General features: G+C 66.7%; 214 protein-coding genes and 6 pseudogenes (1 of these 220 running past the window's edge). 81 read left to right on the top strand and 139 right to left on the bottom strand.

From position 1 onward, the window contains the following. From ACT89H_RS22400 to ACT89H_RS22385, 4 genes are all read right to left on the bottom strand, one after another. Window positions 1-187, bottom strand: partial view of a hypothetical protein gene (locus ACT89H_RS22400; RefSeq protein ID WP_445110598.1) — the 5' portion only. Its footprint begins 575 nt before the window's first position; only the first 187 of its 762 coding nucleotides appear in the window; it begins with the start codon at window positions 185-187; the stop codon falls past the left edge of the window. A 267-nt stretch (window positions 188-454) separates the two neighbouring features. After that, window positions 455-841: a hypothetical protein gene (locus tag ACT89H_RS22395; RefSeq protein ID WP_445110597.1), complete on the bottom strand. Its 387-nt coding sequence runs from the start codon at window positions 839-841 to the stop codon at window positions 455-457. A gap of 292 nt (window positions 842-1133) precedes the next feature. Further along, on the bottom strand, window positions 1134-1415 hold the full coding sequence (locus ACT89H_RS22390) for a hypothetical protein (protein WP_445110596.1): 282 nt from the start codon (window positions 1413-1415) through the stop codon (window positions 1134-1136). Between the two features lie 178 nt (window positions 1416-1593). Beyond that, the gene (locus ACT89H_RS22385) at window positions 1594-2358 is read right to left on the bottom strand and encodes a trans-aconitate 2-methyltransferase (protein WP_445110595.1); all 765 of its coding nucleotides are present in this window, start codon (window positions 2356-2358) and stop codon (window positions 1594-1596) included. A gap of 665 nt (window positions 2359-3023) precedes the next feature. Here ACT89H_RS22385 and ACT89H_RS22380 point away from each other — a divergent pair. Then, complete coding sequence (locus ACT89H_RS22380; RefSeq protein ID WP_445110594.1) at window positions 3024-3215, top strand: hypothetical protein; 192 nt, start codon at window positions 3024-3026, stop codon at window positions 3213-3215. Window positions 3216-3491: 276 nt separating this feature from the next. Here the strand turns inward: ACT89H_RS22380 and ACT89H_RS22375 are convergent, their stop codons facing one another. Continuing rightward, the gene (locus tag ACT89H_RS22375; RefSeq protein ID WP_445110593.1) at window positions 3492-4799 is read right to left on the bottom strand and encodes a glycosyltransferase 87 family protein; all 1308 of its coding nucleotides are present in this window, start codon (window positions 4797-4799) and stop codon (window positions 3492-3494) included. Between the two features lie 129 nt (window positions 4800-4928). Here ACT89H_RS22375 and ACT89H_RS22370 point away from each other — a divergent pair, with 129 nt between their 5' ends. Next, entirely contained in the window at window positions 4929-5561 is a 633-nt protein-coding gene (locus tag ACT89H_RS22370; RefSeq protein WP_445110592.1) for a UdgX family uracil-DNA binding protein, read from the top strand. Between the two features lie 27 nt (window positions 5562-5588). On the opposite strand, the gene ACT89H_RS22365 is transcribed toward ACT89H_RS22370, so the two are convergent. Next, window positions 5589-6962 (bottom strand): FAD-dependent oxidoreductase, encoded by a 1374-nt coding sequence (locus ACT89H_RS22365; protein WP_445110591.1) that lies wholly within the window; start codon window positions 6960-6962, stop codon window positions 5589-5591. A 154-nt stretch (window positions 6963-7116) separates the two neighbouring features. On the opposite strand from ACT89H_RS22365, the gene ACT89H_RS22360 reads away from it, so the two are divergent. The 3 genes from ACT89H_RS22360 to erm all read left to right on the top strand — a co-directional run bounded on the left by ACT89H_RS22360 (window position 7117) and on the right by erm (window position 11989). Next, window positions 7117-8679, top strand: a complete 1563-nt coding sequence (locus tag ACT89H_RS22360) for an amino acid permease (RefSeq protein ID WP_445110590.1) — start codon at window positions 7117-7119, stop codon at window positions 8677-8679. 142 nt (window positions 8680-8821) lie between these two features. Continuing rightward, entirely contained in the window at window positions 8822-10885 is a 2064-nt protein-coding gene (locus ACT89H_RS22355) for a tetratricopeptide repeat protein (protein WP_445110589.1), read from the top strand. 285 nt (window positions 10886-11170) lie between these two features. After that, window positions 11171-11989, top strand: a complete 819-nt coding sequence (gene erm / locus ACT89H_RS22350) for a 23S ribosomal RNA methyltransferase Erm (RefSeq protein WP_445110588.1) — start codon at window positions 11171-11173, stop codon at window positions 11987-11989. A 116-nt stretch (window positions 11990-12105) separates the two neighbouring features. Here the strand turns inward: erm and thpD are convergent, their stop codons facing one another. From thpD to ACT89H_RS22315, 7 genes are all read right to left on the bottom strand, one after another. Then, the gene (thpD, locus tag ACT89H_RS22345) at window positions 12106-13011 is read right to left on the bottom strand and encodes an ectoine hydroxylase (RefSeq protein WP_445110587.1); all 906 of its coding nucleotides are present in this window, start codon (window positions 13009-13011) and stop codon (window positions 12106-12108) included. An 8-nt stretch (window positions 13012-13019) separates the two neighbouring features. Beyond that, window positions 13020-13418, bottom strand: a complete 399-nt coding sequence (locus ACT89H_RS22340; protein WP_445110586.1) for an ectoine synthase — start codon at window positions 13416-13418, stop codon at window positions 13020-13022. After that, window positions 13415-14692: a diaminobutyrate--2-oxoglutarate transaminase gene (ectB, locus tag ACT89H_RS22335; protein WP_445110585.1), complete on the bottom strand. Its 1278-nt coding sequence runs from the start codon at window positions 14690-14692 to the stop codon at window positions 13415-13417. Before ectB ends, ACT89H_RS22340 begins: the two co-directional genes overlap by 4 nt. Next, a complete protein-coding gene (gene ectA, locus ACT89H_RS22330) occupies window positions 14689-15291 on the bottom strand; it encodes a diaminobutyrate acetyltransferase (RefSeq protein ID WP_445110584.1) in 603 nt (200 codons plus the stop codon). Before ectA ends, ectB begins: the two co-directional genes overlap by 4 nt. Window positions 15292-15375: 84 nt before the next feature. Continuing rightward, the gene (locus ACT89H_RS22325; RefSeq protein ID WP_445110583.1) at window positions 15376-16416 is read right to left on the bottom strand and encodes an ATP-binding protein; all 1041 of its coding nucleotides are present in this window, start codon (window positions 16414-16416) and stop codon (window positions 15376-15378) included. A gap of 55 nt (window positions 16417-16471) precedes the next feature. After that, on the bottom strand, window positions 16472-17182 hold the full coding sequence (locus ACT89H_RS22320; protein ID WP_445110582.1) for a response regulator transcription factor: 711 nt from the start codon (window positions 17180-17182) through the stop codon (window positions 16472-16474). Window positions 17183-17632: 450 nt separating this feature from the next. Beyond that, on the bottom strand, window positions 17633-17980 hold the full coding sequence (locus tag ACT89H_RS22315; protein WP_445110581.1) for a hypothetical protein: 348 nt from the start codon (window positions 17978-17980) through the stop codon (window positions 17633-17635). 209 nt (window positions 17981-18189) lie between these two features. Here ACT89H_RS22315 and ACT89H_RS22310 point away from each other — a divergent pair, with 209 nt between their 5' ends. After that, window positions 18190-18483, top strand: a complete 294-nt coding sequence (locus tag ACT89H_RS22310; protein WP_445110580.1) for a hypothetical protein — start codon at window positions 18190-18192, stop codon at window positions 18481-18483. A 6-nt stretch (window positions 18484-18489) separates the two neighbouring features. Here the strand turns inward: ACT89H_RS22310 and ACT89H_RS22305 are convergent, their stop codons facing one another. Next, complete coding sequence (locus ACT89H_RS22305) at window positions 18490-19275, bottom strand: RNA polymerase sigma factor SigF (protein ID WP_445110579.1); 786 nt, start codon at window positions 19273-19275, stop codon at window positions 18490-18492. Next, window positions 19265-19696, bottom strand: coding sequence for an ATP-binding protein (locus ACT89H_RS22300; RefSeq protein WP_445110578.1), 432 nt, complete (start codon window positions 19694-19696; stop codon window positions 19265-19267). Before ACT89H_RS22300 ends, ACT89H_RS22305 begins: the two co-directional genes overlap by 11 nt. 522 nt (window positions 19697-20218) lie before the next feature. Here ACT89H_RS22300 and ACT89H_RS22295 point away from each other — a divergent pair. Continuing rightward, the gene (locus ACT89H_RS22295; RefSeq protein ID WP_445110657.1) at window positions 20219-20419 is read left to right on the top strand and encodes an MYXO-CTERM sorting domain-containing protein; all 201 of its coding nucleotides are present in this window, start codon (window positions 20219-20221) and stop codon (window positions 20417-20419) included. On the opposite strand, the gene ACT89H_RS22290 is transcribed toward ACT89H_RS22295, so the two are convergent. The 3 genes from ACT89H_RS22290 to ACT89H_RS22280 all read right to left on the bottom strand — a co-directional run bounded on the left by ACT89H_RS22290 (window position 20386) and on the right by ACT89H_RS22280 (window position 22005). Beyond that, a complete protein-coding gene (locus ACT89H_RS22290; protein WP_445110577.1) occupies window positions 20386-20799 on the bottom strand; it encodes an STAS domain-containing protein in 414 nt (137 codons plus the stop codon). The two genes, ACT89H_RS22295 and ACT89H_RS22290, sit on opposite strands and share 34 nt — an antisense overlap. 281 nt (window positions 20800-21080) lie before the next feature. Further along, a complete protein-coding gene (locus ACT89H_RS22285) occupies window positions 21081-21593 on the bottom strand; it encodes a DUF6328 family protein (protein ID WP_445110576.1) in 513 nt (170 codons plus the stop codon). Then, a complete protein-coding gene (locus tag ACT89H_RS22280) occupies window positions 21580-22005 on the bottom strand; it encodes a ChaB family protein (protein ID WP_445110575.1) in 426 nt (141 codons plus the stop codon). Before ACT89H_RS22280 ends, ACT89H_RS22285 begins: the two co-directional genes overlap by 14 nt. Window positions 22006-22145: 140 nt before the next feature. Here ACT89H_RS22280 and ACT89H_RS22275 point away from each other — a divergent pair, with 140 nt between their 5' ends. Genes ACT89H_RS22275 through ACT89H_RS22265 form a run of 3 tightly spaced genes read left to right on the top strand, consistent with a single transcriptional unit; the run spans window position 22146 to window position 23704 of the window. Further along, a complete protein-coding gene (locus ACT89H_RS22275) occupies window positions 22146-22709 on the top strand; it encodes a nucleotidyltransferase (protein ID WP_445110574.1) in 564 nt (187 codons plus the stop codon). Next, window positions 22710-22979: a BON domain-containing protein gene (locus ACT89H_RS22270; RefSeq protein WP_445110573.1), complete on the top strand. Its 270-nt coding sequence runs from the start codon at window positions 22710-22712 to the stop codon at window positions 22977-22979. A gap of 5 nt (window positions 22980-22984) precedes the next feature. After that, window positions 22985-23704 carry a metallophosphoesterase family protein gene (locus ACT89H_RS22265; protein ID WP_445110572.1) on the top strand — a complete coding sequence of 240 codons (720 nt, stop codon included), beginning with the start codon at window positions 22985-22987 and terminating at the stop codon, window positions 23702-23704. A 12-nt stretch (window positions 23705-23716) separates the two neighbouring features. Here ACT89H_RS22265 and ACT89H_RS22260 read toward each other — a convergent pair whose 3' ends face one another. Next, complete coding sequence (locus ACT89H_RS22260; protein WP_445110571.1) at window positions 23717-24136, bottom strand: CBS domain-containing protein; 420 nt, start codon at window positions 24134-24136, stop codon at window positions 23717-23719. Window positions 24137-24324: 188 nt separating this feature from the next. Here ACT89H_RS22260 and ACT89H_RS22255 point away from each other — a divergent pair, with 188 nt between their 5' ends. From ACT89H_RS22255 to ACT89H_RS22245, 3 genes are all read left to right on the top strand, one after another. Then, entirely contained in the window at window positions 24325-24666 is a 342-nt protein-coding gene (locus ACT89H_RS22255; RefSeq protein ID WP_445110570.1) for a hypothetical protein, read from the top strand. Window positions 24667-24723: 57 nt separating this feature from the next. Continuing rightward, window positions 24724-25050, top strand: coding sequence for a hypothetical protein (locus tag ACT89H_RS22250; RefSeq protein ID WP_445110569.1), 327 nt, complete (start codon window positions 24724-24726; stop codon window positions 25048-25050). Between the two features lie 191 nt (window positions 25051-25241). Next, on the top strand, window positions 25242-26747 hold the full coding sequence (locus ACT89H_RS22245; protein ID WP_445110568.1) for an FAD-dependent oxidoreductase: 1506 nt from the start codon (window positions 25242-25244) through the stop codon (window positions 26745-26747). Window positions 26748-26764: 17 nt separating this feature from the next. Here ACT89H_RS22245 and ACT89H_RS22240 read toward each other — a convergent pair whose 3' ends face one another. The 5 genes from ACT89H_RS22240 to ACT89H_RS22220 all read right to left on the bottom strand — a co-directional run bounded on the left by ACT89H_RS22240 (window position 26765) and on the right by ACT89H_RS22220 (window position 30591). Beyond that, on the bottom strand, window positions 26765-27292 hold the full coding sequence (locus tag ACT89H_RS22240; RefSeq protein ID WP_445110567.1) for an AAA family ATPase: 528 nt from the start codon (window positions 27290-27292) through the stop codon (window positions 26765-26767). Window positions 27293-27397: 105 nt separating this feature from the next. Then, the gene (locus ACT89H_RS22235) at window positions 27398-27523 is read right to left on the bottom strand and encodes a hypothetical protein (protein ID WP_445110566.1); all 126 of its coding nucleotides are present in this window, start codon (window positions 27521-27523) and stop codon (window positions 27398-27400) included. A 35-nt stretch (window positions 27524-27558) separates the two neighbouring features. Next, a complete protein-coding gene (locus tag ACT89H_RS22230; RefSeq protein WP_445110565.1) occupies window positions 27559-28596 on the bottom strand; it encodes a PP2C family protein-serine/threonine phosphatase in 1038 nt (345 codons plus the stop codon). Window positions 28597-28960: 364 nt separating this feature from the next. Continuing rightward, window positions 28961-29605, bottom strand: coding sequence for a pentapeptide repeat-containing protein (locus ACT89H_RS22225; RefSeq protein ID WP_445110564.1), 645 nt, complete (start codon window positions 29603-29605; stop codon window positions 28961-28963). Window positions 29606-30099: 494 nt separating this feature from the next. Next, window positions 30100-30591: a GyrI-like domain-containing protein gene (locus tag ACT89H_RS22220; protein WP_445110563.1), complete on the bottom strand. Its 492-nt coding sequence runs from the start codon at window positions 30589-30591 to the stop codon at window positions 30100-30102. A 1072-nt stretch (window positions 30592-31663) separates the two neighbouring features. Between ACT89H_RS22220 and ACT89H_RS22215 the strand changes: the two genes are divergently transcribed. The 3 genes from ACT89H_RS22215 (at window position 31664) to ACT89H_RS22205 (ending at window position 36287) form a co-directional block, all read left to right on the top strand. After that, window positions 31664-33133, top strand: coding sequence for an NAD(P)/FAD-dependent oxidoreductase (locus ACT89H_RS22215; protein ID WP_445110562.1), 1470 nt, complete (start codon window positions 31664-31666; stop codon window positions 33131-33133). A gap of 50 nt (window positions 33134-33183) precedes the next feature. Beyond that, on the top strand, window positions 33184-34980 hold the full coding sequence (locus ACT89H_RS22210) for a 3-deoxy-7-phosphoheptulonate synthase (protein WP_445110561.1): 1797 nt from the start codon (window positions 33184-33186) through the stop codon (window positions 34978-34980). 116 nt (window positions 34981-35096) lie between these two features. Then, entirely contained in the window at window positions 35097-36287 is a 1191-nt protein-coding gene (locus ACT89H_RS22205) for a lipase family protein (RefSeq protein ID WP_445110560.1), read from the top strand. 38 nt (window positions 36288-36325) lie between these two features. On the opposite strand, the gene ACT89H_RS22200 is transcribed toward ACT89H_RS22205, so the two are convergent. The 3 genes from ACT89H_RS22200 to ACT89H_RS22190 form a co-directional block, all read right to left on the bottom strand. Further along, window positions 36326-37069 carry a DUF6882 domain-containing protein gene (locus ACT89H_RS22200; protein ID WP_445110559.1) on the bottom strand — a complete coding sequence of 248 codons (744 nt, stop codon included), beginning with the start codon at window positions 37067-37069 and terminating at the stop codon, window positions 36326-36328. A gap of 132 nt (window positions 37070-37201) precedes the next feature. Then, complete coding sequence (locus ACT89H_RS22195) at window positions 37202-38047, bottom strand: LLM class F420-dependent oxidoreductase (protein WP_445110558.1); 846 nt, start codon at window positions 38045-38047, stop codon at window positions 37202-37204. Between the two features lie 228 nt (window positions 38048-38275). Further along, the gene (locus ACT89H_RS22190) at window positions 38276-38533 is read right to left on the bottom strand and encodes a hypothetical protein (protein WP_445110557.1); all 258 of its coding nucleotides are present in this window, start codon (window positions 38531-38533) and stop codon (window positions 38276-38278) included. A gap of 292 nt (window positions 38534-38825) precedes the next feature. Between ACT89H_RS22190 and ACT89H_RS22185 the strand changes: the two genes are divergently transcribed. Both ACT89H_RS22185 and ACT89H_RS22180 read left to right on the top strand, forming a co-directional pair. After that, complete coding sequence (locus ACT89H_RS22185; protein ID WP_445110556.1) at window positions 38826-39302, top strand: GNAT family N-acetyltransferase; 477 nt, start codon at window positions 38826-38828, stop codon at window positions 39300-39302. A gap of 1 nt (window position 39303) precedes the next feature. After that, complete coding sequence (locus ACT89H_RS22180) at window positions 39304-40125, top strand: hypothetical protein (RefSeq protein WP_445110555.1); 822 nt, start codon at window positions 39304-39306, stop codon at window positions 40123-40125. A gap of 13 nt (window positions 40126-40138) precedes the next feature. Here ACT89H_RS22180 and ACT89H_RS22175 read toward each other — a convergent pair whose 3' ends face one another. The 6 genes from ACT89H_RS22175 to ACT89H_RS22150 all read right to left on the bottom strand — a co-directional run bounded on the left by ACT89H_RS22175 (window position 40139) and on the right by ACT89H_RS22150 (window position 47309). After that, complete coding sequence (locus tag ACT89H_RS22175; RefSeq protein ID WP_445110554.1) at window positions 40139-41110, bottom strand: SCO2521 family protein; 972 nt, start codon at window positions 41108-41110, stop codon at window positions 40139-40141. Between the two features lies 1 nt (window position 41111). After that, window positions 41112-42122, bottom strand: a complete 1011-nt coding sequence (locus ACT89H_RS22170; RefSeq protein WP_445110553.1) for an SCO2522 family protein — start codon at window positions 42120-42122, stop codon at window positions 41112-41114. Further along, a complete protein-coding gene (locus ACT89H_RS22165) occupies window positions 42123-43037 on the bottom strand; it encodes an SCO2523 family variant P-loop protein (protein WP_445110552.1) in 915 nt (304 codons plus the stop codon). A 9-nt stretch (window positions 43038-43046) separates the two neighbouring features. After that, on the bottom strand, window positions 43047-44897 hold the full coding sequence (locus tag ACT89H_RS22160) for an SCO2524 family protein (protein ID WP_445110551.1): 1851 nt from the start codon (window positions 44895-44897) through the stop codon (window positions 43047-43049). A gap of 567 nt (window positions 44898-45464) precedes the next feature. Next, window positions 45465-46517, bottom strand: a complete 1053-nt coding sequence (locus ACT89H_RS22155) for a fused (3R)-hydroxyacyl-ACP dehydratase subunits HadA/HadB (protein ID WP_445110550.1) — start codon at window positions 46515-46517, stop codon at window positions 45465-45467. Window positions 46518-46865: 348 nt separating this feature from the next. Beyond that, the gene (locus ACT89H_RS22150) at window positions 46866-47309 is read right to left on the bottom strand and encodes an SgcJ/EcaC family oxidoreductase (RefSeq protein WP_445110549.1); all 444 of its coding nucleotides are present in this window, start codon (window positions 47307-47309) and stop codon (window positions 46866-46868) included. 503 nt (window positions 47310-47812) lie between these two features. On the opposite strand from ACT89H_RS22150, the gene ACT89H_RS22145 reads away from it, so the two are divergent. After that, window positions 47813-48496, top strand: a complete 684-nt coding sequence (locus ACT89H_RS22145; protein WP_445110548.1) for a PAS and ANTAR domain-containing protein — start codon at window positions 47813-47815, stop codon at window positions 48494-48496. Here the strand turns inward: ACT89H_RS22145 and ACT89H_RS22140 are convergent. The 6 genes from ACT89H_RS22140 to ACT89H_RS22115 all read right to left on the bottom strand — a co-directional run bounded on the left by ACT89H_RS22140 (window position 48493) and on the right by ACT89H_RS22115 (window position 55583). After that, window positions 48493-49896, bottom strand: coding sequence for an aldehyde dehydrogenase family protein (locus ACT89H_RS22140; protein WP_445110547.1), 1404 nt, complete (start codon window positions 49894-49896; stop codon window positions 48493-48495). The genes ACT89H_RS22145 and ACT89H_RS22140 overlap by 4 nt on opposite strands. Beyond that, complete coding sequence (locus ACT89H_RS22135) at window positions 49896-50987, bottom strand: AMP-binding protein (protein ID WP_445110546.1); 1092 nt, start codon at window positions 50985-50987, stop codon at window positions 49896-49898. The genes ACT89H_RS22140 and ACT89H_RS22135 overlap by 1 nt, the downstream gene beginning before the upstream one ends. 380 nt (window positions 50988-51367) lie before the next feature. Beyond that, entirely contained in the window at window positions 51368-52852 is a 1485-nt protein-coding gene (locus tag ACT89H_RS22130; protein WP_445110545.1) for a GMC family oxidoreductase, read from the bottom strand. Between the two features lie 5 nt (window positions 52853-52857). Beyond that, window positions 52858-53400 carry an SRPBCC family protein gene (locus tag ACT89H_RS22125; RefSeq protein WP_445110544.1) on the bottom strand — a complete coding sequence of 181 codons (543 nt, stop codon included), beginning with the start codon at window positions 53398-53400 and terminating at the stop codon, window positions 52858-52860. Between the two features lie 30 nt (window positions 53401-53430). Next, a complete protein-coding gene (locus ACT89H_RS22120; RefSeq protein ID WP_445110543.1) occupies window positions 53431-54516 on the bottom strand; it encodes a phosphotransferase in 1086 nt (361 codons plus the stop codon). Between the two features lie 8 nt (window positions 54517-54524). Beyond that, window positions 54525-55583 (bottom strand): TIGR03857 family LLM class F420-dependent oxidoreductase, encoded by a 1059-nt coding sequence (locus ACT89H_RS22115; protein WP_445110542.1) that lies wholly within the window; start codon window positions 55581-55583, stop codon window positions 54525-54527. A gap of 397 nt (window positions 55584-55980) precedes the next feature. On the opposite strand from ACT89H_RS22115, the pseudogene ACT89H_RS22110 reads away from it, so the two are divergent. The 4 genes and pseudogenes from ACT89H_RS22110 to ACT89H_RS22095 all read left to right on the top strand — a co-directional run. Next, window positions 55981-56143, top strand: a pseudogene (locus ACT89H_RS22110) (alpha/beta hydrolase); the annotation flags it as partial. A 275-nt stretch (window positions 56144-56418) separates the two neighbouring features. Next, window positions 56419-57036, top strand: coding sequence for a TetR/AcrR family transcriptional regulator (locus ACT89H_RS22105; protein ID WP_445110541.1), 618 nt, complete (start codon window positions 56419-56421; stop codon window positions 57034-57036). 137 nt (window positions 57037-57173) lie between these two features. Continuing rightward, window positions 57174-58256 (top strand): phosphotransferase, encoded by a 1083-nt coding sequence (locus tag ACT89H_RS22100; RefSeq protein ID WP_445110540.1) that lies wholly within the window; start codon window positions 57174-57176, stop codon window positions 58254-58256. An 11-nt stretch (window positions 58257-58267) separates the two neighbouring features. After that, window positions 58268-59374: an Rv3169 family protein gene (locus ACT89H_RS22095; protein ID WP_445110539.1), complete on the top strand. Its 1107-nt coding sequence runs from the start codon at window positions 58268-58270 to the stop codon at window positions 59372-59374. 208 nt (window positions 59375-59582) lie between these two features. On the opposite strand, the gene ACT89H_RS22090 is transcribed toward ACT89H_RS22095, so the two are convergent. After that, window positions 59583-61196: a class I adenylate-forming enzyme family protein gene (locus tag ACT89H_RS22090; protein WP_445110538.1), complete on the bottom strand. Its 1614-nt coding sequence runs from the start codon at window positions 61194-61196 to the stop codon at window positions 59583-59585. 177 nt (window positions 61197-61373) lie between these two features. Between ACT89H_RS22090 and ACT89H_RS22085 the strand changes: the two genes are divergently transcribed. After that, entirely contained in the window at window positions 61374-62165 is a 792-nt protein-coding gene (locus tag ACT89H_RS22085) for an enoyl-CoA hydratase/isomerase family protein (RefSeq protein ID WP_445110537.1), read from the top strand. 109 nt (window positions 62166-62274) lie between these two features. Here the strand turns inward: ACT89H_RS22085 and ACT89H_RS22080 are convergent, their stop codons facing one another. From ACT89H_RS22080 to ACT89H_RS22070, 3 genes are all read right to left on the bottom strand, one after another. Beyond that, on the bottom strand, window positions 62275-63150 hold the full coding sequence (locus tag ACT89H_RS22080; protein ID WP_445110536.1) for an SDR family NAD(P)-dependent oxidoreductase: 876 nt from the start codon (window positions 63148-63150) through the stop codon (window positions 62275-62277). 407 nt (window positions 63151-63557) lie between these two features. Beyond that, complete coding sequence (locus tag ACT89H_RS22075) at window positions 63558-64715, bottom strand: acyl-CoA dehydrogenase family protein (protein WP_445110656.1); 1158 nt, start codon at window positions 64713-64715, stop codon at window positions 63558-63560. 367 nt (window positions 64716-65082) lie between these two features. Next, entirely contained in the window at window positions 65083-66021 is a 939-nt protein-coding gene (locus tag ACT89H_RS22070) for a TetR/AcrR family transcriptional regulator (protein ID WP_445110535.1), read from the bottom strand. A 335-nt stretch (window positions 66022-66356) separates the two neighbouring features. On the opposite strand from ACT89H_RS22070, the gene ACT89H_RS22065 reads away from it, so the two are divergent. From ACT89H_RS22065 to ACT89H_RS22055, 3 genes and pseudogenes are all read left to right on the top strand, one after another. Beyond that, window positions 66357-67760, top strand: coding sequence for an aldehyde dehydrogenase family protein (locus ACT89H_RS22065; protein ID WP_445110534.1), 1404 nt, complete (start codon window positions 66357-66359; stop codon window positions 67758-67760). Window positions 67761-68129: 369 nt separating this feature from the next. Continuing rightward, entirely contained in the window at window positions 68130-71402 is a 3273-nt protein-coding gene (locus tag ACT89H_RS22060) for a protein kinase domain-containing protein (RefSeq protein WP_445110533.1), read from the top strand. Between the two features lie 233 nt (window positions 71403-71635). Beyond that, window positions 71636-71929, top strand: a pseudogene (locus ACT89H_RS22055) (GTP-binding protein); the annotation flags it as partial. 75 nt (window positions 71930-72004) lie between these two features. Here ACT89H_RS22055 and ACT89H_RS22050 read toward each other — a convergent pair. The 14 genes from ACT89H_RS22050 to ACT89H_RS21985 all read right to left on the bottom strand — a co-directional run bounded on the left by ACT89H_RS22050 (window position 72005) and on the right by ACT89H_RS21985 (window position 86180). Then, a complete protein-coding gene (locus tag ACT89H_RS22050) occupies window positions 72005-72994 on the bottom strand; it encodes an NADPH:quinone oxidoreductase family protein (protein WP_445110532.1) in 990 nt (329 codons plus the stop codon). A 13-nt stretch (window positions 72995-73007) separates the two neighbouring features. Beyond that, window positions 73008-73979, bottom strand: coding sequence for a DUF7064 domain-containing protein (locus tag ACT89H_RS22045; RefSeq protein WP_445110531.1), 972 nt, complete (start codon window positions 73977-73979; stop codon window positions 73008-73010). A gap of 38 nt (window positions 73980-74017) precedes the next feature. Further along, window positions 74018-75064, bottom strand: coding sequence for a phosphotransferase family protein (locus ACT89H_RS22040; protein ID WP_445110530.1), 1047 nt, complete (start codon window positions 75062-75064; stop codon window positions 74018-74020). A 4-nt stretch (window positions 75065-75068) separates the two neighbouring features. Continuing rightward, window positions 75069-76223 carry an enoyl-CoA hydratase-related protein gene (locus ACT89H_RS22035; RefSeq protein ID WP_445110529.1) on the bottom strand — a complete coding sequence of 385 codons (1155 nt, stop codon included), beginning with the start codon at window positions 76221-76223 and terminating at the stop codon, window positions 75069-75071. Window positions 76224-76560: 337 nt separating this feature from the next. After that, on the bottom strand, window positions 76561-77205 hold the full coding sequence (locus ACT89H_RS22030) for an Rv1363c family protein (protein WP_445110528.1): 645 nt from the start codon (window positions 77203-77205) through the stop codon (window positions 76561-76563). Beyond that, on the bottom strand, window positions 77202-77729 hold the full coding sequence (locus tag ACT89H_RS22025; RefSeq protein ID WP_445110527.1) for an Rv1363c family protein: 528 nt from the start codon (window positions 77727-77729) through the stop codon (window positions 77202-77204). The genes ACT89H_RS22030 and ACT89H_RS22025 overlap by 4 nt, the downstream gene beginning before the upstream one ends. Next, window positions 77705-79144 carry an MCE family protein gene (locus ACT89H_RS22020; RefSeq protein ID WP_445110526.1) on the bottom strand — a complete coding sequence of 480 codons (1440 nt, stop codon included), beginning with the start codon at window positions 79142-79144 and terminating at the stop codon, window positions 77705-77707. The genes ACT89H_RS22025 and ACT89H_RS22020 overlap by 25 nt, the downstream gene beginning before the upstream one ends. Further along, a complete protein-coding gene (locus ACT89H_RS22015) occupies window positions 79144-80235 on the bottom strand; it encodes an MCE family protein (protein ID WP_445110525.1) in 1092 nt (363 codons plus the stop codon). The genes ACT89H_RS22020 and ACT89H_RS22015 overlap by 1 nt, the downstream gene beginning before the upstream one ends. Further along, window positions 80232-81425: an MCE family protein gene (locus tag ACT89H_RS22010; protein WP_445110524.1), complete on the bottom strand. Its 1194-nt coding sequence runs from the start codon at window positions 81423-81425 to the stop codon at window positions 80232-80234. The genes ACT89H_RS22015 and ACT89H_RS22010 overlap by 4 nt, the downstream gene beginning before the upstream one ends. Next, window positions 81422-82423, bottom strand: coding sequence for an MCE family protein (locus ACT89H_RS22005; RefSeq protein WP_445110523.1), 1002 nt, complete (start codon window positions 82421-82423; stop codon window positions 81422-81424). Before ACT89H_RS22005 ends, ACT89H_RS22010 begins: the two co-directional genes overlap by 4 nt. Beyond that, the gene (locus ACT89H_RS22000; RefSeq protein ID WP_445110522.1) at window positions 82420-83442 is read right to left on the bottom strand and encodes an MCE family protein; all 1023 of its coding nucleotides are present in this window, start codon (window positions 83440-83442) and stop codon (window positions 82420-82422) included. Before ACT89H_RS22000 ends, ACT89H_RS22005 begins: the two co-directional genes overlap by 4 nt. Further along, complete coding sequence (locus ACT89H_RS21995) at window positions 83439-84551, bottom strand: MCE family protein (RefSeq protein ID WP_445110521.1); 1113 nt, start codon at window positions 84549-84551, stop codon at window positions 83439-83441. The genes ACT89H_RS22000 and ACT89H_RS21995 overlap by 4 nt, the downstream gene beginning before the upstream one ends. A gap of 50 nt (window positions 84552-84601) precedes the next feature. Further along, a complete protein-coding gene (locus tag ACT89H_RS21990) occupies window positions 84602-85486 on the bottom strand; it encodes an MlaE family ABC transporter permease (RefSeq protein ID WP_445110520.1) in 885 nt (294 codons plus the stop codon). A gap of 13 nt (window positions 85487-85499) precedes the next feature. Beyond that, complete coding sequence (locus tag ACT89H_RS21985) at window positions 85500-86180, bottom strand: MlaE family ABC transporter permease (RefSeq protein ID WP_445110655.1); 681 nt, start codon at window positions 86178-86180, stop codon at window positions 85500-85502. 409 nt (window positions 86181-86589) lie between these two features. Between ACT89H_RS21985 and ACT89H_RS21980 the strand changes: the two genes are divergently transcribed. Together ACT89H_RS21980 and ACT89H_RS21975 are read left to right on the top strand one after the other, a co-directional pair. Next, window positions 86590-87627: an MBL fold metallo-hydrolase gene (locus ACT89H_RS21980; RefSeq protein ID WP_445110519.1), complete on the top strand. Its 1038-nt coding sequence runs from the start codon at window positions 86590-86592 to the stop codon at window positions 87625-87627. Window positions 87628-87704: 77 nt separating this feature from the next. Next, entirely contained in the window at window positions 87705-88427 is a 723-nt protein-coding gene (locus tag ACT89H_RS21975; RefSeq protein ID WP_445110518.1) for a TetR/AcrR family transcriptional regulator, read from the top strand. 13 nt (window positions 88428-88440) lie between these two features. Here ACT89H_RS21975 and ACT89H_RS21970 read toward each other — a convergent pair whose 3' ends face one another. Further along, window positions 88441-88632 carry a ferredoxin gene (locus ACT89H_RS21970; protein WP_445110517.1) on the bottom strand — a complete coding sequence of 64 codons (192 nt, stop codon included), beginning with the start codon at window positions 88630-88632 and terminating at the stop codon, window positions 88441-88443. 148 nt (window positions 88633-88780) lie between these two features. Here ACT89H_RS21970 and ACT89H_RS21965 point away from each other — a divergent pair, with 148 nt between their 5' ends. The 3 genes from ACT89H_RS21965 to ACT89H_RS21955 are packed head-to-tail and all read left to right on the top strand — an operon-like array spanning window position 88781 to window position 91831. Beyond that, a complete protein-coding gene (locus ACT89H_RS21965) occupies window positions 88781-89479 on the top strand; it encodes a TetR/AcrR family transcriptional regulator (protein ID WP_445110654.1) in 699 nt (232 codons plus the stop codon). 49 nt (window positions 89480-89528) lie between these two features. Further along, complete coding sequence (locus tag ACT89H_RS21960; protein ID WP_445110516.1) at window positions 89529-90680, top strand: acetyl-CoA C-acetyltransferase; 1152 nt, start codon at window positions 89529-89531, stop codon at window positions 90678-90680. A gap of 2 nt (window positions 90681-90682) precedes the next feature. Next, window positions 90683-91831, top strand: a complete 1149-nt coding sequence (locus ACT89H_RS21955; protein WP_445110653.1) for an acyl-CoA dehydrogenase family protein — start codon at window positions 90683-90685, stop codon at window positions 91829-91831. 72 nt (window positions 91832-91903) lie between these two features. Here the strand turns inward: ACT89H_RS21955 and ACT89H_RS21950 are convergent, their stop codons facing one another. The 4 genes from ACT89H_RS21950 to ACT89H_RS21935 form a co-directional block, all read right to left on the bottom strand. After that, a complete protein-coding gene (locus ACT89H_RS21950; RefSeq protein ID WP_445110515.1) occupies window positions 91904-93067 on the bottom strand; it encodes a CaiB/BaiF CoA transferase family protein in 1164 nt (387 codons plus the stop codon). A gap of 227 nt (window positions 93068-93294) precedes the next feature. Beyond that, window positions 93295-94557: a cytochrome P450 gene (locus ACT89H_RS21945; protein WP_445110514.1), complete on the bottom strand. Its 1263-nt coding sequence runs from the start codon at window positions 94555-94557 to the stop codon at window positions 93295-93297. Between the two features lie 30 nt (window positions 94558-94587). Continuing rightward, a complete protein-coding gene (locus ACT89H_RS21940; RefSeq protein ID WP_445110513.1) occupies window positions 94588-96135 on the bottom strand; it encodes an acyl-CoA synthetase in 1548 nt (515 codons plus the stop codon). A 38-nt stretch (window positions 96136-96173) separates the two neighbouring features. Next, window positions 96174-96578: an SCP2 sterol-binding domain-containing protein gene (locus ACT89H_RS21935; RefSeq protein WP_445110512.1), complete on the bottom strand. Its 405-nt coding sequence runs from the start codon at window positions 96576-96578 to the stop codon at window positions 96174-96176. Window positions 96579-96867: 289 nt separating this feature from the next. Here ACT89H_RS21935 and ACT89H_RS21930 point away from each other — a divergent pair. Beyond that, window positions 96868-96990: pseudogene (locus ACT89H_RS21930) on the top strand (TetR/AcrR family transcriptional regulator); the annotation flags it as partial. A gap of 96 nt (window positions 96991-97086) precedes the next feature. Here the strand turns inward: ACT89H_RS21930 and ACT89H_RS21925 are convergent. Continuing rightward, window positions 97087-98067, bottom strand: a complete 981-nt coding sequence (locus tag ACT89H_RS21925; RefSeq protein ID WP_445110511.1) for a MaoC family dehydratase — start codon at window positions 98065-98067, stop codon at window positions 97087-97089. Then, complete coding sequence (locus tag ACT89H_RS21920) at window positions 98064-98942, bottom strand: HpcH/HpaI aldolase/citrate lyase family protein (protein WP_445110510.1); 879 nt, start codon at window positions 98940-98942, stop codon at window positions 98064-98066. The genes ACT89H_RS21925 and ACT89H_RS21920 overlap by 4 nt, the downstream gene beginning before the upstream one ends. Window positions 98943-99020: 78 nt before the next feature. Here ACT89H_RS21920 and ACT89H_RS21915 point away from each other — a divergent pair, with 78 nt between their 5' ends. After that, window positions 99021-100178, top strand: a complete 1158-nt coding sequence (locus ACT89H_RS21915; protein ID WP_445110509.1) for an acyl-CoA dehydrogenase family protein — start codon at window positions 99021-99023, stop codon at window positions 100176-100178. A gap of 62 nt (window positions 100179-100240) precedes the next feature. On the opposite strand, the gene ACT89H_RS21910 is transcribed toward ACT89H_RS21915, so the two are convergent. From ACT89H_RS21910 to ACT89H_RS21890, 5 genes are all read right to left on the bottom strand, one after another. Continuing rightward, on the bottom strand, window positions 100241-101641 hold the full coding sequence (locus ACT89H_RS21910) for a wax ester/triacylglycerol synthase family O-acyltransferase (protein WP_445110508.1): 1401 nt from the start codon (window positions 101639-101641) through the stop codon (window positions 100241-100243). A 138-nt stretch (window positions 101642-101779) separates the two neighbouring features. Beyond that, window positions 101780-102664, bottom strand: coding sequence for an SDR family oxidoreductase (locus ACT89H_RS21905; RefSeq protein ID WP_445110507.1), 885 nt, complete (start codon window positions 102662-102664; stop codon window positions 101780-101782). 129 nt (window positions 102665-102793) lie between these two features. Further along, the gene (locus ACT89H_RS21900; protein ID WP_445110506.1) at window positions 102794-104029 is read right to left on the bottom strand and encodes an NAD(P)/FAD-dependent oxidoreductase; all 1236 of its coding nucleotides are present in this window, start codon (window positions 104027-104029) and stop codon (window positions 102794-102796) included. A 144-nt stretch (window positions 104030-104173) separates the two neighbouring features. After that, window positions 104174-106471, bottom strand: coding sequence for a hydantoinase B/oxoprolinase family protein (locus tag ACT89H_RS21895; RefSeq protein ID WP_445110505.1), 2298 nt, complete (start codon window positions 106469-106471; stop codon window positions 104174-104176). After that, complete coding sequence (locus ACT89H_RS21890; RefSeq protein WP_445110504.1) at window positions 106468-108588, bottom strand: hydantoinase/oxoprolinase family protein; 2121 nt, start codon at window positions 108586-108588, stop codon at window positions 106468-106470. Before ACT89H_RS21890 ends, ACT89H_RS21895 begins: the two co-directional genes overlap by 4 nt. 344 nt (window positions 108589-108932) lie before the next feature. Here ACT89H_RS21890 and ACT89H_RS21885 point away from each other — a divergent pair, with 344 nt between their 5' ends. Continuing rightward, complete coding sequence (locus ACT89H_RS21885) at window positions 108933-110078, top strand: phosphotransferase (RefSeq protein ID WP_445110503.1); 1146 nt, start codon at window positions 108933-108935, stop codon at window positions 110076-110078. 159 nt (window positions 110079-110237) lie between these two features. On the opposite strand, the gene ACT89H_RS21880 is transcribed toward ACT89H_RS21885, so the two are convergent. The 18 genes from ACT89H_RS21880 to ACT89H_RS21795 form a co-directional block, all read right to left on the bottom strand. Further along, window positions 110238-111545 carry a phytoene desaturase family protein gene (locus ACT89H_RS21880; RefSeq protein ID WP_445110502.1) on the bottom strand — a complete coding sequence of 436 codons (1308 nt, stop codon included), beginning with the start codon at window positions 111543-111545 and terminating at the stop codon, window positions 110238-110240. 14 nt (window positions 111546-111559) lie between these two features. Next, on the bottom strand, window positions 111560-112423 hold the full coding sequence (locus ACT89H_RS21875; protein ID WP_445110501.1) for an SDR family NAD(P)-dependent oxidoreductase: 864 nt from the start codon (window positions 112421-112423) through the stop codon (window positions 111560-111562). A gap of 32 nt (window positions 112424-112455) precedes the next feature. Then, window positions 112456-113616 (bottom strand): acyl-CoA dehydrogenase family protein, encoded by a 1161-nt coding sequence (locus tag ACT89H_RS21870; protein WP_445110500.1) that lies wholly within the window; start codon window positions 113614-113616, stop codon window positions 112456-112458. Between the two features lie 7 nt (window positions 113617-113623). Next, window positions 113624-114400 carry an enoyl-CoA hydratase/isomerase family protein gene (locus ACT89H_RS21865; protein WP_445110499.1) on the bottom strand — a complete coding sequence of 259 codons (777 nt, stop codon included), beginning with the start codon at window positions 114398-114400 and terminating at the stop codon, window positions 113624-113626. Between the two features lie 101 nt (window positions 114401-114501). Beyond that, window positions 114502-115692: an acetyl-CoA acetyltransferase gene (locus tag ACT89H_RS21860; RefSeq protein WP_445110498.1), complete on the bottom strand. Its 1191-nt coding sequence runs from the start codon at window positions 115690-115692 to the stop codon at window positions 114502-114504. After that, window positions 115689-117053 (bottom strand): OB-fold domain-containing protein, encoded by a 1365-nt coding sequence (locus ACT89H_RS21855; RefSeq protein WP_445110497.1) that lies wholly within the window; start codon window positions 117051-117053, stop codon window positions 115689-115691. Before ACT89H_RS21855 ends, ACT89H_RS21860 begins: the two co-directional genes overlap by 4 nt. Continuing rightward, window positions 117053-118249, bottom strand: a complete 1197-nt coding sequence (locus tag ACT89H_RS21850; RefSeq protein ID WP_445110496.1) for an acetyl-CoA C-acetyltransferase — start codon at window positions 118247-118249, stop codon at window positions 117053-117055. The genes ACT89H_RS21855 and ACT89H_RS21850 overlap by 1 nt, the downstream gene beginning before the upstream one ends. A gap of 60 nt (window positions 118250-118309) precedes the next feature. Next, window positions 118310-119542: an acetyl-CoA hydrolase/transferase family protein gene (locus ACT89H_RS21845; protein ID WP_445110495.1), complete on the bottom strand. Its 1233-nt coding sequence runs from the start codon at window positions 119540-119542 to the stop codon at window positions 118310-118312. A gap of 25 nt (window positions 119543-119567) precedes the next feature. Further along, entirely contained in the window at window positions 119568-119810 is a 243-nt protein-coding gene (locus ACT89H_RS21840; protein ID WP_445110494.1) for a hypothetical protein, read from the bottom strand. A gap of 11 nt (window positions 119811-119821) precedes the next feature. Then, window positions 119822-120310: an aromatic-ring-hydroxylating dioxygenase subunit beta gene (locus tag ACT89H_RS21835; protein ID WP_445110493.1), complete on the bottom strand. Its 489-nt coding sequence runs from the start codon at window positions 120308-120310 to the stop codon at window positions 119822-119824. Continuing rightward, a complete protein-coding gene (locus ACT89H_RS21830) occupies window positions 120307-121527 on the bottom strand; it encodes an aromatic ring-hydroxylating oxygenase subunit alpha (protein WP_445110652.1) in 1221 nt (406 codons plus the stop codon). The genes ACT89H_RS21835 and ACT89H_RS21830 overlap by 4 nt, the downstream gene beginning before the upstream one ends. A 119-nt stretch (window positions 121528-121646) precedes the next feature. Further along, window positions 121647-123350 carry a class I adenylate-forming enzyme family protein gene (locus ACT89H_RS21825; RefSeq protein ID WP_445110492.1) on the bottom strand — a complete coding sequence of 568 codons (1704 nt, stop codon included), beginning with the start codon at window positions 123348-123350 and terminating at the stop codon, window positions 121647-121649. Between the two features lie 6 nt (window positions 123351-123356). Next, window positions 123357-124982 (bottom strand): class I adenylate-forming enzyme family protein, encoded by a 1626-nt coding sequence (locus ACT89H_RS21820; protein WP_445110491.1) that lies wholly within the window; start codon window positions 124980-124982, stop codon window positions 123357-123359. Window positions 124983-124997: 15 nt separating this feature from the next. Then, on the bottom strand, window positions 124998-125774 hold the full coding sequence (locus tag ACT89H_RS21815) for an enoyl-CoA hydratase/isomerase family protein (RefSeq protein ID WP_445110490.1): 777 nt from the start codon (window positions 125772-125774) through the stop codon (window positions 124998-125000). A gap of 1 nt (window position 125775) precedes the next feature. Beyond that, entirely contained in the window at window positions 125776-126567 is a 792-nt protein-coding gene (locus ACT89H_RS21810; RefSeq protein WP_445110489.1) for an enoyl-CoA hydratase/isomerase family protein, read from the bottom strand. After that, entirely contained in the window at window positions 126564-127352 is a 789-nt protein-coding gene (locus ACT89H_RS21805) for an enoyl-CoA hydratase/isomerase family protein (protein WP_445110488.1), read from the bottom strand. Before ACT89H_RS21805 ends, ACT89H_RS21810 begins: the two co-directional genes overlap by 4 nt. Beyond that, complete coding sequence (gene fabG, locus ACT89H_RS21800) at window positions 127349-128089, bottom strand: 3-oxoacyl-ACP reductase FabG (RefSeq protein WP_445110487.1); 741 nt, start codon at window positions 128087-128089, stop codon at window positions 127349-127351. The genes ACT89H_RS21805 and fabG overlap by 4 nt, the downstream gene beginning before the upstream one ends. Next, entirely contained in the window at window positions 128086-128538 is a 453-nt protein-coding gene (locus ACT89H_RS21795) for a MaoC family dehydratase (RefSeq protein WP_445110486.1), read from the bottom strand. Before ACT89H_RS21795 ends, fabG begins: the two co-directional genes overlap by 4 nt. Before the next feature lie 121 nt (window positions 128539-128659). Between ACT89H_RS21795 and ACT89H_RS21790 the strand changes: the two genes are divergently transcribed. From ACT89H_RS21790 to ACT89H_RS21775, 4 genes are all read left to right on the top strand, one after another. Then, window positions 128660-129316 (top strand): TetR/AcrR family transcriptional regulator, encoded by a 657-nt coding sequence (locus ACT89H_RS21790; protein WP_445110485.1) that lies wholly within the window; start codon window positions 128660-128662, stop codon window positions 129314-129316. 25 nt (window positions 129317-129341) lie between these two features. Next, window positions 129342-130139: an SDR family NAD(P)-dependent oxidoreductase gene (locus ACT89H_RS21785; protein WP_445110484.1), complete on the top strand. Its 798-nt coding sequence runs from the start codon at window positions 129342-129344 to the stop codon at window positions 130137-130139. Between the two features lie 69 nt (window positions 130140-130208). Further along, on the top strand, window positions 130209-131360 hold the full coding sequence (locus ACT89H_RS21780) for an acetyl-CoA C-acetyltransferase (protein ID WP_445110483.1): 1152 nt from the start codon (window positions 130209-130211) through the stop codon (window positions 131358-131360). Between the two features lies 1 nt (window position 131361). After that, complete coding sequence (locus tag ACT89H_RS21775; RefSeq protein WP_445110482.1) at window positions 131362-132537, top strand: acyl-CoA dehydrogenase family protein; 1176 nt, start codon at window positions 131362-131364, stop codon at window positions 132535-132537. On the opposite strand, the gene ACT89H_RS21770 is transcribed toward ACT89H_RS21775, so the two are convergent. The 11 genes from ACT89H_RS21770 to ACT89H_RS21720 all read right to left on the bottom strand — a co-directional run bounded on the left by ACT89H_RS21770 (window position 132501) and on the right by ACT89H_RS21720 (window position 142215). After that, entirely contained in the window at window positions 132501-132770 is a 270-nt protein-coding gene (locus ACT89H_RS21770) for a hypothetical protein (protein WP_445110481.1), read from the bottom strand. The two genes, ACT89H_RS21775 and ACT89H_RS21770, sit on opposite strands and share 37 nt — an antisense overlap. A gap of 31 nt (window positions 132771-132801) precedes the next feature. Continuing rightward, window positions 132802-133287 (bottom strand): hypothetical protein, encoded by a 486-nt coding sequence (locus ACT89H_RS21765; RefSeq protein ID WP_445110480.1) that lies wholly within the window; start codon window positions 133285-133287, stop codon window positions 132802-132804. 239 nt (window positions 133288-133526) lie between these two features. Next, window positions 133527-134459: an MlaD family protein gene (locus ACT89H_RS21760; RefSeq protein WP_445110479.1), complete on the bottom strand. Its 933-nt coding sequence runs from the start codon at window positions 134457-134459 to the stop codon at window positions 133527-133529. A gap of 29 nt (window positions 134460-134488) precedes the next feature. After that, window positions 134489-135508: an MlaD family protein gene (locus tag ACT89H_RS21755; protein ID WP_445110478.1), complete on the bottom strand. Its 1020-nt coding sequence runs from the start codon at window positions 135506-135508 to the stop codon at window positions 134489-134491. Next, window positions 135505-136611: an MlaD family protein gene (locus tag ACT89H_RS21750; RefSeq protein WP_445110477.1), complete on the bottom strand. Its 1107-nt coding sequence runs from the start codon at window positions 136609-136611 to the stop codon at window positions 135505-135507. The genes ACT89H_RS21755 and ACT89H_RS21750 overlap by 4 nt, the downstream gene beginning before the upstream one ends. After that, on the bottom strand, window positions 136611-137612 hold the full coding sequence (locus ACT89H_RS21745) for an MlaD family protein (protein ID WP_445110476.1): 1002 nt from the start codon (window positions 137610-137612) through the stop codon (window positions 136611-136613). Before ACT89H_RS21745 ends, ACT89H_RS21750 begins: the two co-directional genes overlap by 1 nt. Further along, window positions 137600-138616 carry an MlaD family protein gene (locus ACT89H_RS21740; RefSeq protein WP_445110475.1) on the bottom strand — a complete coding sequence of 339 codons (1017 nt, stop codon included), beginning with the start codon at window positions 138614-138616 and terminating at the stop codon, window positions 137600-137602. The genes ACT89H_RS21745 and ACT89H_RS21740 overlap by 13 nt, the downstream gene beginning before the upstream one ends. Next, the gene (locus tag ACT89H_RS21735; protein WP_445110474.1) at window positions 138613-139599 is read right to left on the bottom strand and encodes an MlaD family protein; all 987 of its coding nucleotides are present in this window, start codon (window positions 139597-139599) and stop codon (window positions 138613-138615) included. The genes ACT89H_RS21740 and ACT89H_RS21735 overlap by 4 nt, the downstream gene beginning before the upstream one ends. Before the next feature lie 75 nt (window positions 139600-139674). Further along, complete coding sequence (locus ACT89H_RS21730) at window positions 139675-140535, bottom strand: ABC transporter permease (protein ID WP_445110473.1); 861 nt, start codon at window positions 140533-140535, stop codon at window positions 139675-139677. Between the two features lie 3 nt (window positions 140536-140538). Continuing rightward, entirely contained in the window at window positions 140539-141420 is an 882-nt protein-coding gene (locus ACT89H_RS21725; RefSeq protein ID WP_445110472.1) for an MlaE family ABC transporter permease, read from the bottom strand. 600 nt (window positions 141421-142020) lie between these two features. Next, on the bottom strand, window positions 142021-142215 hold the full coding sequence (locus tag ACT89H_RS21720; protein WP_445110471.1) for a hypothetical protein: 195 nt from the start codon (window positions 142213-142215) through the stop codon (window positions 142021-142023). Between the two features lie 114 nt (window positions 142216-142329). On the opposite strand from ACT89H_RS21720, the gene ACT89H_RS21715 reads away from it, so the two are divergent. After that, window positions 142330-142875 carry a TetR/AcrR family transcriptional regulator gene (locus ACT89H_RS21715; protein ID WP_445110470.1) on the top strand — a complete coding sequence of 182 codons (546 nt, stop codon included), beginning with the start codon at window positions 142330-142332 and terminating at the stop codon, window positions 142873-142875. Window positions 142876-143117: 242 nt separating this feature from the next. On the opposite strand, the gene ACT89H_RS21710 is transcribed toward ACT89H_RS21715, so the two are convergent. The 6 genes from ACT89H_RS21710 to ACT89H_RS21685 all read right to left on the bottom strand — a co-directional run bounded on the left by ACT89H_RS21710 (window position 143118) and on the right by ACT89H_RS21685 (window position 149016). Next, window positions 143118-143906, bottom strand: a complete 789-nt coding sequence (locus ACT89H_RS21710) for a coniferyl-alcohol dehydrogenase (RefSeq protein ID WP_445110469.1) — start codon at window positions 143904-143906, stop codon at window positions 143118-143120. 23 nt (window positions 143907-143929) lie between these two features. Then, a complete protein-coding gene (locus tag ACT89H_RS21705; RefSeq protein WP_445110468.1) occupies window positions 143930-145186 on the bottom strand; it encodes a cytochrome P450 in 1257 nt (418 codons plus the stop codon). Continuing rightward, window positions 145183-146724: an acyl-CoA synthetase gene (locus ACT89H_RS21700; protein ID WP_445110467.1), complete on the bottom strand. Its 1542-nt coding sequence runs from the start codon at window positions 146722-146724 to the stop codon at window positions 145183-145185. The genes ACT89H_RS21705 and ACT89H_RS21700 overlap by 4 nt, the downstream gene beginning before the upstream one ends. A gap of 13 nt (window positions 146725-146737) precedes the next feature. Further along, window positions 146738-147139, bottom strand: coding sequence for an SCP2 sterol-binding domain-containing protein (locus ACT89H_RS21695; protein ID WP_445110466.1), 402 nt, complete (start codon window positions 147137-147139; stop codon window positions 146738-146740). 144 nt (window positions 147140-147283) lie between these two features. Continuing rightward, on the bottom strand, window positions 147284-147688 hold the full coding sequence (locus ACT89H_RS21690) for a transposase (RefSeq protein ID WP_445110651.1): 405 nt from the start codon (window positions 147686-147688) through the stop codon (window positions 147284-147286). 200 nt (window positions 147689-147888) lie between these two features. After that, window positions 147889-149016 carry a TetR/AcrR family transcriptional regulator gene (locus ACT89H_RS21685; protein WP_445110465.1) on the bottom strand — a complete coding sequence of 376 codons (1128 nt, stop codon included), beginning with the start codon at window positions 149014-149016 and terminating at the stop codon, window positions 147889-147891. 18 nt (window positions 149017-149034) lie between these two features. Here ACT89H_RS21685 and ACT89H_RS21680 point away from each other — a divergent pair, with 18 nt between their 5' ends. From ACT89H_RS21680 to ACT89H_RS21665, 4 genes are all read left to right on the top strand, one after another. Beyond that, window positions 149035-149235, top strand: a complete 201-nt coding sequence (locus ACT89H_RS21680; RefSeq protein ID WP_445110464.1) for a hypothetical protein — start codon at window positions 149035-149037, stop codon at window positions 149233-149235. Window positions 149236-149592: 357 nt separating this feature from the next. Next, window positions 149593-150465 (top strand): SDR family oxidoreductase, encoded by an 873-nt coding sequence (locus ACT89H_RS21675; protein WP_445110463.1) that lies wholly within the window; start codon window positions 149593-149595, stop codon window positions 150463-150465. After that, window positions 150462-151619: an acyl-CoA dehydrogenase family protein gene (locus ACT89H_RS21670; protein ID WP_445110462.1), complete on the top strand. Its 1158-nt coding sequence runs from the start codon at window positions 150462-150464 to the stop codon at window positions 151617-151619. Before ACT89H_RS21675 ends, ACT89H_RS21670 begins: the two co-directional genes overlap by 4 nt. 129 nt (window positions 151620-151748) lie before the next feature. Continuing rightward, the gene (locus ACT89H_RS21665; RefSeq protein WP_445110461.1) at window positions 151749-152510 is read left to right on the top strand and encodes an enoyl-CoA hydratase/isomerase family protein; all 762 of its coding nucleotides are present in this window, start codon (window positions 151749-151751) and stop codon (window positions 152508-152510) included. Window positions 152511-152741: 231 nt separating this feature from the next. Here ACT89H_RS21665 and ACT89H_RS21660 read toward each other — a convergent pair whose 3' ends face one another. Beyond that, window positions 152742-153683, bottom strand: a complete 942-nt coding sequence (locus tag ACT89H_RS21660; RefSeq protein ID WP_445110460.1) for an NAD-dependent epimerase/dehydratase family protein — start codon at window positions 153681-153683, stop codon at window positions 152742-152744. Window positions 153684-153831: 148 nt separating this feature from the next. Between ACT89H_RS21660 and ACT89H_RS21655 the strand changes: the two genes are divergently transcribed. Together ACT89H_RS21655 and ACT89H_RS21650 are read left to right on the top strand one after the other, a co-directional pair. Continuing rightward, window positions 153832-154518 carry a TetR/AcrR family transcriptional regulator gene (locus ACT89H_RS21655; protein ID WP_445110459.1) on the top strand — a complete coding sequence of 229 codons (687 nt, stop codon included), beginning with the start codon at window positions 153832-153834 and terminating at the stop codon, window positions 154516-154518. 203 nt (window positions 154519-154721) lie between these two features. Next, window positions 154722-156386, top strand: coding sequence for a sulfatase-like hydrolase/transferase (locus tag ACT89H_RS21650; protein ID WP_445110458.1), 1665 nt, complete (start codon window positions 154722-154724; stop codon window positions 156384-156386). A gap of 3 nt (window positions 156387-156389) precedes the next feature. On the opposite strand, the gene car is transcribed toward ACT89H_RS21650, so the two are convergent. Beyond that, on the bottom strand, window positions 156390-159863 hold the full coding sequence (gene car, locus ACT89H_RS21645; RefSeq protein ID WP_445110650.1) for a carboxylic acid reductase: 3474 nt from the start codon (window positions 159861-159863) through the stop codon (window positions 156390-156392). A 642-nt stretch (window positions 159864-160505) separates the two neighbouring features. On the opposite strand from car, the gene ACT89H_RS21640 reads away from it, so the two are divergent. Beyond that, window positions 160506-161540: an LLM class flavin-dependent oxidoreductase gene (locus tag ACT89H_RS21640; RefSeq protein ID WP_445110457.1), complete on the top strand. Its 1035-nt coding sequence runs from the start codon at window positions 160506-160508 to the stop codon at window positions 161538-161540. 19 nt (window positions 161541-161559) lie between these two features. Further along, window positions 161560-162924, top strand: a complete 1365-nt coding sequence (locus tag ACT89H_RS21635) for an NtaA/DmoA family FMN-dependent monooxygenase (protein ID WP_445110456.1) — start codon at window positions 161560-161562, stop codon at window positions 162922-162924. 125 nt (window positions 162925-163049) lie between these two features. Here ACT89H_RS21635 and ACT89H_RS21630 read toward each other — a convergent pair whose 3' ends face one another. Continuing rightward, window positions 163050-163535, bottom strand: coding sequence for a glutathione peroxidase (locus ACT89H_RS21630; protein ID WP_445110455.1), 486 nt, complete (start codon window positions 163533-163535; stop codon window positions 163050-163052). 196 nt (window positions 163536-163731) lie between these two features. Between ACT89H_RS21630 and ACT89H_RS21625 the strand changes: the two genes are divergently transcribed. Then, window positions 163732-164310: a TetR/AcrR family transcriptional regulator gene (locus tag ACT89H_RS21625; protein ID WP_445110454.1), complete on the top strand. Its 579-nt coding sequence runs from the start codon at window positions 163732-163734 to the stop codon at window positions 164308-164310. 75 nt (window positions 164311-164385) lie between these two features. On the opposite strand, the gene ACT89H_RS21620 is transcribed toward ACT89H_RS21625, so the two are convergent. The 7 genes from ACT89H_RS21620 to ACT89H_RS21590 all read right to left on the bottom strand — a co-directional run bounded on the left by ACT89H_RS21620 (window position 164386) and on the right by ACT89H_RS21590 (window position 171020). Next, window positions 164386-165795 carry an AMP-binding protein gene (locus tag ACT89H_RS21620; RefSeq protein ID WP_445110453.1) on the bottom strand — a complete coding sequence of 470 codons (1410 nt, stop codon included), beginning with the start codon at window positions 165793-165795 and terminating at the stop codon, window positions 164386-164388. Beyond that, complete coding sequence (locus tag ACT89H_RS21615; RefSeq protein WP_445110452.1) at window positions 165788-166390, bottom strand: energy-coupling factor transporter transmembrane component T family protein; 603 nt, start codon at window positions 166388-166390, stop codon at window positions 165788-165790. The genes ACT89H_RS21620 and ACT89H_RS21615 overlap by 8 nt, the downstream gene beginning before the upstream one ends. Then, window positions 166387-167067 (bottom strand): energy-coupling factor ABC transporter ATP-binding protein, encoded by a 681-nt coding sequence (locus ACT89H_RS21610; RefSeq protein WP_445110451.1) that lies wholly within the window; start codon window positions 167065-167067, stop codon window positions 166387-166389. Before ACT89H_RS21610 ends, ACT89H_RS21615 begins: the two co-directional genes overlap by 4 nt. A gap of 76 nt (window positions 167068-167143) precedes the next feature. After that, entirely contained in the window at window positions 167144-168271 is a 1128-nt protein-coding gene (locus ACT89H_RS21605) for a thiolase family protein (RefSeq protein WP_445110450.1), read from the bottom strand. Continuing rightward, a complete protein-coding gene (locus ACT89H_RS21600) occupies window positions 168268-169389 on the bottom strand; it encodes a class I adenylate-forming enzyme family protein (protein WP_445110449.1) in 1122 nt (373 codons plus the stop codon). Before ACT89H_RS21600 ends, ACT89H_RS21605 begins: the two co-directional genes overlap by 4 nt. Next, on the bottom strand, window positions 169382-169966 hold the full coding sequence (locus ACT89H_RS21595) for a biotin transporter BioY (RefSeq protein WP_445110448.1): 585 nt from the start codon (window positions 169964-169966) through the stop codon (window positions 169382-169384). Before ACT89H_RS21595 ends, ACT89H_RS21600 begins: the two co-directional genes overlap by 8 nt. Before the next feature lie 226 nt (window positions 169967-170192). Further along, window positions 170193-171020 (bottom strand): aminoglycoside adenylyltransferase domain-containing protein, encoded by an 828-nt coding sequence (locus ACT89H_RS21590; RefSeq protein ID WP_445110447.1) that lies wholly within the window; start codon window positions 171018-171020, stop codon window positions 170193-170195. Window positions 171021-171334: 314 nt separating this feature from the next. Here ACT89H_RS21590 and ACT89H_RS21585 point away from each other — a divergent pair, with 314 nt between their 5' ends. Continuing rightward, window positions 171335-171940 (top strand): TetR/AcrR family transcriptional regulator, encoded by a 606-nt coding sequence (locus ACT89H_RS21585; protein ID WP_445110446.1) that lies wholly within the window; start codon window positions 171335-171337, stop codon window positions 171938-171940. On the opposite strand, the pseudogene ACT89H_RS21580 reads toward ACT89H_RS21585, so the two are convergent. Beyond that, window positions 171895-172119 (bottom strand): annotated as a pseudogene (locus ACT89H_RS21580) (SDR family oxidoreductase); the annotation flags it as partial. The gene ACT89H_RS21585 and the pseudogene ACT89H_RS21580 overlap by 46 nt on opposite strands. A 76-nt stretch (window positions 172120-172195) precedes the next feature. Between ACT89H_RS21580 and ACT89H_RS21575 the strand changes: the two are divergent. Beyond that, window positions 172196-172516, top strand: a complete 321-nt coding sequence (locus ACT89H_RS21575; RefSeq protein ID WP_445110445.1) for a hypothetical protein — start codon at window positions 172196-172198, stop codon at window positions 172514-172516. Between the two features lie 91 nt (window positions 172517-172607). Here the strand turns inward: ACT89H_RS21575 and ACT89H_RS21570 are convergent. Further along, a pseudogene (locus ACT89H_RS21570) lies at window positions 172608-172754 on the bottom strand (transposase); the annotation flags it as partial. 171 nt (window positions 172755-172925) lie between these two features. Between ACT89H_RS21570 and ACT89H_RS21565 the strand changes: the two are divergent. Next, on the top strand, window positions 172926-173357 hold the full coding sequence (locus tag ACT89H_RS21565; protein WP_445110444.1) for an ester cyclase: 432 nt from the start codon (window positions 172926-172928) through the stop codon (window positions 173355-173357). 203 nt (window positions 173358-173560) lie between these two features. On the opposite strand, the gene ACT89H_RS21560 is transcribed toward ACT89H_RS21565, so the two are convergent. Next, window positions 173561-174148, bottom strand: coding sequence for a TetR/AcrR family transcriptional regulator (locus tag ACT89H_RS21560; RefSeq protein WP_445110443.1), 588 nt, complete (start codon window positions 174146-174148; stop codon window positions 173561-173563). 149 nt (window positions 174149-174297) lie between these two features. After that, entirely contained in the window at window positions 174298-176256 is a 1959-nt protein-coding gene (locus ACT89H_RS21555; protein ID WP_445110442.1) for a primary-amine oxidase, read from the bottom strand. A 449-nt stretch (window positions 176257-176705) separates the two neighbouring features. Between ACT89H_RS21555 and ACT89H_RS21550 the strand changes: the two genes are divergently transcribed. After that, window positions 176706-179945 carry a protein kinase domain-containing protein gene (locus tag ACT89H_RS21550; RefSeq protein WP_445110441.1) on the top strand — a complete coding sequence of 1080 codons (3240 nt, stop codon included), beginning with the start codon at window positions 176706-176708 and terminating at the stop codon, window positions 179943-179945. An 8-nt stretch (window positions 179946-179953) separates the two neighbouring features. Here the strand turns inward: ACT89H_RS21550 and ACT89H_RS21545 are convergent, their stop codons facing one another. Beyond that, complete coding sequence (locus tag ACT89H_RS21545; protein ID WP_445110440.1) at window positions 179954-180970, bottom strand: alpha/beta hydrolase; 1017 nt, start codon at window positions 180968-180970, stop codon at window positions 179954-179956. A gap of 29 nt (window positions 180971-180999) precedes the next feature. Further along, window positions 181000-181163, bottom strand: a pseudogene (locus ACT89H_RS21540) (acyl-ACP desaturase); the annotation flags it as partial. A 206-nt stretch (window positions 181164-181369) separates the two neighbouring features. Between ACT89H_RS21540 and ACT89H_RS21535 the strand changes: the two are divergent. After that, entirely contained in the window at window positions 181370-182920 is a 1551-nt protein-coding gene (locus tag ACT89H_RS21535; protein ID WP_445110439.1) for an acyl-CoA carboxylase subunit beta, read from the top strand. 53 nt (window positions 182921-182973) lie between these two features. Here the strand turns inward: ACT89H_RS21535 and ACT89H_RS21530 are convergent, their stop codons facing one another. The 6 genes from ACT89H_RS21530 to ACT89H_RS21505 form a co-directional block, all read right to left on the bottom strand. Then, window positions 182974-183555, bottom strand: a complete 582-nt coding sequence (locus ACT89H_RS21530) for an Rv1733c family protein (protein WP_445110438.1) — start codon at window positions 183553-183555, stop codon at window positions 182974-182976. Then, entirely contained in the window at window positions 183537-184196 is a 660-nt protein-coding gene (locus ACT89H_RS21525) for a TetR/AcrR family transcriptional regulator (RefSeq protein WP_445110437.1), read from the bottom strand. The genes ACT89H_RS21530 and ACT89H_RS21525 overlap by 19 nt, the downstream gene beginning before the upstream one ends. 140 nt (window positions 184197-184336) lie before the next feature. Then, window positions 184337-185287 (bottom strand): Sco1979 family transcriptional regulator, encoded by a 951-nt coding sequence (locus tag ACT89H_RS21520; RefSeq protein ID WP_445110436.1) that lies wholly within the window; start codon window positions 185285-185287, stop codon window positions 184337-184339. Between the two features lie 103 nt (window positions 185288-185390). Next, window positions 185391-186335 carry a Sco1979 family transcriptional regulator gene (locus ACT89H_RS21515; protein ID WP_445110435.1) on the bottom strand — a complete coding sequence of 315 codons (945 nt, stop codon included), beginning with the start codon at window positions 186333-186335 and terminating at the stop codon, window positions 185391-185393. 139 nt (window positions 186336-186474) lie between these two features. Next, window positions 186475-187848, bottom strand: coding sequence for a lipase family protein (locus ACT89H_RS21510; protein WP_445110434.1), 1374 nt, complete (start codon window positions 187846-187848; stop codon window positions 186475-186477). 232 nt (window positions 187849-188080) lie between these two features. Beyond that, on the bottom strand, window positions 188081-189256 hold the full coding sequence (locus tag ACT89H_RS21505; protein WP_445110433.1) for a lipase family protein: 1176 nt from the start codon (window positions 189254-189256) through the stop codon (window positions 188081-188083). Between the two features lie 527 nt (window positions 189257-189783). On the opposite strand from ACT89H_RS21505, the gene ACT89H_RS21500 reads away from it, so the two are divergent. From ACT89H_RS21500 to ACT89H_RS21485, 4 genes are all read left to right on the top strand, one after another. Beyond that, a complete protein-coding gene (locus ACT89H_RS21500) occupies window positions 189784-190353 on the top strand; it encodes a DUF2599 domain-containing protein (RefSeq protein WP_445110432.1) in 570 nt (189 codons plus the stop codon). 34 nt (window positions 190354-190387) lie between these two features. After that, window positions 190388-191047: an NAD(P)H-binding protein gene (locus ACT89H_RS21495; RefSeq protein WP_445110431.1), complete on the top strand. Its 660-nt coding sequence runs from the start codon at window positions 190388-190390 to the stop codon at window positions 191045-191047. 64 nt (window positions 191048-191111) lie between these two features. Next, window positions 191112-191414, top strand: coding sequence for a putative quinol monooxygenase (locus ACT89H_RS21490; RefSeq protein ID WP_043690427.1), 303 nt, complete (start codon window positions 191112-191114; stop codon window positions 191412-191414). A 297-nt stretch (window positions 191415-191711) separates the two neighbouring features. Next, a complete protein-coding gene (locus tag ACT89H_RS21485; RefSeq protein ID WP_445110430.1) occupies window positions 191712-191939 on the top strand; it encodes a hypothetical protein in 228 nt (75 codons plus the stop codon). Window positions 191940-192197: 258 nt separating this feature from the next. Here ACT89H_RS21485 and ACT89H_RS21480 read toward each other — a convergent pair whose 3' ends face one another. Together ACT89H_RS21480 and ACT89H_RS21475 are read right to left on the bottom strand one after the other, a co-directional pair. Continuing rightward, complete coding sequence (locus tag ACT89H_RS21480) at window positions 192198-193085, bottom strand: Sco1979 family transcriptional regulator (protein WP_445110429.1); 888 nt, start codon at window positions 193083-193085, stop codon at window positions 192198-192200. Between the two features lie 92 nt (window positions 193086-193177). Beyond that, entirely contained in the window at window positions 193178-193399 is a 222-nt protein-coding gene (locus tag ACT89H_RS21475; RefSeq protein WP_445110428.1) for a DUF397 domain-containing protein, read from the bottom strand. Between the two features lie 394 nt (window positions 193400-193793). Between ACT89H_RS21475 and ACT89H_RS21470 the strand changes: the two genes are divergently transcribed. From ACT89H_RS21470 to ACT89H_RS21455, 4 genes are all read left to right on the top strand, one after another. Continuing rightward, entirely contained in the window at window positions 193794-194117 is a 324-nt protein-coding gene (locus tag ACT89H_RS21470) for a hypothetical protein (protein ID WP_445110427.1), read from the top strand. Window positions 194118-194339: 222 nt separating this feature from the next. Continuing rightward, a complete protein-coding gene (locus tag ACT89H_RS21465; RefSeq protein WP_445110426.1) occupies window positions 194340-194576 on the top strand; it encodes a hypothetical protein in 237 nt (78 codons plus the stop codon). A 113-nt stretch (window positions 194577-194689) separates the two neighbouring features. Then, window positions 194690-194815 carry a hypothetical protein gene (locus tag ACT89H_RS21460; protein ID WP_445110425.1) on the top strand — a complete coding sequence of 42 codons (126 nt, stop codon included), beginning with the start codon at window positions 194690-194692 and terminating at the stop codon, window positions 194813-194815. A gap of 83 nt (window positions 194816-194898) precedes the next feature. Next, window positions 194899-195333, top strand: coding sequence for a CBS domain-containing protein (locus ACT89H_RS21455; protein ID WP_445110424.1), 435 nt, complete (start codon window positions 194899-194901; stop codon window positions 195331-195333). Here the strand turns inward: ACT89H_RS21455 and ACT89H_RS21450 are convergent. Further along, the gene (locus ACT89H_RS21450) at window positions 195330-195761 is read right to left on the bottom strand and encodes a pyridoxamine 5'-phosphate oxidase family protein (RefSeq protein ID WP_445110423.1); all 432 of its coding nucleotides are present in this window, start codon (window positions 195759-195761) and stop codon (window positions 195330-195332) included. The two genes, ACT89H_RS21455 and ACT89H_RS21450, sit on opposite strands and share 4 nt — an antisense overlap. A 138-nt stretch (window positions 195762-195899) precedes the next feature. On the opposite strand from ACT89H_RS21450, the gene ACT89H_RS21445 reads away from it, so the two are divergent. Genes ACT89H_RS21445 through ACT89H_RS21430 form a run of 4 tightly spaced genes read left to right on the top strand, consistent with a single transcriptional unit; the run spans window position 195900 to window position 201284 of the window. Next, window positions 195900-197165 (top strand): aminotransferase class V-fold PLP-dependent enzyme, encoded by a 1266-nt coding sequence (locus ACT89H_RS21445; RefSeq protein ID WP_445110422.1) that lies wholly within the window; start codon window positions 195900-195902, stop codon window positions 197163-197165. Continuing rightward, window positions 197162-198448: a heavy-metal-associated domain-containing protein gene (locus tag ACT89H_RS21440; protein WP_445110421.1), complete on the top strand. Its 1287-nt coding sequence runs from the start codon at window positions 197162-197164 to the stop codon at window positions 198446-198448. The genes ACT89H_RS21445 and ACT89H_RS21440 overlap by 4 nt, the downstream gene beginning before the upstream one ends. After that, complete coding sequence (locus tag ACT89H_RS21435; RefSeq protein WP_445110420.1) at window positions 198445-199959, top strand: type III PLP-dependent enzyme domain-containing protein; 1515 nt, start codon at window positions 198445-198447, stop codon at window positions 199957-199959. Before ACT89H_RS21440 ends, ACT89H_RS21435 begins: the two co-directional genes overlap by 4 nt. Further along, window positions 199959-201284 carry a pyridoxal-phosphate dependent enzyme gene (locus ACT89H_RS21430; protein ID WP_445110419.1) on the top strand — a complete coding sequence of 442 codons (1326 nt, stop codon included), beginning with the start codon at window positions 199959-199961 and terminating at the stop codon, window positions 201282-201284. Before ACT89H_RS21435 ends, ACT89H_RS21430 begins: the two co-directional genes overlap by 1 nt. Here the strand turns inward: ACT89H_RS21430 and ACT89H_RS21425 are convergent. Next, window positions 201212-202804 carry a condensation domain-containing protein gene (locus ACT89H_RS21425; RefSeq protein ID WP_445110418.1) on the bottom strand — a complete coding sequence of 531 codons (1593 nt, stop codon included), beginning with the start codon at window positions 202802-202804 and terminating at the stop codon, window positions 201212-201214. The two genes, ACT89H_RS21430 and ACT89H_RS21425, sit on opposite strands and share 73 nt — an antisense overlap. 172 nt (window positions 202805-202976) lie before the next feature. Between ACT89H_RS21425 and ACT89H_RS21420 the strand changes: the two genes are divergently transcribed. Next, a complete protein-coding gene (locus tag ACT89H_RS21420) occupies window positions 202977-203606 on the top strand; it encodes a TetR/AcrR family transcriptional regulator (RefSeq protein ID WP_445110417.1) in 630 nt (209 codons plus the stop codon). A gap of 13 nt (window positions 203607-203619) precedes the next feature. On the opposite strand, the gene ACT89H_RS21415 is transcribed toward ACT89H_RS21420, so the two are convergent. Continuing rightward, entirely contained in the window at window positions 203620-206667 is a 3048-nt protein-coding gene (locus ACT89H_RS21415) for a tetratricopeptide repeat protein (RefSeq protein ID WP_445110416.1), read from the bottom strand. A gap of 121 nt (window positions 206668-206788) precedes the next feature. On the opposite strand from ACT89H_RS21415, the gene ACT89H_RS21410 reads away from it, so the two are divergent. From ACT89H_RS21410 to ligD, 5 genes are all read left to right on the top strand, one after another. After that, on the top strand, window positions 206789-207022 hold the full coding sequence (locus tag ACT89H_RS21410; RefSeq protein WP_445110415.1) for an NfeD C-terminal domain-containing protein: 234 nt from the start codon (window positions 206789-206791) through the stop codon (window positions 207020-207022). A 19-nt stretch (window positions 207023-207041) separates the two neighbouring features. After that, the gene (locus ACT89H_RS21405; protein ID WP_445110414.1) at window positions 207042-208142 is read left to right on the top strand and encodes an SPFH domain-containing protein; all 1101 of its coding nucleotides are present in this window, start codon (window positions 207042-207044) and stop codon (window positions 208140-208142) included. A 2-nt stretch (window positions 208143-208144) separates the two neighbouring features. Next, complete coding sequence (locus tag ACT89H_RS21400) at window positions 208145-208576, top strand: cold-shock protein (RefSeq protein ID WP_445110413.1); 432 nt, start codon at window positions 208145-208147, stop codon at window positions 208574-208576. 126 nt (window positions 208577-208702) lie between these two features. Continuing rightward, the gene (locus ACT89H_RS21395; RefSeq protein WP_445110649.1) at window positions 208703-209788 is read left to right on the top strand and encodes an ATP-dependent DNA ligase; all 1086 of its coding nucleotides are present in this window, start codon (window positions 208703-208705) and stop codon (window positions 209786-209788) included. Next, window positions 209785-210786 carry a non-homologous end-joining DNA ligase gene (gene ligD, locus ACT89H_RS21390; protein WP_445110412.1) on the top strand — a complete coding sequence of 334 codons (1002 nt, stop codon included), beginning with the start codon at window positions 209785-209787 and terminating at the stop codon, window positions 210784-210786. Before ACT89H_RS21395 ends, ligD begins: the two co-directional genes overlap by 4 nt. Window positions 210787-210792: 6 nt before the next feature. On the opposite strand, the gene ACT89H_RS21385 is transcribed toward ligD, so the two are convergent. Next, window positions 210793-211551 carry a DUF4190 domain-containing protein gene (locus ACT89H_RS21385; RefSeq protein ID WP_445110411.1) on the bottom strand — a complete coding sequence of 253 codons (759 nt, stop codon included), beginning with the start codon at window positions 211549-211551 and terminating at the stop codon, window positions 210793-210795. A 233-nt stretch (window positions 211552-211784) separates the two neighbouring features. On the opposite strand from ACT89H_RS21385, the gene ACT89H_RS21380 reads away from it, so the two are divergent. Further along, complete coding sequence (locus tag ACT89H_RS21380; protein ID WP_445110410.1) at window positions 211785-212111, top strand: hypothetical protein; 327 nt, start codon at window positions 211785-211787, stop codon at window positions 212109-212111. Here the strand turns inward: ACT89H_RS21380 and ACT89H_RS21375 are convergent. Then, a complete protein-coding gene (locus ACT89H_RS21375; protein WP_445110409.1) occupies window positions 212093-212785 on the bottom strand; it encodes a TetR/AcrR family transcriptional regulator in 693 nt (230 codons plus the stop codon). The two genes, ACT89H_RS21380 and ACT89H_RS21375, sit on opposite strands and share 19 nt — an antisense overlap. A gap of 386 nt (window positions 212786-213171) precedes the next feature. On the opposite strand from ACT89H_RS21375, the gene ACT89H_RS21370 reads away from it, so the two are divergent. From ACT89H_RS21370 to ACT89H_RS21360, 3 genes are all read left to right on the top strand, one after another. Continuing rightward, a complete protein-coding gene (locus ACT89H_RS21370) occupies window positions 213172-214104 on the top strand; it encodes an alpha/beta fold hydrolase (RefSeq protein WP_445110408.1) in 933 nt (310 codons plus the stop codon). A 98-nt stretch (window positions 214105-214202) separates the two neighbouring features. Continuing rightward, window positions 214203-215633, top strand: coding sequence for an SDR family NAD(P)-dependent oxidoreductase (locus tag ACT89H_RS21365; RefSeq protein ID WP_445110407.1), 1431 nt, complete (start codon window positions 214203-214205; stop codon window positions 215631-215633). 46 nt (window positions 215634-215679) lie between these two features. Beyond that, window positions 215680-216069 carry a DUF2784 domain-containing protein gene (locus tag ACT89H_RS21360; RefSeq protein WP_445110406.1) on the top strand — a complete coding sequence of 130 codons (390 nt, stop codon included), beginning with the start codon at window positions 215680-215682 and terminating at the stop codon, window positions 216067-216069. Between the two features lie 15 nt (window positions 216070-216084). Here ACT89H_RS21360 and ACT89H_RS21355 read toward each other — a convergent pair whose 3' ends face one another. Beyond that, window positions 216085-216843, bottom strand: coding sequence for a thioesterase II family protein (locus ACT89H_RS21355; RefSeq protein ID WP_445110405.1), 759 nt, complete (start codon window positions 216841-216843; stop codon window positions 216085-216087). Between the two features lie 200 nt (window positions 216844-217043). Further along, complete coding sequence (locus ACT89H_RS21350; protein ID WP_445110404.1) at window positions 217044-217586, bottom strand: hypothetical protein; 543 nt, start codon at window positions 217584-217586, stop codon at window positions 217044-217046. A 394-nt stretch (window positions 217587-217980) separates the two neighbouring features. Between ACT89H_RS21350 and ACT89H_RS21345 the strand changes: the two genes are divergently transcribed. After that, entirely contained in the window at window positions 217981-219321 is a 1341-nt protein-coding gene (locus ACT89H_RS21345) for a CoA transferase (protein ID WP_445110403.1), read from the top strand. A gap of 79 nt (window positions 219322-219400) precedes the next feature. On the opposite strand, the gene ACT89H_RS21340 is transcribed toward ACT89H_RS21345, so the two are convergent. Then, window positions 219401-219976 carry a TetR/AcrR family transcriptional regulator gene (locus tag ACT89H_RS21340; RefSeq protein WP_445110402.1) on the bottom strand — a complete coding sequence of 192 codons (576 nt, stop codon included), beginning with the start codon at window positions 219974-219976 and terminating at the stop codon, window positions 219401-219403. A 117-nt stretch (window positions 219977-220093) separates the two neighbouring features. On the opposite strand from ACT89H_RS21340, the gene ACT89H_RS21335 reads away from it, so the two are divergent. After that, window positions 220094-221146: a nucleoside hydrolase gene (locus tag ACT89H_RS21335; RefSeq protein WP_445110401.1), complete on the top strand. Its 1053-nt coding sequence runs from the start codon at window positions 220094-220096 to the stop codon at window positions 221144-221146. After that, window positions 221143-221286, top strand: coding sequence for a hypothetical protein (locus ACT89H_RS21330; RefSeq protein ID WP_445110400.1), 144 nt, complete (start codon window positions 221143-221145; stop codon window positions 221284-221286). Before ACT89H_RS21335 ends, ACT89H_RS21330 begins: the two co-directional genes overlap by 4 nt. 104 nt (window positions 221287-221390) lie before the next feature. On the opposite strand, the gene meaB is transcribed toward ACT89H_RS21330, so the two are convergent. From meaB to ACT89H_RS21315, 3 genes are read right to left on the bottom strand one after another with little or no spacing between them, the layout of a single operon-like run. Beyond that, window positions 221391-222488, bottom strand: coding sequence for a methylmalonyl Co-A mutase-associated GTPase MeaB (meaB, locus tag ACT89H_RS21325; protein WP_445110399.1), 1098 nt, complete (start codon window positions 222486-222488; stop codon window positions 221391-221393). After that, window positions 222485-224764, bottom strand: a complete 2280-nt coding sequence (scpA, locus tag ACT89H_RS21320; RefSeq protein ID WP_445110398.1) for a methylmalonyl-CoA mutase — start codon at window positions 224762-224764, stop codon at window positions 222485-222487. Before scpA ends, meaB begins: the two co-directional genes overlap by 4 nt. Then, window positions 224764-226620 carry a methylmalonyl-CoA mutase family protein gene (locus ACT89H_RS21315; RefSeq protein ID WP_445110397.1) on the bottom strand — a complete coding sequence of 619 codons (1857 nt, stop codon included), beginning with the start codon at window positions 226618-226620 and terminating at the stop codon, window positions 224764-224766. The genes scpA and ACT89H_RS21315 overlap by 1 nt, the downstream gene beginning before the upstream one ends. Window positions 226621-226872: 252 nt before the next feature. Between ACT89H_RS21315 and ACT89H_RS21310 the strand changes: the two genes are divergently transcribed. Together ACT89H_RS21310 and ACT89H_RS21305 are read left to right on the top strand one after the other, a co-directional pair. Continuing rightward, window positions 226873-227616 carry a TVP38/TMEM64 family protein gene (locus tag ACT89H_RS21310; RefSeq protein WP_445110648.1) on the top strand — a complete coding sequence of 248 codons (744 nt, stop codon included), beginning with the start codon at window positions 226873-226875 and terminating at the stop codon, window positions 227614-227616. A gap of 464 nt (window positions 227617-228080) precedes the next feature. Further along, the coding region (locus tag ACT89H_RS21305; RefSeq protein WP_445110396.1) for a condensation domain-containing protein at window positions 228081-229514 on the top strand (1434 nt) is incomplete at its 3' end.

Raw genomic sequence — 229514 nt, 5'->3', positions numbered from 1 at the left:
GCCACGGCTGGAACAGCAGCACCAGCGTCACCAGACCGCCGACCGCGGCCCACACATAGCCCCAATGCCCACGCAGCGCGGTCAGAATCGCCTTCGCCGGCACGCCGGCGCCGCTGGGCGCCGGGTTCTGCTGTGCGGACCGGTCGTCTCGCGTTTCGTCCGACTGCCAGGGCGTTGGCTGCACCATAACCTCAGTTTATGGTCGCGTCTCCGCCCGAATTCTCGCCCGACTCACCGCCGGTGGGAAGGATTCAAGCGGCATGCGGCGAGCCGGTACTGCGAAGTCTGATCTGGCGTCGGCGAGGTAACGATCGCGTGACCCTGCGCCACTCCGCCGCGCCGAACCAATCGACACAGCGGCTGTCGGGGCGACCGCACCGATTCGAGGCGGTCGCGCCACAACACGATCGAAGATGTCCAGATCTCCATTGGGCAAAGGCGAGTCGAGCGCATATCAAGGCGCGCGACTGCGGGAATTATAGGCATAAAGGAATCCCCCGGTACGTTTTTCGGTCGAATTGGATTCCGCTGTCCCGAAAAGAGCACCACCGGTGATCGTGCCGTTACGAAACGCCGGGGAACTTGACATTTCCTTGCCTGGCGCGGACCGGCCTATGGGTGAAGCATGAAATCCGTGAGTCAGGGTTAATTTCACTCGAGTCAAAGGATGCACAATGTCCACCAGAATCACGAAAATCGTCGCCGCGACCGCAATGGCCGTCTCCTTGGGCGTCATCGCGGCTCCCGCCGCTTCCGCCCAAACGACACCGTCGGACGCCGCGACGCCGGTTTTCGGCTCGGTAGTGCTCTGCATACCGCTCGGCAGCGCCGTCTGGTGCATCTGAGAGCGCCTGTGGTGCGGCCGAGCCGAGTTCAGGCGGGCCGCATGGGGTACAAACCATTTCGCCGAATCTCGCGCGAACCGACGTAGGGAGGCCGACGACCGCAGTTGCCGCCGCACGCGGATCGACCGTTGCGGCGGCACTGTCACCATCGGCTTCCTTGCGTCGAATCGTCGGCTACGACTCGATCACCAGTATCCGACATCACCGCCAGGGGACTTCGCACGGAAAGTAGCTCTTCACGTCAAAAAGTCTTTCCGGCCCGGTCAATCACCGCGCCGACCACCCGGTTCAACCGATCAATGCGTTCATAATGGTTCCGGCGCTGGTGGCGATGACGCCGCCGAGCATGCCGCCCGCGACCATCTTCGCCGACGCGAGTGGACCGCCGTTCCACTTCTCCCAGGCGAATCTGCCACCCGCATAGGCGATTCCGGTGACTCCGGACAGAATCACGAACCACGTGAAATACCGGAACAACTGGAGGAATTTTTCCGCGTTCGGGGGAGCCTCGGGGACCGGGTCGTCCACCTGAGCCAGGAGATACGCTTCGACTGCCGTATGGATCGTCATTGATCGTCTCCGTCGCGTTTCCGCAGGACAAGTTATACGCAATCGCTATGACTTTCGAAGTATCGCGATCCGTCGGGCTCGCGTCAACCCCTCGCCGGGCCGAGGACACCGCGGAGCCATCGGCGCGAGACCGTGTCAGACCGCCGCGGACGGGTAGTGCGTCCGCGCCAGGGCCTGGCTACCGCTTCCGGGCGACGGCGAAGACGCGCCGGTAGGGCAGCCAGGTGGTGCCGTCGGCGCGCTGGGGGTAGGCGCTGCGCAACAGTGGCGCGAGTTGTGCTGTGAATTCCTGCCACTGCGCGTCATCGAGGGCCGCGCGTACGGGCCGCAACGCCGTGCCGGTTACCCACTCGAGCACCGGATCCGCACCGGTCAAGCGTTGCAGGTACGTCGTTTCCCAGGCGTCGACCGCTCCACCGGCCGCGGCGAGCAGGTCGGCGTATCCGGCGGCGTCGAGCACCGCCCTCGGCTCGAGAATGCCCACTCGGCCGAGACTGTCGCGCCAATCGTCGCGAGCGGCCACCTGGCGGATCGTCCGGTGCGAGGCCGCGTCGAAGTTCCCGGGCACCTGCACAGCCAGGAACGCGCCGGCGGGAAGCTGCCGCATCCACCGCGCCAGCAGATCCGGATGTCCTGGCACCCAGTGGAGGACGGCATTGCAGACCACGACATCGGTCTCCGCGCTCGGCTGCCACTCCTGTACCGTCCCGAGCGTCGCCTCGATGCCGCGATCTCGCGCGGCCGCGACCATCTCCGGCGACGAGTCGAGCGCTTGCACGATCGCGCCCGGCCAGCGCCGCGCGAGGACCGCCGTGAGATGCCCTGGGCCGCAGCCCAGGTCCACCACCACCCGAGGGTCGGCCGCCGTGACCCGGCTCAGCAGGTCGAAGAACGGGCGCGACCGGTGATCGCCGAACTCGAGGTACTGCTGAGGATCCCACATAGGCCACTCCACCACTCGTTGCCAAACCGTACGTACTGTACGCCTGCCCCGTTGCCGTTCTCGGGGAGCTTTCCCGGATTCGTCGCACACCGTCGACCGCGATCCGGTGCAGGCCGAAGTTCGCCGTCCACGACCTCCACCACGACCGCTTCGCCTTCGCGACAGCCGCGCCACGCCCGTGCGTGCCCGACATCGACCAGGCGCACAGGTCGTCGCTGGTCGACACGACGCGCACCACGCGTAAGTCGGTGAGCAGGTGCCGCAGCGGGCTGTCCAGAGTGAGGAACGGAAACACGGCGCCTGCGACCAGGTCGATCGACAGCAGCCCGCGGATCGATCCGCGCGGTATTCGGCGGGTATCGGCGCCACGAAATCGTTGATCACCACCTGTTTTTCCGGCCCGGACAACCGACTCTTCGAATCGACCGGTTGGGAGCGGACGAACCCGTTCTCGGCGCCTGCCGGGCTGTGGACCAAGCATTAGGTCGGCTCGGTACTCGGCAATTCCGGTAGCCGCCACCAGTATTCGGGGCGATTCGACAGCGCCGGTTCAGGGACATCGGCCTGCCCGAGCCGCCATCGGACGCCGACCTGCGAACACACCCGGGCGGAAATGGACTGTCTATCACGGTTTCGTAACGGCATGTCCTGGGTATCACATAGCTATGACGGATCACCGACCAACCCGCATCGCCGGTGTGGAACCGGGAACCGGCGCGCTCGCTTTGACCACGTGCCTTGCCTTTTCGATCGGCATTGCCACGCTCACCCAATCGGCGCTCACCACCCTCGTAGCGTGTGTGAGCATCGTGGCGGGGCTCACACTGGTGCTGAACATCCTGCCGCACAAGGCCTGACCGCAGGGCCCTGCCTCGCACGCCGAATCCCTGGTGGCACAGACCCGGGACTCGACGAAAATCGGGAGGCAGGCGAGTCGGCTGACACCGCCACCGGGCCGACGATAGGCCACGATCCGATGCGCGTGTCCGGCCGTGACGGACCGCCGACAACGATGCTGTGCGGCCTCTGGTACCTCGACACCTTCGTCCGCGTGGACAGGCAGTAGCGAATCAAGCCGTCCGCCCTGGCATGGGCCGACCCGACCGGACGCCGCCGCGCGATCGGGCCGCGCGTCAGCGTGCCGACAGCGCTGAGGGCGGGGCCTCGGACGTGTGGGCCGGTTCATCGGGGGACGGGTTCCCCTTACCCGCGATGTTTCGCCTGCTGGTGACCAGGAAAAGCACGACGAGCAGCACACTGAACCAGACGTAGGTGTTGCCGATGAAATGCTGCCAGGGCGTCCAGGCGGTCTCCCGGTGCTCGCCGTCGGGCAGCCAATTGTGCGGACCGATGACGAACACCGCAGCGGTCGCCACGAATGTCACCCACCACCCGATCGCCCGCCTGCCGGGCAGGCGCGACGCGTAACCGACGACGGCGAACAACGCGGGCGCGATCCACACCCAGTGGTGCGACCAGGAGATCGGCGACACCAGCAGCGTGAAGACCGCGTTGATGGCCAGCGCGAGCGCGGGTAGGTCGGCGGCTCGGCGCATGGCGGTGACCACCAACACGAGCAGCAAGGCGCCGAGGACCAACCAGATGATGGTGAACGCGGGCTCGGACACTTCGAATCGAGCGAGCACCGCCTGAATCGACTGATTGGTATGGAATGCCGAACCGCTCAGCCCGGACACGTTTCCCAGACCGCCGAACCAATACTTGACCGACTCCTTCGGCAGGATCGCGAAGCCGAGCGCGGTCGCGGCCGCACCGGTGACGGCGGCGGTCGCGGCGGCGCGGTAGTTCCGCCGGACCAAGAAGTAGAGCACGAACGCCGCGGGCGTCAGTTTGATCGCGGCGGCGATGCCGATCAGCATGCCCCGGGGCCAGCGCGGCTTGTGCGTGAGGCAGTCGGCGGCGACCAGGGCCATGAGCAACAGGTTGACCTGGCCGAAGTCCAGGGTGGAGTGGATCGGCTCCAGCAGCAGCCCCAGCGGAGTCGCGCACGCGGTGGCCCAGACCGCCGACCGCCGCTGCGACTGCTCCGGCCATACTCGCCGCGCCACCAGATACAGCGTCAGAGCCAGCGCGGCCACCGAGGAGACGAAGAAGCTGAATGCGGCGACATCCCAGGGCAGCATCGCGAAAGGACCGAGCGCGAGGGCCGCGAAGGGCGGGTAGATGAACGGCAGGCCCGCCCCGATGGTGGTCTGCGGCAGTTGTCCGTACATGTCGGCGCCGTGCCGCATGGCATCCACGCCCAGGCGATACACCTGCAGGTCGATGAATCCGCCGGTGATCTTGTGGAACGGCCAGACCGGTGTCAGCAGACAGAACGCGGAGAACGCGAGCGCGAGCACCGGCGCCGGGCGCAGCACACGCGCGAATCGACGGTTCGGGGGCATCGGCGTTCCGGCGGCGGCGGTGACACTACTCATCCGCGGCGACTATACCGACCCCGGTTCGGTCGTTCACCACATGGGACGCAGATTCGCGCCGGTCGCGTGAGTGCCGTGGAAACGGGTAAGCCGCCACCAGCACGAGGCGGCAGAGGAGGTCGGCCGATCATGACGAAAGCGCCCGGCGCCGCGATGTACGTCCCAGAGGACGCGGACCTGACGCGGCTGCGGCAAGCGGCCTGCGGCTGCCGCGGGTGCGATCTCTACCGCCACGCCACGCAGACGGTGTTCGGCGCGGGCCCCCCGGACGCGGAGGTGGTGCTGATCGGCGAGCAACCCGGCGATCAAGAGGACGTGGCAGGCCAACCGTTCGTCGGTCCGGCCGGGCGGCTGCTGGATCGGGCACTGGCGGAAGTCGGCATCGACCGCGACGCGGTCTACCTGACCAACGCGGTGAAACACTTCAAGTTCGTGGAGCGCGGCAAGCGGCGCATCCACAAGCAACCCGGCCGTACCGAGGTGGTCGCCTGCTCGGCATGGCTCGATGCCGAACTCGATCTGCTGCGTCCGCGGTTGGTGGTGTGCCTCGGCGCGATCGCCGCGCAGGCGGTGCTCGGCCCCGCGTTCAAGGTCAGCACCCACCGCGGCGAGGTCGTCGAGGCGGCGGACTTCCGCGCGATCGCCACCGTGCACCCGTCCTCGGTGCTGCGCGCGCCCGACCGTACCGCCGCCTACGACGCGTTCGTCGCCGATCTGCGCATAGTGCGGGAACAACTGGGAACGTCGGCGGCGACGCGCTGACCGCTCGACCGGAGGCGGTTGAGCGGGCTACCCGCGCTCGCGCACGGCGGCGACGGCCTTGCGCGCGGCCACCAGAACCGGGTCCCACACCGGCGAGAACGGCGGGGCGTAACCGAGGTCGAGCATCGTCATCTGCTCGACGGTCATCCGGGCGGTGAGCGCGACCGCCGCGATGTCGACGCGCTTGCCCGCGCCCTCCCGCCCCACGATCTGGGTGCCGAGCAAGCGCCCGGTGAAACGCTCGGCGAGCATTTTCACCGTCATCGGCGCCGCGTCCGGGTAGTAACCGGCGCGGCTGGTGGATTCGATCGTGACGGTGACGTACTGCAACCCCGCTGCCCGGGCGTCCCTCTCGCGCAGGCCGGTCCGGGCGACCTCGAGTCGACAGACCTTGCTGACCGCCGTACCCACCACGCCGGGGAACAGCGCGTATCCCCCGCCGATATTCGTGCCGATGATCTGACCGTGCTTGTTGGCATGGGTGCCGAGCGGGATGTGGCGTTCCCGGCCCGACACCAGGTCCAGCACCTCGACGCAATCGCCACCCGCCCAGATGTTCTCGTGCCCGCGCACTCGCATGGCGAGATCGGTTCGCAGCCCGCCGTACGCCCCCAGCGGCAGGCCGGCGGCGCGAGCCAGTTCCGTCTCCGGGTACACGCCGATACCGAGCGCCACCACGTCTGCCGGGTATTCCGCGGAGTCGGTGACGACCGCGGTGACCCGGCCGTCGTCGGCCGTCCGGAGCTCGGACACCTCGGCGTCGCCGACCACCTTGATGCCCATTCCGCACATCGCGTCACGCACCAGAGCCCCCATGTCGGGATCGAGCGTGGACATCGGTTGCGGGCCGCGGTCGACCACCGTGACGTCGTAGCCGCGCCGGACGAGTGCCTCGGCCATCTCCACGCCGATATAGCCTGCCCCCACGACGACGGCGCGGTTGCCGCGCGCCCGCTCCAGCGTGTCGAGCAGGGCCTGCCCGTCGTCGAGGGTCTGCACGCCGTGCACACCGTTCGCGTCGATGCCGGGCAGCGGCGGCCGGACCGGGCGGGCGCCGGTGGCGATGACCAACTGGTCGTAGGACATCCATCCCGAAGCGCCGGTTTCCCGGTCGCGGTGGCGCACGCGGGCCTGCTCGACATCGATCTCGGTCACCTCGGTGCGCAGCCGCAGGTCGATCTCGCGGGAGCGATGTTCTTCGGGTGTGCGAGCGATCAGGGCCTCCCGATCGGCGACGTCGCCGCCGACCCAATACGGAATGCCGCAGGCCGAGTAGGAGGTGAACCCGCCGCGTTCGAAGACTACGATCTCCAGCGCACTCGCGTCCTTCATCCGGCGCGCCTGCGAGGCCGCCGACATTCCGGTCGCGTCACCGCCGATGACCACCAGTCGCTCGCTCATGGCTTCACGCTACGTTCGGCCTCCTCCGCGCGGGCGCGGGGGCCACCGCCCGCGCGAATGTGCTGGTTGCGCTGCGCTCGACCGATCGGTACTTCACACTGATCTTCTGGCGAACGCGGTATGAGGGCAGCGTTTTCACCCCCGGGAGCACGATATGACCGAGACCCGATCCCCTTCCGACGACGAACGTCGGCTCGCCGAACTGGGCTACCGACAAGAACTCGCCAGATCCTGGTCGGGTTTCTCGAATTTCGCCATCAGCTTCACCATCGTGTCCATCCTGACCGGCGGATTGGCCAGCTACGGTATCGGTCTGGCGAACGGCGGCCCGATCACCATGGCCTGGGGGTGGCCGCTGGTCTCGATCATGGTGCTGTTCGTCGGACTGGCCATGGCGGAATTGGCCTCCGCCTACCCGACCTCGGGCGGGTTGTACTGGTGGGCCGCCGAACTCGGCGGACCGGCGTGGGGCTGGTTCACCGGATGGTTCAACCTGATCGGGCAGATCGCCGTCACCGCGGCGATCGACTACGGCGCCGCCATCTTCACCACCGTCGTGCTGAACGTCGTCGGAATCGATATCGGCACCGACCGCACCGCGATTTTTCTGGTGTTCGCCGCCATCCTGGCCGTGCACGCCGTTTTGAATGTGATCGGCCCGCATCTGTCGGCGGTGATCAACAATGTGTCCGCGTGGTGGCACGTGGGTGGGGTGGCGATCTTCGTGGTCGTCCTGGGCTTCGGGGCGCGACACCACCAGAGCGTCGGATTCGTCTTCACCGAGACGGTCGACAACAGCGCGATCGAATTCGGCGGGATCGCGTTCAGCTTTCTGCTCGGACTGCTGCACGCGCAGTACACATTCACCGGCTACGACGCCTCCGCACATATGTCGGAAGAAACGCACGACGCGTCCCGGATGGCGGCCAAAGGGATCATCAACACGATCGTCGTGTCGGCGATCGCCGGATATCTGCTCATCATGGCGGTGACGTTCGCCATTCCGAATCTGGACGACGCCCTGGATCCGGCGAAGAACAGCGGCTACCCGGTGATCTACATTCTGCAGAACTCGCTCAACGGCTTCTGGTCGGGTGTGCTGCTGATCATCGCGGCGGTGGCGCAATTGTTCTGCGGATACGCCTCGGTTACCTCGGCTTCCCGGATGCTGTTCGCGTTCGCACGCGACGGCGCGGTGCCGGGTTCGAGGTTCTGGTCGCGGCTTTCCGCGCGCAAGGTACCGGTGCACGCGGTGCTGTTCATCTCGTTCTTCGCGTTCGTGCTGCTGATTCCGTCGATGCTGGTGCCCGCGGACAGCGCACCGACCGCCTACGCCGCGGCGACCTCGGTCGCGACCATCGGGCTCTACATCGCCTACGGCATCCCGATCCTGCTGCGGCAGCGGCATGGGAGCCGATTCCGCACCGGTCCATGGCAATTGGGTGGGTGGTATCGCCCGGTCGGCGTGATCGCGCTGAGCTGGATCGCGCTGATCAGCTTTCTGTTCATCCTGCCCACCGACGCCCGCGGCTATCCATGGCACAGCGAATTCACCTGGAGCACCGTGAATTACGCACCGATCGCCTTGGTCGGAGTGGTGGGCGCGATCGGGATCTGGTGGCTGGCGTCGGCCCGGACCTGGTTCACCGGGCCGAAGCGGACGGTGGACGAACCGCCCGCCGACCAGCCGGAGGAAGAAGCGCCGGCCAACGCCTGAGTCGCAACAGCGAATACCCGCTCGGGGCATTACCACCACCAGGGGATTGCGGCGCAGTTCCGATTCGCGGCGAGTACGGTATACCCCGCCACCCGGCGCGGGGGCAGCGGTAGGGATCGGGTGGAAAGGCGGGCGGGCGACAGTGAACGAGCGGTATTCGTCGTGGGCTGCCCGGAATACGCCCGAAGAGCTGCCGCTGGCCGCGCGTTACCAGAGCGCGGATCCGATCCGCTGGCACGGCAGCATGGTCTACCCGATGTACACCGAGCAAGTCGGCCCCGCGCCCACCACCGTCGCCTTGACGATGGTCTCCGCCGCACCACCCGCCGGGCTGCGCGGGCTCGGCATGGGGCTTTCGGTTGTCGACGGCTATCTGGACCTGCACGGACGTTCGCTCGCCGGGGTCGACGCGTGGAGCGACGCGCTGGCCGCGGGGGTCAGCTTCGACGTCACGCCCACCGCGCCGGTGACCCTGGTGACCCTCACCCCGGTCTGGGTGGACGAATTCGGCACGCAGAAGTCGTGGGCGGGCAACTACGGCATCGTCGTCGAGCACCGGCCCAACGGTCGCGTCGTGCTGTGGTGCAGTATCGGCGAGGGACCACCGAACTTCGCGAACCTGGTCGTGGAACTGTCCACCGCTCCCACTCCCGTCGTGCCGCAGCCACAGGCACAGGCCGTGCCCACTACCACTCCGCTCGGTATGAACCCGCCCGCTGCGCATTCGGTCTCGTCGGCGGGGCCGCTCACCGCGCCGACCATGCCGGTTCCGCGTATCGACGCCGCCGTGGCCGCGAACCTACCCGCGGCGCCCGCCGAACGGCTCGCACCGGATCCCTCCGCAGCCGTCGGCGGCGGGCCAGAAACAACGACGCAGAACGCCACCCCGCCCCGCCGCGCGGGCAGTCTCTTCGTGAATCTACAGTCGTCCCGCGCCGCACGATCCACTCCGGAAACTCCGCATGCCGCTTCCGGCCTCCACGGCCAGGACGGCGCGCACCCGGCACCGACCTCGGCCGCCGAAGAATTCGCAACGAGCGCCGCACGCACCGGTCCCCATCCCCTCGCCGGCGCGACCCCGCCCCAGGCAAGCGGCCCGTTCTCCGCGCCCGGACCGCAGCCGCAGACCGATGGTCCCGCGCAGAACTTCCTTCCCCACGCCCGGACCGCGCGCGAGACAACCGCAGCGGACTCGTACGGAACTTTCGGCCCCCCAGTGGCACACACGCATCCGCCCGAGGACCCAGCACGCTCGGGCACCGGTGTCCTGCTCGGCAATCCGCCCCCCGAGCCGAGTGCTCCGATCTCCACCCGACCCGCGGCGCACGGCCCGAGCACCGAGTCCAGCCCGCTCGTCGCGAACCCCTGGACCGTGCACCCGTACCGCGCGCTCGATCCGGTCCGCACGCACGCCCAGCCCCAGGCGGACACTTCGCTTCCCGGTTCCGGACCCGTGCCGGTGGGCCCGCGCGCTACTCGAACAGATGCTGCGACTGCCCCCGCGGCGGGCGGTCCACACTCCGGGTCGAGCCCGCAGTTCGCGAACGCTCCGACGGCGGCGCAGCCATATCGAGCGTTCGACCTCGCGGACACGCACACCCGGCCCCCGGCGCAGACTCCCCCCTCGGATTCCAGCGCTGCGGCTGCGGAGCCGAATCGCACTCGGACTACAGCGCACCCCACCGTCGGTGGGCAGGTGCCGCAGACGCCATCCGAGGCCGAGGAACCCATCCGCGCACTCGGCCCGGTGGTCGCGGACAGCAGCCCCACGGCGAGTACGCCGGGTACCCCCGCCGCGTCGGCGCCGGACGGAATGCCTCGGCCCGCCGAACAACCGGCACAGCCGGGGGCCGGCGAGTCCGGGCAGCCGGGCGACCCCGGGTATCGCGGCGCGCTCTACGACCTCGGCGTCGCGATGTACCGCCGCGGCGAGGAAGAGCAGGCGTGCGGACTGTGGACGCAGGCCGCAGCGGCCGGGCACGCGGGTGCCGCGTACGAACTCGGCATGGTGCGGCTACGGCGCGGCGATCCCGCCGGGGCCGAATCCTGGTGGCGCACTGCCGCCGACCGCCGGGAGCCGCGCGCCGTCGCGGAACTCGCCGATCTGCTCGACCAGCTCGGCAAGCACGCGGAGGCCAAATCCTGGCGGGTCTACGCCGCCGAGTTGCCGGACCAGGACGTGGCAGGCCGGTCGACCGCGCGCTGACCCCGACCGAAAAGAAGTGGCGGGCGACTGCGCGGGCGCCATACAGTGGCGGACATGTGCGGCAGTCCCTGGATGAACGGAGCGTACGCGGCCGGCGCGTATTACATCCGGCTGCGTACGGAGGCCCGGGCTCTGCCGGCGCACCGTAGCGCTCCGATCATTTCCTGATCCGTTCGAGCGGAATCACGTCGGCGACCGGGAGCGGTCGCCGGATTCTTCGTGCTCTGGCATGGGTCCGGGGCGAATCGACCTTCCCGATTCGACCACTCCATTCGGAGGACACCCATGTCCCGCCATCGTTCCCTGTCGCGCGCTCGCGGCGGCGAGAGCCACCGGGCGACTACGCGAAAGCGACTGTCGCAGAACTTCCTCACCGACGCACGCGTCGCCCAGCTGATCGTGCGCGCCTCCGGCGTCACCGCCGACGACCTGGTCCTCGAAGCCGGCCCCGGTGACGGCATGCTGACCAGGCAGCTGCTGAACGCGGGCAGCCGGGTGCACGCCTACGAGAAGGATCGGCGCTACGCGGCGCTGCTGCGCGGCCGCTACGCGGACGATCCGCGAATCCGTGTGTACCACCGAGATTTTCGCACGGTGCGTGCTCCACGGGAGCCGTTCGCGGTCGTGGCCAACGTGCCGTTCGCCATCACGACCGACATCGTGCGCTGGTGCCTGGCCGCGGACGGGCTCACCTCCGCGACCCTGCTCACCCAACTCGAATTCGCTCGCAAGCACTCCGGTGACTACGGCCGGTGGATCAAGCTCACCGTCACCCACTGGCCGACGACGGCGATCGAACTGGGCGCGCGCGTCGGCAGGCACAACTTCCACCCGGTGCCACGAGTCGATGCCGCCATTCTGCGGTTGCGGACCCGGCCCACCCCGCTGCTGCCATGCGAACAGTTCAGCGCCTACCGCGGACTGGTCCAGCTGGGTTTCTCCGGAGTCGGCGGAAGCGTGGCCGCGTCGCTGCGGCGGGAGTTTCCCGCACGTGCCGTCCGCAGCGCCTGCGAGACGGCCGGGATACCGCTCGACCAGCCGGTCGGGCTCGTCTCCCCGGCTCGCTGGATCACGTTGCACCACGCGCTGCGTGCCCGGGAATAACCCCGTACGCGACAAGCCCGGATTCCAGCACGGGAAACGCCGGATGTCACGCGAAACGCCTTGCGCGTGCGGCTCGCACCTGGAAGGGGCGCGCCGCACGCGCAGGGCGCGGCGGATCAGGCCGACAGCGGCGTGAAGTCGCGACTGCCGATGTAGCCCGGTCGCGGCGCAGGCGCGGCGAACGGCTCGACGAGCGTGTTGTGCACGCTGTTGAACACCACGAAGATGTTCGATCGCGGGAACGGCGTGATGTTGTTCGACGACCCGTGCATCAGATTGGAGTCGAACAAAAGCGCCGAACCCGCCCGGCCGGTGAACTGACTGATCCCGTACCGGTTCGCGAGCGCGGTGACGTCGTCGGTCGTCGGCACGCCGATCTCCTGCTCCTGCAACGACTCCCGGTAGTGCTCGGCCGGAGTGCTGCCCAGGCACGGCACGAAGGTGTGGTGCGAGCCGGGCATCACCATAAGACTGCCGTTGATCGGATAGTTGTCGGTCAGCGCGATCGACAGGCTCACCGCTCGCGGCGCAGGCATGCCGTCCTCGGCGTGCCAGGTCTCGAAATCGGAGTGCCAGTAGAAGCCGGTGCCGCGGAATCCCGGCATATAGTTCACCCGGCTCTGGTGCACGTACACCGGCGACCCCAGCAGCTGTTCGGCGAGCCCGAGCACCCGCGGCCGACGCACCAGTTCGGCGATCGCCTCGCTCAGCTTGTGCACTTCGAAGACCGACCGCACCCGGTTCGACGACTTCTCCACGATCACACGATCGTCGTCGCGCAATACCGGGTCGCCGGCCAGCCTGGTGATCTCCTCGCTGTACTCGGCCACTTCCTCGGGGGTGAGCAGCTGATCCAGGATGGCGAACCCATCGGCGTCGAACGAGGCCAGTTCCGGGCTCTCGACCTCCCCCCACACCGCGGGATCGGCACGCTCCAGGTGCGGAGCGGGAGCGCCGAGCCGGGTCGGGTAGCGATCGTAACGAGCCGCCTCGGGCGGTGTGTCGATGTGCTGCAGAACCATTGGTGTCCTCAACCTCCGATCGCCGCGGTGACCAGCGGATAGACGCCGTTGCTGTCGTGAACCTCCTGACCGGTGACCGGCGGGTTGAACACACACATCATCCGCATCGTGGTGCGCGCCGCCAAGCGGTGGCGTTCGTGTCCGTCGAGCAGGTACATCGAGCCGGGCCCGAGCTCGTAGGTGACGCCGTTGTCCAGATCGGTGAGCGTGCCCTCGCCCTCGACGAGCCACACCGCCTCCACGTGGTGCACATAGTGGAATTTGTGCACCGTCCCGGCGTCGATGGTGGTCTCGTGGAAGGAGAAACCGACGCCGTCGCCGCCCAGGACGATGCGCTTGCTGCGCCAGCCTTCGCCCGCCACATCACGTTCGGTACCGGTGATCTCCGCGGTGGTGCGCACGATCATGCGATCGCCCCCATTCCGCCGCATACCGACTCGACGGCGCCGGCGAGGATTCCCAGCCCCTGGCCGAGTTCCTCATCGGTGACCGTCAGTGGCGGCAGCAACTTCACCACCTCGTCGGTGGAACCGGAGGTCTCCACCAGCAAACCGCGCTCGAAGGCGATCTGGCAGACCTTGCCCGCCTGCGAGGGATCATCGAACACCACGCCCTGCACCATTCCGCGTCCACGGGTCGAGACACCGGGGAAGTACGCGGCCAGCTCTCCCAAGGTGCGCGCGATCGTCTCGCCCTTGGCCAGGGTCGCCGTCTGCAGGGTGTTGTCGGACCAGTAGTGGCGCAGCGCGGTCGTCGCGGTGACGAACGCGGGGTTGTTGCCGCGGAAGGTTCCGTTGTGCTCACCCGGCGACCACTCGTCCAGCTCCGGCTTGAACAGCACCAGTGCCATGGGCAGGCCGTAGCCCCCGATCGACTTCGACAGTGTCACGATGTCGGGCGTGATGCCCGCGATCTCGAAGGAGAAGAACGGTCCGGTCCGGCCGCAGCCCATCTGCACGTCGTCGACGATCAACAGGATCTCCCGTTCCGCGCACAGACCGGCGAGGTGGCGCAGCCACTCGGCGCGGGCGACATTGACGCCGCCCTCGCCCTGCACCGTCTCCACGATCACCGCGGCAGGGCGGTCGAAGCCGGACGAGGTGTCGTCGAGCACCTTCTCCATCCACTGGAAGTCGGCGGTGGTGCCGTCGAAGTAGCCGTCGTAGGGCATGTGGGCGGCGTGCACCAACGGCACACCGGCGCCGGCCCGCTTAGCGGCGTTGCCGGTGACCGACAGCGCGCCGAGGGTCATGCCGTGGAAAGCGTTGGTGAAGCTGACGATGGTCTCGCGACCGGTGACCTTGCGCGCCAGCTTGAGCGCGGCCTCCACCGCGTTGGCGCCGGTCGGGCCGGGGAACTGGACCTTGTAGTCCAGGCCGCGCGGCGCGAAGAGCGTGTCGCGCAGCGTCTCCAGCAGTTCGCGCTTGGCTCCGGTCGACATGTCCAGGCCGTGGGTGATGCCGTCGCCGGCGATGTAGTCCAGCAACGAGCGCTTGAGCACGTCGTTGTTGTGGCCGTAGTTCAGCGCGCCTGCGCCCGCGAAGAAGTCCAGATAGTCCTTGCCCTCCTCGTCGCGCAACCAGCTGCCCTTCGCCGTGGTGAACACGGTGGGCCAGGCGCGGCAGTAACCGCGCACGTTCGACTCCAGACTCTCGAAAACGGTGATGTCCGCGTTGATCATCGGTGATCCTCCTCGGTGATGCGGGCGGTCGGGGCGATGCGATACAGGTCTTCGGGTGCGTGGCTGTCGGGGAACATGCCCACGTCGAACAAGGGGCTCTTGGTCACCTCGGCGCCGCGCGCCGCGGCCACCGACGTGAACAGCGCGACGGAACCGGCGTTGTCCGGCGAGATGGTCGTTTCGAGTACCGAAACGCCCTGGGCAGAAACACTGTTGAGCAACGTGTGCAGCAGCTCGGCACCGATGCCGCGGCCACGCTGCGCGCGGTCGACCGCGATCTGCCAGACGAAGACGGTGTCGGGCGCCTGCGGACGGACGAACCCGATCACGTATCCCACCACGCGACCGTCCGATTCGGCGACCATCGAGGTTCCGGCGAAGTCCCGGCACCACAAGAGGTACGCGTAGCTCGAATTGACGTCCAGCACCGCGGAATCCTTCGCGATCCGCCACATCGCGGCGCCGTCGCTCGCGCGCGGCGTGCGCAGGACCACAGCGGATCCGGTGCTTTTCCGGGACGGGGTGGCCCCCAGCGCGGCGGCGGCGTTCCCGACGCGCGATCGCTCGAGCTCCGCTGGGGACAGCGTTGGCGATGGCATACAACTCCCTCGTCTGATCAGCAGTACTTATCCAGGCTTGCGAAGCGACTTTGAGGTGAACCTGTCGACTTCTTTACGGTCGTATTACGGATGGATGTCGCCGAGCCGGGGCAGCCGCACGACGAATCGCGCACCACCGCCGGGACGGTCGGTGCAGTGCACCCGGCCGCCGTGTGTGGCGACCGTCTCGGCCACCAGCGCCAAACCGATCCCCGTTCCGTCCGGCGAGCGGCGGCCGCTGCGGGCGGTGGCGAATCGTTCGAAGATCCGGTCGCGGTCCGCGCCGGGAACGCCGGGACCCGCGTCGTCGACGGTGAGCACCGCGTCGGCGCCGTCACGGTCGACGGTGACCGCGACCACACCACCGCCGTGCCGGTCGGCGTTGTGCAGCAGGTTGGCCACCGCGCGCTCCAGCTCCACCTTGCGTCCGCGCACGGTGACGTCCTGGCGCACGGTGAGCAGTTCGCCCGGATAGCGGCGCTCGCCCAGGGTGTGCACGAGCAGGTCGCGCACCGACAGCGGTTCGGCGTCGCCGTGGTGCATGCCCGCTTCTACCCGCGCCAGGGCGAGCAGATCGTCCAGCAGCTTGCGCAGGTGCTCGACCTCGGCGGTGACCAGGCCGAGTGCCCGCTGCGAACGTTCCGGTAGGTCGCCGCGGTGGCGGTTGAGCACGTCGACGCCGGCCATCAGGGTGGTCAGCGGGGTGCGCAGCTCGTGGCTGACGTCACCGAAGAGCCGGTGTTCGCGCTCGATCCGCCGTTGCAACGAGTCCACCATGGTGTTGAACGATTCGACGGTGATCGCCAGATCCTGGTCTCCGGTCGCGGACAGCCGCTGGTCCAGGTCACCGGAGGCGATCCGCGCGGCGGTGCCTGCGAGCTGGTGCAGCGGGGTCAGCACCCGCCTGCTCGCCCACCAGCCGATCGCCGCGCCGATCACGGTGACCGCGACGGCGCAGCAGATGAGCACATTGCGCAGCAGGCCGAGATCGGCGTCGAGATCTCCCGGCGACTCGCTGCCCGCGCGCGTTCGCTGCGCTTCCAGGTAGCCGCGGCTGATCACGAAGACCGAGACGACCAATACCAGCGACATCAGCGCGGCGATCGCCGCGAAGGCGGTGCTCACCCGGGCGCGTAAGCTCCAGGCGTTCGGATTCCAGCGTTCGGCGTCGATGCGGCACTCAGCGCCGCACATCGAGGCGATAGCCGAGCCCGCGCACCGTCACCACGATGCGCGGATCCGACGGATCCTGCTCGATCTTCGTGCGCAAGCGGCGCATGTGCACGTCCACGATGCGTTCGTCGCCGAAAAACCCACGGTCCCAGACGCGTTCGAGCAGCACAGTGCGGCTGAGCACCCGGCCCGGTGTCTCGGCGAGCTCACACAGCAGCCGGAACTCGGTGAGCGTGAGCCGAATTTCCTCGTCGCCGCGGCGCACCACCCCGCTGTCCTGGGCGAGGACCAGCGGAGCCGTATCGTGGGCCTCGAGCACCATTTCCTGCGGTGTCTCCCGTTCTGCGGACAGCCGGAAGCGGCGACGCACCGCACGCATCCGCGCGGTGATCTCCTTGATCTCGAACGGCTTGGTCACGAAATCGTCGGCGCCTGCCTCCAGCGCGGCCACCACGTCGTGGGTGTCGTCGCGGGCGCTGACCACGATGATCGGGACGTCATGGTCGCGGCGGATCTCCCGGATACATTCGAACCCGTCCATGCCGCCGAGCATCAGATCGACGATCATCACATCGGGAACACCATTGCTGCGCAGATGAGTGAGCGCGTCCTCGGCTTCCTCCGCCTCGTCGACGTCGTATCCCTCATCTTCCATGGCGAGCCGCAACGCACCACGGACCCGGTCGTCGTCTTCCACGATCATCAGGTTTGCGCTCAAGACCTTATCCCTTGCAGACATGCGCAAGCGCGTCACGATGCGGACAACCGCATCCCCATACCGACGCGACCTTCCGCTTTTCGAGCAACCTTTGCTCGCCTTCGAGTACCCCTGTGCCCGGCCGGTAAACGTCCGGCAGACCGATCCGGGGCACTCTTGACTGTTCCATCGACGCTATACGCCCGCCCGGCGCGCGCAACAGCGGGGGCGGTGGCGGAACTTCTCCCGCGCGCGCCGCGGCATCCCATCGATAACTAGCACCGAGCATGAAAACCACAGCGCGCCAGCTTCTTCCGAATGCGCGATCGGATCGGCCGACACCCGCGCGAATCACACGACCGACAACGGCACCCACATCCCAACAGTGCCATGCGTCACATTTCCCGCCAGGCTTCCGATCACAAGGGCATCACCGTGTCCGGTATCACCACCACTCCAGCGCCCGACCGGCTATCGCGGCGGCTCCAAACGATTGAAATTGCTCGGCGGATCGTCGGCGCTGCGCTCCTCATACCAGAAGCGAAGTTTCCTGGCATCGAACGTGGCGAACCATTCTTCCCATCCCACCCGGCGCAGCACCGCGCCCCCGTAGCCGGGAAAGTCGAATCGCAACACTCCGAGCCGACCGTCGTGCTCGCTGCCCGGCACCGTCGCGGGGCGGGCCCCGCGCTGGGCGGCCCAGCGTCGGATGACGTCGTGGTTCCTGGTGACGGAGATCCCTCGGGACTGGATCGACGCCCCCGGCCCACCCGGTCCGAACCGCGGATTCCGGGTGCCTGGGCGGCGCTGGTCGGTCATGACGAGCTCCTCGAGCCATCGGCATCTGTTGTCCGGTTCCTGTCTGACTACCCGTTGGGCCGGCTGCGCAAACTGGGGCCGCACCGCCGGCTGCCGCGCAGCAGCGGACCGGTTGGCCCCACCACCGATGGGTAACCCGCGGATGATCGGCCGCAGAGCGCGGCCTCCGCCGTAGCGCACGCCGATCACCCGAACAAGGAGGAGTTCGCATGTCCACCGACAGCGCGACACAACCGGTCCCGCCCACGCCCCCGGACCCCGTGCCGCCTATCCCGGAACCGGACCCGGTGCCGCCGATTCCCGAACCCGACCCCATTCCCGATCCGAATCCCGTTCCGCCGGAACCGGATCCGCATCCGCTGCCGCCGGTGCCCGGCCCCGAGCCACGTCCGCCGGTACCCGGCCCGACGCCGGCGCCCCCGGTGCCGGACCCCGGCCGCCCCTCGCCGGACCCCGGTCTGCCCGGACCGTCGCCGGATCCGACTCCGCCGAATCCGAGATAGCGGGCCTCAGTCCCGCAGCGCCTGTTCGCGCAGCGCATTCAAGGTCCGGGAAAGAATGCGCGAAACGTGCATCTGCGAGACCCCGAGCCGCTCGGCGATCTGGTTCTGCGTCAACGACTCGAAGAAGCGCATGGTCAGCACCTGGCGCTCGCGCTCGGGAAGCTCGCCGAGCAGCGGCTCGACCGCCATGACGTCCTCGACCAGGCGATAGGAGGGCTCTTCGGCTCCGAGGCTGTCCAGCAGCGGCTGCGCGGCGCTCTCGGCGTCCTCACCGGCGGCCGCGTCGATGGACGAGGACTGGTAGGCGTTGCCCGCGATCAGCGCCTGGGTCACCTCGACCAGGTCGACATCCAGCTCTGCCGCAATCTCCCGGGCCCGTGGCATCCGGCCCAGTCGCTGGGACAGCGTTTCGACGGTCGGACCGATGCTCAACTGGATCTCCTTGGTGCGGCGCGGCACCCGCACGGCCCAGGTGTTGTCCCGGAAATGCCGCCGGACCTCGCCCATGATCGTCGGCACGGCGAAGGACAGGAACGATGACCCGCGCGTGACATCGAAGCGGTCGGCGGCCTGCACCAACCCCAGGCGAGCGACTTGCAGCAGGTCGTCGAAGTTCTCGCCGCGCCCGGCGAACTTGCGGGCGATGTGCTCGGCCAGCGGCAGGCAGCGTTCGATCAGTTCCTGACGCATCGGCTCGCGCCGTGCATCGCCGGGATCCAGCGCGGCGATCTTCTCGAACAGCGGCTCGATGTTGTCGTAGGTGTCCGCGCGCGACCTCGGTTCACCCGCCATTCGGGGCACCCCGCACCCAGCTGAAGTCGATCACTGTCGGATATCCGCCGAGCACGCTGTCGTAGGAGCCCTGCGCGGCGGCGATCGAGTCGGTCAGTGTGCGCACGATATGCCAACCGAGCCCGGCGTGCCCCAGCACCGACTCGGTGACCGCCACCGACGAGACGTGCACGAACATTTTGCCGTCGTCGTAGGTGAACTCGCAGTCGATCGTCGAGCCCGCGGCGGCGTCGAGAATGAGTGAAGTCGCGACCTCGTCGAGCGCCAGCCGGATGTCGGTCACCTCGTCCAACGCGAAGTCCGCGATGAGGGCGACTGTCTCGGCGAGCGCGCGGAGCATGGTCAGCTGTTCCAGCCGGGCGGGCACCCGTACACCGACTGTCGTCGTGTCGGTCGAGGATCGGGAAGTCGACTCCCCCATATGCCCATCACCACCTTGTCCTCACAGCCACTCCACTGTGGCCTGCATCCCGCTGCGGAGTTCTCCTTGTCGGCCCCGGGAAGACCGCGGGCGCCACACGGACTGTGGAGCGGAAATATCGCCGCGTTCCTCGCCGAGGACGTACCCGCGACACTCGGATCGAAACGCCGGTCAGTCGCCGTCGATGCGCTCGTGGGCGGTGAGCAGATGGGTCGAATCGGTTCGCAGCCCTACCGTGACACCGGCGAGGCCGGGCCCGGTCGGCGACCAGCCGCGCGCGGCCAGTGCGCGCAGTTCGACCTCGGTCTCCTGCGATCGCCGACTCAGTACCCGGAACGCCTGCTTCGGGGCCGATGCCGCATGCCGACACGAGCGCGCTTCGCCTGCTCGATCACCACTCGGGCGGCATACCACTCTCCAGCGTTTCCCGCCGGTTGCTCCGCGAGGATGTCGGTGACGTCGATGTAGTGGGGAGGTGCCGACCGCTCGCCTCCAGTCGTCGATGATCGGTCGGCGACCAGGATCACGTGGTGTCGAGCCGACCCGCCGGCCACCGCTGCGGGTGTTCTGGTGCTCGGGCTTCAGCACCAACTGCGTCGTCGGCGTCACCGACCCCAGCGTCTACCCATGCACCGGCGCGACCTCGTTCGACCATTACCGGCGCCGGTCGGCGAACCGGCGCCTTCGGCTCAGGCGTCCAAGGCTGTGCGCATGGACGGGTAGCGGGGGAACAACGACCGCACGCCGGTCACCTCCAGTGCCCGCTCCACTCCCGATCCGCCCGCGACGATGCGCAGATCCGGACCACTCAACCCCGCTTTGCGCAGCGCACCGAGCCGTACGGCCGCGCGCAGGCTCAAGAACCTCGCCGCGCGCAGATCGATCACCACGGCGGCGCACGGTGACTGCAACGCACGCGCCACCGTCTCGAAGAATTCGGCCGACACGGCGGCGTCCAACTCGCCTTCGACCCGGACCACCACGCATTCGCGACGGCGGTCCACCCGCTGTGCCCACAACCGGTTGTCTCGACGACGTCCCGGTCCCGAACCATTGAGATGCACGCCCTCGGCGTGGTCCCGTAGCAGAGAAATGGCAGACAAGTCGAACCTCCCGTGTAGGGGGTATCCAGTCCTCCGCGACGGCCGGGACGAGGGCGGCGGGAGCGCGAATCGGTTGCCGTGCCGTCCCATCGACCGGCTACGCCCAATGCGTCGAACCGGGGTCGGCTGTGATCTCAACCTCCCTACAGTGTGGCACGACCGACCCGTTCCCGACAGCGTTCGGTAAGAGAACGTGACCCGCCGCTGGCGGGCCCGCAACCGGTACGAACCGACCGTTGACCGGGGATATAGCCGCTGACGTGGGGTTTCATCGGGCCGCGTCAGTAGTGCTCGGCGTGGACGTCCTCGGACGCGCTACGCCAGCGCCACGGCGCCACCAGCCATGTCGACAGGAACAACGCGACGGCGGCGATACCGGTCACGATGGCCGCGGCCGTACCGGTCACATAGTCGACCACGAGGATCACCGCGCCGATCAACGCCAGACCCAGCAGTGCGACGCCCGCCATCGCACACCGGTGCGCCGCCCACACGACATTGCCCAGCCGGTGCCTGCGGAACAGGATCCGATGCCAGGACACCGGCGCGATCAGGAACACCGTCGCCCCGAGCACGGCGGCCAGGGTGGCGATGTACAGCGCCCGCATGCCCGGTGCCAGCGTGCCGAACGAGGCCTGGAACGGCAGCATGAGCAGCGCCCCGAACAGGAATTGCACCCCTGTCTGCACCACACGCAACTCCTGGATCAGGCTCGCCCAGTTCCGGTCGAGTCGTTCGAGCTCGGTCTCGCCGCGCTCGCGTCGGGCCCAACCGTCGTCCTCACTTCCGGGCACGCGCTGCCTCCTGGCGATTGCGTTTCTTGATCGCCTCGACGAGTTCCTCCTTGGTCATCCGCGAGCGCCCGGTGACCTCCAGTCGCCGGGCGATGTTCAGCAGGTGTTGCTTCGATGCGTTGGCGTCGACGCCTTCGGCGGTCTCGCCACGCGCCTCCGGTCCGTGCTGTTCGGCGCGCTGGTCGGAGGGACCGCGGCGAGCCTTGGCCTCCCAGTGATCGCCGACTTTCTCGTAACTGTGCTTCAGCGCGGCATAGGCGACGCGGTGGGCGCGCTGTTCGTTACCGCCGTATTGCTCCAGCGCGGCGTCGTGCGCCTCGGCGAAGGTGCGCTGCGCCTTTTCCTCCGACCGCTTCAGCGTGCTCGGCAGCTCGGACTTCTTGACATCGCCGCGCGCTGTCGTCTTGGGCATGGGTCGCTCCTTCCCTGCTCACAAGGTTGGTCCGAAGTGGTCCGGAACCCGGTGACAGGCCGCGCCGAGCCCTCCGGATATCCGGACGCATACCCGGTAAAACGTCGATTAACCCGGTGTCCGCCGGGTACCACCGCTGCATGGCCGTTACCACCGATCAGCTGCTGCATGCGCTCACCCGCACAGTGAACGCGTTGGCCGCGACAGATATCCGATTCGCGGTGGCGGGCGGCTGCGCGGTCTACGCCCGTGGCGGCCCCGCTTCTCAGCACGATGTCGACATCTTCGTCAAACCAGCCGACAGCGGACGAGCGATCCACGCGCTGGCCCGCGCGGGCCTGCGGGTGAGCGACCCGCCGGAGAACTGGTTGCGCAAGGTCTACGCCGACGACATCCTGGTCGACGTCATCCACCGCCCGAACGATCGCGAGGTGACCGACGAACTGCTCGACCGGGCCACGGAGATGCGGATCGGGCCGGCCAAGGCCCCGGTGATCAGCGGCACCGACTTGATGGTGGACAAGATGCTCGTCTTCGACGCCCACCGCCTGGATCTCAGCCCGATCCTGCACATCGCGCGCGACCTGCGCGAACAGGTCGACTGGGAGGTGGTGCGCGAGCAGACCAAGTCCTCGCCCTACGCGCGCGCCTTCATGGGTCTGCTGGACGATCTCGGCATCACCCGCACCGGAAAGGTGGAGTAGATGGAACAGCCGCAATACCTGGTCGCCCGATTGCGACGGGCGCTGGCCGAGGATCCCCGCACCGCTGAACTCGGTGTGCAGGTGACCATTCGCGGCGACGTCGTGGTGCTGTGCGGCGAAGTCAGCAGCGAAAACTGCAAACAGCAGATGGAAACCGTCGTGCGCGAACAGCTTCCGCACGCGCGGGTCCACAACGACGTGCATGTCACCCGGCCCACCGCACCCGTCGAAACCGAGACGCTGGAACCGGACGGATCCGAAAGGAGTTGAGCGGCATGCGGATAGCCGCGGTCGGTGACGTACATCTCGGCGTGGATTCACGCGGGCAGTGGCGGCAGGCGCTGGACGGACTGTCCGCGCGCGCCGACGTGCTGCTGCTGGCGGGTGACCTGACGCGCCACGGCGCAGTCGACGAAGGCCGGGTCGTGGCGGAGGAGTTCGCCGGCCTGGGTGTGCCGGTCGTCGCCGTCCTCGGCAACCACGACTACCACGGCGACGCCCAACAGGAGATCAGCACCGTGCTGGCCGACCACGGCATCACGGTCCTGGAAGGCACCTCGGTGACGTTGAACGTCGACGGGAGCACGCTCGGGGTCGCGGGCGCCAAAGGCTTCGGCGGCGGCTTCGCGGGCAAGTGCGCGAGCGTCTTCGGTGAGCCCCTGATGCGTGAATTCGCCGCGCACACCGTGGATGTGGCCGCCGCGCTGGGCGACGCGCTGGCCGGTTTGCACACCGATGTCACCGTCGCGCTGACGCACTACTCCCCGATCAGCGACACCCTGCACGGGGAGCCGAGAGAGATCTATCCGTTCCTCGGCTCCTATCTGCTCGGCGAGGCGATCGACCAGCACGGCGCCGATCTGGCGTTGCACGGTCACGCGCACGCGGGCACCGAGCGCGGCACCACCCCGGGCGGCATTCGGGTGCGCAATGTCGCCCAGCCGGTGATCCGAGCGGCGTACGCGGTCTACGACATGCACCCGGCCGCGGTCTGAGTCACGCCGGACTCAGAAGTCGGTCGAGATCGCCTCCACCGTGCTGCCCGACTGAGTGTTCTCGACGGTAGTGGCGACGTCGGCCTGCGCGATGATGCCGACCAGCCGGCCTTGCTCCAGCACCGGCACGCGGCGCACCTGATGCTGCGACATCACCGACATCACCTTGCGTACGTCGTCATCGGCTTCGACGGTGACCAGTTCCTCACTGCCGAGTTCGCCCGCGTCGACGCCGAGCGGGTCCTTACGCTGGGCGATCACTTTCACGACGATGTCGCGATCGGTGAGAATTCCTTTCAGCTTGTCGTCCTCACCGCGGATGGGTAAGGCGCCGACATTCAACTCCGCCATACGCTGAGCGGCCGCGACCACCGTGTCGCTGGACCGGACGCATTCCACGTTCGGGGTCATGATGTCCCGTGCTGTTGTCATCGGGGTCCTCCTGGGACTGCTCGCGGGTACGAGCGGCCGAACAGGGCCGCTCGCTGACGAGCTACCCCCGTTTCGGATCCCCTAACGCGGGCATCCGACCGGTATGGCCGCCCGGCGTGGCCCGCTCGCGCCGCCGCGGGCACCGGGCCGCGCCCGAAATCGTTGCCGCTCAGCAGAAAGGACATCCGATGCTGCCAGCACCGAACGAGCCGACCGCAGGGTCAGGCGCCGGGGAGCAGCACGCACCTCGGACCCACGCGTTTCCCGACGACGCCCGCACCATTCGGACACACGCCGGAGAATCCATCGAGGACGCCCGTAACTGGCCGGGCATCATCCTGGTCGCGGTGGGCATCGTGGCCATGGCCCTGACGCTCACCGCCGCGGGGTACGGATTCGCGGGGTGGGCGGTGGTGGCGGGGGTCGTCAGCGGCGTCTGCGTCATCGCGGGCGTCTTGGTGATCGTCGCCGAACACCGCCGGATCAAGGCGCGGGAAGGCCGACGGCTGCGGGACGCCGCCGGTCACTGACCGAGCGCAGGCCCGTGCCGCCCGCCGCAGGCGCGGCGTCGAACTCCAGGAGAAAGAATGACAAACCAGCCCAAACATCCCTTGGGCCGCATCGCCGTCCTGGCCGCGCTGGCACTGTGCGCGGCAGGGTGCGGCGACGAACCGGAGAAGATCGTGAACAAGGGCGGTGACACGCCGTGTAACGAATACGTCGCCCAGGATCCCGGCAAGCAGCGCGTCACTACCGAGAAGTTCCTCGAGCAGGAGCGCGAGAGTAACGAGACGCCCGACGCCAGGACCGTCGACGCCGCGATCGCGGCGATCAAGCTGATGTGCGCGGCACAGGCCAACCCGGACACCCCGATTCGGAAGGCCGATCTCACCGGCATCTTCGTGCCGAAATAGATCAGCGGAACTCCTGCGGGTGCGGATCGGCGGGTTTCGCCCCGGACCGGGCGGGCATCTCCGGAAAGCAAGGACGGCTGTTCGATCTGGAATCTGTCACCGCCGCGGATCGGCATTCAGCGGCCGCGTGCGGGGATGAGCAGGAAGCCGCACGGGCGTTTCACCGCGTCGAGACCGGCTATCACGGGCATATGACGTCCCTATGGTTGCACGGCGCGCAGGTTCCCGCGCGGTTGCGGTTGACGCCGGGATCGCGCTTCGACACGGTGGTGATCGGCGGCGGGCTCACCGGACTGGTGACCGCCCTGCTGCTGGTCGAGCACGGCGTCGAGGTGGCCGTGGTCGAAGGCAGGCGCGTCGGTGCGGGCACCACCGGCGCCACCACCGGGAAAGTCAGCCTGCTACAGGGCACGCGTGCACAGCAGATCGCCCGGCATCATTCCGATGACGTGCTGCGCGACTACACAGCGGCCAATCGGGACGGGCAGGAGTGGCTGCTGCGGTTCTGCGCCGCGCACGGCGTGACCGTCGAGCGGGCCGCGGCGCTGACCTACGCGCAGAACGACGACGAAATGTCCGCCGTGCGCGCGGAATACGCCGCGACGCAGAAAGCGGGCCTGCCCACCGAACTGCTGCGCGAGGTGGACGCCTCCTTCCCGGTGCGCGGCGCGGTGCGCTTGGCGGATCAGGCCCAACTCGATCCGATGGCGCTGCTGGCCGCGCTCGCGGCCGACGTGGAATCGCACGGCGCGCCGATCTACGAATCCACCCTCGTGCGCGGCGTACACCACGGTGACGGCGGTGCTCTCGTCGTATCCACCGAGCACGGCGACCTCGGCGCACGCCGGGTGGTGCTGGCCACCGGGACACCGATCCTCGATCGCGGCGGATTCTTCGCCCGCCTCACTCCGCAACGCTCCTACCTGACGGCGTTTCGCCTGGACCGCCCCGCTCCGCGCGAAATGTACATCAGCGCGGGCAGCCCGACCCGCTCACTCCGTCGCGCGCAGGGACAAGACGGCGAGTTCCTGCTGGTCGGCGGCAACGGTCATGTCGTCGGCCGCGGCGGATCCACCCGGGAGAAAGTGGAGGATCTGCTGAACTGGGCGCAGACCTGGTTCCCGGGCGCCGAGCTGACCCACCGCTGGTCCGCTCAGGACTACTCCCCCATCGGGGAACTTCCCTATGTGGGTCCGGTGCTGCCGGGGCAGAACGACATTCAGCTGGCCACCGGTTACGCCAAGTGGGGTCTGACCAATGGCGTCGCCGCGGCGATCGCGCTGGCCGGACGGCTCACCGGCGCCTCGCCCCGATGGGCGGGCGCACTGGCGAGCTGGCGTCCGGACGAGCTCAAGGCACTGCCCGCGGCGACGAAGATCAACGGTGCCGTGGCGCAGAAACTCTCCGCGGGCTGGCTGCGGGTCGCGACCCACAGCGACGGCGCCGCCCCCGCCGAAGACCGCGGCACGGTCCTGCGCGAAGGCCTGCACCCGACAGCGGTGTGCACGGTGGACGGCGTCACCCACCGGGTCTCGGCGGTTTGCCCGCACCTGTATGGCATCGTCGGCTGGAACGATGCCGAACGCACCTGGGATTGTCCGCTGCACGGCTCGCGCTTCGCCGCCGACGGCACGCTGCTCGAGGGACCGGCCACCAGCTCGCTCACTCCCCTGCACGTACCACGCGGCACCCGGTGAGCGAGCCGGCGGGCGGCTCAGTCCGCCAGCGGCCTGGCATCGGCGAGGATACGATCGACCGTCTGCTCGACCGTCAGATCCGATGTGTCCAGCCAGAGTCCGATCCGGGGAGTATTCTCGCGCAGCACTCGGTCCAGCCCCGCGACGGTGAATTCGTCGTAGGCGTCTTTTCCGCGCCCGGCCTCTCGCGCCAGCACCACGTCGGGGCGCGGCGCGAGCACGATGACATAGAGCGGTCGCGTGACGATCAGATCCGCCGTCCAGGGCAGGAATTCGCCGAGGAAGACGTCTTGGAGGACGGCCGTGAATCCGGAATCGGCATAGGCGTCGGCCGTCGCCGCGGCCAGGCTGTGCCGTAGCCGCACCTGGGCCAGCGCCTCGGGCGAGGGGTCGGCGCTCATCTCCGCGCGTCCGTTCACGACGAACCGGCGGAAGGCGTCCCCGCGCACGTGCGCCGAGTGCGGCAGCCGCTCGGCCAGTGCCTGCGCGACGGTGGATTTGCCCGCGGCCTGGATGCCGGTGATCAGATAGACAGCCGATGCCATGACGACGATCATGGCGGGTCTCGGCCCGGACGGCCGAGGCGGCCCGCCACGCTCAGTTCGCGGGAGTTGCCGCCTTCTGCTCGGCATAGCGGTTCATCGCCCAGTTCAATCCGCGCATCGCCGCGTTGTACGCGGGCGGGAAATACCGCTGTGCCGCATGAACAGCGCCATGCCCCGCTGCACCGCTTCGGCCGTGCGATCCACGCCCGCGATGTCCACGCTGTCGACCATAGTCGACGACCATACGCAGCCATGAACACCGCTGTCTATGGAACTGCCGAACGGCTCTCCCACGGCACGGGCGCGAGTGCGACAGTGATGTTGTCGCTGCCGCCGCAACGCAACGCGAACTCCGCCAGTGCGCGGGCGGCCTCCGCGGGCGACTTCCCCGCCACGTGCTCGGCCAGCGCGGACGCGGACGGCGAGTAATTCCACAGTCCGTCTGAGCACAGCAGCAGCACGCCGGGCCCCGAGACGCGCACCGTCCGTACGCAATTGTCCGCCCACGGCTCGGGTGGGCTGTCCGCGCCGAGCCAGCGGATCAGCGTGTGCGCCCGGCGATCGGCCATCGCCGCGCGCTCGTCCATCGCGCCCGCGTCGACCAGTGCCTGCGCCCACGAGTCGTCGACGCTCAAGCGCTGAGCGGGCTCATCGCCCGGTCGTCCGCTGTGCGTCGAAGGCAGCCAATAGGCACGGCTGTCACCGACATTGGCCACGGTGATCTCGGTGTCCGCCCCATGGTGGGCGACGATGGCGGACACGTACGTGCACGAAGGCGCCGGACCATCGGAAACGTCCACGTCGCGGACCGCCTGCACCGCGGCCGACAACCCAGCCATGATCGCCTCGGTCGCACGCTGTCCGGTGGCGAGCGCGGCGGCAGTCGCGCCGACACCGGCCCGAACCGCGGCACCGGAGGCGGCCTGTGGCCGCGACGAGGTGGATACTCCGTCGCTGACCGCGATCACGACGGCGGTGTCCACCTCCGAACCCGCGCCTTCCAGCACCCCGGCCGCGACGGCGTCTTCGTTGCGCGCATGGACGATACCGCGATCGGTGAGCACCACGACCGCGCCGAGATCGGCGTCCAGGCGATCCGCTGCCGACCGCGACCGGCCACACCGCGCGCAGCGCCCGTCGGCGTGGAAGTGGTCACCTCCGCAATCGACGCACGACGTCGCGTCGGGCCCCGGCAGCGCTACATACCGATAACCGAGTTCCCGCCCGCAGGACGCGCACCGCGGGCCGTCGAGTCCGACAGCCGAGCATCCGGCGCAGCGTAGGTCGGCACCTTCATCGTTCATCGGACCGCTCCCCTGCCGACCGTGCCGTGGCGCGCAGACGCGGCATACTCCGGAAGTCGTTGGCCCAACCGTAACCACAACGGCATGTTGCTGGTGCGAACTTCCACACCCTCCTCCTTCTTCTCCCCGGCAGGCCGACCCCGATCGCGATAGTACGGGAGCGTTGCGGCCCTCGATCCCGGTACCGGATCGAGCAGCGCCCTGCCCGGCAGCACGATAGCCGACGGTCTGCCCGTGCCCGGGGACACGGCATACCGCGCCGGGGTCCGCACGACGACAGCCGCATCGGCGGCTCGCCGGAATACTGTCCCGGCGGCCGGACCGCTTACCGTCACCGAACCGGTAGCGGTATCCGGGACCGCGATCAATCCCGCACCGTGATACCGATGGAACGCGCGAAGGCGGGCGCGAGATCCATCAACTGCGGACTGGTGATCGTCGCGCCGCGCAGACTGTCGAGCCCGTCGGTGATATCGAGCGCCGTCGCGCCGCGCAGGTCCACCTTCGCCGTGCGAGCGTTGCGCAACGAGACCCGGACCAGCGCCGAGCCGGGCACCGTGATCTCGGTCAGGGCGGCCTCGGCGAAGTCACAATCACGCAGCACACAGTCGACGAAGGACACCTCGCGCAACTGCGCACGACGAAAGTTGACCGAGTCGAACTTGCAGCCTTCGAAGCGCACCCGCCGCAGGTTCGCCCCCGCGAAGTCGACGCCGGACATCGCGCCCGCCACCACCTCGCTGTCGAGCCATGCCGTGTCGGCCAATTCGGTGCCGACCCAGCGGAGGTGGCGCAGCCACACATCGGTGAACCGGCTGTAGCGCAGCGTCCCGCGGGTGAAGGTGGTCGAGGTGAACGCCGACTCGTTGAAGCGCGCGTGCGGTACATCTATGTCGTCCAGCGCACCGCCGTCCACCCGGACGCAGTCGTAGTCGCCTTCCGCTTCGAGGTCACCGTCCAAGGCGGTGAGGTATCGCGCGTACAGCAGGTCGTCGAGTTCGCGCGCCATGCACTCCTCCAGTTCGTCACGAAGACCGGTCGGCGCCGAGTATTCCGGTGCGCCACGACAGAGTTCGGCCGCGACTCGATTGGCGAAGTGATCCGCCGCGTGTCCGGTCGCACGCCCGGCCGGTTCCTCGCCAAGGAGATCGCGGGTTCACTCGATATCGATTTCTTCATCGGCCTGCCGCCGTCCGAGCGGACCCGGGTCAGCCGCTTGGTGTTCGCACCAGTCCCCGACTCGACGCGCTCGGCGGCGTGCACCGACGTTCCGCGCCGGCCGCGGTGGCCAGGTGAGCCGCCGCATGCGTCGCGGCCGAGCGAACGGTCGGCATACGTCGACGAGCCGGCGAGGCGGTCGGCGATCCGCGCGGTCGCCGCCGAGAACCACGCGCATCCGCGCCGTGGCGGATCAGGACCAATCGGCTGCACCCGCACCGCGGGCGTCCTCGCGCGCCGGGCCGCCGACGAATCCAGCCGCGCCGACCATCGCGACACCGTGGATCATCGCGACGCCACCGGCCAGTTCAGCTCGGTGCGCAATTCCGCGGGGTCCATGTCCGGAGTGGGCCGGATCAGGTAGACCTCCCAACGCAACGGACCCGCGGTGAGTCCCTGCCCGTCGATCCAGGACCGGAGCCGCTCCCACGCGGCGGCCAATCCCTCGAACCCACCGGCGTGCACGATCCTGGCCACGCGGCCGGCGGGCAGGCATCCGGTTCTGACATCGCGCTCCGGGCGCAGGCTCCGATCGACCGCGAAGCCCACCTCTAGCTCCAGCGCGGCATCGGAGTCCGTCCGATACACGCAGAACGCCGGCCCCTCGATCGTCGCGCCTTGACCGGCGACGACCTCCGGCAGGATCCGGAACGACCGGTCGAAGAAGTCCCGCAATCCCGCGGCCGCGACCCGATCGCGGACCACCGCCGTGGTCACCTCCGGGACATCGAGCAATTCGGGATCGGCCGTCGAGGCCGCAGCAAGGTCGTCGGTCATGATTCTCCTTCCGCAATTTCGGGATACTCCATCACCAAGGACGCCGCGGCCGCCGGAAAATCATCGGCGCCGCTCTGCGCTCGATCTCATGGGTCACCGCCCGCTCGCGCGCTACCGGCCGGACACTCCGCGATCCGGTTCCGCCGGGTCGTCCGGTCGGCTCTCCCGCCCGTCACGACGGTCACCCTGCCGTGGTGCGGCCGCGCCGGCCGGGTGTCCACCGCGACCTCGAGGCGTGCGCTGAGCCCGTAGTTTCCGCTTCGCGTCTCCGCCGCCGTCATCGAGGGTAGATGACCCGAATCCACGTACCATCTGTCGCCGTTCGCGACCCTACCGACCATGGATCGCGCACCACCGAATTCGCTGCGATTCGCAGGAAAACGGCTCATGGCATGCCGCAGGGAGCCGACTCCGCCGCCACCACCCACGCCGCGAGATCGCCTCGCGCAGTGTCACATCCACCGACACCCCGCATTCACATCCGGGCAGGTCGGAGCGTGGTCGGCAAATCGACCGCGTCACACCGTCTTCCGTTGACGCGGACCGTCGCCCTGAGTTGACCGGAGCGTACACCCGGCCACCGGCGGGATAACTCTGAGTGAACGGCTCGTACGACGCGACCGTCCGCCGTATCCTGAATCCGTTGGGAAAGAGGGGTGATGACCGCACGACATATGTCATCGCCACCTACCTCGACCGTTCCGTCTCCCCCGCCATGACTGCGAAGCTCTGGCGAAACCCTTTCTCCCGCAGCAGTTTCCACGATCACCGTGATGTCCGTCACTTTCGACGTCGTAGTTCGAGCCCAGTGACGACAGTCAGGCGGAAACATCTCCTGCGGGCATTTTGGCAATCCATCAGCAACCACACCTGCAAGCCCTCCTCGGTTGCCAAATAGCCGATTACTATTGATCTTTGGCTATCAATCGCTACACTTGAATCGTGCACCGTTATTCAAGCTAATTGGCGGCAACCTCGGTACGGGTGCGTCGAAGACCGCGGCCGGCCAGGATTCCTTCCGTCACTGAAACGGCGCACGATCCCGTTTGTCGGCAGTTCCAGGGAGTTCGCTATGGACAATCCGCATGTTCTGGTAATCGGCGGCGGCCCAGCCGGGTCGACCACCGCAGCCCTGCTCGCGAAATCGGGGGTTCGGGTGACCCTCCTGGAACGAGATAAGTTCCCGCGCTATCACATCGGCGAGAGCCTGCTGGCGTCGGTCCTGTCGACCCTGCGTGTCTCCGGCGCCTACGACGCGGTGGCCGCACACGGCTTCCAGATCAAACGAGGCGGTCACTTCCAGTGGCAGGACGACAACTGGCTGCTGGACTGGTCCAAACTCGTGGACGCCGAAGCCTGGTCCTGGCAGGTCGAGCGCGACGTCTTCGACGAACTGCTGCTGCGCAACGCCGCAGAACAGGGTGCGCACGTGATCGAACAGGCCACGGTCACCAACGTCCTGTTCGACGGCGACCGGCCCACGGCCGTGGAGTGGACCGTCAAAGGTGACGACCGAGTCCACACCACCGAGATCGACTTTCTCGTCGACGCCTCCGGCCGCGCGGGCGTGCTGGCCAAGCACCAGGTCATCGACCGCCAGCAGCATCCCGCCTTCCGCAATGTCGCCGTCTGGTCGTATTGGGAAGGCGCACAACTGCATCCGGACAGCCCGGAGGGCGCGATCAACGTGGTGTCCACGCCCGAAGGCGGCTGGTTCTGGAACATCCCGCTCTCGAACGGCCGACACAGCGTCGGCTATGTCGTCTCGGCGCGCCGAGCCGCTCCGAAACTTCGCGAACTCGGCCGAGAAGCGTACTACTCGCAGACCATCGCCGACAACACGGCGATGAGCAAGCTACTCGTCGGTGCCCGACAGGTCGCCGAAGTCAAGGCGGAGCAGGACTACTCCTACACCTCGGATCGGTTCAGCGGTCCCGGCTGGGTCGTCGTCGGCGACGCGGCCTGCTTCCTCGATCCACTGCTGTCCAGCGGCGTGCATCTGGCGACGTACTCCGGCCTGGTCGCCGCGGCTGCGATCGCGACGATGCTGCGCGGCGAGCTGAGCGAATCCGACGCGCTGGGCTTCTACGAGCACGCCTATCGCCGGGCCTACACGCGATTCCTGGTCCTGGTGTCGCGGATGTACGAGCAGTACGTGGGTTCGCAGGAATACTTCGCGCACGCCGGCACCCTGACCACCGGGCACAGCGGCGACACGAAGCAGGCTCAGTTCACCGAGATCATGGCGGGCCTGACCGACATGGACGAGTCCTCGGGCGCCCAGCAGCGCGCCGCGACCGAGACCATCATGTCCGCGGCCGAAGGTCTGCACGCGGACTCGGCGAATCTCGAATACATGGGCCACCTCGACATGTCCGTCGTGTGGGACCACTGGCGTGATCCGTTGGCGGACACCACCACCAGCGAGCTGCGCATCACGACCGAACCCGTGCTCGGCCTGACCGCTCGGCCGCGCACCGAAGCGGAGATCGCCGCCGTGGCCCGTCCCGTTCTTCCACCGACGGCTGCCACCACGCTGTAGCTCCGGTCTCGGCACGGATTCCTCGTGACAGGCACTGCACGGAGCCGGTCGTGACGATCACGCACACCGGCCCCGAACCACCGGGTGATTGCCCGCCCGGTGGTTCGGGTTTCCGAAACCACGACGATATCGGGCGATTCGCCCACCCCCTCACCAGGATGCTGCTGGCGAGTGATGGATTCACCACGCCCGCTCTGGCGGCGATACTGCGCACCGATCTGCACGTGCGGGTCCTGCGCCAGGACGACATCGCCGCCGGCAGGCTGCCGAACACGGTCACCGACGCTTTGGGCGTTTCCGATTCCGATCGCGTGATCGTCCGCCGCTCCTGCCTGGTCAACGCCGACTTGGTCACCGCATCCGTCAACTATGTCGTCGCGGTGCGTGCGGGCGCGGCCGCTTCCGGCATGGACGATGTGCGGGTGCCGATCGGGACCGGCCTCATCTCCCGTGGCGTAGCCCAACGGCGGCATCTCTTGCGGACCGGCGTGGTGCGCTGGCCGGACGGTCGCCTGTGCGCGGCGCGGGCATACGTCATGACGCTCGGAGATCAGCCCCTCTGCTATATCCGGGAAGCGTTCAATCCCGACGTCATCCCGCCCGACTACGCCGCCACTGCCGACGACGATCCGTCCTGGGCCGACGAACCACACCCTGCGCAGCCGGGATCGTCCGCGGTGGCGAACCAACTGTTCGGAGCGCACGAAATCCTCGACAGCGAACAGTCGGGCGCGGCGTCCGCACCGCTGCCCATCCACACGCGACGTCCGCGGCCCGAACCCGGACTCGTCCAACCCGGCGAATGCGAACAACTGACAGCGAATCTGGCGAAAGCAGCACGAGGAGAAGGCTTCGTGCTGCACCTCGGTGGCCACGACAACACCACCGGTGGAGTCGAAACCAGGACGGTCGCCGCGCGCCGGGCGCTGTCGTTTGCCGTCGCCGCGGTCATGACGCATGGGCTGGGCGCCGAGACCGTCACCATCGAACGAGCGGCCCGGCGCTACCACCGAGACCTGCGCGCTGCCGCGTCGCTCGACGAGTGGCCCGCTGATCGCCTGCCGATCGCGCTGTGCCTGGACATCCTGCGCCGCGCCGCGGACCGGTCGCGCGACCCGGCGCGACGTGACCTGCTCCGCGCGGTGAGCGGGCTGCTACCCGCCACCGCGATCGCACCGCCGGGCGCCGGCGAACCGCACAACTGGCTGCCGCTGCTACGCATCTCACGTGAGCCGGCCGCACCGCGCGCCGCGGCGACACCGACCGGCCAGCGACCCGACGGACGATGGTGGGATCGTTCGGCCCATCTGCTGTGGCTCGGCGATCGAACCCCCGCGCGCCTGATCCGAGTCGCCACCGAGGTCGGTAACCCCGTCGCGGTAGCACTCGGCCCCGCGACAACCCCCGGCGATATCGAGTTCCTCTGTCGCACACTGAATCCGCGAAAGCAGCCGGGGCGGCTCACGCTCATCCCCCAACTCGGTGGCGCCCGCACCCTCGACACGCTTCCGGACCTGTTCGCCGCGGCCGCCGAGACACCGATCTGCTGGGTGTGCGATCCGATGCCGTCCACGCGGATGCCACCCGGTGGCAGCGACCTTCGTATCGACGCTGTCGTCGACGTGATTCGCGCGTTCTTCCGCACGTGCCGGGCGACGGGCACCGTTCCCGGCGGACTGCATCTCGAATGCGGTCCCGATGCCTTCGCCGGCTCACGAGGTGCACACGAGGCGGACGAGCATCCCGCGGAACGCCGAATGGGTCACGATTCGGGCCTCGATCCCGTGGAGACCCTTCACTGTGTCATCGCCGCGCTCGAACTCCGGGCCCGCTGGTCGCCGCGGTGACGAACTCCCGGCCCGGCGCCGACTGCCCGGCGCGGGGAGCACTGTCGAGTAGCCATGTATGGTGTCCGCGCGCGCGATGATGGAGTGGAGCCGATGATCACCGAGAGGATCGACGGATGTACCGCCTGAGGCGCTGCCTGATCGCGGTGGTCGTGCTGGTGGGAGCCACCGGGTGCGGGACCACCGGGCACGAACCGCCACCCCGCGGGGAGATCGTGTCGACCACGCCCCTACTGAGTCTGCCGCCCGAGCAGACCGCGGCGCTATTGACGAGCGGCGGAATTCTCACTCCGGTCCGCAACGGCGTCGACGCCTTCCGCATCGAATACCGGACGATCACCCCGCGCGGCGCGCCGACCACCGCCAGCGGGCTGGTGGCGCTGCCGCGCACGGACTCCCGGCGGCTGCGGGTGGTCAGCTACGAGCACGGGACCATGACGCTGAAGAGCGATGCGCCATCGGTCGACACCCGCAACCTCCCCGATCGGCTGCGTACGGTGGCCTTCGCCGCCGCGGGCTACGCGGCGACCGCGCCGGACTACTTGGGCCTCGGGAACGGCCCGGGGACGCATCCCTACACCCATGCCCCCTCGGAGGTCAGCGCTTCGGCCGACCTATTGCGCGCCGCCGGTTCCCTCGCGGCCCAGCAGCGTCGAGAGCTCGACCCGGATGTGCTGGTAACCGGCTTCTCCCAGGGCGGTCACGCCGCGATGGCGCTGGGCAAGGCGCTGGCCGCCGGCGCGATCCCTGGCTTCGGGGTCGCCGCCGTGGCCCCGATCAGCGGACCTTACGACCTACAGCACGTCCAGGCGCCCGCCGCACTGGACGGACAGGTTCTACCGGGCGCGGCCGTGCTCTTCTTCTCCTACTGGATCACTTCCATGAACCGGATCCACCATCTCTACGACGATCCGACCGAGGCCTTCCAACAGCCCTACGCCGACAAGGTCGAAGAACTCTTCGACGGCTTCCACAGCGAGATCACCATCGTGACCTCGCTGGCGCCGACCCCCGGGCAACTGCTGACCCCACACTTCCGTCAGTCGGCCGCCGAGCCGACCGGCGCCGCCGCGGCGGCGATCGCCGAGAGCGACGGCACTTGCGACTGGACACCGCGAGTGCCCGTCCACCTCTACGCTTCCCAGAACGACAGCGCCGTACCGTATCCGAATGCCGAGCATTGCCTGCGCGCCCTGGGCGGCAACGCCACGCTGCGCGACTTGGCCGGCCTGGACCACGCCGCAACGGCCCGGGTGGCCGTCCCCGAGATTCTCGGCTGGTTCCAGCAGCAGTTCCCGCCGGGCTGACCGGGCCGCCGTTCACGTCGGTGCGGCGGTCGGGCAGATCACGCCGACTGGGTCTGCGCGACGGGTGCGTCGATCCCGTCCCTGATGATCCGGATATCGAGGTTCGCGATCCGGCCCGAAGCGTCGAATTCGACTTCGCCCGCGAGACCGGCGCCGTCGAATTCCAGCAACCGATGGTCGTCGAGGAATTCCGTGATCAGCCCCCGCCGGGTCAGGTAGCTGTACACGGCACGCCGGTGATCCGTCAGTGGCAGCCCGCCGAAGCCGTGGGTGAGCACGCGAGCGAGGCCGGAAGGGGTGGGCGCGGGCAACTCGAAGGCCGGATGATCGACGAGGAACGCGACGCAGGCGCCATCGATGACACCGCAGTAGGAGTTCCAGCGCCCACAGACGATCTTCGCGGCGTCCGCCATCAACGCGGCAACCTGATAGGGCTCCGGCGCCGCACCCCCGATGGCCACGGGTAGCTCGGCCGAACACAATTCGGCGATCCGATAGCGAAATCCGAACTCGCGCACCGTCTCCGCGGCGCGCAACAGCGCCGACGGGTAGCCCCAGGGATTGACCCATCCCCACAGCCACGTATCGGCATCCGCCGTTCCGAGCAGGTGCACGTCGGTGCACACGAAGGAGCCTCGCTCGCCGAGGAATTCGAGCCGACGTCCGTCCAGGTCGGCCTCCAGCACGTGTACGCCGAGCACACCCTCGAGGTGGAGTCGGTGTTCGAGCGACAGCAAGCCCGCGTCATCGAGAAGTCTCGTCAGTGGCACGGATTGGGACACCACGCCAGCGTAATCAACGCGCAGCCACCGCTCCGCGTCCGGACCGGCTGTCGTGCCGTGCTCAACCCGCAGCGGCCGGGCGTCCCGGCAGCGGGTGCGGCAGGAAACCGGACCGGCTCCGGACCACGGACTTCACACCGGGCGGTCGTGCAACTCGGCCATCGTCGCCTCGACTCGATCGAGTTCGCGCTCGACGATACTCCGGCGCGCCGACGGCAACCAGAAGAGCACGCGGTCGACTCCCGCCGCCGCATAGGCTTCGAGAACCTCGAGATCGTCGACGGGTGCGCCCATCACGACGACGTCGATCGGGCGATCGGCCCGCTCGCGCAACTCGGTGATCCGCTCGATGATCCCGGGACCGTGATTGGGCATCCACGCGTCGCCGTACTCGAGCACACGATCCAGTACCGTCGGCCCGCCGCCGCCGACGAGGATCGGCGGGTGCGGCCGCTGGATCGGTTTGGGATCGCTCCAGATCCGGTCGAAGGAGACGAATTCGCCGTCGAACGAGGCCTCGTGCTGCGTCCAGATCGCCTTCATCGCCCGGACGTACTCGCCCATGCGCTTCATCCGGGTCCGTGGATCGGTGCCGTGATTCGCCATCTCTTCACGGTTCCAGCCGGCGCCGATACCGAAGTCGAATCGCCCGCCGGACAGATGATCGAGCGACGCGACTTCCTTGGCGGTGATGATCGGATCGCGCTGGGCCACGAGCGCGATACCGGTCCCGACCCGCAGCGCTTTCGTGGCGCTCAACGCGTAGGCGCTCGCCACGAAGGGATCGTAGGTGTGCGCGTATTTTCGCGGCAGCGGCGGCGCGCCCTCGTCGCCGCGCCAGGGCGTCTCCCGCGCCGCCGGGATATGCGTGTGCTCGGCCCACATCAGCCATCGATGGCCGCGCTCCTCGACCGTTCGAGCGAGCTCCGCGGGCCCGAGGCCGTCATGGGTCGGGAAGTAGGCTACGCCGGCATCCATTTGCTCGAAGTTACCTGCCGCACCCGTGGTCGACAACGCGCCGCCCCGTGACACACCGCCTCGAACTCGCCGCGCGGCATGCCACCTGGAACCGGTCGGGTCGCCGGTACGAACGCTTTCCGCTGTCGACGGCTTCCGCTGCCGGAGCGGACGAACCGTGGGTTCGGTGCCGCGTCGCCAACGGTAGACGTGCGAAGTTCCGCCGCGGCTGCGGCGCGTAACTGCCGATCATCCGGGGATGACGTACTGCACGTGAACCGAATCGGGCGAGTGGAAGATTTCCTTTGCGGTGATGGACAATTCGACGTGACCCGGGCCGGAGGGGATGGTGGTGGAGTTGTACCACGAACCCACCAGTTCGATCGTGGTGGTTCCGCGCGCGCCGGTGTCGATGTTGCGCCAGGAGACGTAGGCGGTGGTCGCGCAGCTGCCGATGCCCTCGAAGGCGCTGGTGAGGTGGAGTCCCTGGGAGGAGTCCTGGTCCACGTTCCCGCGAATCGTGCCGTAGCACAGGCCCGCTTCCGTCGCTGTGGTGTAAAGGACCGGCAGGTCGACCGCTTCGGCCGAGGCGGGATCCCCCGGTTCGACACACCATCACGATACTGCCGGGCAGGCGGTTGCGGGTGATGTGGCTGCGGCAACCGGCTACGAGCGCGCCCACGACACGTGCCGGCCCGCTCCGCGCGGTAACGATTCCGCGGGTTCTACACTGACCCCGCTCGGTGAGTGACGTTCTAAGCTGGAATCGGACGGCTTATGCCCTGGCAGTAGGGAGCGGATGAACATCGCCAAAGCGCCTCGGCCGGAATACCGGCGGGCCTGCTTCGCCGATCTCGAAGACATCGCGGCCATCGAAGCCGAGGTGTTCGCCGAGCCGTACCTGTATCTGATGCTGCGCCAGCTGTTCGACCTGCACGGATCCGAATGGCTGGTCGTGGAGGTGGACGGGACGGTGATCGGTTACGCGCTGACCCTGGAGAAGAAGGGCCGGGCCTTGCTGTTCACCTTCGCGGTGGCCAAGAGCCACCAGGGCGGAGGGTACGGGCGCGGCCTGCTGAGTCGCACACTGCAGACATGCCGGACGGTGGGAGCCGAAGTGGTGTACCTGACCGTCCGGCCGGACAATCAGCACGCGAGCAATCTGTTCAAACGCGCGGGCTTCGAGTTCGTCGAGCACGACGACCGGTATTTCGGTCCCGGCGAGCCCCGCGACGTTTTCGAATACCGGTTGAGAGGGCGACCGCTAGACTCGTGACATGGGGGAGATCTCGCCCTTCGTCGCATCGGTCTCGACCCGGATCACAAGGCGCGCGGACGAATACACCGCCGCACTCGATCGGGGTGAGCGTTCCGAGCAGACCGAGCTGGAGCAGTTCGCCGCGCACGCCGAGGCCATCCTGGCCGACTACGACCCGCCCAGCGCGCGGCGGCATTCCGATTCCCTGGTGTTCCGGCACCTGTACGCCGCGGCACGGCAACCGGCGCCCGACGAAGCCGGCTGGCGGGTGCCGAGCGCGATCCCGGCGGCGCTACTGGCCGCGGAGATCGAATTCCGCGGTCCGCTGCGGCTGAGCGGTCGGCAGAACATCATGCTGGCCGAGGAGTACGAGCAGTTGGGCGCCCAGCTCTCGGCGGCGCGACTGCCCGGTCACGCGGCCCTCGCCTACCGCAGGGGCGCCGCGCTGTACCGGATGAACGAGGACGACGAAGCGCAGGACCGCTGCGGCCTGCGCTTGGCGCGGGCACGCACTCTCGCGCTGCCGCCGGGCTGGCGGCGATGGACCGGACAACTGTCGTATGTGCTGTGCGGCTATGGGTACCGGCCGTTCTGGCTGCTCGGCTGGATGGCCGTGCAGCTGGCGCTGTTCACCCTCGCAGCTGTGGTCCTGAATGGCGATCCCTCGCCCGCGGCCACCATCTATGCCTGCGTGACCGGCTTCATCAATCCATTGGGTCCCGGCGACACCGAGGATCTGCGCCCGATCGCCCGTCCGCTGTTCGCCGCGGAAGCGTGGATGGGCACGGTGTCGATGTCGGTGTTCTTCGCATTGCTGGTGCGCAAGTGGTTCCGGATGTAGCGGGTAGCGATACCTACCATTTGGCGTCGAAAGCCTTGTGCCGCAGCGCGTCCAATGTGGCGACGGCGATGCGGTTCTGCAGCCGTGCGACGAGCGCGTTCCACTGGCGGGACAAGCCGGGATCCGTCTGCAGCTTCTGCCACAGCGTCCGCATCGGCGCCGGTGTGTGCGCTCCCGGCATCCACAGTCCCGTGAGATCCTCCAGAACCGGGGCGAGAATGTCGGTGCGTTCGCGACTGTGCGAGGGGAAACGGTCGGCCTCGGCCAGCGCGTCGGTGACGACGGTCAGCAACCAGTCGTGCGCGGCCAGATCCTCGCAGAACCGCTGCGCCGCATCCAGATCCGCCTCGTCGCGCACGATCATCCGGACCGTGCGGAGGGTGGCGTCGTCCAGGTGCAGCTTGGCCGTCGGGCCTGCGCCGCCCCCGATCCAGGCGACCCAGCGCAGCCGGGTGGCGCCCGCACGGACCGGCGGCTTCTGATCCAGCCTGGTGTCGGCGCGCAGGCGAGCCAGCAGCCGTTCGCTGATCGAGGCAAGGTCCAGTGTCTCGGCTGCAACTGGACCGGCGAGATAGCCTTCGGCCAAAGCCTCGGCGCTGCCGTTTCTTTCGGGCATGCGACTGATGACCTCGGTCACGCCCTTGCGGCTCAGATAGTGCGACCAGGTCTGTCTGCGCCGGCTTGCGGCGCGCACTACCTGAGTGCGCGCGCTGGACTGCAGTACGCGGCCGCCGGACAGGACCGCGTTGGTCGCCACGGTCCCGACGATGTGGGCGGTCTGCTCGCCCACGGCCAGATCGCAATCGACGCCGACCGCGGTGGTCGGTGATACCGCCAGCGTGCCCGGACGCTCCCGCCAGCGCACCGTGCAACCGGGCATGAGCGCCAGCAAATCGCAGGCCTCCGGTCCGGTTAGCGCTGTCGCCGACGGCAGCAAGCAGGTGCGGACTTCACCGAGCACGGCCAGCGGCCTGGTCGAGGCCATGTCAGGCCCCATCGAGCAGCAGGTGCGAGAGCCGTTCGCTGACCGAACGCGGCACCGCTACCGGCGGCAGCTCCTCGCCACCACGGGCGATGATCTGCTCGACCACGTCGTCGTCGAGATCGAGGTGGTCGAGGACCAGTCGCACGGCATGCTCGATCGCGATATATCGCTTGGGCAGCATCGACAGCGTCTTGTAGGCGGCGAACGGCGCGGCGGACGGATTGAGCTGCACCACCGGCGGAATGTCGTGCCAGCGGCGCGGCATGAGATCGTCACGGCGCCAAGGCTGCGGATCCACCACCGCGGCACCGTGGTAGCGCAGCATGCCCAGCCGCAGTAGATGCCAGACGGCGGCCAGGAACGGGCACGACCAGCGAATCACCGTCACGCCGTCGACAACGTGCTTGCTCCACAGTTCCACGTCGAGGAAAATCGAATGCTCCCGGCGGCCGAACTCCTCCGGCGGCTGATAGATCCGTTGCCGCATGGCCTGTCCGCGTTCGTCCTCGGAGGACCGGCGTCCGTTGCACAGCCAGCCCGACTCCGCGGTCGGCGGCCTGCGGCCGGTGCTCGGTGGCGCCGGCTCGGCGACGATGCGCGCGGCCACCATCTCTGCCACGGGAATCGGCTCACCGAACGCCACGCCGTCGACGAACCTCGAGGCCCGCCAGCAGGCGGACTCCCGGGCCAGGTAGTCGATGACCAATCCGGCTTCATCCGCGGCGCCCAGCAGCTTGGTGAGGATGGCGGAGGGATCGGTGTCGGGCTGGAAGTAGTCGTCGATCAGGTAGCACGTGCTGACCCGGGCGTTCGGGCCGAACTGCACCTTGGCCGACTCGGTGAAGGCCGACACCAGCGGGACGATGCGGCGGAACTCCGCGCCGACCCGTTCGATGTCGGAGGTGATGTCGTTGAGATAGAAATGCCCGACCTCGATCGACAAGTGCGACAACGGGACGGGATCGATTCGCGGCTGTTCGGTGGCCTCGCTGTAGCCCTGTGTATCCCGCATCTACAGCCTCTCCCAGGTCGCATTGTCGACCAGTCGTCGAGCGAGCTCGGCGTAGGCCTGCGCGGTCTGCTCGTTGGCGATCTGGGCGTTGACGTCGGCATCGAGAATGAGCTGTTCGCGCCGCTGCAGCACCGGCTCGATCGGGGTGGAGCCCAGCACTGCCGTCGTGCCGAGCCGTTTGGCGGTGGCCAGCCGCCGCAGCGCGGAGTCCTGCTCTTGCAGCCAGGCCGCCTGCGCCGGACGCTGGGCGACACCGTCCCAGTTGGCGTCGGGCACCGCGGTGCGCACGTAACGCACCGACCCGAGCAGCTCTTCCGGGTCGTGGCCGTACTCGGCTCCGGTCTTCAGCAGTCCGTGCGAGCCGTACACCAGACCGGCGGCGGCCAGGATGTGCTGGCGCGTCCAGCGGTGGAAGATCAACCACCGGGTGGTCAGCCCGCTCAGTTGCGGCCGGGCGGTCGCCTGCAACACGATCTGCAGCGCCGCGGAACGGCCCGCGCTCAGATCCACCACCACGACGCGGAATTCGTGATCCAGCGCGACCAGCAGTTCCGCGCACCGCTGCACCACCGCGTCGTCGTCGGTGAGGAATTCCGCGCCGCCCTCGTCCCCGGGCAGCAACACCAGCCGGCCCGAGTTGGGACCGATCCGGCGCAGTTCCGGCCGATCGGTCGCCGCGCCCACGTCGACGCGCGCGACGGTTCCGCTCTCGCCGAGCAGGTAGGAATGCACGCCACTGCTCGGCACGCCGCGTTCGGCCGCGCCGATCTCGAACAGCGCACCGGCCGTCGGTGAGCCGAGGTCGAAGTCGGCGTAGACGACGTCGAAGCCGGAACGGCACAGCCGGTAGGCGATGTTGCAACTGGTCACCGACCGTCCGGTGCCGCCCTTGTCGGAGGTGGAGAACACCAGCACGACGCCGCCCTACCTGGTCGCGTCCCGGCGGGCGTACGCCAGTTCGTCGAGCTGGACCAAGGCCTGGGTGGCCAGGCTGTAGGCGGTGCCGGGACGTTCGCGCAGCACGCGGCGGGCCCGGTCGAGCGACTGCCGGATCCGGTTGATCGCCGCCTGTTTCGGCGAGAGATCCTGGCCTTCGACCTCCAGCTCCTCTTGATTGAGCAGGTGCTCGGCCTCGCTGAGCAGGTCCACCGCGCGGGCGACCATCGCCTGCGGAGCCAGCGGCGGTTGCTCGAACGTGCTGTAGGCGATGACCAGGCACTCCATCATCCGCTCCGTGACGAACCAGGACGGTCCTTCCGCCCGTGGGTCGCCCGCGCCGACCAGCCGGCCGATGTCGTCCCACAGACCGACCACCGAGCCGTCCCGGAGTACCCGCTGGTCGAGGTGATCCATCGCCGCCTCGGCGAGCGCCATCAACCGGTCGCGGGTGTCCACGTCGGTGCGCAGGCGCGCGGCGTCCAGGCAGCGTTTGAGCAGCAGGGTCGCGAAATCCGGCACATACCAGACCAATTGGGCTCCGTCGGCGATATCCTCACTGCCTGCCAGGGTCAGTCGCACACCCGGATAGTGCAGCGGCGCGGCCGGATCATCGACGGTGAACCGGCTGGTGATGCGCCCGCGACGGGCCAACTGGTCGAGCACCGACACCGTGCGCGCCAGATCCTCGGTGCTCTCCCGGTAGACCAGGTCCTGGATGAGCACCGCGGCGACCACGAGACTGAAGTACTCCGATTCCTCGCCGTCGGAGGTGCGCCACGGGATGTCCTCCAGCGGCCAGCGGCCACTGTCGAAGCGTGCGACTCTCGACCAATAGTTGCGGGTCAGCTCGAAGCGCAACTGCAACGCGTCGGCGAGGGTGCGCTGCTCGTCGGTCAGCAGATCGAGTTCCCGGATGCGCTGCGACGACAGGTCGCTGATGCCGTCCAGGGCGACGGCCGTGAAGTACAGGTAGGGACGGGATTCCGCGTGCCCGGGCATATTGCTGACCCGGCCGGGCACGATACCGATAGGTTCGGCGCTGCGCACGATACCCCAGCTCCATCCGCACTCGAACAGTCGCCCGTCATCGGCGATATCGATCTCGGTGGTCTGGCTGAGCCTGACCTCGTTGGCCGCCTGCACCCGGAGGCGTTCCAGCTGTGTCGACAGCCGTCCGATGATCTCGTCGGACGGCGCGCGGGACTGATTGAGCATGTAGACGATCGACTGCCCGAATGCGGTCTTCGGCTCCGGTGTGTGGATGACGAAACTGCGAACCAGGCCCGCCATCGCCGCGGTGAGCCGCGCGCTGACCTGCTCGATCACCACGGGGATCCGCTCGCGCAGCTGGCGTGCCTCCAGCCGGACCTCGCCGCTGACGAACCGCATGAATCCGCGCAGGAACCGTAGTGCCGCGATGCACAGGCTCAACGACATCGAGTACGAGTCGACGACCTCCACCGCCTGTTGTCCCGGGGTGAGCGGGCTGTCGTCGCCGGAGCGCAAGTAGGAGCCGCTGGCGAAGATCGGCTCGCCGTCGGGTCCGGTATAGCGGCGCAGATAATCCTCCACCAAGGCGACCAGGACACCGCCGATGCGGGTCTCCTCGCCGAACGGGGCGAGTGCGGAGCGAACGTCGGGACTCATGTCGTTCGGCTGGTCCAGCGCGAACGCTTCGATCTCGGTGGCCGGATACAGCAGGCAGAGCAGTTGTTCGGCGTCGCTGATGGAGTTGGCGCCGTCGCGTCCGCCCCACTTCCATGTTCCGTTCCGATAGGAACAGGCGAGCACCGCTCGCCACAGCTCGAGCAGCTGCTGCCTCGGCCGAATCCTCATCTGCTCTCGGACCTCGCCCCCGCGTTCGACCGGCGGCGCCGGACGTCGTTACTTAGAGTGTGCCCGCGAATGTTCACTTAGCCAAGCACTCTGCGCTGAACCGCCGGTTGCTGCGAGATCTCCTGCGATGCACACAGTTCCGCGCGTTCGAGGCGAACCGTCCTGCGGCCGGGAGGCTGCGGGACCTAGATCGGCGCACGCCCCATCGGCTCGATGGGACCGGCCGTGACATCCACGCTATCTTCGCGCGTCCGACAGGCTATTCCACGGCTATTGTTCGGCAACGCGGCCTCAGCTCCGGCTCGTGGTGCGGCCGATGATCACCGCACGGAAGTCCGCGGTCAGGACGGGACATCGTCTCGGCGCGGAATCCACGGTGGCCGGCACCGCCCGCTCCCAGTGCAGATTCGGCAGCCGCTTGGTGCTCTCGATCGCTCGGCGCGGCAGATATTCGGACGCTCTGCCCGATCCTACCGTTGTGGTGTCGTCCGATGGTCAATGCTTCGCGGCGTCAGATACTTCCGCAGGCGGTGCCCGTCGCGGTATCGGAGTTCGCGAACCGGACGACTATGTGAGACGGACATCCGCGGTGGCGAGACCGAAAATTTTTCGTCCGGCGGATTTGGCGACGATGACGACGACGGCTGTCCTGGTGTCGGGGTCTACCGACTTGATGCGCCCGGTGAACTCGACACTTCCGGCGCAGGCGGCTTCCACGATGGTGTAGTTCGACAACCGCACCGCGTACCTGGTCAGCGCGCCCGGGTCACCGAGCCACTCGGTGACAAAGCCTGCCCCTAAGCCCATCGTGAGCATGCCGTGCGCTATCACATCAGGAAGACCGGCGAGCGCGGCGAGGTCGTCGTGCCAGTGGATCGGGTTCGCATCACCGGCGACGCCGGCGTAGTTCACCAGGTCGCCCCGCGTGAGCTGTGCGATCCGGCCAGGAAGCTCGTCACCGACCGTGATGTCCTCGAATCGGATTCCGGCGCGCGGCGCTCGCATCGAGGCGATCGTGGACTGGCGCGCACCGGTCTCCGAAGCCGGATACGTCGCAGTCCGCCTCTCCGCCGCCGCGGTCGCGCGGTCCGCGGTCGCGGTTCGGGACGGCACGTCGATGCCGTGCATGACGACGCGCTCCATCGCGTCGCTGATGCCTGCGTCGACCTCCCCGCCGGTGATGCCGACGACGGTCGTGTGCATGATCTGCACAACCTGCCCCGCCTGGTCGGTGAAAGTGTTCGTGACGGTGAGCAGATCCTTGCCCGCTATCCGGCGAACCGAAGCGAGTTCGACATCGCTTACCAGCCGGTCACCGGCCACCACCGGCCGGTGCAATTCGAAGACCTGGTCGGTCTGCACGAATACGTCGTAGCCGGTGATGACACTTTCGAAAAGCTTACGGTTGGCCAGCATCGCAGCGATCGAGATGAACGTGGTGGGCGCGACCAGACCCGCGTACCCGAGCTCGTCGGCGGCGTCCTCGCTCCAGTGCACGGGGTGGAAGTCCTGCACAGCTCGCGCGTACTCGCGGATCTTCTCTCGGCCCACCTCGTAATAGTCATCCGCGCGATAGTGATGCCCCACCTGCTCGGCCACATCGAATGTCGCTTCCACCAAGCCGCTCCTCGCTTCAGATTCTTTACGGTCTCGTCATCGGAATCCGCAGGACCCGATCCACACGTCGACACCACTCTCTTACACGACGCAGTGCCCCGTCGCAGGGAACAACGATCGTTCGTCGACACCGTGGCTTCCGGGAAGTGGATCGATCCAAGGTGTTAGGCGCACAGTTTCGGCTCGCAATGGCGTGCGGTGTGATCGTGCGGGGACATCCACGGCAGAGGTCTCGGGGACGCTGCTCGCAGTCGCTCGGCCGACGGACCCACGGCTGGGCGAGAGAGCCAGGTGTCCGCGACCACCATCCGCCCGTCGCGGCGGTAGCGCCCAGGATCACGAGGGCGGCCATCAGCGCACGGCGGGCCGGGTGGCCGGCTGGGACATGAACGACACGGCCTCCATCAACGGCTTGCGCTGCGTCTTGTGCACGGCAGCGATGCGCCACTGCCGGTCGGTATCGCGGACGACGGTGTACGTGGCGAGTTTCCCGAGCTTGCCCGGCTGCCGCTTCGAGGACTCGCCGCGGGTCACGACGACTGCGGTATCCGCACCGTAGCAACGGATTTCGAGAATATCGACGCTCAGCTGGGTGCCCTTCAGGAAGCTGTCGAACAGCGCCTGGTGTACCCGGCCGATCTCCTCTCCGCCGTGGTAGACGGTGCCGACATAGGTGACGTCGGTGGCATCGGCGGTGAAGCAAGCGCCGTAGGCGGCGCCGTCACCGCGATTCCATGCCTGCCTACTGCGCTCGATGAGGTCGCGGATGGCGGCCGTGTCGGTGCCGGTGGTCATTTCGATCTCCTTCGGTCGGCGGCAGGGCCAGGGCGGCCCGGCGGGGGAACAGCCGCAACGCGGCGATGAGGTGCCCGGTTGATCGGGCTCGTGAATACGACGGCATCGGATGCGCCGGACAACGCTTTTCGTGCCCGGTCCACCACCTGCTCGGGTGTCTGGACCAGCCGGCGCGGCACGCCTGCGGCGGTCTGCGAGGTAGTGACGCCTGGACACACACAGTCAGCACCACACCTCGCGCGCTCGCTGTGCGTGCCACAGTGGTGCCGGCCGACGTCATGGCGAGACCCTTCGCATAGCATTCCCTCCTTCGAAGCTTTCTCTTCATAGAAGATATTTCTTCTCAAAAGAAGAGATTAGCGAAGGGGTGGCGCCTCGTCAACACACGGAACGGCGCCGATGCCCGCCCGACCGATGCGGAGTTCCCAGCTGGGCCCCCGGTCGGGCTCGCAGCAGATCCCTCCCGTCTGACCAGCCCCTGTTTTCCGCGCCATACTGGACCGGTGACGGAGAGCGGACAGTGCGAGCAGGAAACTGCGCGCAGGATGCTCGGCGGTTGCCCCGATATCGGCAGCTTTCGCTTCTGGTTCACCGACCAGCGGTGGGAATGGTCCGACGAGGCCGCCGCGATCTACGGGTACACACCGGAAGAAGCCGAGCCGTCCACCGAACTGTTGCACAACCACCTGCATCCCGACGACCGCGAGCGGGTCGCCGAGGCGCTCGCCGAAGCCATCGAGACCGCTTCGCCGTTCTGCACCCGCCACCGGATCATCGACACCGCTGACCGGATGCACGACGTCATCGTCATCGCCGACCAGCTGTTCGACGAGCAGGGTGCCGTGGTGGGGTCCGCCGGTTACCTCATCGATGTCACCGAGACGCTCGAAGAAAACCGGCAAGAAGCCCTCGATGACCTGCTACCGGACATGATCGACGCCCGCGCGGTGATCGAACAGGCCAAGGGCGTCGTGATGTTCGTCTACGGCGTCAACGCCGATCAGGCGTTCCGGGTGCTGCGGTGGCGCTCGCAGGAGACCAACATCAAGATCCGCACGCTGGCCGAGCAGCTCGTCGCCGATGTCGTCGCGATGGGTGGTGCGCTGGTTCAGCAGCGCACCCGCTTCGACCATCTCCTGCTGACCCTGCACCGCCGGGTGTCGTCGCCGGAACCCGGCGCGGACTAGCCGACCGGTATGCGCGCTCCGGTCGCCGCCGAACGGATCATTCCCTTGGTGCGCATCAGGAACTCGCCGAGGTAGCTGTCGTGCGGCACCCCGGGACGCAGCCAGGTGGTCGGATTGTCACCCAGGTAGAGGTTGGTGATCGTCGGCTCGTCCAACAGCGCGTCGATGAGTTCGCGCCGCTCGGTCATCGCGGTGAGAACCAGCGAATCGCGCAAGGGTGCGACGCCGTCGGTGGGTGACCAAGGTCCCACCCACACGCAGGGGAAGGCGAGTTCCACGCCGAGCTGCGGCGCGGTGCTGCTACCGACGAGGTGCACCGCGGGGCGCAGCACCGCCGCGCCGGGCGACAATTCGTCCACGATGGTGTCCCCGCCGAGCAGCGGGCGCGCGTCGCCCGCGACCCGATGCAGGTAGCGGTCCATCGCCGCCGCGGATTCGGTGGGCTGCACGGTCAGGATGGCGTCCGGGTGCTCGGGCGGCAAGCTGGGGATCGCACCCAGTTCCGCGGCGAGCGCCCGCGCCAGCGGTTCCGGATCCCCTTCGACCAGCACCGCGGTGGTGCAGGTGCAGGCGGTGCCGCCGAGGTGGCTCACCGACTCGGCGATCAGCGCGACCTTCGCCCGCCAGTCCACGTCCGAGGTCACCAGGATCTTCGATCGCCCCGGCCCCTGGGTGAGCACCCGCGCACTGCCGCCGTACTTGTCGACCACGTCCTGCCCGCCGTAGACGATGGCGAAATCCGATTCCGCCACCAGCACGTCGGCCGCCTCGTAGTCGGTCGGCAGCAACGTGACCGATTCCGGGGGCAAACCCGCCATGCGCAGAGCGCTGACGAGCCGAAACGCGGTGAACGGCTCCCTGGTCGATGGCCGCACCGCTACTTTGTAGCCCAACGCGAGCGCCTCCGGCCACAATCCGTGCACCGCCGGGGTGTTCCCGGCCGCGTGCACCGCGAACAGGTCGCCCTTGCGCGTCCAGACGGCACAGCCCGCGAGGGTGCGCCGGTCCTGCCAGTCCGCCACCGCGCCCTTCGGCATCGCGAGCTCGAGGGTGACGCGCTGCTCGCGCAGCACATCGGCGACCCATTGCACCGACTGGCGCACGACGGCCAACGGAACACCCGAGGCGACGCTGACCAGTCGCGCGTATTCGTCGGGTCCGAGCCCACCGATCTCGGCCTCCGTGAACAGGTCGGCCGCCCGCTCCAGCACCGCGAATCGCTCGACGGGGGGCAGCACGGGCGCCTTGCGCATGGCTGTCAGCGCGCGCCGCACATACAGCGGCGGTACTTGGGAGATCTCGCCGATCACGGTGCCCGACAAGGTGGTCAGGGGCTTGCGGGTGCGGGCGCGGTAGCTGCCCTGCGGTCCGAGCGCGTCGATGTGTACGAACTCGCCCATCAGTACACCCCCTCGATCACGTCGGCGCCGGCGAAGGACGTCATCGGCGCGACGTCGGCGACCGAGCAGCCGAAACCGCCCTTCGGCGGCTCGACCTTCATGGCCAGGTCGCGTTCCGGATTATTCGGCAGCAGAGCGTATTTCGTGAGGTGATGCATCACGACCTGACCGCGCTCGCCGTAGCCGACGTCGTCGCCGGTCTCCGGATCCACCACCTCGAACGCCAGGTACGGGCTCGGCGGATCGAAGACGGGCAGCCCGTCGGGGCGCTCCTCGTCGCGTTCGCGGGACATGCCGAGAATGGTGGTGCTGCCGTAGAGTCCTTTCAGCGGGATGCCGGGAAAGATCTCCTGGCGGAAGATATCCCGGGTGTCGGCGTTCATGTGCGCGCCGCTCCAGCAGATGAACTTGATCTTCCGGCGGATCTGCTCCACCAGGTCGTCGCGGCGCGCGATGCGCTCCAGCAGCGGCGGTGTGGTGATCAGGATCCCCACCGACTGAGTAGTGAGGACCTGTGCGACCTGGTCGACGACGTGCTCTGCGTACCGCTCGGTGTTCTCGGTGTCACCGCGCGCGATCATCTGCTTGATCCACCGCGGATCGAGGTCGATGGTGAACCGCACGCCGTTGTGCCTGCGCGCCCGGCGTTCGGCGAACTCGCCGAACATGTGTGGGCCACTCGGCGCCACGGCCAAGGTGTTCACCGTGCCGAGGCCGGCGTAGTGGTGCTCGTCCCAGCCGAGCGCGAACTCCATCCAGCGATCGAACATGACGAAGCGTTTGGGCGCGCCGGTGGTGCCGCCGCTCTCGTAGATCCCCGCGATGACGCGATCGGCACCCGCGAGGCCGCGGGGAATCAAGTCCTCCACCGCGACCGTGCGGAATTCGTCGATGACGTTGGGAAAGCGGCGCAGATCCGCGAAGGTCCGGATATCGGCGACCGGGTCGAAATCCAGTGTCCGCGCGCGGCGCAGCCAGTACGGGGTGCCTGTCTCCTCACTGAAATGCCAGGTCAGCACGGCGCGCAGGTATTCCTCCGCGTCGATCATCGCGTAGTCGTGCGCGGCGAGGTCCAGGATTACGGGGCGCATGTACGGCCTCCAGGGATGTGCCCCGAATCGGGGTTTCAGCTCGAACGCCGCAATCTTCTCCCGGCCCGATCGACAGCAAACGTGTTGTCGCTGGGTTCGATCCGCCGATAGGACACTCATATGGAGCGAATTCGCCACAAGATTCGTGTCAGATGACCGTACTCGCACTGGCGGTGTTCGTATTCGGTCGGTGGTTGCACCCAGCCGCTCGCATTGTCGGCCACACCCCGTCCGGGGATACGCAAGGGGACGAGGAATACGGTGGCGGCATGGCGCGGGACCGTTCACCCATGACTGGCCGATGCTCACGGCAACAATGCGCGCCGCCGGTGCCATCACCAGCGGTGTGGCACGGTGTCCGGCTGATTATCCGAGCTGCTTCAACCCGCGCCATGCAGAATCAGATCGGCCGCGCGGTGTGCGATCATCATCGTGGGGGCGTTGGTGTTGCCAGACGGCAGGGTCGGCATGACTGAGGCATCCACAATGCGCAACCTGTCGAGGCCGTGCACCCGCAGTTGTGGATCGACGACGGAATCATCGTCCACACCCATCCGACAGGTTCCCACCGCGTGGTAGATGCTGTCTTCTTGGGCGGCCAGCCAGGTTGCGCCGGTATGCGCGGAATCGCCGGCCGGCGCAGAGGAGGAATCTATCAGTTCGCGGGCCAGCTCCGACCCGTGGAGAAGTTTCCGCACGTCATCGCCGTTGCCCAGGCGCTCGAACTCGATACGAGGCCGATTGTTGTGCAGACGGACACGCCCACGCCCCTCAGGATGCAGGAGCACGGTATACACCGTGAACGCGTCGATCCTCTCGAGTTTCGCCCGTCCGGTCACACGGTCCAGCGAATAGCGCACCGGCGTGACGGCGATCTGGACGTCATCGGTGAACAGTTGGGCCTCGAATGGGGTGGTCGTGAGCGGACCCGTCCCACGGGCGACCAACGACATAGCCGCCTTCACCGCACCGGCAGGGCCCAGCGTATTGATAGTCGGGACCAGCGATTCCCAGTGCTGGGCCGAGACGAGATGGTCTTGGAAGTTCTCCCCGACCCCCGGCAGATCGAGCAGCGCGCCACCCGGCCCGATACCGGACCTCAACAGCAGAGCCGGGGTCCCGATCGCTCCAGCACTGAGCACGACCTCCTGTCGGGCGCGCAGCACGCGACCTCCGGCTTCGACGCCGACAGCCCGGCCTCCATCCAAAAGTATTCGAGACACCGACGTTCTGGCCATGACGGTCGGACGCCGGTCTCGGGGAAGGCTGTGCAGGAACCCGCACGCGGACGAGCAGCGAAACCCTCGATGCTGGTTGACCTGGCTGCGTGCAACACCCCGCTGGGTACGGCCGTTCTGGTCGGGGTTGAGATCGTGACCGGCATCGACCGCCGCGCGGATGAAGGCGTCGTCGATCTCGTGATGGTGCCCGCACCAGGAAACCGCCACGGGACCGCCTGCGCCCCGATAGTCGTCCCCGCCGCCGACCCAGCTCTCGATTGCCTTGAAATGGGGTAGTACGTCGTCATACGACCAACCCGTGTTCCCGGTTCGGGCCCAGCCGTCGTAGTCCGAGCGCCGTCCACGCACGTAAACCATCGCGTTGATCGAGCCGCTGCCACCCACGATCCGGCCTGCCGCGAAGCCGTCCGCCGACCGCCCTTTGCTCGCGTCGGGAGTGGTCGGGTACTTCCAGTTGGCCGTCGCGTACAAGGTGACAATTCCAAGGGGAAGCGACACGTCGGGTCGCCGGTCACTGCCACCCGCTTCCAGCACGATGACGCTCGCACCAGCCGACGCCAGTCTCGCCGCGACGATCGAACCGGCGGAGCCGGCGCCAATGACAAGGTAGTCTGCGGAGTCCATCCCGGTCATGACTCGCCAACGGTTGTTTCGGAACGGTCGCGCTGCTGCTCCGCCTCGACAAGACGCCGGATTCGCCGCAGCGAATGATCGATGTTGCCGCGCAGGTCCTGCCGTCGATCGCGAACGCCGAGAGCGACGCGCTCGAAAGCGAGAGCGGCGAACGGGAGATCGATGCACATTTGGAACTCCTCGGTGAGCTGGCATCCCTCCGGATGCCGCTCCATCCGGTAGCTCCACCTGGTGAAGTCCGCGTTCAGTGCGCTCACCACGAAGGTGAACTCGCGCCCCGGCTCCGCGGCCGTTACCCGCGCCGTCGTCGTCCACCTGCCGAAGCGGCGCTTGTTCGTTCCGCGGAAAGTCGTGTCGTCGATCCATTCGCAACGTACGCACTCCGGACTCCAGGAAGGGATCCGCCGGATGTCGGACACGACGTCGTAGACGGCTTGCGGTGTCGCCCGCACGACCGTCGTCGCCGCGATGCTCTCCCCCCTCCGTAGCACACCACTACCCACTGCCGCCCACTCCTTCGACACGATCGTGAAAGTCATTCGGCTCGCCCCGCGATGCCCGTACCGCGATCATTCGCGCAGACGATCGAGTGCCGAGTAGGAATCGAGTTCCGACACCTGGCTCGCGGCACGGCCGGCCATCGCACCGAACATTGCGTCACCACGCTCGGTCGCCTGCACACCCATCGAGGCAGCGACCGTGAGCACGAGTCCGTACAGCGCGTGTGCGCGATACTCCAACCAGCAGTCATCGACGCTGTACTCGCCGAGCCGCCCGTGACTCGTGAGCCGGCGGTGGTACTCGGTGACGAGTTCATGCTCGTGACACCGACGGACATCGGGTTCCACCGAGGTTCCGAGGAAGTACGAGACGTCGGTGATTCCCGGCCCGGATGCCGTCGACTGCCAGTCGACCACCGCCACCGGTGTCTGCCCGTTACGCGCGTCGAACAGCAGGTTGTCAGCACGGAAGTCGCCGTGCCACACGGTTCGCCGGTCTGTCAGGGTCGCGACCCAGTCACGGGCACGCTCGCCGAGGAGGCCGATGACAGCGACCTGTTCCTCGTTCAGGAACTTGCCGAATCGGTCGAGCCAGGGCGCAGAGAGTCCGTTGATCCCGTCAGCCAGGGCACCCCAGACGTGTTCCACCCGCAACCATGGGGCATCGGCACGCCCCCATCGGCTGCCGTGCAGATCGGCAGCCTGAGTAAGGGCCGCGTGGGCCTGATCGGCCGAGCAACCGGCGAGCTGATCCACGGTCGCCGCTGGAGTCAAATCCTCCAGCAACAGAACGAAATCTGTGGTCGTCTCATCGACCCAGGCATGGTGACACCTAGGCACCGCGAGTCCGGACGCGGGCGCGATCTCTTGATAGAAAAGCACCTCTCGGAGGTAAGCCCCAGTGCCCGCGACCATGGCAAGGCTTGCTTCGTCCTGGCTGGGCAGTTTCGCCACCAGTCTCGTTGGCCCACCGGTTGCGGCGTTGTCGTAGGAGAGTGTCAGCCGGTGGCTCGTCGCCATCTGTCCAGCACCCACCGGAGCCGCCGCTACGGCCGTGACCGTGATAGCGGTCGCGTCGGTCAGATGCGGCGACGTGCGGAGGGCGGCGGTGAGTGACTCGGCGGTGAGCGGCATTGCTTCCGCGACAGAATTCATGTGTTTCCTCAGTGACGGACTGCCCGGTAGGCAGGAAGGATGGGGATGAGATCGTGCGGCGAAACGCCGTGCAGGATGACGCCGTCGGCCCCCAAGTCGAGCTGACGACGGATCGTGGCCGCACACTGTTGTGGCGTCCCCGTCGCCGCCGGTGCCAGCCATTCATCGGGCAGCAGTGTGGCGATATGTTCCAACTGCTGAACCGAGGTGGAAGGGCTGTCGATTACACGTAGCGATCCGCCGTCGTGAAAACTGCGGACCACGCTGTCCGCGCGAAAGCGGGTGAGGACAGCGGGATCCCAGCCGTTGGTCCGGACCATCAGATCGCCGTAGCCCTGCAGATAAGTTGCCAGCCGCCCAACCGTCTTGCGCAGTCGCTGCTCTTCACCGAGATGGTCGCCGACCGTAGCCAGACAGGACCAGACCTTGACTGCGTCAGGATCCCGACCGGCGCGTTCGGCCGCTTCTTTGACGGTGCGCACACAGCGCTGCAACGTCTCGTCGGTGAAGAAGGTATGCAGCACGACCTGGTCGAAAACTCGACCTCCGAGAGACAACGACTGCGGCCCGAAGGCCACCAAACCGAGGGGCACATTCTCGTCGAAGCCGGGGGACAACCGCAGCGCCGGGTAGGTACCGAGTTTCCCGTCGTACCTGGTGACGGTTTCCCCGTGAAATAGTCGCCGAGCAATGCCCACGAATTCCTCCATCTCGGCGGTAGAGATCTGCGGAATGCCGAATGCTCGTTGCAGGGGAACGACACCACGACCGATGCCCAGCGTGAACCGTCCTTCGCTGAGCCGATGCATCGTCGTGGCGAACGCGGCGGTGACCACCGGGTGCCGGAGGTTGTGATTGGTCGCCGCGGTGGCGATGCCGATCCGTGTCGACGCCGCGGCCACCGCGCCCGCGATTGTGGCGGCTTCTTTGGTGTTCCACCGCTCGGAAATGAAGCAATGGCCGATACCGAGTTCCTCGGCGAGCTGTACCTCGGCGATCAGTTCGCGAGGACGCTCCGCCTCTCCCGCCAGTGTGTAAAACCCTATCTCGGGCAGTTCTTCGGTCACTCTGTTTCCTTCGTCATCGTGGACGCGCCGGGACGTGTTCCGGCGGTTGTGATGAAAGCGAGTGTCTTTCGACGCCGCCCGCGACGATGCCGTCACGCCCCGGAATCTCGGCCACCGCGTGCCTTCGAGCGCGGTGAGTTGCTCGGTGTCAGCGGTATCTCAGCCGAGATGGCATAGCTTTGCCCGCCGGATCGAGGACCCGGCGATCGAGCCACTGAGTCCGTCACTCTCCATGCCTTCCTCCATGAGCCTTGCCTGTGACGGGCATCACCTAAGCTACGGAGCACCGATGGCGACAGTCAATATCTGGGCGAAATTTTTTTATACGGCCTTCAAAAATGACACGCCGTTCAACGTTCCCTCGAACAGCAAGGGACTGGCCGATCCGGCCCGCCCCCCGGAATGGCGGGCCGCCCTGGACGCCCTGCTTTCGCTGCGCGAGATCGGCGGCCCGGTCGGGTACTCAGGAGGGGTGATCGCCGTCGGCCTGCGGCCGGCGGTGGTGCGAGCCGCGCATCTCGGCCGCGCCTCTGTGGCAACAACATCTCGAACCGCGCAGCAGCCCTTCGTCGACCGGGGCATCGCTTTGCTGCCGGGTCGGCCGGCGGCGACGGCGTCCAGCGTTTCCAAGTCGCTCGGCCCTCGGGCAGGTCGGCGGAGCAGCCCGCCCATCCGCACAGTCGGCCTCAGCGGGCCACCGTCTCCGTTACGCTATCCGCCCCGTCGATCAGGACTATTTTACTTAATCTATCTTAGAAGAGGTTCTTCTAGCCGAAGGCGGTCGACACTCGTAGGCGGTCGCAGGGCCTTGGGTTTGCCATGCGATATTCGAGTCATGCCCGCATCCGGCAAGCCCCGGCGTCGCACCCAGGCCGAGCGTGTCGCCGAGTCGACTGAACGCATCATGACCGCCACCATCGAACTCATGGCCGAGCAAGGCTATGAGGCGACGACCATGGGCGCGATCGCCGAACGCGCCGGGTTTGCCCGATCGATGGTCAACTCCCGGTTCGGGAGCAAAGCCGGCCTCCTCGACGCCATGTTCGAGCAGCACTGGATAAACGAGTTGATCGCCGTGGTCGAAGCTGCCGAGAACGGGCTGTCGGCCGTGCTGAGCATCATCGAACGGCTCCACGAATTCGTGCGGACACAACCGATCCGGCTGCGAGCGTTCCTGGTGGTGAGCTTCGAGGCCGCCGGCCCATCTTCGATCCCATCCGCACAGGTCACCGGCCCACTGGCAACCCTGGACACCGCGCTGGCCACGGCATTGCGGCGCGGCATCGACGACGGCACGGTCGCGCCACTCGACGATCCCCAGTCCCATGCAACCAGGATCATCGACGCCGGTATCGGCATGGCCTACCGATGGACCATCGATCCCGAAGGGTATCCGTTCGCGGACAATCTTGTGGCCTGGAGGGACGAGTGCGCGCGCACATACGGCGCGTGAGGCGACATCCCCACGGGGATTGACACAAGGATCCAACTTATCGACAATAGCGTCGATAAGTTCTCGATGTGACGCGCGCCATGACCCCGGGCCCGCATGGCGGCCATCACTCCCCCCGTCCCCGAGCTGGAGCACCCATGTCTTTCCCACCGTCCTCGCCACGCGTTTTTGATCTCCCCGGCCTATCCCCCGACGCCCTGACCACGATCCTGCGCCGCCGTCACAAGCTTCCAGGCCGCGTCGCCGCGGTGCACACAGAGCCGTTCGGCACCGGGCAGGTTGCGAGCTGTCTCCGGCTCACCCTGACCTTCGCCGGAGATCGGGGCGACGCTCCAGAAGCCCTCGTCGGTAAGTTCGCCTCCGACGACCCCACCAGCCGCGAAGTCGGCACCGCGGCCGGCCTGTACGCCCGGGAACTGGGGTTCTACCGCGAGCTCGCGCCCACCCTCGCAATACGCACGCCGAAGCTCTACCACGCGGACAGCAGCGACGACGGCCGGTTCGCTTTGCTGCTGGAGGACGTCAGCCCAGCGGTCGTGGTGGATCAACTCGATGGCTGCAGTCCCGATCGTGCGGAGATCGCCATCCGTCAGGCCGCAGCACTGCACGCTTCGTCCTGGGGACGCGCCGAACTACGAGAAGTTCCGTGGCTCAATTCTTTTCGAACCGTGCTGGACGCGACTGTGCAGTTCCTGCCGGACTTCCACGATCGATTCCGTTCCACCTACGCTGATCTCGTCGACGCGAACATCCTCGAGGTGGCTGACAAGCTGGTCACCACGATCCCCTCCTGGCACCGGCTCACCTCGGACGGCTACGCGCTGTGGCACCACGACTTCAGGCCGGACAACCTGCTCTTCGATGCCAACGGCGGAGCCGATCCCCTGGTGGTCGTCGATTGGCAGACCGTGTCCTACGGCCCGGCCGTCGCCGATGTCAGTTACTTCCTCGGCTGCGGTCTGAGCGTCGAGGACCGGCGCACCCACGAGCGTGACCTCGTCGGCATCTACCACGACGCGCTGGTACGGGCCGGGGTCGGTGGCCTGACTTTCGACGACTGCTGGGCGTCATACCTCGACCACGCCGTAACCGCCATGTTCATGGCCGTACACGCCTGCGTCCGGGTGGCACGTACCGAGCGTGGCGACGCCATGTGGGCGTCTTGGCTGGAACGCGCCGCCACCCAGATCACCGACCACGACGTACTGTCCCGGCACTGAGGAATATCGCTATGTTGACAACGTTCGACGACTACCCCATCCATCAGACCTCGATGCCCCTGGCGCAGGCGGGCCAGGGCAACCCGTATCACTATGATCGTTTCTGGTTCAATGGTTTTCGCGAAGATCTGTTCTTCGGCATCGCGTTCGGCTCGTATCCGAACCGCCGGATCACCGACGGCGCCTTCTCCGTGGTCCACGACGGGGTGCAACGCTCGGTCTTCGCCAGTGGACGGGCCCATCCGGACCCGGTGCACACCTCGATCGGCCCGGTCCGGATCGAGATCGTCGAACCGATGCGGATCAATCGCGTGATCGTGGACGCGCCTCAGCACGGCCTGGAAGCGGACCTGACCTTCACGGCGACGACAGCGGCCGTCGAGGAGGCTCGCCAGACCCGCTACGACGGCCCGCTGCTGTTCATGGATGCCACCCGTGCCACCCAGTGGGGAACTTGGACAGGAAGCTTGGTCGTCGACGGAAACTCCCTCGACCTCGGCGACGGCATCGCGGCCACCAAGGACAGATCTTGGGGTGCTCGCCGGGTACACGGCCCCGCGGACGGCGCACCACAGCGCCCGCCCTCGGTGCTCTTCCTCTGGACGCCCATCCACTTCGAAGACGAGTGTTTTCACCATCTCGTCTTCGAGAATCCTGATGGCTCGCGATGGGCGTCCGAAGGACTCGTCGTTCCCAAGATCGGTCCCGGTGCAGCGGTGGTGGGCCCTGGCACCGAACCCACACCTCTCGCACACATCGAACACCACATCGAGTGGCGTCCCGGCACGCGTCGAGCCGAACGGGCGACCCTGGTCACCCACGCGCTCGACGGCACCACCGACGAGATGCGACTGGAGCCGCTGACTACCTTCCAGATGAAGGGCATCGGGTACGGACACCCGGTATGGAGCCACGGCAGCTGGCACGACGAACTCGCCATCGGTGGTGAAAGCTATCCCGAAGGAGCCCCAGACCCGCTCGCGCCAGAGAACCTTCACGTGCAGCAACTGGTCAGAGCCTCGTGGCGCGGCAAGACCGGGCTCGGAGTGCTGGAACAGATCCTTGTCGGCCCGCACCACCGCTACAACTTCGGCACTTACCTGGGCCCGCAGGGCTGAGCTCGACGATGACATCGGCTCGCGCCGGATTGACGTACCGGCGCGAGCTGACGTCGACCGCAGCGGTGGCGCCCGACCACGATGACGATGTAGATGCCGTAGAGCACCAGTGGGGAGTCAGCAAGCGACGCTCCTTGTTCAGCCCGCGCACGGCGGCTGAGCCCGGCACCTGGCTTACTCTCGGCCACGCCGGTTGACGAGGTCAAAGTCAGAGACGCGCACCGACTTCGACCTCGAGGTCGGCCATTTCGCGTAGCCGGTATTTCTGAATCTTTCCGGATGCCGTGGTCGGAATTTCCTCGACGACGTGCCACTCGACGGGAAATTTCGTCTTCGCGACCTTGAGACCATCGAGATGTTCGAGATACTTTCGAGCGCCCTGCCAGACCACACCCGGCGTGAGCGTGAGCCAAACTCCGACAGCTTCACCGAATCGCTTATCCGGGACCGCAGTCACTGCCACTGAGGCGATATCCGAATGGGACAGCAGAGCACCCTCGATGTCCTGTGTGGAGAACTTCTCACCTCCACGGTTGACGATGTCCTTGGAGCGTCCGGTCATCTTCACCCAACCGTCGACGACCTGACCGACGTCGCCCGGATAAAACCACCCTTCTTCGTCGAATTGCGCTGCGGTCACCGCAGCATCGGTGTAGCCGTCGAAGAGTTGCGGACCGCGAATGCGCAGATCGCCGATGTCCCCGGCAGGAAGCGGCTCGCGATCTGGATCGACCGCCTCGATCTCCATCTCGTCGAGGAGCCTGCCGTCCCAGTCCGAGCGCATCTCCAGCGGATCGTGCTGATCGGCGGCGGTGCAGATCCCAGCGGTTTCGGTCATCCCGTAGTTGCGTGTCGCGTTGACACCCATGGCCTCAGCGGCGCGAATCACACGCGGTGGAATCGTGGACCCTGCGCAGACGTAGTTGGTGAGGCGATGGGAGGGGGCGGCCCCTTTCGCATACCGCTCGACGAGGTCCTGCAGGAAGATCGTCGCGCCCATCATGAGAGTGACGTGCTCCTGCTCGATCAACTGCACCGCGTGGTCAGGATTCCAACCGGCCATGATCACCGATCGGGCGCCGAGGTAAGCAGGGAAAACGACGCCTGCGACGAAGCCTCCGAGGTGCGACAGCGGCGTACCGACCGCGAGCACCTCCTCCGCACCGAGCCGCATGGCGGTCGCGAAGTTCTTCAGGTGCGCCATCAGCGCCCGCGAGCTGAGGTAGGCCCCTTTGGGTGCCGATGTTGTGCCGGACGTGTAAAGGATCAGTGCCGACTCGTGCGCCGCCAGCGGCTCCGGCAACTCGGCGACAATGGCTTCGTCACAGCCCGGCACCGCACTCCACCCCGGTGCCACGCTGCCGACCAGAAACTTGAGCCTCGGCGCGTGTCCGATTTCGGCCAGCAAAGCATCCACTTCTTGGTAGGGATGCCGGCTGCTCAGGGTGTGGGCGACGGCCACGACGGAGGGCCGGGCATCCGCGAGGATCTGCGCCGTCTCGTGCTCGCGGTAGATCGGCACCACCGGGACGTTCACGGCGCCGATGCGGAACGCTGCTACTTGAAGGACCAACGCTTCCAAGCAATTCGGCAACTGGACCACTACACGATCGCCGCGGGACACGCCCCTTGCCACCATCACCGCAGCGACCGCCTCGGTCCAGCGGTTGAACTTGCCGTAGGAGACCCGCTGTCCTTCGAACACGAACAGTTCCCGATCGGGAAACTCCGCCGCACGCCGCGGAATCAGGTCGCCGATGCGATCATCGCTCCAGAGCCCCTTGTCGATGTAGCGCTGAGCGCGGGTGGGATCAACGTCCATGGCTGGTCCATCTCTCAACTATATGTGTTCTACGTAACAAACAATACATACTGTTCGATATTTATGGAGGATAAATCGAACACGATGTACGCTTTCCGGGTTGGCGGGACGCAGACGCCGGCAGTCTCGAACACCCTCCAATGGATCGCTCGACCATGGACGACAAGGACTTCACTCATGGCGAAATTTCAGTACCTGCTCACCTCGGTCGAGGATGGCGTCGGCATCATGCAGCTCAACCATCCCGAGAAGCGCAACGCGCTGGGGTGGGAGTTGCACCGAGAGATCATCGAAGCCCTAGACGACTGGGCGTACGACGACGAGGTCGCCGCGGTCCTCATCATCGGCACCGAGGATTACTTCTGCGCCGGGTGGGCTCTGGATGTCCTGCAAGACACCCAGGATTACGATCGGACAAAGTTCACCGACCTTGCGTTGCAGCTGATGATCGCCATCTACGACTATCGGAAGCCGACGATCGCGGCTGTCGCCGGCGTCGCGCCCGGTTACGGCATGGATGTCGCCAACATGTGCGACATCACCATCGCCTCCAAGAACGCCGCATTCGGCTCCACGCAGGTCAAGTACGCCATGAACGGCTTCTACCACGGCATCCTCAGCAAGACCTCTACCCAGCGGGCACGGCGCATGCTGTTCACCGGTGACCCGATCAACGCGGAAGAGGCACTGCGGGTCGGGCTGGTCGATGAGCTCGTCGAGGTGGGCACCCTGCGGGAGAACGCTCTGCGGCTGGCGAAGCAGATCGCCGAGCACGGCTCCGAGCTGACAACAGTGCTCAAGGAAGTCGCGCTGCGTGCCCAGAACATGGACCATATCGGCGCAACCGCATACGAGTTGCGTGTCACCCACGATCTCGTCCAACGCGGGCTGTTCACCCGCCGGATCGCCGATGGCCTCGAACGCCTGAAAGCGGGCCGTAGCAAGGCCACCGAGCGGCTCGCGCGGTAACCGTCGCGCGGCCTTGGGAGGCCCGGCGCCCTGAAGATCGCCGGACCTCCCGCTCATACTGTCGCTGTCACCGCGGGGGTTCCGCTCCCCGGGACGGTGTTCTCGGCAGTCAGCGAGGCCGCAGCGCGGCTCTCGTGAGAACACCGACTCGATCAGGATGCAATGTCGCCGTATGCGATGCCACGAGTTCGGCCAGCGTGCGCAGGCCGACTACATCGCCTGGCATCGGAACCATCGCGTCGTATCGGCATCCGGGATGACTCCACACGCCGAGTGTCTTGCCGTCGAACGAAAGCACCTGACCACTGATCTCCGACCTCAGGAAGAGCGGCACGATCGCGGCGACATCATCCGGCTCGCCGAAGACCGATGCCAGCTCGCTCTCCGGCCCTGCCAGATCCACAACAGGTGCCGTCATTTCCGTTCGAGCGATGGGATACAACGCGTTGACCCGGATGGAGTAGCGCTCGAGTTCGACGGACAAGGCCCTGGTCAGACCGAGAACACCCGCTTTCGCCGCCGCATAGTTGCTCTGCCCGACCAGTCCGTATAAGGCACTGCCGGATGTCAGATTGAGGATCGACCCCCCGGTCGACCGCATCGCACGTGCCGCCGCACGGCACATGAGCCAAGTTCCCCTCAAGTGCACCGAAACGACGGCGTCGAAATCGGCCACCGACATCTTCAGCAGACTCTTGTCCTTGGTGATTCCAGCGTTGTTGATCACCAAGCCGACGTCACCGAATGTCGTTGTGCACAGGTCGATCAGCGCGTCTGCGACTTCCTCGTTCTCGACCCCGCCTGCGACATAGCCCAGTCGAGTACCGGTGGGGTCGATCGCTTCGACCGCCGACCGGCACGCCGCTTCGGTCCGCCCGTTGAGAACCACAGATGCTCCAGCATTGTGCAACGCCGCGGCGAAGGACCGCCCCAGTCCCCTCGTCGAGCCTGTCACCACCGCGTTGACACCAGTCAGATCAATCATCTTTTCCTGTCATACGAATCGCTGGGCGAACTCTTCGCTCGCCCCCAGCCATGAACGGCGTCCGGCCCTGATGTGCTGTGCGCATGCGGCACTCAGCCTTCGCACCTGGAGTTCCAACCATGCCCGTCGACCGGAGGTCTGACCCGGCACCGGAGAGGCCTGCCCTCCGGTCATTTTCGTCACTGTGACGACGGCATGGTCGACGGTCGACGGCTGCCACGTCGAGCGCCGGCAACAGCGCAATCCAGTGGATGCCCCATCACTGGTCCGCACCTGGTGGTCGACGGGCACGGCCGGGTTGGTCCTCCCGGATAGACCACCCTCGACTCGCGTCCGGCGATAGCCTGTTATCCACTCGGTCGTCATCACTGGGTCAGCTCCGCCGGTCCATCCAGGCACTGCGTGCTCTACAGCCCGATCGACTTGCCGATGATTTCCTTCATGATTTCGGTTGTGCCGCCGTAGATGGTCTGGATCCGGGCATCGACGAACGCCCGGCTGACCGGGTATTCCAGCATGTAGCCGTACCCACCGTGCAACTGCAGACAGCGATCGGCGACTCGGACCTGAAGTTCGGACGTCCACCATTTGGCTTGTGCCGCCAGAACAGGAGAGAGTTCTTTGCGGGCGTGCAGCTCGACACAGTGGTCGACGAAGACGCGAGCGATCTCCACCTCGGTCGCCAGCTCCGCCAACACGAATCGACTGTGCTGAAAGGAACCGATTGCCCTACCGAACGCCTTACGTTCCTTGACATAGTCGAGCGTCCGGCCGAGAACGCCTTCCGCAGCACCGACCGCAGTGGTTGCCAGCGACAACCGTTCCTGAGGGAGGTTGCGCATCAGCTGGTAGAAACCCTCTCCCTCCTGGCCCAACCGATTGATCACCGGCACTCGGACATCGGTGAAACTCAATTCGCTCGTGTCTTGACCGCGCAAGCCGAGTTTGTCGAGGTTGCGCCCTTTAGCGAAGCCAGGAGCGTCACTTTCCACCACGACCAGGGTCAGGCCCTTGTGTGGGTCGTCACCGGTGCGCGCCGCGACGATGACGAGGTCGCAGTTCTGCCCGTTCGAGATGAACGTTTTCGCGCCGTTGACCACGTAGTGATCACCGTCCCGGACAGCCCGTGTGCGAATCCCGGACAAGTCACTACCCGTACCGGGCTCCGTCATCGCGATGGCTCCGATCAGCGTGCCGTCGGTAAGGCCGGGTAGCCAGCGGGCCTTCTGCTCGTCGTTCGTCAAATCGAGCAGGTACGGGCCGATCACGTCGTTCTGGAGTGCGATGCCGAGCCCGGCGGACGCCAGTCCCGACCGACCGAATTCCTCGTTGACGATCGCATTGAAGCGAAAGTCATCGATTCCCGCTCCTCCGTATGCCTCCGGGGTGGAAAACAGCAACATTCCAGCTTCCCCAGCGGCGCTGAACATCTCCCTATCGACGGCCTTTGCCTGCTCCCAGCGCTCGAAGTCTGGTTCCACGACACTCGTGATGAAGCCCGTGACGGTAGCCCGGAACTGCTCGTGTTCGGACCCGTATACGGGCCGCGGCGAGGACGACGATATGCTCACGCGAGATCTCCTGTACGAGACAACCCGGACTTCGGGTCAGCGCTGAGGAGGTCGGCAGCCCCGCGCGACTCCTGCCACATGGTGAGATTCTGGGCGCTATGCCGGTGCGGGCGATCGAGGACCAGCCGGCGAATCGTCGTCCCTTCGCCGACCACATAAATCGTGGTGAACGGCTCGGCTGTCCGATCCGGTGTAGTGAGAGACATACGCGTTCCATTCCTCTGGAGCCGGTGCAAATATCGTACATCGTGTTCGATTTATAATCGAACACGATGTATGTTTTTGCTCGAACGTCCGGCGCGAACGCGCGTCGGCTCCCGGTGTCGCATGTCAGATCCGCATGACCGCGCAGGTGGCCCAGTCAGCGATCGAGCGAGTAGAGAGTGCTCCAAATGATCTCCGTCAACGCCGTCGTATGACGCTGGACCTCGGCAGCGGGAGCGACCCGAATCTGCTGGTACAGGCCACGCTCCAACATCCATACGAGCCATCCGGCCGTCGGCCCCGGGTCGATTCCCAGTCGCACGACACCGGACTCTTGGCCCCGCGAAATATGCTTGGCAAGTTCCACATGACCGGCGTCGAGGAGTCGGTGGAACTCGTCACGAACCACCGGATCGGCCGTCGACGCCTCCGCGAGGGCCGCCAGCAACTTCTCGCGACGGAGATAGGTCGAAACCAAGGCACCGAAGGCGGCATTCAGCCTCTCCCTGCTCATCTCCTCATCGAGGTCCATCCACAAGCGCGCGGCCTCGATGATCTCGGTGACCACACCCTCGCCGAGCGCCCGCAGCAGATGACCGAGGTCATCGAAATGAGCGTAGAAGGTCGAACGAGCGACTCCGGCCCGGGAGATCACCTGCTCCACGCTCATCGACGCGAAGGGTACCCCTTCGACGAGTAACGACTCGGCCGCTTCGATCACGCGGCGGATGGTGGTGGCACGCTGCCGTTCCCGGCCCGGCGTTGTCGCCGGCGTGGCTTTGGACGTGGACATGTCACTCACCTTATCGACGCGCCAGAAACCGACTCGAGCTCCGAACGGCACAGGAAGCCCGATACCCTCGCGCCAGTCGGCAATATCGGCGAGGCGAGAGATCGAATCCGCAACCGACCAGTTTGGCGTAGGGCCGGATGCCGCGGTGCGTCCCCAGACGTTGACACGGGCTGCTGCCGGGCCGATGCGGCGGGGCGAGGCCAGAAGAGGGGTGTCGCGGCAGCGTGTGGCGCCCCCTTGTGCATAAGTCCACTTATGCTTACGATACTGACACGAGTGTGTGGCGCGCCACAGCGCCCGCACCGCCCGAGCAAAGAAACCCCCGCTGTTTCATGTTCGGACCCGCATTCCCCGCCTGGGACGGATCACTTCGTCCTAAGGTTATCTAATCAAATATAGATTAGGTAGCTTCCGGCGCTCTCTCCGAGGAGGAATTGACATGAACCCAGGGCTTTGCTGAGCGAAGCCGATCGTCACCAGCCTCGGGTCTCATAGGAGCGGCTGCTGAGCGGGCCGTTCCCGTGAACCGCCTCTTCGAGTTCGCTCTCCCGCACGCCGGTTCGGCCGGTGAACCAACCGTCCCCCGTCCCAACACCGTCACGAAGACGTGGCGGTGAGCTCTCTTCAGAGGTGAAGATATGTCTGATCCGACCACCGGACAATCGGTTCTCGACCGGCCCGATATCCCCGATGTCGTCGCTCGTGCCCGCCGGGGGTTCGCCTCCGGCCGGACACGCGGCTACGAATGGCGGCTCGGGCAGCTGAAGAATCTCGTGCGGCTCCTCGATGAGCGGGAGGAGCAGATCGCGGCCGCACTCGCGGAGGATCTCGGACGCAGCAAGACCGAAGCATGGTTCGGCGACATCGCGTCCACCCGTGGTGAGGCGGTCTACGCGATCAAGCACCTGCGCAAGTGGATGAAGAAACGGCGGCAACCCTTGTCGCCCGTCCAATACCCGGGCTCGGCTTGGATCCAATATGAACCGCTCGGCGTCATCCTGATCATAGGGCCGTGGAACTACCCGGTTGTGCTGACGCTGGGTCCGCTCATCGCCGCCCTCTCCGCAGGCAACTGTGCCGTGATCAAGCCGTCTGAACTAGCGCCGGCGAGCGCTGCGCTGCTGTCGCGGCTCGTACCGGAATACTTCGACACGGACGCTGTCGCGGTCGTCGAGGGGGACGCCGGCACGACCCAGGAACTGTTGACGCAGGGATTCGACCACGCGATCTTCACGGGCGGAACCGAAGTCGGCAAAAAGATCATGGCCGCCGCGGCGCCGACGCTCACTCCGGTCACACTCGAACTCGGCGGCAAGAGCCCGGTGATCGTCGCCGCCGACGCCGATCTCGACATCACTGCCCGCCGACTGGCCTGGGTCAAGATGATGAACTCCGGGCAAATCTGCATCGCTCCCGATTACGTGCTCGCGGACGGCCGGATCCGCGACAAGCTGGTGAACAAAATCGTCACCACCATCAGAGACTTCGAACGCGAAGGAAGCGCCGACGGACGGCGCATCGTCAACGAGCGGCAGTTCGACCGTCTCACCGGCTATCTCGAAAGCACCCGGGGCACTGTGGCTCTCGGCGGCGGCAGCACCCGTTCGTCGCTGTCGATCGAGCCCACTGTGATCATCGACCCCGATCCCGACGAAGCCCTGATGCAAAACGAGATCTTCGGCCCGATTCTGCCGATCTTGTCCTACGAGACCCTCGACGACGCTATCGCGTTCGTCAACGGCAGGCCCAAGCCGCTCGCCGCCTACTTCTTCACCAAGTCGACCGCGGTGCAGCGGAGGCTTGTCGACGAGATCCCATCCGGCGGCTCGGTGATCAACCACGTCGCGATGCACCACCTCGTTCCCCAACTCCCTTTCGGCGGCGTCGGTGCAAGCGGCATCGGCGCATACCACGGCAGGTGGGGTTTCGAAACGCTGAGTCATCGCAAGGCCGTGTTGAAGAAGACGTTCCGCCCGGACCCACGGCTTGTCTACCCGCCTTACAGCGACCGTGCCCTGAAGTTGATGCGCAAGGTCTTCTGACCGGCCGGCACGAATCGCGCCACGCCACGCCGCCGCGGCTGGGCATCGGATACGCCCGCCCTGCCGCGGTCAGCGATGCCGGCCGTCGTGCCGCGTAAACGCACAGCGCCGGCTACCGCGCACCGCGGGTCGCCCCGCTGCGCTGCGTGTTGAACCCGCCTGCGGAAGTGGTGGCGCGTCTTCGCAACCGATCCCCCACTCCCGGGGCTGGGAATCGTCGTCAGTGCGTCCGGTGACCGTCTCCGCATTTGCGATCGCACGGGTTGCTCGCCGGCGGTTCATCCACATCTTCGCGATATTGTGGCAGTAGCGGAAGGATGGGCCGATGTCCCATGGTGACCAGAGATCTGGTCGGTTCACTGCTGATCAGTGACTGATGACGATCCGTTGCGTACTCGCCGCGAGGTGTCGACACCCATCGTGGCGGAGCTGCACGCGGCCGGTTTCGAGGACGTCGTGGAGATCGGCCGGGGCGGTTTCGGAGTGGTATACCGCTGCTGGCAGCAGGCCTTGGAGCGGACCGTAGCGGTGAAGGTATCGACCGCGGAGCTGGACGCCGACAACCGGGCACGGTTCCTCCGGGAGCAGCGGGCGATGGGCCGGTTGACCGGGCATCCGAGCATCGTCACCGTACTGGAGGCCAATTCTACGGCCACCGGACGGCCGTATCTGGTGATGCCCTATTACCCGCAGGACTCGCTGGATGCGTGGATTCGGAAGAATGGCCCGCTCGCGGTGGATCGCGTGCTGGAAATCGGACAGAAGATCGCCGGTGCTCTCGCCGCTGCTCATCGGCTCGATATCGTGCATCGTGATGTGAAACCGGGCAACATCCTACTGGCCGAGCGCGGCGAGCCACTATTGACCGACTTCGGGATCGCCCACATCACCGGCGGGTTTCGAACATCTGCGGGCACGTTGACCGGATCACCGGCTTTCACCGCCCCTGAGGTGATCGAAGGCCACGCGCCAACCCCGGCTGCGGATGTATACGGGCTCGGTGCCACCGTATTCAGTGCGCTCACCGGCCATGCCGCATTCGAGCGCCTCAGCGGCGAAAACGTCGTGACGCAGTTCCTGCGAATCACCAGCCAGCCAGTACCCGACCTGAGGGAGAACGGCATCCCCGACGATGTGGCGGCGATAGTGGAGGCAGCAATGCACCGGGACCCCCATGAGCGGCCGTCGGCGGAGGCGCTGGAAGCAAGCTTCCGGGAAGCCTGGCGACGCCACACACACTCCGCAGAAGACGTGGCGCTTCGGTCCGCATCCGATTCCGACAGATATCGGGAACAAGTGCGTGCTGGGAACTCGCGCGTGCCGATAATGGCCAGCGCTGTCGGCCGTGGCGGCCTGCCGCCGGCGTTGAGCAGATTCATCAACCGCCGGACCGAACTGGCAAAGGTCAAGAACCTCCTGTCGACCTCGCGCCTGGTGACGTTGACCGGCATCGGGGGCGTCGGCAAGACACGGCTGGCATTGCAGGTCGCGTCCCGCTCGCAGCGCAAGTTCCCCGGGGGTGTGCACCTGATCGAACTGGCCGATGTCTCAGATCCCACACTGTTGGTCGACGTGGTAGCAGCCGCCCTCGGGATCCGGGATGAGTCGGCTACCCGATTACTCGATGTCATGATCGACTTCCTCAGATCCCGCGAAACGCTGCTCGTGCTCGACAACTGCGAGCAAATAGTGGATGCCGTCGCAGAACTGACCAGCACGCTGCTGCGGACCTGCCCCGAGATTCGAATCTTGCTCACCACACGCGAACCGCTGAATATCGCCGGAGAGGCGGTGGTACGTGTGCTGCCGCTGTCGGTCCCGGAGGCGCATCATCAACCGACGCTCCAAGAGATGCCGCGCTTCGACGCGATCACGCTCTTCGTAGATCGTGCGGCCACAGCGGTGCCGGGTTTCGAACTCACCGACGACAACCGAACCGCCGTTGCGGCGATTTGCGCGCGGTTGGAGGGACTCCCGCTCGCGATCGAGCTGGCCGCGGCGCGCCTGCGCTCGATGTCACCGCAGCAAATTCTCTCGCGCCTCGATGATCGGTATGCGCTGCTGACCCGCGGGAGCCGCACCGCCCCAACGAGGCAGCAAACCCTGCGATGGTCCATCGATTGGAGTCACGACCTGTGCACCTCTGCCGAAAGGCTGCTGTGGGCGCGTCTGTCCATCTTCACGGGCAGCTTCGAGCTCGATGCCGCCGAGGAGATATGCGGCACAGATCTCGCGGCGAACACTACGCTCGATGTCTTGTCGTCCCTCATAGACAAGTCGATCCTCCTACGTGAGGAAGTAGATGGCTCGGTCCGTTTCCGGATGCTCGAGATGCTGAGAGACTATGGCCGCGAAAAGCTCCAGCAGTCCGGTGAATACGGCAACCTGCGCACGCGCCACCGGAAGTGGTACCAGCAGTTGGCCCTGGATGCAGAAGCCGGATGGATCAGTGACCGGCAGCCGGATCTGATCGCCCGCCTCGATCACGAACTCCCGAATCTACGAGATGCACTCGAATCCTGCTCGGCCGAACAGAGCGAGGAAGCCGCTCGAACCGGGCTCCAGACCGCCGCGTCGCTATACGAGTTCTGGAACTTCCGTGGGCTGTTCAGCGAAGGCCGCTCCTGGGTCGATCGTGCCCTCGCCCATCCTTACCTCCATGCAGAACCGGACCAAGTGAAAGCATTCTGTGTGGGCAGCCAACTGGCCGCAGCACAAGGCGACTTCGAAGGGGCCGCTGTCCTCCTGGATAGCGGCAGGGAACTCGCCAGCCGACTTCCCGATGCGCCGGTCCGTAGACGCATCGACTACGCGGACGGAATCCTGGCCCTTGTTCGCGGCGATTCCGCTCGCGCGGCCTCCTCGTTCGAACGTACGGTCGATGTACCCGGTGCCGTTGAGACCGAAGACCTCCATGTCAGCGCTCTGACCCTGCTCGGCTTGGCCTATGAGATGCGCGGTGACACGAGGCGGGCTGCCGCTCGCTACCGCGAAGTCGTGTCCATCACGGAGCCCAGTGGTGAAATGCTCTTCCGATCAGTGGCGTTACGTGGCATAGCTGTTGCCACCTGGGAGCCTGGGGAGCAGGGCCGTGCGCAACAGCAGCTCGAACAAGCCCTTCGAATCAACCGACGGCTACGCAGCCCGGTCGCTACGGCATTCAGTCTCGAAGCGCTGGCCTGGACGGCCAGTGCCAACGGAAACGCAGAACGGGCGGCTGTTCTGATGGGAGCGGCGCAGGGGCATCTTTGGCCGAGAGGAAGTAACGTGCCCGCCGTGTTTCCCAAGATGGCACGCCTTCACGAGGAATGCGCCACGACAACGCGGCACGCCCTCGGCGTACCGGCATATGAAGCAGCTGCACAGGAGGGGCGCGCAATGAGCATCGATGCCGCTATCGCCTATGCACTCGGCGAGCAGATCACCGAGGCGTCACCTGAGACCGGTGGTTCTCCCGAACTCACGAGGCGTGAGCTCCAGGTGGCCCGCCTTGTCGCTCGAGGACTCAGCAACAAACAGATCGCCGCCGAGCTGGTCATCTCCCAGCGCACCGCCCAAGGCCACGTCGAACACATCCTCACCAAGCTGGGATTCACCTCCCGGGCCCAGATCGCGGCCTGGATAGCCGAGAAGCCCGAGTGACGGGCCGCTACGGCGGTCGCATACTGCGCAGTCGGCGGCTTCTCCGGGCTTACACGCGAGCTGTAGCGCGATGTTCACATCTATACGAAGTGACGACCTCATGCCGATTGGCATACCGATGCCGACGACCACCTCCCGCTGAAGCCCTGGAGCCGATGCCACGCACCGGATCCGGACGGGCCGGCCGTCAGCCAGTCAGCGATTGACATCCTCGCTAAGAGACAACCACGACGGTTGCTATGGATTTTGGTCGATTCACAATAAACTCTCACATTGTCCTGTATCTGTTCGGAACACCAGGACAAGATCATTTCTGGTTCATGTGGGACGAGCTGTCCACCGGTTCTCTGGGCGCCGTCGTACTTGCTGATACACGACGATTGGAAGCATGTTTCGGACCGGTGGACTACTTCGAGTCACGAAAAATACCATTCGTCATCGGTGTCAACTGTTTCGACGGAGCCGACGTCTGCTACGAAGACGAAGTGCGGAGTGCACTCGAACTGTCGGAGTGCGGGTACCGGTGAAGCCGGTTGAGACGCCTACCGCCGCAACCGTGTCGCGGCTACAGTGATGCAGATGGGGCCAGTCCAGGAGCCGGGTCAGCATGCCCAGGGCTGTTCCATAATCTCCATAATCGCCTTGCCCACGATTTCCCCGCGTTCCAGCGCCGTCAGTGCTTCAGAAGCCTCGGTCAATGGGTAGCGCGCGCTGACGAATGGTCGTAGTCCTCGGGCGACGAAGTCACGCAGATCCGCCATCGACTCCGCGAACGCCGGAGGGTGGAGCCGCACGTACTCCCCCCAGGCGACACCGGCGAGCGACACATTGCGCAGCAGCAACCGATCAACCTTCACCGACGGAATCTGCCCGCCCGCCGCGAATCCGACGACGAGTAGGGTTCCCCCGACCGCAAGCGCACGCACAGCGTCGTCGAAAGTCCGCCCGCCGACAGGATCGAGCAGGTGGTCGACACCGGAACCTCCGGTGAGCTCTCGCACCCGGTCGACCCAACCGGAACCGAGCGTCACAACGTGGTCGGCGCCGAGTGCCGTGAGTCGCTCGGCGACTCCCTCCCGACGCACCACCGCGATTACGCTCGCACCCAGGGCCTTTCCGAGTTGGATCGCCGCGGTGCCGACCCCTCCCGCGGCACCGAGAACCAAGAGTGTCTGTCCCGCCCGCACACTCGTCCGCCGGGTCATCGCGAAGTGGACCGTTTGGAAGTTGGCGAGCAGAGCGGCGGCCTCGCCGAAGTCCAACTCCGGGGGCTTGATCGCGACCATCGCGGGCTGAACCGCCACGAACTCGGCGTAGCCCCCCAGTTGTGGGCAGAACGCGACGACCTCGTCACCGGGTTGCACGCCGCTGGCTTCCGGTGCCGAGGACACCACACCCGACACCTCCACCCCCGGCACAAACGGCGGCGGGACACGCAGCTGGTACTGCCCGTAGGTCATCAGCAGGTCGGGAAAGTTGACCCCGACCGCACGGACCTCGATGAGGACTTCGTCCCGGCTGTCCGGGACCGGCAGCCGGGTGGTCCGCAAGGCCTTCGGGCCGTTGAGGGCGGCCAGCTGCACGGCCGCCATCGACCCGTGCTGGTCAGACCTCGAGGCCAACGGGTACGCCGTCGACGATTTGATCCAGATACTCGCCCATTCCGTACAACTGCGCGCCGTCGTCACCGGTCCACCGAACCTGGTTTTCCAGAATGTGGGTCATCAGCTCAGCTCCGGAAGCTTCGGTCTTCCGGTGCCGCAGCGGTACCGTGGCACCGATCTCGCCGCTGAAACGCCAGCTTCGGTTGCTGCTGGTGACGAGTTCGACCTCGATACGACGAGGCATATTGTTCTCGTCCCGTTCGGTCTGCACCCGAATGTCCGTGCAGCGGTGCAGATCCTGTCCGTCCCACACGAATCCGCCGGTCACCGGCGCGCCGCGCTCGACACCGAAGTAGGCACCCATGAATCCGGCGGTAGGACCGGAACCGTGCAACCATCGATAGAACCACGGCGCCTGCCAGGAGCGCGGGCCCCACGAGTGATCGCGCAAACCAGCGCCATGGATGTCGATGGATTCGCCATCCAGCACGATCCTCCCGGTGACCGCCATGATCTGCTCATAGTGATTCGGGGCGAAGGCAGGCCCATCGCCATCGAAGCTGTGCTCGTACGGATCGCTGATGCGTTCGAAGGTCAGCTCGGCGGTACAGGCAACCGCTGGAGTGTCCGCCAGTCTTCGCGGGTTCGCCAAGATCTCGGGATCGTCGAGCAGATTGACTTTCCCATCGAAAGTCGCGTGCAGCCTCGTGAACGGCTCCTCGACCCGAAACTCGAGTCCCGATCCCGACATCTTCTCGTTGCTCGTCACCTCCGGCCGGGCGAAGGAGAACGCCACCCTGCCACCCGGCAGGTAGAGGCACACGGTCCGCTCCCCACGCCCCTCGTTCGGACGGTTCGCCAACCGCACGAATCCACTCACCCGCGCCTCAGGGTCGTGGAACTGGAAATACATGGATTCGTTGAAGTTGTGTTCGCTCCCGACCGGGTGCGTGTAGTCGTCTTCGGGCCTCATGCGCCCTCTCCCTCGTTGGTGTCGATGTTGCGGCGTCGTCAGCGGCGCACCAGGTCGCCCGCCTCCTCGAGCAGGAAGCCGATTGTCGTGTTCAGTTCGTCCAGATCGAGCGAACCGTGCGCACCCATGGCCCCGGATCGGCGCCGCAGCAGTACACCCTGAAGGAGCGTCGCGGCACGCCAATGAGTGAATGCGCGGTAATATCCGATCCGACTCGCATCCAAACTGGTTGCAGCACAATAGGTCTCGATCAGATCGGAGCGATTCGGAAAACCGCCGGCCTGGGTCGGGCTCGGCAGGCTGATCCGCGGCTCGTCCGGTCCACGCCAGTCGTCGAGCAGCCAGGCCAGATCGGCCAGTGGGTCGCCCAGAGTCGCCAGTTCCCAATCCAGGACCGCGGTGATCCGACCGTTGTCGACAAGCACGTTGGACAACCGGTAGTCACCATGGGTGATCACCAAGCGTTGCTGTCGGGGCACATTCTGCTCGAGCAGGGATCGGACGTTTTGCCACGCCGCATCGTGTGCGGATTGGTCGCTCCACTGCGACCAGCTCCTGATCGCGCGCCGGATCTGCCTCGGCAGATATTCGGTCCGAGGGCCCAGGTCGCCCAGCCCGACCGCCGCCGGATCGAGGGAATGCAGCCGCGCGAACACCTCGATGACCCCTCGCCCCAGCGCCGCGCGCTCGTCCAGGCTGAGCGCATCGGCGTCCTTCTCCGATTCCAGAGCGCCACCAGCCATTCGGGTCATGACGTAGAACGGGCCCTCCTCGGAGGTACCGATGACAGCGGGAACCGGAATACCAGTTCCCACGAGTGCGTTCAGGATTCCTGCTTCGCGGAGAACGTTGTGCGCGGTCGGATCGTGCTTACCCGGCGGCGGTTCGCGCAGCACCCAGCATTCACCCGCTTCGTCACGGAGCAGACTCGTGATGTTGGATTGCCCGATTCCGATCCGCTCGATTCGCAGCGCACCCCGCACCTCGGTGCGCTCCGCGAGCCATTGCCCGATCCGGGCCGCTCGCGCAATCGCCGAGTCGGCGTCGGCCCCGGTGGTCGCAGTGTCGTCGACAGCATCCCGCATCGGCTCACCGTCCCTCGAAGTCGGCTGCGGTTTTGGTGACGAAGCTGCGCACGGCGCCTGCCGCGTCCCGCGTGGCACCGGTTCGGGCGAGGGCGTCGATCTCAGCGCCCAGTTGCTCGGCGAGTGTCGCCGTGGCCGAGTTCCGCAGCAGCTCCCGAATCTCAGCGTAGGCCCGAGTCGGTCCCGCGGCCAGAGCTTCGGCGCGCTCCAGCGCGGTCTTTTCCAGCTGGTCGGCCGCAACAACCTCGGAGATCAGGCCCCATTCGCAGGCATCCCGTGCATCCAGGACGCGACCGTGATAGAGCGCTTGCGCCCGGCGCACCCCGACCAACCGGGGCAGATACCACGACGTTCCGCCGTCCCCGGATAACCCGAGAGTGGTGAATCCGGTCGCGAACTTCGTCTGCTCCGCGGCGAGCGCGATATCGGCGCAGTACACCAGGCCGAGCCCGCCTCCGCCAACCGATCCGTGCACAGCCGTCACCACCGGCACCGGCAACTCCGCGAAGATTCGGATGGCCGCGTGATACGGAGTGACCATGCGACGCAGTGTCGCCGAAAGATCCTCGGGCTCGGTGCCGGCGAACACGGCGATATCCCCTCCGACGGTGAAGGTGGGGCCGTTACCCAGGATCACGAGCGCCCGTAGGTCCGAGCGGGCCGCGCAGCGTTGCGCCGCTTCGTAGATATCGTCCGCCATCTGCTGGTTGATGGCGTTGCGCTGCTCAGGCCGATTCAGCCGCAGCACCGCGAGGCCGTCGGCCACCGTGAGATCGACCGTGCTCATCGCACCGGACGGTAATGCGCGGTGCCACCGCTCACTGTCGGTGAGTTGCACGAGCCCGCTGATTCGGCCATCTATGAACGACAGAATATGGATGAACTCGGCATCCAGTTCGCCGCCGCCTACGTTCGCCGTACCGCTGTACCGGCCGGTGACCATCAATCCGCCGTCGGCGAGCCAGTCGAAGCGCGCCGGTATGGCCCGCGCCTGATAATGAGCGGCGATACGCCCCCAGAAGTCGCGCCGCATGGCCGCGGGCCCACGATAGACCCCACCCAGATCGAACGGCAGCCCCTCCGTGGTGCGCCCCTCGAAATCCGCGTGCAGGATCGCGTCCAACCGCTCTCGATCCCCTGTCGCCAAAGCTTCGTACAACGCTGCGGCAACCTTCTCACATTCCGCCGCTCCAGCCATCGGCGCTGGGTCGCCGCCCTCTGCGGAGTCACGTTCGGGGTTCACCATCGAATCCAGCTCTCTCCACTCGACAGCGGGGCGAACCCGCTCTTTGACGTCATTTTAATCTAAATTTGAATTTAGACAAGCCAGCTCGCGTGGTCAAGCGCGCTCCCCCATAGCCTGCGGGCATAGATCTACTGACAGCGATCATCGCCTTCGAGAACGTGGTCGGGAGGTCGCGACTTCGCCGATCTCCGCCTCGATCGCCCGTTGCGCGCTCGGCGGCAGCGTGTGCGTGATCTCGCGCACCCGTTCCTCACACCGGGGTGATGTCCGAGATGAGCCAGGTGCCCGCCTGCTCGGTCATCGTCACTCGCACGCGACTGCCATCCAGGCGCGGCCCCTGATACCTCGCACCGGTGGTCTCCTGGTTCAGGAACATCAGCACCGTGACAGTGCCCTCCTCGACGGAGACGACCGAGTTGCCGACGACGGTGGCTTTCGTAGTAATCGAATCGCGATGTGCTGCAGGAATGATCACTTTTGTGCCGAGGGTGGTGAAGTCGTCGCGAAACTTCCCCGTCAAATTCCCAGCGAGCGCGGGGAAGGCGGTGTCGATTGTGTTGTGGTCGTAGGACAGCACAGCCGGCACCCGAGATCGCGCCGCCTCGGTCGCGGCCCGGGCGGCAGCGGCATCGGCGGAATGCTCCGCCGTACAGTGCGCAAAGACAACGATTGCCGCGATCTCCCCGCCGAGCAGCAGGGCGAGAACCGTGAACACCGCAGCCGCCGAGCGGTTGCTCATCCCGGCCAGACGGGCGAACATCGCACCGATTCCCCGCCGCGCCCTCAGCGGCGTGCCACCGTCCGCGACCGAGTCCTCCTGCCCGGGACCCGCGTCTCCAGCCGTCTCGGTATCTGCGACGGCATCGTGCTCAGTGCTGACAGTGTCGGTGCTCATGCGACGAACTCCACATTCGAGACAAGCCAGCGGCCGTCGGAGTGATCCAGGGTCATCTTCATGCGGTAGACCCGCTGTTGTCCCTCGGGGGCCTCGGTGTTCTTCACCGTCGAGGTGACAGCGGCAAGCACGATGGCGCGCGAGTCGTCGATCTCGACAATGCCGGACTCCTCGACCTTCCCGGTCGATTCCACCTTGCCGTTTTCCAGCACACTGGCGAAGTTGCCAGAGATCTTCTCCCACTGGTCACGGAAGGAGCCTGTCGAATCGGTTGCGATGGCTTTCAGGTTCTGCTGGGCCGACGAATGGTTGAGGGTCACCAGCTGCGCAGCGATCCGGTTCGCAGCAGCGAGCGCAGCACGATCACGCTCGTCGTCATGCACGTTCGCCCGGATATCCAGGCCGAATTTCGTGCTCACCCCGGCCAGCACGATCACGGCCGCGACAAGCAGCAGGACGGTCCAAGCCGGCCAGCGCCGCGATAGCCGCTGTTGGCCCTCTATTTGATCAGCAGTGATTGCCATCCCTGTGTCTCCTCTCCGTGGGCGGCACCCGGGGCCGGGAGCCCCAGGACATAGGTCAGCCCGTCGGGCCCTCGAAAGGTTCGGTCGCCTTCGGCGTAGGGCACGATCGTGGCTGCGGCCGGCGCCACCGGTGGCGCAGGTTGCGGTGGCGCGGCCGGCGTGCCCGGCCGCGGCACGGCGGTGATGTTCGGTTCGCCTGGCCGCGACAGCATTTCCGACCAAGTCGACGGCAGGCCGCCAGGGCAATTGGCGATGTCGGCGGTGCGGACCGACGGATCGGTCGCACAGGGTGTGTTGCGCGCGCCGCGAATGACCTTCGGATCGTCGGGGGCGATCTTGCAGTAATTGTCCGGTGGGACTTCGGCGGGCCGGGTGTCAGAGGGGTCGCGGCGCTGCGTGGCCTGATACCCCTCGGTGCACGGGGGTGGATTGAGAGTGTTTCCCAGCTTCACGTCGAGCGCCGCCGCCGGGGCAAGTAGATTGTCGTCGGTCTGGAATCCGCCACCAACGACGCTGTAGTCCACCGCGGCTGCGAGGGCCGGATACACGACCAGGATCTGCCGCAGCTGCGGCACATTGACCCGCAACACCTGACCAACGGTCTGCAGGTCGGCGAGCAACGATGGCAGTGGCGTACTCAGGTTCTGCAAGGTTCTGGAGACGGCGTTGGCGGCGGGAGGGCCTTCGCCGAGCACACCGCGCAACTCCGCGTCACTGCGAACGAGCTGGTCGGTGAACGAGCCCAGGTCGTGCACCGAGGACTTCAGCTCGGTGCGGATCGAGTTCCCAGTGTGGAGTATCGGTTCGAAGTCGTTGATCAAGGCGAGGGTCGGTCCGATGTCGGCCTGCGCCAGATCCAGGAAGTCAGCCGACGATTCGATCAATGATGCGAGCGCTGGACCGGCACCGTTGACCGCTCGGTACGTCTCATCGAGAGTAGTCCGAAGCGAGTCGGTCGACACGCCGGCCAACAAGCTCTGCGTCTTGTCGAGGACCTCGCCGGTCGGGATGGGCACCGTCGTCCGGGAGCGCGGAATGTGCGATCCGTCGTTCAGGTACGGTCCGCTGTTGTCGGCGGGGACGAGATCGACGTACTGCTCGCCGATCGCCGACGTGCTCTTGATCGCGGCGCTCGCGCCTGCCGGAATGTCCCAGCCATGCCGTAGCTGCATCCTCACCCGCACGCTGCCGTCCCGGAGCCCCACGCCGGTCACTCGCCCGACCTCGACACCGCGATAGGTCACCGTCGCGGACTCATAGATTCCGCCCGCCTCGGCGAAATCGGCGGTAACCGTGTAGGTCCCGAACCCGGATATGCGCTGAATACCTATGTAGTGGACCGCGCCGTAGACAAGGCTGACCACAGCCAGTACCGCGAAAACGATCAACTGACCTTTGATCAGTCGGGTTTTCATCACCGGCCTCCGTCCGCGTTGGCCGGGGCGGTCAGCGGGTCCACCGCGCGGTTGGACATCGGGATCAGATCTCGGAGCGGAATGCTGCCGATGATCTTGTCGCGGACGGCCTCGACACTGAGGTCAAGGGTGAGAAACAGATTCACGTAGTCACCCTTGATGGCTTTATCGGCAACCGTGACTGGAAACGGAAAGGTGGCGGCGACGAGCAGCGAGCCGGTCAGATCGGACCCAGCCGCCGCCAGCTGGGACAGGACCGGCTGCAGATTGTGCAGATCTTTCGTGAGTTCGTCGCCGCCGGCATGAAGCACCTGCGCAGCTTGTCTGCCGAACGCGCCCACTCGGTCGAGCATTGTGACCAGCTGTGACCTCTGCGCGTCGAGGAGATCCAGTGCCGGTTGTATCTGCTCGATACCGGTCTGAAGGGTGTCGCGCTGCTGGGCGATTTCCCGGGAGAACACATCGAGGCTGTCGATGGCCCGGACGATCTCGTCGCGCTGGCTGTCGAGCCCGTCTACGAAGGTGGCCAGGCGCTCGAACGACCGGTTGATGGCATCCTCATGACCGCCGAAGCCTTCGTTGAGCTCCGCCATGATAGTTCGGATCTGTTGCAGGCCACTTCCATTCAGAACCAGCGACAGCGCCGCGAGCACTTCCTCGGTCGCCGGATACTCCGAGGTTGCCGAAAGCGGGATAACGTCGCCATCCCGCAACTGCCTGCCGGAGACATCGCCATCGACCGTACTGAGCTCCAAGTATTGGGCGCCGAGCACACTTGTCTGCGCCAGCCGAGCCTTGGTAGATGCGGGTAAGCGCACTGTGTCATCGATCTCGAGTTCGGCAACCGCGACATTGTTGCGGACCGAGATCGAGGTGATCGTACCGATTGTGACATTGTCCGCCTTGACAAACGAGTTCCCCACCAGGTTCTGCGCATCGCGCAGTTCGACTCGCAGCGTGTACGAGCCCTCGTGAATAGCATTGCCCGGCAGGGGGATCGAGTTGGCACCGTCGAATCGGCACCCGGTCGTCAACAGCGCACTCAGCACCATCACTCCGCCCAGTCGCAGGGCGGTAGACGTTCTTGTCATCGGGTGGCTCCGGGGACGAGTAGCTCGGCCAGGCCGGGGACGGCGAGCAGTCCGGGCTGGAGGGCGGGTGGGGTACCGTCGGGTGCCGGCACGGGGGCGCCGGAGCCCATCGCCGCGCGGATGGACGCGCCGAACAGGTGCCCGAAATGCGCGCTCGCCCGCGAGCATTCCTCCTGTGGCGCGTTCACGGTGGTCAGCAGGGCGCACACGAGCGAGAGTGGGTCAGGGAAGTCCGGCAGCGCGAGGTTACCCGTCAGCGAGCGTGAGTCCGGATCGTAGATGTTGTAGAAGTTGTCGATCGCGGTCGGCGCGAGATGGAGGATCTGCGCGATCTCGTCCTCCCGATCCACGAGCAGCTGGGTTATCCGAGTCAGTGCGGCCACGTTGTCGGTGAGCGCTGTGCGGTTGTCCGCGACGAAGGTGCGGATTCGCGGAAGCATCGTCTGCAACGACTGCAGCGCTGCGGCCAGCTGAGTACGGTTGTCGTTCAGCACGGTCGATACACCGGCGAGCTGGTCGACGAACATCCGGACTTGCTGATCGTGGGCGGCGAGCGCCGAGATCACGGTTTGCAGATTGCGAATCGTCGCGAATAGGTCCGGCCCGCCGTCCGACAGCGTCTGCATCGCGGCCGAGAGGTTCATCACGGCCTGGTTGAGCGCTGCTCCGTTACCGTGCAATGCGTTCGCCGTGGCATTCGTGAAACGGGTGAGGGTGCCGGTGGGATCGCCGTCGGTCGGGCCGAGCTGAGTGGCCAGATCCGTCACTTGACGTTTGATCTGGTCATATTCGATCGGGACAGCGGTTCTTTCAACTGGGATCACGCCACCGTCGGCGAGTTTCGCGCCGTCGGCTTTCCTCGGCGTGAGTTGTACGTACCGGCCCGAGACCAAGGTCGGCGCAACGATCACCGCGGAGGTGTCGGCGGAGACCGGATGCGAGGCGTCGAAGTGCATGGTGACCCGGACGCGGTCGCCGATCGGGACGATGGCGTCGACCTCGCCCACCGGCACACCGCGGAGCGTCACCCGGTCACCGACGTACAGCCCTACCGAGTTGGTGAAATAGGCGGTGACCCGCACAGTGGAGCGGGTGGTCATCCACCAGATCGCCGCGGTGCTCGCCACCGCGAGTGCGACCAGGACGGCAAGGATTCGTCCGGGCAGCGGGATTCGGGACAGCGGCTTCATCGGGGACCACCGGCCTGTCCAGGGCTACCCGGTTGCTGACCGTGCAAGTTCGCGGGAGCGATGTTCTGGAGCAGGGCCCCGAAGAATGGGCCACTGGCGACCGCTTCGCCGAGCTGGGTGACATAGGGCCGCAGTCCGATGATCGCGGCATTGATGTTGTCGTAGTTGGTGGTCAGCAGATTCGTGACCCGCTCCAGCTCATCCAACATGGGCCCCAATGTCGCGGTGTTCTCGTCGGCCAGCGTGCGCAACTCGTCACTGATGCTGCGGACCTCGACGAGCAGGTTGCGGATGGTCTGCGCACGATCGTTGAGCGCCGCGAAGAGCGACCCACCATCGGTCAGCAGTGCGGTGAGATTCTGGTTGCGCTGCGCGAGGACGTCAGTGACCGCGCTCGTGTGCTGGAGTAGGTCCCGCACCTCACTGTCGCGGGAGCTGATCGTCCGGGACAGGCGTGAAGCACCGTCCAGCGACGGCCGAAGATCGTCTGGTAGCGCGTCGAACACCGACGAAAGACTGTCCATCGCGTCCGCCAGCTTCGCCTTATCGGTGTGCTCCAGCCGATCGGTGAGCTGGTTCAGTGACTCGGTGAGGTCGAAGCCGGACGTAGTGTGCGCCAATGGGATCCGCTCGACAGCGGGGCCGTCGCCGTCCGGCCGCAACTCGACGAATCGGCGTCCGAGCGCGGTCTCCACCTTGATCGCAGCTGTGGTCCGGTCACCCAGCACCTGTCCGTGTGGGTCGATCTTCAAAGTGACGTCGACGTGGTCCGCGGCCAGATCGATGGCATCGACCTCGCCGACGTCGATGCCCGATATCTGCACGGCATCACCGGTTCCCAGACCGCTCGCGTCGGCGAACTCGGCGACGACCTCGCTTCGCCCGGGCCAGCCCGGTATCTCGTCGTAGGTGAATGCCAGCACCAGCAGCATCACCAGCACCCCGGTCCCGACCAAGCCCAGCTGGACCGGATTTCGTTCGGAGAATGTTTTGGTCACTGACCTCGGCACCTTTCGGCGGGAGCGATGAACATCGGGGTGTCCTGGTGACCGCCCCCAATTGCGGGATAGCGGATCGCGAGGCCGCACACGAACCAGTTGACGAAGCTGCCGTAGCTGCCGACACGGGTGATCAACGGGTACGTGGCGGGCAGCTTGGCCAGCAACAGCGACAAGGTGCCGGAGTCGGCGTTGAGATTGGTGGCCAGTTGTCTCAATCCGTCGATGTCGCCGGTGACAGCGGGCCGGTTGTCGACCAGCAGTTGCGCGACTTCTGTGGTACCCGCCTGAATCTGGTCCAGACCTGCGGTGATGGTGGCTTGGTCGGCGTTGAGCCCGGAAACCAGCGTCTGGAGGTCCACGACCAACCGATCGAACTTGTCGCCGGTCGCGGTGATCGAGCCCAATGCGAGATTCAGGTTTCTGATCATCGCGCCGATCACCTGGTCCCGGTCCGCGAGTGTATTGCCCAGTGTGCCCACCTGGTGGATGAACTGGGCGATGCTCTGCTGGCGCCCGTTGAGCACCTCGATCAGCGAGGCCGACAAGTCGTTGGCTTCGTCGGGATCCAAGCCTTGCAGCAGCGGCTTGAACCCGTTGACGAGACTGTCGATATCCAGCGCGGGTTCGGTCTGCGACACGGGGATCGGGTCGTTTTCGGAACGCCGGCCGGTGCCGTCCGGATGCACTGTGACTTCCAGGTAGCGATCCCCGATGAGGTTCTTGTACCGGATTGCGGCGGTCGATCCCTGGAGCACCGGCACGTCGCGGTCGACGGTGAACGCCACCTCGACCAGTTTGTCGTGCGCGAATTCGACCGACTTCACCTTGCCGACCGGGACGCCGGCGACCTTGACGTCGTCGCCGGTCCGCATACCCGATGCCGAGGTGAACAGCGCCCGGTAACTGTAGGTCGGGACGAAGCGTAGATCGCCGACGACCACGACCAGCATCGCCGACACAACGGAAGTAGCGGCCAAGAAGACGATCAGCTTCAGTCCGGAGTGGCGTGCGGTCATCGCGTCAGTCCATAGATAAGCGGGGCGAATGGGTTGCCGATCAGGTCCTGCGCCGAGCGAACCGGCCCGTATACGGTTGTGCCGGTGGCGAAATCGACGTGATCGAGCGGTCGGCTGCCAGGTCCGAAGGGATATCCGTAGCAGCTCGGTGGATTGTCGGCACCGTTCACCGGAAGATCCTTCGCATAGGTGTAGGGAGGGTCACCCATCAAGATCGTGCCCAGCGCGTTCAAGCCCGGTCTGCCGCCACCGAAGGCACGCTCGAAGAAGGTACGAGCCTGGTTCAGCGCGGACAAGAAGCACGGGAACGAGGGCGACTGCTCGGCCAGCACCCGGGTCGTCGGTTCCAGCACTTGGACCGCGCCGATGAGCGGGATGGCGGAGGAATCGAGGAACGAGGTCCCCGCGTTGCCGAACTCGCTGAATGACAAGAGAAAAGCACTCAGGTTCGCCTGTTCTTCGACGAGCGTGGCGCTGGTAGTCGACAGGTTTCGCATCGTGGTCAGCAGATCGGGAGTGGCCGCCGCGAGAGTATCCATGTTGTCGGCGAGCAACGGCACATCGCGCTGCAGTACCGGAATCGACGCGTTGAACTGGGCCAGGTAGCGATCAAGGGACACCATGAGTTCGCCGAACCTGCTGCCGTGGCCGTCCAAGGCCGTTTCCAGAGCTGCCAGGGTAGCGTTGACCTTCTGCGGCGCTATGGCTTTCAAAACCGACAGCAGGGACTGGAACAGGTCGTTGATCTCGACTGTCACCTTCGACCCGTCGATCACCGCGCCGGGTGTCAACGTCGCACCAGCAGCATTGTCGGGAACCACCAGCGTGACGAACTTTCGGCCGAACAGCGTGGTCGGCGCGATCTGGGCGCCGACATTCACAGGGAGCCTTCGAGCCTCACCGGGCTCGAGATCGAGGGTCAATTTGGCACGATCCCGTTCGATTTCTACCGCGGAGACCCGGCCGATGACGACTCCCTGCACTTTGACGTCCGATCCGGTCGCCATCAACAGGCCGGCCCGATCTGCATACAAATAGACACGCGTAGTCGGCACGAAGGTTCCGCTGCAGGATGCGATCGCGCCGGTGACGGCGAGAACGAACACCACGACCGCGCTGAAACCGAGCACGAGGGCACGGCGGCGGGAGACATCGAGCTTCATCCCGACACCCGCACGGTCGAGTGCACACCGCCGTACACGGCGATGCCGATGATCAGGTCGATGACCATGACAGCGATGAGCGACGCGCGCACCGCACGGCCGACCGCCACCCCGACACCCGCAGGGCCGCCGGAAGCGTGGTAGCCGTGGTAGCAGTGCACCGACATGATCACCAGCGCGAACGCGATCACCTTCACCAGCGACCACAGAACATCGCTGGGTACCAAGAACACATTGAAGTAGTGCTCGTAGGTACCTTTCGACTGGCCGGACAGCACGATGCTGACGAACTGGGTGGATGCGTAACCCATGAAGAGAGCGATCCCGTACAGCGGCACGATCGCGATCAGTCCGGCGAGGATGCGAGTGGTGACCAGGTACGGCACCGCGGGTACGGACATCACCTCGAGAGCATCGATCTCTTCGCTGACCCGCATGGCCCCGAGCTGGGCGGTGAACCCGGCCCCCACCGTCGCGGTGAGCGCCACTCCGGCCACGACCGGAATGGCTTCCCTGGTGTTGAAGAAGGCCGATATGAATCCCGACATGGCCTCGACTCCGACCCGGCCGAGCGAGTTGCTGCCCTGCTGCCCCACCTCGTACCCGGCCGCGGCGGTGAGAAAACCGACGATCACGATGGTGCCACCGATGACGGCCAGTGCGCCGGTGCCCAGACTCACCTCGGCGACCAGCCGGATGGTCTCGCGGCGGTAGCGTCGCAGGGTGCGCGGTATCCAGCCGATGCCGTACAAGTGAAACGACAGCTGGTCCCCGAGTCCGGCCACACCGTCAACTGGGCCGTTGATGAAGCCTGAAATACTGCGACCCCATGCTGTTCGTCGCACGGCCTCACGGATGCCGTATTCCTTGATTGTCGTCATCCCGAAGATCCGTTCAGTGCAGCCACAGGGTTGTGATGATGGAGTTGGCGAGGAACAGCAGCACGAAGCTGAAGACCACCGTCTGGTTGACCGCGTCGCCGACGCCCTTTGGGCCCCCCTTCGCATGTAACCCCAGATGGCAGGCGACCAACGCCGCGATAAATCCGAAGATGCCTGCCTTCAACTCGCTGACCAGCAAGTCAGGGATACCGGTGAGAATCGGAATGGCGGTGATGAACTGCCCCGGCGTCGCTCCCTGGAGGAATACCGCGTACAGATAACCGCCGACAAGCCCAACGGCGGTCACCAGGCCATTGAGGAATACCGCCACCATGGTGGAGGCGAGCACCCTCGGCACCGCCAACCGCTGCAGCGGGTCGATACCGAGAACCCGCATGGCGTCGATCTCTTCCCGGATGGTGCGGGAGCCCAGGTCCGCACAGATCGCCGTGGCACCGCATCCGGCAACGACCAGAACCGTGGCTACCGGGCCGATCTCGCGGATGACCGCCATGCCCGCGCCGGCGCCGGAGAGATCGATGGCGCCGATCTCGTTGAGCAACACGTTGATCTGAAAGATCACCATGACACAGAACGGAATCGCTATCAGCAGCGTTGGCACGATGGAAACGCTCGCAATGAACCATGCCTGGTCTACGAACTCACGGAACTGGAACGGTCGACGCGGGAGCATTCGCAACGTGTCCAGAGTCGTGGCGAAAAACTGTCCCACCGCACGCGGAACAAGTGCAACCTTGACCGATACACCGTCCCAGCGCCCCGGTGACGACCTACCGACGGACACAGCGCTGTCCACCATCGACGAGCCTTCCTGCTTCCGTTTCTGGTCACGCGAACAGAAGCACTTTTACTTTTGATTAAATTCGCGAACCGCAGCGACCCGAGCGAGAAGGTCGCGGGAGGTTCATGAGCGATAGATATGTAACCCGACCGAGGAAAGCGCACTCGGTGTGTGCCAGGTCACAGTGGGGAGTGTAGCATAAGTCGCCTTACGCGCAAGTGCCGTAGGTCACTCAACGACCGGAAGAATTTTAACCTAGAGTAGATTTCATGCCGGATGACATCAGAAGAGGTGGTGCGTGATGCTGCAGGTGGCCGACCAGCCCGAAGACTGGACCGAATCCGGAGCCCACCTGATCACCCCCGGTATCCACCGGGTTCCACTCCCCCTTCCACTCAGCGGGCTCGGAACGGTCAACGCCTACATCTTGGAGGGGCCACGGGGGCTGGTCGTCATCGACCCCGGCTGGTTCGGAAACCACACCGAGGCCGCCATGTCCGCAGCACTTCGGCAACTCGGCTACCAGCTGGACGACATCGTCACCTGCCTCGCCACTCATCACCACTGGGATCACTACTCCCAGGCGTACGCGTGGCGCGGCACACTCGGCTGCGAATTACTCATCGGCGAGGGGGAACGTCACAGCCTCGAGGGATTCCGCGCCGACGCCGGCCGATTCCCCAACCATGCTGCGATACTCGCCCAGTGCGGTGCCCCGAACGTCGCCCTGGAACTCGCCCACGCTCCGGTTCCGGAACACGAGCTCGGCGTCGCCTCGGGGCTGCCGGACCGCTGGCTGGAACACGGTGAACAGATCGAACTTCGCGGCGGCGACACTATCGAGGTAATCGCGACCCCGGGGCATACCCGCGGCCACGTGGTATTCCACCACCAAGCGAACGGGCTGCTGTTCACCGGCGACCACATTCTGCCGCACATCACGCCATCGATAGGTTTCGAGTGGGCGCCCGAGCCCCACCCATTGCGGTCTTACATCGCATCCCTCGAGCTGGTGCACGGCCTACCCGACGCCGTCGTCTTGCCGTCACATGGACCGGTGACGGCCAGCAGTCACCGCCGAGTGGAGGAACTGCTCGATCACCACCAGCATCGACTGGACGAGGTCTGCGAAGAGATCGCCGCAGGGGCCAGCACCACATACGAAGTGGCGCAAGCACTACGCTGGACTCGCCGGGAGCTGCGGCTCGACGATCTGCCCGTCGATCACCAGCTGTCGGCCATCACCGAGATCCACGCCCACTTGGATGTGCTGACCCTGCTCGGCCGCGTCCGGTACACCGACCGGAGCAACGTGCGCAGTTACGCACTCAGTGCCTAGCGTCACCCGCCGGCCCAGGACATGACCATGGGACGTCCATCCGGAAAGGGGTGACGCTGCTGCCTTATAGTTGAACCGTGGCTAGAAATTCGAAAGCGCAGCACACGGCGGACGAGGACCAGGTACCGGAGTCGAAATCGGCGCGGACTCGTCAGCGCATCCTGGATGCGGCCGCCCGCGTGCTGAGCTCGAAGGGCTACGCGGGGACACGGCTGGCCGACGTCGCCGAATACGCCGAACTCCAGGCGCCGGCTATCTACTACTACTTCCCCTCCCGGGAGGAACTCATCGAGGAGGTCATGTGGAGTGGTATCGCCGAGATGGTCAAGCACCTGCAGCGCGTGCTGGACGAGATTCCGAGCGACGTCGCACCGATCGATCGCATCATGATCGCCATCGACGCCCATCTGCGCCATGAGTTGGAGTTGTCGGACTACGCCACAGCTGCTATCCGGAACAGCGGCCAGATGCCGGAACACCTGCGTGCCCGACAGCTTGCCGAAGACGCCCAGTACGGAGCCATCTGGCGCAAGCTGATCAAGGACGCTGCGGCCGAGGGACAACTCCGAGCCGAGTTGGATCCCCATATCACACAGATGCTGATCATGGGGTCACTGAACTGGACCGCGGAATGGTGGACGCCGCGGCGAGGATCGCTGGATACCGTTGTCCGCACGGCGCAGGCGTTGGTTCGCGCAGGAATCGGAGCCCCCGAGCCGAGCGGCGAGCAAGCGCGCCCGGCACGACGCGGGCACGCACCCCGCAAGCGGGCCGGCGCGGACAAAGCCGAATCGGCCTGATTTCGCGGACGGATCAGGGGACGATCCGCAGCGCCTCCGTGGGGCAGCCTTGCACCGCCTCCTCGACGGCGGCCAGTTCGTCGTCGGCGATGTCCTCCTTGAGCTGGACGAGCTCACCGTTGTCATCTACCTCGAAGAACACCGGAGCGAGGGACTCGCAGATGCCGAGCCCCGTGCACTTGGTCCGATCGACGATAACCTTCATCACTGCCTCCTGTCTCGAGCGCCGACCGCGCTGACGTCGGTCCGACGAACACCGGCCCGGTGAGCCGACGCCGAATGCTATCTTTGAATCGAAGATAAATTAGATTCTAGCTCGGGTCAACCGAGGAGTGACAAGAAGGGCGGTGACCATGGACCCCGAACGCCCCGGTGGATCCACCCTCGCGACAGCCGACCACCGGATCGGCGGCGGCCCCGTGAACGCCACCCGCGAGCGCATCCTGGCTGCGGCGGCGCAAATTCTCAGCCGACGAGGTGTCGCTGGGACTCGCCTGGCCGACATAGCCGCCCAGGCAGAACTTCGACCACCGGCTGTCTACTACTACTTCGGATCACGCACCGAGCTCATCGCCGAGGTGATGCGCGAGGGTCAACGGAGAGTGCGCGAGCACGTCGCACAATGCCTCGCCGCCGCGCCGCCGGGCACCGCCGTGATCGATCTGATCGAGACCGCGGTAGAGGCACATCTACGCATCGAACTAGAGCTGTCCGATTTCGCTTCCGCCGTCACGCGTAATGCGGGGCAGCTGACCCCCGGAATCATCGAGTCGCTGCAGCTCGAGAGCACCGCTTATCACGCGATCTGGCGCAGCCTGCTGGAACGACTCGCCGCATCAGGGAAATTACGTGCCGGCCTGGACATCGGCATCGCCCGCATGCTCGTCATCGGCGCCCTCAACTGGACAGCGGAATGGTGGAATCCCACCCTCAACTCCCTCGATGACCTGATCAGGACCGCGCAGTCGATCATACGGAACAGTCTCACCGACGATGACGGCGTCGGTACCGAAATCGTCCGGCCCGGGGCCGCCCCGAGCACCCGGAGTTGATATCATTTTTTAGTCTGTATTAAATAATTTGAGACATGAGGAGAAGAACATGTCCCAGGCCTACATCGTCGATGCCACCAGGACCGCGGTGGGCAAGCGGGGCGGCGGTCTGGCCGGATCGCACCCGGCGGACTTGGCTGCCCACAGCATCCGGACGATCGTCGAGCGCCATGATTTCGATCCCGCAGCGGTCGATGACGTCATCCTCGGCTGCCTCGACACCATCGGGTCGCAGGCAGGCGACATCGCTCGCACTGCCGCTTTGGCTGCGGGGTTGCCGGAGTCCGTCCCGGGCGTCACCATCGACCGACAGTGTGGGTCCGCGCAGCAGGCAGTGCATTTTGCCGCCCAGGCGGTCATGAGCGGGACGAGTGAGCTGATCGTCGCCGGTGGCGTCCAGAAGATGAGCCAGTTCCCCATTCTGAGCGGCTTTCTGGCGGGCGAACCCTACGGTGCGACCGATCCATGGACGGGTTGCCAGGGCTGGGAATCGCGCTACGGCGGCAAGGAGATCTCGCAGTTCCGAGGGGCGGAGATGATGGCCGAGCACTGGAACCTGAGCCGTGAGTCACTCGAGGCCTTCGCCCTACAGAGCCACCAACGAGCACTGCACGCGATCGCCGAAGGCCGCTTCGACCGCGAGATTACCGAGTTCGCCGGCGTCTCGGTGGATGAGGGCCCTCGCTCCGACACCTCGCTCGAAAAGATGGCCGCACTGAAGCCCCTGGTGGAAGGCGGCCGGCTCACCGCGGCCGTTGCCAGCCAGATCTCCGACGGCGCCGCAGCCTTGTTGATCGCCTCCGAGAACGCCGTCGAGCGATACGGGTTCACGCCCCGGGCGCGCATCCACCACCTGTCGGTGCGGGGTGCGGACCCGGTCATGATGCTGAGTGCACCGATTCCCGCTACCCAGCACGCATTGAAGCGCGCGGGGTTGTCTATCGGCGACATAGACGTAGTCGAAATCAACGAGGCGTTCGCTCCCGTCGTCCTTGCCTGGATCGCCGAACTCGACGCCGATCCCGCCGTCGTCAATCCCAATGGGGGCGCGATCGCCCTCGGTCACCCGATCGGCTGCACCGGAGCTCGGCTCATGACCACCCTGCTGCACGAACTCGAACGAACCGGCGGCCGCTACGGTCTGCAGACCATGTGCGAGGGCGGCGGCCAGGCCAACGTCACCATCATCGAAAGGCTCTGACTGTGCGTCGCAAACTGTTCGACGCCGACCATGAAGCCTACCGGCAATCCGTACGCACGTTCTTGGAACGTGAGGTGACTCCGCACAAGGACAAGTGGGACGAGAACCGCTGGATCGACCGCGATGTCTTCGCAAAGGCGGCAGCGGCCGGGCTCTACGGACTCGAGATCCCCGAGGCGTACGGAGGCGCCGGTGTACACGACTACCGGTTCCGCATGGTGGTCTGCGAGGAGATAGCGCGCATCAACGCGTTGTCGTTCAACCTCACCATCAGCCTGCAAGACGATCTCGTGCTCCACTACCTGCTCGACCTCACCGACAACGCACAGAAGCGACGCTGGCTGCCGGGCTTCGTCACCGGCCAGACGATCGGCGCGCTGGCCATGACAGAACCGGGGGCCGGCAGCGACCTGCGCGGCATCAAGACGAGCGCCGTGCGGGATGGCGACGGCTGGATCCTCAACGGCCAGAAGACTTTCATCTCCAGCGGAATCATGGCCGACCTGGTCGTAGTGGCAGCCCGGACGGAGCCGGAGGCCGGATCACGTGGGTTCAGCCTGTTCGTCGTCGAGCGGGATACGCCTGGTTTCAAGCGCGGGCGGAAGCTCGACAAGGTCGGGTTACCCGCGCAGGACACCGCCGAGCTGTTCTTCGACAACGCCCGGATTCCGCACACGAACCTCGTCGGCGAAGAGGGCAAAGGCCTCCAGCACCTGATGAGCCACCTGCCACGCGAGCGGCTGGGTGTGGCGGCCAAGGCTATGGCGGGGGCCCGTTCGGTTCTCCTGCAAACCATCGAGTATTGCAAGCAACGGCGGGCCTTCGACCGACCGATCGCCGATTTCCAACACGTCCGGTTCGAACTCGCCGAAATGCAAACCGAAGTCGATGTGGCCCAAGCCTACCTCGATCAGTCGGTGCTCGCCTACAACGCTGGTGAGCTCGATCCCATCGACGCGGCGAAGGGTAAGTGGTACGTGAGCGAACTGCAGAAACGCGTTATCGACCGTTGCCTGCAACTGCACGGCGGATACGGCTACATGACCGAGTATCCGGTTGCCAAGGCCTACCTCGACACGCGGGTCCAGACGATCTACGGCGGCACCACCGAGATAATGAAGGACCTCATCGGGCGCTCGATTGGGCGGTGACCTGGGCCGCCGCGCGGTGAAAAATCACGGAAAGGCCCTGGAACCGTTCCAGGGCCTTTCACAAAGGTTCGTTCAAGACCCCGCACCACGCTTCACCAGGTGCGCTGCGTGCGCGATCCCCCAGTCCGTGAATACCTCAGTGGTATGTTGCCCCGGCGTCGGCGGCGGTGTATTCATCGTCGGCGCCGACACCGAGAACCGCGGCGCCGCAGCCGCTTGCACCACGCCGTCACGGTCGATGATCGACCCACGTGCCGCGATTTGGGGATGAGTCGCGGCCTCGCGCAGCGTGACAACAGGAGCAACGCAGGCATCGGACCCGTCGAAGACCAGGCGCCACTCCGCCAGCGTTCGGGAGGCGAACGCTGCGGTGATCTTGCTTCGGATCACCGGCCATGCCGCCCGGTCGTGCTGGCGACGCGGATCCTCGTCTATGCCCAGTCGCTCCAGCAGTTCGGCATAGAACTTGTTTTCTATCGCCCCGACCGCCATGTGCCTGCCGTCCGCAGTGGCGTAGGTGGCGTAATAAGGCGCGCCACCGTCTAGCATGTTCGCCCCGCGTCGGTCCTCCCATGCCCCTGCGTTCAGAAAGGCATGGATTCCGGTCAGCAGATGCGCGGTGCCGTCGACGATTGATGCGTCGACAACCTGTCCGCGTCCGGTGCGCTCCGCGACGCGCAGGGCGGCGAGAATACCGACAACGAGGTACATCCCCCCGCCCCCGAAATCACCGACCAGGTTCAGCGGTACCTGCGGCGCGCCATCGGCGTCGCCGATCGCGTGCAATGCGCCGGTCACCGCGATGTAGTTGATGTCGTGACCCGATCGCTTCGCCAGCGGCCCGGTCTGGCCCCATCCCGTCATGCGCCCGTACACCAAGCGCGGGTTTTGTTTCCAGCATTCCTCCGGCCCGAGGCCCATGCGTTCAGCAACACCGGGGCGATAGCCTTCAACGAACACATCCGCGCGCTCGGCCAGCGTCAATGCCAGCTCGACAGCTTCCGGCCGTTTGAGATCCAAGACCACCGACCGCTTGCCGCGGTTGAGTAGATCGTCCTCGGGCTCGCCGGGAAAGACCCCGGCGGCACCGGGACGATCGATACGGACAACATCGGCTCCGAGATCTGCGAGCAACATGGTCGCGAAGGGAGCCGGACCCAACCCGGCCAGTTCGACCACCCGCACGCCGGCGAGCGGACCGGACGACTCCGGTGATCCGAGGCTCCCGACTGTCATCGGCGTCCCTTTCCTTCGTCGAGGCTGTTTCGGTGAGCAGCAGACATCGGGGTTTCAACGGGCGCTGGAAAGAGCCGTGACCGACCTGCCCCAAAGACACAGGCGATCCGGGCAACTCGAGTGCTCACGGCGCTTCCCTCACCACAGCAGACGCTCCCGACGGCAAGGGGTGGATTTCCGCACGGCAGCATCAGAGGGCCTGCCTGCTGCTGCGCTTTCCTCGCTTATCACCCAAGCGTCGCAGGCAGATGCTTGACGGCGTGGACGAAGTTCCCGAGCAGGAAGGAAGGTTCACCGATCTGCAGGCTGGGTGCGCGGTGCAGCAACTGGTCGAGAATTTCGCGCAGCTGTATTTTGGCCACGAAATTTCCCATGCAGTAATGCGGGCCGCCGCCTCCAAATCCGACGTGTGGATTGGGCGAGCGCAGGATGTCAAAGGTATGTGGGTCAGCGAAGACCGTTTCGTCTCGGTTGCCGGAGGAGAATATGGTGGCGACCCACTCACCCCGCTTGATTTCCTGCCCGCCGAGCACCGTGTCTTGTGTCGCCGTGCGGCGGAAGGTCATGACCGGGGTCACCCAACGCACGACTTCCTCGACGGCTGTTCCGATCCGCCCGTCGAAATCCTCCAACAGCAGCGCTCGCTGGTCGGGAAAGTCGGTGAACGCCTTTATGCCGAGGGAGATGCTGTTGCGCGTCGTGTCGTTGCCCGCGACCGAGAGCAGCACGAAGAACGACGCGATCTCGTCGTCGGTCAACCGGACACCGTCGACCTCCGCCTGCACCAGATTCGTCATCAGATCCGAGGCAGGGTTCTTACGCCGCTCCTGAGCCAACTCCATACCCATCATGAGCAGGCCGACGAGTGAGTCGTTGAGAAGCTCGACAGGAGCGCGGCCGGCGGCGACGTCCTCGTCCGCCCACGCGACCATGGCGTCGGCCATATGGGCCGCCTCGTCACGCTGCGCCACCGGCAGCCCGAGCATCTCGTAGATCGTCCACATCGGCAGCCGCTTGGAGACCTGGTGTACGAAATCGAACTCACCGCCGCCGACCGCCAGCATCTCGTCGACGATTACCTTGGCCTGGTTCTTGATCTGATCGTGGATCTTCGCCACCTGTTTAGGCGTGAAGGCCGAACTGACCAGCTTGCGTAGGGCCGGGTGCCGCGGTGCGTCCATTGCCAGGAACGAAGAGGCCGCCTCCAGGATGTCCGGGGGGACTTCCTCCAGCTGGATTCCCAGCCCCGAGCAGAAGACCGCGGGATTCTTGCTGACCTCGGTGATCAGCCGATGGCTGGTGACAGCCCAAACCCCATCGTTCTCCGGGGGCATGAGCGCGCCCTCGATCGGCGGGTGCCAGCTTACCGGCCGTTCGGCCCGCAACACGCGGAATGTCTCGTCCCGCTGCTCGGCTGTCTGCGACCAGAACGACAATGGCGAAATGCTCAGCGGGTCGTAGGCTCGCTTGGTTTCGATTGCTGCAGTCATGTCAGCACCTCCTCGAGAAATGAAGCATCGTCAGTTCTGGCTCGCAGCCAGAGAGTCGTACAGCTTGGTCAGCTCGCGTTTGACCAGCTTGCCGGTTGCCGTCCGCGGCAGGGAGTCGACGAAGTCGACGGTTCTGGGTGCCTTGTAGTGCGCTAGCCGCTGTCGCACATACTCGATGATTTCGGCGGCCATCTCCTCGGTACGCGCGACGCCGGGGTTCAGCTGGACGACGGCTTTGACCTGCTGCCCCATCTCGGCATCGGGAACACCGATGACTGCCACGTCGAAAACCGCGGGATGCAGGGCGAGAACGTTCTCCACCTCTTGTGGGTAGATGTTCACACCACCGGAGATGATGACGAACGACTTCCGGTCGGTCAGGAAAAGATAGCCGTCCTCGTCGACATATCCGAGATCGCCGACAGCCGTCCAGTTCGGGTGTTCGGGATGCTGTGCCGCGGCGGTCTTCTCGGGATCCTTGTGGTAGCTGAACGGCAGGGTCTCCCGCTCGAAGTACACAGTGCCGACTTCCCCCGTGGCCAGCGTCCGGCCGGAGTCGTCGCAGATGTGCACAGGTCCGAGAATGCTGCGCCCGACCGAACCCGGCTTCTGCTGCCATTCCTGACTGGTGATCACGGCGAGGCCGTTGCCCTCGGTGGAACCGTAGTACTCGATGAGAATCGGCCCCCACCAATCGATCATCGCGCGCTTGACCTCGGGCGGGCACGGCGCGGCGGCATGGATGACCAGGCGCAGACTCGAGTGGTCGAATCGGTCTCTGGTATCGGCGGAAAGCTGCAACATCCGCACGAACATGGTCGGGACAACCTGTGTCACCGTCACCCGGTGCTTCTCGACGGCGCGCAGCATGTCCTCGGCGCCGAATTTCTCCATCATGACCACGGTGCCGCCGTACGCGTGCACGATTCCACACCAGCGCAGCGGTGCCGCGTGGTAGACGGGCGCAGGCGATAGATAGATGTCTTCCTTGTTCATCCCGAACAGCTGCCCCGCCGCCATCGTCAGCGGATCACCCGGCTGGTCGACCGTGATCGGCAGCAGCGGCGGCTTGATGCCCTTTGGACGTCCCGTGGTGCCGGACGAATACAGCATGTCCGCACCCCGCGGCTGCTCGGCGAGCCGCGACTCGGCACCTGCCAGTTCGCCTGCGTAGGATCGGTAACCGTCGATTTCGCCGCCAAAAGCCATCCAGTGCTCGACGCGCGGAGCGAGCGCCTGCACCGCTGCGGCCAGCTCGGCGACACCCGCCGAGGCAAGCACGACCTTGGCGTCGCAGTCGTCGACGATGTAGGCGGCCTCGGAGGGGGTCAGATGCCAATTCACGGCGGTCACATACAGACCGGAACGGAGTGCCGCCCAGTAGATTTCGAAACACTCGGGCGCGTTGTCGGAGATCATGGCGATGACGTCGCCCTTACGCAGCCCGCGATCATGCAGCACACGGGCCAGTCGTGCTGAATTGTCGTCCAGCTCACGATAGGTGATCATGCGGCCGGACCCCGACATGATCACAGCAGCCTTATCCGGGGTGGACAGGGCGTGGACACCAGGAAACATTGCGCTACCTTCTAGTCTGATCTGTTGCGTTCGCCTGCTCAGACCAGAAGATCCGCGCGATCGTCGCGCTTCAGGCTGTCGATGTAGACGGGATAGAGCTTGCTACCGAGCGGCGCCAGTTTGAGCATGCTCGCGACGTTCCCACCGATCTTGATCTTGCCCTTGGCCATCGCCAGCGGCAGATTGACCTTGCCCTGCCAGTAGGCGTTGCCGGTCTCAGCGGTCATACGCATGGTCGCGGTAGACCGGTCGAAGTGCTCCTTTCCCAGTTGCACCACACCAGCGGGCGCGTCGACCACCAGAAACGCCTCTGGATCGGAGAACTCGAAACCGAGTACGACTCCTGTGGCCGCCAGCTTCGGACCGATTTCCGAATCAGCGAAGGCGGATTCGAAGATCCCGCCGATGTACTTGCGCACCTCGCCTGCATCCTTGAAGGCCATGTCGATCCCTCTCTCTGAACTGAACATCCATCACATGAATCTATATTTGATTAAATATTTGCCAACTCACAACGCGGCGCAATCGGCCCGCGACCCGATGCCGCACCAGAAGCGATCGCGCGCATCGAACCCTGCGGGAGATGCGCGTCTCCGTAGCCGCTCCGACCCCATGTGGCGCGCCTCACAGCTCTTGCAGATATCGTAAACATAAGTCGACTTATGCACAAGGGGTGGGGCAAACCAGCCAGTCAAAGGCGGTAGACAACCGCCCGAGACACGACGGAGACTGATGGCCACCAAGCAGGACTACTTCGAAGCTGCGTTCGAACTGCTCTCCGAGCAGGGCTATCACGCGCTGAAGCAGGCACCGCTCTGTAAGCGGCTCCGGGTGACCATTGGCTCCTTCTGCCACTACTTCGACAATTGGCACGCCGGGCGGGATCCGGCGGCGCTGGAATGGTTCCTGCGCCGCCTACTCCGCGAGTTCCAGGACGAGTACGCCAGAAGATCACGCGAAAAGCGCCACATAGCGCCAGTCCAGCACCGGCCGGTCCGGCTCCCCAGGCCGAGCCCTCGCGAGTACCTCGGAGCGAAGATGCACGAGGCGAGCTCCCGAGGCTGCCGGAACCACATCCTCGACCGTGACCGCACTGCGGAGTGTGTCTCCCTCGTACACCGGGCCGACATGATCGCAGCTGTGCCAGCCGACCACGGTAACCAAGGAGGGGAAGGCTCGCGAGGCCTGTGCCAGAGCGATCCCGATGGAGTGGCCGCCGTACACCAAGCGGCGGCCGCCACCTGCGCATTCGTCGTGGTGTACCTGGGCGATGTTCAGACTGATGCGGGCCAGCTGGGGTGCCGCGTCGACGACATCCCCGCCGATCACTTCGACCCGCTGCCCGGCTTCCGGAATCGCCGTCGGGCCGCTTTGTGTGAGCGCGGCCAGATCCCACTCGGCGAACGCCGCAGACCAGTCGGGATCGACACCCGCACCGATACTGACGACATCGTCGACACGACCGGTGTCGTGATCGGTCCGCAGTGGGAGCATGGCGCATCGCCAGAAGTCGAGGACGTCCCGGCCGTGCTGATCGACCGTACGGATCCGCAACGCCACCAGCCCGGTCGGCGCCCGATCGGGCCGCGGGCGGTTCTGCCGCAGGCCCTCGACTGTCGTCGTGGTCGTCAGAGTGTCCCCCAGGTGCGGCATCCGCCGGAAAATCAGACCTCGATAGTACAGATTGGCTTTCACGTGGTGGGTAACCACGGTGGACTGACCGATCGCCACGTCCCACACGAGGGCCGGGTGCGCGAGCGCCGGAGCACCGGTAACGGCCACCGCTGAGCGGTGGTCGAGGGGCAGCCGCAATCGGTCGCCGACCACCGACTGATGCACCGCCGCGAGCCCTTCGGTCAAGGTCACCGACGGAGCGGTGGCGAAAACTTGCCCGGTTTCCAGTTCCTCGAAGTAGGGGCCCTCGGCTCTCACTGTCCAACTCCGCTCTTCAGAAGGGTACGGCGAGCTGCGGTCGCAACCGCTTCATCGATCATCTGGCCGTCCAGTTCCACAGCTCCGCGACCGCCACCGTGCGCCGCCGCCAAAGCCTCCACCACCCGGCGGGCGTGGTCCACTTGCGCGGAGGTGGGCTGGAAGGCGAAGTTGATCGTCTCCAACTGCCGGGGATGAATTGCCCACTTGGCGTCGAATCCGATCCGTGCGGCATGACTGACACCGGTACGGAAATCGTCATCGATCTCGACGCCGAGATGCGGTCCGTCCACCGCATCCAGGCCGTTTGCGCGCGCCGCTGTGAGCACCCGGTCCTGCGCGGCCACCCACAGCATCGGCTCGCTACCGGCGGCCCGACCGAGCGAGGCCGCGAGGTCCGCGTAGCCGATGATCAGGGCCGACAGGCGCGGCCCGGCCGCTGCGATCTGCTCGACCCGGCCGAGCCCTTCCGCGGTTTCGATGAGCGCCTCCACCACGAGCGGCCGCACGGCCCCGGCTGCGGACTCGATACCGGCCAACAGGCGATCGGCGAATTCGAGATCACCCGGCGATTCGACCTTGGGCAGAACGATGGCGCTTGCGGGGATCCGGGAGCTGACGACGGCCTCCACATCGCGATGGCACCATCGACTTCGGGGCGCGTTGACGCGTACCGCGATCGGGGGCAGCGCGCCGGGGTCCCCCCACTCGAACGTATCCAGCAGTGCCCGCGCACCATCCTTACCCGCGGGCGCAACGGCGTCTTCGAGATCAATGACCACCTGGTCGGCGCCTGCGGACAATGCCTTGCGGATCTTGCGTTCGTCACCGCCTGGAACACAGAGGACCGACCTTCGTGGCGGTCGTACCGTCATCAGCAACTCATCCCTTCGAAGTTTTTAATTTATGTTAAAGTAGATTGATTGTCATAGCAGCACAGCGAGGAGTCAACTGTGAGCGAGCTGTCCGCCGAGGAACAGCAGGTCGTGGCGACGGTGCGGGAATGGGTCGATCAAGAGGTCCGACCTGTCGCTCGCGACCTCGAGCACGCCAACGAATACCCGGAGAAGTTGATCGAGCAGATGAAGCAGCTCGGCATCTACGGCCTGGCCATCCCGGAGCCCTACGGCGACGCACCGGTCTCCATGCCGTGCTACGTCGGGGTCACCGAGGAGCTCGCGCGCGGCTGGATGAGCCTCGCCGGCGCCATGGGTGGCCACACCGTTGTTTCCAAGCTACTGGTCGCCTTCGGCACCGAGGAGCAGAAGCAGCGGTACTTGCCCAGGATGGCAACCGGCGAGATCCGGGCCGCCATGGCGCTCACCGAGCCGGGCGGCGGCTCCGATCTGCAAGCGATGAAGACTGTGGCCAGGCTCGACGCGGACGGATACACGATCAACGGCGCGAAGACCTGGATCACCAATGCCCGGCGCTCGCAGCTGATCGCGCTACTCTGCAAAACCGATCCGACCGCCGAACCACGCCACCGCGGCATCAGCATCCTGCTCATCGAACACGGGCCCGGTCTCACCGTTTCCCGTGATCTTCCGAAGCTGGGCTACAAGGGCGTCGAAAGCTGTGAACTCGTCTTCGATGGCTACCGCGCACCGGCCGACGCCGTGCTCGGTGGTGTCGCGGGCAAGGGTTTCGGCCAGATGATGAAGGGCTTGGAAACCGGACGTATCCAGGTGGCCTCCCGCGCTCTCGGCGTCGCTCGGGCCGCCTTCGACGACGCTTTCACATATAGCCAGCAGCGCGAGAGCTTCGGCGTGCCGATCTGGCAGCACCAGGCCATCAGCGCCTATCTCGCCGAGATGGCCACCAAACTGACCGCCGCCCGGCAATTGGTTCTGCACGCGGCGCGCCGCTTCGACGCGGGTGAGCGCTGCGACATGGAGGCGGGCATGGCGAAGTACTACGCCTCCGAGGTCGCTATGGAGATAGCCCTGAACGCCGTTCGGATCCACGGCGGCTACGGCTACTCCACCGAATACGACGTCGAGCGCTACTTCCGCGACGCTCCCCTGATGATCGTCGGCGAGGGCACGAACGAGATCCAGCGCAACGTGATCACGTCCCAGCTCATCGCCCGAGGCGGCCTCGAGCGGTAGGACCACCGCGGCGCCGCGGGGGCGGCGCGAGAAAGTCGCTTCTCGCCCGCCCCCGCGGCGCGTCAGTGCTCCGGGTTCTCGATGCCGAGCGCGTGCTCCGTCTCGACCAACACCGCTTCCGTGTACTCGGCGAGCTGCTCCAAGTGCGGCACCGAACGGCTGCACGCGGTCATACTGATTACGGCGCGCCCCGCGTAAGTCGCCATCGTCACGTTCAATGCCTGACCGTGGAAAAGCACGGAAGGGCCGCAAATCTCGTCGACTCGAGCGCCACTCAGGTACAGCTGGTCGTCAGGGCCTGGCACATTCGAGATGACCAGGTTCGCCGCAGGCCGTCCGCGACCACCGAGACCTGCTATCAGCACCGCCATCTGTGGCCCCGACAGCACAATGGTGAACAGTCCCATCGCGGTCTGGGGTATACGCCGATACACGCCTTTGGCCGCCCGCGTCGATCGGTGCACGGCCTGTAGCCGAACAACGGGATCCGCGATGTCGCTATGGAGCGGGGCGTACAGGAAGGACAATGCGTTCCCGATGCCGCTGTCGCTCGAACCCCGCACATTCATCGGGATCTGGCCGATGATAGATCCGTCTGGCACCTCCCCCACTCGGCGTAAATAGCGATCCAACGCGCCGGCGAAAACCGACAGGAAGACATCGTTGACGGTGACATCGGCAGCGTTCGCGGCCACCCTCAAACGGGCCAGCTCGAAACCCAGGGCCACGAAACTGCGCCGGTTGCCGATCCTCTGGTTCAGTGGCGTCATCGGCGCCTGGAACGGCAGCACGGGACCTTCGGCGGAACCTGCCCGCCCGGCAGAGGCCATTCTGATCAGCGCGTGGGCCGAAGCCGAGGCGCCCCCGAGCGCCTTGCCGAATCGTGCGAGCGGTCCGGCAGGCGCGCCCTCCGCCGACGGCGAAGGCGACGCGGTACTCGGTCGACGGGCTCCTACGCTCCATATCGGTAGCTGCCCGTCGTCTGCGGGATCGACGGAAAGGGTTCGGCTGAACAGGCGAGCCGCAGCGACACCATCGAGCTGGCCGTGGTGCAGTTTGAAATAGATCGCGAACCGTCCGCCGGACAGCCCCTCGATAACGTGGCACTCCCATAACGGGCGGCTGCGATCCAAGGGAAGGGAGTGGAGCTGGGATACGAGCTGCTGCAGCTCGCGTTCCCCACCGGGAGCGGGCAGCGCGGCGTGGCGAAGGTGATGATCCAGCTCGATCTCATCGTCTGCGACAGTGTTCCACGAAGGAACCGGATCTGCCCGGAATACATAATTAAACGGTGGCGCGAACTTTGTGTATCCGCGCCACCGTTCAACCAGGGCACGGACGTAGGCCGGATCGGCGCCTTCGGGTGGCGACAGGATGATCAGCGGTCCGAAATGCGCCGGTGCGTCTTTTCTTTCGACGAAGAACCACGCGGCATCGAAAAGGTTCAGAACTTTTTTCGTCATCTACCTGTTCTCGATCAATGGAACGGATGGATGGCGTTCGTCGTTGAATGCCGTGGTGGTGGAATGATGAAGAGTCACGTGCCCCGCGGCGGTCCTATAGACCGCCGCGGGGCCTGCTTGCAATCTGCGAGGATCGCCTCAGCCGCGCTTCGCGCGCGATCGGGAGGACTCGGACGCCGTTGTCCCCCTGCTGATCCGCGCGTCATATCCGCTTCGAGCGGACTTGTCCACCGTCAGGAATGTGGTGTCGGCTTTGATCTGACGGTTCAGAAAGTCCCGGATCCTACGGCCGAGTACTGGCTGCAAGCGCGCCATGGGGCCGAGAACCGCCGGCAGATAGACATCGGGTTTGCGCGCGGCGATCGCACCGACGATGCCTTCCGCGACTTCTTCCGGTTCCAGGTTGCGCACGAACTTGGTGCCGGTGGTGCCGGAAATCAGATCGGTATTGGTAAAGGACGGCAAGACGCAGGTGAACGACACGCCGGAATTCGCGAATTCGACTCGCGCTGTCTCCGTCATCGAGATCACCGCGGCCTTGCTCGCCCCGTAGCTGAGTCCACCGGGCACCGGCGCGGTTCCAGCCATGGACGCCACATTGACGATATGACCCTTTCCTCGCGCAATCATCGCCGGTAACGCTGCCCGCATGCCGATCATGGGGCCGGCCACGTTGATGTCCAATACTCGTTTCGCCAACGCTGTCGACTCCTCCAGGAAGGGCCCGATCGGCATGATGCCCGCGTTGTTGATCAGGACGTCCAGTGCGCCGAACCGCTGCTGCGCCTCGGCCAGGAACGCGGCGAAGGACTGCTCGTCGGTGATGTCCAGTTGCACGGGCACCACATCGGCCCCGATGCTCGCGGCCGCCTCCGCGACGACATCACCGTCGATGTCGCCCAGCACGAGCTTGGCTCCACGACGATGAAGAGCCTTCGCGGTCGCCAAACCGATTCCGCGGGCTGCCCCGGTGATCGCCACAGCGCGACCCTCGATCTGACGTCTCAATCGTGATTCGTTCATACCTACCTACTTCGTTGGAGGCCGTCGGCCGCGACGATCCGATTCAGTCGGGCCATAGTGTGATAGCGATAAATTGAACTTGATAAGACTCCCTGGTTTCCAAGTCGGATAGCCAGTTCGTCGTGCAGATCAGCTGGACACCGCAGCGGTACGGCGAGCCGCAGCGAATGCCAATCCCTCCTCCCAAGTCGCCCTCTTCATGAGCAGTCCGCGGTACTTCATGATGATGTTCTGGCCGTTGATCGCCAGAACTCCTGCCAGCCGATCACCCTCGCGATAGAGAGCCACGCAACGACCGTCCACATCGAGGTCGCCGTCGACGATCTCGATCTCGTCCACCGCGGGGACACCGACGAATTGGATCCGGCTGTCGTACCAGTCGGACCAGAAATACGGCACAGTCTGGTAGGACTTCGCGCCGGCCGGGTCGAGCGCGTTGCGTGCCGCGAGGGCACCCTGCTCAGCGGCGCTGGTCCAGTGCTCGAGCCGCATCGACCGTTCGAAGAGCGGGTTGTACCAGCGCGCGACGTCACCCGCGGCATAGACTCGATCGGCGCCGGTCCACAGCTTCTCATCGCAAACCACGCCGTTGTCCAGGCGCAGACCGGAATCCAGAAGCCAGTCGGTAGCAGGCACCGCGCCGATCCCGACGACCACCAGATCGGCAGCGATCCAGGTGCCGTCGCTCAGCAACACCCGCTCGACTCGCCCTTCTCCCTCCAGCCCGGTCACCCCGACACCGCAACGCAGATCAGTCCCGTTGCGTTCGTGCAGGGAGGCGCACAACGCGCCCATCCGTTCACCGACCGCCCGTACCAGTGGGGTCGGCAATGCCTCGAGGACGGTGACCTCCAATCCCCTCTTTCGCGCGCCCGCGGCAACCTCCGAGCCGATGAATCCGGCACCGATCACCACGGTTCGCGCACCGGCCTCCAACGCCTCCCGCACGGCGATCGCGTCGTCCAGTGTTCGCAGGCTGTGCACTCCGGCCAGTCCGTCGGAGCCGGGCAGAGTGCGGGCGTCGGCACCTGTCGCGATCACCAACGCGTCGTACGCGACCGCCCGGTCACCGATCAGCACCCGCTTGCCGACGGTATCCAGCCCGGTAGCCGGCGCGCCGAGCTCGAGCTGGACCCCGAGTTCGTCCCGCAGCACGTCTTCAGTGCGGAAAGTCGTCGACAGCGGCCCGGTCCCCGCGGGGAGTCGGTCCAGGTAAGCCTTCGACAGCGGCGGCCGGTCGTAGGGCAGATGCTCCTCGGCTCCGATGAGCGTTATCCCACCCCCGAAGCCCGCCTTGCGCGCGGCTTCCACCGCTCGCAGGCCGGCGAGGGATGCTCCGACCACCACGAGGTTCTCCTCGGACAACGCACTCACCTTCCAGTCGACTCACGTCTTTAATAGAGATTAAATTAGAAAAAACGCAGTCGTCAATACTTCGCGCACGGCGGATGCGCCGCTGGGGTGACTTCCGTCGCCCGAGCGGCGCGTCCGCCGATCAGTACACGGTTCTCACCACACGACTCCGTCGCCCGCGTCGACCAACTTCAGGTCCCAGAGCGGGGGGTCATCGACCGCGGCGATCTCGGTGTCGAACCGCACGCCGCAGGTTCCGCAGAGGAACTCCCGGAACTCCATCCTGTCCGCCACAGCGGGATCGCCTCCGGCGAACTCGGGGGCGATATCGGCCGCTGGGCGGCGGCGCAGGACTGCGTGGTCCTTGAAGTTCCCGTCGGCGGGACCGACGTCGGCACCGCACCGATGACACACGAACCGGCCCGTTAACACAGCCAGGCTCTCTCCGACCTGCCGCGCACCGTCGGGCGCGATCGGATCCGCCTCGACCGTGCCGCCCAGCCGGGCTGCGTACATCGACCGGCGGGTTCGGCGCGTACCGTCCCCGTCGACACCCGTGGCGTTGACACACACACCGTACACAGCGAGCGCGTCCTCTTCGGTGAGGCGGCCGTCGAGCACATCCGAAGACACCGCGCCGGGATCTCGGAGCAATGGATCGCCATATCCGGCATTGGTGGGGAAACTCCACGCGAAGACATCGTCGGGACCTACATCGAGTGGGTGGCCCTTGAAATAGGTCACCTCCTCCGAACCGCCCAACACATCCAAGTCCTGGGGCACTTCACCCGCCGCGAAGCGCGCGCGGATGTCCGTGCCGCGGATGAGCCGCAGCCACGCCCGCCCATTGGGGTTGCCGCCGAACAGCCCGGGTCCCTTGGTGAAACTCTCGTTCGAGTACAAGCTGACCTGAAGACCCGCGGCATGATGCGGCACAGTGCACTCGACGAAACCGGGGCCGCCGCGATGCCGTCCGGCCCCGGCGTGCGCACTCGTGTCGATGCGACGGTACAGATACAGCACAGCCTGCTGAGCTTCGGTGTTCTCGACGTTGTAGGTGATCGCCTCCGGCACCCAGTACTGACCGCCCGCATCGATGCCGTCTGCGTGCGCTCGACCGGCCCCGGCTCCGGTGATGCCGTTGGAGTTGATCATGATGAACGGCGTCCCGTCCTCATACGCACCCGCGTAGATGACACCGTAGGCATGCGGCACCACCGGGCCCAGTATGAGGTCGCGGATCGTCTCGTCACCACATCCCATCATCCGGCCGATGGCCAGCGACGCGGCGTTGATGTTCATCTCGGTGGTGAAGGCGCCCGCCGGGCTCACGGCCGCCGGATGGCTCGGGCAGTTCAGCGTGCCCGGCACCGGAGCGAAGGATACCCGGCGGTACACCCCGCCGTAGGCGCCACCGAGATCGCTCGTCATCTGTTGGGTCAAGGCGCACAGCACCGCGCCCACAAACGCCACGTACGGGCAGTTGATCGATCCGGACTGCGGGTCGGTGCCCTGGTTGTCCACATAGAGGCGGTCCCCACGCTTGTGGACGTTCACCTGATAACGGTAGATGCCCTTGTCACCCGGTATGTCGGATTCGGTGTAGGCCCGATGTGACCAGCTACCGTCCGGAATCGACCGCAGCCGCTCGGCGAACAGATTCTCTGCGGCGTCCATACTCCGGCGCATGACCGCCTTGACCACATCGGCGCCGTATCGTTTCACCAGTGTGATGATTCGGTCGCGAGCGAATTCATTACCGCTGACCGCGGCCCGCAGATCCATCCGGGCCATCGCGGGCATCCGGCTCTGACGCACGAACAGCTCCTCGACGTCGGACTGCAGCGTTCCGCCTGCGACGAGTTTGATCGGCGGGATATTCGGCGGATCTCCCCAGGAGTCCGTCGCAGACAGGCAGAAGCTCCCCGGCGTGTTACCTCCGACGTCGGTATGGTTCATGACGTTGGCGACCCAGCAGAACAGCTTGCCGTCGACGAAGACCGGCGCCGAGACACAGACGTCGGGCTGATGCGGTGCCCCGACGAACGGATCCGACGACAAGAACATGTCACCGGGATGGATACCCGGGTTCTCGGAACGGTTCTCGAGAATCCACTTCGCGGTGAAGGACTGCGAATTGGAGAAGTACTGCAGATTGGGGCCGAGGAAGACCAGGTCGCCGTCCTCCAGCAACACCGAGGTCTGGAAATCGAGCGCGATCATGACGACCGGCGAGACACACAATCGCTTGATCAGATTGCCATGCTCGAAGTTGGTGTTGAGCAGGCTGTATCGGACGACCTCGTAGGTGATCGGGTCGAGTTCGCTCGCAGTCTCACTGTGCAATTCGAGCGTGTCTGCGATGGAGAGGTGCTGCGGCGGCAGGTAGCACTGGGCGATCCCGTCGAAGAATCCGGCCGACTGCTGTGTGGGGAGATCGAGTTGTACGGTCATCGTTCGTCCTGTTCGTTCAGGGTGAGCACCAGGCTGCCGATTTCGTTGCGCCGCAGGCGCTGGCCGCGTGCCACTGCGACGGTGGTGTGGGGAAGTTCCACAACCGCGGGGCCGGTGACGATGTCCTGCACGCCGAGCCCACCCCCGTTCACCACCGAGGTGTCGACCCAGCGCCCCTCGTCCGGCCAGTACACCGGGCGCGTGCCGGCGACAGCACCGCGGTCGTCCGCTCCGGACTGCTCCGCACGCAACTGCTCGGAGAACGCCAGCGGAACCGATACGCGCACCTGAATGTCGAATATCTCGATAGCCTGGAATACCGCGCGGGCGGCGGTGCCGTACAGGCGCGTGTACTCTTCGTCGAAGGTCTCGACGATCTGCCGCACCGCGGCATCGGTGATCGGGCCGTCCGGAATGCGGACCGCCAGGCTCTGCATGAACTGCTCCGCGTAGCGCATCAGTGCGAAGCGCTCGACGACAATCGCGTCCTTCGGAAAGCCCTGCTCGGAGACGACATTCCAGGCACGGTCCTCGGCGCTGGTCACCACCGCCGCGACCTCCTCGGGTCGGAATGGCGCGCGCAGCGCAGATTCGGAATCGAAGTACTCGACGATGTCGCTCGAGGCGATACCGAAAGCCGACAGCGTCGAGGCGCCGTTGCCCAGCGGGATGACGACCTCACGCACGCCGAGTTCGGTGCCGAATCCAAAGGCGTGCACCGGACCTGCCCCGCCGTACGCGTACAGCGCGAAATCACGCGGGTCATAGCCCTCTTCCAGAGTGCGCTGCCGCACCAGGGTCGCGGCGGCGCTGTTGTTGATCCGGATGATGCCTGCGGCGGTTTCTTCGACGGTCAGACCTAGTTGCTCGGCCAATCGGCCGATCACCGCGCGAGAGGCGGCTTCATCCAGCGGCATTCGTCCGTCCAGGAAGCCGTCCGGGCGCAGCAGCCCGAGGACCACATCGGCATCGGTCACGGTCGCGTACTGCCCGCCGCGTCCATAGCATGCGGGGCCAGGTTCCGAGCCCGCCGAATCGGGACCGACCCGCAACGACGCCGCGTGCGAGTCCACCCGGGCGATGCTGCCACCGCCGCAGGCGATGGACCGTACGTCCAGGTGCGGCAGGGTGAACGTGTGCCGCGCCAGTGTCTGTTCGTCGGCGATGACGGGATCTCCGTCGATCACCAAGCCGACGTCGAACGACGTCCCGCCCATGTCGGTGGCGATCACGCGCGGGTGCCCGTGGGTCTTCGCCAGAGTCGCCGCGCCCCGCAGACCGCCGGCCGGACCCGAGTCGATGAGAACGAGTGGAGTCCGTTTTGCGACCTCGGTCGGCACCACACCGCCATTGCTCTGCATCGTCAGCAGCGAGCCACTGAGACCACCTTCGGTAAGCGTCTTCCCCAGGTCATCCAGGTACTCGGTCGAAGCCGGGCCGACCAGAGCGTTGATGACCGTCGCGGCGGAACGTTCGTATTCGCCGGTGCGTGGCGATACCTCATGCGACTGCGCGACGAAGACCGACGGCGACAATTCGGTGACAATGGCGGCCAGTCGGCGCTCGTGCTCGGGGTTCTTGAACGACCAGAGCAGTGAGATCGCCACCGCATCGACCTCGTGCTGCTCGAGCGCCCGGCCGATCGCTTCGCGCGCCTGGGCCTCGTTCAGCGGCACCACGACGTCCCCGTGCGCGTCGATACGTTCGTGGATCTCCACCACCCGGTCGCGCGCTACCAGCGCGGGCGGCAGCGACGTGTTGTGCAGGCTGTACACCAGGTCTCTCGGGACACCCACCACACGCGCGTGGCCGCCTCGCATCAGGAACAACGCGTCCGCGTGGCCCGCCGTAGTGAGCAGCAGAACCCGGGCGCCGCGCTGCTCGATGATCAGATTCGTGCCGACCGTGCTGCCGTGCCCGACACGTTCGGTCCGGGCGAGCAATTCCGCACGAGTGAGGCCCAACTGCTCGGCCAGCAGTTCGATGCCCGACATCAGGCCCTGGGACAGGTCGCCCTTGGTAGTCAGGCTCTTGGATTGGACCAGCCGTCCGTCGGTTCCTACGGCGACACAGTCGGTGAATGTCCCTCCGGTGTCTGTGCCTATGTAATAGCTCATCGCTCTCCTTACGGTGCCGCGGGCACGTCGCCGAGCAACGCGCGGTGTGACGCAGCGCACTCCTGGCAGGACCTTAATCTACTTTCGAGAAAATTCAAGGGGTCGATCGAGCACGGCCACCCGGCCGCATCCAGCCGGCCCGAGGGGTCGGCACGGCGCGCGCGCCATACCCATCCCCCATTGACACGGGCGAGCGCCACCTCGGCAGATCGACCGCTCGATCGGATGGGCCACATTCTTCGACGCCGAGTGAAGTCGCCGCAGGGCCTTCTTCGATTATTTTTATGATCGATTAGAAATTTCTGCTATTCTCGTGACACCAAACACAACTACGAGGATTGATGATGCGCGCCACACTCTCCGCGACCAAGGACACGGTGCTCGGCCTGTCCCCTTGGGTCCCCAACCAGTCCGCGTACGGCTTGGACTCCCTGACCGCCGAGGAGTTGACCGCCGTCCTGGCGACAGACGTGCCCGGGGCGAAGATCGAATCATTACGGGTGGAGATCGACTCCCGCGGCACCACCGACCGCGCGCGCCTGCACCTGTCTTGGAACGATGCGGGCCGACGCGCTGGACTGCCCGGGTCGGCTTTCGCGAAAGGCACGTCGAGTCAGATCGCGCCGCGGATCATCGTATCCGCGTTCGGCTGCCACTCCTACGAAGCGCGTTTCTTCACGCAGATCCAACCGAGCGTCTCCGATCTGACGATCGAGCCGTTCGTCAGTCGCGCCGGAATCGGCGGCCGCTACGTGATCGCGTTCGAAGACCTCGCGCTGCGCGGGGGCATTACCTTCTACAACGCCGACGACGAGGCTCCCAAGGCGCATGCCGAAGCGGTCATCGACCTGCTGGCGAAGCTGCACGGCCGCTTCTGGCGCTCACCCCGGTTCGAGACCGACCTGTCGTGGCTCGAAACCTACTCCCGGCGGCCGGGGTACCCGTTCATGCGGCAGCTCTTCACTTGGAGTGAGAAGAGGTTCATGAAACAGGACCGGGTGGTACCGGATCCCGTGCGCCGACTCACCAAGCAGTATGTGCAAAACCAGCCGGCGCTGGTCAAGGTGTGGGAGGCGATGCCGCCGACCTTGTGCCACGGAGACTGCCACCTCGGCAACACCTTCGCCAACCCAGACGGTACCGCGGGCATCTACGACTGGCAGGTCTTCCACAAAATGAACGGCCTGCGCGACTTCGCATACTTCATGACGCACTCCATCCCGACCGAGTTGCGTCGTACGGAAGAGAAGAACCTGCTGCGGCGGTATCTCGACGGCTTGGCCGAGGCCGGGGCCGGCAACGATGTGCCCGATTTCTCGGAGGCGTTCGACGCCTACCGTCTCCTCACGATCGACGGATGGATAGCGATCGTCTTCACCCTCGCCGCAGGCGGCATGCAGCCCAACGATCGGATGGAGGTCACCGCGGTCCGCGCCATCAACACCCTTCTCGACCTCGATGTCGAGAAGGCGATCGCTGCGGCCCTGTAGACAGTTCAGAGCCGGACCGCCCCTCGCAAAACTTCACACACGGTGGGTCATGAGCGAATTGCCGCTCATGACCCACCGTGTTTCGCATACCGACCACTGGAGACAGCAAAAGGCCGTGGGGACGAGGTCCTCGCCTCCCACGGCCTCCCAGTGATGCGGTTACGCGGGCACAACCGGGAACTGATCGCGGATCTTGTCCACGACGATCTTGGCGGTCTCCGCGCATGCGGTCGTGCCGCCGTTCGCATACTCCTTGACTGCGTCGCCCACGTTCCACAGGTTCGGGATGGGCGTGGTGTGCGGCAAGTCGTAGCCGGCGACCGCCCGCTGCGGAGGCCAGCCATCGCGCGTGACGTTGATGGACAGGATGCGCGCGGAGTCGAAGCCGGGCACCTCGTCGCGCAGGTCCTGCAGCAGCAGTTCGGTCTCGGCCTTCTCGTCGAAGTCGCCGATGGCCGGCTTCGGCACCGCGGTGCCCTGGTAGAGATGCCAGCCCCCGGGTGCCATCTCGGGACACAGCGCGGTGAAGTTCGCGATGTAGCACAGGCGACGGCTCTGCGCGAAGCTGGTCAGGCCTGGAGCTTCGACCAGCGGTTGCTGACTGGCGAAATTCACCGAGATCATGGCACAGGGACGGTTCGCCTGGTCGACCTGATCGACGTAGTCGGTGGGCAAGTTTTCGCGGCCGACCAGATCGAGTGTGGCGAACGGCCCGATGTCGCTCACTGTGAAGCGACTGGTTACTTCGACGGTCTCGTCGCCGCGGGCTATCACCGCACCGGTGATCCGGCCGTCGGTCAAGGTCAACGACCGCACATCGCTGTCGAGCCAGACCTGTCCGCCGTTGCTTTCCACCACCTCGGCGAGCGCCTTCCACACCCCGATGGTCCCCTCGGGACAGAAGCCGAACTTCTTGAACGCGCTCTTGCGAGTGAAGTAGGTGAGGAATACCCGTGCCGGCAGTTCCTCGGAGCCCACCGCGAACACCGATCCGCACATGTTGCGGAAGATGCCGTGCACCGACTCGTTCTTGGTGTACTTGGACACCCAGTCGGCGGTGGACAGCTCGTCCTCCGGCAGGCCGCTGTCGTTGCGCGCCGCGCCCAAGCCTTTGACCAGTTTGGCACCCTGCCTGGTCAGCTTGGACAGCAGGAAGCCCCAGCCGCCGCCGGTCACGTCGACGTCCTTGCCGCCGATGCGGTAGAGGATCGGCGGCTCCGGCTTACGGATGTCGAACTTCGCGCCGACTTCATCGAAGGTCTCCTCGGTGATGCCGCCGAGTTCGATGACGATGGCGCCGTTGTTGACTTTGAAGCCGTCGACCTCGTCGGTCGAGGCGCGACCTCCCACCTTGTCCAGACGCTCGACGACGAGTGTCTTGTAACCGAGGTGCGCGAGCCGGGCAGCCGCGAACAGCCCACCCGCCCCCGCACCGATCACCAAGGCGTCCCAGTTGTTCTCACTCATGATCCGTCCTCGTTTCAGCCGAGCGGGTTGCTGCCGGGTTCCGCAGCCGACATGTCGGTGATCTGGCTCCACTGCGCCGCGACCTCGTCGATGCTCGGCGGCTCGGCGAAGACGGCACCCTTGTTCTGGAACTGCTGCACCCGATACACCCGGCCACCCCCGGCCACGATCACGGTCGCGGTATCCTCACACTCGTCGCTCATCAGGTACCCGACCACGCCGGCGACGTGCGCGGGCGGCAGCTTGTCCAGCAGTTCCTTGGGCGCGACATCCTCGGTCATCCGAGTGGCGGCCAGCGGAGCGATCGCGTTGGCGCGGATATTGGCGCGGGCACCCTCGATCGCGAGAGTGTTGATCAGCCCGACCAGGCCGAGCTTGGCAGCGCCATAGTTGGCTTGACCGAAATTGCCGAAGAGCCCGCTGGTGGACGCGGCGACCACGATCCGGCCGTGGTTTTGCTCGCGGAAATGCGGCCATGCGGCGCGGATGACGTAGTAGCCACCCCACAGGTGCACCTTCTGCACCGACTCCCAGTTGTCTGCGGTCATCTTCGCGAAGGAACCATCGCGCAGGATGCCCGCGTTGTGGATGACCCCGTGCACCGCGCCGAACTCGTCGACCGCAGTCTTGATCAGGTTGGCGGCGCCGTCTTCTGTGGCGATGTTGTCGTAGTTCGCCACCGCGGTGCCACCGGCGTCGCGGATTTCCTGCACCACGGCGTCGGCCATCGACGTCCCTGATCCCGAGCCGTCCTTGGCACCGCCGAGATCGTTCACCACAACCTGCGCGCCTTCCGCTGCGAGTAGCAACGCGTACTCACGGCCGAGGCCGCCGCCTGCTCCCGTGACCACGATGACACGATCGGTTACTCCAGGCATATGTTCTGTCTCCCTAGACGTTGGGCAGTAGTTCAGTAGGACGGCGGCAGCTTCAGACTGGTCTGCGCCACGAAATTGAGGACCATTTCCCGGCTGACCGGCGCGGTCTTCAGCAGCCGCGCGGAGAACCAGAGCTCGGCCAGGCCGTACTCCAGGGAGAGGCCGTTGCCGCCGTGAGTTTGGATGGCTTGGTCCAACGCCTTCAGCGAGGCGTCGGCGGCGGCGAACTTCGCGATGTTGGCCGCCTCGGCGGCCGGCTTGCCCGCGTCGTACAACTCCGCGGCGCGATAGGTGGCCAGCCGGGCCAATTCCACCGCGATGTGTGCCTCGGCCAACGGGTGCGAGATGCCTTGATGGGCACCGATCGGTACCGACCACACGGTGCGGTTCTGCGCGTAGGACACCGCCTTGGACACCGCGTGGCGTCCGATTCCGGCACTGATACCCGCGGCCAGAATCCGCTCGGGATTGAGTCCGGCGAAGACCTGCTTCAAACCGTTACCCGCCTGTCCGATCAACGCCTCGGGACCGACCCGGACCTGGTCGAAGAAGACCGTGAACTGGCCGTCGGGCGAGACCACCGCGGTCGGCAGCGGCTGCAGCGTGACACCCGGCGCATCCGTCGGCACGACGAACATCGACAACGGCGATCGCGAACTGCCGACGAAATCGGTGTCGCGGGTGATCAACAGGATCGCTTCACACTCGTCGATGCCTGAGATGTAGTACTTACCGCCGGAGATCACCCAGCCGTCACCGTCACGAGTGGCGGTGGTGCTGACGTTGTGACTGTTGGAGCCTGCGTCGGGTTCGGTCAGGCCGAACGCCATCTTGCGGCTGCCGTCCGCGAGTCCCGGCAGCCATGCGGCCTTCATCTCGTCGGAACCGTGCGAGGCCACGATCGAACCGCAGATTGCCGGCGAGACCACAGCGAGCAGCAGCGGGAAACCCTGCGCGGCGAGCTCTTCGATGACAACGAGCATTTCCGACATGCCGGCGCCACCGCCGCCGTACTCCTCGGGCAAGTGCACCCCGAGCAGTCCGGACTGGCCCAGATCCCGCCACAGCTCATCGACCTTGGCTTTCGACCGGGAGCGTTCCAGGAAGTACTCCTGGCCGTACTTGGCGGCCAGCTTCGCGACGCTCTCCCGCAGTAGAGCGCGTTCTTCGGTATCAGTTACCAGCGCGGACAATCTCTTCTCACTTTCCGGTGAACGTCGGTTGCTTTTTGGCGATGAAGCTCCGGATCGCTCCCTCCGCGTCCGCGGTGCGTGCGGCGCGGCGCAGCGCAGCCGTCTCCTCCGATAAGGCGTGATCGAGGCTGGTGATCCAGGATTGGTGCAACAGCCGGCGCATCTCGCCATATCCGCGGGTCGCGCCGGCGGCGAGCCGCCGCACCGTCGACTCGGCTTCGCCGGCGAGCTGATCAGCGGCGACCACCCGGTTGATCAGGCCCCAGTCGGCCGCTGTCGCCGCGTCGATGACCCGGTCCTCGAACAGCAACTCGCCGGCCCGCCGGATGCCCACGAATTTCGGCAGATACCAGGTGTTTCCAGAATCGGCGCTGATGCCGATCTTGCCGAAACCGGTGGCGAACTTGGTACCAGCGGCGGCGATGGTGATATCGGCCGGGTACAGCAGTCCCAACGCACCACCCGCGCATGCGCCGTGGACAGCGGTGACGATCGGAACGTCGGCCCTGGCCAACAGACGGATCGTCTCGTGCATGAGCAGCGCCATTCGAGACAGCACGTCCGGCAACTTGTCCAACGCGTCGGAGAAGGCGTTGATATCGCCACCCACGCTGAACACCGGCCCGTTTCCGGTGATCAGCACTGCGCGGAGCCCGTCGTCGCCGGCGACCCGCGTCGCCGCCTCGAGCAGCCCCTCCCCCATGGCCTGGTCAAGGGCGTTGCGCGCCTCGGATCTATCCAGCCGGATATACGCGATCTCGTCGACGACCTCGTAGGCGATCAAAGCCTTACCTCCTTTTCAAATTTAATCTAAATTAGGAAACCGACTGGGTCAAGCTCCCGTCCTGCGAGAATCACCGGAGCGGGAGCGCGCGCCCGCTCAGCTCAGCCCAGATCGGACCCGACAACGGCGACAAAGCTGACACAGGAGCCCGGGCGGCCACCCAGGTTGTGGGTCAGAGCTCGGCGCGGATCGTTGATCTGACGCTGTCCGGCTTCCCCGCGGAACTGCAGCCAGCACTCGTAGAGCATGCGCAGGCCGCTGGCGCCGATCGGGTGGCCGAAGGACTTGAGTCCGCCGTCGGGATTGACCGGCAGCCGACCATCCAAGTCGAAATCGCCTGCAACCGAGTCTTTCCATGCGTGTCCGCGATCACTGAAGCCGAGGTCTTCCATCAGGATCAACTCCGTGGGGGTGAAGCAGTCGTGCACCTCGGCGAAAGAGATCTCGTTTCGGGGATCGGTGATTCCGGCCTGGGCATAGGCGTCCTCAGCGCTGGCTACCACCTCGGGAAAAGTCGTGAAGTCGTAGTCCGGGTCGACGGAGCCGCCGCCGGGCCCGGCGGTCAGCGCCAGCCCTTTTACGTACAACGGAGTGTCGGTGTAGTTCAGCGCGTCCTCGGCACGGACGATCACCGCGCACGCGGCACCATCGGACACTCCAGAGCAATCGAAGACGCCCAGGCGGCCCGCAACCAGCGCGGCACCCGCTATCTTGTCTTTGGCGACCTCGGACCGGAATTGCGCCTTGGGGTTGAGCGCACCGTTGTAGTGGTTCTTCCAGGCGACATGCGTCATCGCGTCCCGCATGAGGGCCGGATCCACGCTGTATTTGGCACAGTAGGCGGGATCGAGCAAAGAGAATGCCGCCGGTGCCGTCAACGACAGTTCCGAAGCGGTTCCGTCGCTCGGCGGGTCACCACGCAGCAAGCCGGAGAACCCAGAATCCTTGAGTTTCTCCACACCGATGGCAACGACCCGATCGTATGCCCCGGAGGCCACCGCATAGCAGGCGTTTCTGAACGCTTCAGAGCCGCTGGCGCAATAATTCTCCACGCGGGTGACCGGGCTGCGCAATCCGAGCGGCTTACTGAGCGTCAGACCGCTCTGCCCAGTGCCGAGCGTCCCCAGCCAGTAGGCGTCGATGTCGGCCCGATCGATGCGGGAATTCCCGTCGAAGCAATCAGCCATGGCCTCGACCAGCAGATCGTCGGCAGAACTCTCCCACCGCTCGCCGAACCGAGTGCAACCCATGGCGACAATGGCTACCTTGTCGCGTATTCCGTTGCTGCTCACAGAACCTGTGCCTTCCAGAAGTAGTTGTGTACGCCGCCCGCGCTGTGCAGGCGCCGGAAGGTGGTGCGGACACGGGATCCGACGCTCAGGCGGTCGGCGGCGCCGTCGGCGACCTCGAGCGCGTACCGCCCGCCATCATCGAAATCGACCACCGCTTCGACGACCGGCGGAGCGGGCGAGTAGGCGAGCCGGTCGACAGTGAACGTGGTGACCTTGCCCTCCGACCGCGCCATCGGAACCACAACCATGTCGTCCACGGCACCGCAGCGTTTGCAGACACGAGCAGGCGGGAGGTGCACCAGACCACACGCTCCGCACTTGCTACCGGTAAATCCGAATTTCCACTGCCCGGCCCGGGCAGAAGGCGGCGCGGCGACGCGGTCGGGTTCCGGCCGCCGCGGCGGTTCCCGGTCCAGGAGGCCGCGCCAGTTCAGATAGGTCGGGTAGGGCACGGGAGTACCCCGCTCGAGCTGGGCGGCGACCAGCATCGGCTGCCGCGCCTGTGCCACCCGTTCGGTCGCGCGCAGCACCAGCGCGTCGCAGCCGTCCGCAGCCGAGATCAGCAGCAGAGATTCGCCCGGCTCGGCCTCGTCGAGTGCCGCCGCCAGAGCCAGCCCGGCATCGGCGGTGCCTGCGTGGCCGATCGGCGAATTCCGAGTGGAGAGTTTCCCGCTCACGGTCTTTGCGGCGCGCTTGGCGAAGGTGAGGTTGGGCGAGACCACCACGACGTGATCCGCGTCGCCGATCCCCGCCTCGGCCAACGCCTTGGTGGCGACGCGGCCGAGGAGCGGCAGGTACTGCTCGATGCCGAAGCGTTCCTCCCACTGCTCCCCGGTCATTGCACGTGGGTCGCGCCACCGGTCGAGGAATTCCGCGGTGAGCGACGCGGTCGCGATGATCTCGGCGAGCGGATCGGAGCCGAAGAGGAAGGCCGCCGCACCATCGCCACCACCGCGCTCGTCGGCCGATCCCGGTCTGCCGACGCGCACATCCGACAGTACGGCCAGCCCGCCCACGCGGGAGGCGGCAAGCAACGCCGCGATACCGCTGCGCGCAGAACCTGCCATGTCCGCGGCGAAGACGTCGTCCGGTAGCCCGAGCGCCGCGTGCACGGTCGTCGCGTTCGCTTTGTCGGCGTACGCGGGGGTGGTGGTCGCGAAGTACAGCGCGGCGGGCGTCCCACCCGGTGCCAGAGCGGTGGCAGCGGCGGCGACACCCATGGTGGTGCTGTCCTCGTCGAACGACGCGACGACCCGCGCACCTCGGCCGGCGTTGGTGTTCCAGGTCGACCCGATCTCGGCGAGGAGAACCCGGTGGGATGGTAGGTAGGTGCCGTAGGAACTGATTCCGTAGCCCGTCATCACGCCGCCTCGAAGAGTGCCGCCATACCCTGACCGCCGCCGATACACATCGATTCCAGTCCGTATCGCGCTTTGCGCCTGCGCATCTCGTGCAGCATCGAAGTGAGGATGCGCACCCCGGTCGCGCCGATGGGGTGGCCGAGCGAGATACCCGAGCCGTTGACATTGAGCCGGTCGTGGTCATCGAAACCCCAGCCCTTCAACACAGCGAGCACCTGTACGGCAAACGCTTCGTTGAGTTCGACCAGATCGATCTCGTCGAACGAACGACCGGTGCGCCGGAACAGTTTTTCCACCGCGGGAACCGGGCCGATTCCCATCTCGGCGGGTTCACAGCCCGCGGCCGCCCACCCGACGAGGAACGCGAGCGGTTCCAGCCCGAGTTCATCCAGCTTGTCCTCGGCCACCACGAGGCAGGCCGCGGCGGCATCGTTCTGCTGGCTGGAGTTGCCCGCCGTCACGGTGCCCTCCGGCATGATGGCGCGCAACCGGCCGAGTATCTCTGGGGTCGAGTCGGCGCGAATACCCTCGTCTCGCGCGAACTCGAGCGCATCGCCCCGGCGCTGCGGCACCACCACGGGAACCACTTCGTCGTCGAACCTGCCCGACGCCCACGCGGCGGCAGCCTTACGGTGACTGCGCGCGGCGAACTCGTCGGCGGCGTCGCGGGTAATGGAATATCGCTTCGCCAAATTTTCGGCGGTCTCGATCATGCCGCTGATCGGCCCGAACCGCTCGATCGGCTGGGATCGTTCCCGGCCCCGGTCGAGGCGATCGTAGAACGCGACATTGCCGGAGCGGGAGCCCCACCGCATGTCCTGGGTGTAGTACTCGATATTGCTCATGCTTTCGACGCCACCGGCGACAACGACATCGGCGGCACCGGTCTGCACCATCATGGCGGCGGTCACGACCGCTTGCAGGCCGCCACCACAGCGACGGTCGGTCTGGAAACCGGGCACCTCGATGGGCAGGCCCGCGGCGAGCGCGGCCCACCGGCCGATGCACGGCGCTTCGGAATTGGCGTACGACTGCGCGAACGCGACATCGTCGATACGCGCCGGATCGACGCCGGAGCGGGTCACGACCGCGTCGATGATGTGCGCGGCCAGCCGCTCGGCCGGAACCGGGCGCAGGGCACCGCCGAAGGTACCGACCGGAGTTCGCAGCGGACTGACGATCGCCGCTCTCTTCATTCTTTCACCTCGATATGGATCGGGCTGTGGGACAGCAGTGTGCGACGACCGGTCACGACGTCACCATCGGGCGGCTTCGTCGCCGAGCGTGTCGCGGTGGTCGGGGTGAGCGATGGCGAGCATCCGCTCGCGCCGTTCGGACAACGGCAAGCCGCGCAGATCGGCGACGCCGAATTCGGTGACGACGATTCCGGCATCGCTGCGAGCGATGCTCACCGGCCCGGACAGCCGCTCGACGATGCGGCTGCGGTTCCCCGCGGTCGCCGGTAGGGCGATGATCGGCAGGCCCCCAACGCTGTGGGCCGCCGCGCGAAGGAATTCGCCGCCACCGCCGACCGCGCCCACATAGCGCCCCCCGGCCACCTCGGCGTTCACCTGGCCGGTCAGATCGACTTCGATCGCGGAATTGATGGCGACGAAACGGTGCTGCGCCGCCAGGCGGGCGGGGTCGTGGGTGTAGGTGATCGGCTGCAGCGAAACCGCGGGATTGCGGTTCGCGTAATCGAACAGCCGCTGCGTACCGATCAGCACCGCCGCGACGGACACGCCGCGGTCGGTGGTCTTGCGGGCATTGGTCACCACGCCCTTCTCGATCAGATCGATCGCGGCGTCGTTCAGAATTCCTGAGTGGATGCCCAGGTCGTTGCAGATGGTCAGAGCCCCGAGTACGGCATCGGGCACCGTGCCGATCCCGAATTGGATTGTCGCTGCGTCGGGTATCAGACCGGCGATGTGGGTGCCGATCGCGGTCATCGCCGGTGTGGGTGCCGCGGGCGGGCTCTCCACTACCGGACGTGAAGTGTGGATCGCGATGTCGATGTCCGACCCCGTGAGGTACCGCGCCCCCGGCGTTGCGGGCACCCGGTCGTTCACCTCGGCGATCACGACCCGCGCATTGTCGATGGCCGCGGTGAGGTAGTCATCGGCCAGGCCGAGGCTGTAGCGGCCTCGGTCGTCCGGAAGGGAGCACTGGATCAGCGCGACATCCGCACGCGAGACGAAGTCCGGCAGTGTCGAGTAGTGTCCGGGATAGATCTCCAGCGCACCCGCGGCGGCGAGAACGCGATTGCTCCCCGAACCGCAGTAGCTGATGAACCGGACATGATCCGCGTGTTCGGGTGTCACGGTGTTCGCCGCCGGAATTCCGATGAAACAGGTGATGCCGCCGAGGTCCGCGCGCTGAGCGAGCAGACCCTCGGTCAGCGTCACAGCTTCCGCGCAGGACTGACCCCACACGACGAAGTCACCGGGTCGGATCACCTCCCGGAAGTCGATACCCGGAACGATCGCCACTTCCGTTGAGAGTCCGTTCGGCATGTCAGTCCTCGCGCCAACGGTCGGCGGACGGATCGAGCAGCCGCTCCATCTGTTTCCCGGTCAACCACACGATCGTTTCCAGCTCCAAAGCGTCGAGAAAACGGACACGGCCGGTCTTCAGATCTTCCAGGCGCAGTCGCGGTCCATTCGCCCTCTCATCGATGCCGACTGAGACCTGCGCGAACTCGCTGTGCACGATCCCGCGTCCAGCGCAGGCGCCGACCTCGGATCCCGGCCTGTCCATGTGATCTCCCTTCAGATCAAGAAGCCCATACTCGGAATGGCTTCGGCGCTGTTGACGAGTAAGACGGTCTTGCGGGCCAGTTTCAGTTCGCCGTCCACGCGCCGCAGCACGTAGGTGTAGCGGCCTGCCCAGGTGAAGATTCCACGCGGTTTGGACTCGTACAGTACGAAGTTCGCGCCCACCGTGATGTCGTCGCCGGCGACGCCGAGCACCTCGACATTCGAGATGGTGCGGCGCAGGTTGGACGGCGGCGACTGCGCGTACCGTTTGCCGGTCCGCAGTTGCTGCAGACGAGTGGAGATCCGGCGCCGGTTGTCGTACAGCACCGACACGTGCCGCTCCGGGTCGTACGCTCCGCCGTCGACCGGCACCCAGTACAGGGCGTCATCGGTCCACAACCCCTCCCAGGCGTCATAATCGTGCTCGTCCGCGAAACGGGCCTCGCGGTAGATGAACTGCTCGATCTCGCGTACGTCGGCCTCGGCCGAAATGGTGGTCATCGCCTCTCCATCAGACTCTTGTAGTGCTGCCAGAAGGCCCTCATGGCGGTCTCGTCGGTGGCACCGCCGATCTGGAAACCGTTGTCATCCAGTGTTTCCCGGACCACGCCACGACGGATGTCGAGCCACTCGGGCAGAAGTTGGGCCACACCGACCTGGTTGCGCTCGTACATCTCGGTGTCGTCGGCCAGCAGCATGCCCGCCGGACCCACCGAACCGATCGACTGTGACAGCATCCGCTTGTTCAGCTCGTCGGCGCCGTCCAGTTGCACCGAGGTGGCGAATTGGATGCACTCGTTCGCGGAGAGCGGCTGGATGTTGAAGACCTGGATCTCGGCGATGAACAGGTTCGGGAAGATCATGACATGCGGCGCACCCTCGATCATGATCTCCTCGGCCGCGGCACCGTGGACCTCCCGCATCTTCGCCACGTACTCCGGGACCCGGTCCTCGGTAGTGCCGAACCAGCGCATCGGCTCGGCGAATTTCCGGAACTCCGGCCGCAGGTCGTTCTCGCTGTGCCCGTTGCCCAAGGCACGAGTGACCGCGGTGGACCCGTCGCTGTAGAGCGGACCGATCGTGGAACCGGTGACCGAGAAGATCGACCCGTGCACGAACTGCGGGTGGTAACCGTCGGTCTCGTTCTCCGCCAGCAGCTTCCAGTTGGCGTGTGTGCGGTGCCGCAGCCAGCCGTTGTCCAGCCGAACCCGGCCGCTGGGCGAGAGCCGAACCAACCGGTCGATCTCGCCGGCGGCCGCACCCAGGTGCTCCAGCAGGGGAGGCACGTCGGGATTGAAGCTGGCGAACACGAACCCGTGGTAGCTCTCCACGCGCGGAACGACCCCCAAGCCCAGGTTCAGCTTGCCCTTGCCGCCGTAGCCCTTGTTGTATGGGTAGCCGAGCATGTCGCCGGTGTTGCTGTAGGTCCAGCCGTGATACGGGCAGCGGAACGAGCTCGAGTTGCCGCGTGGCTCGTCGCACACCAGGTTGCCGCGGTGGGCACACCGGTTGGCGACCAGGTGTACCTCGCCGCCGCGGTCACGGGTCATGATGACGTCCTGCGGACCGATGTTCTTGCGCACGTAGTCGTTCGGCTCGGGCACCTCCGACTCGTGCCCGACGAACACCCAGCCGCCGTACCAGATGCGCTCCAACTCGTCGGCGAACACAGCCGGATCGGTGTAGAGCGAGCCGTGCACCCGCTCGGGATGGATCAATCGGGAATAGTCGACGCGCGGCGCCCCGGGATCGACGGCGGCGGGGCCGCGTTGATCTCTCCGCTCGCGCGACGCGTCATGGTCCGGCTCGCGCGCGGCGTCCGGAGGTGTCGTAACAGTCATTTCTGTTGCTCCAATCGTGCTTTCGCGACGTTCACCAGGCGGAACTTCTGCACCTTCCCGGTCGGAGTGGTGGGCAACTCCTCGGGCGTCAGGAATACGACGTGTTTGGGGACCTTGAATCGCGCCAGACTTGCCTTGCACAGCGCGATCACGTGCTCGGCGGTGATCGCGCCGCCGGGTGCGCGGACGATACAAGCGCAACCCGCGTCGCCCCACCGCTCGTCGGGCACACCGATCAGATATGCCTGGCTGATCTCCGGGTGAGCGGTGAGCAGTTCCTCGATCTCCTTCGGCATCACCAGCTCTCCGCCGCTCTTGTAGAGCTCTTTGCTGCGGCCGGTGATCTCCAGGTAGCCGTCCGCGCGCACCCGTCCGAGATCGCCGGAGAAGACCCAGCCATCGCGCAGCCCTTTGGCGGTCTCCTCCGGCTTACCCCAGAATCCGAGCATGCTCGTCGGACCGCGGGAGACCAATTCACCCTCCGCGCCATCGGCGAGGAATTCGCCGGTGACCACGTCGACCGTGCGGTAGTGCACCAGCGCGCCGTCCTCCAGACCGGCCACGCCGGCGAACTTCGGTTTGCCCGCGGTAGTCGCGGTGAGCTCGAGCGGGTCCTCCGGCCGCGTCATGGTCATCGCGCCGCCGCACTCGGTCATGCCGTATCCGGTGACGATCTCGGAGGCACCCAGTTCGTCCCGCACCCGTTGCCACAGCCACACCGGGGCCGGAGCCGCGCCCGACAGTATCGCCGACAGCGACGACAGGTCGAATCGGTGCCGATCCGGGTGCTCCAGCAACGCTACCGTCATGGTGGGCACACAGAGGATGTCGTCGGCGCGATGCCGCTCGATCCCCGCCAGGTACTTCGTGGCGTCGAAGTCCGGCAGCATGATCACCGCGCCACCGACCATCATCGCCGCGATCAGACCCTCGACGTACCCGAACATGTGATAACAAGGCAGCGAGAACAGGATTCGGCGTCCATCGCCGAAGGCACGGGTGAGCGCGGAAGCGTAGCCGGTGCGCAACACCGCGTCGTGGGTGATCAGCACACCCTTTGGCGACCCGGTGGTTCCGGAGGTGTACAGGATGTCACCGACACTCGCGGGATCGACGTCGATCCGAGTGGTAGCGCCACGGTGTTCGTCCCCTGCGCGGGCCAGCTCCGCTACGGTCGGGACGCCCTCGCGGGCCCGGTCGTCGGTCGGCAACTGTACGACGTGCTGCAGCTCGGGCAGCCGCGAGCGGTCGCGCTGCGCCGATTCCCAGCCTGGCGCGATCTCATCGAGCATGGCGAGATAATCGAGCCCGGCGAAGCCGGTCATGGTGATCAGTGCCCGGCATTCCGACTGCTCGATCACATAGGCCAGTTCCTCGGTGCGATAGAGGAAGTTCAACGGCACCGCGACCGCGCCGGCGAGAGCGATGGCGAACTTGACCGGGACGAACTCCGCGTAATTCGCCATCAGCAGCCCGACGTGGTCCCCCGGTCGCACGCCCAGCGAGGCGAGGCCGTCGGCCAGTCGCCGGGACAGCTCAGCGGTTTCCCGGTAGGTGTAGGTGCGGCCGTCGGAGATAACCAGAGGACGGTCACCGAATTCTTCGGCGCAGTCGAGTAGCCACTCCCCCAGCGATCGCTGCTTCCAGGTGGGGAATCGCCTCGCCAGGCGCTCGCGCCGGTCGTCGATCGTATCGGACATTCCGGCTCACCCGATCTCTTCGACGGAACCATCGAGGATGGCCTCGCGCAGCTTGAATTTCTGAATTTTCCCGGAGGGAGTGGCCGGAAGGGATTCGGCGACGAACCATCGACGCGGGGTCTTGAACGAGGCCAGGGTGCTTCGGAGTTGCTCCTTGACCGAATCGACCAGATCCTCGCGCTGTGTGCCGCGCACCACCAGAACCGCGGCGACGGTCTCACCCCACTTCGCGTCCGGTATCCCCACCACGGCAGCCTGGGCCACCGCGTCGTGCTCGACGAGCCGGGATTCGACCTCGGCGGGCGCGATGTTCTCGCCGCCGCTGATGATGAGGTCCTTCAGCCGCCCGGTCAGGGTGATGAAGCCGCGTTCGTCCATCGCCCCGAGGTCTCCGGTGTGCAGCCACCCCTCGGCGTCCACCGCGCTCGCCGTGGCGTCGGGGTTGCGGTAGTACTCGATCATCTGCTGATAACCCCGGGCGCAGATCTCGCCGGGCGTGCCCAGTGGCGCCACTCCCGAGCCGTCCGGCCCGGCGATCTTGATCTCTACCTGTGGGATCGGGCGGCCGACCGTACCGAGCTGATCGGCAAGCGAATCTCCCCTGCGCGTCATAGTGATGACGGGGGCGAGTTCGGTCTGGCCGAACAAGTTGTGCACCGCCGCCCCGAAAACCCGTGCGGCGCCCTCGATCATCACCTGCGGCACGTTCGCGGCGCCGCCCACGATGCTGGTGAGCTTCGGTGCGGCCGACTCGTCTTCGCGAGTTGCCTCCAGCAGCGCACCGAGAATGGTCGGGACGAAGAACAGCACGTTCGCGTTCTCCTCGGTCGCCCATCGGAGCACAGCGCCGGGCACGAACGCGTCCACGAGCAGGACCGTGCCGGCCATCCACAACGGCCCGAGAGTGCCGATCACGCAGGCGGCCGTGTGGAACATGGGCAGCGGGTTCAGGAATACCGATCCTTCGCCGATGTCCGCCGCGACCATGGTCATTCGCGCCACGTTCACCAGCGAGCGATGACGCAGCAGAACGCCTTTCGGGTTGCCGGTCGTCCCGGAGGTGTATTGCAGCATTACCGGATCACCGGGATCGACCGCCGGACCTTCGAAGCCGGACGCGTCCGCCTGCCAGCGCGTGGTCTCGGACAGGCTGATCCGCTGCCGGACCCCCGCAACCCGGTCCGCCGCCGCGGCGGCGACGCCGACCATGTCATATCCCTTGTGCTCGTCGGCGTGGATCAATACCACCGCACCCGAATTCTCGAGCGTGTACGCTAATTCGCCTTCGCGAAATGCTGGGTTCAGCGCGACGAGCACGCGGCCCGCCAGGGCGGCACCGTATTCGATGATGGGCCACTCGATGAGATTGGGGGCCCACAGCGCGACGAATTCGCCGGGTTCGGTGATTTCGGTCAAGGCAGCCGCCACGCGCAGCGCGGCCTCGTGCAATTCACCGTAGGTGAGGCGGCGCCGCTCCGAGCCGCCGTGCGGTGTTCCGACCAGGGCCGTCGTGCCGGCATGCGACTGTGCCCGGTCCCGCAGGAGCGAACCGATGGTGTGGTCGGAGAGGGGCACGCTGTCGTCGGCTGCCCAGTAGGAATCGCTGAGCGTGCGTTCTGTCACGGCTGTCATAGCTCGTACTTCCAACTATTTCCCGCGGAAAACGGGAGTTCTTTTTTCACGAAACGCCGATATTCCCTCGGCGAAGTCCTCGGAGTCGAAGAGTTCGACCTGGTTGTCGATTTCGTCATCCAGCACGGCGAGCCCGTCGCGCGGCACGAGCATTGCCTTCACCGCGGCGACCGCGAGCGGAGGAGAGGTCGCCATCTGGTGGGCGTCGGCAAGTGCCGACTCCACCGCGGTGCCGGACGCCACGACCGAGTCGGCGAGTCCGATGGCGGCTGCCTCGCTGCCGGTCAGCCGGGTGGGCAGGAGCATCAACTGCCGCGCCTTGGCCACGCCGACGCGAGCCGGCAGCGTGGCGAAGATACCCATGTCACCCGCCAGTCCGACACCGGTGAAAGCGGTGCTGAAGATCGCGTCTTCGGCGGTGACCACACGATCGCAGGCCAGGGCCAGTGAGACGCCGGCGCCGAACGCGGCTCCCTCCACCGCCGCGATCACCGGCTTTCCGGCCTGCCAGATCGCGCGGACCACACGCTGCGCCGCTTCGGCACGTGGACGCGCCTGCGCTTCGTCCATCCGCCGCATCGTCGCGATATCGCCACCTGCGCAAAATCCCGCTCCCGCCCCGGTCAGGACGATGACTCGGACCCCGGGATCCGCCGCCGCTTCCTCCAGCCGATCACCCAGCGCGTACCGCAGCGGCAGATCGATGGCGTTGCGCCGTTGCGGCCGGTTCAGTGTGACGATCCGCACCGGACCACAGTCTTCGGTCAGTACGGGGGGTTCTTCGGTAGCCACGTCAGTCTCCTCGAAATGCCGGTTCGCGACGCTCGATGACGGCCGCCAGACCCTCCCGAGAATCGGCGGTACCCGACAACTCGGACACCGTTCGCGCCTCTTCGGGCAGTCGATCCGCCAACGTGGCTCCCACGCCGCCCCAGATCAGCCGCTTGGTCGCACCGATGGCCTTGGGTGCGGTCGCGGTGAAGCGGCGCGCGTAGCGCAGGGATTCCGCTTCCAACTCGGCCGCGGGCACCACCGCGGTCAACAGGCCGATGTCCAGCGCCTCGGCTGCGTCGAGCACGGGGTTGGTCAACAGGATATGCATGGCCTTGCGAAGGCCGACCAGCTGCGTCAACGTGACCGAGACGCCCGCGTCCGGGGCCATCCCTACGCGCACGGCGCCCGACATGAACTTCGCCGTGTCGGCAGCGATCACGAAGTCCGCCGCACACACCAGCCCGAACCCGCCACCTCCGGCCGCGAATCCGTGCACGGACGCGATCACCGGAACCTCGAGCTGAGTAAGCGCGGCGACGGCGATCTGCAACCAAGCGGTGGCCTCACGCAAGTAGTCGGGCAACTGCTCGCCCTTGGACGCGAACACCTTCACATTGCCGCCCGCGCAGAAGTTCTTACCTGCGCCGGACAGCAGCACCACTCGCACCCGTGGATCGCCGTGGATCCGGAGGATGGCCGAATGCAGAGATTGGAGGAACGGCACATCCATGCCGTTGGAGGTCTCTGGACTGTTCAGGACCAAGCGGGCGACACCGTCGCCGTCCACATCCACCCGGACGAGTTCCGTCATCGCCTGCTCCCAGTGAATCCGCCGATTCCGTCTCCCGCGGCAGCGGAGACGAGGTGGTCGAGAACGGTCTCGAACTCGAGGCTCAGTCCATCCGAAAGCGACATGCCGAGACCCTGGTGAACGAGCCGCTTGCTCTTGGCCAACGCGGTGGCGTCCTTGGCGGCCAGAGCCTTCGCGAAGTCGCTTACCGCGGAGTCGAATTCGGCCGCGGGGTACGTCCGATAGGCCAGACCCCAGGCGACGGCTTCGTCAGCGGTGAGCCGATCGCCGGTGAGGATGTGCGCCAATGCCCGCTGACGCCCGACCAGGCGTGCGAGCCGCTGGGTTCCACCGCCACCGGGTACCTGGCCATAGCGGGAGTGGATGTCGGCCAGCGAAGCGTTTTCGTGCAGAAGGACGATGTCGGCGGCCTGGAGCAGCTCGAACCCTCCGGCCGTGGCATGCCCTTCGACTGCGCAGATGACCGGGATCGGCAGAGTGGCGATGGCATCGCAGGCGGCGCGGAAGTTGGCGAACAAGGGCGCCATGGCATCGCGCCCCTGTGCCCGGAGGCGCTGCAATTCGTGGAAATCGCCACCGGCGCAGAAGTTGTTTCCGCTGCCTCGGATGACGATCACCTTGGCGCGTTCGGCCGCGTCGGTGAGTGCCGCGTGCAACCGCGCGCCCAACTCGACGGTGATGGCGTTCATGCGCGCGGGACGGTTGAGCGTGATTGTCGCGATGTCATCGGCGACGTCGACGAGCACCACGTCCGTGGACGCCGGGGCGGGCGCGGGGCCGCTCACATCAATCGCCCCCCACCGACCTCGAGCACCGCGCCGGTGATGTAGCTGGACAGATCGGAAGCCAGGAACAGGGCGGCTCCGGCAACCTCCTCCGGTCGGCCGGCCCGTTTCATGGGGATCGCGGCCTCGCGTTCGGCGAACACCTCTGGCGGCATGGCTTCGGTCATGGCTGTGCGGATCAGCCCGGGCTGTATGGCGTTGACCCGGACGTTCTTGTGCGCGAGTTCCTTCGCGCTCGCCTTTGTCATGCCGACGATTCCGGCCTTGGCCGCGCTGTAATTGGTCTGCCCGGGGTTGCCGGACTTGCCGGACAACGAGGACATGTTGATGATCGACCCGCGCCCGGCGTCCCGCATGACCGCAGAGGCGCTACGGATGCCGAGCCACGTGCCTCGTAGGTGCACCGCGATGACGGTGTCGAAGTCGGCGACGGTCATCTTGCGCAGAGACGCGTCCCGGGTGACACCCGCGTTGTTGACGAACACGTCGAGTCCACCCGCCCACCGCACCGTCTCGTCCACGAGTGCCTGCACCGAGTCCTCCTCGGTGACGTCGCAACAGATGCCGATCGCGTCGTCGCCGAACGACTCTGCGGCCGCCTTGACTTGTCTCTCGTCGAGATCGGCGAGGACGACGGCGGCGCCGTGCTCGCGGAAGAGCTGGGCGATCGCGAGCCCGATGCCACCGGCGGCACCGGTGACTACGGCGGTCCGCCCCGTGAGAAGTCCGGCACTCATGCGATGAACCGCGCGATCGCTTCGGCAACACAGGCGGGCTTGGAGGAACCCTCCACTTCGATGGTCGTGCTCAACTTCGCCTGGATGCCGCCGGGCACCTCATCGACGGAAACGATGTCGGTGGTGGCCCGCACCCGCGAGTCCACCGGAACCGGCGAGATGAACCGCACCTTGCCGAAGCCATAGTTGACCGCCATGGACAGCTTGTCGATCTTGTAGAGCTGGTGGTTGAGCACCGGAAGCAGCGACAGGGTCAGCAATCCATGGGCGATGGTGCCCTTGAACGGTCCGTCGGCGGCACGCTCGGGGTCGACGTGAATCCACTGGTGATCTCCCGTGGCGTCGGCGAAGGTATCGATCCGCTTCTGGTCGATCTCGAGCCAGTCGGTGGTTCCCAGTGACGTCCCCGCAGCGGCCGCGAACTCTTCGATGGTGGCGAAAACTCGCACGTCAGCACCTCTCAGTAGACTTTGAATTTAATATAGATTTGAATGTTCGGGAGGTCAACCTGGATGCCCGACCGGCGCCCCCCGGCGCCACCGGTCGCAGACGAGAATCGGAGGTGGTGACATGGCACAGCCGGTCGCCCACGAGAGTTCGGAGTCGAAATCGGCCCGCACCCGCACCCGCATACTCGATGCGGCCGCATACATCCTCAGCCGCAAGGGTTACGCCGGCACCCGCCTCTCGGAGGTCGCCGAGCGGGCCGCACTCCAGGCTCCGGCGATCTACTACTACTTCCCGTCACGAGACGATCTGATCGAAGAGGTGATGTGGTCGGGTATCGCGGACATGCGCCGACATATCACCTCGGTTCTCGAGAATCTACCTCTGAACACACCTCCCCTGGCCAGGATCATGACCGCAGTGGAAGCACACTTGCGCCACGAACTCGAGATCTCCGACTACACGACCGCGTCGATCCGCAACGCGGCCCAGGTTCCGGAAAAGATCCGCGCTCGCCAGGTCACCGAGGAAGCCGCGTACGGCAAGGTCTGGAAGAGGCTGTTCCAGGACGCCGCGGACGCGGGCGAGCTCTCGCCCGATCTCGATCCGAGCACCGCGCGAATGTTGATCCTCGGTGCGTTGAACTGGGCGGCGGAATGGTGGACTCCCGAGGCCGGGTCGCTGGACGTCGTGGTGCGCACGGCGCAAACCCTGGTCCGCGGCGGTATCGCAGCCGAAACGCACCGTGCTGGATTTTTAATCGAACATAAATTAGTCTGAGTTCCTCGAAAAAGGAGTACACCGCATGGATCTTCAGCTGCGCAATGCCCGGGTTCTCGTCACCGGCGGAGGCTCCAACATCGGCCGCGGCATCGTGCACGGCTTCGCCCGCGAGGGCGCGCGCATCGTGATCAGCGACGTCGATGCCGAACAGGCGCAGAAGGTGCGTGCGGAGGCCATCGAACTCGGTGCCGCAGCCGTCGATGTGGCAGCCGGAGACCTCACGATCGACGGTGTCGCGCAGGAGGCCGTCGACCGCGCCGTCCGCGCCTGGGATGGACTCGATGTCCTGGTCAACAACGCCGGATGGAGTGTGCCGGGCTTCATCGCCGAAGACACCGACCGCGCCAAGTGGCAGCGCACCGTGGAGGTGAACCTGTACACCGCCATCGCGGCCACCCAGGCGGCGATCCCGGTGATGCGTGCGGCGGGGCGGGGCGCGATCGTGTTCATTGCCAGCGACGCCGCGTTCGGGCAGATCCGGCAGGGTATCTACGGGGCCACCAAGGCCGCGCTGATCGCATTGGCGCGCACCACCGCCCGGGAACACGGCAGGCACGGTATCCGCGCCAATGTCGTCTGCCCGGGCCTGGTCATTCCGGACGGGCCCGATGCCGTCGGCAAGGACAGCTTGTGGGCGGTCGGACAGGACGCGGTGTTCAACGATAAACAGATCGAGTTCCTGCGCAAAGACATTCCGCTGCGCAGGCTCACCGAGGCCGAGGACATCGCCAACGCCGTCGTGTGGGTGTCCTCCGAGACGGCCGCTCGACAGCTCACCGGTCAGGTCTTCTCGGTCAGCGGCGGCTACACGATGCCGTGACCCTCGGCTCGGCCGCGGGCGCACAGTCCGCGGATCGGCCGATCTCTTCACCACACTTCGGAGGAATTCATGCCAGAGGCATTCATAGTCGATGCCGTACGCACTCCCGTCGGGCGCCGCAAAGGCGGCTTCGCCGAGGCGCACCCCGCTGATATGGCCGCCCGCGTGATCGGCACCCTCGTCCAGCGCGGCGATTTCGACCCGGCCGCCATTGATGACGTGGTGCTGGGCTGCATCGACCAAATCGGCTCACAAGCCGGCGACATCGCCCGCACGGCGGCCTTGGCCGCGGGGCTGCCGGAAACCGTGCCCGGCGTGACGATCGACCGGCAATGCGGCTCGTCACAGCAGGCTGTCCACTTCGCCGCGATGGGAGTCCTCAGTGGCGCTCAGGACCTGGTCGTCGCGGGCGGGGTGCAGAAGATGACTCAGTACCCCATCCTGTCCGCCTTCACCGCCGGCGCGCAGGCATACGGCGGTCCGGAGGATCCCTGGACCGGCTGCAAGGGATGGGAAGCGCGATACACCACTGATATCTCGCAGTTCAAATCCGCGGAAATGATCGCCGAGAAGTGGGGCATCTCCCGTGAGGAGATGGAGGCTTTTGCGCTCGACAGCCACACCCGGGCCATCCAGGCGCGGGCCGAGGGCCGTTTCGACCGCGAGATCGTCACCTATGGCGAGGTCACCCAGGACGAAGGACCGCGCGACACCAGCCTGGAGAAGATGGCCACGCTGGATCCGCTGGTGCCGGGCGGCAGACTCACCGCCGCGGTCTCGAGCCAGGTATCCGACGGTGCTTCGGCCATGTTGATCGCCTCCGAGGCTGCCGTGCGGGCGCACGGCCTGACCCCACGCGCCCGCATCCACCACATCTCTGTGCGCGGCGCGGACCCGGTGATGATGTTGCACGCGCCGATTCCGGCGACGCAGTACGCATTGGGAAAGACCGGAATGAGCCTGGACGACATCGATCTGATCGAGGTGAACGAGGCATTCGCCTCCGTCGTCATCGCTTGGGAGCGAGACCTGAAAGCCGACCACACCAAGGTCAATGTCAACGGCGGCGCCATCGCGCTGGGCCATCCCATCGGCGCGACCGGCACCCGGCTCATGACCACCTTGCTGCACGAACTCGAACGAACCGGCGGCCGCTACGGCCTCCAGACCATGTGCGAAGGCGGCGGCCAGGCCAACGTCACCATCATCGAAAGGCTCTGACATGGACACCAGCGCCTTCGACCTGTCCCCCACCCAGGCCGACATCCAGGCCAGGGCCCGGGCCTTCGGCGAGAAGTGGGCGCCTCTGGCAACCCAGATCGACCGCGAGGACACCGCACCCATCGCCGACATGGTGCGCGACACCGTGGACATGGGCCTGGCCGGTATCACCATCCCCGCCGAGTACGGCGGTAAAGGACTGTCGGCCATCGAATTCGCGATCGCTGTGGAGTCCGCCTGCCGGGCCATGAAGTCGTGGATGGCCGGTGACATCCTGTTCGCCACCACCTGCACCGGGCCGTCGGTCATCATGATGTCGGACAACCGGCGAGCGCACGCGAAGTATCTGCCGCGTATCGCCTCCGGCGAACTCACTGCCTCGATCGCGTTGTCGGAACCGAACCACGGCTCGGCGGTGACAGATATCGAGACCACCGCGGTCGTCGACGGCGACGAAGTGGTCATCAACGGCAGCAAGCGGTTCATCACCGGCGCACCCGACTACGACCTGTACATCACCTTCGTACGTCTGAACAGCACGCCCGGTATGAAGGGCATCGGCGCGGTAGTGGTAGAGAAGGGCACACCTGGCTTCGCTCTGGCCGACGGGCCGGAATACATGGGTTCGCGCGGCTCCAAGCACGGCGACCTGACCTTCACCGACTGCCGCGTTCCAGTCGAGAACTTGCTCATGGGCGAGGGCTCCTTTCCCACGCTGATGCAGGCGTTCAACATGGAACGCCTCTACATCGCCGCGCTGTGTCTCGGCCTCGCGGAGGGCGCGTTCGACGAGGCGGTCGCCTACTCCGACGAACGCCATCAGTTCGGCCGTCCGGTCAACGAGTTCCAGGCCATCTACCATCTCGTAGCCGAGATGTGGACCCAGATCGAATCTGTTCGCTACCTCACGTATAAGGCGGCGATGACCGCCGAACGAGGTAAGTTCCCGAAGCCGCTGGATGTCTCGGTCGCCAAGTTGCACGCTGCCGACATGGGCCGCGACGTATGCTGGAAGGCCATGCAAATCCTCGGCGGCAATGGGCTGGTCACCGGCTTCCCGCCGGAACGGTGCTTCCGTGACGTCATCGTGTCGTCGATTGCGGGCGGCACGATGCAGGTGCTGAAGAACACGATCGCGGCTCAGGTCTTGGGTAAGAAACTCGACCAGCGCCGGTAACCGATGCGCAATGCCGAACCCCGGGCCGACAGATCTTCCGGTCGCAGGCCCGGGGTTTCGCTGTCGCGCATCACGCCGCGTGCGAGGCGTCCGATGGCCAAGCGCCCCACCGCGATGCCGACCGACGAGGGCGACACGAACTTGCCATCCGAACCGGGTGTCCCCGCTTGGTAGCGCAGGTCGGCCCACATCGCGCCGACGGCCGGCCGGATCGAGAAGAACCGATGAGACATGCTCGGGCGCATCCGCTTTCGGTCGGCCTGGTCACTTCTGAGCGATCGGAGCCATCCCGCCGACGTCGGTGACGAGCCAATTCTTCGCGCGGTCCATGGTTACGGTGTAAGCGGCGGTGGACTGCACACCGTCCGGCGCCTGCGCGTTCTTCGTCGTGACGTTCACGAATGCGACAACGGTATAGCTGTCACCGTTGTGCGACTTCACCTGCGCAGCGATCGGTTGCGCCGTCGAAGTCCAGCTCAGTGGGATTATCACCTGCTCCATCGACGTCGCCGCCTCGGACAGTTTCGCGCTCAGATCCGGCGACGTGTTCACGACGAGCTTCTTGTGCCATGCCGCGAGATCCTTGTAATCCATGGTGGCCGCGCCGGTCGCATAGGTGAGCGCGCTCTGTTCCGCCTGCTGCGCAGTTTGTGCCGCGCTCTTCAGATCCGCGAGATCACGATTCTTGTCCGCGAGCTGATATCCGAGGATGCCGGTCGCTGTCACCGAGGCCAGGATCACGACTCCCACTGCGGCACCGACGACCCGGCTACGCCGCCATACCGGATTACCGTTCACGGGTACCGTGTTTGCGGACTCTGTTCGTTTGCGTCCGTCTCGCCTCGGTTCCGCGGGCGACGACCAATCGGCGGAGCGGCCCCTTGTCGTTGCGTCGGCCTCGTCCGGCTCACCGTGGTCGGTAGCTTGAGATTTGCTTTCGGCCGGTGATGTGGGCATCTTTTGACCTCACCTTCTGGTCGTATTTCGATTCAGTTGGGCCGGGGCGCGCCAACTTTTACTACAAGTCCGTCGCCGGTTCCCGAAACCGACATCGCAATGTGGATCAGCTGCCCCAGATCGACCGTTTGCAGTTGCGACGTCGCGGCTGAGATCGCCGGCAACGCCGCATCGCCGATTACCTTGATGTTCGGGGCCGATTTGTCGAGGAAGCCTTGTAACCGTTCGAGGAACGGCCCGGCTCCGTCGGTCAATTCGGTCGGTAGATTGTCGGTTCGGACGAACTGAGTGCACCAGTCGAGGAAGACCTTGATCTGTTCGCCGAGATCCCGGACCGGATCCCCGGACGCAGCCAGCGACTCACTCAGGTCGGCTCCACGTATCAGCAACTCCTGGAGCTTGTCGAGCAATGCCGTGAACGGCGTGCGTGTCGACAGGATCGTCGTCTGCAGCAGAACCCCGGCGCGATTGAGGCTGGCGAGCACGTCCTGATCGACCACCAGCCCCTGATTCAACTCGGCGACGATCTGGCCGACTTTCTCGGTGCGCACCTGTTGGAGGACCTTGACCAGGCGTTGCGAGAGTTCGTCGAAGCTGGTGGGTACCGAGACCGACTGCGCGGTGAGGACCGCGCCCGCGGGTAGCCCCGGCCCCGAATCATTGCTCGGGGGAACCACATTCAGATATGCCTCACCCAGGGCCGACAGACTGTCGACCCGGAATTGGGATCGGACCGGGATGGTATAGGAATCCTTGTAGTTCCAACCGATGGTGACACCGGTCAGCGAGGTACGCACGTCGGTCACCCGTCCAATCGGCACACCCCGGTACAGAACTCGAGAGCCCACGACGAGTCCATTGCTGTGTGGGATCTTCAACTGCGCGGTGCGCACTCCTGTTTGGTCGGTGACCGGGAGTCCCACCGACACCATATATGCCAGCGACGCGGCGACGACCGTGATCATCGCTCCGATAGAAGTGATATTGCGCAGGTTCATCGAACTGCCCCTAGCATGCGCAGGATCATCTCCGCATCGGCGAGGATTTCATCGCCCGCCGGCGAGGTTGCGGAAACGATGGTGATATCGGGCCGACGGACGAACGGAAACAGGTTGTCGCTCAGAAATTTCTGCAGTAGCTCCTCGTTGCTGCCGACCGCATCGATACCGTCGCGCACAGTGGATATCGACCCATCGGCGGAGTGAAGTAGCGGCAGCAGCCAGTATCCGCCCTCGAATACGCTGCCGACACTGGGAAGAACCACCCCGACCTGCTCGAGCCCGAGCGAGAGCCGGCTCCAGTAGTGCATACCTTCGGCCGACAACATCGACCCGAGTTCGTCGGCCCGGCTGTTGATCGCCCGAGCCGTGGCATTCATCGCGTCGATCATCACGTCGACGCTCGTGGTGTGCGCGGCGACGTCGCGCGTGTCGACCGACACGATCGACGAGACGCGCTGAGTCTGTTCGAGGACCGGAAAGCTCTTGTTGATCAAGCGCATCGCTTCTTGCGCAGTCCGGATACTCCCCCCGTTGACGAAGTTCGCGAGGACGGCGAGCGTGTTCTCCAATGGCGGAGGCGATGTGGTCTGATTCAGCGGAAGGAGTTCGGTGCCGGCGCCGTGCGCGGTATCCGTGTCGGCCGGTCCGGACGACTGGATGGATACGAACGAGTCGCCGAGGACCGTAGCTTGGCGAATCGATGCGTGCGCGTCGGGGGCGATCGATATCTTCTTGTCGAAGCCGACGACGACGTCCGCGCTGGAGTCACTCAGTGTCACCGAGTCGACGTGCCCCACCTTGACGCCGTTCACAGTCACGTCGGCACCGTCCGTCAGGTTCAGAATGGTCGCGAACTGAATGGTCATTTTCTGACCCGAACCGGCGGACTGGACTTCGGTGGCCAGTGTGCCCGGATTCAGGGAACAGCCGGCCGCCACCGTGGCGGCCAACCCGCACAGCAACGGCGCCACCCGCCATCGGCGGTGCGCCACGTCTCGCCCGCCGTTCCTCATCGGACACCTCCGATCGCCAGGACCGCGTCGAGACGAACTACGATCGACGCCGGATCGTTCGGCGCCACATGACAACTCGCAGGGACGGCCTGATCGGCCACCGCGCACACCTGGGCCGGGTCACCCACCTGCAGGTGGATCATGGGCGGCGCGGCCTGCAATGCCGGGCCGTGTCCTGGCTGTGACACGAGCGTGGCGACAGAGGCCAGCGAGGGAAGAACATTCAGTCCGTTCTGCAACTCGGGAACGTGTGTCGCGGCGATATGGATCCCCTCGGCGACTACATCGGCGGCAGCCCAGAGTTCCCGTCCGTATCTGGTCTGCACATCGTTGATGGCCTCGATCAGCGGAATCAATCCCTCCACCATGTTGGACGCGCCGGGCCACAGTTTCGTGGTCGCGATGACGGATGCATCGGGAAGCTTGCCGACCACCGACTCGAGATCCGACCACTGATTCAAAACCGACGTCGTCAGCGGCGCCATGGACACGATGATCGTCTCGACATCGGCGATCAGTTTGTCCGAATCAGCAGCAGCCGTCGACGCGGTCCGAACCAGCGTCGCGGCCGACGGACCTACCCCTTGGACGCTTCGGGCCATGGCATCGACAGCTTCTTCGATGGTCTGCGAGTTACCCTGTGGAGCCAGCTGTTTGAGGAACTCAGCTGCCGAACCGGCGGCTTCGGAGATGCTCTTCGGCGTGTACGCGTTTTCGATTACGATGCAGTTCGCCGATGCCAGTTTCGCTGCCGACGGCTGCGCGGTGGCGACAAGTTCCAGCGATCTGTCGGCGAGTACGGATTTCGACCGGGTGACCGCCCGTACGTCCGCCGGGACCGAACGGCCCGGCTTCAGGGAGAAACCCACCCGGACAGCATCGGCCTGCGGCGTGATCGATGAGATCGTGCCGATGGGATACCCCATCTGAGTGACCTCGTTTCCCACGTACAGACCTATCGAGTCCGGAAGTATCGCGCAGTATCCTTCTGTGGCGCTCGACTTTTCCTCGCCGGAATCGATGCACACCGCGATTCCGCAAAAGATCGCGGCAATCACGACCGCTGCTCCCACCGAGGGGAGCACCTTCTTGCGACGTTGCATCAGCAAGCCCTTCCCGCGACCGGCAGGCAGATTGCCGAACCGTCGATCGTCTCGCCCGGTGCAACGTTGCCACCCGAGAATTGCGGTCCGACCAGATCCTTCAGCCGTTGCTGCAGCGGAGTGAGATTGTTGATCAGGTCGTCCATGCCGTCACGGAGTCGGCCGGCACCCGACCGTACGCGCTCGACCAACTGGGCGAGATCGGTTTCGTGGTTCACATAGAACTTCGACAGGGCGCCGATCCGGAGCAGAACCTGACCGAGTTGACTGAACGCTTCGGAAAATCCGGCTCGATAGGTGTGGTACGTCGACAGCACGACGTTGATTTTGTTTGCGAGCGTGAATACGAAATCGCGGCTCGCGTTGAAAGTGGACGAATACTCGCTGACCAAACCCAGGGTCGATTGCACTTGTTGTTTCTGTCGATCGAGTACCGTGGCCAACGTTTGCATCCCGGAAACGACATTCCGCAGCGCTTCCGGGTTCGCACCGAGACCACTGTTGATCTGCTCCAGAATTTTGTCGATGGGCACTCCGGTCACCTGCCCGGTCACCCGCGGAAGCTGCTGCAGTGTATCGGCGATGGTGTAGGGCATCGTCACGCGTTCGATGGGCACCGATACGTGGCCGGCGCGCCCCGCGCGACCGAGCGGCACGAGGGTGACGAAGTACCCTCCCACCGCGGTCAGCAGCCGAACCTCGACGCGTGTCCGATCACCCAGCTCGACCGACGATCCGACGGACAGACCCACCGTCACTTGCCTGCCGTCGAACCTCAAATCCTTGACCTTGCCCACCGACACGCCCGCGATTCGCACATCTTCTCCTCCGCGCAGCGACACGGCATCGTGCGTAGTAAACGTCACGGTCTGCTGATCGGGCGGCATGACATAGAAATATGTGGTGATCACCGTGACGATGGCGACCAGCCCCAGTGCCATGACCCCGACAACCGGCTCGCTGACTTCCCGGCGCTTCTTCCATTCCGCTATGCGTTGCATACGACCACACTGCTTCCGCCCAGCAGAACCCGCACTGTCGCGGGCAACTGCGCAGCTCCGTGGCTGCATTGCGCAGAGCCCAATTGCGGGGACGTCACCGGTGTCGCCAATCCCGTCATAATCGTGGGAAACAGACCCAGCGCCGACTGCAGATCGGCTACGGTCGGAAAGGCATCGTTCAGAATTTTGTCGACATCTGTCGACGGATCGATCCCCAAACCGGACAGGATGTGATTGAACGTACCCATCAGTGGAGGTCCGAACTTCGCTGCCTTGGGAAACTCGTCGAGCACGGTCATCGCCGAGTCGATCGGTCGTTCGATATCCCGCAGGAATTCGATGATCTGCGGCGACTTTCCGCCCAGAGTCTCGGCGATACGACTGAGGTTGGCCACGAGCGTCGAAATCACCGCGGCGCGGTCGGTGGTGTACCGGGACAGCTTGTCGACGCTGTCGAGCATCGGCGCGAGACCGCTACCATCACCTTGAACCAAGGTGAGTGCGTTCCGCATGAACTCGTTGATTTCATTGGGCTGCAATGTTTCCAGCGCGGGCTGCAAACCGTTGAACAGAGTCGTGATGTCGAATGACGGGACCGTATGGTCCAGTCCGATGTGCCGCGTGGGCGCTCCGCCGTCACCGTTACCGGTGATGTCGATGAACCGTACTCCGGACAGGTTCGCGTATTTGATCGCAAGTTTGCTTTCAACCGTCACCTTCTGGGTGTCGTTCACCGTGAAATCGACACGCGCAACGGAACTGTCGCCGGCCTGGTGAAGCTCGACCGCCTCCACCTTTCCGACTCGGACCCCGCGGATTCGTATGTCCGCATTGGGTCTCAGACCCGATGCGTCGCTGAAGTCGGCGCTGTACCGGACCGGACGTTCACCGGTGGGGTTCTTGATGGCGTTCTGAATGAGTACGAACAGCAGCGCGGCCACGACTCCCGCAGCGAGCAGACGCAACGCTGGACCGACCAGTCTGACCGGGATGTATTTCTTCACCTGGGCCTCGATTCCGATGGGGCACTGAATCCGACTACCGGTGTCTGCAGCACCGGCAGCAGATCGAGATCGAGCTCGACCTTCAGAGTCCGGGCCCCATCCGGGCCCGGGCCGAAAGCTCCGTCCAGGTTGCTGACCAGGGTGCGGAGCGTGACGGGGGTGAATACGCCCTCCCCCATCGCAGGAAGCAGATCCGCCGCGCTCTCGACGATCTGGACGGTCGATTCCAGATTCGATCTGTTGGAGGTCAGCAGACGGCCGACGAGGGTGAAGAACTGGTTGGCGATTGCTTCGAGAGCTTTCGCATACCGGTCCTGAATGTCGTCGCCCGCTGGACGGAGCTCACTGTTGTAGACGTGAAACCCCGCGTCGATCACTCCGAGAGTGAACGGAGGCAGCGCTCCGGCAATATCGTTGTACCGGTCGATGAGGTAGCCGGGCATCGATCGTTGTGTCCGTTCCACCGTCTCGGCGACGACCACCCCGGTGTGGACCAGTGGTTGCAGCGATGCGGAATAGTCCAACGACCGTCGGATGGCATCCATCATCGGTGGCAGTAGCGCACCGTTGACGAACTCGGAGCCGGTGTCGATCATCGTGCCCATCGTGTAATCACCGCCCGCGGGCCGCCAGATTCGCGCGCCGCTGAGCAAGACGGGTTGAGTGTCGTCGCCCGCGTCGACGATGTTGACGGCGCTGACCCCGAAGTAATTTTGTGGCCGGAAATCGAAACCGAAATTCTGCCGGAGCCCGGTGACACTGTTGTTGTCCAGATCGAGGGTCATCACCGCGCCCGAACGACCGATCGCCAGATCGTCGACACGACCCACCGGGACGCCGTTGAGAATGACGGGTGTCCCGGGCTGGACTCCGATACCGACGGCAGGGGTGTCGATGGTGAAAGTCAATCGACCCGGCCGCTGGTCGGGCAGCACTGTGCGCAGCGAAACGACCACCATGACTACGGCTACGACAGCAGCCACACTGCCCACCCCGACTCGGCGAAGCAGTCTGCTCTGCTCGGCTTCCGAGCCAATGAGAAATCCTGAATACACGATTCACCCCTTGAAGACCAGGTCGGGGTGCAGACCCCACAGGACAACGGTCATGGCGAGGTTGAGCACGATTGTCATCACCAGGCTCGCTCTGATCGCCCGCCCCGCTGCCCGGCCGACACCCTCGGGTCCGCCGCTGGCGAAGAAGCCGTAATAGCAGTGGATGATCGTGATGGCACCGCAGAACACGACCGCTTTCGTCAACGAGTAGGCGACCTCGACCGGGTCCAGGAACTGGCTGAAATAGTGGTCGTAGGTGCCGGCGGGGGCATTACGGACGGTCTTCACGAAAAGGCTGCAGGTAAGGAATCCGATTGCGAGGGACAGCAGGTAACCCGGGATGACGCACAGCATGCCCCCGATGAGACGTGTGCCGACCACAAACGGAATCGACCGGATACCCAATGTCTCGGTGGCGCCGATTTCTTCGGAGATCCGCATCGAGCCGATCTCTGCGGTCATCCGGCATCCGATCTGGGCGGCGAAACCGATCCCGGTCATGATCGGGCCGATCTCCCTGATATTGAAAAATGCCCCGATGACGCCGGTCAGTGGACCGAATCCGATCAAGTTCAGGCTGTTGTATGCCTCGATCGCCACGGATATGCCGATGGCGACGCCGAGAACCATGAGAAGGGAGATCACTCCGCCGTCGACGACGATCGACCCTCGTCCCCATGCCATGGAATTCATGGTCTTCATCGTCTGTTTCCGGTAGTGCCGACAAGTAATCGGAAGATAGAGGATCGTCTGCGCGGTGAACAGCACCCACCGGCCGGTCCCTTCGCTGACCTTTTGCAGGCCGCGGTTCGGCCCCCGGCCGAGCCGCGTGACCCAATTCTGATATGTGCTCGTCGTACCCACGGCTCAGCCCACTTGACCGGGGAAGAACATGGACTGGAGCTGCGTGGTGACCAGGTTGGTGATGAAGATCGCTACGAATCCCAGCACCACGGACGCGTTGACGGCGTCTGCGACGCCGCGTGGTCCGCCTTTGGCCCCCAGTCCTCGCAGGCTTGCGATCACGACCACGAGGACTCCGAAGATCATCGACTTCGCGATGGCAAAATAGAGATCCGTACTGGACGCGAAAGCGCCGAACGATTGCCAGAAACTACCCGGGATCACGCCGTTCACAGTGATCGCCAACGTGTATCCCGCTATCACTGCCGAGGCGACGATGACCACACAGAGAATGGGCGAGACGATCAAGATCGCGAGAAAGCGCGGTAGCACCAGACGCTGTACCGGATCGACTCCCATGACGCGCATGGCATCGATTTCTTCCCTGATCGACCGCGCGCCGAGATCGGCGGCGATCGCCGAGGCTGCCGCGCCACCCAGAAGCAATCCCGCCGCGATCGGCGCCCCCTGTTGAATCACCGCAATTCCGCTGGCCGCGCCGGCCAGCGACTTGGCGCCCACCTGGTTGACGATCGCGCCGACCTGTACCGAGATTTCCGTCCCGAAGGGGAGCGCGATCAAAATTGCCGGGAAAACGGTGACCGTCAGCAGGAACCACGCCTGCTGTAGCATCTCGAGAAGCGGCAATTTCAGCTGAACGGTCGAGGTGAACGCATATCTGACCACACCGCCGAACAGGAGAACTGCGCGGCCGAATGTCGCCATCGACTGCTTCGGAACGGTGTGCAGATAGTTGCCGACTCGGCGCCCGGCTACGGATAAACCGAAGCATGAAGGACCTCCCTGGAACCGCCGCGTACCGATTGATTCGGGGAGGATCGTCACAGGCCCGCCCCGTCCTCGGAAGACCGCTTCAGATGGCGCATCTCGGACAGCGGGTACTGCATCACAACCTCCACGAGCCTGATATTCGGAGCAGGGGGTGCACAGGAGTGGTCCGAACTTTTCGTCCGGCGCCTGCAAGAGTTGAGGGAGGACCGCGGCGACTGGATTTCGCGAACCCGAAGCTGCTCGCATTCACGATCCTGCCGATCCGATCGATGCCGTTGCTGCGCGGCCCCTGACGGGACTTGCGACGGGATGACATCCCCACCTCTTGCATGATGTATCTTATGTTATTGGTCAGGATGTGACAAGCATCTCTTACAGCATCAGTTGAGAGTTGCACCATAAATCGAACATACAGTATGATTTTTGCCGCCTTCCCCAACGGGCCACGTTCATCATTTGACCACTTCAGCGCCCTGGTCGTGGGCTTGCCGGAGAATGTGAACGACAAATACTCCAGATCTCAAGCCTGCTAGCCGCCGAGGAGTGTGGTCGACTTGCTGAACGCGATCGGGGGGATCCATAATCATTGATATGTTTACCTGGCGATACACCATGGGTTTGAGCCAGCCCTCGCAGCGGGGTCCGGCGCCGGGATCACGCGTCGGCCGCGCCTACGCGTCGGGTGTCGAGGACGCGGTCCGGCACCGGCATCGCGAGCATCATGATTTCTTCCGCAGAGTAGGAGCGTCCCGGGTGCGTCGGTCGTAGGTGTTCCTGTACGGCCGGCACCAGATCGTCATCCGCTGTGACGATCATGGTTCCACAAGGACAGTTCAGTTGATACGCCATTTCGGACCTCCTTACCGAGTTCCTTCTTCGTGTTGTCTAATAGCAAAAGAAACTGAACTTTCGTTCAGGCCGATGTGCGGCTCGACGATATTGCGGCAACCGAGGGAGGCCCCGATGGCAACGGTGAACCGGCAGGACTATTTCGATGCCGCGCTGGAGATGCTGGCAAAGTCGGGATATGGCAACCTGCGCCTCACCAGCTTGTGCAAGTCGCTCGGAGTGACGTCCGGTTCGTTCTACAACTGGTTCAAGGACTGGAATGACTTCGTCGCCCAGTTCCTCGAGTACTGGACGGCCGAGCAGACCGAGAATGTGGCAGACGAGGCAACGAGTCTCGTGGATCCACTTGCACGCTTGGACCACATGCGCAAGTTGGCGCGGGAAACGCCCCACGCGGCAGAGGTGGCCATGCGCGCCTGGAGTTCGACCGACCAGCGCGTCGCGGACGTGCAGGATCACGTCGACCAGTTGCGATTGGCATTGATCGAGCAGACGATGACCGATCTGAACATCTCGCAGCCGCTCGCGCACCGGCTGGCTCAGCTCGCGTTGAGCATTGTGATCGGTCACCAGCACCTGGATCCGGCCGAGTTGGACTGGTCGCTTGCCCAGTTCATCGCCTTGGTGCGGTTGCATGCGGGAGCGGAGGGCAACCCGTGACGGCGACGACGACAGCTCAGCTGGTCCAGGGCGACGACTTGACGTCGCCGGCGTGAGTCGCTCGATCCGCCGCGTCTCCGCTATGTCGATCGCGGCCTGCCAGTTGGTGCCCTTCGCGATCATCGCCGGCTACTTCATGGTGTCGGACCGGCCGTTGACCGTGAGAAACCGGCCGGTCGATCACCCAACCTGTACAGGGCGCGGCCGAAGGCGCGGTGGTTGCCCATGCTGTCGTCATATGCTCAGATCTCGGGCCGGGGAAAAAGGCCGGTCGCCAATGCCCCGGTGACTCCCCCGTCGACCGCGATCGCCTGTCCGTTGATCCATCCCGCCGCGTCGGATGCAAGGAACGCGATGACCTTGGCGATATCCGCGGGCGTGGCATGGCGGCCGACGAGATCCTTCACGCCGTCGAGAGTCTCTTTGCCCATCGTCTCCTCGAAGTCACCGAGAATCGGCGTCTCTACCGGCCCCGGGAGCACCGCATTGATTCGCACCCCCTGCGCCGCCAGCCCGATACCCATCATCATCGCGTATACCGTTGTGACCTCTTTGGAGAAGTTGTAGGCGTTGCCTCCCGGGGTGTGTTCGGCAAACCAGCGCCGGCCTTGGTCGAAAGTATCGGTCGACAACACCTCCTTGATCGCGTCCAGACGGTCCGGCCAGCCGAACCCGGCCGAAGAGGAGACGATGACCACAACTCCTCCCGAGAGCCTGCCCAGCATCGATTCGGTGAGATGACGAACGGCGAGGGCGTTGACCGCGAAAACCACGTCCCCCGGCGCGGTTCCCGGGATACCTGCCACATTCAGCAGGCCGTCGAAATGACCGTCCAGATGCGCGACCGCGGCGTCGATGCTCGATTCGTCCGCGAGATCGACCTCGATGTGCCGGGCGACTTCCACGCCCGGATCGCGACGGTCCAGGCTGTACACCTCGGCTCCGTTGTCGATCAACAGATCGGTCGTCGCGGCGCCGATGCCGGAGGCTGTGCCCGTGACGATAAATCGCTTTCCCTTGAAGCCGGACATTTCTTTCCTCACGTGTATAAAATTCAGCGCACCGTACAGGGCATCGATTTAACCGAACGAATGAGGCATCCGGTCAGATATTCCGGTTCCCCCACCCTGAGGTTCGGTGCACGATGCAACAACTGGTCGAAGATCTCGCGCAGCTGGATTTTGGCAACAAAGTTACCCATACAGAAGTGAGGTCCTCGACCGCCGAATCCGACGTGCGGATTGGGATTCCTCGTGATGTCGAAGCTGTGCGGGTCGTCGAACACTCTGGCATCGCGATTTCCAGAAGGATATACCAGAACCACCCAGTCCCCGGCTTTCAAGGACTGCCCGGCAAGCTCCGTGTCTTCGGTGACCGTTCGCCTGAAGGTCACCACCGGCGACGCGAAGCGCACAAATTCTTCGACTGCGGTCACAATCCGGCCGTCGTAGTCCGAAAGCAGCAAATCGCGTTGCGCGGGAAATTCTTGGAACGCTTTCATAGTCAGCGTCGTGGTATTCCGTGTCGTATCGTTGCCGGCCACGGAGAGCAGCACGAAGAATGCGGCTATCTCGTCGTCGGTGAGCTTCTGGCCGTCGACTTCGGCCTGTACGAGAGCGGACATGAGATCAGACTTGGGTGACGACCGCCGCCTAGCGGCGAAGCCCATCCCGATCATCAGAAGCTCGACCAACGCCTCGTTGAGCAACTCGAGCGGCGACCTCCCGCCCGCCACATCTTCATCGTTCCAAGCAACCATTTGCTCTGCGTAATAGGCCGCCTGCTCCCGATGCTCCTCCTCGAGACCCAACATCTCGTAAATTGTCCACATCGGCAAACGTTTGGATACCAGCTGGACGAAATCCCCACCGGGAACATCGAGCAAATCGTCGACTATGCGCCGGGCCTGATTCCTGATCTGCTCACGGATCTGTTCCACCCGTTTAGGTGTGAACGCGGAACTGATCACCTTTCGCAGGCGAGCATGCTTGGGATCGTCCATCCCCAGAAAGGACGATGCCGCTTCGAGAACGTCCTCGGGCAACTCCTCCATGGTCACGCCCTGCGCGGAGCTGAAAATCTCCGGTCTTCTGCTGATGTGATTGATCATCTCGTGCGAAGTGGCCACCCACATCCCAGCGACGTCGGGAATGGTCAGCCCACCTTGCAGTGGCGCATGCCACGACAAAGGGCGCTCGTTTCGCAGGATCTCGAAGGTCTTGTCACGTTCCTCCGCGGGCCGGGCCCAGAAATCCAGCCCGGAAATGTCCAAGGGGTCGTAAGGCCTCGGAGTCGCCGACTCGGCAGTCACGCATCCACCTCCTGATCAGCACCCTGCACAAGTTTGCGTTTCAAAATCTTTCCTGTCGGGGTCCGAGGGATTTCGTCGACGAATTCGATATCGCGCGGCACCTTGAAGCCGGCCACCCGTTCACGAGCGCACGCGAGGATGTCCTCGACCAACTCGCTGCTGGGTTCTACGCCGTCTTTGAGCTGAATGACGGCTTTCACGCGCTGGCCCATTTCCGCATCCGGGACACCGATGACCGCGACATCGAATATCTTGTCGTGCAACGTGAGGGCATTCTCGACTTCTTGTGGATATATGTTCACGCCGCCGGAGATGACGACGAAATCCTGACGTTCCGCCAGATACAGGTAGCCTTCGTCATCGAGATACCCCAAGTCACCCACGGTCGTCCACGTCGGGTGCTCAGGGTGGATCGCCTTGGCGGTCTTTTCCGGATCCCGATGGTATGAGAACGGCACGACATCACGCTCGAAGTAGATAGTGCCGATCTCACCAGCTGGCAACTCTGCTCCGGACTCGTCGCACGCATGCGCGGTTCCCAGCCCCCGCTTACCGACCGATCCCGGCCTTTCCAGCCATTCGTGGGTCGAAATCATATAGAGGCCGTGCTGTTCGCTGGCACTGTAATACTCGAACAGGATCGGGCCCCACCAGTCGATCATCGCCCGCTTCACCTCGGGCGGGCACGGCGCGGCAGCATGTACTGCCATCCGCAGCGACGAGAGGTCGTACCGGTGTCGTACCGACTCGTCGAGCTGAAGCATCCGGACAAGCATGGTCGGCACGAATTGAGCCAGAGTCACCTGGTACTTCTCGATGACCGCCAGCGCATTTTCCGCATCGAACTTCGGCATCTGCACGACGGTTCCGCCCAGAGCCTGGACGGCGGTGGCCCATTTGAGCGGAGCGGCATGGTAGGCGGGTGCCGGTTGCAGATAGATGTCGGTGTCGGCGATCTGGAAGAACTGCGCCATCATCGCGACGATCGGATCCCCGGGCTCGTCGACCTGAATGGATGGCAGCGCGGGGCGAATCCCCTTGGGACGTCCCGTTGTCCCCGACGAATAGAGCATGTCCGAACCGCGTGGCCGGTCGGTCGGTCTCGGCGCGCTGGTTTCGATCACATCCCGGTAGGGGACGTGGCCTTCCAGAGCGCCCCCCACGACCACGCGATGTTCGACAGCCGGGGTGAGCCCGGCGATCGCTACCGCGAGCTCCGCGAGCGCGGCCGATACGAACAGCGCTTGCGCCTGGCAGTCGTCGACAATGTAGGCGACCTCCGCCGGCGCGAGGTGCGAATTTATCGGCGTGATGTACAGCCCGGACCGCAATGCCGCCCAATAGATGGCGAAAACTTCGTTGATGTTGTCCGACAGCATCGCGATCGTATCGCCGCGTCGGAGTCCACGCGCGTACAGTTCCGCAGCGATGGCCGCCGACTGATCATCGAGCTCCCGGTAGGACATGGCCGTCCCGGAGTCGGACGCGATCACCGCGGGCTTGTCCGGGGTTTTCCGAGCAAAGATTCCTGGAAACATGGTCGGTACCGCCCTACACCAGCAGGTCGGTACGACCGTCGACTTCGAGGCGTTCGATGTATGTCGGCACCAACTTCTTCGTCAACGGCGCCATCGCGAGCAGCGAGGCGATATTGCCCGACACCTTGACCTTGCCCTTCGCCATGGCCAGGGGCAGATTCACTTTTCCCTGCCAATAGGCATTCCCCGTATCGGCACTCATCAGCATCTCGGCGACATCACCGTCGTCCGGGCCGACGGGACGGATCTCTCCGGCACCCAGATCGATGATCAAGCTGACATCCGGGTCGCTGTATGTGGTCCGTAGCCGTGCACCGGTCGCACGCAATTTCGGCCCCAGCTCGGGGTCGGCAAAGGCGTCTTCGAAGATCCCGCCCAGATATTTGACGACTTCGTCGGCGTCGGCAAAGCCCATGATCTTTATCTCCTCGCTTCAACCGAGTAGTCAGTAGCTCGCAGTCGTGAAGCCTCGCTGTGGTCGTCCACATACCCGAGGACTCAGGGGTGACCCACATCTCGGTGACCTACGTCTCTAACATAGCACTCATTATGTTCTATGTCACCAGCCATTCCGATGTCCCCAGCCAAGCAGCACCATCGGCAAGTATGCGGAAGCCTTTACACGGCAGCCTACGGCCCTGCCTTCTTCGCGCAGCGGAGTATAAATCGGCAGTTCAGAGCCCATTCCGTGCGAAAATGTGACTCGACTCCGAATGATGCCGATGCCGAGTCGGAACGGCCCCCTGCCGCGGATGGCTTCAGGGCAACCAGGCGAGCACGCCCACACCAGTGTGCAAATGATAACGACAATTATGTTTTGGACCGCTCGAGCCATAGACCATCCCCACAGCCCGAATGCTCGCCTCCGCACCGCCGAGTGCGCGGTCTTCCACCGCCCGTAGCGTTCGGGCAGGTCACGCCACGGTGCGCCGGTCCGCAGTTTCCACCGGATCGCGTTGATCACCTGCCGGGTGATCACGCCACCGCCGCCCACGACCGGATACCGGCAACATCGGCTCGATCCGAGCCCACGTTCGATCCGTCAACTCGTCACGACCGACCGCGATATACAGCGGGCCGTCGGTACCGACGGGCGGATTGTTCTCCGCGGCAGCGGAATACGCCGGCCGAGTCGCCTCCCTGCCGCACACGGCGATCGCATTGTCAGACGTCTGGTGAGGCGTCCCCGAGGGTGCGCGCGAGGTTGGTCCAGAGCACCGCGCGGACCATGGACACCAGCTCTCCAGCGATTGCCGGCCGTTCGTGGAGATGGCCGATCCTGACCACGTCGTTGACGACGGCTCGTGCCGCATGTACGAGGATCACGCGCTCGGCGTCCGTGAGATCTGGTCGCTGCTCGCCGAGCGCCTCGACCCACGCGCCGACGTCGGCGGCGAGGGTGTTTCGGATACCCCTTCCCGCATCCCTCGGGAGGTTCACGGCCTCGAGGACATACACGCCGAACAGCAGTCGTTCGCGGACGCCGAGATCGACGTAGATAGCGACGAGGTCGTCCAAGGTTGCGACTCCTGCCGCATCGCGTGCCACCGACAATGAGGCGCTGGCGCGGCTGAAGGCCTCGACGAGTAGATCGGCCTTCGAGGGAAAGTGGTACAGGATACTTGGGCCCGCCATCCCGGCCGCTGCGCCGATGTCGTCGAGACTCACTGCGGCGTAACCGTGTTCGTGGAACAGGCGGATCGCAGTCGCGAGCACCTCCTCCCGCCGCAATTGCTGGGCCGAGTCGCCGCGCGCGACCTCGGTGACAGGAAGTTCCCATTGCCCACCGTTGGATATCGGTCTCTCGGCGGCCGGTGGCACGGGACAGGGGCGCGGAGGCCACTCGATCCGTGACAGGGCGGCTGCTGCGGCGTGGAGGACCCGCCGCCGTTCCGCTCTCGAACTGCTTGCCGGATAAACCGATTGGCTCGAATAGACCGCCAGCACGGCCGTGACGAGCAGAGTCGAGTCCTCCGGCGGCAAGTCCGGCCGGACCGCGCCGAGTTCGCGGCGCAGTTCCGCGGTCAAGGAAGCGAACCGGGTCTCCAGTGGTTGCCGATCGGCCTGCGACAGATGGCGCATTTCCCGCTGCAGCAGAGTCCACAGGTCGCGGCGCTCGGCTGCTGCGGTCGCCAGCCGCCCGAGCCGGTCGTCCCATGACGCATCGGGTGTGCCGGCGACGGTCGCCTCCACCAACGTCAGACCGCTGTCTATAGCGCCTGCGAGCAGAGTCTGTTTGTTGCGGAAGTGCCGATATACGGCTGGTGCCGTCACTCCGACATCGGCGGCCACCGCAGCGAGGGTTACCCGATGGAAGCCGAGACGGTGGAACTGCTTTGCCGCCGCAATGGCGAGCTGCTCTCGCCGCGCCGCCGCGCTCATCCGATTCCGGGGGCGCGCAACCTCCTCCGTATCTACGACATCGGTTGCTTCTCGGGTCACATTGTCCGCCTCTGCTTCCTGCAGCCGCTCGGCTTGTCCTCGCATGCATCTTTCCCGCGCCGAGTATGAGAGACAACTCTACCAGCCCTTGCCTAGTGAATATTAACTAGATTACAGTCCGACATATGGCGAGCGTTGGACTCGCCACACCCGAGTAGGAGGCACCCATCGATGCCGGGTCTCCACGGTGCTCGACTCGGCGCGCTGTCGGGCGTCAGGGGTCCTGCGTTCGGCCGGCGACACTGATGGCGGCTCGATCGGCGGCGTCCTCCATGGCATCAATCAATACAGCAGCGGCCCAGCGGAATTCGTGCAACGGGCACGAGAGCTCGCATGCCGGTACGGGTCGCGCTTCGAACCGCCGGCGTCGTTGACCGCCCTGGCGGAGAACGACGGTGGTTACCGATGAGCACGGAGAGCTATCCCATGAACGACACGACTATCTGGAAGCAGCCGGGCAAGCCCCTTGCGGGGCGCACCGTGCTGATGTCGGGAGGCAGCCGCGGCATCGGGCTGGCGATCGCCACCCGCACCGCGCAGGACGGCGCCAATGTGGTCATCCTCGCCAAGACCGACACCCCTGACCCTCGATTGTCGGGCACGGTGCACACCGCGGTCGAACACATCGAAGCGGCGGGAGGCCGAGGCCTGGCAGTCGTCGGCGACGTTCGTCATGAAGCGGACGTCACCCGAGCGGTAGACGCCGCGATCGACACATTCGGCGGTATCGACATCCTGGTCAACAACGCATCCGCCATTATGTTGGCCCCGCTGGGGAAGGTGCCGCCGAAGCGCTACGACCTGATGCAGGACATCAACGCGCGCGGCACATTCCTGATGATCAGCGCCGCCCTTCCGCACCTGCACCGGTCCAGTGACCCGCAGGTTCTGACCCTGTCGCCGCCGATCAACCTGGCCCCGTATTGGCTGGGTGCACATGCTCCCTACACCCTCAGCAAGTACGCGATGACCCTGCTGACCGCCGGTCTTGCGGCGCAGGATCATCCGGTCCCGTTCTCCGCGAACTGTTTGTGGCCCAGGACAACCATCGCTACCGACGCGGTACAGAACATCGTCGGCGGAGACGCCGCCATGGCAGTGTCGCGCAAACCGCAGATCATGGCCGACGCCGCGTACGCGATCCTGACCCGTCCCGCTGGAGCGGTGACCGGTCAGACCCTGATCGACGACGAGGTGCTCACGGCGACCGGAGTGAGCGATCTTGCGCCCTACCGCTACGGCGACTCCACCGAGTCCCAGCTCAAAATCGACCTCTTCCTCGACGGGGCCGAAGAATGACCGACCACCCCCCTCGGGCCGTCTATACCGGCGATCACGAGCAGTTCCGCCGCACTGTCCAAGGTTTCATCAAGACTGTGGTCGCACCGAACGACGCGAAATGGGAGACCGCCGGCATCGTCGACCGCGCCCTGTTCACCGGGGCCGGTCGGCTTGGTCTGCTCATGCACGCCACGCCCGAGCAGTACGGCGGAGCGGGCATCGACGACTGGCGATTCTCGGCCGTGGTCGACGAAGAGTTCGCCCGCGCTGGCTTCGCCTCTGCCGGATTGTCTTTGGCACTGCAGAACGACGTGGTCGGGCCCTATCTGCTCGACCTCACCAATGACGACCAGAAGCAGCGCTGGCTGCCCGGACTCGTCTCGGGAGAGCTCATCGGCGCGATCGCGATGACCGAGCCCGGCGCAGGCAGCGACCTTTCCGGCATTGCGTCGAGCGCTGTCCGCGAGGGCGACACCTACATCGTCAACGGCGCGAAGACGTTCATCTCCAACGGCCAAAACGCCGATCTGGTGGTCGTGGCGGTCCGAACCGCACCGGACCGGCATCGCGGACTCACCCTGCTCGTCGTCGAACGCGGGATGCCCGGATTCGAACGCGGCCGCAACCTCGACAAACTCGGGATGCACGGCCAGGACACCAGCGAACTACATTTCGACAACGTCCGCGTCCCCGTGGCCAATCGTCTGGGCGAAGCGGGCCAGGGATTTTTCTACCTGGTCCGCAACCTCCCACAGGAGCGGCTGTCGCTGGCCGTGACCGCGGTCGCCGCAGCCGAGGGTGTCCTCGGTCGCACACTGGACTACGTCACCGAGCGACGCGCCTTCGGTCGACCGATCGGGACCTTCCAGCACAACCGGTTTCTGCTCGCAGAGCTGCAGACCGAGATCGATATCGCCCGGATATTCGTCGACCACTGCGTAGACCTGCACACCCGCAAGGAGCTCACCGCGGTACAGGCGGCGAAAGCCAAGTACTGGTGTACCGAACTGCAGGTCAGAGTCGCAGACCGGTGCCTGCAGCTGCACGGCGGATACGGCTACATGCGCGAGTACCCGATCTGCCGGTCGTTCGCTGACGCCCGGATCCAGACCATCTACGGCGGTACCAGCGAGATCATGAAGGAGATCATCGGCAAGGACATGGGCCTGTGAGCGGCCCGGTGAGTGCAGCACGATCATCACCAGCGCCAAGGCCGCCGATCACCCCGGATCGGTAGGCAGAGCCGCACTCGGCGCCATCCGCATCGACCCGCCGGGATAAGCCACACGAGGAGACCCGACATGACCGACCACGCCATCCACGCCGCCGTCTCCGGCGGCGTCGGAACCATCACTTTCAATCGGCCCGAGCGACGAAACGCCCTGAGCCTGGAACTGTTCGGCGCCATGGGCGACCAACTCGACGCGTGGCGAACCGACGACAACGTCGCCGCGGTGATGCTCACCGGAGGCGAGGACGTCTTCTGCGCTGGTCTCGACCTCGACCTGCAATCGGGCTTCACCGCCGAGACCCGCAAGGCCTACGGCGACGCATGCCTGCGGGTCTACGGCGCACTGCTCGACTACCCGAAGCCGACTATCGCAGCATGCGCCGGCCCCGCACTCGGCGGCGGGTGCGACATCGCCGTGTTCTGCGACATCCGCATCGGCGCCGAGAACGGGCGGTTCGGCTTCCCCCAGGTCAAGTTTGGACTCACCCCGTACTTCTCACCACTGTGGAAGATCGTCGGCCTCAGCCGAGCCAAGCTCCTCACTCTCAGCGGTGACCTCATCGGTGCCGACGAAGCGCTGCGGATCGGACTCGTCGACCGACTCGTCCCCACAGGCACAGTCGTCGACGAAGGCACACGCCTCGCCGGCAGCATCGCCGAGACGACCACCAAATCCGCGATGTTCAACAAAGAGATGATTCTGCGGTCCCCTGCCATGGACCCGATCTCCGCGCTCTCCTTCGAGACGATGGCCTACCGCGAGATCGTGTGGCATCCCGACGTCGTCGACCGGGTCGGTACGGCGTTCGCCCGGATCCACCGCAGCCGGTGACACCCTCGCGCCGCCGTCGACCGCCCAACGCGTCCTGACACCCGAAGCCCTGTGGCGGGGTGCCCGGCGGCAAACTCCGCCAAACCCTCGAGGACCTGTTCACGTCAGCCGCACCGTGCTCAGAACTCCTCACAGATCGCCTTCTCCGACGACTTCACCCCGACGCGAGACGACATCGACATGGCGTTGATCGTCGACGGCACACGGCGGTAACCGCCGACCGCGCCGAGGTCAGTCGATGGACGCGGCCACCTCCCCGCGAAGGGCGGCGATCGTTGCGCGCAACGATTCCGCGGTGGGCGTCGGCTCGATGCCGAAGGCCGCGGTCGCGGCCGCGGAGTCGATCACGAAGGGCCGATCGAGTTGATACCGTATCTCGCGCATCTCGCGGGCGTTGGGCTCGAATAGCCCCGCGGCCCAGAGCAGCACGGCGGGCATCCGGCTCACCCGCACCGGGGGCGCATCCGCGATCACGGCGGCGAGCCCGGCCAGTTCGCGCACGGAAACCGGCGGTGGGGTCGGCGTGTGCCATGCCCGGCCCCAGGCGTTTTCGTCATGGGCGACCGCGACCAGGGTGCGGGCGGTGTCGGTGACGTCGGTCCAGCTGTGCGTGGCGTCCGGATCGGCGGGGAACAGTACGCGGCGACCGGCGAGCACCGCGGGCAGCGCCGCAATGGTGAAGGCCGATTGCGCTCCCGCGCCGAGGTAGTCGGATCCGCGTACTTCGGCGGTACGCACGCGCCCCGCTTCGTGCGCGGCCAGCGCCTCGGTCCACAGCTCCGCACGCACGCGTCCCTTCACACTGTTGGGGCGCAGTGGGTGCTGTTCGCTGATCGGGCCGTCGACCTGCCCGTAGCCGTACAGGTTTCCCACACTCAGCAACGCGGCGCCGGTTGCCTCCGCCGCTCGCAACACGGCCGCGGCGAGCGGCGGAAAGTCGGTTGCCCAACGGTGGTACGGAGGCTGCGCGCACTGGTAGATCACCTCCGCACCCGCGCAATGCCCGATCAATGCCGCCGAGTCGGTGGCGTCGGCGGCGACGCGCTCGATCAGCGGATGATCCGGGCCGACGCCGCGCCGGGTGATCACGCGCACCCGAGTGCCGCGTGCGGCGAGCAATTCAGCGGTGGTCGCGCCCACCGGGCCGGCTCCGATAACTACGTGCAGAACCATGGCAATCCATCCCGTCTAGTGTTCCGTTTCGAGAACACTGTTCTCTTTGCGGTTCACCGTAAGCCAGAACGATTGTCGAGTCAAGAACGCTGTTCACGAACCGATACATCTGCTCTGTTACCGGTTGCTTGTTCTCTACACTGGGGAGATGTCCGCCCGATCGCTCCGCGCCCGCGTCCGCTCCGAGATGACCGAGGAGATCAAAGCGGTCGCGCGTAGACGGTTGGCGGTGGACGGCGCGAACCTGTCGCTGCGCGGGGTCGCCCGCGACATGGACCTCGTCCCCTCCGCGCTCTACCGCTACTTCCCGAGCCGGGACGACCTGCTGACCGCCTTGATCCTCGACGCCTACCGCGCGCTCGCCGCCGAAGCCGAAGCCGCCGACGCGAAGCCCCCGGCCACCGATCTGCGCGGCCGGTGGCTCGCGGTGTGCTCCTCGGTGCGGGACTGGGCCCTAACCCATCCGGCCGAATACGGACTGCTCTACGGAAGTCCGGTGCCCGGATACTCCGCACCGGCGGACACCGTGGGTCCCGCCACGGCCGTGGTCTTCCGGCTGGTCGCCATCGCGCAGGCGGGTGCGGAAAAACTGGTCCCCCTGCCACTTTCGACTCCGATACCCACAGCTGTCCACGCCGACCTGCGCAGACTCATCGAGCAGCAACCCTCCGACCTGTCCGCGGACGTGCTCGACCGAGTCTTCGTGGGGTGGGCCCAGCTGTTCGGCCTGATCAACTTCGAGATCTTCGGCCGATTGAACGGAACCATCGACGCCCGCGCCGAATACTTCGGCCACCACATGAACGTGATGGCCGACCTGGTCGGCCTGCCCTGATACGGCTCCGGTCCGTTCACCTCGCCACCTTCTTGGCAGCCCACCCTGGCGACCGGCACGCCCGGTCCGGCCGGCTCAACTGCGGCAAACACGGCGTGTCCATACCGGAGTGCGGGTGCCGCATCCGTGGCGGCGCTACGGTACACAGCACCGAGATTCTCCGCGTTCCACTCGACCGGACATCACTCATTCGTGGAGGAACATTGCCGAGTTCGTTCACTCGCAGGGGATTCCTGACCAGCGCGGCCACCTCGGCGACGGCCGCGGCCGCCGTCTCGACCGGAGCCGCACCGGGCAAGGCGCGAGCCGACACCGATCCGGACAAGCCGAACATCCTGGTGATCATCGTGGACGAGATGCGCACACCCGTGTGGTTCCCCGATCAGCCGACGCTGGACACCGTCCTGCCGAACATCGCACGCATCCGCCGGGGCAGTGTGTCGTTCGAGAATCACTACACCGCGGCCAACGATTGCACGCCCGCTCGCGGCTGCCTGCTGACCGGCCTCTACGCGCAGCAGACCGGGGTCATGGTCGTGTCGGAGTCGACTTTGTCGCCGCTGTTCCCAACTTGGGGATCCATGCTGCGCGACCACGGATACGACACCACCTACTGGGGCAAGTGGCATCTCGGCAGCTACCCGGATCGCACACCGGGCGCGCTGGAAGCCTACGGATTCCACGGCGGCACCTATCCCTCACCGAACGGGGCACCGGGTCAAGGACTGCAGATGGATCCGAAGATCGTCGACCAATTCGTCGACTGGTTCCACAACGATTCCGGCAACGCGCCGTGGTGCACGACGGTGTCGCTGGTCAACCCGCACGATATCCAGTGGTGGCCGCGCTGGACCCGGCGCGACCAGTTCAATGCCGACATCCCGCGCTGGATCGACGAACTGCCGCCCAACTTCGAATCACTCGACCAACTATCCCGCAAGCCACGCCTGCAGATGGCGCTGGTCGAGGTCTCGGCGGTGGCGTTCGGAGCGGCGCCCTACGGAACACCGGAGGCCGTGCAGGCCTGGATCGAGATGCGCAATCTGTATCTGTGGGCGCAGCAGCAGGTCGACATCCAGATCGGGCGCGTGCTCGACACCGTGCAGTCGCGTCCCGACGTAGCCGCCAACACGGTGGTCGTGTTCACCTCCGACCACGGCGATTACGCAGGCTCCCACGGCCTGCACGGCAAAGGCGGTGCCGCCTACGACGAGGCGTTGCGTGTCCCGCTCTATGTCCACGATCCGCGCGGCCGCCTGAGCCCGCTGAGCGGGACGAGCACCAGAGACCAGCTCACATCCAGTGTCGATGTCACTCCCCTGCTGCTCACCATCGGCACCGGCGGCTACGAATGGCGCCGCGACGGGCGCTACGAACATCTCAGCGGGCGTCTCGATGTCGCCGCGCTGTGCCGGGACCCGGCAGCGGCGGGCCGGCCGTGGGTCGCGCACACCACCGACGAGGCGTCGATCGAGGAAGCCGCGATGCTGTTCAACCAGGACGCCCCCGGCCACGTCGCGATGGTGCGCACCCCGGACGCGAAGTTCGCCTCCTATTCGCATTGGGTGCACGGCCGGATCCAGATCGATCCGGCGGCCGAACAGGAATTCGAACTCTATGACTACAGCACCGATGGCGGCAGGCTCGAACTCGACAACCAGGCCTCGACCGGAAATCCGTTGCGTGGCGAAATGGAGTCGCTGCTGGACAACGTCATCCGCACCGAGATCCAGCAGCCGCTACCGCCCTATCTGCGGGCGGCCCAGGACGAAGGCATCGGCGACTACATCTCGGCGCAGACGAACGTGTTGGTCCAAGCCGAACGCATCGGCAATGCCTTGCTCGATGCCGTACCCAGGCCGTCGTAGCTCCTACAGCAGGCCCCGCACGTGCAGGTCCGTGACGTATTTCTCGATGAGCTCCCGGGAGATCTGCGGAATATCCTGATCGGCGCCGATTTTCGCGGCTTGGACGGCGGCACGGAATTTGTCTGCGGGCAGTGCCGAGCCACGCACGGCCGGGGCCGGGCGCCGATAGGCGTGCAACAACGGCAGCACCGACGCCTGGCGCTGCCCTTCCGGTAGCGCCCGCAGGGCGGTCTCGAATCGGGTGACCCACTCGTCGTAGTCGGCGATCCGCTCGATCCGATGGCCCGCGTCGATCAGCCAGTCGACGAACTCGTCGAGCGAGCGGCCGTCGTCGTGCGGGTTGAGCACGTCGAAACTGTGGAAACCCGTCCCCATCGCCGCGCCGAGCGTGGTGATCGCCTCTGCGGTGAAATCGGCGGGCAGGCCGTCGTAGTGCGCGCGCGAGCGTTTGCCGTTCGCGTCCGTGCGGTAGAAGGAGAACGGCGCTATCCCCGTGACGAGCAGGCTCAGCAGCAACCGGGTGAAGATGTCCGGCACGTTGAGCTGACCGGCATAGCGCCGGTCGGCGAGGATCATGTCCGACCGGAACACCGCCACCGGAAGCCCGCACAGATCGTTGGCCTCGCGCAGCAGCACCTCGCCCGCCCACTTGCTGTTTCCATAGCCGTTGGCGTAGCTGTCGTCCACCGCGCGGACCGCGCTGATCCGACGGATGTCGCCGTCCTCGGCGAAGACGGCCGGATCGATCTGCGTGGCCACGGCGACCGTGGACAGATAGGTGAACGGCTTGAGCCGCGTGGTCAGCGCGAGACGGATCAACTCGGCGGTGCCGACCACGTTGGGACCGAACAGTTGCCGGTACGGCAGCACATGGTTGACCAGCGCGGCGGGATGCACGATCACATCGACCTGTTCGGCCAGCCGTTGCCACGTCCGATCGTCGAGGCCCAGGTTGCGGTCACCGATGTCGCCGGGGATCACCTCGAGATGTGCGGCGGCCAAATCCTGGAACTCCCGGACCAGCCCGGGATCTCCGGAGTCGAAGGCGCTGTCGAGTCGCTTCCGCGCCGCGGCGGCGTCGGAACCGCGGACCAGGCAGACGAGGGTGCCCGCGCTGTCGCGCATCCGCCGCAGCCACTCCAGGCACAGGAACCGGCCGAGGTAGCCGTTCGCGCCGGTCAGCAGCACCGTGTGCGGGATTGCGGAGGGGCGCGGGAGGGTCGGCGCCGCGGCGAGTGTGCGGGCGTCGAGGAACTTGTCGAGCGTCAGATCGGCGGCGCGGACCCGCGACCCGGTGCCGTGCACCGAGGCGTACGTGGCGCCTCGCGTCCCCGACGCGAGCTCGGCGGCAAGGAAATCCGCCACTTCGCGCAGACCGTTGGCCGGGCTGATCACCACCGACACCGGCACCTCGACCTCGAAGATCTCGTGCAGCAGGTTCGACAGCGACAGCGCCGAGAGCGAGTCGCCCCCGAGATCGCCGAAGTGCGCGTCGGGACGCAGATCGGCGTCCGCGCAGCCGAGTACGGCCTTCGCCGCGCGGCTCACCGTCTCCAGCATGGGCAGCTCGTGCGCGGAATGGCGCAGGTCGAGCAGTTCGTTCGCCTGCCCGGCGGCAAGCTCGGCATACAGCTCCTGCAATCGCGGCTCGTAGCGCTCTTTCAGCTTGGGCCGCAGCAACTTTCCGATGCCGCTCAGCAACCCGTTGGCCGTGGTGAACGGCTCCGGTTCGATCAGGAACTCACGCGGGATCTCGTAGGACTGCAACTCGGCGTCCTTGGCCAGCTGTCGCAGCGACTCGCTCAGCGCCATCTTCATCTTCTCGGGGTCACCCCAGGCGAGCACGTCGTCGGTGGGCACGATCACGGCGAGCAGGTAGGCGCGTTCACTGCTGCCGTACACGAAGATCTGCCGGATCAGCGGACTGGTCGCATAGACCGACTCCAGGCGCGAGACCGCGACGAATTCGCCCTGGGACAGTTTCAGCACGTTGTTGCGCCGATCGACGAAGACCAGGTGATCCGGGGCGAGTTCGGCGACGATGTCGCCGGTTTTGTAGAAACCGTCGGCGTCGAAGACCTCGGCGGTGATATCCGGCCGCTTGTAATAACCGGCGATCAGGGTGGTGCTCTTCAACAGCAGCTCGCCGCGCGGATGCGGTTTGTCGGTCCGGAAGTAGCCCAGTTCGGGCACATCGGCGAGCTTGTAGTCGAGCACCGGCGGCCGCTGCACCCGTTCGTCGAGGACGACCACGCCGCCCGCCTCGGTGGACCCGTACCCGTCGTGCAACTCCAGATCGAGCACCGATTCGACGAACGCCTTCATCTCCGCCGACACCGGAGCGCTCCCACAGACCGCCGTGACCATGCGTCCACCCAGGAAGTGTTCGCGCAGTTCGGATTTCACCTCCGCCTCCAGCGCGACCCGGTCGACGCCGGGTGCGTAGCGACGATCCATCTCGCTCTGGAAGCGCTGAAAGACCAAGTCACACACCCGCGGGACGAAGAACAGCTCGGTCGGCCGGGCGAGCGCGACGTCGTCGAAGAGCGTCGACATATCGCTCTTGGCCGCGAAGTACGCGGTGCCGCCACGCGCCAGCACGCCGGCCAGCGACGCGCGACCGGCCACATGGCTCATCGGCATGTAGTTGACGTTGATCGCGGCGAGGTCGGGCCGGTTCACCCATCCCCTGGCGACCAGCCACTGGCTGTACATCGCTCCTTTCGGGGTTCCGGTACTTCCCGAGGTGTAGATCAGCAGCGCCAGCGGGTCGTCATCCGGATCGGCGACGAACAGCGGCGGGGACGGCAGCGACCTGCCGCGCGCCAGCACCTCGTCGAGCGATTCGACGCGCACCGGGCTACGCGCCTCGGCCAGCCGCGCGCGGGCCGCGTCGAACGCCGCGCGCTGGTCGTCGTCGTTCGGGTGGTAGTCGAAGACGATCAGCCGTTGTGGTCCGCGGTCCGACAGGGCGCAGGTCACCGCCGCGTCGAGCAGCTCCGGTGTCGCCGCCAGCACCCGTGGCTCGGTCTCCGCCACGATCGCGGTGAGCTGAGCGAGCGGGGCGCTGGACTGCATGGGTACCGTGACCAGGCCCAGGTGGACGCAGGCCAGGTCGAGAGTGGTGTAGTCACTGCTGGTGAAACCGAGGATGCCCACGAAGTCGCCGGCCCGCAGCGGTGTGTCCGCGTCACCGTGCCATGCGGCGGCCACCGCGCGCACGCGGTCCCACAGGTCGCCGTAGGTGATGGTGTCGAACCGCGGCAGCAGCGTCAGGGTGGTGCGGCCGGTCTCGTCGGTGCGCAGCTCGGTCGCGCGCCGGCCGAGGGCCGGCCGGTCGGCGTAACCGAGCATGACCGTCTCGACGATCTGGGCGAGCCCGATTCCCGGCTCGTGGATCCTCTGGGCGACGTCCGCACGCGGGGTGGCGTTGCGGATGTCGTCGTATTCGGCGTACAGCCGGGTGATGCGGCGCATGAGCCGCTCCCCCTGTGTTTCGGGTGCCACGACGACCTCCTTCGGTCCTTGAACGCGCCTTTCCTGAACACGTTAGCTCGACTAAGTACTTTGGTCAGGTGATAGCCGCCGCGCATGTCTGTGATGCTGGACACGATGCCGGAAATGTCTCGAAATTACCCGGTATCGCGTTGTACCGCCCGCTCGGCCTGGTGCCGCCGGTACCACTGTCATCGGGCGCCTGGTACCGGTGCCCGGCGCACCACATGTCCGGTGCATGACATCGACCATATCGCCAGGACCAGCGGCAGCGACCCCGCCGCGGCTGCGTCCGCTGCCCCGGATCCGGATCGCCGGCTTCGGATCGCCGGCTTCGGATCGCCGTTCCTCGGCCTCGCGCCCGGCACGATGCGCCGCGCACACCCACGGCCGGACGGCGATCACCGAAGGCGTCACGGTCCAGGTCGCGGCGGCTTCGGCGGCCCGCACCGGGCGGCAGCCTCATCCGACCACCTTCGAATCATCGCGACGCAAACGATCGCGCATCGCCAGGTGCTCCGCGCATGATCGCAGGGGGTGCGCCGCCGGTGGCCCGAGCCGGGTCGGGTCCCGCTCGGGCCACCGATCGTCGCGTCATCGTTCGCGGATGAAAGAAGGTGCGGGATGGGCGTTTTCGCGCTCGGTGTAGAACTCGACGGGGAGGGGTTCCGCCCCGAGGCGTGGCGGCGGGCGGCGCACGCCCCGGATCGCCTGCTGACCGCCGACACCGTGCGCGGGCGGGTCGCCGCCGCCGAGAACGCCGGATTCACCCTGGCCACCTTCGCCGACTCGATCCTGCCGGGACACGAGATCCCCGGTCGCATCGACGCGGTGACGCGCGCGTCCTTCGTAGCGGCCACAACCAGCACGATCGGCCTGGTGCCCACCGTGGCCACCACCTACGCCGAACCGTTCCACACGGCGTCGCAGGTGGCGTCGCTGGACTACGCCTCGCGGGGACGGGCGGGATGGATCGCGGAGCGCGTCGACGATCCGCGCGCCGCCGCGACCTGGGGGCGTCAACCGGTGGCAGGAGCCGCCGCTCTGGCTCGGGAGCAACAGGATTCGATCGAGGTGGCCCGTCGGCTGTGGGACTCCTGGGAGGACGACGCGGTGATCCGCGATTACGCCGGCGGCCGTTTCCTGGACCGGGGAAAACTGCACTACATCGATTTCCAGGGCGCGACCTTCTCGGTGAAGGGGCCCGCGATCGTGCCCCGGCCACCACAGGGGCAGCCCGTGGTATTCGGCGCCGAAGGCGACGTCGATGTCCGGTTCATCGCCGCCGATTCCGTCGCGGCCGCGGTGGACGCGAGGTCGACCGGGGATGCACTGGCATTCGCCGAAATAGAAGTCACCTTGAATATTCCCGGTGTGCCCGCCGCGCAGCGATTCGGCGAAGCTTCCAGCTCGCCCGGCCGCCTGGCGTTCTCCGGCTCGCCCGGGGAACTGACCGATCTGCTGACCGAGCTCAGCGCGCATCTCGACGGAGCGCGGCTGCACCTCGCCGTGATCGACGAGGACCTGCCCGTGTTCGCGCGCGAGGTCCTGCCCGCGCTGTTGCGCACCGGGGTCGCACGCCGTCCCATTCCCGGTTCGACATTGCGCGCCAACCTCGGTCTGGACCGTCCCGCCAACCGCTACACCACCACCCGCTGATCGTCAGGAGATCGTTTCCGTGACCGACTTCCCGCGCCCCGACGCCCAGGTCCACTTCGGCGTCTTCTTCCAGGGTGTCAACCACACCACGATCTGGTCCGACCCGTCCAGCGGCTCACAGATCGACTTCGAAACCTTCCGCCGGGTGGCGCAGACCGCCGAGCGCGGACTGTTCGACGCGTTCTTCCTCGGTGAGGGCCTGCGCCTGCGCGAGCAGGACGGCGCGATCCTGGACTTGGACATCGCCGGCCGCCCCGACGCGCTCGCCCAGCTCGCCGCGCTGGCGGGCATCACCCGGCACATCGGGCTGGTGGCTACCCAGAACACCACCTACAACGAGCCCGCCGATCTGGCCCGCAAACTCGGCGGCCTGGACCTGCTGTCGGGCGGCCGGGCCGGCTGGAACGCGGTCACCACGGACAACGCGTGGACCGGCGCGAACTTCCGGCGCGGCGGATTCCTCGATCACACGTTGCGCTACGAGCGCGCCGCGCAGTTCGTCGACACGGTGCGGGCGATCTGGGATGCCTGGGACGACGGCGCGATCGCGACCTCGCAGCAGAGCCCGTCGTGGGCGCGCGCCGAGGCGATCCATCCGGTCGTGCGCACCGGCCCGCACTTCGACGTGACGATCACGCCCACGCTGCCGCGCAGCGCCCAAGGGCATCCGGTGATCTTCCAGGCGGGCGATTCACCGGCAGGCCGCGACTTCGCCGCCGCGCACGCCGATGTCATCTTCTCCAGGCACGGAACGCATTTCGACGACGCGCTGGCCTTCGCGAACGATATCCGCGTCCGCCTGCGCGCGGCGGGCCGCCCCGAGGACGACATCCGGATCCTGCCCGGCACGCAGATCATCCTCGCGGAGAAGGAATCCGAGGTGGAGGAGAAGGTGCGCTGGGTGAAGAAGGGCCAATACACCGGCCGGACCGCGCTGTCGCTGGCCGGCCAGATCTGGGGCCGCGACCTGTCCGATCTGGACCCGGACGGCCCCCTGCCCGCCGACGACCCGCAGCCTCGCCCGATCTCGGAAACCCGAGGCGCACCGCGTTCCGGACAGGACCCGATCGCCATCGCCCGGGAATGGCGGGCCAGGGCCGAGGCGGAAAACCTCTCCCTGCGCGAAGTCGTGATCGCCGCCACCGAACGCTCCGGCTTCGCGGGCACCCCCACCCAGGTCGCCGACGAACTGGCCCGCTGGGTCCGCCACGGCGCAAGCGACGGCTTCAACATCTCGCCCTATCTGGTCCCGACCGGCCTCGACGAAATCGTGGACTGGCTCGTCCCCGAACTCCAGGAGCGCGGCGTCTACCGCACGGCGTACACCGGAACCACCCTCCGCTCCCACCTCGGCCTACGCGAACCCCTCACGCGCCGCTCCTGACACTGTCGCGAGCGGCACAGCATCGAGGGGCTACTCGCGATCCGCCGCAGCGATGTACCCCTCGTGGCTGGATACGACCGGAGCCGCCGTCCCGGGTGGACGGCGGCTCCGGTTCTTGCGTCCGGTCAGAGCACGGATTCGATGGCGGCGATCAATTCCGGTGCGTCGGGGGTCGTCCGGGGCCGGAAGCGGCCCGCGACTTTGCCGTCGCGGTCGATGAGGAACTTTTCGAAGTTCCACTGGATGTCGCCGGCGTTGCCCTCGGCGTCGGGAGTGTCGGCCAGGCTCTGGTAGAGGGCGTGGCGCTGGTCACCGTTGACATCGGTCTTCTCCAGCAGGGGGAAATCCACACCGTAGGTGGTGGAACAGAACTGCTGAATCTCTTCCGCCGTGCCCGGCTCTTGGCCCATGAACTGGTTGCACGGCACACCGACCACGCTGAAACCGCGCGGCCCGAAGGACTCGTGCAGTTCGACCAGGCCGGAGTACTGCGGCGTCAGTCCGCATTTCGAGGCCACGTTGACCAGCAGGACGGCGCGGTCGCCGACCAAGTCGGCCAAGGTCGTCGGCTCGCCGGACAGCGTGCGTAGCGGAACTTCTCGAAGGCTCATATATATCCGTTCTCGATGCCGTGGATCCACCCCGACGGCCACGCTACCGGATCGCCGGGATTCCGACCGTCGCAGGCGCATCGGCCCGCGAGTGCTCGGCGCAGCCCGGGGGTGGAGTGCTACAACCTGCCGGCCGGCAGCGCGGCGGCCGAGAACTGAATGGTTGCGATCCGTCCGCCTAGTAGAATCCAGACACATGTCCGAACCCGATTCCGTCATTGTGGAGGCGACCCGCCGCAGGCTCGCCGGCAAACAGGCCGACACCGTCGACAAGCTGACCCGCTCGGCGGTGGAAGTGCTTGCGCGGGAAGGGTTCGCGGGCATGACCATCCGGATGGTCGCCGCGGCCGCCGGGGTCGGGACGGCCACGGCATACACCTACTTCTCGTCGAAGGAGCATCTGGTCGCCGAGATCTTCTGGCGGCGGCTGGCCGCGTCGCAGTCGCCGGTGAGCGAGGATCCGGACCCGACCGTGCGGGTGGTGGCCGAGCTGCGGAATATCGCGATGCTGGTGGCCGACGAGCGGGAGCTCTCCGGCGCGGTAACCAGTGCGCTGCTCGGTCGTGATCCCGACGTGGAGCATCTGCGCGAGCGCATCGGCACCGAGATCCGCACACGCATCATCCGCGCCCTCGGTCCGGACCCGGATCCGGACGTGGTCGAGTCACTGGAATCGCTCTACGCGGGCGCGCTGGTGCGCGCGGGCATGGGCTACGGGTCGTACTCCGAGATCGCCGACCGGATCGAGGCCTCCGCGCTGTTGATCCTGCGCTAGCGCGGACAATGCCGGACGACTTCGAGCCGGTTACCCGAAACCGGGCCGAACGGCATGCTCGGACCGTCTTTCACCTCAGCGACCGGCGTCGGCAGCTCGACCGTCCAGTCGATGCGCGGCCAGCATGGCGGCCAGCGCCGCCCGATCGAGCTTGCCCCGCGGCGTGCGCGGCAGCCGGTCCATGACCAGCACCTGCACCGGCATACTCGGACTCGGCAAGGTCGCGCGCAGCCGCCGCCAGATATCCGCGGCGGCCGGTGCGTCGGCCCCGACCACGATCGCCGCCGCGGGCGCTTCGCCCATGCGCGCGTCGGGCACACCGACGCAGGCGGCCTCGGCGACACCCGGTATCGCGGTCAGCGCCGCTTCGACGGCGGCGGGTTCGACGTTGAGGCCCGCCCGGATCACCATCTCGCTGTCGCGGCCGAACAGCCGCAGGCGGTTGCCGATCACCTCGCCCCGGTCGCCGACCGTCATCCAGCCGTCGACGGGACCACCCGCCACACCATCCGCGGTCAGGTAGCCGTCGAACAGCATGTCGCTGCGCACGTACACCAGACCGTCGCGGACGCGGGCCTCGACACCGGAGAACAGTTCGCCTGCCGACTTGTCGTCGTCGCTGCCGAGCCCGCGATCGAACGACACGAAACTCAATTCGGACGCACCGTAGAAGTGCACGAGCGAGGCGTTCGGCAGGACTTCCCGCAACGCTTGCCGTCCCGCGCGCGGCCACCGGGCCGCCGAGGACAGCACTTCCCGGACGCCGCCGACCGGGCCGATTCCCGCCCGCACCACGTCCCACGCGATCGTCGGCACCGAATACAGGTGCGTCGCACCGTCGTTCAGGGCCTCGGCCACCGGCCGCAGATCGACCGTCGCGCCGCGGGTCAAAGCGTGCAACGCGCCGTAGAGGAAGTGCGTGTGGTCTAGCACGCCCGGCACCGATACCCGGTCCCCGGCTCCGATGTCGAACGTGCGGTCGGAGCGATCCAGCGTCGCAGCCCATGACAGCTGATCGCGCACGAAGAGCTTCGGCTCACCAGTGGTGCCGGACGTGATGCCCACCAACAGTTCCGCGCCCGAGTGCGCCACGCCCGCCGAAACATCGGATTCCAGTGCGGCGGCCGTCCGCACGACACCGTCGAATCCCAGCCGCCGCAACCGCCGGTGCCGGCCCGGCGCGGCGACGACGGCTGCCGGCTCGGCCAGCGCGAGTACCCGCCTCAGCTGGTCGGGCAGCAGATGGCGATGCAGCAGAACGACACTCACCCCCGCGTGCATCGCCGCGGTCACCGTCACCAGGGACTCGACATCCGAGGTGGGGAGCACGGCGACCCGGCGCATGCCGTCGAGCCCGGCGGCGGTGCGCACGACCTTCGACCAGAACCGCTCATAATCGACCCGCTCACGTCCCGCTATCACGGCGGTCGCCGCGGGATCCGCCGCGACCTGCCGAGCGATCCGTGCGGCGAGCAGTTCACTCATCGTCCACTCCCCGCGCGGCGAGGGCATCACCCATGGCGTCGGCTGTCCGCAGCGCGCGCACCAGCACCGGCGTGACCAGCGCCGTCATCGACCATTGCAGGCCGCGAGCGCGCCGTGCCGCGGCGACCTCCTGCACGATCCCCGCCAGCAACGGCACACACCGGATGGCCAGCGCCAGCAGCAGGCCGATCCGCTCGGGATCGACACCCACCCGGCGCAGCGGCCCCAGCCACCGGGTCACGACGTCCAGCAGGTCGGTCACCCGGGTGGTGAGGGTGAACAGCGCCGCGAGCGCCACCGAGATCACCAGCACACCGCACACCACCGCGGCTCGCGCGGGCGAGGTGATCAGCACCTGGAACACGGCGATGAACACCAGCATCCACACCAGCGGACGCAGGTGGGCCGCGGCGACCCGCCACGGGATCCGGGCCACCGCGAACAATCCCGCCACCACCACCGCCGCGGCCGCCACCTGCGGCGCAGTGCGCACGAACACCGTGGTCGCCACGATCGACGCCAGCAGCAGCACCAGCTTCACCCCGGCGGGTATCCGGTGCAGCGGCGAATCGCCCGGGCGGTACAGGCCGATCATTCGACCGATGCCCGGTATGCCGCGACAGCGTCGCCGGGCGTTCCGTCGAATACCACCGCCCCGTCGTCGATCACGATGACACGTTCGAAACTGTCCAACAGCGACAGCTGATGCGTCACCACAATCACCTGCTGATCCACCGCGTCCAGCGCGTCGGCGACGACCCTGGCGTTGCGCAGGTCGAGCAGAGTGGTCGGCTCGTCGGCGATGATCACCTCCGGCCGCCGGATCAAGACCGCGCCGAGAGCGAGCAGCTGTTTCTGGCCACCGGACAACAGGTGCGACGGGTGCTCGGCGTGGCCCGCCAGTCCGAATCGTTCCAAGATCTCCCGGACGCGCGCCGCGATCTCCTGCTTGCTCAGCCCGCTCCGCCGCAGCGAGAAGGCGAGATCCTCCGCGACCGTGGGCATCACGATCTGGGTGTCGGGGTCGGTGAAGACGAACCCTACCTTCCGCCGCACCTGCGCGCCCTTGCGCGAGGCGTCGACGCCGTCCACCGTGACCGTGCCGGAACTCGGCGTCAGCAGGCCGTTGATCATGCGCGCCAGGGTGGATTTGCCCGAACCATTGGACCCGATGATGCCCACGCGGCGCTCGGTGATACGCAAGTCTATCTCGCGCAGCACTTTTCGCTCCCCGAACCGGTGACTCACCGAGTCGATGACGATCTCGCTCACGACGGCGCCTCGCCACGGCTCGGCTCCGTCGTGCGCGACCGCGCGCTGTATCCTCGGCTCGCTCGCTGACGCTCGCTCACGAAACTCGCTCCACCAGTACCGCGATCCCCTGTCCGCCGCCGATGGCGCAGGCCGCCAGACCGAGCGCCGGGCCGTCGGCACACAACATCTGACTCGCCAAGCGCACCAGCAGGATGGCGCCGGACGCTCCCCATGGGTGCCCCATCGCGATGGCGCCGCCCTGCGGGCAGATCGAGGCCTCGTCCAGGCCCAGTTCGTCCGCCACCGCCAAGACCACCGACGCGAATGCTTCGGTGATCTCGACGACGCCCAGGTCCGCCACACCGAACCCGGTGCGCCGCAGCACTTTTCGGATCGCGGGTACCGGACCGAGGCCGGGAAACCGCGGGTCGGACCCGGCGACCGCGCAGCCGAGAATCCGCAAGGCGGGCAGTCCGGCGGCCATCGCTTCGGTGGTGACCGCCATGGCCGCCGCCCCATCGGAGATGCCGCAGGAATTGCCCGCGGTGGCGGTGCCGTCGGCACCGAAGCTGGGACGCAGGCGCGCGAGCCGAGACGCGGTCATGCCCGCCCGGATGCGTTCGTCGCGGCGCACACTGGCGAGCGGCACGATCTCCGCGGAGAAGTCGGCGGCCGCGGCGAGCGTGTGCGAGCGGGCCGCGTACGCGTCCTGCCGCTCCCGGCCGATGCCGCGCGCTCGCGCGAGATCGTCGGCGGCAACGCCCATGTCCGGATCGGGGAATCCCGGTGGCGCGAAGGGAGCGCGGGTGTACCGCACCGGCGCGGCGTCCGCCACCGGCGGCCAGAAGCGCCACGGAGCGGTGCTGGCCGATTCGACCCCTCCGGCCAGGATGAGTTCGTCCGCTCCGCTGCGCACCCGCAACGCCGCCTGCATCACCGCGTCGAGTCCGGAACCGCACTGCCGGTCGACGGTGACGCCGGGAACGTGCACACCCAGCCCCGCGCGCAACGCGGCGACCCGGGCGGGATCGCCTCCGGGGCCGAGGCAGTTGCCGAGGACCACGTCGTCCACCTCGGCATCGATGCCCGCCCCGCGCACCGACGCCAGCACGTCGCGCAACACGGGAGCGGCCAAGTCCGTAGTGCTCAGGGTGGACAATCCGTGGCCCGCGTTGCCGATCGGTGTGCGGCGTGGCACTACCAGAACGGGGACCGGGCTCATGCCAGCAAGTCTTTCAGTTCGCCCCTGGCCACCTTCCCGGCGGCGGTGCGCGGCAACGCGGGAAGTGGTACCCACCGGCGCGGCATCGCCTCTTTCGTCAACAGGCGACGGGCTCGCGACCGCACCTCGTCGAGCCCCGTGCCGCCATCCAATTCCACTGCCGCCGTGACTGTTTCCCCGAAAACGGCATGCGGCGAGCCGACCACCGCCACGGCGGTGACGCCATCGAGCGATGCCAGGACGCGCTCCACCTCCTCGGCGACCACCACGGTGCCGCCGACGTTGATCGCGCAGTCTCCCCTGCCCAGCACCGTTACCTGGCGGTCGTCGCCCAGCTCCGCGAAGTCGCCGACGCCGAACCAGTCGGGCGCGCCGAGCATCCGGTAGGGCGACCGGACGTAGAGCAGTCCGTCGCGTACTTCGGCCTCGACGCCGTCGAGCAGCCGCATCGGCTGGGGAACGCGCCGCGCCGCCACCAGCGAGGCTTCCGAGGAGCCGTAATACTCGACGACGCCCAGATGGCCGGCCACCGCCAGCGCACCCTCGTCGAGCGCGATACCCGCGACGATCGCGGTGCGCAGGCACGGACAGGTGCGCACCACCTCGCGCAGTATCGCGGGAACCGCGTGCACCACGGTGGCTCGGGCCGGATCGTCGGTGACACACGCGCCGCGCCACAGCGCGTGCAGCGCTCCGAACAGATGCATAGTCGCGTGCAACGGTCCGGTGATCAGTACGCGGTCGTCCGGTTCGACGCCGGTGATCTGCGTGAACGCGGGGAAGCTGTCGTACCAGGAGGCGGCCGTCCGCGCCAGCGGCCGCGGACGCCCGGTCGAGCCCGAGGTCGCCACCAGCAGGAACGCCGTCGGTGGGACGCCGGTGCGGCGCGGTCGCGCGGCGGGATTCTCGACGAAGACCGGGATGCCGCGGCGGGCCGCGGCGCAGACACAGATCAGCGCGTCCGGAACCGGGAGGGCCGACGCGTCGTAGACCGCCGCGTCCGGGTCGCGGTCGATCCAGTGCTCGATCGCAGCGTCGAGTTCGCGGTAGGTGTAGGCGCGGCCACCGAAGTCGACGGCAGGCGCGTCGCCCGCACCGCCGAGTTCGGGACTAGGCACGGATCACACCGGGATACGCGCGATGCACTCCTTTGGCCACCACGGTCGCGACGACGACTTTGAGCACGTCGCCGGGAACGAACGCGACATTGGCGGCAATCGCGGCCCGCACACCGAGATCGGTACGCAGCAGCAGGCCCACGGTGCCGAAGAGGTAGATGATCACCAAGCCGCCGATGGCGTTGATCAGCAGGCCGAGCGCGACTGGGTATCGCGGCAGGATGCGGGCGGTGCCCAGCCCGATGAACAACGCCGCGGGGATCCAGCCGATCAGGTATCCCGCACTGGGACCGGCCAGCGCCGTCAGACCGGTACGGCCGCCGGACAGCAACGGCAGGCCGAGCATCGTGAGCGCCAGGAAAACCAGAACCGCGGCCGTCCCCTTACGCGCCCCGAGCACCGCACCGGCCAGGATCACGCCCAAAGTCTGCACCGTGATGGGCACTCCGCTGAACCCGACCGTGATGGCGCCCGGCAGGCCCAGGCCCGCGATCAGCGCCGCGAAGACCGCGATCTGCGCCATGTCCCGCGCGGACACACCGACTCTCGGCTCCCGAGAGCTCTCGATACCCTCCACGACAACCCTCCGCCTAGACCTTGAACGATGTTCAAGGTAGCAAACCGAGTACGGTGGCGCGCCCGGAGCGGGTCTGATGGGATTTCTCGAGCCCGACTTGCCGCTGTTTGCGAATAAATGCTTAAATGCGCATATTTACGTAAGAGCATTTTTCTTGGTAGGCGGTACCGCACCGGGTTCAGCAGCTATCGCCCCTGCACTCTTCGGACCAGGCGACAGTTTCTCGCTACCCGCCTGTACTTCCGCCCTCCGCACCGGCCGCCGCCCTCGTCGTGGCTTCGCCGACACGGTCCCCCACCCAGGCAAGGAAAGTGCGCACGTCGGTGGTGGGCAGTGGGAGTGCTGCCGAGCGTGGGCGCTGAAAGCTGCGCAGTGCTGTTTCGATGAGAGAGGAGAACTCTTTCTCCGAGGTCGCGACCAGATGTGCGGCTTCGCATTTGGACAGCCAGCGACCTGTGCGGCAGAACGCTACCGCACGGCAGCCGTTCAGTATCCGGTTGTCGCCCAGATGCCCCGCTCCCCCGGCGTGTTCGCGAACCGAAGCCAGAAGCGCGGCATGGACGTCGCGCCACGATGGTGCCGCCATGACCTGCCGCACGGGAGTCCCGTACAGAAGGCGCCCGGTTTGGTGTGCGATGGAACGATCGATGACGTACCAGAAGGCCGAGGAATCGGCCGGATCGAAACTGACGCGGTTCGGCAACATCGGACCGGTATCGAAGTCCATGAGGTAGCCGGCCGCACTGGACGGTTCGGCGACGAAATCGGCGCCGTAGACCACAAGTTCCAGCCCGGCCGCCGGGCAGGGCAACGCCGGATGCGCGAAGGATTCGGCCAGTTCACGCAATGCCCGCGCGGGCAGCGACGGCGCTACGACGACCACCACGTCGACATCGCTGCGCCCGTGCCGATAGTCCGCCAGCGCGACCGATCCCACCGCGAACACACTCACCAGACGATGCCCGCAGACGGCGCGGGCGCGTCGCACGAGAGCATCGAGGTACGGACGCAACTCGACCGGAAGAAGATGGGGATCCACCAGGACGTGGGTCATGCGGGCCAGTATCCCTGCCGAGGCCGCGTGCTCGGTCGGCGACCGCGCGGATCGGCGAAGCTGTTCTCGAGCACCGCGTTCAGCTGTCCGGACACCTGCCGAGGTCGATCACGCGGCAGCCCGGCGGGACCTGCCGAGTCCGGGAACCCCACCCAAGGGTCAGCACGACATCGCCCGGCGCGACACCCGGGTTCACCGACACAAGAGAACTCCACGACGTGCGGGTATTGTCAATATAAGCCAGCTTATGTTCAAGCCTCGGCCCGTCCAGCACAACCGAAAGCCGGCGCACCCGACCCCATCCACGGAGACCCATGGCCATCAAGCAAGACTACTTCGACGCTGCGTTCGACCTGCTCTCCGAGCAGGGCTACAGCGCGTTGAAGCAGGCACCGCTGTGCAAGCGGCTGGGTGTGACCACAGGGTCGTTCTATCACTACTTCCAGAACTGGCGCGACTTCACCGCACAGTTTCTCGACCATTGGCGCACCGAGAGCACGACCCAGTTGGTCGCCCTGGCGCAGCAACGCGATAACGCGGTCGACCAACTGGAGGCGTTGCTCCACTTCACCCTCGCGCTCCCCCATCGCGCCGAGGCGGCGATCCGGGTGTGGAGCCGGATCGACCCCGAAGTACGCGCCGTCCAGGACGTGGTCGACGCCCAGCGCCAACAGGTGGTGCTCGAAGCCGCGCGAACGGTCTTCGATGACGAGGAAGCGCTGCACCATGCCCGCTGGGGCGTCTATCTGCTGGTCGGCTACCAGCAGATAGACGCCGAGGAAGACATCGGCCGTTTGGAGTGGGTGCTGCGCAGACTCTTGCGTGAAGTGGTGCAGCAGCGCGAGGCGTCGGCCACTTCGGCCGGCAAGGCCGACATCAGCCGTCCGCCGCCGACCTCGAGCACCGCACCCGTTCTGTAACTCGACAGGTCGCAGGCAAGAAACAGCACGGCGCCCGCGACCTCGCTGGGCAGCCCCGCCTGCTTCATCGGTATGGCGGCCTCTCGCTCGGCGAAGATCTCCGGCGGCATCGCGTCGGTCATCGGTGTCCTGATCAGGCCCGGCTGCACAGCATTGACCCGAACACCCTTGTGCGCCAATCACCACGGTCGATGGCTCGGCCCCCAGCTGGCCGGCGGGCAGTCCCCGCGGGTCGTCATGCCGACACGTACCGGAATGCGGAGAGCCGATTCCCACGAAATAGCAGTCGGACAGCGGGCCCGGCCCGCGCCCGCGGGCATCGACCGTACCGGCGACAGGCACGACACGCGGCTGCCGGTGCGCCACGAGCGCGACAGCTACGTACAGATGCTCATCATGGGTTCGCTGAAGTGGGCCGTTGAATGGTGGACACCTCGCAAGGGCGCGCTGGAAAGCGTTATTCGGACGGCGCAATCGCTGATTCGCAACGGAATCTCGGGCAGCGATTCGATCAAGGATCGCGAATCTACCCAGCGGCGCCCACGGACACAGCGAAAAACAGCCACCCCCGGCTGAACCACGTGACCACACGATCCACCGACACAACGTGTCGGTTGTGGCAGAGCGGAGTCGAGCGAGTTCGAAACTACCGACGGTGGCCGTCTGGCCTATCTGCGCGCTCATGCGCTATCTGCGGCTCCAAGCTCGCCTCCCGGTCACGTGGAACGTCGATCGCGACCGGTCCGTCGCCGGTGATCACGGATTCGGTGCGGGTCCCGTTGCGAGAGTTGCCGGTTCCGCGTCCGGCGGGATCGGCCTGTCCGCCGAATCGCGATCCTCGGCCGGCGTATGCCGTTCGAGTTCATCCGCCGGCGGCAGTACTCGCCCCACAAAAATAACGAACCAACCGTTCACATTTTGGGCGTATAGTTCATCCACTGCTGGTCGATCTCAACGCCCAGCTGAACAGGAAAGGGAAGCCTCCATGGCCATCGAGGGCAACGAAAGAAATGCCGCACAGTTGCGGACCATTCGTCTGTGGGCCGAGCACTGGTCGCGCCATGACAACGACGCCTTGCTCGAACTCTTCGTCACCGACCTCCGCTATGAGGATGTCCCGACTGCGCAGATCAGCCACAACGCCGAGGAGTTGGCCGCGTTCGCGACCGACGTCTACACGCAAGCACCCGACGTGCAGTACGAGGTCATTCGCGCTATCGTCCACGACGATCAGGGCAGCGCCGAATGGGTCATGCGTGGAACGAAGATCGGCGCCATCAACGGTCAGCCCCCCGCGGACAAGGATTTCGAAGTACGCGGCCTGTCGTTCTTCGAATTCGAAGGCGACAAAATCCGCCGCTGCTCCGACTACTGGGACCTGGCGACGTTGATGCGGCAATTCGGCGCGGCCTCCTGATATCCACAATCTGAATGGGCCCGGCGGCCACCGGGCCCATTCACCGGCAACGGGCACCTATCCGATGCCGACCACTCGGGCCCAGTCGAGACCCGGGACGGCGTTCGCCGCGGTCTCGGCAACACCACACCGGGGACCCCAGCCGAGCGCCGCGCCGGCCTGCCATACGTGTAGTCGTCCCGACTCCGCCGTGCCCGCGTGGTCTATCGGCCGAGTCCGGCGAGGAGCGAGTCGAGCATTTCGATCTGCCGGTCTGCCGTAATAGTGCGAGGAGTGAGCACGCCGACGATTTGCGCGCCCATCATGATGGTCATGAGCTGGTCGGCGACCAGGGGTGTGTCCACGTCGGCGATTTCGTTGTCGCGCCGGGCTTCGTCGAGGAACCCGATGAGCCGGTCGCGCCATTCCTCGAGTGCGCGCTCGTTGATCGCCGTCATGCGCTCGTCGTACATCGCGCGCTGCCACAGCGAGGTCGCGATGCGTGCCTCCAGCAAGGTCTCGTGGGTCAGCGGCATGACCTCCCGGCAGAAGCGGCGGAGGGCGGCCAAGCCGCTGGCATCGCCGAGGGCGGCGTCGATCCGGCGATTCGTGGCGTCGTAGACGTGCTCGAATGCGAACCGCAGGATGTCGTCTTTGCCGGTGAAGTAGTGCGACAGCGAGCCGTTCGCATAACCCGCCTCGGCGGCGATGTCCCGCATCTTCAATGCGTCGATGCCCCGTCTGGCGATCAATCGCCAGACGGCGGCGGTGATCGCGTGCCGACGTTCGTCGTGATCGACCAGCTTAGGCATGCTCGCGGCCACCGCGTCGTAGGGTCATGTAGCCACCCTAGCGACGGGCCGGGGCCCGTCGCGGGCGGTCGGCGAGTGGCGGGTGGGGCGATTCCCACCGTGCCTACCGAGCCGCACAGGCCCCGGTCGCGTCGCCTCAGGTGGAGATGTCACTCATCGCACCCTGCACAGCCGTCCGCCGACTGCTGCGCGGCGCAGTGCGCAGAAGTCGTCGCCGGTACATCGAGAGAAGGATTGCGATCGAAGAATCCGACCGGCTTCAGCACGAACCCGGTGTAGTCGACCGGCATGATCGGCCAATCCTCCGGTCGCGGGAAGTGGGTCAATCCGAACGTGTGCCAGACGACGAGGTCCTCGTTGTCGATCGACCGGTCGGCCGCGGCATAGGCGGGCAGCCCCGCACCGCCGGCGTGCTGATTGACGAAATCGCCCGCGGCATAACGCTGCGCTGGGTCGTAACGGGTGACCCAGAGGTGCTTCGTCGCGAATCCGGCGCGTTTGGCGATGGACGATTCCTCGTCCGCGAGCAGAGTTTCCCGGCTTTCCGGATGCAGCGCGTACCCGACCGGCCGGCCCAGCCGATTGGTCACGGTGGGATTGACGATGTGCCAGGTCCGGCCGACGCGATTGTCGGCGTACCGCTGCGCTTCCGATTCCCGCGTCAGCGCGGTGCGTGCCAGGGTGAAGGCGTTGCCGTGCGGATTGCCCGGACCCATGGCCACGCGGCGTGATTCGACCTCTTCGACGCGGTTGCCCGGCCCGTCGACCATCATGTCCAGCCGAGCGCTGAACAGATGCTGGTGATACGGGGCGCCGAGGCCGGGAGCGAGTTCGGACGCATAGGGGTAGTCCGGACCCGGGTAGGCGGAGGTGAACACGATGCCCGTTGCCTTGACCTCGAACTGGATCGTGCCGTCGAGGTAGAGGTACCAGAAGAAGCCGTAATCGTAGTTGCCGATGGTGGTGAAGAACGAGATCACCAGGCGGCGCTGGCGGCGGACCACCTGCGATCCGCTCCACAGGTCGGTGTGCTTCCACAGCACGCCGAAGTCCTCTTCGTGCATGCAGATAGCGTTGGGCAGGATGCGGGGCTCGCCCGTCTCGCCGGCCAGGACGGCATCGAAGTAGGTGATGTCGCCCACGCAGTCACATCCGAGCTCCAGCGCGTTGGCGTAGCGGCCGACCAGGTACTCACCGGTGTCGAAATAGTTCTGCCAGGAACGCACCGGCGATGGATCGCCATAGGGCACCACCATCTCCGCGATCGAGGCGCGGTGGATGATGGGCCGCACCCGCTCGCCGTCACGGAAGCCGATCTGGTGCAGTACCAGTCCCTCGCGAGCGTCGAAGCCGACCCGAAGCGACCACTTCTCCCACTCGACGAGGTTGCCGTCGACCGTGAAGCTGGGCCCCAGTGGCTGGGTGATCTCGATCGGTTTCTGGCTGTCGCGCAGTGGGCCGGTGACCTGCGGATCATCGAAGTTTCCGGACTCCTGCGGCACCGGGACGGGGCCGGTGTCGAGGACCCGGAGGACCTCCCGGGTCATCACGTCGACGAAAGCGACCAGCCCGTCGACAGGATGTGCCCAGGCGTTGTCGCGCTCGTGTTGCTGGTGGAAGGCGAGTCCGCGCAGGATGCGCCGGCCTTGTTCGCCGTCGTAGTCGAACACCCCCGCCGACAACGGGGCGACCCGCACCTCGGCGACATCGAGCCCCCGTGCGGCGAGTGCTTCGAGCCAGGCCGGATGGGTGGACAGAATGTTCTCGACAAGCTCGAACTCCTCGTCGAGCACAGGCATCTGCCCGTCGGAGACCGCGTCGAGGACGCGCTGCGACACCACCTGGCCCGAGGCCGGGGACACCACCAGGTCGACAGCGTTCGAGCGGTCGACGTCGTGCAGCAGCACCCGGAACCGGCGCTCGAAGCTTTCCGGTCCAGACCGCGTGTAGAGGGTCTGTTTGCCGGGTTCTTCGAGACCGACATAGACGAAGCGGGTGGCACCGGAGACCAGTCCGGCCGCAACGACGACCCGCCGTACTTCGGCAATCTCGTCGGCGGTGGGAAGCGCCAATGGATGGTCCACGCGCTCGGGTGTCAAGGTCGGCATAGACACTTCTTTCTGAATCCTGCACACATTGGAGACGGTTGGCTCTACGACTGTTGGAAAATACGGTTCTGGTTGTGCGTTTCCAATCGTGTAGCCGGGCGTTACGTTGTGGTTAACCGTCGGGGCCTCGGCAGGCCTGGCGGTCCGGCGGCAGTCGATCCAGCGATCGAGCGGGCACCCACTGCCGACTTGTGACCTGGATCATATACAGGGCGACCGATGATCGGAAGTCTTGTCCGACGACGCACGGATGCTGGAACGACGGCGGTGGCGAGGCCGCGCGTCGGCGCACCACCACCGGTGGCCCCTCTGGCGGTCGTGGCGCAACTGCGGTGAGATAAAGTCGGGCCGGACCGAGTGAACACACGATAAACTCGAGGTTGCATTCTCGAGAGGTGAGCTGTGGCTGCTTCCGGCTGCGGATCGGACGGGACGAGTCGGGGTAGCCGATGACCGACAACGACCCATTGATGACGCAACGCGACCCATCCGGCTCGGTGGTGGCGGAACTGGCGACAGCTGGATTCGACAACGCCGAGGAGATCGGCCGGGGCGGTTTCGGCGCCGTCTACCGCTGCACCCAGACCGCCCTCGATCGCGTCGTGGCCGTCAAACTCCTCACCGCCGATCTCGACGAGGACAACCGGGCGCGGTTCTTTCGCGAACAACGCGCGGCCGGCCGGCTGACCGGGCACCCCAATATCGTCAACGTCCTCGCGGCCGGCGTCACCGACAACGGCCGACCGTTCATCGTCATGCCCTACTATGCGCACGGCTCGCTCGACACACGGCTGCGCCACCACGGACCGCTCCCGCTACCAGAAGTGTTGCGACTCGGAGTAAAGATTGCCGGCGCGCTCGAATCCGCGCATCTGCTCGGAATTCTCCACCGCGACGTCAAGCCGGCGAACATCCTCTTCACCGACTACGACGAGCCCGCACTGGGCGACTTCGGAATCGCCCACTTCGCCGGCGCCTTCGTCACCAACGCCGGGATCGTGACCACTACACCGGCGTTCACCGCCCCCGAAGTCGTGGCAGGCGAGCCGACCACCCCCGCCACCGATGTCTACAGTCTCGGCGCGACGCTGTTCGCCGCGGTGACCGGTCATGCCGCATTCGAACGCCGCAGCGGTGAACAACTGGTAGCCCAATTCCTGCGGATCACCGCAGGACCCGTACCCGACCCTCGCGAGCACGGCACCCCCGACGATCTCAGCACCATCATCGAACACGCCATGGGCGCCGACCCGGCCGGCCGGCCGTCGGCCGCCGAACTCGGCAGGCAACTCCAGGCATCCCAATATCACCACGGCTATCCGGTCGATGAAATGGCATTGCGCGGAGTCCCGCGGTCTTCGCCGAACGAGCAGGCACAAGGCGCGCGCTCGTCGGTCGGGCGATCGCCGGACTCCGGCCGAATGCGTCACCTGCCGCTCGAGTTGACGAGTTTCGTCGGACGACGAAAAGAACTGACCGAAGCGAAGAACGCACTGTCCACCTCGCGGTTGGTGACCTTGACCGGGATCGGCGGCGTAGGAAAAACCCGCTTGGCGCTACGCTCGGCCACCGCTGTGCAACAGGACTACGCCGATGGCGTGGCCTTCGTCGAGCTCGGTGAACTACGTGACGAGTCGCTGCTGGCCAGCGTCGTGGCGCATGCGCTGGGATTGGTGGATCGGTCGACGATACCGGTCTACGAAACGCTGGTCGATTTCCTCATGCCTCGGGAAATGCTGGTTGTGCTGGACAATTGCGAACAGGTGGTCGCCGCTGTCGCAGAGCTCGCGGAATCGCTACTGCGGGTATGCCCCGGGCTGCGGATTCTCGCGACGAGCCGCGAGCCCATCGGTGTCGGCGGCGAGCAGATTCTCCTGGTCCCCCCACTCGCGCTCCCCGATCCCGATCGGCTACCGAGGGGCCTGCCTCGTAACGACGCGATGGCGCTGTTCACGGAACGGGCCGCCGCCGCGGTCGCGGGCTTCGAGCTCACCGAGGACAACAAGGTCACCATCGCACGCATATGTCAGCGGCTGGAGGGCTTGCCACTACCGATCGAGCTGGCGGCGGCGCGACTTCGGGCGATGTCGCCCGAACAGATCCTGGACCGGTTGACCCACCGATTCGCCCTGTTGACGCACGGCCATCGAAGCGCCCCGACACGGCAGCAAACCCTGCGGATGTGCATCGACTGGAGCTATGACCTGTGCACACCGGTCGAGCAACGGGCATGGGCCCGGCTGTCGGTTTTCGAAGGTGGCTTCGAACTCGGGGCCGCGCAGTACATCTACGGCGAGCAGCTCTCCCAGGACGAGATCCTGGACATCGTGACCTACCTCGTCGAAAAATCGATCCTGAACCGAGAAGCGTCGAATATCGCGGTCCGATTCAGAATGCTCGACACCGTACGCGAATACGGTATCGAAAAGGCCATGGAGAGAGGCGAATACCAGGAACTGCGCGGTCGTCACCGAGACTGGTACGAACAGCTCGCACGCCAGGCCGAAGCCGACTGGGTCAGCCCCCGCGAAATCGACTGGCTCGCACGATTCGATCGCGAGCAGGCCAACATCCGTCGCGCACTGGAATTCTGCGTATCCGACGATCCGGAGACCGGAATCAAGATCGCCGCCACCCTCTTCCCGTACTGGGTCTCTCAGGGCGCGTTCACCGAAGGGCGGCGCTGGCTCGACCGTTTGCTGGCACGCCACGCCGGAGAAGCCACCGACCAGGCCGCGGCGCTCTACGCCGCGTGCCATATGGCCGGGGTGCAGGGGGACATCGAGGCGGTCGCCGTTCGGGTGCACGAGGGGCGCGCGCTCCTGCAGCAGACGAGCGAACCGGTGGCCCGCGCGCATCTCGACCTCGCCGAAGGACTACTCCACCTGTTCCGCGGTCAGCCCTCCGATGCACGACCGTTCATGGAGAACGCCACCGGGATATACGCCGAACACGGTGAGCTGCTACACCAGGTCTTCGCTCTGACCTTCCTCGGGTTGTCGCATGATCTGGGCGAAAACCCACAGGCGGCAATCGAATACTACGAGCGCGCGCTCGCCATCACCGAGGCGCAGGGCGAATCCGTCTACCGGTCCTACGTGCAGTGGTCGCTGGCATTCGCGTCGTGGCGTCGAGGCGATTCGGCCCGGGCGAATCGGCTGCTCCGGCAGGCATTGCGGAGCAGCCGCAGGATCACCGATCGGCTGAACACCACCTTGTGCCTGCAAACAATGGCGTGGATGGCCGCCGCTGCGGGCAACGCCGAACGCGCCGTCGTGCTGCTGGCGGCCGCGGAACGGATCGGCCAGTCGGTGGGGACTTCGCCCGTCATCTTTCCCGCCCTGCTGACCTATCGAGAGGACTGCGAACGCCGAACCCGGCAAGCACTGAGTGCACGCCGCTTCGCCGCGGCGCACCGTGCGGGCGCCGCGCTCGGCTTCGATGCCGCCGTCGCCTACGCACTGGGCGAACACGCCACCGACACGACGCCTTCGGCTGGAGAGGAGGTGACGGCACGCGAGCGTGAGGTCGCCGAATTGATCGCCGAGGGCATGACCAACAAGGAGATCGCCGCCCGCCTGGCCATCTCCCCGCGTACCGCGCAGGGTCACGTCGAACACCTCCTCGCCAAACTCGGATTCACCGCACGGACGCAGATCGCCGCATGGATCACCGAGTCGCGAGAATAGTGTGCGGTTCACGACGGCGTGGGCAGCCCCAGCGCCTGCGCCAGCACCTGCCACGCCTTCGGCAGTTGCGCCTGGAAGTCCGGCCAGGTGTGCATCCCGTCCGGGGTGTACTCCAGAGTGGCGGGGATGTTCAGCTCGGACAGGCGGGCGGCGAACCGCTCGGTACAGGCCCGGGCGCCCGCTTCGAGTGCCGCACCGCCGCCCGCGGTGCGCAACGCCTCCACGATCGACGGAGAGTTCGCGACCGACACCAGATCGGCTCCGGTCGGCAGCCCGGTGGCCGCCGAGAGGTAGATGGCGGTGCCGCGCAGGTTCTCCGCATGCAGCAGGCTGTCGTGCGCGGCCCATTCCGGTGACGTCGGCGGGCCCCAGAGATTGTTCACGTTGCCGCCACGCGAAGCGACGGTGATGGTGGTCACCGCGTGACCGAGCGGGTCGGCGGTGGAGTAGCACCCGCTCAGCCCGGCGACCGCCCGATACCAGCCCGGATAGCGCTGGGCGAGCATCATCGCCGCCTGGGCGCCCATCGACACCCCGGCGATCGCGCGGCGCCCGTCCGTGCCCAGCAGCGACTCCACGATCGGCGGGAGTTCGGTGGTGAGGAAGGTCTCCCAGCGGTTGAGCCCCAGCGCGGCGTCCTGCCGGACCCAGTCGCTGTACATGCTGCCGGTGCCGCCGCCGGGAAGCACCACGTCCACCGGTTTGCCCGCGAAGAATTCGGCGGCTCCGCCCTTGCTCAGCCATGCCGATGTGGCGTCGCCGTCGACGCCGTCGAGCAGATACAGCACCGGGCGCGGTGCCTCGCCGCTACCGCGCAGGATGTCGACGGCGATGATCCGGCGCATCGCCGCCGACGCGATCGACAGCCGTTCGTGGCCCCCGCCCAGGTCCTCGATCGAAAGCAGCCCGGTGCGGGTCATGGCCGGGTCGACGGCGGGCGGCGGGGCCTGCGGCACCGGGTCGGCCGGCGCGGGCGCAGCGGTAGCGGCGGCGATGAGGGCCATCGCCACCGCGGTGATCGGCACGCGCAAGCTCATCCGGTCGCGGCGGCCCCGGCGCGCAGCGCTTCGTTCGGCACCAGGTCGACGGCGCTGATGTTCCGGTAGAAGATCATGTGCAGGTTCTTCTCGTCGGCGGCAACACGCTGCAGCATACGCTGGGCGCTCGGTTCCGCGCAGGCCGCCCGGTGTTGCGGTGGCTGATCCTGGTCGCGAGCTCCGGCAGGACATCGGGACCTCGCACAGTCCGTGTCGTCGCGGTGGCCGGCGTCGCCGCGTGCTATGAACCGAGTGATCGAGAGCCGAACCGGTGAGCTGTTCCATGAGATCTTCCGAACCCGCTGTACAGCAGATCGCACCGCCGAGAGCATCGAGCGCCGCGCTGCCGTACGGCGTCGCTACGAGTTGCGAAGGGCGACAACATATATGAGCGGTACGCGAGATAAGCTGGACGAATTGCGGGGGATTCTGCAGCTGGCCGAGGAACCCGCAGGCGAAAACGGCATCGCGAAGCGCAAGTCCAAGGGCATTCCCAGCGCGCGGGAGCGGGTGCGCGCGCTACTCGACCCGGGAAGCTTCATCGAGATCGGCGCGCTGGTGCGCCAGCCGGGCACTCCAGAAGCCATGTACGGCGACGGCGTGGTCACCGGTCGCGGCCGGATCGACGGCAGACCCGTCGTGGTGGTCGCGCACGATCAGACCGTCTTCGGCGGCTCGGTCGGCGAGATGTTCGGCCGCAAAGTCGCCGCGGCACTGGATTTCGCGACCAGGAATGCCTGCCCGGTCGTCGCGATCAACGACTCCGGCGGCGCCCGCATCCAGGACGCGGTCACCTCTCTGGCCTGGTACGCGCTGATGAGCCGCCGCCAGGAACGGCTGTCGGGCTTCGTACCGCAAGTGTCGATCATGCTGGGCAAATGCGCCGCCGGATCGGTCTACGCGCCGGTGAACACCGACATCCTGATCGCGACGGAGACGTCGTACATGTTCGTCACCGGCCCGGAGGTGATCAAGGAGGTCACCGGCGAGGAGGTGACCATGGCGGAGTTGGGCGGCGCGCAGGCGCAGGCGGCCACCGGCACCGTCCACCACGTCGCCGCCACCGAGCAGGACGCCTTCGACTGGGCCAAGACCTATTTGAGCTATCTGCCGTCGAGTTGTCTGGAGCCGGGCCCGGTCGTCAATCCGGGGTTGGAGCCGCAGATCACGCCGCACGATCTGGAGCTGGACTCGATCGTTCCCGATTCCGATCGGCAAGGCTACGACATGCACGAGATCTTGCTGCGCCTGTTCGACGACGGTCACTTCCACGAGATCAGCGCGGCCACCGCGCAGAACCTGATCACCGGCTTCGCCAGAGTGGACGGGCGCAGCGTCGGGGTGATCGCGAACCAGCCGTTGGTGCTCGGCGGCGCGATCGATGCCAAATGCTCGGACAAGGCGACACATTTCATCCGATTGTGCAATGTGTTCGGGTTGCCGCTGATCTTCGTGGTGGACACCCCCGGCGTGCTGCCCGGTGTGGAGGAGGAGCGCAGCGGGGTGATCAAGCGCGGCGGACGGTTCTTCCGCGCGGTGATCGAGGCGACCGTACCCATCGTGACCGTCGTGGTCCGCAAGGCCTACGGCGGCGGCTACGCCGTGATGGGCTGCAAACAACTCGGCGCCGACGTCAGCCTCGCCTGGCCGACCGCACGCATCGCCGTGATGGGCGCGGAGAGCGCGGTGAGCATCGTCGCCAAGCGACAGCTGGCCCAAGCGGACCCGGAGCAGCGCGCGGCGCTGCGTGACGCGATGATCGAGCAGTACAACACGACAGTCGCCACGCCGTGGATCGCCGCGGAGCGCGGTTACATCGACGCGGTGATCGAGCCCTCGCACACCAGACTGGAGATCCGCCGGGCGCTGCGGCTGCTGCGCGAGAAAGAGGCGAGCGCCGAACCCAACCCGCGCAAACACAGCCTCTTTCCGGTCTGAGGCGGCGCGCGGACCCAGTTATGTCGTGTCCCCACCGCACGCCGCACCAAGGTTCAGCCGTGTCCCCAGGTGAGGTCGGCCGTCATCCATTCGGTCTCCCACCTGCGCAGCCGCCGCCGATCGAGGCCGCGGCGCAGCAGCAGGTAGCTGCCGACGAGCACGATCCAGAGGCCGAACACCGCACCGGCGGTGAGCACCACCGCTTTGCTCGCGGGCTGGGTCGACGACGGCGGCTCGACGATCGCACCGCGTTCGTTGAGCCAGATCGGCACGGTGGACCCCGGCTCGACCACGGTGCTCGACTGATAGTCGCCGGTGTGGGCCACGCCGTCGGCGTCCTTCCAGGACACGCGCGCGGGCACCACCGGTGCGTACAGCGGCGCTTTGCCGGTTTCGACCACGGTGGCGTCGACCCGATGCAAGCGTGCCGTCTCGGCTTGCACCGCGGCCGCCTCGGCGCGGTACACCCGGCCTCCGACCGTCACCGCCAGTACGGGGACGACGATCAGGAACACCAGGGCCAGCAGCACCGCCACCCCGGTCTGCACACGGTCTTCTCTGCGGCGCAGCGGATTTCGATCCAGGCCGACGCGGCGGCACGTCCGGCGGTACATGTTCACCGACCCGGTAGACATGACGGTGACTCCTCGTTGCGGATTTCGGCGGTGAGGGTGACGAGGGTGTCGAAGAACTCTTCGACGAGGCCGGGCAGACCCATCGGATCCGGTCCGGCCGCCCAGCTCTGCAGCGCCGCGAGCAGGACGGCGGCGCCGGCACCGACGGCGACGGCCGGACGTGGATCGGTCTGCGGATCTACGTCCAGCCGCGCCGCGATGATCCGGACCGATTCGCGTTGCCCATCGATACGGATGCGCTGATAGCCGGCGAACAGTTCGGGTTCGTCCTCGAAGCGCTGGAACAGCACCCAACGGCGGGCGAGCAGGGACGCACGGGCGCCGCCGTACTCGGTGGCGAGCCAGTCGTGGACAGCGCTGCGGTAGGCGATCAGGGGCGGCTCAGACCGGGGGCGACGGCACAGGGCTTCGTTGAACAGGTGCACATCCTGGTCGACATCGCCGAGAATCGCCTCCTCGATGGACGCGAAGTGCCTGCTGAACGTGCGCCGGGTGACACCGGCCCGCACCGCGATGTCCTCGACGGCCACCGCGTCGAGCCCCCGCTCGGTGAGCAGGTCGAAAGCCGCGCGCGACAGCGCCTCGCGGCTGCGCCGCGTGCGCAACCGACGGCCGTCCAGACCGACACCGTCGTCGCTCATACAGCTGAGCTTACCCCTATTGTCCCAATGGGACAGTACTTTGCTCTTCCCCGGCATACGCATCACCTCGCAGGAAAGATGCCCGATTCGGGTGCGCTGAATCGCGCGCCGCGCCGGAAAGGAGGGCGGCCCGCGGCCGGTCAGCTCCTCGGGTGGTCCACCGGTTCGTCGACCGTCGGCGCGACGCCGTCGCGCAAGATCCGGAGCAGCCGGCGGGAATGCTCCGGTGACGGGGCCAGCAGCGAAAGTTGGTTCAGCACCGTGTAGTACACGTCCAGGTCGGCGATCTTGTCCAGATACAGCGCGCTGGTCAGTTGCTGGAGATAGACGATGTCGGGCAGATCCGGCTCGGCGAAGCGCAAGACGGTGAACGCGCCGTCGGTGAGCGCCGGACCGCCCACATGATCGGCCAGGATCTGGACGGTGATGTTCGGCTGCGCCGACGCGTGCAACACGCGATCCAGTTGGGCGCGCCAGACGGTGGAGCCGCCGATCCTGCGCCGCAGCGCGGCTTCCTCGATGAGCATCCACACCTGCGGCGGGTGCTGATCGGTGAGGATCTCCTGTCTGCGCATGCGCAGCGCGACCCGTCGTTCGATCGCATCCTCCGGCTCCCCCGGGTGCGACAGCGTGAGCAGCGCGCGGGCGTACTCCGGGGTCTGGAGCAGTTCGGGGACCGCCCGCGGCTCGTAGCAGCGGATCAGGCGGGCCGCCTGTTCCAAGCCGAGATAGGTGTCGAACCACTTCGGCAGCCAGTCATTGTCGCGTGCCCACCAGCCCGACGCATTGGCCTGCCTGGCCAGTTCCAGGTATCGGTCCCGTTCCGCCGGGTCGGTGACCGCGTAGAGGTCGAGCAGGTCGACCAGATCGCGTTCCCGGCAGCCGGTGCGCCCGAGCTCCAGCCTGCTGATCTTCGAATGCGACCCGCGAATGGCCGCACCCGCCGCGTCACGGGTGATATTCCGCGCCTCGCGCAGGCGACGCAGCCGGCCACCGAGGACCATCCGCAGGACCGTCGGTCCACCTCCGGACACCGGCTGGGCGCCCAGCTGTGTCGAATCGGCCGCCTGTCGTACGTTCGAAGGACGCATGCCCCGAGTCTGCCATGCTGACCGAGTCGTTAGCTATGGGCCGAAAGTCCCTGCGCCACCGCGCATTCCTGGTTGCACCTGGTCCGGCACCGCACCCGACCGGTCAGGCGGGGTCGGACGGCAGCTCGGCGATCCGCGGCTCCCGCTCGCGCAACGCAGCGATGAGAGCACGGGTGTACTCGGGGGGCGCGGCGTGCACCGACAGCAGGTTCGCCACCGCGCGATAGGCCGCGAGATCGGCGTCCTTGTCCAGATACAGCGCGCCGGTGAGCTGCTGGAGATACACGATGTCCGGCAGGTCCGACTCGGCGAAGCGCAGCATGGTGAAGGCGCCGTCGGCCACCGCGGGGCCGCCCACGTGATCGGCGAGCACCTGCACGGTGATGTTCGGCGCGTCCACGGCCCGCAGCAGGTGGTCGAGCTGCGCCAGCCACACCTGCGATCCCCCGATCCTGCGCCGCAGCGCCGCCTCCTCGACGATCAGCCACATCTGGGGCGGGTCCGGCCTGGTCAGGATCTCCTGGCGGCGCATCCGCAGGGCCACGCGCCGCTCGATCGACTCCTCGTCCTCGTACGGGTGGGCGAGCACGAACAGCGCGCGGGCGTACTCGGGGGTCTGCAGCAGCTCCGGGACCACCCGCGGCTCGTAGCAACGGATCAGCTGCGCGGCATGTTCCAGCCCGAGATAGGTGTCGAACCACTTCGGCAGCCAGTCGGCGTCGTGATGCCACCATCCCGAGGTGTTGGCCTGCTCGGCCAGCCGCTTGAACTCCGCGCACTCCTCCTCGTCGGTGACGCCGTACAGCGCGAGCAGGTCCACCAGATCCCGCTTCCGGAAACCGGTACGCCCCAATTCCAAGCGGCTGATCTTCGAGTGCGAACCGCGGATCGCCTCGCCCGCTTCCTCGAGCGAGATGCCGCAGGCCTCACGCAGCCGCCGCATCCGTCCGCCGAGGATCATCCGTAAGGCGGTCGGGCCGCCCTCGGCGGCGGGAACCGTTCCACGAGCGATGGATTCGTTCTGAGGCCGCACTACCGAAGCACGCATGCGTCGAGTCTCGCATGCGCGGTGCCCGCACTCCAGCACCGAACCCCCGAAGGGCAGCGCATGCGCAGGTGCAAGCACGTCGGCACGACCAGTGCATTCTGCGTGACCGCACACCGGAGCGAGGACCGCAATCACCCGGTCAGCACTCGTCGGGCGCCTGGACTCCCCGCAGCCGGTCGTCGAGCCAGATCATGGCCTCCGGATAACCGAGCGCACCCGCGATGATGTGCTCACCGAGCACACTCCGGTACACCGCGGGCACGCCGAGGCGGCACTGCTCGAGATAGAGATTGCGCGCGCCCTCGGCCGGAATCCAGAACTCCTGCTCACCGTTGTAGATGTAGAGCGGCGTCGCCGACCGCATACCGGCCATCTTGGTCACCCGATAGATGTCCGCGGCCAGCGCCGAATGCAACGGATCGGGAAAATTCGCGGCGATGTCGATCGGCAGCATCAGCACGCCGAGCGCTCCGTAGCTGCTGCCGCACATGTTCTTCACCGGCGAGGTGGCCACCCACTGGGCGAGATTGTTCATCCCGGCCAGGATCTCCGGCCGCTCGCGGCCGATCCCGAACACCGCCCCCATGAATATCGCCGAGGCGAGGTTGCCGTTCATACTGCGGGCCAGGATCTCGAAGTCGGCGGGCACGCCGCCCAGCGCCGCGCCGACGATCACGTCCGCCAATTCCGGTGCGTAGCCGTCGATCAGCTTCACCGCCCCGTGCGTCGCGATCGCGCCACCGGAATATCCGGCCAGACCGAACTTCGCGGCGCCGAACTCCTCCGGCAGCAGTCCGCGCACCGCCCGGATCGAGTCGAGCACGGCGTGCCCGGCCACGATGGGTTCGGCATAGGCCATCGAAGGCCCTTCGTGGTCCGGGATCAGCACGGCGTAACCGCGCAGCGCCGCCAGATGGGTCGTGGGCGGCAGGAAGTCGGTGGTGCTGGTGTCGGGGTTGAGCCCGTGCGCGAGGGTGTATCCGGGCGTGCAGGTACGGCCCAAGGCGTCGATGGGCAGGTTGTTCACCACCACCGGCCGCTGCCCGGGCCCCGGCCACGGCGCGGACGGGACGATCAGCGTCGCCGTGGCATACGACGGCGCGCCGTGCGCGTCGGTCGTACGGTACTTCACCAGTAGCGCACGCTGGATCGGCAGCAGCAGCAACGGCGCGGCCGTCGGGCGCACGTCGCGGACCTCGACGACCTGCCCCGCTGCCATGTCGTCGAGATCCGCGGGCAGCAGGTCGAACATCGGGTCGCCGACAGCGGACGGCAGCGTGGCCGAGCGCAGCGCCGCCAGCGACGGCGACAGCGTAGTCGCCTGGTGCGCAGGTGGAATCGGTTCCGGCAGCGGCGCGATCGGCGGCGGCGGAATCACCTGATCGATGAGTTGTTGCAGCGCGGGCAACAGCCCGCCGGGCGGTGGGGCGGGCGGCGGCTCTGCGGCGGCGGGGCCGGCCAGGACCGCGCCGGCGACGAGCAATGCCACAGCAATGGCACGCGAAATCTTCATGGCACACCTTCGGTGCGAACGGCAACGTCGTCTGGCACCCGGACGCACCAGCCTTCGACCGCCGAAATGTCCCCTGTCGGACCGGGAGCCAGTACGTCAGGCTACGCCAGCGCCCCCGACCGGACGTAGTAAAGCATCCGAGTTGTCTTGTCGCGTATCCATATCGCAACAACGGCCACCGAGACCCTTTTTCGCAGAGAGGGTCCCGGCTCGGCCATGTACGTATCGTCGGTCAGCAATTACTCGGCGCGGGTTCCCCTCGGAAACGGGCGTCCAGCCAGGTCAGCGCCGCGGGAATGCCCAGCACCGCCGCGGTCAAGTGGTCCGGCACCGGGACCTCGTCGGTCTGCACCTTCGCACCCGCCGCACACCACCGCTTGTCGGTATTGACCACCGCGTCGATCGGGATGAGGCCATCGATCGGCGAATGCCATTCGAACACCGGCGTCTTCGGTACGCCGTCGTAGAGTTCGAGACTGTTCTCTTCCACCACGGCGCGCGCGGTGTTGTCGTTGATCATCGAGGTCGTCTTGGCGAAATCCAGCGCGCCGTGGCCTGCTCCCGTGGCGAGGATGTCGTTGGTGCAGCTGTTGGAGATTTGCGCGCGGGCAGCCAGACCCCGGTCGTTCAGCTGCTCACTGAGAGGGAAGCGCGTCGGGTACTCCCGCTCCAGCCCGAACCCGGCGGCCAACGCGAGACCGAACACCGGATGCGGGTTCAACCCCAGCCCCTCGAGCATCTTCACCAGATTCATCGGCACGCCACCCATCGCCGCGCCCGCGATATCGAGTTCCGGTGCGTACTTCGGCTGCAGGGCCGCCGCCCACGCGGTGGCCATCCCGCCGCCGGAGTAGCCGACCATCGCCACCGGGCTGCGCTGCACACCGAGTTCGGCGACCTGTTTGACGGCGCGGATCCCGTCGAGCGTGATCTGCCCGCCGAGCTTCGCGGCGCCGTAGGCGAAGTTCGGGCCGAGGTGGTCGGGCAGCGCGACGCTCCAGCCGCGGGCCAGCAGGACGTTCCAGCCGGGCGCCTCCCGTACGACCAGATTCGGATCACCGGTGTAGAGCACCCGGGAGACCGAGCACTCCGAGCCGAGCCCGTTGATGATGTGCTGGAACGACAGCAGGGGGCCGTCGGCGCGATGCGCCTTCGGCGTCAGCACCGTGGTCGTCGCCGCGATCGGTTTCCCCTCCGAACTCGCCGACCGGAACCGGATCACGGTCACCGTGGTCTCCGGGAAGATCGCCAGCGGCGGCATCACCCGAGTCGCGATCACGTCGCCGGGCTTGCGATCGGCGATGTCCGCGGGTGTCGAATAGAACGGATCCGGATCGGGTTCGGGATACAGCGGCGTGCCGGCCGCGGCGCCGGCCATACTCGCGACCAGCACCAAGCCCGCGGCCATCGCTCCGATCGCACGTGCGAGACGTCTGCGCCCCACTCCCCTACCCGACGAACGTGGGCCCTGACTCATCGACGTGTGCCTCCTGAATCGTCCAACGCTGTGCCCATCCTCGACAACATGACCAAGCGCGGAACACCCACCGACGCGATCATCTTGACAATTCAGAACATTGGGTCGCCCGGCCGGTGCTCGCGGCGGGCCCCGGCTGGTGACTGTACCGCAGGACGCCACGTCCGTTCTGTGACATTTCCAACGGATAACGCGACGGCACCCGGCCGGCGGGTACACCGCGTCGGGATTCGATGGCGCGCCGGTCACGGCCGCGCCGCGCAGATCGAGCTCCGGCACGTCGCCGGGTGCCGGATGGGCGGTGAACAGCACCGAGACCACGACGCCCGTCGCCCCCTACCAGGTGCCGTCCACACCGCACCGACCGCCATCCCGAGCCGGAGCCGCACCGGCAAGCCCCCACAATAGGAGCCCTGCCGGGGAACCTCGCCGGGACCGCCTGGGCTCGCTAGGCTCGGGTGAGCACGCCGGAAACCGGTGCCGAGGAGAACGCAGGAGGTTCGACCGTGGCGCAGCGGTACCCGTATCGCCTCGTCACCCGGCGCCGCACCGCCGTGTTGCTTGCGTCGGGGCTGCTACCTCTGACGGTCGCCTGCGGAACCGATTCGTCCGATCCTTCGGCGGGCACGACCACGACCGTCGCCGCGACCACCTCGAGCGCACCCGCGTCACCGGCATCGACAGCGCCGGCCGCCGTGCCGTCCGTCGACCCCTACGCGGGACAGCCGCTGATCGATCATGTCACCTGGACCGAAACGATCGACGGGCCCCGGTTGCTCGTCTTCCCGACGCAGGCCGGGCGGCGGACCACCTTTCCCGGCTCGGACGAACGAGCGTGGCAGGAGGTAGTGGCCGACTCGGCCGACGCGGACGCACCCGGCATGCGCGATCAGTTCGTCTGTCACTGGGCATGGGCACGGCTGGTGCAACCGGACAAGCCGAGCTGGAACCTGGAACCGTGGCGCCCGGCGGTGGGCTACCAGGCCACCGTCGAAGCGCGGTGTAATCCCGGCGGCCCCGAGCGCTGAGCGCGGGCGCTGCCCCGACCGGAAGGAGCGTTCCATGCGCGTCGTCATCGCAGGCGGGCACGGGAAGATCGCATTGCTGCTCGCCCCCGTACTCACCGCGAACGGCCACCAGGTCGCCGCCCTGATCCGCAACCCCGACCACGCCGACGACGTGCGCGCCACCGGCGCGGAGCCGGTGCTGTGCGATCTGGAGAACGCGGGTACCGACGAGCTGGCGAACGTCGTAAAAGGCTGTGCAGCGGCGATTTTCGCCGCCGGCGCCGGGCAGGGCAGCGGCGTGCGACGGAAATACACCGTCGACCTGGGCGGCTCGGTCCGGCTGGCCGAGACCGCGGAGCGCACCGGGGTGCGCCGCTTTCTGCAGATCTCCTCGATGGGCGCGGGCGTGCCACCCGCTCCCGGTTCCGACGAGGTGTGGGCGGCGTACCTCGACGCGAAGACCAAGGCCGAAAACGATCTGCGCGGCAGAGATCTCGACTGGACCATCCTGCGTCCCGGCCGCCTGACCGACTCCCCTGGTACCGGACTGGTGACGCTCGCGCTTCCCCCGGTCGGGCGCAGCGAGGTTCCGCGCGCCGATGTGGCGGCCGTATCCGCCGGACTGCTGCCCGCCGCGCACACCTATGACCTGACGCTCGAGCTCGTCTCGGGTGACACTCGGATTAGCCAGGCAATTGCACAACTGGCCGACTGAGCTGTCACACACCTCGCTACCGCCCTTGCAGATCGACCGCAACGGTCACGATGGGAGAACAACCGTGTTCAGTCGAATCGTCTCGATGAAGATCCGCCCCGGCTCCCGGGCCGAGTTCCTGGCGGCCATATCCCGCAGCGCCGACGCCTCCGTCCGGACCGAGCCGGGCTGCCTGCGCTTCGACATCTGCGCAGATCGGGTGGATCCGCACCGATTCTTTCTCTATCAGCTCTACACCGACGACGAGGCCGCGGAAGCGCACCGTTTCACCGAACATTTCCTGGCCTGGCGGGCCGCGGCGGACCAATTCGTCGAGCCGGGTACGCAGATCGATTACAGCACGGACGTCTTATTCGGCCGCGACTGAATTGTCGCGTCGGGCGCCGTGTCCGCAAACTTCCGGCTGCGAAATGCGCACTGTGCGCGTGCAATCGATCGTGCAGATGTGCTTGCATCTGAAAGGTACGGCGGCATAAACTCGGTCCCGCAACGCTTTACAGGGGACCATCAGGGGAGGCCGCGTGGGCGAGCCGAAGGCCGAAGCCGCCGTGGGTTTGCCGCCGCCACACAAAACAGGGGCGTTCGAATGGAACAACCACGTACCGGCGGTCGGTTCGGATCAGCCGACACCGCACTGGCCGACCAGCCGGCGAACGGTAGACATATGAGCACATTTCCGGCCCACAGCGGCCACACCGATACCGCGTTTTCCCGAGAAACCGCCGTGGCATACGTGATCGATGCCGTCGAATCCACCGGGGCGGCGACTCGGCACGATTTCGATATCGACCGGATCGTCACCACCGCGCACGCGATGGCCGACGACTGGGATCTCGAGGCACTGCAGCCGGCGACGTTCTGGCGGATCGCCTCCAGCTTCATCAAGCAGTAGACCGACCGTCCCGCTGTCCGAGCCCGGTAGGTCACGAAACCCTCGGTCATGAGCACTCTCCTCGCGCCACCCGACGCCGGCCGATAGCCACCACGATGCCATCGACGCCGGGCGCTGACCCGCGAGAACCAGAGTTCCGGGGCCACCGCCGCCGCCGCCGAAGTGGACAGCACAGCAACGCCGAGCGGCCACCTCCGTTTCGGAGGTGGCCGCTCGGCGTATCGGGTCTTCGGCCGCGCGCAGCGCTACCGCGCGCTCTCAGTGACCCTCGGCATACTTCTCCATGATCTCGATCGACTTCTCCGGGCGCTCGGCCTGGACGCAGAGCCGGTCCATCACCGACAGGTACAGCGCCAGGTCTTGCCGCCGCTCGAGATACAACGCGCTGGTCAATTGTTCGAGATACACGATGTCCGGCAGTTCCGCCTCGGCGAAACGCAGAATGCTGAAGGAACTGCCCGCCGCGGCGTGCTCACCCGCGGTGAACGGCAGCACCTGGATCGTCACATTGGGCAACTTCGCCAGCCGGACCAGATGCAGCATCTGCTCACGATGCACCTGCGCGCCGCCAACGGGCCGGACCAACGCGGCTTCGTCGAGCACCGCCCACACTACCGGCGGGTCCGAGCGGAAGAGTATTTCCTGCCTGCGCTGACGCACCGCGACCCGCCGATCCGTGTCGGCGTCCTCATATCCGAGCGACACGACCGCCCTGGTGTATTCGGTCGTTTGCAGCAGTCCGGGAACAAGATGCGACTCGTAGGTGCGGATCTTGCTCGCGGCCTGCTCCAGGCCGAGGTAGGTCCCGAACCACTGCGGCAGCAGGTCGCTGTAGCGATGCCACCAGCCCGGCTCGTTGGCCTGCCTGGCCAACTCGAGGAACGACTCGCGCTCCTGGGTATCGTGGACGCCGTACAGGGTCAGCAGGTCGCGGATGTCGCGTTCCTTGAAGCCGGTACGGCCCAACTCGAGACGACTGATCTTGGCGTGCGATCCCCGGATCGCCTCACCCGCCGCTTCACGAGTGATGCCTCTCTTCTCCCGAAGCTTGCGCAGCTGGCCGCCCAATGCGATGCGTAGCACGGTCGGACCACGTTCCGCGACAACGGATTGCACCTGACCATCGTCATCGGGTTCAGCGATCATCGAGTTCGGCTCCGATACTCCGGGGATAGCCCACAGTGTGTCACAACCACATGTCGCGAGACACACCGCGCACCGATCGCTAATGTTACCGCTCAGCTAGTCAAATAGTCGAACTCCCCGGCCTTCGCGCCACGAACGAACGCATCGATCTCCGGACGCGTATAGATCAGGACCCCGCCTTCGGGGTCCCGCGAATTACGTACCGCCACTTGGCCGTTGGCCGTTTCGGCCACCTCGACGCAGTTGCCGCTGGGATTACTGAAGGAACTCTTGCGCCAAGTTCCGATGATCTCGTTGGTGAATGTATCCGACATCTTCCCCACTCCTCCGTTACCGCAGTCAGGCGATTCGGTTCGTGCATATGCACGTTCAAACGTTCTTGCATATGCACCAACACGGGACGATAGCACGAAGTTCGCCCTCTGCGCGCCCACGGATCGGCATCGTCCGACGCTAGATATGCAACGCACTCGCGTCGACTCGGAAACACCGAGGTCAGCTCCCCGATCCAGGCCGCTTTACGAGCGCGAATCTTGGACTGCCACAGGGCACATCGGATGTACCAGTTGTTCGCGACAGCCCCGCGCACCCACCCGCACGGCAGTTCGCCGACCCGGTTTCTGCCCAGGCAGTACACCCCCATACCGGGAGACCGCAGCCCCTCATCCGAACCGACATTCCCACTCCGCGCGGGTCTGGAACCACTGGATGAGCGGTGAGGACCATGACGAGATCGACCGCCCCGCAGGCGACGCCGGGATCGAGGTCGATCCGGACATCACCCCCATGGCCGTGCAGACGCGCCAGTTCCTCGGGCGCGCCGTGCACTACCTCACGCCAAGACCTACGAGGATCTGCTGCGCATCGCGCACACCCTGCTGGACGCGGTTGCGTCGGATCCAGGCCTTCGTCGACAGCCTGGAGGTGGTCGAGCCGGGTTTCGCGCCCATCACGCAGTGGCGCTCGGGTGGCACGGAGGTGCGCGAGTCCCGCCTGATCTCCGCCTACGGCGCGGTCGCGCGCACACCGTAAGGCCCCTGAACACCAAACCGCAAGCGGTGCAGCGCCGGTCGCCGGTCTCGCTCCGACGACCGGCGCCCGTGTTACCCTGACCGATCGTGCAGATGTACTTGCATTTGCAAGCGACGGAGGAATAGACTCGAACCCGAAATCGGGGAGGTACGTAGAGAGTTCGAGTCTGCGTCACCAGTACGTCACCCTCCCCGCCGCACGTCGGACGCGAGGGGTAGTCGAATGATCGAGCCATTTCGAACCTCCCCCCGGGTTGCCGTCATCGATGGCGCAGGCGCCGAGCCCTTTCGCCAGTACCGTGCGCCCGAGTTCGCCATGACCGATTGCAGTGTGGAGCCCCGCGGCCTCACCTATCGGCAAGCCCGCGACATCCTCTATGTCCACGAGGTCCACGGCCCGGCGTGCAGGCAGTGGCTGGCAGCCGCCGCCTATTTGTCAGCCGGGCTGGACGACGAATAGAACGGGCAAGGCCCGGCACGCGAAGGTGTTCTCGTCGCAACGTGAACCCGGCTCCAGCGCCGTTACCTCAGCGCGACGCTGCGCGGCCGGCATCCGAGTCACTACGGCATCGCATGACCCAGCTCACCTCGATCGACGTGGCGACCCCGGCGGGGACCTCACCGACGGTGCTCACCTGCCGGCCCGGGATCCGGACCGCAGCCTCGCCCGCCGCCGGTGACGTCCGCGTCGTGACCTGATCGTGGCCTGTAACGGATTCGTGCTGGTCACCGAGCCGCGAACTTGCGATCCTGGTAGTGCCGCGACGTCTGGATGGTGGAATATGCGAATTTCGGAGATCCTGCGCAGGAAAGGCAGCGACGTGGCCACGGTCGCGCCCGATACGACGGTACGCACACTGCTCGCCACCCTGGCCGAGCGGAACATCGGCGCGGTCGTCGTCTCCCCCGACGGCAACACGATCGCGGGCATCGTCTCCGAGCGCGACGTGGTACGCAGTCTGCACGCGTGGGGCGCAGAGCTGCTGGACACGCCGGTCTCGACGATCATGACCGCCACGGTGCGCACCTGTGCGCCCGACGACCGGGTCGACGGGCTGCGCCGCACCATGACCGACCACCGCATCCGGCACCTACCGGTGGTGCACGAGGGTCGACTGGTCGGCATCGTGAGTATCGGCGACGTGGTCAAGAGCGCGATCTCGGAATTGGCGGACGAACGCGAACACCTCGTGGAGTACCTGCAAGGCAGATATTAGAGCTCGCTCAGATTCCCCAGGTCGGCCGAGAGCCAGTGCTCCGGGCGCAGGAAGACCGCGACCTGCGCACCGTAGGCCTCGGCCGCCGTCAAGTAGGCGTCCAGCGATTCGGCGGGTACGTACCGCGCGGCCATGTCGCGGTGCATCTCGTCGGTCGCCGGGGTGATCCGGGTGACCGGGCCCTCCACGCTCACGTACCGGACCGTGGGGTCTACCTGCTGCACCATGAGACCGAACCGGCCGGTCTCCCGGAGGTAGCGCATCTTCTGCGATTCCGGACCGGTCAGGATCCAGGGCTCGCCACCGGGGCTGTACTGGTACCAGATCGGGACGGTGAGCGGGCCGCGACCGGCGCCCGCGGCCACCGAGAACGCCGCGACATGCGGCTGCGCGAGGAACTCTTGACGCTCTTGCAGTGTCAGAGGCATGCGTTCCAGGCTAGTCGTGAAAGCCGTTGTCCACGACAAAACTTCGAAGTCCGTACCGAAAATGCGTATCGTGGGTGACGTCCGAGTCACCGGTGTGAAGGGAGCGTCACGTTGCGGTCCCCGACCCCGAGGTCACCGGTGACGCGGAGGGAGGACACTCCCCGGCCGCCGGAAACGCCGACGTTCGCGACGGCAGCGGTGCGGTCGCTGTTCCCAGCGCTCGCCGGTGCCTCCGAGGTCTACTTGGACAGCGCCGCCACCACACAGAAACCGCTGCCGGTCATCGAGACCATCCAGCGGTACCACAGCAACGGCACCGCCAACGCCGGCCGTGGGACCTACCCCTGGGCCACCGGTCTGACGGCTCGGATCGCCCACGTGCGCGAACGCGTCGCCACGTTCATCGGCGCCGAGCACCCGGACGAGGTGGTCTTCACCGCGGGCGCCACCGCCGCACTCAACGCCGTCGCGCTGTCATGGGGCCTGACGGCGCTCGCCGATGGCGACGAGATCCTCTACAACGCAAGCGATCACGCGTCGAACGTGTACCCGTGGCAGCACCTGCGCGCGCTGCTCGCCCGGTTCGGACGCCGCGTCCACCTGGTCCCCTACCGGGTGACCGCTGCCGGTGCGGCGGACACCGACGACATCCTGGCCAAGATCACCCCGCGTACCCGGCTGATCACGACCGGGCATCTGCACCATGTCTTCGGCGGTCTGAGCACCCTGGAGGAATTGCGCGGCCGGATCGATCCGGCCATCCTGCTGTGCTTCGACTGCTCGCAGAGCGGCGGCCATCTTCCGGTCGACGTCACCGCGCTCGGCGCGGATTTCGCGACCTTCGCCGCGCACAAGATGTTCGGCGCGCCCGGCACCGGGATCCTGTACTGCCACCGGCGCGTGCACGACCGGCTGGTGCCGTTCCTGCCCGGGGGCAACTCCGGGGTCGAGCCGGATCCGGACGGATTGCGACCAGGGCCGATGCCCGCGCGGCTGGAAGGCGGGACACCCGACATCCCGGGCATCCTCGCGCTCGGCAGCGCGCTGGAGGTGCTGGAATCGTTCGGCCTCGACGCCGTCGCCGCGCACAACCGCGCCCTGACCCTGCGCCTGATCGACGGGCTGCGGCCGCTCCCCGGCCTGGAGTTCCTGCCCGGCCCCGCGCACGCGAGCTGCGAGGTCGGTTACGGGATCGTCTCGTTCACCCTGGGGGGAATCTCGGCCACGGACGCGGGATTCGTCCTGAGCGAACTCGGTTTCCTGGTGCGCACCGGCGCGCACTGCGTCCCCGCCGACATCGACGGCGCGGGCTCGGTGCGGGTCAGCACGCACATCTACAACACGCCCGACGAGATCGACCGCTTCGTCGCGTGCGTGCGAACCATCGCCGAGGAGGTCATGTGAGTAACGACATCCCCCGCTACGACCGACGGGCCGCGTCCAGGGTGCTGGCCGACTTGGCGCAGCCAGGATTGTTCACCGATCCGGTTCCGGCTCCCCGACATCGGCGATTCGAATTCACCTGTACCGCATTGGGTTTCGAGCCGGGCTGGCACCTCACCTACTCCCAGCGGCTCTATTTGGAGCGTTTCATGCGGCCGTGCCGCGCCGACCAGGTGACCAGCGCGACCCACCGGATCGGGTGGACCGATAGCGCCGGCATCCCGAATACCGGGCACGTCCGCTCCGGTGGCCTCGGCGCTTCGGTGCCGATCGCGGCGCGCGAGACCGTCCTGGCGCTGTGGCGCCACCTGGACGCCGACGCCGAATTCGCCGCGCGGGTCGCGGCGCTCGGACCGGGCGAGCACGCCGTGCTGGCGGGCACAACCACCGACCACGATCCGCGCGACATCTTCCGGGTCGGCATCGAGGCGGCGGGCCGCGTGCTGGCCCAGCACGCGCTGCTGGCCGACCGGACCCCTTACCGTGATGCCGCCGAATTCGCCGAAGGACTCCGCGTTTCCGGGATCTTCGCCGCGGTGGCCACGCGCTGGTTCTGGGAGTTGCAGGCCTCGACCTACCGGCGAGGCATGATCCCGGTGACGCTGGTCGCACAACCCGACGGCACCGTCCGCTATTCGGCGCAGACGGTGGCGACCCTGCGCGCGATGAAGGACACCACCATCGCCGACGCGCACGCCGTGATGAAGCGCGCCACCACGGCCGAAGGACACACAGTGGCCGAGGCGATCGCCAAATATCACGACGACCTCGACCTGATCTCCCGGCAGTACGCCTTGCTGCCCGAGGGCAGCCATCCGGCCTGCCTGGCGGCCACCCCGCATCAGCTCGACGGCGGGCATTTCAGCATCCTCCCGCTGCTGGTGGACCGGTTCGTCGCGACGTTCACCGAGATCGTGGACCGCTGCCCGGTCACCGAGATCAGCGCCGAACTCGACGAGGCGACCGCCGACCGTGCCGCGACCGCCGAGGACCAGGTGTTCTACGTGCCCGATATGACCTGCAAGCACTGCGTCCGCACGATCGGCGGCGTGCTGGAGTCGATGGACATCCGCGTGATCGAGATCGACCTGGACAGCAAACGGGTGGTGGCCGAGTTCCGCAGCCCACGCAATCGGGCCCGTGCGTTCGAGGTGATCCGCGACGGCGGCTACAACCCGGTCGCACAGCGGCCCGACGATATGCCGCAGGCGTCGGCCCCCGAGCCGTCGGAAGCCGCCGTATGACGCGTCGGCCGCCGGCGCTGCCCGCGCAGCTCCACCCGATCGTCCGTGCTTTTCTCGACACACCCGGCATCGTGACGGAGACGCTGACGAGATTCCGATCCCCGGCTCATCTGGTGTTCCCGCAGGTCTATTCGGAGAATCTCCTGCGACTGCGTTCCGTGCTGGAGCGAAGCCTCACCGGGTACCGAATCTGCTACGCGCACAAGGTGAATCAGTCCGTCGCTTTCGTCCGCACCGCCGAACGCGAAGGCATCGCCATCGACGTCGCCTCACCGCAGGAACTGTCCAGCGCCCGCGCCGCCGGGTTCGGTCCGGCGCGCATCGAGGTCACCGGCCCGAAGGGGGAAGTCTTCCTGCGCGACCTCGTCGACCGTGGGGTCACGATCAACGTCGACAACCTCTGGGAACTCGGCCGCATCGCGGAACTGTCCTGCGAGCAAGCGGAAATACCTGTGCTACTGCGGGTCTCCGGTTTCAACGAAGGACAGGTGAGCCGGTTCGGGATGCCGCCTGCGCACCTCGAGCGGGCGTTCGAGCTGCTCGCGGCGCGGCGCGGGCGGGTCGCTTTCCTGGGGTTGGCCTTCCACCTCGACTCCGGCGAGGTCGGTGAGCGCGTCCGGGCGATCGACACCTGCCTGCGACTGATCGAGCGCGCCTACGAACACGGACTCACCCCTTCGGTGCTCGACATCGGCGGCGGCTTCCGGCAGGTGTTCACCGCCGACGCCGAACAGTTCGACGCCTACGTGCTCGCGCTGCGCGAATCGCTGCTCGGCCGTGGGGAGCCGATGACCTGGGGCAGCAACACCTTCGGCTATCACGTCGCGGGTGGGGCAGTGCACGGCACACCGGTGTTCCACAAGTACGCCAACACCGTCCCCGCCGACCGCATGCTCGCCGATTTGCTGGACGCCCCGCTGGATCGGCACGGTGGGCGCACGGTGGCGCAGGTGGCGGGTGACAATCTGCTGGAGATATGGCTGGAGCCGGGCAAGGCGCTGGTGGACCATGCGGGCATCACGGTGGCCACGGTGGAGTTCGTCAAGGAGGTCGCCGACGGCAGCGTGCTGGTGCACGTCGACCTCAGCCGCGATTCGGTGACACCCGCAGACCAGGAAGTCCTGGTCGACTCGATCCTTCTGCCCCGCGCCGACGCGACCGTGGGCGATGGCGCAACGGGTCCGGTCGGCGTCTACTTGGCTGGACGGCTGTGCCTCGAGCGCGACCTGATCACCAATCACAAGGTGTGGCTACCCGCCCGCCCCCGGCCGGGCGATGCGGTGGTGTTCCCGAACACCGCCGCCTATCACATGGACCTGTCCGCCGCGACGGCCTCCATGCACCCCCTGCCCGCGAAACTCGCGGTCACCCGGGGGCCCGACGGGTTCCGGGTCGTACCCGACACCGACTACGAACCCGAGTTCGCCGTCGAGTCGGCACCGCCCCGCCCCATCACGCCGCACGCCACCGACCCTGCCACCCGTCCGGTCCGACCCGTCGAGGCCCGCTGATGCGATACGACCACATCACAGAACTCATCGGCAACACGCCGCTGCTGCGGCTCGACCCCGCGGTGCACGGGCTGGCGAACGTCGAGCTCTACGCGAAACTGGAGTCGCACAACCCGTTCGGTTCGGTGAAGGACCGGGTGGCCTGGGCGATGCTCCGCGACGACCTGGCGGAGATCCGCGCCGAGGGGCGGACGCTCATCGAGGCCTCCAGCGGGAACACGGCCAAAGCGCTGCGCGTCCTCGGCGCGGTGTACGGGATCGACCTGCGTGCGGTGACCAACCGGATCAAGGTGGGCGAGGTCCGCGATCTGCTGCAGCTGTTCGGCACCGAGATCGTGGAACTGCCCGGCCTGTCCGAGTGCCCGGACCCCACCACGCCGAACGACGTCTATTCGGTGATCGAGGCGACCATGGCCCAGCACCCCGGCGCGTACCGGCATCTGTCGCAGTACACCAACGAGAAGAACATCGAGGCACACCACCACGGCACCGGACGGGAGATCCACGAGGACCTGGCGGCCGATGGCATCACCAGGATCGATTACCTGATCGGCGGACTCGGCACCACCGGCTCGACCAGGGGGACCGCCAGCTACCTGCGCAAGCACCATCCCGAATTGCGCACTGTCGCGGTGGTTTCGGAGCGCTCGGACTTCGTTCCCGGGATCCGGTCGGAGAACGAGATGTGGGATGTCGGGCTGTTCCAGCCCGAGTTCTACGACCGGATCGTGACCGTGGCGGCGGGCGACGCCGTCGACGCGACGCTGCGCCTGGCGACCGGGTACGGCGTCTTGGCCGGTCCGACCAGCGGCGCGAGTTACGCGGCCGCGCTGGAGACACTGGGCGCGCTGGAGCTCTCGGCGACCGATCCGGACGATCCGATCGTGGCGGTGTTCATCGTCTGCGATCGGCTGGAGCCGTACCTGTCGTACATCAAGAAGCGCAGGCCGGAACTGTTCGGCCGCGCCGAACGCTCAGCGGCGCCGACCGAGGAGGAGCTGGCGGCGGTGCCGCGCCTGTCACCCGAACAGCTGGCCGAGTTGGACCGGACCGGGCGGCCGATCATCGTGGACAGCCGCGGCGCCATGGCCTACCGGATCGGGCATGTGCCCGGCGCGTTGAACATCCGCGACGACCAGCTCGACGACATGTTCGACCACGGCATTCCGTTCCCGCGCTCGCGCCCCGTCGTCTTCGTGTGCCCGGTCGGCGAGCTGTCGGTGCGGTTCGCGGCGCGCGCCCGGCGAGCCGGCTACGACGCCGCCGGCTTGGCCGGTGGCGTGGTCGCCTGGCGCGATGCGGGGCTGCCGCTGGAACGAGGCTGATCCCCCGCGGGCGCGAGGTCCCGCCGCCCGGCGGGGAAGCCGCCGTACAGCAACGGGGCGACCGGACCCCGGTAACCGGCGGCCAGGAGTTCGACGGTGGCGGTGAACAATTCGGTGAAACGGACCGCCGTGTCGCGCTCGAACAGCACGGCGGGGTAGATGAACACCCCGTCGATGCCCGCGGGCGCGCCGAGCCGGTCGTACCGGTCGACGAGACCGAATTCGAGGTCGTGCTTAGCGCGGACGATTCCGGTGTCGATCTCGGTGATGGTCACCTCACCGGTCGGGTCCGCCGCGGGCTGAGCGGCCACACCGCGCTGAAGGATGAGCGTCGCCTGGAACAGCGGGCAGGTCGGATCCTGCAGCAAGCAGCGCTTCAGCCGCTGGCCGGGTGTGTCCGGATGGGCGAATGCGGCCAGTGTCACCCTGCGCACCTGATCGAGCAATTCTTCCGCGTCGGCGGCGCGGTCGAGCCGCACGCGCATCAGCACGTCGTCGGCGAAGTTGCCGACCAGGTCGTCGAGCAGCCGATGATCGCGGCCCGCGACCGCCGTGGCCACCGTCACGTCGGCGCTGCCCGCGAACGCGCCGACGGACACCGCGAAAGCGGTTTGCAACACCATGAACAGACTGGCCCGCGCCGCGCATGCCCGATCGAGCAGCGCACGATGCACGTCGGGGCCGAACGCGACCGGCACGACGGCACCGGCGCAGGCGCCGCCGCGGCGGATCGCACGGGGCCGTACGCAGGGGAATTCGAGCACCGGCGGCCGACCGGCCAGAGTGTTGGCCCAGTAGCGCAACTGCTGCGTGGCGCGACTCCATTCGTCGGAGTAATCGCCCAGCTGGGCGTGCTTCCACAAGGTGTAGTCCGCGTAGTCGATCGGCAGAGGTGTCCAGTGCGGCTCGGCTCCGGCCTGCCTGGCGAGATACGCCGTGCCGAGATCGCGCAGCAGCGGGGCCACCGAGCGCCCGTCGATCGAGATGTGGTGCACGACCAGAACCAGCACCACGTCCTGCGGTCCGAGTACGCACAGCCTGGCGCGCAGCGGCAGATCGGTCTCCAGATCGAACTCGCTCGCGGCGAACTCCGCGATGCGATGCGGCAATTCGGCTTCGGTGACCACGACGACGTCGGTGCGCGCCCCGGCCTCGTGCGCCGGGACGATCACCTGAGCGGGGCCGGAGGCGGTCCACGGGTAGCGGGTGCGCAACGGTTCGTGCCGGGCGACCACATCGTCGATCGCGGCGACGACCGCCTCTGGCCGCAGCGCCGGTCCGGACAGGCGCACCGCGCGAGCCACATTCCAGTCACTCGAGTTACCGGCCCGAGCGGCGTGCCACATCCGTTCCTGCGCGGGGGCGAGCGGGATGTGCGCCGGACGCGGCCCGCGAGCGAGCGGCACCGGACGCCGCGGCGGCGGACCAGGCCGAACCGCTGGTCGTACCGTGCGCCATCCTGTGTGCCCGAGTCCGTAGCCGGTCCCTTCGGACAAGATCACCGCAGCGGAGTTGTTCACGCGCCATTACCCTCCACTACCGAACCACCGAGCATCCGAGGGAGGGTAACCAGATCGAGTAAACCGACAGTTACCGCTCCGTGACGGCGTGTGGTCCAGTTCGGCAAGGCCTGGGACAGCGGGGCGGATGAGCGCAGCGCCGGGACGCGCCGCCAGGCACTATCGTTGGGCCGTGCAGACAGGTCAGGACGCAAAGGGCCAGGAGGGCCCACGGATCTGGGGTGGGACTACGCTCACCGAGCGCAGGCAGACGCGGAGGGCGGCGCTGTTGGAGGCGGCGCTCGATCTGATCGGCGAGTCGGGCGCGAGCGGGGTCACCATGCGTGCGGTGTGCCGTAAGGCCAATCTCACCGACCGCTACTTCTACGAGAGCTTCGCCGGCCGCGACGAGTTGCTGGACGTGCTCTACCGTCAGGTCGCCGAGGAATTCCTGGAACCCATGACGGCCTTCGCCGCCACCGACGACCCGTCCCACGACCGCGCGCTGGCGGAGATCCTGGTGGACAAGGTGCTCGCCGACCCGCGAAAATCGCGGCTTTTCCTGGTCGAGCCGTACTCCAGCACCGGGCTCGGACAGACCACCTTCGCGGTGCTGCCGGTCTTCACCCGGATCATGCAGGATCATCTGTTCGCCCACATCGACGACCCGGTCAAGCGCAGGCTGGCGGCGGTGACCATGGCGAGCGGGAACGCGGGGGTGTTCTCGGCCTGGCTGAACGGCTCGCTGCGCGCAACCCGTGAGCAGGTCGTCGAGCACTGCCTCGCGATGCTCACCGTGTACCGCTCGCTCTACCGTTCGTGACCCGCACCGCGCGTCACCCGGTGCGGCCGGACGGTAGGTCACCGGACCGGGCCCGCCAGTACGCCAGTGTGTTCCGCGTCCGGATGGTGGCGGCGTGATTGGGGCCGAGGGCACGCAACTCCGCGACCAGCAGCACCTCCAGTTCCGCGACGGCGCGAGTCAGCTCGCCGTGCCGGGCGCGGCAGCTCGCGAGTTCGTTACGGGTGTCGAAGGTATCCGGGTGATCCGGGCCGAGCACCCGTAATCGGTCGCCGAGCAGTTTCTCCAGATCGGCGACCGCGCCATCGAGGTCGCCGCTGTCGGCGCGGTAGGCGGCCAGTTTGCCGCGGGTGAGCAGCGTGTCGGGATGGTCGGGACCGAGTACCCGCAGACGATCGTCGAGCAGGCGGGTGAACTCCGCGCCCGCCCCGGCCAGATCACCGCTGCGCGCGCGGAACGCCGCGAGGTTGTTGCGTGCGCCGAGCGTATTGGGGTGATCGGCGCCGAAGACGCGGAGATAGTCGACGACCAGCTGCTCGAACTCGGCCCCCGCGCCGAGGAGATCACCGCTGCCGGCCCGCCAGTACGCCAGACTGTTGCGAGTGCGCAAGGTGTCCGGATGGTCGGCGCCCAGCACGCGGGCACGGTCGGCGCGCAACTGCTCGAACCAGTCGATCGCCCCGGCGAAATCGCCGACGTCGCCGCGATTGGACGCCAGATTGTTCCTGGTGCGCAGGGTTTCGGGGTGGTCGGGCCCGAGCAGGCGCAACTGGTCGCCGAGCAGGTGCTCGAGTTCCTCGCCCGCGCCGGCGTAGTCACCGCAGCGGGCGCGGTAGCCGGCCAGCTTGTCGCGGGTGTCCAAGGTGGCCGGATCGTCGGGCCCGAGCACCCGCAACCGGTCGGCGAGCAACTGCTCGAAGTCAGCGACGGCGCCGACCAGGTCTCCGCTCTCGGCGCGATGGTAGGCCCACCGTTCCCGCGCCGTGAAGGTGTCGGGATGGTCCGCGCCCAGTGACTCGGCGAAATCGGGTGTCCATGCGGCCCACAGGTCGCGGTCGTCGGCCGACCTGCCGGTTTCCAGCTTCTCCAGGAAGTCGATGGCCAAGGCGGAATCGCCGTAGGCCAGACAGTGGCGTACGGCAGCGCCCCGCGCGTAGTCCGCGGACCGGTCGCCGGCGTCGGCCTGGATCGCCGCGATCAAGGCGCGGTGCGCGTCCGCGATGCGCACGCCGAGGCGACGGCACTCCGCGGCCAGTGCGGGCAGGAACGCGCTGTGGGCCACGCCGAGCGACTCGCGGACGGTGCCGGGGTGACTGCGGGTGACCAGGGCGCCGAGATTCACGGCGATGTCGCGGACCCGTGCCGCGCTGAGATCGACACCGAGCGACAACAGCGCCGAATCCAGCAGTTCCAGCGGCAGCACCGGACCCACGCCCGCCGCGACCAGCACGCCGAGCAGAGCCGATGTGTCGGCCTCGATCTCGGCATCGTTCCCGCGCAGCGCCGTGTCGACCCGCAGCGCGATGACCCGATCGAGGCCGATCCCGGCGGCGACCGCACCGTCGGTCAATCCCGAAGCGACCTCCAGCAGCATGCGCGCCACCAGCCAGCCACCGGCGATCACCCGTGAACCGCTCGCGTCCGTGGGGGTCTCCGCCAGCAGCCGCTGGATCCAGCCGATCCAGTCGACCGGGCCCAGCGGCGCCGCACCCCGCGCGGAATCCACCACCGCGGCGATGTCGTCGGCCGCCGGTTCGGCGATATCTATCCGGTACATGTGGGCCAGCCCCGGATCGTCCTCGACGCCGGTGCCGGGCCGGATACCGACGATCACGCGCACATGCCGGAGATCTTCGCGGCGGGTCAGCTCGGTGATCGCGGCGACCAGCAACCGCCTGGTCCCCTCCTGCGGCTGGTTCAGCCCGTCGAATACCAGGGTGACCCGGCGGCCCGCGGTGGACAGGCGGGCCAACGGGCGGCGGACCAGGATGTCGAAGCTGTCGAACTCGTCCCTGGGCCGATGCGCCCTGGCCGCGCGCGCCGCCTCCCGGAACCCGGGCAGGCGGGCATGGAGTTGCGCGGCCAGCTCCGCCGCCACCGACTCCACCGAACTGTTCACCGTCAGGAACACCGCGGCGGTGATGTAGTCGGGTGTGACGGCGAGCCCGTCGACCAGGCTGGGGCGGATCAGCATCGCCAGCAGCGTGGACTTGCCCACACCCGCCGGACCCAGCACCCCACGCAGCCGGTGACTGCCCGCGTCGACGATCGCGTCGAGACGTTCGCGCACATCGGGCGTCAGCAGCAGACCCCGGGTCAGCTGGTCGACGAACCCGGCGGCGGAGCGTCCGCTCACCGCGTCCCGGTGCCGCGCGGTGTTCGGCACCAGCCACAGTCCCGGGTCGACGCCCTGGGTCGTGGACACCGCGCCGGAACTGAACGACAGATGCTGCGGCTGCTGATGGGTGCACTGCACGGCGATCGGATCGACCAGGTCCGAGGGCAACAGGTTCTCCCCGCGCAGCGGCAGGCCCAGGTCGAAGGTGGCGAGCATGGTCCGGGTGAAGCATCCGGAGTACGCGGGACCGTCACCGGAGGCGACCAGCAGTTCCATCCGGCCGCCGGACTGCGCCAGCAGTTCGGTCCACCGGCGCGCGGCCCCTTGCACACCCTGTCCCGCCTCGCAGGCGTCGACGAGCAGCACCAGCCCGTCCAGCGCGGCGCGGTCGAGCCGCTCGCGGATCTCCTGGGTGAGGTGAAAGGCGTTGTGCAAGGTGGGATCAGCGGGTGAATCGTGGCCGAGCAGGTAGAAATCCTCGGCACTCGTCGCCACGCCGTGCCCGATGAAGCCGAGCAGCAGGGTGGCCTGCCGCTGCGAGGCCGCCGTGAAGGCCGCGTCGACGGCCCCGAGTAGTTGCGCGGCAGTGGGATTCAGCACCGGGCCGTCCAGATCGATCGCGGGCCGCCACCCGCCCGCTTCGGTGAGACTCCCGTACAGGCCGTTGGCGAGTTCCTCGGTGAAACCCAGTTCTCCCAGCGCCGCGCATTCCGACCCCACCACCAGCGCCAGCCGACCTCCCATGCAAGCAACATACCCGCGCCGCCGCAGTCGTTTCGCCGCACCGTCGCGCCGGTCCGATACCGAAAGGTGCTGTGCGAGACGTAGGGTGACGATCCTGGAGCTGGAAGAAGGAGATCGCGCGATGACCGACCCGGTGGTGGGTTTGACGGGTACGCTCACATCGCCGATCCGAGGTGCCGGGACGCTGGGCGAGGTCCTGGTCGCGATTCGCGGGGGAACCGAGCTGTACATCGCACAGTCCACCGAGCCGATCCAGGCCGGTGCGGCCGTGCTGGTCATCGCGGTCCATCCGGGGCGCGTCGTCGACGTCGTCCCGTGGATTCCGCTCACCCCGGACCCGGCCGCAGAGACCTGAAAGAGTAAAGGAGACAGACGTGCTGGGCTACCATGTGCCGGATCCGGACGAGGCGATGCTGGTCAGCGGCGGTCGCAGCCGCGACAACGCGCCGTTCAAAGTGGTCATCGGGCGTGGCGCCTGGGTGATTCCGCTGTTCCGCAAGGTGCGCTATCTGTCGCTGGCGATGTTCGAAGCCGAGATCAAGGAGCGGTGCGTCACCAAACAGGCGATCCAGCTCGACGTCCGTGCGGTGATCGCGTTCAAGGTGGCCAACGACACCCAGTCGATCGTGAACGCCGCCCAGCGATTCCTCTCCGAGCAGGAGCGGGAGATGTCGGTGCTGACCGGGCGCATCTTCTCCGGGCACCTGCGTTCGATCGTCGGCTCGATGACGGTCGAGGAGATCATCCGGGAGCGGCAGAAACTGGCCGACGAAGTGCTCGTCGCGTCGAAAGTCGAGATGAGCAATATCGGCCTGTGGGTCGATTCCTTCCAGATCCAGTCCATCGACGACGGCAACCTCGGCTATATCGCCGCGCTCGCCGCCCCGCACAATGCCGCCGTCCAGCGCGACGCGCAGATCGCGCAATCGCAGGCCGCGCAGGCGGCGGCGCAGGCCGAGCAGGAATCCCAGCGCAGGCAGGCGGAATATCAGCGCGAGACGGCGATCCTGCGCGCGCAATACCAGCGCGATATCGACAAAGCCAACGCGGAGGCCGCGCAGGCGGGCCCGCTCGCCGAGGCGATGGCGTTGCAGGAGGTGCTCACCGCGCAGGCCGAGCAGGCCCGCAAGGAAGCCGAACTCCGCGAGCAGCAGTTGCAGGCCGAGGTCGTCAAACCAGCTCAGGCGGAAGCCGATCGAGTGCGCATCCTGGCCGAGGCGGAAGCCGACCGCACCCGTATCCAAGCCGAGGCGGCCGCGTCGAACAACCGGATCGCGCTGGATCAGTTGTTGATCGAACAACTTCCGGAAATCGTGCGGCAGGCATCGAACGGGCTGGCGAACGCGAATCTCACCGTGCTGAATGGTCCGGACGGGGTGAGTGAACTGGTGAACGGAATGGTCGGTCAGGGACTGACTGTTTTCAATTCGTTACAAAAGGCGCTTTCCTCCGACGACGGCGAAAAGGCGCGTTAAAGTTGCCCAGTAGCGACGGCGACGAGGAGCGGGTGTTGGTGTCCATCGGGAAATTGGTGTCGTTCGACAGCTCTCGGGGATTCGGATTCATTCGGCCGGAGGACGGTGGACCCGATGTGTTCGTCCACGTCAACGACATCGGTCTGGACGAGGACGAGTTGCGGCAGGGGCGGGTGTTCGAGTTCGAGGTGACCGAAGGCGACCGCGGCCCCAAGGCGGTGAACCTCACTGCGGTCGGCGGGTCGTCCCCGCCTCCCGCGCGGCACAAGGGAAAGGACAGGGCGGGTTCGGGGCAGCTCACCGTTGCCGAGCACAAGCGCCTGATCACCGAACTCCTCCTGGACGCGAGCCCGGCGCTCACCGCCGGTGAGATCCTCACCATCCGCGACCGGCTCACCGCGTTCGCCGACCAGCACGGCTGGTTGGAGAACTGACCGGCGAAGTCCACGAAGCTGTCGGGGCGGCCGCCTACGATCGAGCCGAGGCCGCGGCCGCATACCGATGAGTTCGGTCCGCGCGCACCGTCGATATGGGTGAGGATCGAACCCGAGGAGGATGGCGTGGATCTACCGGTGATGCCACCAGTGCGGCCGATGCTGGCCAAATCCGCGTCCGCGGTGCCCCGCGAGCCGGGCCTGAGCTACGAACCCAAATGGGATGGCTTCCGCTGCGTCGTGTTCCGCGATGGCGCCGAAGTGGAGCTCGGCTCGCGCAACGATCGGCCGCTGACCAGGTATTTCCCTGAGGTCGCCGAGTTGCTGAAGCAGGCCCTGCCGGACCGCTGCGTGGTGGACGGCGAGATCGTGGTGGTCACCGAGCAGGGTCTGGATTTCGACACCTTGCAGAATCGCCTGCACCCGGCCGCGTCCCGGGTCGCGAAGCTGGCCGCGGAGACGCCGGCTAGCTTCGTGGCCTTCGATCTGCTCGCCCTCGGCGACAAGGATCTCACCGGGGAGCCGTTCACCGAGCGCAGGCGGCTGCTGGAAACGATCCTGGACACCGCACTCGCGCGCGTGCACCTGACTCCACTCACCCACGACCCCGACGTGGCCGAGGACTGGTTCACCCGTTTCGAGGGCGCGGGGTTCGACGGGGTGATGGTCAAGTCCGACGACCTGACATATCTCCAGGACAAGCGGGTCATGCTCAAGGTCAAGCACGAGCGCACCGCCGACTGCGTAGTGGCGGGTTTCCGCTGGCACAAGGACGGGGCCGGGGTCGGCTCGCTGTTGCTCGGACTCTTCGACGACGCCGGCCGCCTGCACCACGTGGGTGTGGCCAGCAGTTTCACCGCGGCCCGGCGTAAGGAACTGGTCGAGGAGCTCGCGCCGCTGCGGGAGAACGCGCTCGACAACCATCCCTGGCGGGATTGGGCCGATGCCGCGGCGCAGGCCGCGGCGGAAGGCAAGATGCCCGGCGGCGTCAGCCGCTGGACCGGCGGCAAGGATCTGTCCTGGGAGGCGCTGCGGCCGGAGCTGGTGGCCGAGGTGCGCTACGAGCATGTGCAGTCGGGACGGCTCCGCCACGGCGGCAGGCTGGTGCGCTTCCGCACCGACCGAACGCCGGAATCGTGCACCTACGCGCAGCTGGACGAGGTCGCGCCCGCGGAATTGAGCACGCTGTTCGGCGAAGGCGCGGCGCGATGACCGAGTCCGTCGACATCGAGACCGACAGCCGGACCGTCACGATCAGCAATCCGGGCAAGATCTATTTCACCAAGCGCGGTGAGACGAAACTCGATCTCGTCCGCTACTACCAGGCGGTCGCCGAACCGTTCCTGAACGTCGTCGGCGGCCGGCCACTGCTGCTGGAGCGCTACCCGGACGGGGCATCCGGCAAATCCTGGTTCCAGAAGCGGGTGCCGAAGTCCGCGCCGGACTGGCTGCACACCGTGGAGGTGTCCACACCGAACGGCACCACCAGCGACGCCCTCGTCGCCCACGATCTCGCCCATATCCTCTGGGCGGTGAATCAGGGGTGCCTCGGGTTCCACGTCTGGCCCAACCGCGCCGACAATCTGGAGATCACCGACGAGCTGCGTATCGACCTCGATCCTTCGCCGGGCACGACCTTCGCCGATCTGCGGCACGCCGCGATACGCACCAGGGATCTGCTCGCCGAACTCGGCATCGAATCCTGGATCAAGACCTCCGGCTCACGCGGCTTGCATCTCTACTCGGCGCTGGAACCGAAGTGGGACGGTTATCAGGTGCGGGCCGCCGCGGTGGCGCTGGCCCGCGAACTGGAGCGCCGATATCCGGAGGACATCACCGCGCAGTGGTGGAAGGAAGAACGCGGCAACCGGGTCTTCATCGATTTCAATCAGAATGCGCCACACAAAACTGTTTTCGGCGCCTGGTGTGTACGGCCGAAGGTCGGCGCGCAGGTCTCGACGCCGATCAGCTGGCCGGATCTGGCTTCGGTGGTGCCCGACGAGCTGACCATCGCGACCGTCCCGGCACGCTACGCCGAATCGGGCGACCCGTGGGCCGACCGCACGCCCCAGTCCATCGCCCCGCTGCTGGAGATGTCCGAACGGGATATGGCGGCCGGTCTCATGGACGCGCCGTGGCCCCCGCAATACCCGAAGATGCCCAACGAACCGCCCAGGGTGCAGCCGAGCCGCGCCAAGAAGGCCGAGTAGCGAGCGCTATTCGGTCCACAACACCCAGGTGCCGCCGCGCCCGCTCAGCTCGCACACCAGGGCCCGGCCCTCGGCGGTGCGTCCGGTCTTCGCTCCGGAGGCGTCGCACTTCGAACCCGCCTGCTGCACGGTGGTCGCGACGACGTGCGGGCCCGCCCATTGGTAGCCACCGGAGGTCGTGAGACAGATCAGGGTGCCACCGTCGGCGGCGCTGCCGATCTGGCCGAGTTGCGCCTCGGTGCACGACGAACCTTTCGTGACCGCCCCCTGAGGCGTCGGGGGTGTCGGCGTCACGGCGGGGCTCGGCGCTGCCGCCGTGGTCGTGGCCGCCGGACGCTCGACGGTCGTGGGCACCGGCCCGACGGGCGTGGGCGCGATCACGGCCTGGCGGTTCATCACCTCCGGCAGCCAGCTACCCGTCAGCAGGACGAACCCGGCCACCGCGGTGATCTCGGCGACGCCGAGCAGCAGCGCGAACATCGCCATGACCCGACCCCGCGGGTGACCGAAGGCGATGAAGCCGAAGACGATGGCGACCGGGAACAGCCCCAGCAGCGCCGCCACCAGCGCGACGATCGCGTACGGATTGACGATGGGCGGGATCTCCACCCGCAGTCGCCCGGTCCGGCGGCGGGTCGGCGGCTGCTCGGGCCGCCGCTCGTCCTCGTCGTCCGCCCAGCCCCCGTCGGGCTCCGGCTCCGACCAGCGATCCTCCGGCCGCGCCTGCGGCCAGCGATCCGTATCACGCCGTTCTGCCCGTGTCATTCAGGTCCCTCTCCACACCACACGCACCGCGCAGGAACCTCGGACTGCCCGGACCCCGCCCCGATATACCGACACAGAATAGGGCGCGCGCGGCGAAAAGGTCATTCGAAGTGTCCGATATTTGTGATCGGACCGTAATAACAGCGTGCCGCGACTCTCGCGAATGTGTTGGCCGAGGCGCATGCTGGTGGGCAGGCGACCCATCTGACAGTGGCCTTTCTCCAGGAGGATCCATGTCCGATAAGACGACGTCGAGCGGCCGGGATACCCCGCATTGGCATGCCAGGGCCGGAGATTTGCTCGACGACGACTTCAACCTGCCGGGCATCGTGCTGTGCGCTCTCGGCATCGCCGCGCTGGCCTGCACGCTGACCGCCGCCGGATACGGGTTCACCGGCTGGGCGGGCGTCGGCGTAGTGGTGACGGCCGCGCTGTGGATCACCGGCGTCGGCGCCCTGCTGGTCGAGCATCACCGGGAGCAGGCGATCGAACTGAAGCACGGCCGCCACGGCCACGGCCCGGGCGCCCTGCGACCGATTCGCTACAGCGGCGAGCGGTGATCCGGGGCGCCGAGTCGCCCGCGATCGACCTTGGGCAGCGATTCGGTGACCAGCGTCAGCAACATGTCACACAGCAGTTCGTGCACCTGCTCACGAGTGAGCGTGCCGCGGGTGATCCATTCACGACCCGCGACTTTGACCAGTCCACCGTAGGCGCGCACCATCGCGCGCAGTTCGGCATCGTGTGCCGAATCGGCGAGACCGACCATCAGCAGCAACCGCTCGGCCGCCGCGTCGTCGGCGGCGTCGATGATCTGCTGCACTTCGGGATCGTCGCCGACGCCCTCGTGGCTGGTCACCTTCACCCAGGTGCTGCCGTGCTCGCCGATGGTGTCCAGCAGCCAGCGCACGCTGGCTTCCACCCGCTCGCGCCGACTGCCGGTGGGCACGACCATGTTGCCGAGCTTGGGCAGCGTCACCATGCGCCGGACCACCGCGAGGTAGAGGTCGCGCTTGTTTCCGAAATAGTGGTTGATCAGACCGCGCGCGACGCCCGCGCGCTGCGCCAGTTCGGCGGTGGAGACGGCCGCATACGGACGCTCACCGAACATGTCGATCGCACAGGCGAGGATCTGCGCGCGCCGCTCGTCGGGTCCGAGCCTGCGGCGGCGCGGTAGCGCCGGGTCGGCGCCACCGCCGGCGGCCGCACTTCTGGTGTCAGCGAGTCCGGGCAATGAGATCCTTCATCACCTCGTTGGCGCCCGCGAGGATGCGCAGGACACGGGCGACACGGGCGTCGGTGTCGAGCTGGGAAATCGGTTACTCCGTCATCTAGCCGTAGCCGCCTAGCAGTTGCGGGCAGCGGTCAACCACGATACCGAGCTGATCGGTCAGCAAGTACTTCGACATGGCGGCGCTGGGAACAGCGCACTCGGCCCTCGGCGCGATGACAAGGCCTGAGCCGACGCTACGAGGCCTGCGGTGAGCTGCGCCATATTCGGGCGTTTCACCTTTCCCTTCCGGGGTCGATCCTTCGTACTGTCCGTATCGGAATTACTGACGTTGGGCACGGCGGCGACGTGCCATCGGATCGGTAGCCGGCAGCGAACGAGGTAGGGACATGACCGAACTGCTCGACACCACCGAAACGCCCCGACCGGACCGCACCTGGACGGTCGACCGGGACGGCGCCGAACTCGCCGTCTTCGAATGGGGCGACGCCGCCGCGGAGCCCTTGGTGCTGGTGCACGGCCTCACCGACACCCATCGGGTGTGGTCCACGGTGGCGGCCCTGCTGAGCGACGGCTTCCGGGTCATCGCCTATGACGTGCGCGGCCATGGCGACTCGGCCGTTCCCGCCGGACTGCCGGAGTATCGCCTCGGCACGATGGCGGAGGACTTCTTCACGGTGATCGAGGCCGCGAGTCCGCGCACGCCGGTGCACACGTGCGGCCACGGCTGGGGCGCGGTACAGCTATGGGAGGCGGTCTGCGACGAGCGGGCGAACACACGCATCGCCTCGTTCACCGCCATCGCCGGACCGAACCTCGATCATCTAGGCCTGTGGCTGCGCGCCCTCGCGCTGAGCGCCGGCCGGGAATTCCACGACCCGGGCTGGTGGTTGCACGGTGCACACTGGGCGCTGCGGCCCGGTCCGATCGCCCGCAGACTCTACCCGCCGCGAGTGCGCGGGCTGCTCGTCCGCGGGCTCGGCGGATTCTCGCCGCTGCCCGCGCGGATCGCCCGCACGTGGCGCGGCGACCTGCTCGCGGGCGCGCGCATCGCGCAGGCGAATCTGCTGCACCACTCGAGCAAGCCGCGGGTGCGGCGGACTGCGGTTCCGGTCCAGCTGCTGGTCGACACCACCGACCCGTTCGTTCCGGCCGCCGTCTACGACGCCTCCGCACGCTGGGTCGACAAACTGTGGCGTCGCGCCGTCCCGGCGAATCACTGGCTGCCGATCACCGAGCCGTTGCTGGTCGCCGAGGCGATCGCCAACTTCGTCGACGACCTGCGCGCCGACCACGCGGCGATCACCCCGCGGAGCAGCTGACCGCGGCGCACCGGCCGGGGTGCGGGCGACCGGTTCGGCGAGTTTGCGACAATGGGCCGGTCGTCTGCCCAGCTCGATGAAGGATGTCCCCAGCCGCGATGGCCGAAAGCATGATCGATCCCGAGGATCTCGCGACCTGTCTTCGGGTCCTGGAGCAGGCCGGAACGCTGGAGAAGGATCATCCCGACTCGGTGGCGGTGCAGCGAGCGGTCGGGCACATGTTCAAAAAGCTCAAGCAGCGGCGCCGCTCCGATGCGCGCGCGGCGGTGTCGGCCGCCGATCGCGCGGTGGTCGCCGCGACCGCGACCGGCTCGCCGAACAGGATCGATGACGAGACCGCGGGCATCCCGATCAGCTCACGCACGACCGGAGCCAGCGCGGGCACCCTGATCCGCCCGCGCCCCTGCTACATCTGCAAGCAGCGCTATACCCGGGTGGACGCCTTCTACCACCAGTTGTGCCCGGAGTGCGCGGCGCGCAGCCACACCAAACGGGACGCCCGTACCGATCTGACCGGGCGGCGGGCACTGCTCACCGGCGGCCGCGCCAAGATCGGCATGTACATCGCGCTGCGACTGCTGCGCGACGGCGCGCACACCACCATCACCACCCGCTTCCCCAACGACGCCATCCGGCGCTTCGCCGCGATGGACGACAGTGCCGACTGGTTGCACCGGTTGCGCATCGTCGGTATCGATCTGCGCGATCCGGCCCAGGTGGTCGCCCTGGCCGACGACGTCGCCGCTCAGGGGCCGCTGGACATCCTCATCAACAACGCCGCGCAGACGGTGCGCCGCTCTCCCGGCGCCTACAGCGCCCTGGTCGAGGCGGAGTCGGGACCATTGCCCGCGGGCGCGCTGCCGGAGGTGGTCAGCTTCGGCAAAACCATGCAGGCGCACCCTACCGCGCTGACCGCCTCGCTCACCCCGGCACTGACCGCCGCCGACGTCGCCGAGCTGGCCTTGGTCGCCGGATCGGCGACCCCGGAACGGATCGCGCGCGGCGTGGCGATCGACGCGGGTGGCCTGGTGCCCGACCTCGCGCACACCAACAGCTGGGTGCAGACCGTGGCGGAGGTGGATCCGACCGAACTGCTGGAAGTGCAGCTGTGCAACTCGGTCGCGCCGTTCATCCTGGTCTCGCGGCTGCGTCCGGCGATGGCCGCCGCCGCGGCGCGCCGCAAGTACGTCGTGAACGTCTCCGCCATGGAAGGGCAGTTCTCCCGCGCGTACAAGGGACCGGGACACCCGCACACCAATATGGCCAAGGCCGCGCTGAACATGCTGACCCGCACCAGCGCCAGGGAGATGTTCGAGCGGGACGGCATTCTGATGACCGCGGTCGACACCGGCTGGATCACCGACGAGCGCCCGCACTACACCAAGGTCCGCCTCGCCGACGAGGGTTTCCACGCACCGCTGGACCTGGTCGACGGCGCGGCGCGCGTCTACGACCCCATTGTGCAGGGGGAGAACGGCACCGATCTGTTCGGCTGTTTCCTCAAGGACTATCAGCCCTCCCCCTGGTAGCCGCCGACGCGGGGCCCGCCCCGCGACGAAAGGTTACGCTGGAGGCGTGCTGTACCGGCTGTTGGCCGACGCCACCGCCGTCACGCACTTCGCGTTCGTGGCCTACGTGGTGGTCGGTGGGTTCTTGGCGTGGCGCTTCGGGCGCACGATCTGGCTGCACCTGCTCGCGGTCTGCTGGGGATTCAGCACGATCGCGTTCGGGTTCGACTGCCCGCTCACCCATCTGGAGAACTGGGCGCGTGAGCGCGCCGGGGAGCAGCGGCTGCCGTCGAGCGGGTTCATCGATCACTATCTCACCGGTGTGATCTACCCGGAGAGCGCGCTCGGGTTGGTGCGCGCAGTCGTGGCCGCACTGGTGGTGGCGTCCTGGATCGGTTACGCGTGGGCGCTGCGCCGCCGCGCCGCCCCGGCCGCCGGTGTGCACGCACCGCACTGATCCACGCCGCCGGGCTCAATCGCCGAGGTGGCGCTCCACGAAACCCGCGACCCGCGCATGGTGCTCGTCCAGGTAGAAATGCCCGCCGGGGAACGTCGCGCGGTCGAATCCGCCGCTGGTGTGCGCTCGCCATTCGTCGGCCTGTTCGGGTCGCATCGTCGGGTCCTCGGTGCTGACCAGCGCCGCGATGTCCGCGTGCAGCGGTTCTCCCGGCTGATAGCGGTAGGTCTCGACCGCTCGGTAATCCGCGCGCACGGCGGGCAGCACGAGTTCGGCCAGGCCCGGCTCGGCGCGCAGCATCCGCGGCGCAGCGGGATCGGAGGCCAGCCGCACGAGTTCATCGATGAGTGCGTCGTCGGAGGCCAGGTGCAGCCGCTGCGTCTCCTCGAATGTGGGTGCCGGACGACCGGATACGAACAGGGTGGTCACCCGCTGCCCGGCGCGCTCGAGCCTACGGGCGGTCTCGAACGCCACGGTCGCGCCCATGCTGTGCCCGAACAAGGACAGCGGCGCGACCTCACCGTGCGCGAGCACCTCTCGCGCGATTCGGTCCGCCAGGACGACCAGGTCGGTGATCAGGTCCTCGCCCAACCGGTCCTGCCGCCCGGGATACTGCACCGCGAAGACCGCGACACCCGGCCCGAACCGCTGTGCGAGGTCACGGTAGGCCGTGGCCGAGCCGCCGCCCGGCGGGAAGCACAGCAGATGATGCCGCACGACCACGTCGGATCGCAGCGTCCGCAACCACCGCGAGTCGGTGATACCGCCTGCCACGTTCGATCTCCCTTCTCCGTCGCCGGTCGCGCCGGGCGGCCGCACCAGACCACGGTAGTCGCCCTCGGCCGCCGGACCCCGCGACTCAGCCGATGCGGAACGCGTCCCGACCCTCGACACCGACAGTCTGAAAACCTCCTGCACCGATGCAGGATCGCCGTACGCCTGGCGGGTACGGCCCCCGGGGCGCGACGGACGGCTCAGGCCTCGCCGAGGGTGGTCCGTGCGAGCCGCTGTTCGAGCTCGGCGATCCGCTGCCGGTAGTCGGCCAGTTCCCTGAGACGAGAGCTCATCTCGTCGGTCAGCTGAGCGATCCGGCCGAGGTAGCGGTGCGCAGGACGGTCGGCCCAGTAGGCGCCGGCGCGGCCGTACTCCACCGCACGATCGACGTCGCTCGCGGCGACTCCCGCCGCGACCGCGTCCGTCCTCGCCGCCGCGAGCGCCGCCTCGAGCTGCTCCACGCGCAAGCGCATCGCCTGGTCGTGACCAGCGGTCCCGAGTGCGGCGCGCTCGGCGGCGAGGTCCTGGATCTCCCGCAGGTACCCGGCGTTCTGGGCGTCCTGCACGGCCAGCAGCTCGTAGTCGAGTGCGATCGGCGCACGGCGAACCTGGTCCGGCAGCAGAGCCGTGCGCGGCCGCAGGTCGATGCCGAAGACCGGAACCCGGTCCCGGGCGGGTGGATTCGGCTTCTTCCTGATCACAGGCACCGTGTACTCCGCACTTCCGGCGTAGACGTCCGTCATCGTCGATCGACCTCACCTATGGCCACCGCGCGGCGGTTCGTGCGGCCGGCCATGTTCTGCCCCTCTGCCCGCGCGACGGGCAGGTCATCGGATCGGCGCGGCGTCCCCGCGCCGGTTGCTGCGGTGCAGCATGTGGACATCCTGGCCAATAGTTCCGGTGTCGGCTTCCGCCACTATCCTCACTGGCGAGAAGTCCACTCGGGCAGCCTTTTTCCTGACGACGGACTACGTCCGACCGCACCTATTAGGCGTACCTCCGCCTTCGCTCCGGCCATGCGCAGACTGACGACGGACTACGTCCGACCGCACCTATTAGGCGTACCTCCGCCTTCGCTCCGGCCATGCGCAGACTGACGACGGACTACGTCCGACGGCACCCATTAGGCTGAAGCGAGTGAACACGCACGCACGGCTCGTCCAGGACTACGAGGCGGGTATCGGTGTCACCGCCTCGCCCATCTCGCCCGCGCCAGACCCGTGCGGCAATCTCGCCGCGACATTGCCGGTCTGGGCCCTTGCCGCCGGTTCGGTCGCGGCGTTCACCGCCGCCGCGAACCGCATGCGAACCGCGCGTGGTCTCGACCCGGTGGCGCATCGCATCGACCCGGCCCGCATCACCGCGTCCTTCTCCAGCGAGCGACTGTTACGGGTCGGCGGCCGGCAGCCGACACCACTGGCCGAGCTCTCCGGCTTCTTCCCGACCTTCGACGGATGGGTTCGCACCCACGCCAACTATCCGCATCATCGGGCGCGGCTGCTCGCCACACTCGGCCTGCCCGAGTCCGCTCCCGTCGACGTCGCCGTCGCCCAGATGGCCATGATCCGCGCCTCGGACCTGGAGGACCAGGCGGCCGCGCACGGAGCCATCGCCGTCCGCGTCCGCACCGAGGACGAATGGACCGCGAGCCGGGAGGGACAGGCCGCGGCGGCGGGTCCGGTGGTCGCGGTCGACCCGCGCGCCGATCGGGGGAAAGCCGGATTACCGGCGGGCGCCGCACCTTTGCAGCCGCTGCGGGGCTTGCGCGTGCTCGATCTGACCCGGGTGATCGCGGGCCCGGTCGCGACACGGGCGCTGGCCCTGCTCGGCGCCGACGTCTTGCGGGTCGACCCGCCGCAACTGCCCGAGATCCCCTGGCAATTCGCCGACACCTGTCAGGGCAAGCGCTCGACATTCGTCGATCTGCGCACCCGGGGCATCGATGACCTGGTCGCCGCCGCCGACGTGCTGATCACCGGATACCGGCCGGGCGCGCTCGAGCGCGCCGGGGTGCGGGCAGCCGCCCGTCCCGGGCTGATCCACGGTCGGGTGTCCGCCTGGGGTGAGACCGGTCCGTGGGGTGAGCGGCGTGGCTTCGACAGCATCGTGCAGGCCGCATCCGGCATCTCGATCCTGGAGGGCGCGCCCTCCGTACCCGGGGCGCTGCCCGCGCAGGCACTCGACCACGCGTCGGGTTATCTGCTCGCGGCGGGGGTGATCGACGCCTTGGTCGCGCGTGCCGGCGACGGCGTCGGACGGGATGTGCGGGTGGCTCTGGCCCGTACCGCGTCCTGGCTGCTCGGCGCTCCGGACCGCACACCGCGTCATGCCGGGGCCGCGGCGCCGAGCGCGGCGCAGGTCGTCCGGCACGGGGAGGTCGTCACCGCGCCGCCGGTCCTCGCCGAATACCCGGATTACCCCTGGCCCGCGCCCGCCTACGGCGCGGATCGTCCCGCCTGGCCACTGCCGGCGCACTGACCTTCCCGCTGGGGCGCCGTGAATTCGTTCGGGGTGGTCGCGGTGCGCTCGCGCCGAATCCCGCCGCTCGAGCGGGTGACTAATCCTCGGTTCCGGCCAGTGCGGCGACCGCCTGCGCCAGGCGGTCGCCGTCCGGGAGGTCAGCCTCCGGAGCGATCGTTCGCAGCACGCCCAAGCCCTGGACGAGCACGAAATACAGTTCGGCGATCGCCTCGGCTTGATCTCGGCTCAGCCGCGGATGCGTCTGCCGCAGCACGTCCGCCATCTCCCGGTAGGCCCCGGGCAAAGCCTGCGCGTAGAACTTCTGTGACTCCGGCGAGCGGGCGACGCGGATCAGGTTCTCCATGCTCGCCACCATGTTGTCGCGATTCTCGGCGAACACCGCGGGCATGCCGTTCCACATCGCGGCGAACGCCGTCAGCGGCTCGACGCCACTGCCCTCGCGAATCTTCTGTTCCATGCTGTCGCCGATCGCGGTGCCCAGGGAGTCGGCCAGTGCCTCGGTGATCAACTGGTCCTTGGAGCCGAAGTGGTATCCGATCGCAGCCAGGCTCACCCCGGCCGCCGAGGCGATGTCGCGGGCCGTCGCCTTGGCGACGCCCCGCTCGATGATGACTTTTCGTGCTCCCGCCAGCAGATCCTCGCGATTACCCATGAACCGAGGCTACAACGTCTAAGACATATGTACTAGACGTATGTACTACCGCCTGCGATCACCGAGCCACCGAGCCCTGGGCGTCGCCCCGGCACCCCGGCTCGCTAGTCTCGTCCCGTGCGGCAGAAGATCATCCTGGACGTCGACACGGGCATCGACGATTCGCTCGCGCTGCTGTACCTGCTCGGCTCTCCCGAGGCCGAAATCATCGGAATCGCCGCCACCGCAGGCAACGTTCCGGCGGCGCAGGTGGCCGCGAACAATCTGGCCTGGCTGGATGTCTGCCACGCGCCGGACATCGAAGTGGCGCTCGGCGCCGCCGAACCACTCGCCATCCCGCTGCGCACCACCGAGGACACGCACGGACCCCACGGCATCGGATACGCCGAACTCCCCGCGTCGGCTCGCCACCTCTCGCCGCGATCGGCCGCGCAGATGTGGGCCGAACTGGTGCGCGCTCATCCCGGCGAGATCGTCGGCCTGTGCACCGGGCCGCTGACCAACCTCGCGCTCGCCGTGCGGATCGAACCCGAGCTGCCGCTGTTGCTGAACCGCCTGGTGATCATGGGCGGCGCGTTCAACCACCCGGGCAACACGACACCGACCAACGAGTGGAACGTGCACGTCGACCCGGAGGCGGCCAAAGAGGTTTTCGACGCGTTCGCCGCGGCACCCGCCCACCGCAGGCCGATCGTGTGCGCGCTCGACATCACCGAGACCATCGAGATGCGGCCCGAGCACCTGGTCCGCATCGCCGATCGCGCGAAGAGCCATCCGGTGGAGGTCGTCTCGCCTGCCGATCCGCCCGAGGCCCGTTCGGTGGCGAGCAATCCGATCGTCCGGTACGTCACCGATGCCGTGCGGTTCTACTTCGATTTCCACCACGGTTACGATTTGGGCTATCTGGCCCACATGCACGATCCGTTCGCGGCCGCGGTAGCGCTGGACCCGGCGCTGGCCCGCACCCGCCCGGCGACGGTGGATGTGGAACTGGCGGGCACCATCACTCGCGCGACCACGGTCGCCGACTGGACGGGCATGTGGGGCCGGGAACCCAACGCCGAGATCGTGATCGGCACCGACCAGGAGTTGTTCTTCGAGCGACTCATCGCGCGGGTCGGCGACCTCGCGTTCACGGTGCGTCCGCCCGCGGCGCAGGAGCTGCGATGAGCGACGCCGACGAAACGACGCACCTGTCCGGATTCCGCAACCGGCTCGCGCTGCCCGCAATCATCGATGTCCATACGCATTTCGTGCCCGACCGGGTCCTGCGGAAGGTGTGGGCGTACTTCGACTCGGCGGGCCGCTGATCGGCCACACTTGGCCGATCACCTAGCACGCCGACGAGCAGGTCCGTGTGAAGACGCTGCGCGACTTCGGCGTTCGCGCGTTCACCGCCCGTGGTGGCGCGGATTCAGCTGAACGGCCGTTGACCCCGACGGTGGGGCGCCGGATCGGGATCCGGCCGCAGCGGCCGGTCGAACGCGTTCAGCAGTTCCTCGGCGGCGAGCGCGGCGGTGAGGGTGCCGTCACGGACCTGCTTTTCCACTTGCGCCCGAATGGCTTTCACCTCCGGGTTGTCCGCCAGCCTGCGTAGCAGCTGGTCGTGCACCATGGTCCAGGTCCAGTCCACCTGCTGGCGACGGCGTTTCTCGGCGAACTCCCCCGCGTCGGTGAGCACCCGACGATGTTCCAGCACGGTGTCCCAGAAGCGGTCCAGGCCAATGCCTTCCAAACCGCTCATGGTCAGCACCGGCGGCCGCCACAGCGCGTCGCGCGGATGGATCAGGCGCAGCGCGCCCGCCAGTTCCCGGGCGGCGGATCTGGCCTCGACCTCGTGTTTGCCGTCGGCCTTGTTCACCGCGACCAGATCGGCGAGTTCGAGCACACCCTTCTTGATGCCTTGCAGCTGATCACCGGTTCTGGCGAGGGTCAGAAAGCAGAACACGTCGACCATGTTCGCGACGGTGACCTCCGACTGGCCCACCCCGACGGTCTCCACCAGGATCACGTCGTATCCCGCCGCCTCGAGCAGCACGATGGTCTCGCGCGTCGCCTTGGCGACACCGCCGAGGGTACCCGCCGTCGGCGACGGCCGGATGTAGGCGTCCCGCTGCACCGACAGCCGCGCCATCCTGGTCTTGTCACCGAGGATGGAACCGCCGGTCCTGGTGGACGACGGGTCGACCGCGAGCACCGCGACCCGGTGCCCCCGCTCGATCAGATACATGCCGAGCGCGTCGATGAAGGTCGACTTGCCGACACCCGGAACACCCGTGATGCCGACCCGGTTGGACGGCGTGCCTCCCGCGCCCGCCTCCGGCGTCAGCTTCAGCAGCAGTTGCTGCGCCAGCGCGCGGTGATCGGCCCTGGTGGACTCCACCAACGTGATCGCCCGCGCCAGAGCGGACCGCTCGTCGGCGCGGACCGCCGCGGCGAGGGCGTCGACGTCGATCGCCCGGCGCGCGGCCACCTTCGAGGTGTCGCGCGCCGGGGAACCCGCTTCGCTCATTCCGTCGCGGCGGAATCCGCGGCGCCGCTGCCGAGTTCGTGACCGAGTTCGGCGCCGAGCTTCTTCAGCAGGTCGATCGCCGCGTCCGCGATCACCGTGCCGGGCGGGAAGATCGCCGCCGCGCCCGCCTGGTAGAGCTCCTCGAAGTCACCGGGCGGGATGACACCGCCGACGATGACCATGATGTCGGGGCGTCCGACATCGGCCAGTGCCTGCCGCAGGGCCGGCACCAGCGTGAGGTGGCCCGCCGCCAGCGACGACACCCCGACGACGTGCACGTCGTTGTCCGCCGCCTGCTGCGCCACCTCTTCCGGGGTCTGGAACAGCGGGCCCACGTCGACGTCGAAGCCGAGGTCGGCGAAGGCCGTGGCGATCACCTTCTGTCCCCGGTCGTGGCCGTCCTGGCCCATCTTCGCGACGAGGATGCGCGGCCTGCGGCCCTCGGCCTCGGCGAATTCCTCGACCAGCCCACTCGCCTTGGTGATGTTGGTGACCTTCCCTGCCTCGTCGCGGTACACACCGGAGAGCGTACGGATCTCCGCCTGGTGGCGACCGTACACCTGCTCCAGCGCATCGGAGATCTCGCCGACGGTGGCCTTGGCCCGCGCGGCATCGATCGCCAGCGCGAGCAGGTTGTTCGCCATGCCCCCCTCGGAAGAGGCCGCGGCACGGGTCAATTCGGCCAGCGCCCGCCGCACCGCGTCGGGGTCGCGCTCGGCGCGCAGCCGCTCGAGCTTCTCGATCTGCTCGGCGCGCACCCGCGAGTTCTCGACCTTGAGCACCTCGACCTGCTGGTCCTCTTCCACCTGGTACTTGTTGACGCCGATCACCGGCTGCTGGCCGGTGTCGATACGCGCCTGGGTGCGCGCGGCGGCTTCCTCGATGCGCAGCTTCGGAATGCCTTCGCCGATCGCCTGCGCCATGCCGCCGTGCGCCTCGACCTCCGCGATGTGCGCGCGGGCGCGGTCGGCCAGCTGGTGGGTGAGCCACTCGACGTAGTACGAGCCGCCCCACGGGTCGATCGGGCGGGTGGTGCGCGACTCCTGCTGGATCAGCAGCTGGGTGTTGCGGGCGATGCGGGCGGAGAAGTCCGTGGGCAGCGCCAGCGCCTCGTCGAGCGCGTTGGTGTGCAGCGACTGGGTGTGGCCCTGGGTGGCGGCCATCGCCTCGATGCAGGTGCGCGCGACATTGTTGTAGGCGTCCTGCGCGGTGAGCGACCAGCCGGAAGTCTGCGAATGGGTGCGCAGCGACAGCGATTTCGTGCTCTTCGGGTTGAACTTCGCGACCAGCTCGCTCCACAGCAGGCGACCGGCGCGCAGCTTGGCGACCTCCATGAAGAAGTTCATGCCGATGGCCCAGAAGAACGACAGCCGCGGCGCGAACTTGTCGACCTCCATGCCCGCGTCGATGCCCGCCCGGATGTACTCGACACCGTCGGCGAGGGTGTAGGCCAGCTCCAGGTCGGCGGTCGCGCCCGCTTCCTGGATGTGGTAGCCGGAAATGGAGATCGAGTTGAACTTCGGCATCTTCGCGCTGGTGTAGGCGAAGATGTCGGAGATGATCCGCATCGAGGGCTTCGGCGGGTAGATGTAGGTGTTGCGGACCATGAACTCCTTCAGAATGTCGTTCTGAATGGTTCCGGCCAGCTGCTCGGGCGCGACGCCTTGCTCCTCGGCGGCCACGACGTACAGCGCCAGGATCGGCAGCACCGCGCCGTTCATCGTCATCGAGACGCTGACCTGGTCCAGCGGGATGTGGTCGAACAGCTCGCGCATGTCCAGGATCGAGTCGATGGCGACGCCCGCCATGCCGACGTCACCCTGTACCCGGGGATGATCGGAGTCGTACCCGCGGTGGGTCGCCAAGTCGAACGCGACCGACAGACCCTTCTGGCCCGCCTGCAGATTGCGCCGGTAGAAGGCATTGGAGTCCGCGGCGGTGGAGAAACCCGCGTATTGGCGGATGGTCCACGGCTGGTTGACGTACATCGTCGGGTACGGTCCGCGCACGAACGGCGCGACACCGGGCACGCTGTCGAGCGGATACCCCTCGGCCGCGATCGCGTCCCGGTCGGCCTTGGTGAACACCGGCGGCACGTCGATGCCTTCGGGCGTCGACCACACCAGCTGCTCGGGGGCGTAGCGGTTGGCCGCCGCGGCCGCGCGCACGTACTCCGTCACCTGCGCCGCGTCGACCGCGGCGGGCTCCGGCGCGCCCTCGGCCAGCGGCACGTCGGCGAAACTGCCGATCACGTGCTTGATCTCACGAGTAGTCATCAGGCTCCCACCTTCTCCAGCAGGCCGGACAGCGTGGCGACGGCGTCGATGCGCGCGGCGAGGAATCCGTCCGGGCGCCGCGCGTCGTCCAGATCGGCGACGGCCTTCGCCGCGCCGGCCACCAGCACGGTGGGCACGCCGGCGGCACGCAGTTGCTGTACCGCCGCACCGGCTTCGGACCCGTACCGTGTGTCCGAGCCGCACAGCACGGCGATCGGCGCCCCCGCTTCGGTGGCCGCCGCGGCGATTCGGTCCACCGTGAGCGGCCCGGGATCGATCGACTCGATACCGCCCGAAGCCAGCAGGTTCGCGGTGAAGGTGACCCGCACGTTGTGCTCGGCCACCGAACCGAGGCGCACCAGCAGCGCTTTCGGCCGCGTTCCGTGTGCGGCGAGGTAGGCGTCGGAGCGGTTGCGCAACTGCTCGAACGCGGCGCCGTAGCGGGCCACTCGGCCCGCCTGCCGCGCCGCCTCCGACAGCGGCTGCTCGGCCAGATTCGGGAATTCGTTCACGCCGGTGACGGCGGTCTTGCGGTGAGCGACATCGGTGTCGCGAGCGGTCTTCGTCTCGGCGACGCGCTCGGCGAGCAGTCCGGACTCCAGCGCGGCGAGGTAGCCACCGGCCGCCTCGATCTCCTGGAGGAACTCCCACGCCTTCGCGGCCAGCGCGGCGGTGAGATCCTCGACGAACCAGGAGCCCGCACCAGGGTCGAGCACGTGGCCGAGGTGCGATTCCTCGAGCAGCAGCAGCTGGGTGTTGCGGGCCATCCGATCAGCGAACGACTGCGACACGCCGAGCTCACCGGGCGGCAGAGCGGAGTCGAACGGCAGCACGGTCACCGTGTCGGCGCCGCCGATGCCCGCACCGAACGCGGCGAGCGTGGTGCGCAGCATATTCACCCAGGGATCGCGCTGACTCATCATGGCGGCCGAGGTGACCGCGTGCTGCGGCGCGCCGCCGAAATCCGGTGCGCCGCATACCTGCGCGACCCGCGCCCACAGCTGCCTGGCGGCACGGAACTTCGCGATGGTGGCGAACTGATCATCGGTGGCGGCGAACCGGAACTCCAGTTGTCCCAGCGCGTCGGCGATGTCGAGGCTCTCGGTCAGCGACCGGAGGTAGGCCAGTCCCGCGGCGACGGCCGCGCCCAGTTCCTGGGCGTCGGAGGCGCCGGCATCATGGAAGACGGTGCCGTCCACGGTGATCGCGCGCACCGTCTCCCGCCGCTGCGCCGCCCGTTCGGCGAGCGCGACGGCAGCGGCGGGGCCGATGTCGGCGAGGTCGGCGAAGCGGCTGGTCAACGGTGCGGCGCCGAGGTTGATCCGAATGTCTTCGCGCGTCTCGGCGGCGTAGCCGTCGAGCACCGTGAACACCTGTGCGGCCGCGTCGGTGACGTCGCCGCCCGCGTCCAGCGTGAGGGGGGCCAGTTCGAACAGCAGGCCGGTCAGAGCGGTCGGCAGATCCGGCACCGGCACGCCGCGCTCGCCCACGCCGAGCCAGATCGCGCTGATCCCGTTCTCCAGTGCGGCCAGGATTTCGCGGTTCGCCGCCGCGGCGTCGGACCGGCCGAATCGCGCGCTGACAAACCAGCCCCGGTGCACATCACGGGTGGCGTCCCGGCCGCGAACGAAGGGAAAAGTTCCCGGCAGGGGATGTTCCGGCAGCTCGTCGCGCCGGGTGTAGAGCGGGGCAATGGTCAATCCGTCATAGGTGGTCTCGTCGAGCAGCCGCTCGGGCTCCTCGGGAAGTTCGCCGACGTCGACGCGGCGAGCCTTCGCCAGCACCCCCGCAACGCCCTTGCGCCATGCGCCGTATTCGGGCACCGGGTCGGTCCCGGGATCTGAAGCAATCGGCATAGCTTGCTGTTCCTCTTCCTCACCACGGGCGCACCGCCAGTGCGCGCCCGAACCCTCACATTCGCCCAGCTCAGCGACTACTTCGGTTAACGGTCATTCGTCCCTCTCCCACCGATGCTAGCGGGCGCATTCCGGGCCGGTTCACGCTGCCCGCCACTACCAACCGGTAACCTGTCGCCCGTGACAGAGCCGCCCGTGACAGAGCGCAGCACCAACCCGCCCGACGCCGCCGGGCGTCGGCGCGGCGCAGTCGTGGCCAGGCTGATCCGCGACCCGCGGATCGTCGCGCTCGTCGTCGGCGCGGTGGCTCTGTTCGGCGCCGCGCTGTTGGTTCCGCTGCCGTCGCCCCGCCAGGTGCAGGACTGGGCGACGTCCGTGGGCCCGGTCTTTCCACTGCTGTTCTTCCTGGTCCACGCCGTGGTGACGGTTGCACCGATCCCGCGCACCGTGTTCACCGTCAGCGCCGGACTGCTGTTCGGCCCGCTGTTGGGCGTCACGCTGGCGGTGGGCGCGACGACCGTCAGCGCGGCACTGGCGATCCTGCTCATCCGCGCGCTCGATCGCAATCAGGTCGCGGCCCGGCTCACCCACCCCGCGGTGCGCGCGATCGACGAGCGTCTCGCGCGGCGGGGCTGGCTGGCGGTCGGCTCACTGCGGCTCATCGCGGCGGTGCCGTTCTCGGTGATCAACTATTCCTGCGGATTGTCCTCGATCCGGTTCTGGCCCTATCTGATCGCCACAGTGCTCGGCGTACTGCCCGGCACGGTCGGCACCGTCATCCTCGGCGACGCGCTCACCGGCACGACCCATCCGGCAATGCTCGCGCTGTCCGGCGTCTGCCTCGCGGTGGGCCTGGCCGGTCTGGTGGTCGACGCGCGATGGACGACGGCGGTCCCCGCCCCGGTGGACACCGTGGAGCCCGTCCCGGCCGCCGACCAACGCGCTGCCGATTCCGTCGCTACGGCGATCACGTCCACACGGCCCCGTCGCCGATAACCGCGGCGGGCAGCGGCACCCCGTCACCTCGGCACGCAGCTGCCGCTGATGCCCTGGGCGTCAGCCGATTTCGACCGCGCCGAGTCCAGCAATGAAATCACCGCGGCGCGGCCCGGCGTATCCGGCCGGGCCACCGCGGACGACCGCTACGACACAGACCCGTCCGCGGTTCAATAAAAATACGCCGGACCGAAAATCGAGACAAAAGAGATATCCAGACAGCCTATTCATCTCGGGGCTGCGTCTTATCCGAATCGCAGCTCACTCGGTGCCGGCGCCGCCCGCCGAATCGAGCCGCTGCCTTACTGTTCGGCGCAGTATCGCACCGCGCGAATCTCCACCGAGGAACTAACGCGCCCCGGTTATCGCTGTCGTCAATTCGGCAATTATTTCTCACCGTTTGGGTGTACGCGAACGAACCGGTCGGCTTAGACTGAATTCGGTCGGGGTCTGGAGGCTAGGTGATGACCGTTCCGCGACCGCAGTTCGACCCCTACGCGAAATCGAACGCTGTACCGGAAGTGTCGCCACCAGAGCCTGTACCGCTGTCGGCCGGACAGCGGGGGCTGTGGCTGGCGCAACGACTGAGTCCGGACGTTCCGATATGCGAGGCGCAGTACGTCGAGTTCCACGGGGACCCGAATCGCGAACTCCTGCGTCAGATGATGATTCGAGCGGGCCACGAGTTCCAGTCGGGATATTTGCGACTGGTAGAGGTGGACGGTAGCCCGCATCAACTGTTCGACCCGTCGCTGCATTCCACCGGGCCGGTGCTCGATATGCGCACCGAACCCGATCCCATGGCGGCGGCATTGCAGTGGATGCGCGACGAATACACCGCACCACTGGATATGACTCGAGACCGGCTGATCGCATCGGCACTTTTGCAGGTCGGGGATCGACATTACTTGCTGTACAGCAGAATCCATCACGTCGCATTGGACGGCTATGCCGCGATGACGATGCTGAACCGGCTCGCGGAGTTGTATACGGCCGCCGTGCAGGGCCGGCCACCGGAGCCGAACCGGGCGGCGGACCTTCGCACACTGTACGAGGCCGACCGCGCTTATCGGGAATCGAAGCGGTTCGCCGACGACGAGGCCTATTGGGTGCAGAAACTCGCCGGCGTCGCCGACGACGAATCCAGCCTGGCCACCGGCTACGCGCCGCCGTGCGCGGACAGCGTGGTCGCGATCGCCGAACTGCCGACGGATCTCGTGGGGCGGATCGCGGACTCCGCGAAAGCACAGAACGCCAGCCCGGCGGCGGTGGTGATCGCCGCGTTCGGATGTTATCTGGCGCGGATGACCGGCCGGGACGAGGTGCTCGTCGATATTCCCGTCTCGGGCCGGACCACGGCCGTGCTGCGCCGGTCCGGCGGGGTGTTCGTCAACCTCGCGCCGCTTCCGCTCACACTCGGCGCGGGGGACACGGTCGCGACGCTGGTACGGCGGGTGCAGTCGGACTTGGTCGGCGCGTTGCGGCACCAGCGGTGCGGCCTCGCCGACATTCGCGCCGCCACCGGATCCCGCGGGCTGCGGCGGTTCGCGGGCCCGATGGTGAACGTCATGTTCTTTCCCCAGAAGATCCGCTTCGGCGATCTGATCGGGGACTTCCATATCCTCAGCTCCGGGCCGGTCGAGGATCTGCTGGTCAACCTGTATCAGACCGGGGAGCCGCCCCGGACGATCCTCCACTTCCTGGCCAATCCCAACCGCTACACCGACACCGAACTCTCCGCGCACCACAGCAAGTTCACAGCGTTCCTCGACGCGTTCGCCGCCGCCGCGCCGGACACCGACCTCGGGCGGATCCACCCCAGCAGCGCTCGCGAGGCGGCCCGGATCCGGAGGCGCCGAGACAACCTCGCGTACTGGCGGGACGCGCTGGCGGATCTT

Source organism: Nocardia aegles, assembly GCF_052545135.1.
The sequence above is the reverse complement of the archived record's forward strand: the minus strand, read 5'-3'. Positions and strand labels throughout refer to the sequence as shown.

What these genes read in the sequence shown, in the direction of transcription:
- ACT89H_RS22395 (WP_445110597.1), bottom strand. Translation starts at nt 841, where the DNA reads ATGCACCAGACGGCGCTGCCGAGCGGTATGCAGAGCACTACCGAGCCG.
- ACT89H_RS22390 (WP_445110596.1), bottom strand. Translation starts at nt 1,415, where the DNA reads ATGACGATCCATACGGCAGTCGAAGCGTATCTCCTGGCTCAGGTGGAC.
- ACT89H_RS22385 (WP_445110595.1), bottom strand. Translation starts at nt 2,358, where the DNA reads ATGTGGGATCCTCAGCAGTACCTCGAGTTCGGCGATCACCGGTCGCGC.
- ACT89H_RS22380 (WP_445110594.1), top strand. Translation starts at nt 3,024, where the DNA reads ATGACGGATCACCGACCAACCCGCATCGCCGGTGTGGAACCGGGAACC.
- ACT89H_RS22375 (WP_445110593.1), bottom strand. Translation starts at nt 4,799, where the DNA reads ATGAGTAGTGTCACCGCCGCCGCCGGAACGCCGATGCCCCCGAACCGT.
- ACT89H_RS22370 (WP_445110592.1), top strand. Translation starts at nt 4,929, where the DNA reads ATGACGAAAGCGCCCGGCGCCGCGATGTACGTCCCAGAGGACGCGGAC.
- ACT89H_RS22365 (WP_445110591.1), bottom strand. Translation starts at nt 6,962, where the DNA reads ATGAGCGAGCGACTGGTGGTCATCGGCGGTGACGCGACCGGAATGTCG.
- ACT89H_RS22360 (WP_445110590.1), top strand. Translation starts at nt 7,117, where the DNA reads ATGACCGAGACCCGATCCCCTTCCGACGACGAACGTCGGCTCGCCGAA.
- erm (WP_445110588.1), top strand. Translation starts at nt 11,171, where the DNA reads ATGTCCCGCCATCGTTCCCTGTCGCGCGCTCGCGGCGGCGAGAGCCAC.
- thpD (WP_445110587.1), bottom strand. Translation starts at nt 13,011, where the DNA reads ATGGTTCTGCAGCACATCGACACACCGCCCGAGGCGGCTCGTTACGAT.
- ACT89H_RS22340 (WP_445110586.1), bottom strand. Translation starts at nt 13,418, where the DNA reads ATGATCGTGCGCACCACCGCGGAGATCACCGGTACCGAACGTGATGTG.
- ectB (WP_445110585.1), bottom strand. Translation starts at nt 14,692, where the DNA reads ATGATCAACGCGGACATCACCGTTTTCGAGAGTCTGGAGTCGAACGTG.
- ectA (WP_445110584.1), bottom strand. Translation starts at nt 15,291, where the DNA reads ATGCCATCGCCAACGCTGTCCCCAGCGGAGCTCGAGCGATCGCGCGTC.
- ACT89H_RS22315 (WP_445110581.1), bottom strand. Translation starts at nt 17,980, where the DNA reads ATGACCGACCAGCGCCGCCCAGGCACCCGGAATCCGCGGTTCGGACCG.
- ACT89H_RS22310 (WP_445110580.1), top strand. Translation starts at nt 18,190, where the DNA reads ATGTCCACCGACAGCGCGACACAACCGGTCCCGCCCACGCCCCCGGAC.
- ACT89H_RS22305 (WP_445110579.1), bottom strand. Translation starts at nt 19,275, where the DNA reads ATGGCGGGTGAACCGAGGTCGCGCGCGGACACCTACGACAACATCGAG.
- ACT89H_RS22300 (WP_445110578.1), bottom strand. Translation starts at nt 19,696, where the DNA reads ATGGGGGAGTCGACTTCCCGATCCTCGACCGACACGACGACAGTCGGT.
- ACT89H_RS22280 (WP_445110575.1), bottom strand. Translation starts at nt 22,005, where the DNA reads ATGCCCAAGACGACAGCGCGCGGCGATGTCAAGAAGTCCGAGCTGCCG.
- ACT89H_RS22275 (WP_445110574.1), top strand. Translation starts at nt 22,146, where the DNA reads ATGGCCGTTACCACCGATCAGCTGCTGCATGCGCTCACCCGCACAGTG.
- ACT89H_RS22270 (WP_445110573.1), top strand. Translation starts at nt 22,710, where the DNA reads ATGGAACAGCCGCAATACCTGGTCGCCCGATTGCGACGGGCGCTGGCC.
- ACT89H_RS22265 (WP_445110572.1), top strand. Translation starts at nt 22,985, where the DNA reads ATGCGGATAGCCGCGGTCGGTGACGTACATCTCGGCGTGGATTCACGC.
- ACT89H_RS22260 (WP_445110571.1), bottom strand. Translation starts at nt 24,136, where the DNA reads ATGACAACAGCACGGGACATCATGACCCCGAACGTGGAATGCGTCCGG.
- ACT89H_RS22255 (WP_445110570.1), top strand. Translation starts at nt 24,325, where the DNA reads ATGCTGCCAGCACCGAACGAGCCGACCGCAGGGTCAGGCGCCGGGGAG.
- ACT89H_RS22250 (WP_445110569.1), top strand. Translation starts at nt 24,724, where the DNA reads ATGACAAACCAGCCCAAACATCCCTTGGGCCGCATCGCCGTCCTGGCC.
- ACT89H_RS22245 (WP_445110568.1), top strand. Translation starts at nt 25,242, where the DNA reads ATGACGTCCCTATGGTTGCACGGCGCGCAGGTTCCCGCGCGGTTGCGG.
- ACT89H_RS22240 (WP_445110567.1), bottom strand. Translation starts at nt 27,292, where the DNA reads ATGGCATCGGCTGTCTATCTGATCACCGGCATCCAGGCCGCGGGCAAA.
- ACT89H_RS22235 (WP_445110566.1), bottom strand. Translation starts at nt 27,523, where the DNA reads ATGGTCGACAGCGTGGACATCGCGGGCGTGGATCGCACGGCCGAAGCG.
- ACT89H_RS22230 (WP_445110565.1), bottom strand. Translation starts at nt 28,596, where the DNA reads ATGAACGATGAAGGTGCCGACCTACGCTGCGCCGGATGCTCGGCTGTC.
- ACT89H_RS22225 (WP_445110564.1), bottom strand. Translation starts at nt 29,605, where the DNA reads ATGGCGCGCGAACTCGACGACCTGCTGTACGCGCGATACCTCACCGCC.
- ACT89H_RS22220 (WP_445110563.1), bottom strand. Translation starts at nt 30,591, where the DNA reads ATGACCGACGACCTTGCTGCGGCCTCGACGGCCGATCCCGAATTGCTC.
- ACT89H_RS22215 (WP_445110562.1), top strand. Translation starts at nt 31,664, where the DNA reads ATGGACAATCCGCATGTTCTGGTAATCGGCGGCGGCCCAGCCGGGTCG.
- ACT89H_RS22205 (WP_445110560.1), top strand. Translation starts at nt 35,097, where the DNA reads ATGTACCGCCTGAGGCGCTGCCTGATCGCGGTGGTCGTGCTGGTGGGA.
- ACT89H_RS22195 (WP_445110558.1), bottom strand. Translation starts at nt 38,047, where the DNA reads ATGGATGCCGGCGTAGCCTACTTCCCGACCCATGACGGCCTCGGGCCC.
- ACT89H_RS22185 (WP_445110556.1), top strand. Translation starts at nt 38,826, where the DNA reads ATGAACATCGCCAAAGCGCCTCGGCCGGAATACCGGCGGGCCTGCTTC.
- ACT89H_RS22180 (WP_445110555.1), top strand. Translation starts at nt 39,304, where the DNA reads ATGGGGGAGATCTCGCCCTTCGTCGCATCGGTCTCGACCCGGATCACA.
- ACT89H_RS22175 (WP_445110554.1), bottom strand. Translation starts at nt 41,110, where the DNA reads ATGGCCTCGACCAGGCCGCTGGCCGTGCTCGGTGAAGTCCGCACCTGC.
- ACT89H_RS22170 (WP_445110553.1), bottom strand. Translation starts at nt 42,122, where the DNA reads ATGCGGGATACACAGGGCTACAGCGAGGCCACCGAACAGCCGCGAATC.
- ACT89H_RS22160 (WP_445110551.1), bottom strand. Translation starts at nt 44,897, where the DNA reads ATGAGGATTCGGCCGAGGCAGCAGCTGCTCGAGCTGTGGCGAGCGGTG.
- ACT89H_RS22150 (WP_445110549.1), bottom strand. Translation starts at nt 47,309, where the DNA reads ATGACCACCGGCACCGACACGGCCGCCATCCGCGACCTCATCGAGCGC.
- ACT89H_RS22140 (WP_445110547.1), bottom strand. Translation starts at nt 49,896, where the DNA reads ATGGGCGAGTTCGTACACATCGACGCGCTCGGACCGCAGGGCAGCTAC.
- ACT89H_RS22135 (WP_445110546.1), bottom strand. Translation starts at nt 50,987, where the DNA reads ATGCGCCCCGTAATCCTGGACCTCGCCGCGCACGACTACGCGATGATC.
- ACT89H_RS22130 (WP_445110545.1), bottom strand. Translation starts at nt 52,852, where the DNA reads ATGGACTCCGCAGACTACCTTGTCATTGGCGCCGGCTCCGCCGGTTCG.
- ACT89H_RS22125 (WP_445110544.1), bottom strand. Translation starts at nt 53,400, where the DNA reads ATGACTTTCACGATCGTGTCGAAGGAGTGGGCGGCAGTGGGTAGTGGT.
- ACT89H_RS22120 (WP_445110543.1), bottom strand. Translation starts at nt 54,516, where the DNA reads ATGAATTCTGTCGCGGAAGCAATGCCGCTCACCGCCGAGTCACTCACC.
- ACT89H_RS22105 (WP_445110541.1), top strand. Translation starts at nt 56,419, where the DNA reads ATGCCCGCATCCGGCAAGCCCCGGCGTCGCACCCAGGCCGAGCGTGTC.
- ACT89H_RS22100 (WP_445110540.1), top strand. Translation starts at nt 57,174, where the DNA reads ATGTCTTTCCCACCGTCCTCGCCACGCGTTTTTGATCTCCCCGGCCTA.
- ACT89H_RS22095 (WP_445110539.1), top strand. Translation starts at nt 58,268, where the DNA reads ATGTTGACAACGTTCGACGACTACCCCATCCATCAGACCTCGATGCCC.
- ACT89H_RS22090 (WP_445110538.1), bottom strand. Translation starts at nt 61,196, where the DNA reads ATGGACGTTGATCCCACCCGCGCTCAGCGCTACATCGACAAGGGGCTC.
- ACT89H_RS22085 (WP_445110537.1), top strand. Translation starts at nt 61,374, where the DNA reads ATGGCGAAATTTCAGTACCTGCTCACCTCGGTCGAGGATGGCGTCGGC.
- ACT89H_RS22080 (WP_445110536.1), bottom strand. Translation starts at nt 63,150, where the DNA reads ATGATTGATCTGACTGGTGTCAACGCGGTGGTGACAGGCTCGACGAGG.
- ACT89H_RS22065 (WP_445110534.1), top strand. Translation starts at nt 66,357, where the DNA reads ATGTCTGATCCGACCACCGGACAATCGGTTCTCGACCGGCCCGATATC.
- ACT89H_RS22050 (WP_445110532.1), bottom strand. Translation starts at nt 72,994, where the DNA reads ATGGCGGCCGTGCAGCTGGCCGCCCTCAACGGCCCGAAGGCCTTGCGG.
- ACT89H_RS22045 (WP_445110531.1), bottom strand. Translation starts at nt 73,979, where the DNA reads ATGAGGCCCGAAGACGACTACACGCACCCGGTCGGGAGCGAACACAAC.
- ACT89H_RS22040 (WP_445110530.1), bottom strand. Translation starts at nt 75,064, where the DNA reads ATGCGGGATGCTGTCGACGACACTGCGACCACCGGGGCCGACGCCGAC.
- ACT89H_RS22030 (WP_445110528.1), bottom strand. Translation starts at nt 77,205, where the DNA reads ATGAGCACCGACACTGTCAGCACTGAGCACGATGCCGTCGCAGATACC.
- ACT89H_RS22025 (WP_445110527.1), bottom strand. Translation starts at nt 77,729, where the DNA reads ATGGCAATCACTGCTGATCAAATAGAGGGCCAACAGCGGCTATCGCGG.
- ACT89H_RS22020 (WP_445110526.1), bottom strand. Translation starts at nt 79,144, where the DNA reads ATGAAAACCCGACTGATCAAAGGTCAGTTGATCGTTTTCGCGGTACTG.
- ACT89H_RS22015 (WP_445110525.1), bottom strand. Translation starts at nt 80,235, where the DNA reads ATGACAAGAACGTCTACCGCCCTGCGACTGGGCGGAGTGATGGTGCTG.
- ACT89H_RS22010 (WP_445110524.1), bottom strand. Translation starts at nt 81,425, where the DNA reads ATGAAGCCGCTGTCCCGAATCCCGCTGCCCGGACGAATCCTTGCCGTC.
- ACT89H_RS22000 (WP_445110522.1), bottom strand. Translation starts at nt 83,442, where the DNA reads ATGACCGCACGCCACTCCGGACTGAAGCTGATCGTCTTCTTGGCCGCT.
- ACT89H_RS21990 (WP_445110520.1), bottom strand. Translation starts at nt 85,486, where the DNA reads ATGACGACAATCAAGGAATACGGCATCCGTGAGGCCGTGCGACGAACA.
- ACT89H_RS21985 (WP_445110655.1), bottom strand. Translation starts at nt 86,180, where the DNA reads ATGCTCCCGCGTCGACCGTTCCAGTTCCGTGAGTTCGTAGACCAGGCA.
- ACT89H_RS21980 (WP_445110519.1), top strand. Translation starts at nt 86,590, where the DNA reads ATGCTGCAGGTGGCCGACCAGCCCGAAGACTGGACCGAATCCGGAGCC.
- ACT89H_RS21970 (WP_445110517.1), bottom strand. Translation starts at nt 88,632, where the DNA reads ATGAAGGTTATCGTCGATCGGACCAAGTGCACGGGGCTCGGCATCTGC.
- ACT89H_RS21965 (WP_445110654.1), top strand. Translation starts at nt 88,781, where the DNA reads ATGGACCCCGAACGCCCCGGTGGATCCACCCTCGCGACAGCCGACCAC.
- ACT89H_RS21960 (WP_445110516.1), top strand. Translation starts at nt 89,529, where the DNA reads ATGTCCCAGGCCTACATCGTCGATGCCACCAGGACCGCGGTGGGCAAG.
- ACT89H_RS21950 (WP_445110515.1), bottom strand. Translation starts at nt 93,067, where the DNA reads ATGACAGTCGGGAGCCTCGGATCACCGGAGTCGTCCGGTCCGCTCGCC.
- ACT89H_RS21945 (WP_445110514.1), bottom strand. Translation starts at nt 94,557, where the DNA reads ATGACTGCAGCAATCGAAACCAAGCGAGCCTACGACCCGCTGAGCATT.
- ACT89H_RS21940 (WP_445110513.1), bottom strand. Translation starts at nt 96,135, where the DNA reads ATGTTTCCTGGTGTCCACGCCCTGTCCACCCCGGATAAGGCTGCTGTG.
- ACT89H_RS21935 (WP_445110512.1), bottom strand. Translation starts at nt 96,578, where the DNA reads ATGGCCTTCAAGGATGCAGGCGAGGTGCGCAAGTACATCGGCGGGATC.
- ACT89H_RS21920 (WP_445110510.1), bottom strand. Translation starts at nt 98,942, where the DNA reads ATGACGGTACGACCGCCACGAAGGTCGGTCCTCTGTGTTCCAGGCGGT.
- ACT89H_RS21910 (WP_445110508.1), bottom strand. Translation starts at nt 101,641, where the DNA reads ATGACGAAAAAAGTTCTGAACCTTTTCGATGCCGCGTGGTTCTTCGTC.
- ACT89H_RS21905 (WP_445110507.1), bottom strand. Translation starts at nt 102,664, where the DNA reads ATGAACGAATCACGATTGAGACGTCAGATCGAGGGTCGCGCTGTGGCG.
- ACT89H_RS21895 (WP_445110505.1), bottom strand. Translation starts at nt 106,471, where the DNA reads ATGACCGTACAACTCGATCTCCCCACACAGCAGTCGGCCGGATTCTTC.
- ACT89H_RS21890 (WP_445110504.1), bottom strand. Translation starts at nt 108,588, where the DNA reads ATGAGCTATTACATAGGCACAGACACCGGAGGGACATTCACCGACTGT.
- ACT89H_RS21885 (WP_445110503.1), top strand. Translation starts at nt 108,933, where the DNA reads ATGCGCGCCACACTCTCCGCGACCAAGGACACGGTGCTCGGCCTGTCC.
- ACT89H_RS21880 (WP_445110502.1), bottom strand. Translation starts at nt 111,545, where the DNA reads ATGAGTGAGAACAACTGGGACGCCTTGGTGATCGGTGCGGGGGCGGGT.
- ACT89H_RS21875 (WP_445110501.1), bottom strand. Translation starts at nt 112,423, where the DNA reads ATGCCTGGAGTAACCGATCGTGTCATCGTGGTCACGGGAGCAGGCGGC.
- ACT89H_RS21855 (WP_445110497.1), bottom strand. Translation starts at nt 117,053, where the DNA reads ATGACGGGCTACGGAATCAGTTCCTACGGCACCTACCTACCATCCCAC.
- ACT89H_RS21850 (WP_445110496.1), bottom strand. Translation starts at nt 118,249, where the DNA reads ATGAAGAGAGCGGCGATCGTCAGTCCGCTGCGAACTCCGGTCGGTACC.
- ACT89H_RS21840 (WP_445110494.1), bottom strand. Translation starts at nt 119,810, where the DNA reads ATGGACAGGCCGGGATCCGAGGTCGGCGCCTGCGCTGGACGCGGGATC.
- ACT89H_RS21835 (WP_445110493.1), bottom strand. Translation starts at nt 120,310, where the DNA reads ATGACCACCATTTCGGCCGAGGCCGACGTACGCGAGATCGAGCAGTTC.
- ACT89H_RS21825 (WP_445110492.1), bottom strand. Translation starts at nt 123,350, where the DNA reads ATGTCCGATACGATCGACGACCGGCGCGAGCGCCTGGCGAGGCGATTC.
- ACT89H_RS21820 (WP_445110491.1), bottom strand. Translation starts at nt 124,982, where the DNA reads ATGACAGCCGTGACAGAACGCACGCTCAGCGATTCCTACTGGGCAGCC.
- ACT89H_RS21810 (WP_445110489.1), bottom strand. Translation starts at nt 126,567, where the DNA reads ATGACGGAACTCGTCCGGGTGGATGTGGACGGCGACGGTGTCGCCCGC.
- fabG (WP_445110487.1), bottom strand. Translation starts at nt 128,089, where the DNA reads ATGAGTGCCGGACTTCTCACGGGGCGGACCGCCGTAGTCACCGGTGCC.
- ACT89H_RS21790 (WP_445110485.1), top strand. Translation starts at nt 128,660, where the DNA reads ATGGCACAGCCGGTCGCCCACGAGAGTTCGGAGTCGAAATCGGCCCGC.
- ACT89H_RS21785 (WP_445110484.1), top strand. Translation starts at nt 129,342, where the DNA reads ATGGATCTTCAGCTGCGCAATGCCCGGGTTCTCGTCACCGGCGGAGGC.
- ACT89H_RS21780 (WP_445110483.1), top strand. Translation starts at nt 130,209, where the DNA reads ATGCCAGAGGCATTCATAGTCGATGCCGTACGCACTCCCGTCGGGCGC.
- ACT89H_RS21775 (WP_445110482.1), top strand. Translation starts at nt 131,362, where the DNA reads ATGGACACCAGCGCCTTCGACCTGTCCCCCACCCAGGCCGACATCCAG.
- ACT89H_RS21770 (WP_445110481.1), bottom strand. Translation starts at nt 132,770, where the DNA reads ATGTCTCATCGGTTCTTCTCGATCCGGCCGGCCGTCGGCGCGATGTGG.
- ACT89H_RS21760 (WP_445110479.1), bottom strand. Translation starts at nt 134,459, where the DNA reads ATGATCACGGTCGTCGCCGCGTCGCTGGCATATATGGTGTCGGTGGGA.
- ACT89H_RS21755 (WP_445110478.1), bottom strand. Translation starts at nt 135,508, where the DNA reads ATGAGGAACGGCGGGCGAGACGTGGCGCACCGCCGATGGCGGGTGGCG.
- ACT89H_RS21750 (WP_445110477.1), bottom strand. Translation starts at nt 136,611, where the DNA reads ATGCAACGTCGCAAGAAGGTGCTCCCCTCGGTGGGAGCAGCGGTCGTG.
- ACT89H_RS21745 (WP_445110476.1), bottom strand. Translation starts at nt 137,612, where the DNA reads ATGCAACGCATAGCGGAATGGAAGAAGCGCCGGGAAGTCAGCGAGCCG.
- ACT89H_RS21720 (WP_445110471.1), bottom strand. Translation starts at nt 142,215, where the DNA reads ATGGCGTATCAACTGAACTGTCCTTGTGGAACCATGATCGTCACAGCG.
- ACT89H_RS21715 (WP_445110470.1), top strand. Translation starts at nt 142,330, where the DNA reads ATGGCAACGGTGAACCGGCAGGACTATTTCGATGCCGCGCTGGAGATG.
- ACT89H_RS21710 (WP_445110469.1), bottom strand. Translation starts at nt 143,906, where the DNA reads ATGTCCGGCTTCAAGGGAAAGCGATTTATCGTCACGGGCACAGCCTCC.
- ACT89H_RS21700 (WP_445110467.1), bottom strand. Translation starts at nt 146,724, where the DNA reads ATGTTTCCAGGAATCTTTGCTCGGAAAACCCCGGACAAGCCCGCGGTG.
- ACT89H_RS21695 (WP_445110466.1), bottom strand. Translation starts at nt 147,139, where the DNA reads ATGGGCTTTGCCGACGCCGACGAAGTCGTCAAATATCTGGGCGGGATC.
- ACT89H_RS21680 (WP_445110464.1), top strand. Translation starts at nt 149,035, where the DNA reads ATGGAAGCCGAGACGGTGGAACTGCTTTGCCGCCGCAATGGCGAGCTG.
- ACT89H_RS21675 (WP_445110463.1), top strand. Translation starts at nt 149,593, where the DNA reads ATGAACGACACGACTATCTGGAAGCAGCCGGGCAAGCCCCTTGCGGGG.
- ACT89H_RS21670 (WP_445110462.1), top strand. Translation starts at nt 150,462, where the DNA reads ATGACCGACCACCCCCCTCGGGCCGTCTATACCGGCGATCACGAGCAG.
- ACT89H_RS21665 (WP_445110461.1), top strand. Translation starts at nt 151,749, where the DNA reads ATGACCGACCACGCCATCCACGCCGCCGTCTCCGGCGGCGTCGGAACC.
- ACT89H_RS21660 (WP_445110460.1), bottom strand. Translation starts at nt 153,683, where the DNA reads ATGGTTCTGCACGTAGTTATCGGAGCCGGCCCGGTGGGCGCGACCACC.
- ACT89H_RS21655 (WP_445110459.1), top strand. Translation starts at nt 153,832, where the DNA reads ATGTCCGCCCGATCGCTCCGCGCCCGCGTCCGCTCCGAGATGACCGAG.
- car (WP_445110650.1), bottom strand. Translation starts at nt 159,863, where the DNA reads ATGCGCCGCATCACCCGGCTGTACGCCGAATACGACGACATCCGCAAC.
- ACT89H_RS21640 (WP_445110457.1), top strand. Translation starts at nt 160,506, where the DNA reads ATGGGCGTTTTCGCGCTCGGTGTAGAACTCGACGGGGAGGGGTTCCGC.
- ACT89H_RS21630 (WP_445110455.1), bottom strand. Translation starts at nt 163,535, where the DNA reads ATGAGCCTTCGAGAAGTTCCGCTACGCACGCTGTCCGGCGAGCCGACG.
- ACT89H_RS21625 (WP_445110454.1), top strand. Translation starts at nt 163,732, where the DNA reads ATGTCCGAACCCGATTCCGTCATTGTGGAGGCGACCCGCCGCAGGCTC.
- ACT89H_RS21620 (WP_445110453.1), bottom strand. Translation starts at nt 165,795, where the DNA reads ATGAGTGAACTGCTCGCCGCACGGATCGCTCGGCAGGTCGCGGCGGAT.
- ACT89H_RS21615 (WP_445110452.1), bottom strand. Translation starts at nt 166,390, where the DNA reads ATGATCGGCCTGTACCGCCCGGGCGATTCGCCGCTGCACCGGATACCC.
- ACT89H_RS21605 (WP_445110450.1), bottom strand. Translation starts at nt 168,271, where the DNA reads ATGAGCCCGGTCCCCGTTCTGGTAGTGCCACGCCGCACACCGATCGGC.
- ACT89H_RS21590 (WP_445110447.1), bottom strand. Translation starts at nt 171,020, where the DNA reads ATGACCCACGTCCTGGTGGATCCCCATCTTCTTCCGGTCGAGTTGCGT.
- ACT89H_RS21585 (WP_445110446.1), top strand. Translation starts at nt 171,335, where the DNA reads ATGGCCATCAAGCAAGACTACTTCGACGCTGCGTTCGACCTGCTCTCC.
- ACT89H_RS21575 (WP_445110445.1), top strand. Translation starts at nt 172,196, where the DNA reads ATGCGGAGAGCCGATTCCCACGAAATAGCAGTCGGACAGCGGGCCCGG.
- ACT89H_RS21565 (WP_445110444.1), top strand. Translation starts at nt 172,926, where the DNA reads ATGGCCATCGAGGGCAACGAAAGAAATGCCGCACAGTTGCGGACCATT.
- ACT89H_RS21560 (WP_445110443.1), bottom strand. Translation starts at nt 174,148, where the DNA reads ATGCCTAAGCTGGTCGATCACGACGAACGTCGGCACGCGATCACCGCC.
- ACT89H_RS21555 (WP_445110442.1), bottom strand. Translation starts at nt 176,256, where the DNA reads ATGCCGACCTTGACACCCGAGCGCGTGGACCATCCATTGGCGCTTCCC.
- ACT89H_RS21550 (WP_445110441.1), top strand. Translation starts at nt 176,706, where the DNA reads ATGACCGACAACGACCCATTGATGACGCAACGCGACCCATCCGGCTCG.
- ACT89H_RS21535 (WP_445110439.1), top strand. Translation starts at nt 181,370, where the DNA reads ATGAGCGGTACGCGAGATAAGCTGGACGAATTGCGGGGGATTCTGCAG.
- ACT89H_RS21530 (WP_445110438.1), bottom strand. Translation starts at nt 183,555, where the DNA reads ATGTCTACCGGGTCGGTGAACATGTACCGCCGGACGTGCCGCCGCGTC.
- ACT89H_RS21525 (WP_445110437.1), bottom strand. Translation starts at nt 184,196, where the DNA reads ATGAGCGACGACGGTGTCGGTCTGGACGGCCGTCGGTTGCGCACGCGG.
- ACT89H_RS21520 (WP_445110436.1), bottom strand. Translation starts at nt 185,287, where the DNA reads ATGCGTCCTTCGAACGTACGACAGGCGGCCGATTCGACACAGCTGGGC.
- ACT89H_RS21515 (WP_445110435.1), bottom strand. Translation starts at nt 186,335, where the DNA reads ATGCGTGCTTCGGTAGTGCGGCCTCAGAACGAATCCATCGCTCGTGGA.
- ACT89H_RS21510 (WP_445110434.1), bottom strand. Translation starts at nt 187,848, where the DNA reads ATGAAGATTTCGCGTGCCATTGCTGTGGCATTGCTCGTCGCCGGCGCG.
- ACT89H_RS21505 (WP_445110433.1), bottom strand. Translation starts at nt 189,256, where the DNA reads ATGGCCGCGGGCTTGGTGCTGGTCGCGAGTATGGCCGGCGCCGCGGCC.
- ACT89H_RS21495 (WP_445110431.1), top strand. Translation starts at nt 190,388, where the DNA reads ATGCGCGTCGTCATCGCAGGCGGGCACGGGAAGATCGCATTGCTGCTC.
- ACT89H_RS21485 (WP_445110430.1), top strand. Translation starts at nt 191,712, where the DNA reads ATGAGCACATTTCCGGCCCACAGCGGCCACACCGATACCGCGTTTTCC.
- ACT89H_RS21480 (WP_445110429.1), bottom strand. Translation starts at nt 193,085, where the DNA reads ATGATCGCTGAACCCGATGACGATGGTCAGGTGCAATCCGTTGTCGCG.
- ACT89H_RS21475 (WP_445110428.1), bottom strand. Translation starts at nt 193,399, where the DNA reads ATGTCGGATACATTCACCAACGAGATCATCGGAACTTGGCGCAAGAGT.
- ACT89H_RS21470 (WP_445110427.1), top strand. Translation starts at nt 193,794, where the DNA reads ATGAGCGGTGAGGACCATGACGAGATCGACCGCCCCGCAGGCGACGCC.
- ACT89H_RS21465 (WP_445110426.1), top strand. Translation starts at nt 194,340, where the DNA reads ATGATCGAGCCATTTCGAACCTCCCCCCGGGTTGCCGTCATCGATGGC.
- ACT89H_RS21460 (WP_445110425.1), top strand. Translation starts at nt 194,690, where the DNA reads ATGACCCAGCTCACCTCGATCGACGTGGCGACCCCGGCGGGGACCTCA.
- ACT89H_RS21455 (WP_445110424.1), top strand. Translation starts at nt 194,899, where the DNA reads ATGCGAATTTCGGAGATCCTGCGCAGGAAAGGCAGCGACGTGGCCACG.
- ACT89H_RS21450 (WP_445110423.1), bottom strand. Translation starts at nt 195,761, where the DNA reads ATGCCTCTGACACTGCAAGAGCGTCAAGAGTTCCTCGCGCAGCCGCAT.
- ACT89H_RS21435 (WP_445110420.1), top strand. Translation starts at nt 198,445, where the DNA reads ATGACGCGTCGGCCGCCGGCGCTGCCCGCGCAGCTCCACCCGATCGTC.
- ACT89H_RS21430 (WP_445110419.1), top strand. Translation starts at nt 199,959, where the DNA reads ATGCGATACGACCACATCACAGAACTCATCGGCAACACGCCGCTGCTG.
- ACT89H_RS21415 (WP_445110416.1), bottom strand. Translation starts at nt 206,667, where the DNA reads ATGGGAGGTCGGCTGGCGCTGGTGGTGGGGTCGGAATGCGCGGCGCTG.
- ACT89H_RS21410 (WP_445110415.1), top strand. Translation starts at nt 206,789, where the DNA reads ATGACCGACCCGGTGGTGGGTTTGACGGGTACGCTCACATCGCCGATC.
- ligD (WP_445110412.1), top strand. Translation starts at nt 209,785, where the DNA reads ATGACCGAGTCCGTCGACATCGAGACCGACAGCCGGACCGTCACGATC.
- ACT89H_RS21385 (WP_445110411.1), bottom strand. Translation starts at nt 211,551, where the DNA reads ATGACACGGGCAGAACGGCGTGATACGGATCGCTGGCCGCAGGCGCGG.
- ACT89H_RS21380 (WP_445110410.1), top strand. Translation starts at nt 211,785, where the DNA reads ATGTCCGATAAGACGACGTCGAGCGGCCGGGATACCCCGCATTGGCAT.
- ACT89H_RS21370 (WP_445110408.1), top strand. Translation starts at nt 213,172, where the DNA reads ATGACCGAACTGCTCGACACCACCGAAACGCCCCGACCGGACCGCACC.
- ACT89H_RS21365 (WP_445110407.1), top strand. Translation starts at nt 214,203, where the DNA reads ATGGCCGAAAGCATGATCGATCCCGAGGATCTCGCGACCTGTCTTCGG.
- ACT89H_RS21350 (WP_445110404.1), bottom strand. Translation starts at nt 217,586, where the DNA reads ATGACGGACGTCTACGCCGGAAGTGCGGAGTACACGGTGCCTGTGATC.
- ACT89H_RS21340 (WP_445110402.1), bottom strand. Translation starts at nt 219,976, where the DNA reads ATGGGTAATCGCGAGGATCTGCTGGCGGGAGCACGAAAAGTCATCATC.
- ACT89H_RS21330 (WP_445110400.1), top strand. Translation starts at nt 221,143, where the DNA reads ATGAGCGACGCCGACGAAACGACGCACCTGTCCGGATTCCGCAACCGG.
- meaB (WP_445110399.1), bottom strand. Translation starts at nt 222,488, where the DNA reads ATGAGCGAAGCGGGTTCCCCGGCGCGCGACACCTCGAAGGTGGCCGCG.
- scpA (WP_445110398.1), bottom strand. Translation starts at nt 224,764, where the DNA reads ATGACTACTCGTGAGATCAAGCACGTGATCGGCAGTTTCGCCGACGTG.
- ACT89H_RS21315 (WP_445110397.1), bottom strand. Translation starts at nt 226,620, where the DNA reads ATGCCGATTGCTTCAGATCCCGGGACCGACCCGGTGCCCGAATACGGC.